Consider the following 175,235-nt stretch of genomic DNA (forward strand, 5'->3'; position numbering starts at 1 on the left):
AAAGGAGCAATTTCTCTGGTAAATCTTTTGGTATATGGAAGCCTTTCCCTATTTGTAATGTTATTTCTCTCCGTGGGGGCCGCCTTTTGGCTCAGTACATTTTTCGAAAACGTCTATGTTGGCTTTTTGCTAATTGGTGCATTTTATGGCATCATTTTAATATTTATGTTCATCTTCGGAAGAAAAATAATTGAGCGCGGGATGTTGTACAAATTTTCAGGTTTGCTTTACGATGAAAATGATCTTGACCCGAAAGTTGCGGCAGAGAAGGAATTGAATGAATATCAAGAAACACTTTTTGATGATAAAGTTCAAGATGAAAAACTTACAAATTAATGTTTATGAAGCGATATACTACTTTTGAAGAAATAGATAGAGATTTAAAATACCTTCGTCTTAAGTCGCAAATTGATCTTGAAGAGGTAAAATTAGGGTTAAACCAGAGTAAGGAAACCTTGAATGAAACCTTTTCTCCCATCAATATCATAGCCAGCACTGTCGGTTCTATTCTTAAAAAGGCTTTTGTTCTTAAGGTTGTGGATAAATTGATAGGAATAAAGCCCGTTAAGAAAAAAGACTATGAAGATGATTGATAATCTAATCTATTTAGGGTAAACGAATAAACTAAAAAACGCGCCAATCAATTTTGATTGGCGCGTTTTTTATTATGGTAACACTTTAATTAAATTAATAATTCAAATCCTCACCTTCCTCGGGTCGTGGAGGGGCCTGGCGTTTGGGTCTCTTCTTAGGTATAATCCCTTTTTCCTCGTTCTGTTTTTTCATCTGTTCCCCAATTTGGTTACTGGCCACAAATGAAGCGATCATATTATTGAGCATATCGCTACCGGCCTGGGGTGAATTGGGCAGTAGAATAAGGTTGGTATTGGTTTCTTCGCCTATGGACTGTAAGGTATCATAATGTTGGGTAACCACTATCAAAGCAGAAGCTTCCTGACTATTTATACCCACATTGTTCAAAACATCTACACTTTCTTCCAGGCCACGCGCAATTTCCCTACGCTGGTCTGCTATACCTTGACCTTGCAACCGCTTGCTTTCGGCTTCCGCACGAGCCTTTGCCACAATTTTAATACGCTCTGCCTCGGCTTCATATTCTGCTGCCACCTTCTCTCTTTCGGCCGCATTTATGCGGTTCATGGCAGCCTTCACTTGAATATCGGGATCAATATCGGTTACGAGGGTTTTGATTATATCATACCCATATTCACTCATCGCCTCATTCAATTCTGCTTTTACCGCAATCGCAATATCGTCTTTTCTTTCAAAAACATCATCTAACTTCATCTTTGGCACTTCTGCGCGCACTACATCAAATACATAGGAAGTTATCTGATCGTGCGGGTTTTCAAGTTTATAAAAGGCGTCATAAACCTTTAGCTTCAATACTTGGAATTGTACCGAAATTTTCAACCTAACAAAAACATCGTCCTTGGTTTTTGTTTCTACAATTACATCCAATTGCTGGATTTTCAGGTTGATGCGTCCCGCAATCCGGTCTATCAAAGGAATTTTTAACTGCAATCCAGAATTTCTGATACTGTGGAACTTTCCAAAACGTTCTACTACTGCCGCTGTTTGTTGCTTAACGGTAAAAAAACTTGCCAATAGTATAAACAACCCTACAATCAGCACTGGCACTAAAATAAATCCGCCCATAATTTTTTGAATATTTGATGAAAATTTGTTGTGGAAGATACAAAATTAAAGCTATTTTCACGGCCCTAAAATATATCCCCAGCTATGAGTCTCAAAAAACTGCTATTTGCCACCCTTTTTCTTTTTATTGGTCAACAAGCTTTTTCCCAACGCAACTATGATGGTTACAATTTTTTGGGAATTCAGGGTGGAATTACCTTTTTCGACATTCAAACCGATGATTTGGTGACTACGCAAAAGGAAGGTTTTACAGCTGGTTTCACTACACGTGGTGCCTTCAGAAACAACTTCGACTTAATTTACGGACTTAGTTTTCAAAGTGCGTCCGTAGGTGTAGAGGGGCGAAATTTTTTGGGTAACACTCAAAATATAGGCTATACTATTCAAGGGGTACAGCTTAATTTCTTGGGAAGTTATAATATCATCGTAAAGCATTTGAGTCTTGAGTTTGGCCCTATATTTGACTTAAACGGCAAGATGAAATTGGCGGATGATAAGTATGAAGATTATATTTTAACTGGATATAATACACTTACTGCGGCAGATATTCAGGATATTTCAAAATTCAATGTGCGTCTAGCTGCGGGGCTTACCGCTGGTTTGGAGCACTTCCGCATCAGCGCACAGTATCAATATGGTGTAACCAATATGCTTGGCGGTCTAAACGATAAAGGTTTGGAGAATGAAGATTTTAAAGGCAATAGTTCCACCATCGTTTTAATGGGGGTAATTTACTTTTAGCCCATATAATCAATTGCCTTTTCAATTCGGACAACGCTTTCCTCTTTTCCTAAAATTGAAAGAATATCAAACACCTCGGGACCTTTCATTTCTCCTACGAGCGCCAATCGGAGTGGCATCATCACTTTTCCGAAGCCTATGTTTTCTGAAGTAATCCAACCTTTCACTTGTTCCGAAAGGTTTTCTGCGGAAAAATCTTCCGTAGCACTTAAAATCGAAACTACCTTTTTAAGCAATACTGCTGTTTCAGCCTTAAAAGCTTTTTCCGCGGCTTTCGCATCGTAAGTAGCTGGAGCCTCAAAAAAGAAACTTCCCTGTTCCCAAAGGTCGCTTACGAAGGTGGCGCGTTCTTTTAAAAGGGAAACGATTTTTTTTATTGTTTCTATTGGTGGTTGGGACAGGGCATTGCCCTGTGGTTGAGACAGGGTATTGCCCTGTCTCTCCACCGATAATCTGTTTAAATATCTTTCAAATTCGCTTGCCAATAGTGCATCATCAACCTTCTGCAGGTATTGGTGCTGAAACCATTTCGTTTTATCGGGGTCGAATTTTGCTCCCGCCTTGTTGACTCTTTCCAGTCCAAAAGCATCAATCAATTCTTCTAAGCTGAAAATTTCCTGCTCCGTTCCAGGGTTCCAGCCTAAAAAGGCAAGCATATTTACAACGGCTTCAGGCAGATAACCATCTTCGCGATAGCCTGAAAATAGTTCGCCTTCCGCGGTTTTCCATTCCAAAGGAAATACTGGGAAACCCATTTTATCACCATCGCGTTTGCTGAGTTTTCCGTTGCCTGTTGGTTTCAAAATTAACGGTAAATGCGCAAATTGTGGCGCCTCCCAGCCAAAAGCACGGTACAACAAAACGTGCAGCGCCAATGACGGCAACCATTCCTCGCCACGAATAACGTGTGTAATTTTCATTAAATGGTCGTCCACAATATTTGCCAAATGGTAGGTTGGCATCCCATCACTTTTAAAGAGCACCTTATCGTCGAGAATGTTGGTTTCCACCTGCATCTCGCCGCGGATTATATCGTTTAAATGAAGCGTTTCATCTTCGGGCGATTTAAAACGGATAACGTATTCTTCGTCATTTGCTATTTTCTGCTGGGTTTCTTCCGAAGAAAAAACCAACGAATTTTTCAGCTTTAAACGGTTGTGCCAATTGTAAATAAAGGTTTTTCCCTTTGCCTCGTGGTCCTTTCGGTGTGCGTCAAGTTCTTCGGAAGTATCGAAGGCATAGTAGGCATTTCCTGATTCAATTAAGGCATCTGCGTATTGTTTGTAAAGTGCTTTACGCTCGCTCTGGCGGTACGGACCGCAATCTTTTTCTTTGCCTGGGCCTTCATCGTAGGGAATAGTCAACCAATTCAAAGCTTCAATAATATATGCCTCGGCGCCTTCCACATATCTATTTTGGTCAGTATCCTCTATTCGAAGTAAAAAATCGCCATCGTGTTTTTTTGCGAATAAATAATTGAACAAAGCGGTGCGAACACCACCAATATGTAAAGGCCCTGTTGGGCTAGGGGCAAAACGAACCCGAACTTTTTGAGACATAATCTGCATTCTTTTTATGAATCGGCAAAGGTACAATTAACATAGACAATATTTTGATAGAATTAGTATCTTTCAAGCATAAATTGAAATTATGAAGGTTTATGTTACATTCGGATTTTGGGTTTTATTTATCAGCCCATGCCTTTCTCAGTGGTATCTTTCTGGAAATTCTATTATTGGAGATAATTCTTCTAATGCCATCGGTTATTCAATCTCAATCAACGGAGAAGGAAATAGGGTTTCATTGGTTAAGGAAGGTCCATCTGGAGGCAATCAGTATGATTATACTTATGTTTATGAACTTCAAGATTATCAATGGGTTCAGTTGGGTAATGAAATTCAGGCTGCAAATATGAATACTACGTCCTTTGTGGCAATGAATGAATTGGGAAATAGAATAATTATTGGTGAGGACAGATATAATAATGAGAATTTGGTTCGTATCTATGAATTACAATCAAATAGTTGGGTTCAATTGGGCGAAACTATTTTTTCTGATGCGAATAATGATTACTTTGGAAAATCCGTTGCAATAAACGCCGAAGGAGATGTAATAATTTGCGGGGCTCCAGGATATAACTATTCAAAAGTTTATCAGTATATAAACAATGAATGGGAACAGAAAGGTGAGACCTTAATTGGTAATGGTAGTTTTGGAGAATCTGTTAGCCTAAACGCTGAAGGAAATATAATCGCGATTTCATCTCCCTATAATAGTGAGAGTGCATACAACGGTGGTAAAGTGAATATATATGAATACCAAAATGGCGATTGGGGGGATTTAGGACTACCCATATATGGTACAGACAAAGGTGATTTGATGGGAATTGGCAACAAGCCAGGAACAAATGGTATTGACTTAAATTCTGCTGGAGATGTTGTTGTAATCGGGGGATGGGGGCATATGATAGCTCCTGACGATCAGGCAGGTCAGGTCAAGATATATGAACGGTCAAATAATAATTGGTCGCAAAAAGGTGAAACTATTGAGGGAACAAACGAAAACTATTATTTTGGTGGTTCTGTGGCAATTAATTCAATCGGTGACATGATTGTTGTAGGGGATTTTTTGGGAATGGTGTTCGGTCAAGTAAAAGTATTCAAATATGAACTGGATTCTTGGGAGCAGTATGGAAATACCGTGACTGGAGCGGAAAATGGTCTCCAATCCTTTTTTGGATTTTCTGTAGCGATTAACAACGAAGGAAATATAATTGGAATTGGATCCCCCGACGATTCTGGCTCTGAACCAAGTCAAGTACGCATTTTTGAGTATAATGGAATTTTGGGAACGGAAGAGTCTTTGACAGATGATAATCCAAGACTTTATCCAAATCCAAATTCTGGAACGTTTTATTTAAATGTTCCAGCTTCTTACGAAATTTCATTAATTCGTATTGTTGATATGACCGGAAAAATAGTATATTCCAATATCCCTTTAGCTTCCGAAACTATTGAAATAAATGAAAATCTATCTTCAGGAATTTATTTCGTAAATGTATTTACAAAAACTTCAACTTACAATTTGAAAATGATTGTTGAATAACTTGCGGAGCGATTTTTGTCCATAAAATATTATTGTATTTTAGAAGTTTTCTAAAGAGGGAATTCAACTATGAGCACTTTTAACATCATCCAGCTAAAACTGGAGGAATTTATCAAGAAATACTACACCAATGAGCTTATAAAAGGAGCCATCCTTTTCTTCGCCATTGGGCTGCTGTATTTGTTGATAACGCTGCTCGTTGAATATTTCCTTTGGCTCAATCCGTTGGGAAGGCGAGTGCTGTTTTGGGCGTTTGTAATCGTGGAACTGGGCTTGTTTGTTCGGTTTATCGCTTTTCCGCTTGCCAAACTTTTCAAACTTCAAAAGGGAATTAATTATGAAGAAGCTTCAAAAATCATTGGCAACCATTTTCCGCAGGTAAACGATAAATTGCTCAATGTAATCCAGCTTAACCAAAACCGTCGCGAAAGTGAATTGCTGGCAGCGAGCATTGATCAAAAAGCTAAAGAATTACAGACAGTACCTTTCAAAAGTGCCGTAAATTTTAAAAAGAACGCCAAATATTTAAAATACGCGGCCATTCCGGTATTGATATTTATACTTTTCAGCGCTTTGGGCGGAATGGATATTTTTTCCAGCAGTTATAAACGTGTGGTACATTACGATACTGCCTTTGAGCCGCCTGCACCCTTCACTTTCGTTGTGATGAACGACGATTTGAATGCAGTTGAAAACAAACCTTTCAACTTAAAAATTAGAACTGAGGGCACGGCAATTCCCGAAAACGCGAGCATCAATTATAATGGTGAAACCTATTATCTGCAGCAGACCGCGCCAGGTTTGTTTGAATATGCATTTCAACAACCTATAGAATCAATCGATTTCAGCTTAAAGGCAAATAAAGTGACTTCTCGGGAATATACGTTGGATGTTGTAAAAACCCCTTCATTGCTCAATTTTGAAATGGTTTTGGATTATCCTTCCTATACGGGGAAAAGAGATGAAACCCTTAAAAGTACCGGAAACGCTACCATTCCCGAGGGAACGCGGGTTAAATGGAATGTCGCTACTAAAAATACAAAGGCAGTTACTTTAAAAACCACCGATACTTCCTTTTCATTCGCTGCAAAAGGTGAAAACTTCAATTTTGAAAAAGGAATTTATAACAAGCTTGATTACGCCATTACCACTTCCAACGAAAAACTGAAGGATTATGAAAACCTTGCCTTCACGCTGAATGTAGTGAAGGATCAATTTCCAGAGATTGAAGTGCAGTCAAAACAGGATAGCACAAACACGCAAAGGGTTTTCTTTTTGGGCCAAATATCGGACGATTACGGGCTCACCAAACTGAGATTGGTCTATTTCCCCGAAGGCGATGAAAAGCAGGCTAAAACACAGGTTTTATCATTGAATAAGACCAATTTTGATCAATTCACTTATACTTTTCCCGGGAACCTTCCATTGGATGAAGGCGTAGCTTATGAATATTATTTTGAGGTTTTTGATAACGATGCCATTCACAATTATAAATCCTCGAAGTCTGGAATTTATTCCTTCAGAAAATTAACGAAGAATGAATTAGAGGATGAGCAACTACAAAACCAGCAAGATGCCATTAAAGGGTTGGATAAATCTTTGGAAGAATTAAAGGACCGAAAGCAAACTTTGGAAGAACTCTCGCGAACCCAAAAAGAAAAGAACGAACTTAATTACAACGACAAAAAGAAGCTAGAAAACTTCATACAGCGCCAGCAAAAGCAGGAAGAAATGATGAAGAATTTTTCAAAGGAAATGAAAGAGGAACTTGAAAATTTCCAACCGGAAAATAAGGAGAAAGATCCTTTCAAGGAAGATCTTCAAAAAAGATTGGAAGAAAATGAGGAACAGCTTAAGAAGAATGAAAAGTTGTTGGATGAACTTGAAAAACTTCAGGATAAAATTCAAAAGGAGGAATTGACCGAGAAGCTCGAAAAGCTTTCAAAACAGAACAAGAACCAAGAGAAAAATCTTGAGCAATTGCTAGAGTTGACCAAAAGATATTACGTTGAAAATAAAGCGGAAAAACTTGCCGAGGAGTTATATGAACTGGGCGAAGAGCAAGAAAAGTTAGCAGATAAACCTGATGATGAAAACACAAAAGAGGCCCAAGAGGAGCTAAACGAAAAGTTTGAAGAATATAAAAAGCAGATGAAAGAGCTTCAGAAGGAGAACGAAGGTTTAAAGAAGCCCTTGGACATTCCCGAAGATAAACCGGCCGAACAACAGATTGATGAGGAACAGCAACAGGCAACGGATAAACTTGGAGAGCAAAAACCGAACGAGGCCGGAAAAAATCAGAAGAAAGCTGGACAGAAAATGAAACAGATGAGCAAAGGTATGCAAATGCAGATGCAGGCTGGACAAATGGAAACCATAGAGGAAGATGTAAAAATGCTACGTCAGATTGTGGATAATCTGGTTGTTTTTTCTTTTCAACAAGAGGATTTGATGGAAGCTTTCAAAAAAATTGAATACGGCAATCCTATATTCGGAAAGAAATTGAATATTCAAAATGACCTTAAAACAAATTTTGAACATATAGACGACAGCATATTTGCGCTTTCCCTTCGTCAACCAATGATCGGGTCCCAAATAAATACCTCTCTTACTGAAATCCAATATAATATTGACAAATCATTGGAGCGATTGGCGCAAAATGAAACGAGGCAAGGTGTTGGAAACCAACAATATACAATTACAGGGGCAAATGATTTAGCGGTTCTGCTAAGTGATATTTTGAGTAACATGCAAATGCAGATGTCCATGGGTTCTGGTTCCGGAAAGGGAAATCCAATGCCGGGTTCCGGATTTCAATTGCCTGATATTATTCAAAAACAGGAAGACCTTGGTGAAAAAATGAAAGAAGGAATGAAGAAAGGGAAAAATGGCAAGAAGGGAGAAGGAAAGGGCGAGGGTGAAGGTGATGGAAGTGGTGATGGAAATGGCCAGAACGGGGAAAACGGCAGGGATGGACAGAAAGGAAATGAAAAAGGCGGGGAAAAAGACGGCCAGGGAAACAGCGAGGACCTCAATGGCGAGCTATTCGAGATATACAAACAACAACAAGAACTGCGAAATCAACTTCAGGATAGGTTGAGCAAGGAGGGTTTAAATGGAAATGGCGGAAAGTTATTAAAGAAAATGGAAGGAATAGAGCAGCAGTTGTTGGACAAAGGATTTAATCAAAATACGCTTCAGCAAATGCTCAATCTTAAATATGAATTGTTAAAACTTGACAAAGCCGATCTTGAGCAAGGAGAAGAAAGCCGAAGGGAGTCCCGAACGAATAGAAGGGATTTTCAGAACAATACACAACTTTCTCCCGAAGACATAAAAAAATACTTCAATACAACTGAAATTTTGAACCGTGAGGCCTTACCTTTGCGCCAAGATTACAAAAACAAGGTTCAGGAATATTTTAAGGAAGGTAATGATTGAGTTTAATTTTGAAACTGATTTTGAGTTAAAAAGTCGGATGAAAATCCAAAAGTGGATTTCCGAAATCATCATTTCAGAAGGATTTGAAGAGGGTGAAGTACTTTATATTTTTTGTGACGACGAATATCTGCATAAACTGAACGTAACGTTTTTGGGCCACGATACATTGACTGATATTATCAGTTTTGACTATAGGGCCGGAAAGCAAATTAATGGCGAAATTTACATTTCCGTTGAACGTGTTGCCGAAAATTCGAAAGATTTCAAAACAAATTTTGAGGATGAATTGCATCGGGTTATGATTCATGGCATACTTCATTTTTGTGGCTATAAAGATAAGACTGCTTTAGAAGAAGGTGCTATGCGTTCAAAGGAGGATGAGGCCCTAAAAAAGCTTGCCACACTTTAAAACTATAATTTCAGCAACTCAATTACCTTAAAGTTAGATATTTATTGTAATTTCGCGTCCCTAAAAAAATTTGATAAAAACAAATGTTCCACGTGGAACAATTAAAATGATTTTATGTTTCCAAAAGAGTATGATGTAATTGTGGTCGGGGCGGGACATGCTGGTTCGGAAGCTGCGGCTGCAGCTGCTAATTTGGGCTCGAAAACCTTATTGGTGACAATGAATTTGCAAACAATAGCACAAATGAGCTGCAATCCTGCAATGGGTGGAATCGCCAAAGGCCAAATTGTGCGGGAAATCGACGCTATGGGCGGTTATAGTGGTATCGTTTCTGACAAGTCGGCCATTCAGTTCAAGATGCTCAACAAATCAAAGGGGCCGGCAATGTGGAGTCCAAGGGTCCAAAGCGATCGTATGCGTTTTGCCGAAACTTGGCGGCTGATGCTTGAACAAACCCCAAGCCTTGATTTTTATCAGGAAATGATTTCCGGAATTATAGTAGAGAATGGAAAAATTAGGGGTGTAAGAACTTCTCTTGGTCTGGAGATTAAAGGAAAAAGCGTTGTACTTACAAATGGCACTTTTTTAAATGGGTTGATCCATATTGGGGATAAACAATTTGGAGGAGGACGTGCTGGTGAAAAAGCCTCAACCGGAATTACAAAGGATTTAATTGATTTGGGTTTTGAAGCAGGAAGAATGAAAACAGGAACTCCGCCTAGAGTGGATGGACGTTCCTTGGATTTTTCTAAAATGATAGAACAGCCTGGTGATGATGTTCCCGAAAAGTTTTCTTTTTCTGATGAAACTGCACCTTTAAAGAACCAGCGCTCATGCCATATGAGTTATACTAGTTTAGATGTACACGATATTTTACGCGAAGGTTTTGACAGATCGCCCATGTTCAACGGTGCAATCAAAAGTATTGGTCCACGATATTGCCCCTCCATTGAAGATAAAATAAATCGATTTGCGGATAAGGACAGGCACCAACTTTTTGTAGAGCCAGAAGGATGGGACACGGTAGAATATTATATTAATGGATTTTCAACCTCCTTGCCGGAGGATGTCCAATTCAAGGCCTTGCGTCAAGTTGCCGGTTTTGAAAACGTGAAGTTTTTTCGCCCCGGTTATGCTATTGAGTACGATTATTTTCCGCCAACGCAATTGAAACACACTTTGGAAACAAAATTAGTTTCAGGTTTGTATTTTGCCGGACAGATCAATGGCACCACGGGCTATGAAGAAGCGGCTTCCCAAGGTTTGATGGCAGGAATAAATGCACATTTAAAAGTTCACGAAAAGGAACCTTTTATACTTCAAAGGAATGAGGCTTATATAGGCGTGTTGATTGATGACCTTATTACCAAGGGGACGGAAGAACCCTACCGAATGTTTACTTCGCGTGCGGAATACAGAACTTTATTGCGACAAGATAATGCCGATTTTAGGTTAACGCCAAAAGCATTTGAAATTGGATTGGCAAGCGAACAGCGTATGCGTAAAATGGAAAAGAAGAAAGAAAAGGCAAGTGCTTTTGTTCAATTTTTTAAAGAAACCAGTGCAGCGCCGGAAGAAATCAACCCTATATTTCACGCGCGGGAATCTGCTTTGGTAGATCAAAGTGACAAGATGTTCAAATTCTTTTCACGGCCTGAAGTAACGATGGAGGATATGAAGAAGATTCCTTCGGTAAAAAAGTATATTGAGGAAAACGGTTTGGACACTGAAATGATTGAACAAGCCGAAATCCAAGTTAAGTATTCAGGGTATATTGATAAGGAAAAGAACAATGCAGACAAATTAAATAGGCTGGAAGGTTTAAAAATCCCCGCTTCCTTTGATTATTCAAAATTAAAGTCGCTTTCCTTTGAGGCCCGTGAAAAACTCACAAAAATTAAACCCGCAACCGTTTCGCAGGCATCAAGAATAAGTGGTGTCTCGCCAAATGATGTTTCGGTTCTTTTGGTGTATATGGGGCGTTAGGGCCATTGTTTCACGTGGAACACTTTCCTTCTGATCCCTGAGCTTCATTAAAATCTATTTAATAAATTAAACCTTTCTGCTTGCAAAATCACGAAAAGAAATATCTATCGGTTAAGGATTACTTGGTTTCCGGAGAATCGTTTGATTTGGTACACGATACCGATTTGGATTTTCTGAAAACCTTTCCGCAGCCACAAGTTGAGGAACTTCCTAAATATTACGAAAGCCAGGAATACATTTCGCATACCGATGAAAAGCGCGGTTTGATTTCGAGCCTTTACCAATTGGTTAAAAAATGGTCCCTTCAAAAAAAGGCTAAATTGATTTTACAACAGCTTGGGGACGTTGGTTCGTTGTTGGATGTCGGTGCGGGTACCGGAGATTTTTTAAAAGTTGCAAAAGAAAAAGGTTGGCAGGTTCACGGAATGGAGCCAAACAAAAATGCCGCGAAATTGGCTTTGGAAAAAGGCATTGACTTGAAAGCTTCCTTAAATGATTTTGAAGGCAAGCAATTTGACGTGGTTACACTTTGGCATGTTTTGGAACATATTCCAGATTTGGAAGAGACGATTTTAAAATTAGCAGCATTGGTGAAACCACAGGGGGCCTTAATTATAGCAGTTCCAAATTTCAAAAGTTTTGACGCAAGGTATTACGGGAAATTTTGGGCGGCTTATGATGTTCCGAGGCACCTTTGGCATTTTTCAAAAGAATCCATGAAAAATCTTTTTGCGGAAAATTTTCATCTAAAAAAAATAGAACCTATGATTTTTGATTCGTTCTATGTAAGCCTTCTTTCCGAAAAGTATAAAACAGGTAGAAAATTTTCTTTGAAGGCTTTTTGGATTGGTTTATTATCAAATATAAAAGCAAAACGCTCAAAGGAGTATTCTTCGCATATCTATTGCTTTAAAAAATCCAATTAAACGATTTTGCACTCTTTTAAGGCGCAAAAGTAAGGAAATGGACTCTCATATAGGATTATCGAGAGTTCTTTTCTTAAAACAAAGGATAAGCAGCGGTTAATAATAAATGAAATTTATAATAATTAAATTGATATAAGATTCACTTATGCCAATTCGGGCTGATGGATCAGCCGGGTCAATTTAATGGAAAGATCGGTAAAAATTATTTTCGCATTTCCATTTCGCTCAATGTGGTACGACGCATCCTCCAAAGCCGAAATGATTCCGAAAATATTATTCTGATGTACAAAAGGTGCAAATTTCGGAAGTGAAAAAGTGGCGTCCTTCGCTTCAAAAAACAAAAGTGGTTCTGCACTGTAATTTTTCAAAAGCGCTTGGCGAAATACTTCAATACAATAATTGAAAAATTTCTTTTGCGTTTCCCGACCCTGCGAAGCAAGTTCATCGCTCCAGTCCAGTAGATTATTTATGGCACCTTTGTTTCCTTTGGCCCTAAATGCGGTGCGTACCCAACTGATAAACCATTTCTCAAAAATTTCATCCTCTCCAGTTTCTTCCTGTAATTGTAGCGCTTTGTTATAATCGCCTCGTGCTCTACGGGCAAGCTGAGCTGCCAACTGTTCCTTTATTTTTAAATTCGTTGTGAGAGCTGCGGCAATATCTGTTTCGGATAACAACGGAAATGTTAACTTTTGGCAACGGGAACGAATGGTGGATATAATCTGCTCTTCCCGTTCCGTCAATAGCAGCAGTAAAGTTTTTTCCGAGGGTTCTTCCACGAGCTTTAGGATTTTGTTGGCGCATTCACTGTTCATATTATCCGCCATCCAGATAATCATCACTTTATAACCTCCCTCAAAAGCTTTTAATGATAGTTTTTTTGAAATGTTTTCAGCCTCATATTTGCTGATATTGCCTTGTTTTTTCTCGAGTCCCAGACTCTGTAGCCATTCAAAAAGAGAGGCGTACGGGTTATTTAAAACAAAATTGCGCCAACCTTCAGCATAATTATCTGAAATAGCATTTTTTTTCGCGATATCACTGGTGTTTACAGGATACACAAAATGAAGATCCGGATGCATCAATTTTGAAACCTTGTTTCTGCAGGAAATATATTCTGCACTGCCCTTTTCGTATTGGCTACTGAGTACCTCTGACGCATATGCTATTGCCATTGGCAATAAACCGCTGCCATTAACGCCCGAAAACAGCTGTGCGTGCGGGATTCGGCCGTTTTGAACAGTTTTTACAAGGTGAGATTTTATATGCTGGTGACCAATTACTTCTGAAAAATCCATTCGCAAATCTAAGCAATTTTACAGTTCCTTGAAGCGCAAATTTTATATTCCATATTTACTTGTCAAACTTTTGAAAATTATATTTAAGGCCGAGATTCCGCCGTGCGGGGAACATCAAAAAAACTATATTTGCAGATAAAATTTTGAAGGATGAAAACAGTTAACGATATTAATTTTAAAAGCAAAAGGGCTTTGATTCGTGTGGATTTTAACGTGCCGCTCGATGAAAACTTTAACGTAACCGATGACACCCGAATGGTCGCCGGAAAACCTACTATCCTCAAAATTCTTGAGGATGGCGGTAGTTGTATACTAATGTCCCATCTGGGTAGGCCAAAAAATAGGGAATCGGAATTCTCCCTGCAACATATTGTCAAGCCACTGTCAAACATTCTTGGAGTACAGGTAAAATTTGTAGATGATTGTATAGGGGAAAAGGTAGAAAACGCCGTAGCCGATTTAAAATCAGGCGAAATTTTATTACTGGAAAATCTGCGTTACCATGAAGAAGAAACCAAAGGAGACTCTGCGTATGCTGAAAAACTCTCAAAACTTGGAGATATATATGTAAATGACGCTTTTGGAACTGCACATCGTGCCCACGCTTCAACAGCGATTATTGCTGAATTTTTCCCTGAAAACAAATGCTTCGGCCTTTTGCTTGCTTCGGAAATTGAAAACGTGAATAAAGTGCTGGAAACCAATGAAAAACCGGTTACCGCTATTATTGGAGGCGCGAAGGTTTCCTCGAAAATCACGATTATAGAAAACATACTCGATAAAATTGACCACTTGATTATCGGTGGTGGAATGGCTTTTACATTTATAAAGGCCCAAGGCGGTAAAATAGGCAGTTCTCTAGTTGAAGATGATAAACAGGAACTTGCCTTAGAAATTTTGGAAGAAGCAAAGAAGAAGCAAGTTTCGGTACATTTGCCCGTTGATGCTGTAATTGCCGACAGTTTTTCCGAGACTGCCGATACAAAAATTTCAGCTATAGATGAAATTCCGGAAGGCTGGATGGGGCTGGATGTGGGGCCCATGACGAATAAAAATTTTGCAGAGGTACTTATCAATTCCAAAACTATTCTGTGGAATGGTCCTGTGGGCGTCTTTGAAATGGAGAAGTTTGCCGAAGGCACTAAAATCTTGGGCACTAATATAGCCAAGGCAACTAAAAATGGAGCTTTTTCACTCGTCGGGGGCGGTGATTCTGTGGCGGCAGTCCAAAAATTTAACCTCGCAGATAAGGTGAGTTACGTATCTACAGGAGGGGGCGCAATGCTGGAAATGCTTGAAGGAAAAACCTTGCCTGGTATCAAGGCGCTATTGCAATAAAAGTTAAATATCACGAAATAAGCATTTTGAGCGTGAAATTTGTGTAATTTCGCGAAATCATTATTTTTGATAAAATTTTTTATTTAAAAAGGCGTTACATTTTTTGAGGAATTCAAATAAATTAACCCTTGAAAAGGTATTAATCAAGCGAGTTTGTTATAATCCCCCAAACGCAATTAAAAGCTGATGAAACTAAACAAAATCTTTCCCCTTGTGCTGTTGCTGGCCTGCAGTATAAGTTTTGCCCAACAGGGTAAAAAGAACAGCAAAAAGTTGAACACGAAAAAAGTTCAGGTAATCGATTCTATTAAAGTCTCAAAAATTGCTGAAGAATTGCCTTCCACAGTAGTGGCTACTTCCCTTAAAGACAGTACTATATTCGATTTAAAGGATATGGCGCTAGCCCGTAAAAAGGATAGTCTATGGCTAAAGGAGTTGTATAAATCAGATCTTTTTGAAGATATCTATAACAGTGTCGTGAACCAGGAGTACGATATGGTGGATTATGACGAATTACCCACCGAGGTTCTGAAACAACGCTTAAAAGACCTAGATGCACGCACCCCATTTAAAGTAGAGTACAATCCTTCCCTGGAAAGTGTTATCAAGCATTATTTAAAGAATCGTCGCGGAAGTTTGGAGCGGCTTATGGGGCTAAGTGAATATTACTTTCCTATGTTTGAACAGGAGCTGGATCGACATAATTTACCTTTGGAATTAAAATATCTGGCTATTGTGGAATCTGCCTTGAATCCACGGGCACAATCAAGGGTTGGCGCAACGGGACTTTGGCAATTTATGTACCCAACCGGTAAAATGTTTGGACTTGATGTAAGCTCTTATGTTGATGAAAGATCTGACCCTATTATGGCCACTGAAGCCGCCTGCAAATATTTAAAGAGCCTAAACGCAAGCTTCAACGATTGGGATTTGGCACTAGCCGCCTATAATTCCGGCCCAGGAAATGTTTCAAAGGCTATTCGCCGTTCAGGTGGAAAGACAAACTACTGGAATCTTCGCAACTATCTTCCACGTGAAACCGCTGGATATGTTCCCGCATTTTTGGCCACTATGTACATTTTTGAATATGCACAGGAGCACGGTTTTCAAAAACGTCCACCGAGAATCCCTTATATTGCAACCGATACCATTAGGGTGAAACAGCAAATTACGTTAGATCAAGTAGCTAAACTTACCAATCTTGACAAAGAAGAATTGGAATTTTTGAATCCTTCCTATAAGTTGGGAATTATCCCTGTGGTAAAAGATGAAAATTACATGCTTCGTCTTCCATTGACTGCCGTAGGTACTTTCGTGACCAACGAAGATGCCATCTACGCCTTTGCACAGAATGAACAGGAAGATGCCGAAAAGCCAATGCCCGAACTCTATGAGCAACCAGAAAAAATACGCTACCGTGTAAAAAGGGGTGATTATTTGGGTAGAATTGCTGAGAGATATGGAGTGGGCGTTAGCCAGATTAAAAGCTGGAATGGAATGCGCGGTAATACACTAAAGGCGGGACAGAATTTGATAATTTATCCTAAAAAGAGCGCTCAGGATATTGCCAGCAATGCACCGGCACAATCTCAGAGTGTCTCTTCGGAAAAAACATACACCGTGCGCAATGGAGACTCATTATGGAGCATTTCGCAAAAATTTCCCGGAGTTTCGGTTCAAAATATCAAAAAATGGAACGATATTAGTGGCAATAACATAAAGCCCGGAACTAAACTTAAAATATATAAAGGATAGTTCCTAAAACATCCTTTACATGAAAATAATTAATATCGCATTGTTAGCGCTAATTGTTGCATTCTCTTCTTGCAACAGTGGCGGTAAAAAGGACAAATCACTAGTTCCCAACTCGGTTGGCAACATAAATGCCCTTCAGATTATCACGCCAAACGATCTTTGGAATGGCATTGTAGGTGAAGCTATCCGCAATAACTTTGCAGCTCCTACCGATGGTCTTCCCCAAGACGAACCGCTTTTTTCCATGAATCAAATGTCGCCTGAATCTTTTACGGGGTTTGCCCGTAGTAACAGGCTTTTTTTATATGTGGTTTTGAGTGATGAAGACAAAGTATCCATCACGACAGATGAATATGCAAAACCTCAGGCGGGAGCTATCATAAAAGCAACTTCCGAAGAGAAATTAGTAGAACTGATCAATAAAAATGCCCCCCAGATAATAGAAAAGTTCCAGGCTTCCGAAATAAAGGAAAGACAGCGCAGAACCGCTATTTCGTTAATGAAGACCGATTCGCTTAAAAAAGCTATGGGCGTAACTATGCAAATTCCAAGCGCTTATAGAATTGCAAAGGCAACCGACAGTTTTTTCTGGATGCGGAAAGATTTAAAGGATGGAACAACAAACATTTTGGTATATCAAGTCCCTCTTTCAATGATTGATAACGACAGCACTGCCGTGGGCGACATCATTAAAATCCGTGATTCAGTAGGCAGCAAGCTGCTACCCGTGGAGGACGATGGCCAATTTGTTACCGAAGATGCCTATGCTCCGTACCTTTTCACTACAAAAATAGACGGAAAATTTGCGTATGAAACCAAAGGCACTTGGGAAGTAAAGGACGATTGGATGGGTGGACCCTTTGTAAATTATGCCGTACGTGATGAAAAAAATAACCGTTATTTAATACTTGAAGGCTTCACTTACGCCCCCGCAGTTTCTAAAAGAGATCTTCAGTTTGAGCTAGAATCAATATTGAAGTCGGCCAAAATTGAGTAAATTTCGAATAAAGCAATAAAAAAGAGCCTTTCAGTTTTAAACTGAAAGGCTCTTTTTTTATGGGTGTAAAAAAATATTATTTGTTATCGTCTATCTTCTTGTCTGCGGGTTCTTCTTTGGAAGCATCCTTAAATTCCTTAAGTCCGCTACCCAGACCGCGCATAAGTTCTGGAATCTTCTTTCCCCCGAAAAGTAATAACACGATCACAACAATCAATACAATCTGCCAAGGACCAATAACACCTAAAGGAATAAACAATGCACTCATGATTTTAAAAATTTAATTACGCAAAGGTAACAAGAAATGTTTAGATACAACGTTTTGACACTAACTTTAGCGTGTAGGGCTTCAGTTTATTTTATATTTGTAAAAAGCAATTGCAGTTTATGACCCAAAAAGAAAAAAGAGCCAAAAAGTTCAGAAGGAAGCTTTTGCACAAATATCGCTTGGTAATCCTGAACGAGGAAACCTTTGAGGAGCGCTTTTCCTTTAAACTGAATAGACTGAACGTATTCGTTTTCAGCACGCTTTTCGCATTGTTTCTTATTTTGGCAACCACGGTAATCATTGCTTTTACGCCCCTTCGTGAATATATTCCGGGCTATTCTTCCACCGCGCTTAAAAAACGCGCTACGCAATTGGCTTACAAAACAGACTCGCTCCAGCAGATTCTCGATGTAAATGAGCAATACCTCGCGTCTATCAAAAAAGTGCTCACAGGCGACGTAAAAACGGTTAATTTCAACAAGGATTCCCTCATTGAAGTGGCAAAAACGGATCCTTCGGTTTTAATACGAACTTCCCGCAAAGATTCACTCCTGCGCGAGACCGTTGCAAAGGAAGACAAGTATAACCCCCTTACTGCCCGTCAAGTGCCACAATATACACTTTTTGCACCTGTAAAGGGAACTATTACCGAAGGCTATGATTCAAAGGCCAAACACTATGCGGTAGATGTGGTAACCGCAAAAGATTCACCCGTTAAGGCCGTTGCGGATGGTACTGTCATTTTCGCCGAATGGACGGTCGCTACGGGATATGTAATTATTTTGAAGCACGACAATAATCTCATTTCGGTATATAAACACAACGCAATGCTTACCAAGGAACAGGGCGAAATTGTGAAAGCCGGCGAAGTAATTGGTACCGTTGGCAATACGGGCGAGCTCACCACGGGCCCGCATTTACATTTTGAACTTTGGCGCGATGGCTTTCCAATAAACCCAACAAGTTTCATCGATTTTGATTGATAGCCTATGTCCCTAAAATCCGTTTCCGCTAAAATATTCTCAAAAATTGTCGCGCTCCGAATTCAAAAGTGGGCCAAGAATCCCGTTGAAACACAACAAAAGGTTTTTGAAAAATTAATTTCAGAAGCAAAGAATACTGCTTTCGGGAAAGACCACGATTTTAAAAACATAATCTCATTTGAAGATTTTGCGGCGAAAGTACCCATTCGCGATTACGAAGAATTGAAACCTTATGTAGAACGTGTAGTTTCAGGGGAAGAAAACATATTGTGGCCCGGCAAGCCGCTCTATTTTGCCAAAACTTCCGGAACTACTTCGGGCGCCAAATACATTCCGCTTACCAAGGAATCCATGCCCCACCATATTGAGGCTGCGCGCAACGCAATTCTTTGCTACATCAACGAAACCGGAAACGCAGATTTTGTGGACGGCAAAATGATTTTTCTGCAGGGAAGCCCCGAAATGCAGGAAAAGAACGGCATTAAATTGGGTCGGCTGTCGGGTATCGTGGCACATTACGTACCCGCCTATCTTCAAAAAAACCGTTTACCGAGCTGGGAAACCAACTGCATCGAGGATTGGGAAACCAAAGTGGACGCTATTGTCGAGGAAACCAAAAATGAGGATATGACCGTTATCAGCGGCATTCCGTCGTGGGTGCAGATGTATTTTGAAAGACTTCAACAAAATACCGGGAAGAAGGTTGGCGGCCTTTTCAAAAACTTCAACCTGTTTATTTACGGCGGTGTGAACTTTGAACCTTATCGCGCCAAATTTGAAAATTTAATAGGAAGAAGAGTGGACAGCATCGAGCTGTTTCCGGCCAGCGAAGGCTTTTTCGCCTTTCAGGACAGCCAAAAGGAAAAAGGAATGTTGCTGCTTTTGAATTCGGGAATTTTTTATGAATTTGTGGAAGCAAGTAGTTTTTTTGACGAAAATCCAAAACGATTGACCATTGGCGAAGTGGAAATAGGCATTAATTACGTAATGATAATTTCAACAAACGCGGGGCTTTGGGCCTATAATTTGGGCGATACTGTCCAATTCACTTCAACAAAACCGTACCGCGTGATTGTTTCGGGAAGAATAAAACATTTCATTTCGGCATTTGGCGAGCACGTGATTGGCAAAGAGGTAGAAGAGGCGATGAACAAAGCCATTTCAAAATTCAATTTTTCCATTACCGAATTCACCGTGGCACCACAGATAACGCCTTCCGAAGAAAAACTGCCGTACCACGAATGGCTTGTAGAGTTTGAAAATGCTCCCGATAACCTTCAAAAAGTCGCTGAGTTTTTGGATGCCGAAATGCAACGGCAAAACTCCTATTATTTCGATTTAATAGAAGGGAAAGTGCTTCAACCCTTAAAAATTTCTTCACTTAAAAAGGACAGTTTCCAAGAATTTATGAAATCTGAAGGCAAGCTCGGTGGCCAAAACAAGGTACCGCGCCTTTCCAACGACCGTAAAATTGCAGATGCATTACTTCAAATACAGCCTCAAAATTAGTGTTATCTTTGCACCCAATGAATAAATTGAAATCACATACCAGAACACGTGCCCAAGAGAGCACGCAGGCCATTGAGCGACTTTACATCACCATGCGCCATCTCTTTAACCGTGGGTTTTACAAACCTATGGGCGTTTCGGGAGAAACGCTGCGGGAATCCCTTTTAACCCTTCGCCCCGAGATTTATGGCTCCATAAAGGAAGACAAGATTGAATTGCAAGGCCTATTATATGTTATGGACCGTTTGCCTTACGGAATAGAGGAATGCAGGTTTATCAATTTAACGAGTGATGAGGGCTATAAAAATTCGCATTTCGAGCCCATAATTCCGCTAAAACGCCGCCGAAATTGTTACCGGATAGATTCGGAACAGATGAATATTGAAATCACCCGTGGCCGTTCGGAAATCTACGATATACTTACGCACTTAACGTTTCTTTTTATTGAGTCGCACAAAATTATGAAGCAAGTGCTCATAAACGAAAAGGGCGATGTAATCCGAGATTGGAAAAAACTGGAGCAGGCAGTTCTAAAAAAAGGCAAACTTTCACAGGAAGAAAAGGAGGTGGCGCTTACGCACACCGCAAATTTCCTGGGAAGAACTTTTGAAGAAGTTAAAAGCGTATATCCCTTTTTTGCAAGTGAAAAGAACGAAAACCGTTTCTTTAACATAATCTACTATTTGGGCAAACTTGCCATAGACGAGGTTATTGCGGACAACAAACGCATAATTACTTTCAGCCCCGTGCTGCGGGAGCGTTTGGGCCATCACATTCACGGTGAATTGTGGGCGTTTCACATTAAACAGACCCTTCAAAACAATGGTTTGTTGGAGCGACCGCTGCACATCATCAGTGCCAATATGCACAGTGTGATGAACAGTCTTTACGGTCCGAAGGCACTTGCGGCAGAATTTTCGAAAAAGAAATCCTTGGAAGTTTTTGAGGCCTTGAGCAGCCCTGCGAATATGAAACTGCGTGAAAAAGTTACGAAAACGGCCTCGGCAGAAGGGATGATTTTTCTTGAAGACCAAAGCGGGACCAATATCGATATTCAGATTATAGATACAGCCCAAATAAAGGAAAGCCCTTACACAGAAGGCTTGACGGAACTTGACGATTCAAAAAAACCTGTGATTATCGTGATGGATTACGCCTTTGGCGAGCAGGCGTACGAAACAATGGATGAGCTGCTAAAACCGTTTGTGGACAGCAATAAAAACCGCCATTTCTTAAACGTCGTATCTGTTTCCATTATGGGAAAAGCAGGAATTTTGGAAGGTGGAAAGGGCGATATCATGATTCCGTCCGCTCACGTTTTTGAGGGCACCGCCGACAATTATCCGTTCAAGAACCAAATAGACAAATCGCTCTTTAAGGATGATGATGTAAAGGTTTATACCGGAACCATGATTTCGGTTTTGGGAACTTCGCTCCAAAATAGGGATGTGCTTAAGTTTTTTCACAATTCCACGTGGAATGTGATTGGGCTGGAAATGGAAGGCGCGCATTATCAAAAAGCAATTCAGGCGGCTTCCAAAATTAGGCGCAGCATTAGCCCAAAAGTGAAGGTGCGCTACGCTTATTACGCTTCGGATAATCCATTGGAAACCGGAAGCACTTTGGCTTCGGGCGGCTTGGGCACCACAGGTGTAAAACCGACCTATTTGATTACCGAAAAGATGTTAAAACAGATTTTAGACACTTCTAAAAATTAATTTTGAAAAACGATAAAGTACTGATTACCGGAGGCGCAGGGTTTATAGGTTCCAATTATGTGGAATACGCCCTTAAAAATTCAGAAGACGAAATTTTCGTGCTGGACAAGCTAACCTATGCCGGAAATTTGAAGAATTTGGAAGCAGTTTCAGATAAAATCACCTTCGTAAAAGGAGATATTTGCGATGCTGAATTGGTTCAGAATTTATTTGCCGAAAATCAGTTTCAAAAAATAGTCCATTTTGCTGCGGAAAGCCACGTGGACAATTCCATTTCGGGGCCTTCGGAATTTATTCAAACAAATATTGTCGGCACCTTCAATTTGCTTCAAAGTGCCTATAAAACGTGGATGAACGGTCCGAATGATTTGAAAGCTGAATTCAAAAATGCACGTTTTCTGCATATTTCCACAGATGAGGTTTACGGCACTTTGGGAGAAACGGGACTTTTTACGGAAGAAACCCCTTATGCCCCAAACAGTCCGTATAGCGCTTCCAAAGCGTCATCAGATTTTATTGTGCGCAGTTATTTTCACACCTACGGTTTGCCGGTTGTAACCACTAATTGTTCCAATAATTATGGGCCAAACCAGCATAAGGAAAAACTGATTCCAACCATTATTCGCAAGGCAATTTCCGGGGAACCCATCCCCATTTACGGCGACGGAAAAAACGTGCGCGATTGGCTTTATGTGATGGACCATTGCAGCGGCATTTTTTTGGCTTTGGAAAACGGAAAGCTCGGCGAAACCTACAACATTGGCGGCCGTAATGAACGCGAAAACCTATATATTGCGAATGTTATCTGTGAATTATTGGATGAAATGCTTCCGAAGAAAATTTCGTATAAAGAACAAATAACTTTTGTAAAAGACCGTCCCGGCCACGATTTTAGATACGCCATTGACGCTTCAAAAATAGAAAACGGGCTGGGCTGGAAGGCGAAGGAAAATTTTGAAACGGGAATTCAGAAAACGATTGCTTGGTATTTAAAGAACCGAGATAGATTGTAATTTAAACCACGGATACACGAATATTTTTTGCGATTATTCGTAAAATCGGGGCAAAATAAACACAGAATGAAAGGAATAATTTTAGCAGGAGGTTCGGGCACACGTTTGCACCCAATTACCTTGGCCGTGAGCAAGCAATTAATGCCGGTTTATGATAAGCCGATGATTTATTATCCGCTGTCAACACTTATGTATGCGGGCATTCGCGATATTTTGATCATCTCCACCCCGCAGGATTTGCCGCTTTTCAAACAACTTTTGGGCGATGGCAAAAAGCTGGGCTGCAATTTTCAATACGCCGAACAGGCAAATCCAAATGGCCTTGCGGAAGCTTTTATTATTGGAAAGGATTTCATAGGAAATGATAAAGTGGCATTGATACTTGGCGACAATATTTTTTACGGTTCTGGCTTAAAGGAATTGTTGCAATCAAACAACAATCCCGATGGGGGCGTGATTTATGCGTACCACGTTTTAGACCCCGAAAGATATGGCGTTGTGGAGTTTGATAAAAGCGGAAAAGCGCTTTCCATTGAGGAAAAACCCAAAAATCCAAAATCAAATTACGCAGTTCCCGGAATCTATTTTTACGACAATAGCGTTGTGGAAATTGCGGCCAACATAAAACCCAGCGCCCGTGGCGAACTGGAAATAACCGATGTGAACAACGAATATTTAAAAAAGGGAAAACTGAGCGTCAGCATACTAGATAAAGGTACCGCTTGGCTGGATACCGGAACTTTCGCTTCTTTGATGCAGGCCGCACAATTTGTGGAGGTTATCGAGGAAAGACAGGGCCTAAAAATTGGCGCCATCGAAGAAGCTGCGTATGAAATGGGCTATATTTCAAAAGAACAATTAGTGGCTTTGGCAGAACCTTTACTGAAAAGCGGCTATGGAAAACATTTACTTCAACTGGACTAGATTTGGAACTACAAAAAACACCATTAAATGATTGCTTTGTTCTGAAACCTAACGTTTTTCGGGACGAGCGCGGCCTTTTCTACGAAACTTATAACCAGAAGGTTTTTGAAAAAACTACTGGACTCAATGTTGATTTTGTGCAGGACAATCAATCGGTTTCATCAAAAGGCGTATTGCGCGGGCTTCATTTTCAAAGGGGTGAAATGGCCCAGGCCAAGTTGGTTCGGGTTGTAAAAGGAAAAGTTTTGGACATTATTGTGGATATTCGGAAAGATTCAGCGACTTTCGGAAAATCCTTTTCCGTTGTTTTGGACGATGTAGAGCATCTGCAACTCTTCGTTCCCCGTGGGTTTGCACATGGTTTTATTACACTTTCGGAGCAATCCATTTTTTCATATAAATGTGATAATTATTACGATAAAGCCTCAGAAAGCGGAATCATCTATAATGACGCAACCTTAGCCTTGGATTGGCATCTTCCAAGCGAAGAATTCATTATTTCAGAAAAGGATTTGGAACTTCCCAATTTTGGAGAAGCGGTAAGTCATTACCCTAGCAATTCTTAAAGGGAAGGCTGCGAGAATTGAGTTTAAAACAATGATAATTGTCTTATTTTATTGATAATATAATTAAAAGGATAGGGTAAAAGTCCCCTTCGGGGATTTAGGGGCTATGAAAAAAATACTGGTAACAGGCGCAAACGGACAATTGGGGAAGTGCATACAAGATGCAGCCGCCGGTTATCCCGACCTTGAGTTTGTCTTTGTTTCAAGAGAAGAACTCGATATAGAAAAGGCTGGTTTGGTAGCGGAATATTTCAGAAAGAATAATTTCACACATTGTATAAATACCGCTGCCTACACAAAGGTTGACCAAGCCGAAAGTGAAGAGGAAAAAGCATTTGCAATAAATGCGGAAGCCGTGAAAAATTTGGCTTCAACTTGTAATGAGAATGATGTTGTTTTGCTGCACGTTTCTACAGATTATGTTTTTGATGGTAAAAAGAAAACTCCATATTTGGAAACCGACCCTACAAACCCCATCAATGTTTACGGGGCTTCCAAGCTAAAGGGAGAGCATTACATCCAGAAAATTACTGAAAAACACTTTATTTTAAGGACTTCGTGGCTGTATTCGCAATACGGGCATAATTTCTTAAAAACTATCTTAAAACATGCCGAAGCGGGAAAACCGCTCACTATTACCACCGAACAAACGGGAACGCCCACTAATGCGAATGATTTGGCGAAAGCCTTGTTGCAAATAATTGCACAAGATTCCAAAGAATATGGCGTTTACCATTACAGCAATGGCGGTGAAACCACTTGGTTCGGCTTTGCCGAGGAGATACTTAAGCAAAGCGAAAAATTAAAAGATGCAAATCTTGCAAAAACCAACCATTACCGTACTTTTGCCGCACGGCCCGAGTACAGTGTTTTGGATAACACAAAGGCACAGAATAAGTTAAAATTAAACTATATAGATTGGCGGGAAAGCTTACAATCTGTAATAAAAAAGACAGTCATTAATTTATAATATTAGTTTTATGGCACAACATAATTCATCTGAGGAGGTTGATTTGGGGTATTTATTAAAGAAATCAAATGATTTTTTGAAGAGTATTGTACGAGGATTCTTTATGATAGTAGCTTTCTTTAGAAAATTTTTTATTGCTATAATTATTCTTATTATAGTTGGTTTTATCTATGGCTATTATAAAGATTCTAATCTTACCAAAAGCTACAACAATGAAATAATTATTATCCCGAATTTTGAAACTGTTGATTATTTATATGATAAAGTTGAAGCCATTAACAATAAAATTTCTGCAGGAGACACAATTTTACTAAAAAATGTATTAGATACAAATTATAGAAAAATTAATAGCATAAAATTAGAGCCGATAGTTGATATATATAATTTTGTCTCGAAATCTTATAGAAACTATGATGTACTGAGACTGATTGCTGAAAAACAAGATTTTTCAGAATATATAGCAGACCTTTCTACTAGTAAATATTACAAGTATCATCGAATGCAGGTTTCGATTTCTGGTAAGGAATCTTCAGAAATAATAGTTAACGATTTACTTTCATATTTAAATTCTAATGAGCATTTCAGAGAGTATCAAAAGATTTACATAGAAAATAATCAGTTCAAGATTAAGGAATACTATGGCATGATTTCTCAAATAGATTCTTTGTTAAAGGCAAATTCTACTTTGAATACTTCAGCCTCAAACATTTCAATAAACAATAGTACGGATTTGTTCAATTTAATCGACAGGAAAAAACAATTGCTTGAGGATTTGGTTAAAATTGAAACAGAAAGTATTGATTTTGAATTACCCATTAAAAAAGTTAGTAGTGATTATAATTTGGAAATTCATAGGTTTTTTTCTATTTCAAATAAGTTTAAATATCCACTGCTTTTAATAATCTTCTTTTCAATCATATTTCTATTTGTGAATATAATTAAGAGGTTAAAAATTTATTCTAATCGGGAATAATTAAAATATCCCCAGTTTTTTACGACTTCATGAAAAAAAGAAATCTAATCGTTTTCGGAACCCGTCCAGAAGCCATAAAGATGGCCCCTTTGGTTCAGAAATTTTTAAATAACAAAAATTTTATTACTAAAGTTTGTGTAACCGCACAACATAGGGAAATGCTGGATCAAGTGCTGGATTTTTTTGAGATAATCCCAGATTTTGATCTGGATTTAATGCAACCAAACCAGAATCTCTACTCGTTAACAGCCACTATAATCGAAAATATGAAACCTGTTTTAGAAGAGGTCAACCCAGATTACGTGTATGTCCACGGGGATACCACAACTTCAATGGCGGTAGGCATCGCAGCTTTTTACAGTGGTGCAAAAATATGTCATGTGGAAGCTGGTCTACGAACCTTCGATAGGCAATATCCATTCCCTGAAGAATTCAACCGTCAGCTCACTGGAAAAATTGCCGATTATCACTTTGCGCCTACCGAACTTTCCAAGAAAAATCTTTTAGCTGAAAACACTAAAGAAGAGAGAATCTTGGTTACGGGAAACACAGTTATTGATGCTCTGCTCTATGGAATTGAAAAGGTAAATGCCGAAAATTTTAAGGATGCGGAAATTGAAAATTTAAAAACCCTTTTAAATTTTCAGAAAAAAATAATACTTGTAACGGGGCATCGAAGAGAAAATCATGGAGATGGGCTTATAAGTATTTGCGCTGCGTTAAAAACTGTAGCGCAGAATAATCCGGATGTTGAAATTATATATCCCGTTCACCTCAATCCCAACGTAATAGGACCTGTAAATGAACTTCTCGGGGGCATTGAAAATATATATTTAGTGTCTCCATTGGCCTATCCCGCCTTTATTTGGTTGATGGAAAAATCATATCTAATTATTACGGATAGTGGCGGAATACAAGAAGAAGCGCCAAGTTTGGGTAAACCGGTTTTAGTAACGAGAACCACAACCGAGCGCCCCGAAGCCGTGGAGGAAGGCACCGTAATTTTATTGGGAACTGATACTGAAAGAATAGTTGAGGAAACGGAAAAATTATTGACAAATGTTGATTATTACAAAGGCATGAGCATGTTGCACAATCCTTATGGGGATGGAAAATCAGCGGAACGGATTGTAAATTTTATAGAAGCTTTATAAAATGGAAATTAAACCCACAGTGGTAATGATGGGCCTTGGCTATATAGGCTTGCCCACAGCGGCACTAATAGCCAGTAAAGGATTGAATGTAACGGGTGTTGATATTTCACAACACGTAGTAGATACCATAAACCAAGGCAAAATTCACATTGTAGAACCCGAACTCGATGGCTTGGTGCATTACGTGGTTAAAGAAGGCTATTTAAAGGCGGCAACAAAACCCATAATGGCCAATGTGTATTTAATAGCTGTGCCCACCCCATTTAAGGACAATCACGTGCCTGACCTGTCTTATGTAGAAAGTGCGGTAAAAAATATAATCCCTACGCTACAGAAAGGCGCTCTGGTTATTTTGGAATCTACCAGCCCTGTTGGCACCACCCATAAAATCCAAGAACTTATTTTTAAAGAACGGCCCGACTTAAAAGGTGAAATTTTTATTGCATATTGTCCCGAGCGCGTTTTGCCCGGAAACGTAATCTATGAACTGGAGCAAAACGATCGTGCAATAGGCGGAATTGACGATGAATCCACCGAAAAGGCAGTTTGGTTCTACAAACATTTTGTAAAAGGCGAACTGCACAAAACAAATTCACAAACCGCTGAGATGTGTAAATTGGTCGAAAATTCATCACGTGATGTGCAGATAGCTTTTGCCAATGAGCTTTCCATGATTTGTGACAAGGCAAACATAAACGTTTGGGAATTGATCCGTCTGGCAAACAAACATCCCCGTGTAAATATTTTGCAACCGGGCACAGGTGTAGGCGGGCACTGTATAGCCGTTGATCCCTGGTTTATAGTTTCCGAATTTCCGGAAGAATCAAAAATAATTCGTTCGGCGCGCGAGATCAATAATTACAAAACTGAATGGGCTATAGAAAAAGTGAAAAATACTGCACTTCAGTTTAAAATAGAACACGGTAGAGATGCAGTTATTGCCTGTATGGGCCTTGCTTTTAAACCGAATATTGATGATTTAAGAGAATCACCCGCGCTGCGTGTTTCGCAACAATTGGACGCAGACGGATTTAATGTTTTATTTGTAGAGCCAAATTTAAATTCTCACGATCAGTTTAAATTAACATCTTTAACGGAAGCCAAAAAGACTTGTGATATAATGGTATTTTTGGTTGCTCATAAAGAGTTTAAAGGATTGAATGGAGAAATCCAAATGCAGGTCTTGGATTTTTGTGGGATTATAAATAAATAAGGATGAAGAATGTGTTTATTATACTAGTTTGTTCTCTCTTTTTTTTTGGCTGTCAAAAGAAAACTAACGAATATTATTTGTATCATGGATTGAAAGGGTATGATAAATTTCGTTATATTAACGAAGAGTTTGTTAAAGGATACGGAGTTCAAAAAATAGCCTTCTTTCGTGAAGCGAATCAGTTACAATATACTTTAATGTTAGCTGATGATGTTACTTCTGAAAAGGTTGAACAATATAGTTTAGGTCTTCAAGTATATATTGATAAGAAAAACTTGCCTGATAACCAAACCTACTTGATATGGGATAGCAAACCAAAAATACAGAATATTGGAGATAATAAATATATAATAAATGGTTTTCAAGAGCCTATTAAACAAATAGATAGCCTTATATTTTTTCTTTATGACAGGCATCAATATCAAGGAGGAATAGGTAAAAGAATTGTTATTAAAAATATTGAGCTTAATTAATCATAAATGAAATATCTATCGACTTTAATATTATGTGTGTATTTATGCTCTTGTAGTAATGAAGATATAATTAATGATGAAAGGATAATTCAGGAGTTTTCCGATAGTTTTTACACTATAAATCCTTATTGGAATACTTCGGAAACGACAAATAGTAGTAGGTATGGTATTGTAAATGATCCTTTAGATATCCAAAATAATTCTCTTGCTTTCCATCTTTTCCCAGAGGATTTTAATTATGGAGGAAAGAGAAATGAATTTGTATTAAAAACAAAGGATACTATTGGACTTAATGTGGATTATTCTTTCAAATTTTTATTTACTTCAGAATTTTTTGCGCGAAATAAGGAATTAGATTGGATTATGATTCATCAGTGGCATGATATGCCTCCACGAGGAATGAGTTGGAGTGATTATAACATGGATACTAATCCCCCAATACAATTGTACATTAGAGTCCTTCCAGGCGATAAATATTATATTGTATATGCCTACGGGTTAAAAGATAAAAATAGAAAAAGCTTAAGACATTTAACATACGAATTTCCTCTCCAACCGAATGAATGGTATTCTTTTGAAAACACCATAAAGTGGGCTAAGGATGAATCGGGTTATTCAATTCCAAGTATAAATGGAGAATATTTAGTTAAATCAGATGAAAACCCTACGGGTAAATTAATTGGAGCGAATATGTTTAATGATGTGCCTAATTATTTCAAAATGGGGCTTTATGGGAATTACTTAAGTAATGATACCATATCTGTTTATATTGATAATTTTAATTATCTGTTGTATCTGCCCGAGAAAACAGGATCAGAATAGTTCAAAGAAAAATTAATCTGAGAAATGAATAAAAGAATTTTTCTTAAGGATATTCTATTAAACAACGCTTCTCAGGGACTTCAATTTGGATCTAGGTGGATATTTAATGTCACACTTATCAATATTCTTAGCATTCATGACTATGCTGTTTTCTCATTTGTTTACTCAGCTTCCAATATTTTAATGGCCTTTATGCCCTTTGGTAGCCCGATTTTTTTAATCAATGAAACGAAAACTATAGAAAAAAATAAAAAAACATTTTTAAGTTCTCTATATATAACCTCACTTTTATTTATAGCGACTTTATCTTTATATTTTATTTTAACACCTTTCTTAGAATTTATAAAAGGGTGGAATCTGTTGATATATGGAATAATTTTAGGATATATTCTATCTTTAAATCTTATTCTCTTTTCTTTCTATAAGGGTGCTGGGAACTTTCTAAAGGAGCTAAAAGCCTATACTTACTTCTTCCTATTATTGATTCTGTTGATAGGATATTTATTTCTATGGGAAAATCCCGTATCTAATTTACATTTCATTTTCATAACTCTTATTGCTATTAATCTATTTGTGTTTATTCTTTCTATATTTTTAGACCCAACTATATTAAAAAAGAATACACCTCTAGAATCCCTCCGGAAAAAATATTTATTGGATAGTTTTAAAGAAAGAAAATATTTTGGCTACCAAGATATAGTTACAGCAATTTACACCCAATCCGGAATGATAATCCTTTTTTATCTTCTCGATACTGAAACTTATGGCTATTATAGGGCTTTATTTGTTATAATAGCTCCCGTGTACTTAATTACAGTTTCTATGTCTCAAGTCGTTCTATCCTATTTAAAGAAGCTAAGTGGAACGAATTTACTTGCAAATTTTAGAAAATTACAATTGTATAGCTTTTTGGTAGGTTTCGGAATCCTAATCATACTTTACTTTTTTAAAGATATTGTTTTCCAACTGATTAAGGTTCCCATGAATGATATTACCTTCACGGCCTTTATTATAGTTCTAGCCACTGCATTAACCAGATTTATATTTGCTAATTATGAAATGTTGCTGATTATTTTGGATAAGCAAAAGTTCCGATTCTATATTGTGTTTATTGTCGCTATAATAAATATAATCCTTGTTTTTATTTTGCTTCCAAAATTTGGATTAATTGGAGCTGTCTCCACTAATTTAATAACCTACATTTCATTATTATTTGGGTTGCTTGTTTTTACAGAAAAGATACTTGTTAATAGGAGCAATACCTTCAGTAAGGAGGATTAAAAAATACGAATCAATGAATTCAAAAAAAAAACTATGCAACTCGGATTTTTTTTATTCGTTTATATACAGACAACAAATGCTTTCTATGATATTTTGAATAACTCAGGAATAAAGCAATTTGATATTCAAAACCAATCGATTTCAGATGTTACTGGATTAACATGTCTTGCTGGTTTATGTAGTTTTATTATGGGAATCAGACTTAATTAATTGATTGAAAAGCAGTCCAACCTCAAATTACTTGCTATTTATTTTAAAGTATATTTACGGAGATTAAATTATCATTCCTAAATGTTGAAAATTTCTTATTTAGATAATTTTATAATTCTATTGATGTTTGCATTGCTGCCTGTAGACATGCTAAATGGAATAGTATTAAAAAATGGTATTAATTTACCCATTAGCATCGGCCAACTCTTTAAACTTGTTATCTTAATCTTTATATTTTTTCGATTTTTATTTAAGCCTAAGTTACTTTTAGTGTCTCTAGGATTTACCGCATTACTTTTCCTTCCCTCAATTTATCAATCATTCAAAATATTTTCTGTGTCATCCATTTTTGAAGATATTGTCAAGATCTCAAAATACCTTACCCCATTATATTGTTTTTTATTTTTTGCAGACTTTATTAAGCGAGATGGTTATGTGGGAATAGTAAAATTGCGAAATCTTATACGTTTTTCTTATATAGTTTTAGTTGGTAATATACTCTTGAAATACATTGGCTTGGGCTATCCTATGTATGAATATGGGAGTATTGGGAGCAAAGGGTTCTTTTATGCAGGAAACGAAATTTCGGCTTTATTAGTTATTTTAAGCTCTTTTATGGCCTTTGATATATGGAATAGAGGAAAAAAAATTCAATATTTCTTATTGTGGGCGTTTACGCTTTTTGTGGGCTTAACTGTTAGTTCTAAAACAGGAATAGTAGGAATTCTCTTGATATTCTTTTTAATTCCACTAAAAAGACCATCATTGAAAATAAATCTTAAAAGTTTCATTTTTTTTCTCGCTTCAATATTTCTCATCATTCCTTTATCTCTTTTTCTAATATGGCGGTCCATCCAAGGAACAGCATTCTTCATAAGACTACAGTATTTTTCTGAAAAGTTTGATTTTTGGACATTTCTCTTATCAAGTAGAAATATTTTCTTCAAGGAGGCAAACAAGACATATAAGGAAAAATATGATTTCATTGAAAAAATTATGGGTGTGGGTCAAACACAATATGAAAACTTAAACCACAATCAAATTGTTGAGATAGATTTTGCCGATATCTTTTTTGCTTATGGTCTTTTCGGTTTGTTGTACTTTGGAATGTTAATGTCTTTTCTCATTGTGCAAGCAGTTCGTTTTTCAAGCAATAAAAGACACATCTATTCAAATTATGTTTTATTAATGATTTGGATTCTAATAGGAATTTCCGCAACAGCTGGACATGTATTTAGTTCGGGTATGGCGGCGGTATTCATAGGAATTGTTTTTGCTTTAATGTATTTTAAGGAGAAGCAGGAAGATATTTAATTTTCTAATTTACTTTTAATAAAAATTAATTTTTGTATCTCTCTTAATTGCCTTATTTTTAAGAATAAATAATCCTTATTAACATAAAGATATGAGAGTTATAATACTTGTATTAGTTTTATTTATTTACAATTCTTGTAATAAAGAAGAACAAAATGAAATTGTACTTCCAGGAGATTTTGAAATTAGCATTCACTCACTTGCATCAAATTCGGTATTGATAAGATGGACGGAGTCTATCAGTGAAGACGGGGCAATTGTTTCATATAATATTTATTTAAATGATGTTCTTTTATCCGAGGGACTAAATCAATATGAATATGAGGTAAATAACTTAATGCCTCAGAATAATTACGTTGTAAAGATAGTGGCAGAAAATAATAACGGAACACTTGAAAGGACACTTAGATTTACCACCCTGCTTCCAGAGGAGGTTTTTCTTCCAGGAGATTTTGAAATCAACATTGAATCATTAACCCCAGTTTCTGCTGTGGTAAAATGGACTGAGTCAGTTGCAGAAGACGGTTCGGACATTTTATATACTGTTTATTTAGATAATACTTTAGTTGCGGAGAATATAAATCAACTAGAATATTTCTTAAATAATTTAGTTCCTGAAACTGACTACACTGTAAAAGTAGTCGCTGAGAATTTAGTTGGCGTTAACGAACAAACAATTCAATTTACAACTCCGGCGCCCTCAGAATTATATCTATACAAAATGAGGGATTCTGGATCGAATTCTCATCTATTTGAGTATGATGTAAATTATAATCTTATAGGGCATATCGAGAACCACGATCAACCCGGATGGGAATTCTATTACGAATACCAATATGAGAATAACTTAATTATTAAGGAGAGAAGTTTTGGATATGGATATTACTCTGGCATTTGTAATTACTTTTATGGTTCGAACGGTCTTGAAAGGATAAATTATAGACGTGGTGATGACATAATACTTGAAGATAAATATGAATTTAATTCAGATCATACTTCTTATACTCGCGAATTTATCAAGGAAAATCATATAACTGGTGAAACAACAACCATTCTATACTCAAATATTGCCACCTATAATGGTCAAAATAATTTAACAAAATTGGTAACTCAAAATGAAACAATGGGCGGAGATAGTAAAACTATTCATTTTCAATACGATGGAAGTAATTTAATTAAAATCACAGATTCAGAAAATAATGTTTGGGATATCAGTTACGATAATAAAAAGAGGTTGAAAACATTTAATGGTCACTTTGAAGGCGCTCAATTTACATTTGGCCTAAAAAGGGATAATTTTTTAGAAGATGAAATTGTTAAAGAATTAATGCTAATTCCATTTTTTTACACATTTAATAATCAGAATAATATAACAGAGGTTAAAAAGAATGGCAATTTATTTTCGAAAATAAACTATCAATATAACTCTTATGAATATCCAATTGAGGCATTAGTTAATAACCAGGCAGCATATACTTTTGAATATATAATAAGGTGATTTTAATTATTTTATAAATATAGAGTAACGAAGTAATAAAGCGTATTTGTTGCAATGTAAAATTCACAAAATCAATTATAATCTATATTTTCAATATCTTTTTAATTTCGTAATGTTGATTTATATCTTCTATTCTAATAATATAGTAGCCCTTAGATGAATGTGAAATATCAATTTCATTTTTATTAATTGTTTGAAAAACTAATTGTCCCAATTCATTGTAAATTTTAATATTAGTTATTTGGGAATTTGAATCTACAGTAAGAATGTTGATTGTTGGAATGGGAAAAACAGAGAAAATTATTGAATTATTATTTTCTACAGATAAAGTTTCATTTTTATACCAGGCAATTACATTATCATTAGAAGAAGCAGTTATAACATCTAATACATTGTCATTATCTATAGTTGATGCAAAAACGGAAATAGCCTTGTTTGCGATTTCTGAAATTATTATTTCTAGATTATAGTTGCCAAATCCATCATTCTTTATTAGCGATACTTTATTGTCGGCTGCTATAAGGATATCTATAAAACCATCATTGTCATAATCAAAATCAAATATAGATTTTGGTCTATTTAATACAATAGGTAAAACTATTTTGTCGCTAAAATTCCCAGCTCCATCCAAATTCTCAAGTATATAGACCTCATTGTCAAAATAGGAGGCAACAACTATATCCATATCACCATCATTATCAATGTCTATTGTGGTAATTGCTTCGGGAGATCCCGCATTATTTATAATCAGCTGTTTAGGAGCAAAAGTTCCATTGCCGCCCATGTTTTCAAACCAAGAAATATTATTGTCAACGAAATTTGGAAAAAATAGATCATAAGTCGATGTTACTACATCCATATCACCATCTCCATCCATATCATCTACTCAAAAATAGTTCGGTCCGTTTATGCCTGGTCCAGCTATTCTTTGTGCTGGCCCAAAATTACCTAACCCGTCAATGTTTTTGGACCAAGTAACTTGAGAATCATTATATATATTTGAACAAACAATATCTTTATGTCCATCATCATCGATATCTATTGCTTTTGTTTGTATCGCCCTATCAACATCGTAACTTATTAGTTTTGCTTCACTGAAAATCCCTAACCCATTTAAGTTTTCAAACCATACAAGTCCATAATCGTAGGCGGCAACAATATCATTATCATTGTCATTGTCCAAGTCTGCAATGTAAACGTAGTTTATAGCACCATAATCATTATTCATCGAGACTATGTGATTGTTTGAAAAAGTTCCTTCTCCATCCTCATTTTCATACCAAACTATTTTATTATCAGTTTTTGATGTAGATAAAACATCCATATCTCCATCTCCGTCTAAGTCTGCAGAAAAAATATTATTTAGTCCATTTATATCAGAAGGAATTATAATTGGGCCGCCAAATTGCGAGTATAAATTGCAATTAAACAAGATTGTTATTATTAGTAATTTTAACTTCATAAGGATAATTTTTAGAACTTATTGTTATTCCCAAAAGAGATTGATTATTTTTTTAAGATGATATTGTCCATCTTAAAACAAAATTATGCACTTCACTTATGGGACATATACAGCTAAGTGTAGTTTTGAATTTGAATATTTAAAATTACTTTATAAGTAATTTATTAATTGACTGTCTAGCACCAGAAGCCACTTTTATAAAATATAATCCAGGATTAATATGCGATAAATCCAGAATATATTCATTAACCCTTAATGGTATCTCCTTTTCTTTTATAAGGTTTTGACCGGATGTATTGATTATACTATAGGTTATTAAAAAATCTATACTTTCGGGAGCCAGTTTAACCTTAAAGATACCATTTGAAGGATTTGGATAAATGGCAATACTTAAAAGTTTTTCGTCAATTACTTCCATTATTGTACCTGCTCCATCTGTTATTCTCCATCCATCGTCAAGTGCTAAGCTTTCTCTAGCAGGAAGTCCTAAATCAGGAATGCTATCTCCTCCGTGAAATACCACATCATTGTTATGGGCTTGTGCCTGCCAGCCTATCAATAAGGAATCATAATTTTCGGTTGAAAGTGTGACATATTGAAACATATAAGCAGCCGAGGTTAAGCTTGATATATCCCAATTTCCTATATTGTGATCAAAGGAAATAGCTCCCCTAAACATAACGGACATTATGCTAACACTAGATGTGTCCCAACTTGAAATATCTTGGTTAAAGGAACTTGCGTCTTCGAACATACCGTACATATTAGTTACATGGGAAGTATCCCAACCACTTATATCTCCATTAAATGAAGTAGCATCATTAAACATAAAAGTCATATCTGTAACATTAGAGGTATCCCAGTTCCCAAGATTTTGATTAAAAGCATTGGCACCCAAAAAAGTATATTCCATATCCGTAATATTGGAAGTGTCCCAATTATCCAAAGGTTGATTGAAACTCTCAGCATTAAAAAACACATAAAATAGGCTCGTCACGTTTGAAATATTCCAGTTTCCAATATATTGATTAAATGAATGCGCATTTTGAAATATATATTCAATATTTGAAACATTTGAGGTTTCCCAATTTCCAATAGGCTGATTAAAAGCATAAGCTTCATGAAACATATATTTCATAGTATTGACGTTTGAAGTATCCCAATTTCCAATTTGCGCATTAAAACGTATAGCTCTATAGAACATTCCACTCATATCTGTTACATTCGAAGTATCCCAGCTATTTAAGTTTTGATTAAAATTTTCAGCCGCAGAAAACATCCCATTCATACTTGTAACATTCGCAGTATTCCAATTATCTAAGGGTTGATTAAATTGAAGAGCAGACCTGAACATTCCACTCATATTGATCACATTTGATGTATCCCAATTATTGATGTCTTGATTAAAACTCGAAGCATCGGAGAACATAGAATCCATATTAGTAACATTAGATGTATCCCAATTTCCAATATTTCCATTAAAATTTCTGGCGCTCCTAAACATACTGCTAAGAACGGTTACATTGGATAGATTGGGAACATCATTAGCATTCCCTTGAAGATTTTCGCATCCCCAAAAAGCATATTGCATGGTTGTCCACGCTTGCGTGCCCCATTGGTCAACAGAAATTATTTTTTTGCTATCTCCTTCACCTAAGGAAAATCTAATTCTTGGAAAATCGCCACTAATTCGTATAGTGTATGTTCCAGGTGAGCTAAAAGTATGCGTTACACTTCCCGTAATTCCAAATTCATCAAATATTCCGTCATTGTTCCAATCAACATTGTAGTTATATGTTGAGCCTTGCGCAACTGGTATTGTGATTTGATTATTATTCGAATCGCCTGGATTATTTGTTTTCCATGTAGTTACAAAATCATTAGGGCTAAGATTTTGCGCTAAAAGTGGAATATGAATTAGAAAAACAAAAGAAATAATTGGCCCTTTCAAGTATTGAAATTTCATGGATTACTGTATTTGTGTGAGTATTTAAAATATAAATATAAGGACATTAATTTTGATATTTTTTTTATGGATAATAACTGTGTGTATTTTGTAATTGTCTTTACTTAGTGGTTTCTTTGTAGGGTACTGAAAAAATATGAAAATAACTATTATAACATCTCGCTATCCATCATCTAATAATCCATATAATCATATGTTTGTACATATGCGAAGTGTTGAATTTTTGAAACAGGAAGTTGAAGTTGAGGTTTACGTGCCTTCAAATATTGAAAGTTCCTATATTCACGAAGGAGTAAAAGTGTATAAAATGCCGAGCAAGAGCATTGCTAAGTTACTTAAAAAGAAAGAAATTATCTATTTACATCTTTTAAACATCTATCCTTTTAGTAAAGCAGATGGCTGGCCTATTTATAAAAGAATTTTGAGAGAAAATACTCCATTTGCGATGTATGTTCATGGAAGTGAAGTACAGAAATTTACTGCGAGAATGTTCGATTTCAATTATAGTCTGGATACATTCTTGAGGTGGATCAAAAAGGATCTTTTGGTAATTCCAAAAATGAAAAGATTTGTCAGAGAGACGAAGGGGAGGGACAATTGCAAGTATATATTTCCTTCAATATGGATGAAAGAAGAACTCGAGACCAATTTAGATCAAAAATTGGAAAACTTTGAAATAATTCCAAATGGAATAGATACTAATCTGTTCAGATTTAACGATAGTTATGAAAATCGATATAAATTATTAACGCTTCGCCCTCTTTCCAGTAAAAAATATGCAGTTGATATTGCGATTGAGACTATGAAGTATTTGCCAAAAGAGTTTACCCTCCATATTTATGGAAAGGGTCATTTACAAAGTAAATATCAAAAACAAATTGATGATGCTAAATTATCAAAAAGAGTAACTATAAAAAATGAATTTATTGATCGTTCAGAGATGAATGAATTTTTTACCAAATATGGTATTTTTTTATCTCCTACAAGAATGGATGCTCAAGGGGTAACAATGTGCGAAGCAATGGCAAGTGGTCTTTTGGTAGCGAGTAATAATAATACCGCTATTCCTGAATTTATAGAAGATAATTATAATGGATTGCTATCAAACGATTCAAAAAGTTTAGCTCAAAAAATATTGAAAATAACGGAAAATATTGAGCCATTTAAATTAGTAATTTATAACGGAAGGAGATCAATGGAAAAGATTTCCATTGATAAAACAGTCTCGAATGAAATAAAGTCCTTAGAAGCCATTATTCAATAGAAGTAGAACAGTATGTTTTTTTTAAAGAAATAACTCTCTAAACTATTTCCTTATTTTTAATTTTTAGTATCTAAAAAATTTATAAAATATGCAAGTATGGAATAAAACTTCTTATACGCATTTTCACATTATCCTAATTTCTGGATTTTTGTTTAGTTTTTTCCTTCCACTAAGCACCAAGATTAGCAACATCCTCCTTGTTGTATTTTTGGTAAGTGTTTCTTTTTTAGTCCTTAAGGGAAGATTGAAATTCAACAAGATAAATAGATCTGCCTTAAAATATTCTACACTTATTTTGATGGTGCCTCTCCTTTTAAGCATTTGCTACCACGGCGAATTGTTATCTGTATTGAATGTATTGGGACGGCGAATTTCTTATTTACTACTTCCCTTAAGTTTTTTATTTTTTTCTTCGGAGCAGTTATTATCATTAAAAAGGTCGTCTTTCCGTGGTATTGTTTATGGGTGTACATTATCTTCAATATTTCTCTTGTCGAATAACATCTGGAATTATTATGCCACAAGACCGTTATGGTCAGTGGATAGTGATTTATTGAATTTTTATTACACGGGTTTTAATTTTACAGAAACACTTGATTTTCACCCCTCTTATCTGGGGATGTATATGTTGTTGTCAGTTTGTGTTTTGTTGTTCTCCAAGGTATTCGTTTCTAGAGCTTTAAAAATTATTATTTTCACTTTCTTATCGATTGTGATATTGTTTTTAAGTTCTCGTATAATTTTCATTTATTATTTCATCATATTAATTGTTTATATCTTTTCATCATTATTAAAGTTGTTTGGAAAATCAAAAATCGCTATTATCTCAATTTTTACAGTGGTTTTGATAATTTTTCTTTCAACTTTTTTATTGATTAAGGACACATATATATATACTTCATTAACAAAAGAGACCATATGGGAGTTATCTTTTAATGTAAATAAAAAATACAATTCCAAAACCCTGGGTGATAGTCGTGTTGCTCGCTGGAATGTGGCAATTGATTTAATTAAGGATCATCCTATTGTGGGTTATGGTATAGGGAATGAAAAGGATGTGCTGGAAATAGGTTATCGCAAAGAGGGTATGCTCATTTCGGCCACCAACCGATATGATGCTCACAATCTTTTTTTGGGCTATGCCCTCGAGGCAGGTTTTATTTCTATGGCGATACTTATATTTTACATATTTAACTCCTTGTTCTTTTTTTTCAGATTAAAGAGCGCCCTAAATTTTTTGTTTTTCTTTGCTATCTTCGGAATATGCCTTGTTGAGGATTATTTGAATAATAATGCCGCCATAATTTTTTTAGCATATTTTGGTAATTTATTTTTATTCCAAACATTCTTATCAATAGCTAAAATAAAAGATGAACTATCCTAAGTTTTTAAAATTCTCCCAGGCTAAACTTGCGGCAATACTTCTAGTGCTTTTTTATGTTTCTGAAGCAATCAGTAAATTTTCGATAGTTTATTTAGACGGCAAATCCTTTTTACCAAGAGCTATTAAGTTTTTGGTCTTGTTGTTTCTTTTGTTCAAAATAATTACACCTATTAAAAAATTTATTTTACCAATCATTCTTTTATTATTCTTTATAATCGGACAACTTTTTATATATAACGGTTTTAATACCGAGATTATCATTAGTTTTAGTAAATTCCTTTTTCCCCTTTTTTTATTTTTTTATTTCAATAAATATCCTCAAAATCAATTAACTCAAAATATTTTTTTCCAAACGTTTGAATGGCTTCTCATCATAAATGGTTTTTTAATTATAGGAGGATTTGTTTTGAGTCAAGAATTGTTAAAGACGTATGAAGGTCCACGTTTTGGATATAATGGCTTAATTATTACTTCCGCCACTAGTACGTACGTTTATACCATAGCGCTATTTTATTTTTTGATTAAATTGAATCATACTTTTTTTAAAAACTATAAAGTTTGGCTAACAATCGTCTGTTGTATATTGGTTGGCACTAAAGCGCTTTATATTGCATTGTTTGGAGTGTTATTAATATTCCTATTTTATTTCAGCTATCTCAAAAAACCTCATAGAAAACTAGTTGCATCAATCTTGGTTATTTTTTCTTTGTCATTAATTTATATCTTTTTTTTTCAGTACGGCCGTTTCAATGAAATAAGATTACAACAAGGTCTATTCTCTTCTATACTCTCTTTTAGGGACGATTTGCTCGTTGGGGAGACACTCCCATATATCAAAAATAACTGGAAATGGCCAAATTATTTATTTGGAGGGATATCAGATCTATCAACGAGAGCCCAGATGGGTTTTATTGATGTATTCTATTTTTGGGGCATAGTCGGTGGGATTGTTTATTTATACACTTATTATAAATCATATCTAAACTTTGATCTAAACAATTGGAAAATATATCCTTTCCTAATCCTAATCGTTATAGTATTTTTGTCCGGTAATTTTTTTGAGAATGCTTCCGTAGCCATTTATTTATTAATTTTAAAAGAGAGGCTAATCTATGATTCTACTTTTGATAAGAAAAGTCTATAAATGAATAGAATCCAAATCCTAAACACAACAATAGACAACCTCTCCATGCAAGAAACCCTTGCCCTGGTGCAGGAAAAAATACACGCTGGGGAACAGCTCCATCACGTAGTTGTAAATGCGGGAAAAGTGGTATCCATGCAGAAGGATTCCGAACTTCGGCAAAGTGTAAACCACAGTGATATTATCAACGCCGATGGTCAGGCTGTGGTTTGGGCCTCAAGGTTTTTAGGAAAACCACTTAAAGAGCGTGTAGCTGGTATAGACCTTATGGCCAATCTTGTGGAGATGGCGCATAAGAAGAACTATAAAATATTTCTGTTCGGCGCAAAGGAGGATGTGGTGAAAACGGTAGTTGAAAAATATTCCGAAATCTATAGCCCAAATATTATTGCAGGATATAGAAATGGTTATTTCAGTCCTTCGGAAGAAAAGGAAATTGCCCAACAAATTGCAGATAGCGGTACCCAAATGCTGTTTGTGGCCATTTCATCACCCATCAAGGAAAACTTTCTATTTAAATATCGCGACATCCTTAAAAACGTAAACCTCATTATGGGCGTTGGCGGTAGTTTTGACGTAGTTGCGGGCAAGACGAAACGGGCGCCCACTTGGATGCAAAAGGCAGGACTGGAATGGTTTTATCGCTTTGCACAGGAGCCAAGACGTATGTGGAAACGCTATTTGGTCGGTAACTCCAAGTTTATTTATCTAGTGTTAAGAGAGCGCTTTTCTAAAAAATAGAAGCGAATTATGTCGGGTCACAAAAATAACCCAGCCAAGGATACTCCATAGCAAAGCCATAGCAAAGCCATAGCAAAGTCATTAAAACGTAAGAAAATAGCCCTTTTTTCCTACAAATAAAATTTCTTTAAATAACCCTTTGAAGGTTCTTGGTTTTGCGAACAAAAATTTAGTTGAATATCCTGCCTTCCGTCCAAAATCTCCTGTCTAAAATCTAATATCTCGCAAGAGTTTTCTATCTTCCCCTAAAATTTAAAAAAACACAATTTTTCCCCCATGAGGATCCTGCTCGCTGCCATATACCCTTATGCCTTCCTGCTGCTATACCTCATCATCCCTTTTGATAATTATATTCGGGCCTTGCCCAATATTCTTATGGCAATTTTGGTGGTTGCCTTCCCTTTTATTGTTAAAAAAGAAGACTTCAAAAAGTTAAAATCGCTCCCTATAGCTATTTTTCTGGGCCTTTTTACCTATTTGTTGATTGACTCTTTTGGAAGCGGTAGGTTGCAGGATGATTTCAATATCATCAAAAAAGTGCTTATTGCAGTCGGCCTGGCCATCCTTTACATTCCGGTGGCCGATGTCAGGAAAATCAACAGCGCAATAATCTTTTCCTCCCTTGCGGCCATTATTTTTTCGGTCTTTAACTTCGTTCTTATAACCGATGCCACGGGAAGCTTTGCCTTTGGGGACTCTCCACAGGTTGTGGAATCGCTGTTGATAGATAGGTTGTATCTGGGCCTTCTCTGCACCTTCAGTATTCTCATTTCCTTCCAATCCATTCAGAAAAAATACCACCCCAACAACAATTACTATTTGGCCAATATTTTGGTCAATGCGGTTTTTATCGTCTTGATCGCATCAAAAATAGCGGTAGTGGCCCTATTCTTTTTAATATTGATCAAACAGTTTTACGGCCAGCGAAAAATTTGGAAACTAGTTACCGCTATTGCCACGATCGGCATACTCACGGGACTGTTCTTTATTATCAAGAATGAAAAGGACAATCAATCTATCCAGACAGAAAACACTAAGAATCCAACTGCGTTTATTGAGAATTCAATGACGTATGAGTTACGGGCGGTCGTCTGGAACTGCGCAGTAAATGTTATTCAGGATAAAGGTTTTTCCCTCACTGGAATCGGTTTTGATGCTACCAAGGACCAATTGGCGGCCTGTTATGAAACCCAAATTACCAATATTGACAAAAGGGAAAAATTTGTGGCACAACGTTATAATACCCACAATCAGTTTTTGGACTTTTATTTAAGTGCGGGATTTATAGCGCTCCTGCTTTTTTTGGTCTTTATGGGCGTAAGTTTCATTAAGGTCCGACATCAATTTTTTCCCACAGCTATGTTGGCCATTCTACTGATGTATTGTATGGTTGAAAACCTTTTTCATCGGCAGATTGGCGCGTACTACGTGGGTTTTATCCTAATTGTATTGATGACCGGTAAGCACACGGAGAAAACAACGGAATAAAAGCCTAATAAAAGAATTTCAAATTGTACTTTTGCGCTTTGATAACAAATCCAACCTTTTCAATACTAGAAAAGAAAGAAGAAGATAAATGAAAATTTCAGTAATAGGAACAGGTTACGTAGGCCTCGTTACAGGAACCTGTTTGGCAGAAACGGGTAATGAGGTAATCTGTGTAGATATCGACAAAGCAAAAGTAGAAAAAATGCGAAATGGCGAAGTACCCATCTACGAACCGCATTTGGACGTACTTTTTGAAAGAAATATAAAAGCGAACCGTTTAAAGTTTACCACTTCCTTGGAAGAGGGCCTTGCACATGGCGATATTATCTTTTTGGCACTCCCAACCCCAGAAGATGAAGACGGCTCGGCCGACCTTTCCTACGTTTTGAACGTTTCTGAAGAAATAGGCAAAAACATTAGGGAATATAAGGTAATCGTTGACAAGAGCACGGTGCCGGTGGGTACTGCCGAAAAAGTGTACGCCGTAATCGCTGAAAATGCTCCATGTGAATTTGATGTGGTCTCAAACCCTGAGTTTCTTCGCGAAGGCTTTGCCGTAGATGATTTTATGAAACCAGAGCGGATTATTGTGGGCTCTAGTAGTGAAAGGGCCACAGCTTTGATGAAAAAGCTCTACAGTCCATTTGTGCGTTCGGGCAACCCCATAATCGTAATGGACGAAAAATCTGCAGAGCTTACCAAGTATGCGGCAAACTCCTTTTTGGCCACCAAGATTACCTTTATGAACGAGATTGCCAACTATTGCGAAAAAGTGGGAGCCGATGTAGATATGGTTCGCGCGGGAATGGGAACCGATAGCCGCATTGGGAAGCGTTTTCTCTTTCCGGGAATTGGTTATGGAGGCTCTTGTTTTCCAAAAGATGTGAAAGCTCTTAAAAAAGCTGGAAAGAACGAGAATTATGATTTCAAAATTCTCAAGTCGGTAATTGAGATAAATTCAGCCCAAAAAACCATCCTACTTCCGAAGATTGAAAATTATTTCAAAAATGGTTTAAAAGGAAGAACCATTGCCGTTTGGGGGCTTGCATTTAAACCCGAGACCGATGACATTCGCGAAGCCCCGTCAATCGATATGATGGAAGGTTTGCTGGACAAAGGCGCAAAACTTCAGGTGTTTGATCCAGAGGCAATGCCGAATATTAAAAAGCGTTTTGGAGATAAATTGCATTATTCAGAATCTATGTATGCCGCCCTTGAGGGAGCTGATGCACTACTGATATGTACCGAATGGAGCATTTTCCGCACCCCAGATTATGGCAGGCTGAAACAATTGTTGAAAAACCCCGTTGTTTTTGATGGAAGAAACCTATACAATGTAAATGATATGGAAGCGGAAGGTTTTACCTATGTCTCCGTAGGAAGAAAGGCGGTAAATGTATGAAGAAACGTGTCCTAATAACCGGGGCTGCTGGATTTTTGGGCTCGCACCTCTGTGATAAATTTATAGCTGAGGATTTCCACGTTATCGGGATGGACAATCTCATTACCGGCGACCTTAAGAACATCGCCCATCTTTTTAAATTGGAGGCTTTCGAGTTCTATCATCACGATGTTACCAAGTTTGTGCACGTTCCCGGAAGTGTGGATTACATTCTTCATTTTGCCTCTCCCGCAAGTCCGATAGATTATTTGAAAATACCGATCCAAACTTTAAAGGTAGGTTCCCTGGGCACCCACAATCTTCTCGGTTTGGCCCGGGAAAAAAAGGCGCGCATCCTCATTGCCTCTACATCAGAAGTTTATGGAGATCCACAAGTACATCCCCAAACAGAAGAATACTTTGGAAATGTCAACACTATCGGTCCACGCGGGGTTTATGATGAGGCCAAGCGCTTTCAGGAATCCATAACCATGGCTTACCATAGGTTTCATGGTTTAGAAACACGAATTGCTAGAATTTTTAATACTTACGGTCCACGCATGCGCCTTAACGATGGGCGTGTTATCCCCGCCTTTATAGGGCAAGCCTTACGCGGGGAGGATCTTACGGTTTTTGGGGACGGTACGCAAACGCGTTCGTTCTGTTATGTAGATGATGAGGTGGAGGGTCTTTACCGTTTGTTATTAAGCGATTATGCATTGCCGGTAAATATTGGCAACCCAGAAGAAATAACCATTCTCGATTTTGCAAAGGAAATAGTGAAACTTACGGGAACAGATCAAAAAATCATCTTCAAGCCTTTGCCGCAGGATGATCCTATGCAACGCGAACCGGATATTTCAAAAGCGAAAGAAATATTGGGATGGCAACCTAAAATTTCTCGGGAAGAAGGAATGAGGAAAACATTTGAGTATTTTAAAAATCTTTCAAAAGAAGAGCTTTTTAAAAGCGAGCATAAGGATTTTTCAAAGCACAATAAATAAGATTAAATGTTTAAAAGCGGAAGATATTCAGGATTGTTAAGGCCTATTTCATACGGAATAGACCTTTTCTTTATCAATTTTTTTGCTTTTCAGTCCTTCGGCCAGCCTTTTCCCTATTTCAATTATGTGGTTTATTTAACGATAGCCTGGCTTATTCTCTCCTTGCGTTTGGGGTTTTATGAAATTTACCGTTTTACCCATTTATCGAAAATCATGTCTTTGATAGGGAAACAAAGTGTCGTTTTTCTCTTGATCGTATTTTCTTTTTTCGGGTTTTATAATGAATTGACTACCTCAGCTTCTACTATTTTCAATTACATTCTATTGGTAATTCTTTGTGTAACCATTGTAAAATTGGGAGTTTTCTTTCTGTTGAAGAAATATCGTTTACACTTAGGAGGAAATGTGCGTAAAGTCGTAATTATCGGCCTAAACCAAAAAACGGACCAGTTGCGTAAATTTTTCACCAACAATCCTGTCTATGGCTATAAATTATATAAAACCTTTGACCTAAAAGGACCCGATAAAGTTACCATAGAAGAATGCATGGATTATATCCTCAAAGAGGAAATAGATGAGGTGTACTCTTCCGTTGCGGAAATTAATAACAAAGATTTGATAAAGCTCATTGATTTTGTGGACAATAACCTCAAGGTATTAAAATTTCTTCCCGACAATAAAGAAATCTACAGCAAAAAATTGGACTTTACCTATTACGGGGTACTGCCCATTCTTTCCATGCGGAAAATTCCTATGGATGAACCATTTAACAAGTTCTTAAAGCGAAGTTTTGACATTTTGCTTTCTCTTTTTGTTATTGTCGGGCTCTTATCATGGCTAACTCCAATTCTTGGACTGCTGATTAAGTTAGAATCAAAAGGCCCCGTATTCTTTAAACAAAAAAGAAACGGCCTCGATTATAAGGAGTTTTATTGCTATAAATTCCGTTCCATGCGGCCCAATCCCATGGCGCATTTGGAACAAATTAAGAAAGGCGACGAACGCGTTACACGGGTGGGAAGAATTATTAGAAAAACCAGTATTGATGAACTGCCGCAGTTTATAAACGTATTAAAGGGTGAAATGTCCGTAGTAGGCCCAAGACCGCATATGGTGAGCCATACCCATATGTATGCGGAACGGATTGACAAGTTTATGGTACGTCACTTTATTAAACCGGGCATTACGGGCTTGGCCCAAGTTAGTGGATTTCGAGGTGAGGTGGAAGACGACAACCACATTATCAATAGGGTAAAATATGACATTTTTTATCTCGAAAATTGGAGCCTTTTTCTCGATCTAAAAATTGTCTTCCAGACTATCATAAATGCACTTCGGGGAGAAGAAAAGGCATATTAAATTCTTTCCATTCTAGCGATAAAACCTTCAAATTGTTTCCGGAAATTAAACGCATAAACAGAATTTCTTTGTACCTGCTCTTTAGGAAATCGTCTCAATTCTTCCTTTGAAACCGTATTGATAAACTCTTGCAGGGCGCTATGGTCATTTACCGGAACAGCCCACCCGAGCTCCTTATTTTTTACGATATTTTCCCCTTCCCCTCCCCCAAAATAAAGTACTGGCAGCCCCAAACGGGTATATTCAAATATTTTTGAGGGCACGGAACCGTAAATCCTTTTTATCAACGGTATAATTGCGATGTCATATTTCTGTAGTTCCGTGTGCAATTGGGTTCTATCCAATTCACCATAAAAATAAATATGTGGTTTATTTAAGTTTCCTATTTTTTCCGCTTCAGGTCCCGCCCCGTAAATGTGAAGACTTACATTTCGCGGAAAAGAAATCTGTTGGCATATTTCAAAAATTCCCTGGGCAACCCCCAATAAACCTGCATAGACTATTTTAATTTCTTTGGAAGGTTGGGCTTCCTGAATTTTAGGTGGGCTGAAAGCGGGAAAGTTTCGATATAAAAAGGTCGGTTTTTCCACATAATTTGAAACATGCTGGAGAATCTCTTCTGATTGGCCAACAATCAAATCGGCATTCCTATAACAGAAAATTTCCATCTTTTGCAAAAGTGAATAATAGGGGCCCTTCTTTAAAATTCCCATTTCCAAACCAGCCAAAGGCCAAAGGTCTGAAACATTCAGGATTATTTTTTTGGAAAACACTTTTCCCAAATAAACCGCTGTAAAACATACAAAAACAGGGGAATATTGGATGAAGATTTTTTTAGGGGTCTTTGAAAAAATAAAGAATAAAATCAAGCTGAGCGAAAAAGAAATCATAGAGAGCAACCTCACAAACTTATTTGCAGAATTGCTGGGCCAAATCCACAATCGTTTTATTTTTCCGAAGGAGGTGTTTTCCGTTGTTGATATTTTACCTCTGTACTCCTGAAAAACGTTACCAGTTGGATAATTTGGCAAGGGACAAACCACAGTAACCTCGAAACCATCCTTTCCCAATGCCTCTGCAAGGCTGGACATCCTATTGGACGCTGCACCTTTTTCAGGAGGGAAATAATTGGTTATTAAAAGAATTTCCTTTAGCACGCTTTGATTGTGATTAATTTTCAACCAACGAAACAAACTGTTTCAGTTTCCCGCTCGCCGTTCTGTCCAACTGTGCTTTTCTATGGAATGTAAATTTCAATCCCGGCTCTAAAAATTGGGCAATGGTTTTTGAGATAAAACTTTTCTTTTCTTCGGTCAGTTCGGTTTTGCTCACATAGTTTATTTCAAAAGTATCATTCTTTGTTTGAATCACTTTAAACTCCTGAATATTCCCGCTTTCCTCCATTATTTTTTTGGTAATTACATAAAAGGTCATTCCGGCTGCTTTTTTTCCGCTTGGCAGGATTGCGAAATCATTTGTTCTTCCGGTCAGTTTTTTAAGCATGGGTTTTCTAAAAGTGCTTTTTTCACTCAGTGAACCGTAATCGCCAATTTCATAACGGATAAACGGATGTGCTTTGTTGTGCAGCGAAGTTATCACAATGCGTCCTTCTTCGCCCAATGGCAACGGTTTATCGGCTTCGTCCAATATCTCCACAAAAAGTGTTTTTGAATCCACTTCCCATTCGCCGTGAGGGTTGGTGAAGGCAATTACTCCGGCTTCCGAGCAGCCGTACTCATTCACAATTGGAACGCCCAACTGGTTTTCAAGCAAAATTTTATCAGCCTCAAAAAGCATTTCGGAGGTAACGATGCACACCTTCAGCGTTGGACAGATATTTTTTAAGATTGTGTTCTTATCATTCAAATATTTCGCAAAGAGCACAATGCTACTGGTATAACCGTTAATGTACTCAAATGGCTTTTGTTTATAGACTTTCAACATTTCATCGAGAGCCTTTTCTGAAAGGTCGTTAATTGAAAATCTGTGGCGTTTGGCCAAAAAGTCCTTCATCCGCACCGTTTTATTTTCAACGGTATCAAAAGGAATTCCGTAATAGCGCGCCTGCAACGAACTGTTGAAATCTATGCCGTACCACCCAAACCGCTCCATGTGGTAGGCCCACGTAAGCGCGTGGCTGTACTTGTCCTTAGCAAATCGGATGGGATTGCCGCTGGAGCCCGAGGTTTTGTTTATATATACATTTTTTTCCGAAAAGCCTTTTGAAAGCCGCTTCTTCAGCGGAATTTGATAATCTGCTTTCTTCAAAATAGGCAGCGATTCCCAAGTTGAAAAACCGTCCTTCACTTTCTGGCGATAAAAAGAGTTATTTTTTAAATGATAGGTTACAATTTCGGCCCTTTTCGCTTTCAAAAATGCTTCGTAGTCTGTTTCATTTATTTGGGAAATTTGAAGCAATTCTTCCTTGGCCCTTTTAATAGGGAAACGTTTCAGAAAAAGGGAAATATCGAATAGTCTCAAAAGATGTTTTTCAATTTAAGTTGAAACCTAAAAATTTGCAAAGCCAAATTCGCTTCAAATAAATTAGCGGTTCAAGGTACAAACAATTATTTTTGACACCGAAACAAAACATCTCAATTATGAATATTCTCATCCTTGGTTCCGGTGGCCGCGAACATACTTTTGCATACAAAATTGCGCAGAGCAACCGTTGCGAAAAACTTTTTGTAGCGCCCGGAAATGCCGGAACTGCTTCCATTGCAACAAATGTGGATTTAAAGGTAACCGATTTTGGGGCGGTGAAAAAATGCGTTGTTGAAAATAATATTGAAATGGTTATTGTTGGCCCCGAAGACCCCTTGGTACATGGCATTGCTGATTATTTTGCCGAAACTTCGGAATTGCAAAATGTAATGCTTATAGGTCCTTCCAAACGCGGCGCTTTGCTGGAAGGCAGCAAACAGCGCGCTAAGGAATTTATGATGCAGCACAACATCCCCACGGCAGCCTATGAGAGTTTTACTGTGGAATCACTGGAAGCTGGAAAAGCATTTTTGGAAAATTTGAATCCGCCCTACGTTTTAAAAGCAGACGGATTGGCCGCTGGAAAAGGAGTTTTGATTTTAAAGGATTTAAGCGAAGCCAAACAGGAGCTCGAAAATATGCTTACGCACAGCAAGTTTGGCGAAGCGAGTTCCAAAGTGGTAATCGAGGAATTTTTGGATGGAATTGAGTTGAGCGTTTTTGTACTAACCGATGGAAAAAATTACAAAATCCTTCCCACGGCAAAAGACTATAAACGCATCGGCGAAGGTGATACGGGCTTGAATACTGGTGGAATGGGCGCCATTTCCCCAGTACCATTTGCAGATGGAGTTTTGATGAAAAAAATTGAGGACCGAATCGTGAAACCAACCGTGAGAGGCCTTTCCGAAGAAAAAATAGATTATAAAGGCTTTGTTTTTATAGGTTTGATAAAAGTGGATAACGAACCTTACGTGATAGAATACAACGTGCGGATGGGCGATCCCGAAACCGAGGTTGTTTTGCCGCGCATTAAAACCGATTTGGTTGATTTATTGGAAGCTACCTACCGTCAAAACTTGGGCAATTTCAATATTGAAATTGACGGTCGGGCCGCAACTACCGTCATGCTGGTTTCCGGAGGCTATCCCGACGCTTACGAAAAAGGAAAGGAAATTTCAGGTTTGGAAAATGTGGAAGGTTCCATTGTATTTCACGCGGGCACAAAGCTTGAAAACGATAAAATTCTTACCAATGGCGGCCGTGTTTTGGCTATAACTTCCTTGGATGATGATTTCAGAAAGGCGCTAAAAAAATCCTATCAAAATATAGAAAAACTATCTTTTGACAGGATGCAATATCGTAGGGATATAGGTTTTGACCTATAATTAAATTACGGATTTTCGTCGTACGTGTAGGTAACCTCAGTATTTTCGTTATAGTCTCGAAGTTTACCTAGCCAATATATGAAGGCTGCCGCACCAATCAACAAAAATATCCACGAAAAAATATTGGCAAGCCACCAGCTGTCAAGCTCAAGCTTCATCAAGGCATCGTAGGGAATAAAAAGAAAATCTTCAAAAAGGGAAGCTATTCCTTCCCAAAAACCTTTCCAAGTCATATCTTTAATCTTTAGAAGGCAAAAATATAAAAATACCCCGTATGCTGACAAGCTTTTTTGGAAAATCTAACCCCATTAACTATTTAATTCTCGGTGTTTTTATAATTGCAGGTTATTTATTGGGTGCAATATCGCACAGCGAAATATTTATCACGCCTTCCCTCTTGCTTACCCATTCTGCTTTCGTCATTTTCAGCGTGCTGATTATGTTGCTGTTGGATTTTATAATCAGAAAAAACCATCTCACCCAAAACAATACCTACGCCATATTTTTCTTCACCTGTTTTCTTACCATGTTGCCGGTAATATTTCTTCAGCATAAAATAATATTGGCAAACGCCTTCCTTTTGTTGGCTTTGCGCCGCTTGATGAGTTTGCGAAGCGATAAGAATTCAGAAAAAAAAATTCTCGACGCCAGCATTTGGATTACCCTGGCTTCCCTGTTTTATTTTTGGAGTCTATTACTCTTCGTTCCGCTGTGGATTGCCATCTTGCAGAAGCCCAATTCAACCTATAAACAAATGTTGGTTCCCATCACGGGATTTTTGGCGGTTTTTGTAATAAATACAGCGTACCAAATGCTTGCAACCGATACGTTTTCCTGGTTTTTGAATTGGAAGGATGAGGTTGGTTTTGACTTTTCAGCCTATAATTCGGCTGCCATTTTGGTTCCCGTCACCATTATGCTCGCATTTTATATTTGGACCGCGGTATATCGAATTTTAAGAATCTCGAAGTTGTCGTTAAAGGAAAGACCCAACCACCTTTTGCTGCTGTATGTAAGTTTTACCACTCTGTTCATAGCACTGGGAGCTCCTGAAAAGACTGGGGCTGAGCTGTTTTTTATTATGGCGCCCGTTGCGATAATAAGTGCCAATTATATTGAAAGTCCCGAAAAGGAACAATATCGGGAAAAGGATATGGCCGAATTTTGGTTTAAGGAAATCATGCTGTGGTTGGTTGTGATTTTGCCGTTTGTATTTCTGTTTTTATGATTACGGTGAATCTCGAAAATATTGAAAGGGAATTAAAGCAGAGACTTCCGTATAATTACAGTTGGGGCCAAAAGCAAAATGATGAATGGGACCGCTATACCAACTTTATTTACAGCACACAGGAGTGGGCGGGGTTAATCTTGAAAATGAAGCAGGCAATTGCAGAACATAAACTCGATAAACGAAGTTTGTTCAATTACGCCGCCAATCGCTGGTACAATTTCTGGAGCGCCGTGGCGGTGGAACATATTTTTTCTGAAACTGAAAATATAAAAATGGTAGCCGAAACCAAAGATTCCGAAAAGGATTTTTATCTCTTCGGAATTCCCTTTGACCATAAAACCTCCGTCTTTCCAAAACACTTCAACCAAACCTTTGAATACGCCCAAAATCATAAAAATGAATTGATAGAATGGCTCTACAAAAACCAAAGCACCCAAAAACGGCACCATTTTAAAAACCGTCTATTCATTGTGGTTTATGCTGAAAATGGGGAACAGTGGAAGTTGAAAGCTGAAATCGGTTTGCTAAAAAATGCTATTCAAAAATATATAGCTACTTTCAGGCCGGAGCAGTTGCAATCATTTACTTTTGTTGACGGACAGCAAACTTTAAGCGATATTATCTGGGTTTCCAAATGAATTACATAGGTTCCAAACATAAACTCTCCAATTTCATTTTTGAAAATTTAAAGCACTCTTTTTAAACCAGATTGGCAACAAGAATTTCACTATCTTTGAATATATGAAAACATTATCCTTAAACATACCTGACGGTCTTGATATAGGGCCAAGCGAACTTGCAATATTCGTGGCATCTCGCCTTTATGAAAATGGTAAGTTGTCGTTGGGCCAGGCGGCTGAAATGGCAGGCCTAACAAAACGCACTTTTGCCGAACTTCTGGGGCATTACAATGTTTCCATCTTCAATTATCCCGCTTCAGATTTAGCAAAGGATGTTGCCAATGCCTAAAACTATTATTTCCGATACCAGCTGTTTTATTATACTTACAAACATTGGAGAATTGGATATTTTGCGGAAAGTTTATGGGGAAGTAATAACTACACCTGAAGTGGCGTCAGAATTCGGAGAGCCACTGCCGGCATGGGTAATTATAAAATCGGCAACAGACTACTATCGTCAGGCTATTTTAGAAGTTCAAATAGACAAGGGCGAATCCAGTGCAATAGCTTTAGCTTTGGAAATTGAAAACAGCACAGTTATTTTAGATGACCTAAAGGCTAGAAAAATGGCTGAACATTTGGGAATATCCTATAGTGGAACTATTGGAGTAGTAGTAAAAGCAAAACTGAAGGGGGTTATTCCTTCAATAAAACCAATCTTGCAAAAATTAAAGCAAACAGATTTCCGAATTTCTCTTGAACTTGAAACGGAAGCTCTTGGCCAAGCAAAAGAACTGCCTTAATGAACTACATTGGCTCCAAACACAAACTCTCCTCCTTCATTTTTGAAACGGTTACCGAAACCTGCGGAAATGGGCTTTCGCAAAAAACATTTTGCGACCTTTTTGCAGGCACCGGAATCGTTGGCCGAAACTTTAAACCACACGTAAAACTGGTAATCGCCAACGATGTGGAATATTACAGCTATGTGCTGAACCGAAACTATATCGGTAATAATTTTGAATTCGATTACGAAGCATTCCTAAATGAATTGAACGCTTTAAAACGCAAAAAAGGCTTCGTTTTTGAAAATTATTCCGAAGGAGGAAAAGCTGGAAGAAACTATTTTACTTCAGAAAACGGGCAGAAAATTGACGCTGTTCGTATTCAAATAGAAAATTGGAAAGAAGCTTCAACAATTACGGAAGACCAATATTTTTTCCTGCTCGCCTCTTTACTTGAAAGTGCCGATAAAGTGGCTAATACAGCTTCGGTTTATGGAGCCTATCTAAAGCACATAAAAAGATCGGCGGCAAAAACGATGGTAATTCAACCCGCACTGATAGAAAAAGATCTGTTTTCCGAAGTCTTGCCCTTGCAAAAAAACCAAATTTTCCAAAAGGACGCCAATCAGCTTATCAAGGAAATAAAAGGCGACATCCTTTATCTGGATCCGCCCTATAACGCCCGCCAGTACGGCGCCAACTATCATTTGCTGAATACTATCGCAAAATATGATACCTTTGTACCCAAGGGAAAAACCGGCCTGCGCGATTACTACAAAAGTGATTGGTGCAAAACCGGCGAAGTACTGAAAAGTTTTGCGGAATTGATTGAAAATGCACAATTCCCCTACATTTTCCTAAGTTACAACAACGAAGGATTGATGGGCCAAAAGGAAGTGCAAACGGTGATGGAACGCTTCGGGAAATACACCTTGAAAACCAAAAAATACCAACGTTTTAAAGCAGATAAAACCGAAAACCGAAACCACAAAGCCACCGAAACTTTTGAGTATTTACATATTTTGGAAAAGTATTTCGGCTCCGCTCAATGATCGGTGTCTGAGCGGAGCCGAAGACACAAATAAAAAATAACAATAAACAATAGATAATGTTCTCAGACAAAGCCAACAAAATCTTCGCAGAAGTTATAAATAAGTACCACGAGGTGAATACCGTGGACCAACCTTTCAACAATCCGTACGATAAAGACAGTCAATTGATTGAACACTTGCTATACCGAAAATGCTGGATAGATACAGTTCAGTGGCATTATGAAGATATCATCCGCGACCCGAATATTGACCCCGTTGCAGCACTGAAACTCAAGCGACAAATAGACGCTTCCAATCAGGACCGCACCGATATGGTGGAATACATTGACAGCTATTTCCTTGAAAAATTCAAGGACGTAAAAGTGAAGGATGATGCGACCATCAACACCGAAAGTCCCGCGTGGGGCATTGACAGACTTTCCATTTTAGCGCTGAAAATCTATCACATGAACGAAGAGGCAACCCGTACCGATGCTTCCCAAGAACACCAAATGGCCTGCAAGGCTAAGTTGAACGTGCTTTTGGAGCAACGCGTAGATTTAAGCACCGCCATCAATCAATTGTTGGATGATATTGCCCACGGCAGAAAGTATATGAAAGTCTATAAGCAGATGAAAATGTACAACGACGACGAGCTAAACCCGGTGCTTCGCGGAAAGAAATAATATTATTTTAAACCTAACGGGTTTTCAAAACCTGTTAGGTTTTTAAAATTCCAATGGCCAAACCCATACACATATTGGTAATCCGCCTCTCCGCCATGGGCGATGTGGCAATGACCGTTCCCGTACTTCGCGTTTTGGCGCAAACCTATCCCGAACTAAAAATCACGGTGCTTTCCCGCCCATTTTTCAAACCTTTTTTTGAAGAAATTCCCAACCTCGATTTTTTGGAAGCTGATGTATATGGCGAACACAAACGCTTCGGATTGATTAAATTGGCAAACCAAGCAAAGGATTTGGGAATTGGCGCCGTAGCAGACCTTCACAACGTAATTCGTTCCAAAATAATCACGAAATATTTAAAATTTAAGGGTTTAGAAACAGCGACTATTGATAAAGGCAGAGCGGAAAAGAAAGCCTTGATTGCTGCCAAAGGCGAAGCTATTTCACAATTAAAAACTACACACCAGCGCTATGCGGATGTTTTTGAAAAGCTCGGTTTTCCTTTAGATTTAAACACATTTACCGTCCCGCCCAAAAAACGGTTGACGCCAAAACTCAATGGCCTGATTGGCGTAGAACCAAAAAAACTCATCGGCATTGCTCCCTTTGCCGCCCATCAAAGCAAAATGTATCCTTTAAGCTTAATGGCTGAAGTAATCCGCGAATTGGATAAAACCGACAAATACCGTATATTTCTTTTTGGTGGCGGAAAGAAGGAAATAAAGCAACTTCAACAACTTGAAAATCCTTTCGCCAATGTGACCAATGTGGCCGGAAAACTCACTTTTGAGGAAGAACTCGCGCTGATTTCAAATCTGGATCTAATGCTTTCCATGGATAGCGGCAACGGGCATTTGGCGGCTATGTATGGGGTGCCGGTTGTTACACTTTGGGGCGTCACGCACCCTTATGCGGGATTTGTCCCTTTTAATCAGCCGGAAAGCAATCAATTAATGGCTGACAGAAAAAAATATCCATTAATTCCAACATCCATTTACGGCAATAAATATCCTCCCAATTATGAGTTAGTGATGAATACGATACCACCTGAAACAGTGGTATCGAAAGTGGAAAAGGTTATATAGTTACCACACTAACTAAACTAATTTGGTCTTCAACTTGACAACGGCTCCTAAATCATTTATATTTACAAGTCTTTAACCCTACCATCTTCTTCTTTTACCTTACTGCTGTGTCTACCCGCCAAAAAAAGAACAAGAAGATATTTTGGAATATTAGCCACACCATTATAACTATATGCCGACTGTATGCCGACTGTATGCTGACTGTATGCTGACTGTATGTCGACTCTATGCCGACCCAACCCCATATATAACTTATATATAATCCCAAGATTCCCCGTAAAATGCCTTTTCTCAGGTGCCATTATATGTTCGCCTCTCCCTTGAGTTCTTTTCAAAATCAAAATATAGGGATTAACCATTTGAAAAACCTATTTTAGAACCTATAGAAGAGAAGGTTTGAATGAAATATCAGCTTAGCTATTAAACGACACAGGAACCCTGCCCAAATTTTTTTGGAATTTGAAATTTCAAAAATTTGGAATTTCAACCTTTACACATCATCATAATCCACAACAACTTTCGCAGTTGTAGGATGAGCTTGGCAGGTAAGTATCAAACCATCCGCAATCTCGGCTTCAGTGAGGATTTGGTTTTTGCGCATTTCCGCCTTTCCTTCTTTTAGGCGGGCGATACAGGTACTGCAAATTCCGCCTTGGCAGGAATAGGGTGGGTCTAAACCTTCGTCCAACGCAGCTTCAAGAATACTTTTGGTCTGCGGCATTTCAAAAACTTCCTCTTCGTCATCCAGAATTACCGTAATGCTGGTATTGCCGTCGTGTTTTTCAACCAAAAGCCCTTTTTCAGCAGTAGAGAAAAGCTCGTGATGAATTTGTTTCGAATTGATTCCGTTGTGCTTCAAGGTTGCGGAAACTTCGTCAATCATCTGTTCGGGACCGCACAGATAAAAGGCTTCAAAAGTTATCTGCCCGTACTTATTTTTCAGGTAAAAATTAACCAGGGAGCGACCTATTCTTCCAAATTGCGCATCCTCCAACTTTTCTCGGCTATAGACAAATTCAACATCAAACCGCTCCGGAAATTTATCCTGCAATTGAACGATTTCGTCATAAAACATGGTTTCCTTTTTATTCTGATTGCCGTAAATAAGTAAAAACGAACTTTTTGGCATTTCTTCCAAAGTGCTTTTTATCAATGAAAGCACGGGGGTTATCCCGCTTCCTGCGGCAAAGGCCACGTAATTTTTCAGGTTTGGCTCCAAAATAAATTTTCCCGTGGGCGGCATCACTTGCAGCGTATCGCCCGCTTTTAGGTCTTTGTTTGCATATTCTGAGAAGGCTCCTTTTTCCACTTTTTTCACGGCAACCTTCAGCAGGCCGCTTTTGGGTGAGCTACAGATGGAATACGCCCGGCGCAGCTCCTTGCCGTCTTTTTGATGTTTTATGGTAATATATTGCCCAGCCTTAAATGCAAAGGTATTTTTTAGATTTTCGGGAACTTTAAAAGTAACGGAAACGGAGTTTGGCGTTTCTTTTTTTACTTCGGAAACGGTAAGCGCATGAAATTCGCCCATAATTGTGAAATTTTTCTGCAAAAGTACAAATGAATTGAAGGAAACAAAGATTCAGCGCCCTTATTATGAAGGATTTTTTCGGTCTTTCCCTAAGTAGATATTAAAAAGAAATGTATTTTTACCGCTCTTTAGTGATTCTACATACTAAAATAGAACCTTTTAAGTTTGAATATTATATAAACCGAAACCATTTTGAAGGGCACATATAAACTAACGCTATTTGTTCTCGCTGTTGTTTTTCTGGCAGCGTGTTCACGCAAAAAAAATACTTTCCTAAACCGTAATGTTCACGCGGTTACTACCGAATACAACACGCTTTATAACGGCAACATGGCGTTTACCGATGCCAAGGAGCAGTTAGCCTTTGGCTTTCGCGATAATTTTTGGGAAATACTCCCCGTAGAGCGAATTGAAATTGAAGAGGCCGAAACCAAAGCTCCCGGTGCGGCTAAGGGTCAAGGCGGCGGCGGCTTTAACCGTGCCGAGGAAAAAGCCGCAAAGGCCATCCAAAAACACTCGATGTACATTGATGGCAAGGAATACAATCCACAAATAGATGAGGCCTATATGTTGTTGGGGAAAGCGCGCTATTACGACGGCCGCTTCATTCCTGCGCTGGATGCTTTCAATTTTATTTTGGACCGCTATCCCACCAGTAACAATATAAACGTTGCAAAGGTCTGGAAAGCTAAAACCAACATTCGCCTAAAAAATGAGGAATTCGCCATTGAAAATCTCAAGAAAATGTTTGAGCAGGCCGAACTTGACGAAGAGGAAATAGCAGATGGTGCCGCAATGATGGCGCAAGCCTTTATTAACTTGGATTCGCTACAACCGGCACTTGAATATATCAAAATGGCCGCCGAAAACGTGAAGGACAAGGAGTTGAAGGGAAGATATACCTTCATCAAAGGGCAGCTTTACAACCGTTTGGGCGAAAAGGACAGTGCGAACATCGCATTTGATGAGGTGATTGATATGAACCGCAAAACCTCGCGGGCTTATTTAATAAATGCCTATTTGGAAAAGGGCAAAAATTTTGACTATGATAAGGGCGACCGCACCGCGTTTTTGGAACTTTTGCAAGACCTTGAAAAAAATCGTGAAAACCGTCCCTTCTTGGATAAAATCTACAACCAGTTTGGCGATTATTACCGCAACAGCGACAGCATTGGGACTGCCGTAAAATATTATAACAAGTCCATCAAGGCTTTTAGACAGGACCGGATTCTTCAGTCGGTAAACTATCAAACCCTTGCCGAAATTAACTTCGACCATGCAAAGTATAAGACCGCCGGGGCTTATTATGACAGTACCTTGACGTTTCTGGAAGCGAATAGCCGCCAGTGGAGACGTATCACCAAAAAACGTGAAAACCTAGACGATGTAATAAAGTATGAGGACATTGCCACAACCAACGACAGCATCCTGAAATTGACAAAAATGAGCGAGGCAGAACAACTTGCTTATTTTACGGACTATACAACTAGACTAAAGGAACAGGCAATAAAAGATTCTTTGGAAACGATAAAAGTTGAACAAAACATCGCGAATAAAGAATTCTACGAAAAAGGAAAAACAGCTTCAGGCCCAAACAAGGGAAGCACCTTCTATTTCTACAATGCTTCCACCGTGGCTTACGGAAAGGGTGAATTCAGAAAGATTTGGGGAGACCGAAAGTTGGAGGACAATTGGAGACTTTCCAGCAAAAGAACTTCGTTGATTGACAATGACGAGGAAATAGTAGCCGCTGCGCCTATTTCCGAAAACGAACTTTACAAACCACAAACGTATATATCAAAAATCCCGACCGACGAAAAGGTGATTGACAGCTTGGCGAAGGACCGAAATTTTGCATATTATCAATTGGGTCTTATTTATAAGGAAAAATTCAAGGAATACACTCTGGCGGCAAATAGGCTCGAAAAATTGCTCACTTACAGTCCGGAGGAGCGATTGGTGGTGCCGGCGAAATACAATTTGGTGAAAATTTATGAAATTCTGGAAAATCCTACAGCTTCTGATAAATATAGGAATGACATCTTAACAAATCACGGTGATACACGTTATGCAGAAATTCTCCGCAATCCAAACTCGCAATTGCCTACCGATGAATCCAGCCCTGAGTACAAGTACAAGCAATTGTACAAGGAGTTTGAAGCAGCAAAATATGCCGAGGTAATTCAAAAGGCAGATGAGTATATGATGGTTTATAATGGTAATGATATAGTTCCAAAATTTGAACTTTTAAAGGCGACCGCCATTGGCCGCCAGCAAGGTTTTGAAGCATATAAAAAAGCGCTGAATTTTGTTTCGTTAAACTATCCGAGTACCGAGGAAGGAAAACAAGCGCAGGAAATTTACAATACCACCCTGCCCTTGATCGCTTCAAAAGATTTTGTTCCCGAACAGGAAAACGAAAGCTGGAAGTTGGTGTATAAATTTAACACTGAAGAGGCGCAGGAGGCACAAAAATTAAAGGAAACATTGGACAAGGCGATAGAAGACCTGCGGTACACAAATATGTCAACCTCTATTGATTATTACGATCCCCAAACCAAGCTAGTTATAGTACACGGACTAAGAACCAAAATGGGTGCCCGTGGTTTTGGTGAAGTTTTGAAGGAAAGAAAGGAATCAAAAATAAAACATCCGTTCTTTGAAATCGCAACTCCCAATTATAAAATCATTCAAATACATAAAAATCTGGAGGATTACCTTAAGAATGATGTAAGCGAATAAAGCCCAAATTCAACAAACCGAACAACAGAATAGTAACCTTTTAAACCCACTGCTATGTTTTCAGACAAAAAAGAAAAGCGCATTGCTGCCGAACCCGGCTCTGCCCAGAATAGAATTAATGAAGGTACAAAACTTAAAGGCGATATATCTTCCACTGGTTTTTTTAGAATCGACGGCACGGTGGAAGGTACCGTAAAAACCCCATCAAAAGTAGTTTTGGGCAAATCAGGCGTCATTATAGGTAACCTTACCTGTGAAAATGCCGATATCGAAGGCAGGTTTGAGGGCAATCTTCAAGTTTCCGGAACGCTCTCTTTGAGGTCCACTGCGGTAATTGAGGGCGATGTAACCGTTGGCAAACTGGCCGTGGAACCTGGAGCTACCATGAATGCTTCTTGTGTAATGCAGGATGGCCTTCCGAAGAATACGAAAACGGAACCCAATTCCAGCGTTGATGCTTCCAAAACTCATTCCTATGACCGAAAGCCGAAGGTCAGGAATGCAGTAGAATCCTAAAACCCGGTCTAAATATTTATTGTAAATGTCGGATAACAAGAACAACCTTCGTAAATGGGCCGTCTTTTCCGGCATTGCAATACAGATGGGCGTAACTATTGGTATTGGGGTATTTGCTGGCCGAAAATTGGACGAAAGTTTTCCAAATAAATATTCCGCCTATACTATCCTATTTTCGCTTCTCGGTGTTTTTATTGCGCTTTACGCCGTTATCAAACAACTTCAGAATATGAACAAAAATGATTGAAAGTTTTGAAATTGGATAGATTTTATAAAATTCCCGCGCTATTAATTCTTATTACCCTTCCGCTTTTTTTTGTGCATAAACTGGCGGTTGAGAGCCTTTCGGAAAATTTTGTTTTTTATTATGCCGTCTGGAAAATATACCTCTTCCATTTTATAGTGGCGCTTAGTATTCTTTCCGTACTCTTTCTAATAAGCAAAAAAGCTCCAAATTATGTGGGCTACGCTTTTCTCGGCTTTGTTTTGTTGAAGATGGTTGCCGCTGTGGTGTTTTTAATTCCACTCATCAAAATGGAAAATGTTTCAAAAATACCCGATTTCATTTCTTTTTTCATTCCATATTTTATCTACCTCTTTTTGGAGATCGTGCTCACCTTAAGGCTTTTGAAGCAATCTGCAGCTTAAAGACACACAATGATTTTCAGAAAAATAAAACATTTACATCTCCCCTTTTTTTTATGGTTAAAAGTTGTACTTTTGCACAAATTTTAACGAGCACAATATTTTATAGTTATTAACATATGAGGCTTACTCAAACACTTATCGGTAGCTTAGCATTAATGTTCTTTTTATTGATGCCCCTAAAAGGTACCGCCTCGGACCCAAACCAAAACGATGGCGACGGAAAATTTGACCCGAAGGAATTAATTAATAGTCACGTATGGGATTCGCACGAATTTCATATTGCAGACTGGTCCGGACACCCCATAACCTTGGCACTCCCAGTAATCCTTTGGACAGAAAATGGCCTTACTATTTTTCCCTCCTCAGAATTTCATCACGACAATAGCGGAACTACCGTGGTAGAAGCTAACGGACAAGAGTTTGTTAAGTATAGAGAGCATATTTTTTATGCCGATCGTTTTGATAAGGAGAAATTTGAGTCGGCCAGTACTATGGGGCGACCTTTTCTGTATGAGGACAGACCTTTGGATTTCTCCATTACGAAAACGGTGTTTTCTATGATCTTGGTGTCCCTTCTTTTGATTCTTATATTCGGTTTTGCCGCACGTTCTTATAAGAAAAACAAAAAAGCGCCCAAAGGTATTTCTGGACTTTTGGAACCCGTTATTCTTTTTGTTCGTGACGAGATTGCAGTGCCTAATATCGGTACTCACAAATATCAAAAATACATGCCGCTGTTATTGACCATCTTTTTCTTTATTTGGTTGAATAACCTTATCGGCCTTATTCCATTTTTCCCGTTTAGCGGAAACGTGACAGGAAATATTATTTTCACCTTGGTGATGGCGGTTATTGTTTTCATAGTTACCATTTTCAGTGGAAACAAATATTACTGGAAACACATTCTTGCGCCTAATGTGCCAAAAGCATTATACCCTATTATGATCCCGATTGAAATTATTGGGATGTTTACAAAACCCTTTGCACTTATGGTTCGTTTATTTGCGAACATTACCGCTGGGCATATTATAATTTTGAGCCTTGTGGGCTTGATTTTTATTTTCGAAACTGCCGCCATTTCGCCGGTGTCAATAGCATTCGTACTTTTCATGAGCGTGCTGGAACTTTTGGTTGCCGCACTACAAGCCTATGTATTTACCTTGCTTGCGGCCCTGTTTATTGGTCAGGCAGTAGAGGAGCATCATTAATTATTGTTTAATTATTTTAAAACGTTTCAATTATGACAGGAACATTAGCAGCAGTAGGAGCAGGACTGGCCGTAATCGGTGCCGGAATTGGTATTGGTAAAATCGGTGGTTCAGCAATGGACGCTATCGCAAGACAGCCAGAAGCTACAGCAAAGATTCAAACCGCAATGATTATTGCAGCGGCCCTTGTAGAGGGTGTTGCACTTTTCGCAGTGGTTGTGGCATTGATTGCCTAATTTTTAAAATACAACATTTCGTGGCGGTTGGCCGCGAAATGTTGTTTTAAACAAAGAAGTTTTTAAAAAAATATCATCAAATGAATATAGTAGCACCAGAGAGTTTAATATTTTGGACCACCATCATATTTTTATTGCTTTTGTTTCTTTTGCGAAAATTTGCGTGGAAACCAATTTTGGGCGCCGTAAGATCTCGTGAAACATCTATAAACGATGCATTGGAAGCCGCCGAAAAGGCCAAGCTTGAAATGCAGAACATGCACGCAGACAATGAAAAACTGCTTCAGGAGGCCCGCGCAGAACGCGAGGCAATGATGAAGGAAGCCCGCGAGCTGAAAGCAAAGATGATTGCTGATGCCAAAGAAGATGCCAAGCTGGAAGCAGACAAAATGGTAGCCCAGGCACAAGCCGCTATCGAAAGCGAAAAGAAAGCCGCCATTGCCGAGTTGAAACAACAGGTAGCGAGCCTTTCTTTGGAAATAGCAGAAAAAGTAGTGAAGCACGAACTTTCTGACAGCGATAAGCAAATGAAGCTTGTAAATGAAATGTTGGGTGAAGCCAAATTAAACTAATTATTCAATGAGCAGAGCAGCGATACGATACGCGAAAGCAATTTTGCAGAAAGCAAACGAAAACAACACAGAAGCCGTTGTTTTTGGCGATATGCAATCTGTTTATAAAACAATTGAAGACAGCCGCGAATTGCAGGCCGTTCTTCAAAGCCCCGTAATTAAAGCCAACGATAAAAAAGATGCGCTTTTGAAAATCTTCAACGGGCAGTCAGAGGCTACGCATTCGCTAATCAATATTTTAATAGCAAACAAGCGCGCTTCCCTGTTGGGCAGTGTGGCAAAAAGCTATGTGGATATTTATAATGACCAGCAAGGAGTAAAAGCCGCAACAGTAATTACGGCCGTACCGCTTACTCCAGAAATGGAAACAAAAGTATTGGCAAAGGTGAAGGAATTAACCGGCAGTGATAAGGTAACACTCAATAGTGAAATCGATTCTGATATCATCGGAGGTTTTATTCTCCGTATGGGCGATATTCAGTACAACGCGAGTATCGCAAACCAATTAGGAAATTTAAAAAGAGAATTCAGTAAATCAATATAATAAGGAAATTAGGTTTAGTCTAACGTCTAAAATCTAACATCTAATATCTAAAAAAATGGCAGAAGTAAAACCAGCTGAAGTATCAGCAATATTAAAGCAACAACTTACAGGTTTTGAAGCAAACGCTTCCCTAGATGAAGTAGGAACTGTTTTGACCGTGGGTGACGGGATTGTTCGTGCATACGGACTCTCAAACGCCCAGTACGGCGAATTGGTTGCCTTTGAAAGTGGTCTTGAAGGTATTGTATTGAACCTTGAGGAAGACAACGTAGGTATCGTACTTTTAGGACCTTCAAAAGAAATTAAGGAAGGTTCAACCGTAAAGCGTACCCAGCGTATCGCTTCACTTAAGGTAGGTGAAGGTATTGTAGGTCGTGTGGTAAACACCTTGGGCCAGCCTATCGATGGTAAAGGTCCTATCACTGGTGAAACTTACGAAATGCCTTTGGAGCGCAAAGCGCCGGGGGTTATTTATCGTCAGCCGGTAACCGAGCCACTTCAAACTGGTATTAAGTCTATCGATGCAATGATTCCCGTGGGCCGTGGTCAGCGTGAGCTTGTAATTGGTGACCGTCAAACTGGTAAATCTACAGTTTGTATCGATACCATTATAAATCAAAAAGAATTTTACGATGCAGGAAAGCCTGTATATTGTATCTATGTAGCCATTGGGCAAAAAGCTTCAACCGTTGCGAACATCGCGCAGGTTTTGGAAGAAAAGGGAGCTTTGGCCTACACGACCATCGTTGCCGCAAACGCATCAGATCCTGCGCCAATGCAGGTGTATGCTCCTTTCGCAGGTGCTGCAATTGGTGAATATTTCCGCGACACTGGTCGTCCAGCATTGATTGTTTATGATGATCTTTCAAAACAAGCGGTAGCATACCGTGAGGTTTCACTTTTGCTTCGTCGTCCACCGGGACGTGAGGCATACCCTGGAGACGTTTTCTTCCTTCACTCAAGATTGTTGGAGCGTGCCGCTAAGGTAATTGCCGATGATGATATTGCAAAGGAAATGAACGACCTTCCAGATTCTTTGAAAGGCCTTGTAAAAGGTGGTGGATCATTGACCGCTCTTCCTATTATTGAAACACAGGCGGGTGACGTTTCGGCATATATTCCAACAAACGTAATTTCGATTACCGACGGTCAGATTTTCCTTGATGGAGATTTGTTCAACGCAGGGGTTCGTCCAGCTATTAACGTAGGTATTTCGGTATCGCGTGTGGGTGGTAACGCACAGATTAAATCGATGAAAAAAGTAGCAGGTACCTTGAAACTGGATCAGGCAGCTTTCCGTGAATTAGAAGCGTTCGCAAAATTCGGTTCCGATCTTGATGCTGCAACCTTGAACGTAATCGAAAAAGGAAAGCGTAACGTAGAAATTTTGAAACAATCTGAAAACGATCCGTACACGGTGGAAGACCAAATTGCGGTAATCTACGCAGGTTCTAAAAACCTGATGCGTAACGTGCCTGTTGAAAAAGTAAAGGAATTTGAAAGAGATTACCTGGAAATGTTGAACGTAAAGCACAGAGATACGCTAAACGATCTTAAAGCAGGTAAACTTACAGATGAGGCAATAGATGTAATGACATCTGTTGCAGCAGATCTTTCAGCAAAGTATAAGAAGTAAAAATCTCCGTGCTCTCTGTGCCTCTGTGGTTTTTTTCACCACAAAGACACAGGGAACACAGAGTAGCTTAATATAAAAACATGGCTAACTTAAAGGAAATTAGAAACAGAATATCATCCGTAAGCTCAACGATGCAGATTACCAGTGCCATGAAAATGGTTTCTGCCGCAAAGTTGAAAAAGGCCCAGGATGCTATTACGGCAATGCGCCCCTATTCTGAAAAACTTACCGAACTTTTGCAAAACCTAAGCGCCACGCTTGATGCCGATACCGGCAGCAAATATTCAGACCAGCGCGAGGTGAACAAAGTCTTGGTGGTTGCCATTACCAGTAACCGTGGTTTGGCAGGAGCTTTCAATACCAATATTATAAAAGAAGCACGCAATTTGGCAGCAAACACCTTTGCTGGCAAGCAAGTGGATTTTATGACACTCGGAAAAAAAGGTAATGATATTCTTAAAAAGAGCGGAACCATTGTTGAAAATAACAATGCTATTTTTGACGATCTTTCTTTTGAGAATACTTCAGAAATCGCCGAAAAATTGATGCTTCTTTTTTCCGAAGGGAAATATGACAAAATTATTGTTGTGTACAATAACTTCAAAAATGCGGCTACACAAATAGTGATGACTGAGCAATTTTTGCCAATTATGCCTCCCAAACCCATTGAAGGCCAAAAAGCAAAGACCAGTGAAACCTTCTACATTTTTGAACCTTCAAAAGAGGAAATTGTTGAGGCGTTAATTCCAAAGAGTTTGAAAATGCAGTTGTTCAAATCCCTGCGCGATAGCGTAGCAAGTGAGCACGGCGCACGTATGACGGCTATGCACAAAGCAACCGACAACGCAACCGAACTTCGCGATGCGTTGAAACTACAATACAACAAAGCACGTCAGGCTGCCATTACCAATGAAATCCTTGAGATTGTGGGTGGTGCCAATGCCTTGGCGGGATAAATTGCGAGGAACGAATCAATCTGTGTATTGATTAGCGTTAAGCTTAAAAAATCCAAACCCCATAGGTTTTCAAAACCTGTGGGGTTTTTTGTTAGCCCATAATTGATTACCTTCATTCAAAATTATTCAAATGAAAAAAGCACTTCTTATAGCTTTCGTTCTTTTCTGTGCCATACTGCAGGCCCAAAATCAAAAGGGAGAAATGATACTTTCAGTTGCGGTTTCTCCCTATCCAACGACGACCAACAATGAAGATGATTTTGGAACCATCGGGCTGGCCAGTTTTGAGTTTTTCGTTTCCGATAAGGTTTCCCTTTCCGGAAGTTTTTTCACTTCAAATAATACGTTAATAAAGGACAATAGCGGCGTCACGATCCATTCCTATGGTTTTGTTCCGTCCATCCATTATTACTTTGTAAACAAGGAAAGATGGAACGTTTTCGCACAAGCGGGTTACGGCTTTGGGTTCGAAGACCAAACGCAGGGATATATTGAGAACAGTGCCTTGACTATCTATAACATTGGTCCCGGCGCGCATTATCGCATTGGTGAAAAATTATATTTAAAGTTGCTGCTGCCCTACTTCAGTGCCCGGAATATTACGTTAAACGTAGATGCAGCTGATGGAATTGCAGGGTTTTTGGGTCTCGGTTTTAAATTTTAGAAATTTTGTGTTCAATATATTTGTACTTTTAATGAATGATGAAGAACATAAAATATATAGCCATCCTTTTAACGGTACCCTTGTTGCTGTTTGGATTTTCCAACTGTGGCGGAGCAAAGGCAGACGGTTTAAAAACGTCTTTTGAACAAAATCCTCCCTTTAAAATTTCCGATGCATATTACCAAAATTGGGTTGCGGGCGTAAAGGAAGGCGGTTCTGGCACCAACGTGCACATTATCTTCAGCGAAATCCAACCCGATGTGGTTATTCAGAATATATATTTCAGAAACCATATTCTTGAGGCAAAGGGCAATATAAACGAGCCAAAACAATTTGTGGGCTATCTTAAAAAGGAGTCCCAACGCGATGTAATTATGGATGCCGACCCGATGAAAGAAGTCCAAAATACTCCATCGAAAGCATTTCCGTTTCAGTTGGAAAACAATCAAGCTGTTTTGGAGTATTGGTTTGAAGGAAAAAAGCATTATTTCAAAATTTCCAATCTTTCGGAAAAGGAAATGATTCCCTATCCGCAAGCGAATCCAAACCAACATGAATAGTTATGCAGACTATCAATCTGGAAGAAAAGTTTTCAACCTTTAAAAAGCATTGGCATCCGCACCAAATAGCCATTGTGGACAATATGCAAGTGCTTTTGGCGAAGTTGAAGGACGAATTTGTATGGCACAAGCACGAGGAAGAAGATGAATTGTTTTTAGTGCAAAAGGGCACTTTGGAAATGCACTTTCGCGATAAAGTTGAAATCGTTTCCGAAGGCGAAATAATCGTGGTTCCAAAAGGTGTGGAACATTGCCCAAAAACGCAGAATGGCGAAGAGGTACACGTGCTTCTTTTTGAAAAACTTTCCACAAAACACACTGGGAATGTAACTTCGGAAAAAACCGTTTCCGAATATCCTAAAATTTAAAAAACCTCGAATACACGAATTATTAGATCTAAATAATTCGTGTATTCGTGGTAAAAAAAATATGAAAATACTTCACTTAGACAAAAACCATCCGCTTCTGCTGGAAAAACTTTCCGAAGCAGGATTTATAAATGAAGAAAACTACAAAGCCTCAAAAGCTGAAATTGAGGAAATTATTTCAGGTTACGAAGGAATCGTGATTCGAAGCCGTTTCAACATTGACAAACAATTTCTCGATGCAGCCAAAAACCTGAAATTTATTGCCCGGGTTGGCGCCGGTCTGGAAAGCATCGATACCGAATATGCCGAAAAACTGGGTGTAAAATTGATCGCCGCGCCCGAAGGCAATAGAAACGCCGTGGGCGAACATGCGCTCGGGATGCTTCTTTCGCTATTCAACAACCTAACTAAAGCCGACAGCGAAGTTAAAAATGGCCTTTGGAACCGTGAAGCCAACCGTGGGATAGAACTGGACGGAAAAACCGTTGGAATCATCGGGTACGGCAATATGGGCAAAGCGTTCGCAAAAAAACTTCGTGGGTTTGACTGCGAAGTGCTCTGTTTCGACATAAAAGAAAATGTGGGCGATGAAAACGCAAAACAGGTTTCATTGCAGAAACTTCAACAGAACGCAGATGTTTTGAGCCTCCACACCCCGTGGACGCCGTTGACGGACAAAATGATAAATTCAGAATTTATCAATTCGTTTTCAAAACCGTTTTGGCTCATAAATACCGCTCGCGGTAAAAGTGTGGTCACGGCCGATTTGGTTTCGGCATTAAAAGCTGGAAAAATCCTCGGCGCGGGATTGGATGTTTTGGAATTTGAAAAACTATCTTTTGAAACGCTTTTTGATTCGGACAATCTTCCCAATTCCTTAAAAGAACTGTTCGCGATGGACAATGTAATTCTAAGTCCGCACATTGCCGGATGGACGGTTGAAAGCAAAGAAAAATTGGCAACGGTTATTGCGGAAAAAATAATTGAAAATTTCAAAAAATAATATAAATGAAAAAAAGAGTCACGGGCATTGGCGGCATATTTTTTAAGACCAAAAATCCCGATAAAACTAAGGAATGGTATAAAAACCATTTGGGACTGAACACCGATAATTACGGCTGTACTTTTTGGTGGCAGGACGAAAACGGCAACAAATGCTCAACGCAATGGAGCCCATTTAATGCAGACACCAACTACTTTTCGCCCAGCGAAAAAGAATTTATGGTTAACTACCGGGTGGAAAACTTGGAAGAATTACTGAAAGTTTTAAAAGAAGAAGGTGTAACAATTGTGGGCGAGATGCAGACCTATGATTACGGAAAATTCGGCTGGATACTCGATCCCGATGGAAATAAAATTGAACTTTGGGAACCGGTGGACGAAGCATTTCTATAAATTTAATTACATTTAAACCAATTTTTAAACCAATCAAAAAGAAATGGAACAACAAACAACCGAAAACTGGAATCAGCCCTCACAGCCATATCCGCAAGAAAACAAGAAAGTTCTGGCGGGCATTTTGGGTATTTTACTGGGAGGCTTTGGCATTCACAAATTCATTTTGGGATACACCCAAGAAGGCATTATCCAAATAATAATTACCGTTGTAACCTGTGGAATAGGCAGTATCATCGGTCTAATTGAGGGCATTATCTACCTTACCAAAAGCGATGAGGAATTTTACCAAACCTATCAAGTAGGTAAAAAAGGATGGTTTTAAAAAATATTGGCCTTTGGAAATTTTTTCAAAGGCCTTTTAGTTGTATCACGTTAAAAGAAAGATAAATGAGCAACTACGGCGCAATTCCCAATTTAATTTATAGCGATGCCAATGCCGCGGTTTCATTTTTGAAAAAGGCGTTCGGATTTAAGGAGCACGGTGTTTATAAAGACGACAACGGCAACATATTTCACGCACATCTAATATTGGGCAAGGCTTTGGTAATGGTAAATACATTCAATCCCGACACCGCATTTGGTAAAATGCTGAACCTCCCCAAAAACCTTAACGGTTACAATACCCAAACACCTTATTTTATAATTGAGCATGTTGATGAACATTACAAGAATTCAAAAGCAAATGGCGCTGAAATAGTAATGGAAATTAAAGACGAAGACTACGGTGGCCGTGGCTACAGCTGCAAAGATCCCGAAGGAAATATTTGGAGCTTTGGAAGCTATAATCCATTTTCAGAAAAGTAAAATTTAAAAAAATAAAGCTATGAGAATCATCCTTTCAACCCTTGCCGCAGTGTTGCTTTGCGTGAGTTGCAAAAATCCAAAAAATGAAGAAATCTCTTCGGAAAATGTGAAAGTTGCTACCGAGCAATTATGCTTCAGAAATGAATATCCCTTCCCCGACAGCACCGAAAATATCGACGTTCTAAACCTTGACCTGCAAATAAAGGGCGATTTGGTAACGGGCAATTACAATTGGCTGCCTGCATTGAAAGACCAGCGCAACGGAACCTTGGTGGGGACAATTCAAAATAAAACCATCAACGCAACCTATCGCTATATGCAAGAAGGCATGGAAGCTACAGCCGAAATAACAATTATGCTTAAAGATGATAAGGCCATTGTAACGGGAGACAATCCCCAATCCGGATTGGATACGGAGGTCGCAAAAATTGATTGTAGCTCTAAATAAGGGCTTTATGGTTGGAGAGGCTATAAAGATTTCTTAATACTGAATTTTTAATTCTCTTGCTTAAGTACTGCTACAATTTGCGGCACATCTTTCTTTTCAAAGAAATAAATGGTTTTTACCAAATATCTCAAAATCCAGCTTTTTTGATGGATCAACTTGTCGGCAAGCGTTGCAATTATAGTATCACGCGTTTTTATTTCTTCCTTTTTACTATGTGAAAAATGATACTGGTTGGCGAAAAGCCATGCGCCGTCCCGTGCTACGTTTATACTGAAACTAACCAGCTTGTCCTCGCGGCCTTTTCCAAATCTATCCAGCAAACCGAACAAGGGCGATACCGAAATAATCTTGGCTTCCACATTTGCGATCATTGAACCGAGAATAGCATTTATTTTATGGAAATCGTTCTCAAAATCCATCAACTCGCCATCATCGACCACGGTTTCTGCAACGGCAATTCCCAAATCCAGATTTATATGCGCATTGATGCCCAACAGCAGATGCTGCATAATCAACAAATTTCCCTTTTTTGCAGCTTCAAAGGCTTTTTTCCAACTTTTAGTAAAAGGTTTTTTTTTGCCTAAACATTCGTAAGCCTCAATATATCTGTTCGCGAAGAGCACGTCCAGCTTTTCCATGCGCGGATTGTTTTCGAATTCATTGTTGAGAATTCCCTCTTTTATGCGAACGGTAACTTTTCTGTAAAGTATAGGGAAATATGCCATACAGGAGTTTTTGGCACATTCGGCGTCGATAATATTGTCCAACCGTGCTATAACCTCATCAATAGTTTTTGCAGCCATATTGAACAGTTTTTAAAATCGAATTAATCGGGATTTACTTTTTCGTTTGAAGTTTCCGTATCGGCACCGTCACCATTTTTATCTGAATATTTCTTTTCAAGCTCTGCCTGAAATTCCTCCATCACAGGCTTTACCGTACTTTCGGGCAAGTCTGCTATTCGGATGTACATCAACCCGTCAACAGCATTATTAAAAAGAGGATCTACGTTGAAGGCCACAACCTTTGCATTCTGTTTGATATATTTTTTGATAAGCACTGGCAACCGAAGGCTTCCCGGCTCCACTTCGTCAATTATTTTATCGAATTTATTGAGGTCAGCCTCGCTCTCGTCAAAGATAAAATCCTTGTCTGCATCTTTCAGTTTTACCTTGTATTCCTTTTTTGGGTTGATGTATTGCGCCACATAGGGGTCGTAATAGTTTGATTTCATAAACTCGATCATCAAACTTTTTGAGAATTCCGAAAACTTGTTGCTGATGCTCACACCGCCAATTAAATAACGGTGTTCGGGATAGCGCAGGGTCGTGTGGACAATTCCTTTCCAAAGAAGAAAAAGCGGCATCGGGCGCTGTTGGTATTCCTTTATGATGAAAGCGCGGCCCATCTCGATGGATTTGCTCATCATTTCATACAGTTCGGGCTCAAAACGAAACAGATCCTGCAGATAAAAACCATTGATCCCAAAACGCGGAAAAATCTCCGAACCGAGCCCCATTCGGTAAGCTCCGGCCATTTTCTGGGCATCGTTGTCCCACAAAAACATATGGTGGTAGTAGCTGTCAAACTTATCGAGATCGGTGCTGTTATTAGTACCCTCGCCAACTTCGCGGAAGGTGATTTCACGTAGCCTTCCTATTTCTTGAAGTATATAGGGAATGGTATTGGCACGCGCCAAAAAAACCTCATAATTTTTGCTGATAAGGAGACGTTTGTCGTCCTGCCGAAGCTTTTCTATTTCTGCTTCCATCGCTTTTAGCGGAATGGGTCCGGCAATTTTCTTCGGCGGTTTTGGAAATTTCAGCGTTTTCGGGATGTTGTCCAATAACTTTTTCTTTTGAAATGCATTGGAAAGCATATAGGTCTTCTTCCGAAGAAATTCGGTAAAAACAGGCAACGCCTCGTGTTCCTTTTGGTCTTCCACAGAAATAGCGTTGCCAATCCTAACTTTTATCAGGCGCTCTTTCTGCGTGAGCAGTTCCGAAGGCAATTTGGCAGTGCGCAAAGTGTCGCTCATTTTGGCCAAATGATAGAACAGCTTGCTGTTCTTAGCGTGAAAATAGATAGGCACCACGGGTACTTCGGCTTTTTTTACCAACTTCATCGCGGCTTCTTCCCAAGGTTTGTCAACCAATAATTTTCCGTCTCTATATGTTGAAACCTCTCCTGCGGGGAAAATTCCCAAGGGATGGCCTTCCTGCAAATGTTTCAGCGCAGATTTAAAACCGATAATACTCGATTTTACATCCTTTCTGTCCTCAAAAGGATTTACGGGCATTACATAGGGTTTCAGCGGTTCAATACGATGCAAAAGGAAATTGGCGACAATTTTGAAATCGGGACGATGCTCCAGCAGTAATTTTAGTAGCAATATGCCGTCGATACCTCCCAGGGGATGGTTTGAAATAGTTATAAAAGCTCCTGTTTTTGGTATTCTTCGCAGGTCTTCCTCCGGAATTTCAAACTTGATTTCAAACTCCTCAATAAGTGCATTGATAAAATCGAGATCTTTTAAATGCTTTTTTTTGTCGTAAATTTTGTTGAGGGTGGTAATGTTTAAAACCTTCATCAATGACCAGCCCATAAAAGTGCCCAGAAAGCCAAATTTATCGACGTTTATTGCTTTTGCAACTTCCTTAGCATTGACTAATCCCATGAAATATTTTGGTTGTTTGTGTTCAACAAATATAACGAATGCAAACGATACTATTCCTTAATAACCAACTGCACCGTCTCCTTGCTTTCCTGCTTCAAAAGCACATTTTTATTTTCCGCAAGTGCCTTTACTTCAGTGGGGTTAAAATGCCGGATGGTGTACAGCGCAACGTTTTCGTTCCATTTTACGCTAAATTTTTCGCGAAGCTTCGCCAACAATGCCTCCAAATTGTTGAATTTGTCGTTCACACACACCGAAAAACTGATGGCTGAGTTTTGGATCATTTCAACCTTCATTTTATACTTATGAAGCCATTTGAAAACGTCGCCAATATTGTCTTCCATCATAAATGAAAAGTCCAATGACGACAGTGAAATGAGCACCAAACCCTTTTTCAAAATAAAACACGAAGTCTGCGGATCGAGCGTAACGCCCTTGCCCACGCAGGTTCCGGGAGCGGTTGGGTTTAAAAATGATTTCACAAAAAGTGGAATTTCCTTTCGCTGCAATGGCTGGAGCGTTTTCGGGTGAATTACCGAGGCGCCGTAAAATGCAAGCTCAATCGCCTCGCGGTAGCTTATGTGGTTCAACAATTGGGTTTGGGTAAAATAGCGCGGATCGGCATTCAATACGCCGGGAACGTCTTTCCAAATAGTTACATTTTCAGCATTCAAACAATAAGCAAAAATTGCCGCGGTGTAATCACTGCCCTCACGACCGAGCGTGGTGGTAAAATTATTGCTGTTCTCGGCCCCCAAAAAACCTTGGGTAACGGTTATTCCTTTGGGGCTGACTTTTTCTGAAATTTTCTTTTGCGTCTTTTCCCAAGCCACGTTTGCATCGCGATAGTTGGCATCGGTCTTTATGCACTGTCGCACATCTAGCCAGGTATTGTTGATTCCGTTTTCGGAAAAATATGCTGAAACTATTTTTGAAGAAATAATTTCGCCGAAGGAAACAACTTGGTCATAAACAAAAGCATGGTTTTTGGATTTATTGGTTTCCAAAAAACGCTTCAGTTCTTTAAAAGTCTTGTCCAATTCTGCAAAGGCAGGATGCGAGGTAGCCGAAAATAGACCCGTGAGAATTTTATAGTGAAAATCATATACGGAATGCAAGGCGTTTTTTACGTCGCCCGTTTCAGAAAAGTATGCCTGGACCACCTCTTCCAAGGCATTGGTGGTTTTTCCCATCGCGGAAATAATTATTACCAGATCTTTTTCCCCCGTTTGCGCAATAACGGAAACTACATTTTTAACGCTTTCGGCATCTTTTGTGGACGCTCCGCCAAATTTGAATATTTTCATGGGCATTTCATAGATAAAAAGCTTACCACGAATACACGAATGTTATTATAAAAATTTATTCGTGTATTCGTGGTCAAATTTATTTTACACTTGATTTTTCAATATAATTTTTTAGTCCCTTTTCGTCCATATGCACTACGCGCCAAGTCTTTAAAATATCGGCACCGCTGCGCTCATAAAAACGGATGGCCCCGGTATTCCAGTCCAAAACGTCCCACGCCACGCGCTTTAGACCGCGGTCATAGGCAAACTGCATGACCTCTTTGTAAAGTGCTTCGCCAATGCCTTTGCCCCGTTCGGATTCCTGTACGATTAAATCTTCCAAATGGAGGGTGCGCCCTTTCCAGGTTGAAAAACGAAAATATATCAAAGCTGCGCCAACAATTCCATTTTCCGATTCTGCAACAAAGCACGTAAACAGTGGATTTTCGCCAAAACCTTCGCGCTCCAAATCTGCCACTGAAATTTCAACCGCATCGGGTTCTTTTTCAAAAACGGCAAGCTCTTTTATGAGTTCCAAAACTTGCGGCATATCTTCTTTAACGGCTTCTCTAATTTTCATAATCCTTTCAACTTCAACTTCAACTTCAACTTCAACTTCAACTTCACCTTCGATTTTGATTTCGATTTCGATTTCAGTTTGGTTTTCCCTGCGCAAATATCGGTTCAATTTCTTAAAAATCCCGATATTTGCGTGAAATTCAGGAACCCCTACAATCCCATGGCAAAAATAAATCAATCCCTCGGCGAGTTTATAATTGAAAATCAAAGCGAGTTCAAATACTCTTCAGGCGAACTTTCGCGATTAATCAATTCCATCCGTCTGGCGGCAAAAGTGGTAAACCACAAAGTGAACAAAGCCGGATTGGTTGATATTTTGGGAACCGCGGGAAACAGCAATATACAGGGCGAGGATCAACAAAAGTTGGATGTTTTTGCAAATGAAGTTTTTATAAATACGCTCACTAATCGTGAAATTGTCTGCGGAATTGCCAGCGAGGAAGAGGACGATTTTATCACCATAAAAGGCCGAAACGAAAAGAACGACAATAAATATGTGGTGTTGATGGATCCGTTGGATGGTTCTTCAAACATAGACGTGAATGTTTCCGTAGGAACTATTTTTTCTATTTTCAGAAGAATTACACCTTCGGGAACTCCCGTAACCATTGAGGATTTTCTTCAACCCGGCATAAATCAAGTAGCTGCTGGGTATATAGTTTATGGCACTTCAACAATGATTGTTTACACCACTGGCCACGGCGTAAATGGTTTTACTTTGAATCCTGCTATTGGCACCTACTATCTTTCGCACCCTAATATGAAATTTCCAGAAAATGGAAAAATTTATTCGGTAAACGAAGGCAATTACGTACACTTTCCGCAGGGCGTGAAAGATTACATTAAATACTGCCAGAAAGAGGAGGATGACCGTCCGTACACCTCGCGATATATAGGTTCGTTGGTTTCCGATTTCCATCGAAATATGATAAAGGGAGGAATCTATATTTATCCTAACACTTCAAAAGACCCGAACGGAAAACTTAGGCTGCTGTATGAGTGCAACCCGATGGCCATGATTGCAGAACAGGCCGGTGGAAAGGCCAGTAATGGTTATGAGAGAATACTCGAAATTAAACCCACCACCTTGCACCAGCGAGTTCCGTTTTTCTGCGGAAGTACCAAAATGGTGGAAAAGGCGGAGGAATTTATGAAAGCCAATTAACTTCAGAGGAGAATTTCCAAAATTGTAAATAATAAAAAAGCTCCATTTGTGGAGCTTTTTTTGTGTTTGAGAAATAGTTCCCTTTCGGGAGATAGGACTCTTATTTTCTATTCAGTAGATATCGATAATCTTCAAAGCTTAATCCGCCACTATAGATTGCAATCGATCTTTTTATTAAATCCTGTGCAATCTCTGCGGTATAGCCAAGCCCGATGGCGTATTTCTCAATCAAGAAACGCTCGTGGTCATCAATCTCGTGATCGGCAAAAATAATTTGAAACAAATCGTGTATACGTTCCAATCGTCTTTCGGAAGAGTTTGGCGGATTTATCGGATATTTCCCTGGATTCTTTAAAACGGCAGTATATTCATCTTCATCAATATCCAATTTGCGCGCAAAACGCTTCAACATTTTTTCCTCTTCTGGGTTCAATTCCCCATCTATGGACGCCATATTTGCTATAGAAGCAAAGTGCCCCAAATTTCGGGTATGTTCCCCGCTTTCGAATAAATCTGTAAATGACATAATTTGGTTTGTTTAAGCTACAAATATAAAACTTGTTAACGACAATTGCGAGCAATGGGAAGCAATCTGCCCAAGTTTTTTCAATAATTTTTAAAGGCCATTCACCCTAAACTTTTCTTAATTGGAAAGAAAAATCAACCCAAAACCTTATTTTTAAACTGCTATTGAAAAGAAATAAATGAAGCAACCACTACTGGTCTTTAACGAGAAGGGCATTTACTGCCAAAAAGCCGATGTTTATATCGATGCTTGGCGGCCCGTAGATAAGTGCATCGTTACCCACGGCCACGCCGATCACAGCCGGTGGGGGCATAAACAATACATTACGCACACCCATAATGTTCCTATAATCAAACACCGTTTGGGTGAAATTTCCGTAACAGGAAAGGCTTGGAACGAAACCTTTACAATAAATGGCGTGAAATTTTCCCTGCATCCTGCCGGCCATATTATGGCTTCATCACAGGTTCGAGTGGAATATAAAGGCGAAGTCTGGGTTTTCACAGGTGATTTCAAAACCGAAGATGATGGCTTAGCTGAGGTTTACGAACCCGTAAAATGCCACACGTTTATTACGGAATGTACTTTCGGTTTGCCCGCCTTTAAATGGGAGCCGCAAGCGGAAGTTTTTAAGGATATAAACGAATGGTGGGCAACCAACAAGAGTGAAGGCAGAACCTCAATTCTTTTCGGTTACAGCTTGGGGAAAGCACAGCGTTTGCTGAAACATTTGGACACTTCCATCGGAAAAATATACACCCACGGCGCCGTTGAAAATATGACGGAAGTAGTTAGGGAAAATTATAAACTACCCAAAACTACTTTAATAACGCGCGATACTTCCAAGGAAGAAATAAAGGGAAATATAATCGTCGCCCCACCGAGCGCCCACGGCAGTACGTGGATTAGACGTTTTGTGCCGTACGTAACCGCTTCCGCCAGCGGCTGGATGACCTTTCGCGGCGCGCGAAGAAGACGCGCAATTGACCGCGGCTTCGTTTTGAGCGACCACGCCGATTGGGAAGGTTTGCTTTCTGCAATCGACGCTACGGGTTGCGAAAAAGTAATCGCAACGCACGGTTATACTGATATTTTTGCGCGTTATTTAAGGGAAGAATTGGGCTACGACGCCCGAACCGAAAAAACCCAATACGAAGAGGAAAGTGCCGAAATTGATAAGAAAATTGAAAATGAGGATTAAGCTGTGAAAGATTTTGCCCAACTCATAAAAAAACTCGATAGCACCAACAAAACCAATGAAAAGGTTGCTGCGCTCACGGAGTATTTTCAAAATGCGAATGATGCAGATAAACTTTGGACCATCGCAATTCTTTCGCATCGAAGACCAAAACGTCCCGTAAATACTACACTTCTTCGGCTTTGGGCAACTGAAATCAGCGGGATTCCGCTGTGGCTTTTTGAGGAAAGTTATCACATTGTTGGCGATTTGGCGGAAACTATTGCTTTGATTATTCCCAGTTGCGAGCGCAGCGAAGTAACCTCTAAGTCGTTATCTCAATACATCCTCGAAATAATCGAACTTCGAACCTTTCCCGAAGAGGAAAAAAAGAAATATCTGCACGATAATTGGCTGGCGCTAAATTATTTTGAACGTTTCGTTTTCAATAAAATTCTTACCGGAAGTTTTAGAATTGGAGTGAGCCAAAAATTGATGACACGCGCCCTTTCAAAAGCTACCGGAATTGACGAAGACATTCTCGCTTATAAACTGATGGGCGATTGGACCCCCGAAAAAACAACCTATAAAAAACTTATTCTCGAGCAAAACGAAGAGGATTATCTCAGCAAACCGTATCCATTTTATTTGGCGTATGCGGTGGAGGATAATTTTCAGGAGGATTTGGGACCCATTTCAGATTGGAGCTTTGAGCATAAATGGGACGGTATCCGAAGTCAGGTAATCATTCGAAACGATGAGGTTTTCGTTTGGTCGCGGGGTGAGGAATTGGTAACCGATAAATATCCCGAATTTCAGGATTTCCTAAAAGTAATTCCCAATGGAACCGTGATTGATGGCGAAATCCTGCCTTTCGGCGAAGGAGAGATTGGTAATTTCAACGCACTTCAAACTAGAATTGGGCGAAAGAATATTTCCAAAGCACTGCTGAAAAAAACGCCCGTGATTTTGAATGCCTATGATTTGTTGGAATGGCAGGGTGAGGATATTCGCCAAAAACCTTTTTCGGAACGGAGAAAAATTTTGGATAAATTGATTCAAAATATCAATTCCGAAGAAATTGGTATCTATTTAAGCGAAACAATGAATTTTGATACTTGGGAAGAAGCCGCCAAGGAAAGAGACCTTTCACGAGAAAAACGTAGTGAAGGTTTGATGTTGAAACGAAAGGATTCACCATACTTAGTTGGAAGAAAAAAAGGCGATTGGTGGAAGTGGAAGATAGATCCCTTCACAATCGACGCAGTGTTAACTTACGCCATGCGCGGCCACGGAAGGCGGGCAAATCTTTATACAGATTACACTTTTGCTCTTTGGGACGAGGGCGAATTGGTAACTTTTGCCAAAGCCTATTCCGGACTGACGGATGCAGAATTTAGGCAAGTGGACGCATGGATAAAACGGAATACTTTGGAGCGTTTTGGTCCCGTGCGCAGCGTAACGCCACAGCACGTTTTTGAAATTGCCTTTGAGGGAATCGCGGAAAGCAGTCGGCATAAAAGTGGGATTGCCACGCGTTTTCCACGGATTCTTCGTTGGCGAAAAGATAAACCCATTGAAGAAGCAAACACCCTTTCTGACCTAAAAGCATTAATCCCGAAATGAAACAAGCCGAACTCATTTCCATCGCCGAGGATTGGTTTCAATCAAAAAATTGGAAATCATTTCCCTTCCAACACAAAACCTGGAAAGCCTTCCTCGACGGTAAGCACGGCCTGTTAAACGCCCCGACCGGTAGCGGAAAAACATACGCACTTTGGGTGCCGATTGTGCTTCAGTACTTAAAGGAAAACACCGATTATAAAACGAAACACAAAAAAGGATTAAAGGCAATTTGGATTACACCTTTGCGAGCACTTTCCGTAGAAATTCAGCAAGCGGCACAACGTTTTGCAGATGATTTGGGAACGGGTTTGACCGTGGGAATCCGTACGGGCGATACTTCGCAGAGCGAACGCGCAAAACAGAAACGCCAAATGCCCGATCTATTAATTACCACGCCCGAAAGTCTGATGCTTTTATTGGCTTCAAAGGGATACGATAAAACCTTCAAAAACTTGACTGCAATTGTGGTGGATGAATGGCACGAACTGTTGGGAAGTAAACGCGGCGTGCAAATGGAACTCGCACTTTCACGTTTAAAAACAGTTTCAAAAGAGTTGCGGACTTGGGGAATTTCTGCAACAATTGGCAATTTGGAGGAAGCGCAGGATGTACTTTTGGGCACTTCGGCTCCGCTCAGTGACCAATCTTTATCGGTGGTTGAGCGAAGTCGAAACCACAGCAGGCAGAATTCGGTTTTAATAAAATCCACTCAAAAGTCAAAAGTTGAAGTCCGCTCCATCATTCCGAAGAAAATGGAAACTTTCCCGTGGCGTGGGCATTTGGGGCTGCATCTTTTAGAAGAAATCGTTCCCATCATAAAAGCCAGCAAAACCACGCTCATTTTCACAAATACCCGTGGACAATGCGAAATTTGGTTTCAGAAAATATTGGAAAAACATCCCGAATTTGCGGGCGAGATCGCGATGCACCATGGCAGCATTGGCAAAGACACGCGGCTTTGGGTGGAACAGGCCATCCGCAACGAATCGTTAACCGCTGTTGTTGCAACTTCCAGCTTGGATTTGGGAGTAGATTTTGCACCCGTGGAAACCATTATCCAAATCGGGGGGCCGAAGGGCGTCGCAAAATTCCTGCAACGCGCCGGCCGCAGCAACCACCGTCCGGGCGAGCCGTCGGTGATTTATTTTTTGCCCACTCACGCGTTGGAATTGGTGGAAGCTTCAGCTTTAAAACGTGCTGTGAAAGAAGATGTGGTTGAAGATAGAATCCCGTATTTGTTGAGCTTTGACGTACTCATTCAATATTTGGTAACGCTGGCCGTGGGCAACGGATTTTTCCCAAAGGAAATTTTCCCCGAAATAAAAAGCACCTTTTGTTTTCAAGGAATCACGGAAGAACAGTGGAATTGGTGCCTCAATTTTATCACTTTAGGCAGCCAAAGTCTGCAAGCTTACGACGAATACAAAAAAGTGGAAGTCACTCCCGAAGGCCTTTTTAAGGTGGAAAGCAGACAGATTGCAATGATGCACCGTTTGAGCATTGGTACAATTGTGAGCGATAGTATGATGCTCGTGAAATACGTCTCGGGTGGATTCATTGGCACAATTGAGGAATGGTTCATCAGTAAAATGAAACCTGGCGATACCTTTGTTTTCGCGGGGCGAACTTTGGAATTGGTCCGAATTCGGCAAATGATGGCGCAGGTTCGGAAGTCTTCAAAAAAATCTGCAAAAATTGTGAGCTTTTTGGGCGGGCGGTTGCCGCTTTCTTCACAAATGAGTAAAATTCTGCGGGAAGAATTGCAAAGTGAAGCCGACCACAAACGAAACACTCCGGAATTAAAGGCGCTGAGCCATATTTTTGACAGGCAGGAACGCGAAAGTATCGTCCCCGGCGAAAATGAATTTTTGATTGAAACCTTTAAAACCCGCGAGGGGTATCACGCACTTTTTTATCCGTTTGAAGGGCGGTTTGTGCACGAAGCAATGAGCAGTCTGCTGGCGTACCGGATTAGTTTGCTGTCACCGATTACCTTCTCCTTGGCCTATAACGATTACGGTTTTGAACTGTTGAGCGACCAGGTTTTGGACATTCAAAATGTAATTGACAACAATCTTTTTTCCTCGGAATTTCTTTTTGACGACCTCCAAAAAAGTTTGAATGCTACGGAATTGGCACGTCGAAAATTTCGTGATATTGCAGTTATCAGCGGCATGGTTTTTCAGGGCTACCCGAATAAAGTGATTAAAACGAAACATTTGCAGAGCAATAGCCAATTGCTTTTTGACGTATTTCGCGATTATGAACCCGACAATCTTTTGTATCTTCAAGCCTATCGGGAAACCTTTGAGCATCAATTGGAAGAAGGCCGATTGCGATTGGCTTTGGAACGCATTAATTCACAAAAAATAATTTGGAAACAATGTGAAAAAGCAACGCCTTTCAGCTTTCCGATTATTACGGATAGACTTCGGGAAAAGCTTTCTTCGGAAAAATTGGCGGATCGGATTAAAAAAATGACTTTGCAATTGGAAAAATGATTCAAAATATTTCAATTAAAAATAACGACTTCAAATTACACCCCAGCGGCACAATTTATTGGGAAGACAAGAAAATGTTATTAATCGCCGATGTACATTTGGGAAAGGTGGCACATTTCAGAAAACACGGCGCGCCCGTTCCGGCAAATGCAGCGTACAAAAATCTTGAAAAACTTACAGAGATAAGCAACCATTTTCAACCTGAAACTATCTGCTTTTTGGGCGATCTTTTCCACAGTAAATTGAACGAGGAATGGCAGGATTTTGAAAAGTGGACGGAATACACAAAGGCGGAAATAATCCTGATTTCGGGCAACCACGATATTATTCCACAGTATTTATACGAAGAATTGGGAATTAAGGTTTTTGACGAATTGTTGCTCGACAGTTTTTTGTTGACCCACCATCCCACCGAGATTAAAGGTGCCTTCAACCTTTGCGGCCACGTGCATCCGGGGATAAAAATGAAGGGCGTGGGCAGGCAGTATTTGCGGTTTGCTTGTTTTTATAAAACCCTTAACAGCCTTATTTTGCCCGCTTTTGGTAACTTTACGGGAAAGCACATTTTAAAACCTTCGGAAAAGGACGAAATATATGCCATTGTTGAAGGGGAAGTGATTTGTGTTTCGAAAAATTGATCCTTTATGAAAAAAACACTACAAATAGCAAACATCATCGCTTTCGTGACAACGGTTTTCGTCAATTATTTGTCAAACACGGGTGCGATAAACAATACCACAATTGGCGAAATTTCCGAAGCTACTAAAAACCTTTTTACGCCTGCAGGATATGCTTTCTCCATATGGGGACTTATTTATTTGATGCTTTTGGGATTTATAATCTACCAAAGCCGAAGCCTCTTCAGCAAAGTGCGCGATGATGATTTTATTTTAAAAACAGGCTGGTGGTTTGTGCTTTCCTGCTTCGCCAATATAATGTGGATTACGTTTTGGCTTTACGGATATATGGAATATTCCATCCTCGCCATTTTCGTGCTGCTCTTTTCACTGTTAAAGATCGTGATGAACAACCGGATGGAACTTTGGGACGCGCCAATTTCAGTAATCGCTTTCCTATGGTGGCCCTTCGTTTTTTACAGCGGTTGGGTAACGGTTGCGAGTATTGCAAATGTAGCCGCATATTTAAAAAGTATAAATTGGGAAGCCTGGGGTTACAGTGAAGTATCTTGGGCAGTAACGATGATTATTATTGCCGGAATAATAAACTTGGTGGTAACGTGGCGAAGAAATATGCGTGAATTTGCCTTGGTTGGAACGTGGGCTTTGGCCGCAATTGCAGTAGCCAATTGGAACGTGAGCAAAACCGTTGCCTATGCAGCAATTGCGGTGGCCGCCGTTTTGTTTGTAAGCAGCAGTTACCACGGGTTTAAAAATAGAGCTACAAGCCCCAATATTAAATTAAGGGAACATCTCAATTCTAAAAAGTAATTTTGGAATTTGGAATTTGGGATTTGAATTCTTTGGAATTTCTCTTTTAAACCATTCCCTTAATATCATTTCCCCAAGTAGGGTACGCAAAAATCATGGCTTTAATATTTTCGGTAGTCAGTTTTCCACACATTGCCAGCACGAATAGATTGATCATTTCTCCCGCTTCGGAAGCAATTATATGTGCGCCCAAAACAATATTTCGTTTTTTGTCCACGATCGTTTTATAGGCGTAAACTTCGTCATTAATACGTTTTGCATTGAACCATTTCGGGACGCTTTTATATTCTACTACAAAATCATAACCTTTTTCCGTTGCCTCTTCCTCAGTTAAACCGATGGAAGCAACTTGCGGAAGGGTAAAGACCACAGAAGGAACCGGGGGGAAATCCATTTTTGTGTGGTTTCCGTTTCTGATATTCAACGAAACTATCCGCGCTTCCTGCGAGGAAGTGGGCGTTAATGGTAACGCCCCACTCGCCGAAACATCGCCACAGGCATAGACAGATTTATTAGTTGTATTCTGAAGAAATTCGTTCACAGAAATCCCCCTTTTTTCAAACGCGACATTTCCCTTTTCCAAATCCAGGTCGTCGATGGATGGCACGCGGCCGGCGGTATTGAAAACCATTCGGGCGTCAACGGATTCGGTTTTACCATTCTTTTCGAAGGAAACACGAAAGTTTTTCTGAAGTTTTTCCACTTCGGAAACCTTTGCGTTGAAAATAAATATAATCCCAAGTTCTTCCGAAGCTTTTGTGAGGTGCGAAACGATATCGGCTTCAAAAGGCCCGAGCGGACGATCCTCAAACTCAATTACCGTAACTTTTGCACCGCAGCGCGCGGCAATGTGGGCAAACTCCATCCCGATATAACCCGCGCCAACAAAGACGATACTTTCGGGCAGTTCTTCCAACTCCAAAAAATCGTCGCTCACTTTTAAATGTTTCCTTCCGGGAATTTTCAGTTCCATCGGTTTTTGCCCGGTAGCGATCACGATTTTCTTCGCTTTCACCGTTTTTCCCTCTACCGAAAGTGTGTTTTCATCCAAAAATTTTGGCGATTGATGAAACATTTCAATTCCGGCTTCCTTCAATTTTTTTTCGGTGGAAGCAGGTACAGCATCGGTAAATTCACATTTAAATTTTTGAAGATCTTTCCAACTAATTTTTGGAACGGAAACGATTCCCTCCCCTTTTAAATTTTCCGAAAGCTGCATAGCTTCCGTAATTCCCACTAAAACTTTTTTCGGGTCGCAGCCTCTATTTGGGCAGGTTCCGCCAAATTCGCGGTTGTCGGCAATCGCCACTTTCATTCCTTCCGCAGCGCAATCAAACGCCACAGTTTTTCCGGCGGTTCCGGTTCCTATTACAAAAACATCGTATTCTTTTATTGCCATAAACCGAAAATAGAGAAACGCCCAAGTTATTTGTGTTAGCAAAATGATAAAGTTGAATTTTGCAGTTTGAAAAATAATAAAGCGTACTATCTTTGCCGTCCCGATGAGCAAAACACTCGTTACTTCGCTTTATTCACGGTCTTCGCAAACACGAAAACTGGGGGAAACTATTGCTTCATCCGAAAATAAAATTCAAGTTTCTGGGCTCGTTGGCTCATCCCTTTCACTTGTAATTGCTGAAACTTTTTCTACTTCGGAATTGCCTTTTCTTTTAATTTTTAACGATAAAGAAGAAGCTGCCTATCATTTAAACGATCTCGAAAATTTGTTGGGCGACCAAAATGTGCTTTTCTATCCGGGAAGTTATCGGCGGCCGTATCAAATTGAAGAGACTGATAACGCGAATGTTTTGTTGCGAAGCGAGGTTTTAAATCGAATAAATTCCCGAAAAAAACCGGCGTTGATCGTAACCTACCCTGAGGCGCTTTTTGAGAAAGTTGTTACTCGAAAGGAATTGGAACGAAACACGCTGAAAATTGCAGTAAACGATCAACTTTCCATCGATTTTGTAAACGAAGTTTTATTTGAATATCGTTTCAAAAGAACCGATTTTGTTACGGAACCAGGCGAATTTTCAGTGCGCGGGGGGATTTTGGACGTGTTCAGTTTCAGCAATGACGAACCGTACCGAATTGAGTTTTTTGGCGATGAAGTTGACAGCATTCGGACCTTTGATGTGGAAACACAGCTTTCGTTGGAACAGGTGAAAAAAGTCGCCATTATCCCAAATGTGGAAAACAAAATGGTGGATGAAAACCGTGAAAGTTTTCTGAAATACATCGCTTCCAAAACCGTGGTTTTTCTAAAAAATGAAGAACTATTCAGCAGCGCAATCGACAATCTTTTCAAAAAAGCAACTGAAGCTTTTAACGCAATCGATTCAGAAATAAAACGCGCAAAGCCTTCGGAATTGTTCTGTACTTCGGAATTATTGAAGGTGCAGTTAAATGAATTTACAACGGTTCATTTAAAGAATAGTTCGATTTCAGATTCGATTTCGATTTCATTTTCAACCAAACCACAACCATCATTCAACAAACAATTCAATTTGCTGATTGAAAATTTGAATGAAAATTCTGAAAAGGGTTATAAAAACTACATTTTCTGCAGCAGTGAACAACAGGCAAAACGCTTTCACGATATTTTTGAAGATGCCCAGCAAAATGTGGAACAATTTGAAACCATTGTATTTCCGCTGTTTCAAGGGTTTATTGATGACGATTTAAAAATAGTTTGCTATACCGACCATCAAATTTTTGAGCGCTACCATAAATTTCAACTGAAAAACGGTTACGCCAAAAAGCAAGCGATTACCTTAAAGGAAATTACCAATCTGGAAGTGGGCGATTACGTAACGCATATTGACCACGGAATTGGAAAATTCGGCGGCTTGCAGAAAATTGAAGTAGAAGGAAAAATGCAGGAAGCCATAAAACTTTTTTATGGTGAGCGTGATATTTTGTACCTCAGCATTCATTCGCTCCATAAGATTTCAAAATATAACGGGAAAGACGGGAAGGAGCCCAAAATCTACAAATTGGGCAGCGATGCGTGGAAAAAACTAAAGCAAAAAACCAAAACCCGCGTAAAGGAAATTGCCTTTAATTTAATTGAATTATACGCCAAACGCCGTACGTTGAAAGGTTTCGCTTTTGATCCGGACAGTTATCTGCAGGCCGAACTGGAATCGTCCTTTATTTATGAAGACACGCCAGACCAAAGCACCGCGACGGAAGACGTAAAAAAGGATATGGAAAACGAGCGCCCGATGGACCGCTTGGTCTGTGGCGACGTAGGTTTCGGAAAAACGGAAGTCGCTATTCGCGCGGCTTTTAAAGCGGTGGATAACGGAAAACAAGTCGCCGTTTTGGTACCGACCACCATTTTGGCCTTTCAGCATTTTAAGACTTTTTCCGAACGTTTGGCTGATATGCCCGTAAAAGTCGATTATCTCAACCGTTTCCGCACCGCAAAAGAGCGCAAAACTGTTTTGGAGGAATTGAAAAACGGCAAACTCGATATTGTAATCGGCACGCATCAATTGGTTAACAAGTCGGTGGAATTTAAGGATTTGGGCCTTTTGATTATTGACGAGGAACAAAAATTTGGAGTTGCGGCAAAAGACAAATTAAAGACCATCAAAGAAAATGTGGATACGCTAACGCTTACCGCGACGCCCATTCCGCGTACGTTGCAGTTCAGTTTGATGGCAGCGCGCGATCTTTCGGTTATCACTACACCGCCACCCAACCGCTATCCGGTGGAAACGCACGTCATTCGTTTTGGGGAAGAAAGCATTCGCGATGCCGTTCGCTATGAAATTTCGCGCGGCGGACAAGTTTTCTTTGTTCACAATAGAATAGAAAATATAAAGGAAGTCGCCGGAATGCTCCAACGTTTGGTGCCCGATGCGAAAATTGGGATCGGACACGGGCAAATGGACGGAAAGAAATTGGAGGATTTAATGCTTCGATTTATGAACAATGAATTCGACGTTCTCGTTTCCACAACCATCATTGAAAGTGGACTGGACGTTCCAAATGCAAATACAATATTTATTAATAATGCCAATAATTTCGGGCTTTCAGACCTCCATCAAATGCGCGGTCGTGTGGGCCGAAGCAACAAAAAAGCGTTTTGTTATTTCATTACCCCGGAATATTCCGCGATGACGGACGAAGCACGAAAACGAATAACCGCTTTGGAACAATTTTCTGAATTGGGAAGCGGTATCAACATTGCGATGAAAGATTTAGAAATCCGTGGCGCGGGCGATTTATTGGGCGGCGAACAGAGCGGGTTTATCAACGAAATAGGTTTTGAAACTTATCAAAAAATCCTTTCCGAAGCCATTGAGGAACTGAAAGAAAAGGAATTCAAAAACCTTTATGAAGAAACGGAAGGGCCGAAGAAGAATTTCGTAAAAGAAATGACCATCGATACAGATTTCGAATTGCTGTTTCCTGACGATTACGTAAACAATATTACCGAAAGGCTCAATCTGTACACCAAATTGAACGAGCTGAAAAACGAGACCGAACTCCAAAAATTTGAAAAGGAACTGCTGGACCGTTTTGGGGAAATGCCAAAACAGGCCGAAGATTTATTGAACAGCGTTCGAATAAAATGGATTGCCATTTCAATGGGTCTTGAACGCCTTGTGATGAAACAGAAAAAAATGGTCGGTTATTTTGTGGCAGACCAGCAGAGTGCATTTTACCAAAGCGCAGCTTTTACCAAAGTGCTGCAATATGTACAAAGCCATCCACAAAAAGTAACGATGAAGGAAAAACAAACCCGAAATGGCTTGCGGTTGTTGCTTACTTTTGAAGGTATTTCTTTTGTTGACAAAGCGCTTCGGGCTTTGGAGCCCTTTAGCGAATAACCCCTTTAAAATCAACGAATGTCGGGTAAATGTCGGGTGAAATTCACTTGAAAATATTGCACTATCTTTACTGCCATCGTACTATTGCTTCATAAATTTTTAGAAAATGAAACATCCGCTAATTTTTTCTAATCAACGACAAAATATCTAATAGGATGTTCCATTTGACTTTTTAGAAACAAATATAATAGACAAATGAAACAACCAGAACTCGGTCGAAAAATTTTAGAACTTAGAAAACAAAAAGGATTAACACAGGAAGAACTTGTTGAGCAATGCAACATTAATGTGCGGACCATTCAACGTATTGAAGCTGGCGAAGTTACTCCCCGAAGTTTTACGTTGAAAACGATTTTAAATGTTTTGGGCGAAGATTTGAAAAACTTGCAAGAATCCGAAACTTCCCCTTTTGAAAATTTCAATTTAAAAGATATTGGCTTTTCTATTTTTTACATAAAATTGGCATGGATTTGCGGGATAATTTATTTTCTGTCAGGCTTTGTGGAATTTGCCGTGGACTATGCCCGATTTCAGGAAGATGAATTGATAATTCCAAAAGCCGCATATATCAGTATGAAATTTATTGTAATGCTTGCCTATATTTATTTCCTATGGGGTTTTGTTTTGAGCGGCAAAATTTTCAATAATTATTTGTTGAAAATAGGTGCTTTCTTTTTAATTGGTACAACCGTTTTATTTTACGGGTACGATATGGCTTCACTCTACTTTGAACCATTTTACACCGAATATGTTATAACTATACAATCTATTTTCTTTGGAATTGGCAGTATTATTTTTGGCTTGGCCGTGATGCGATTGGAAAATCCCTTTGGTAAGATCCCGGGAATAGCCGGTGGTTTTGAAGTTGTGAGCGGAATCCTATTTGTTATAGTTTTTATGGGATGGCTGGGGCTTGCCTTTTTAATTCCTGCTATGATTTTACAGATAATTTTGCTCTATAAAATTGAGGAGTTTTTGAAAAGTGAAGGCACGAAAGAAATAACGTGATTTAGACTTTTGAAGAGATTTCTTCGGCGGATAAAGCGCATTAACTTTGACAAAGTTTAAAACTTTGTCAAAGTTGGGTTACGAACAAAACCCAATGGTTTTTGAAACCTTTGGGGTTTGAATCAGGATTAAAAATGATAAAAGGCATTTTCAAAATGCTCCAGCTTTTCTGCTTTTTGGTTTTTTAGAATAGCAATTATATCAAACCGTACTTCCACATTTAGCTCGTTTGAAACGATATATTCATTGGCGGCCTTTACCAAAAGTTTGATTTTTGAAGGAGTTACAAAACTCTGTGGATCGCCAAAGAAATCGCTGTTACGGGTTTTTACCTCAACGATGACAACCGTGCCTTCTTCCTTTTGGGCGATGATATCTATTTCCGCTTTATCAAAATAAAAGTTTCGGCGCAGGATTTTATAACCGTTGCGAAGCAAATATTGCGCGGCTATTTCTTCCCCTATTTTTCCGAGTTCGTTGTGTGAGGCCATTTTGATTTACGATTTATGATTGCCGATATACGATTTTCTTGAGGTTGAAAATTGAATATTGATAGTTGAAGATTGAACATTTATTTCAACTTCCCTTCCTAAAATCAATGCCCGATTATCCGCGATATGCCCTGCGGGAAAATTTAAAATCACTGGATAATTGTATTCTTTCACCAAATCCGCGATTATTTCCTCAGCGGTTTTTCCGAAGTAAACCTTGTTGTCCTTCATCTCCGTCATTCCTCCAATGATAAGGGCTTTCAGATTTTTGAGGTAACCACTGCGCTTTAAATTCATCATCATTCTATCCACGTGATAAAGCATTTCGTCCAAGTCTTCAATAAAAAGGATTTTGCCATCGGTGTTCATTTCCGAAGCACTTCCGACAAGCGAATATAAAACCGAGAGGTTGCCGCCAATTAATACACCTTTCAAAATTCCGAGCGGAGCGACGGAATCTGCCCGTTTCATTTCAATACTATATGCTTCCCCAAACAAAACTGTCCGAATGGATTCCCTGGCTTCCTCTGTTTTATTTTCAATCTCCAAACACATCTGCGCGTGCAACGTTTCAATTCCAAAATTGTGGAGGTGCGAGTGCAAAACCGTAACATCGCTGTAGCCAACAATCCATTTTGGGGTTTTTTTGAAAGCCGAAAAGTCAAGTTTATCGATAATCCTCACCGTGCCATAACCCCCGCGGGCGCACCAAATGGCTTTCACTTTTGGGTCGTCCAGCATTTGTTGGAAATCTGAAGCGCGCAATTCGTCACTACCTGCAAACTGGTTTTCCTCGGCGCCGATGGTTTTTCCCAAAACAGCTTTCAATCCCCATTTTTCAAGTAATTTAAGCGCGGGCGTTAGTTCTTCTTTTGAAATTTTCCGCGCGGTGGAAACTATGCCAACCGTATCGCCCTTTTGAAGTTTATTTGGAGTAATCATGGATTTATTTAAGACCACAAATTACTACATTTATACGTACTTTTGTGCCTGCCTGCCCATTTTGGCAGGCTTTCAAAAAAAATTATGGACCAGAATTCAAACAGTTCCGCCACGGCGGATAGATATACAATTACCGCTGCATTGCCTTATACAAACGGCCCTGTTCACATTGGCCATTTAGCGGGTGTTTATGTGCCAGCCGATATTTATGCGCGATACCAAAGGCTTCAAAACAAAGACGTGGCTTTTATTTGCGGCAGCGACGAGCACGGGGTGCCAATTACCATTAAAGCAAAAAAAGAAGGAATTACACCCCAGCAAGTAGTGGATAAATATCACGCCATTATCAAAAAATCTTTTGAAGATTTCGGGATTTCCTTTGATAACTATTCGCGTACTTCTGCGGAAATCCATCATAAAACAGCTTCAGAATTTTTCAAAAAATTATATGAAGAAGGAAAATTTACTGAAGAAGTTACCGAACAATTATACGATGAAGAAGCCAATCAGTTTTTAGCAGACCGATATATCACAGGAACCTGTCCAAAATGTGGCAATGAGGAAGCCTATGGCGACCAATGTGAAAAATGTGGTTCAAGTTTAAATGCTACAGAATTAATTAATCCGAAAAGTGCCATTTCGGGAAATGTACCTATTCTAAAAGAAACAAAGCATTGGTTTTTGCCTTTAAACGAATATGAAGATTTTCTAAAAAAATGGATACTCGTTGACCATAAAAAGGATTGGAAAACCAACGTTTACGGCCAATGCAAAAGCTGGATCGACGACGGTTTGCGTCCGCGTGCCGTTACCCGCGATCTCGATTGGGGCATTCCCGTTCCGGTGGAAGGAGCAGACGGAAAAGTGCTTTACGTTTGGTTTGATGCGCCCATCGGTTATATTTCCTCAACAAAGGAATGGGCGGAAAGAGAAGGCAAAAATTGGGAAGATTATTGGAAAGATGAAAACACCAAACTCCTTCATTTTATAGGGAAAGACAACATTGTTTTCCATTGCATTATTTTCCCTGCAATGCTGAAAGCGGAGGGAAGTTATATTTTACCGAACAACGTTCCCGCGAATGAATTTTTAAATCTTGAAGGCAACAAAATTTCGACTAGTAAAAATTGGGCGGTTTGGCTGCACGAATATTTGGAAGATTTTCCTAATCAGCAAGATGTTTTGCGTTATACATTAACTTCGAACGCTCCAGAAACAAAGGATAACGATTTTACATGGGCAGATTTTCAAGCTCGAAATAATAACGAATTGGTTGCCATCTTCGGAAATTTCATCAACCGCGTAATAGTTTTGACCGATAAATATTACGACGGAATTATTCCCGAACCTGCAACTTTTTCAGAAATTGACGAACAGACTTTAAACGAATTAAAAGCCTATCCCGCTGTGATTGCGAGTTCAATTGAGCGCTACCGTTTTCGCGAAGCGCAGGCAGAATTAATGAACGTGGCCCGCCTCGGGAACAAATATTTAGCCGACGAGGAACCGTGGAAAACCATAAAAACCGACGAGGAACGCACCAAAACCGTAATGTATGTTGCACTGCAAATTGCATCGGCTTTGGCAATATTAAGTGAACCGTTTTTGCCGTTTACTTCGGAAAAGTTGAAAAATATGTTGAATTTCCAAGCCTTAAAAATACAACCTACGTGGAAAAATATAGCCACACTTTCTCTCCCTTCGGGGGAGATGCCTTTAGGCAGAGGGGGGCATAAAATTGGAAAGGCCGAATTGCTTTTCAGCAAAATAGAAGATGAGCAGATTGAAGCACAATTAGAAAAATTGAAACAAACCAAAATGGATAATAAAGTAGAAAAAGAACAAGTTGCTCCGACTGAAATTTCGCAAAGCAAGGGGCAGATTCCTTCGGCTGAAAAAGCCTCGGAATTAGCCTCGCAGAAGGCAACAATCCAATACGACGATTTTGCAAAACTCGATATGCGCGTTGGAACCATAATTGAAGCCGAAAAAATGCCGAAAGCAGATAAACTTTTGGTGTTGAAAGTTGATACAGGAATTGACGTTCGTACCATTGTTTCCGGTATTGCGGAAAGTTTTAAACCAGAGGAAATCATCGGCAAAAAAGTTACTGTTTTGGCGAACCTTGCGCCGAGAGCTCTTCGCGGTGTGGAAAGCCAAGGGATGATTTTAATGACTGAAAATGCTGACGGGAAATTGGTTTTTGTTAACCCTGGGGAAGATGGGGTTGAGAATGGGGCTACTATCAACTAAGAATTTTAGCAAGCTATGAAATACATTCTTATCGCATGGGTCATTTTTTCGGCACCTTTAATTGCTCAAAAACAGGTGGTTGAATTAGATAATATTACCTATTCAAATTTTATAAAAGAAGAAACAGCTTTTTCACTTTCAAATTCAGAGACAGGTGAATTGGCGCTTGTAATTCCAGATAAAAGAACAGTTGCGGCATATCTTTTTAATGAAAATTTTGAGCTCACTGACTCAATAACAGCAGAAAGTCTTCGAATAAAATTTAAAGATATTATAGGATATCGCGTTACGGGTACGCATTATACTACGCTTTTTGCAACTGAAAATAAGCACTTTCTCGGTGTTGTGGATTTTGATTTTGAGACTGGCAAAACAAGAACAGAACAATTGGATATAAATCTTAGTTCTGAAGAAGTTCTTGAAACCGTAACCCATAATAATCGGTTTTTTTTGCTTTCAATAAATGATGATTTTGAAGGATTGATTGTGCGTGAATTAATGGAAAACGGAACACTTCATAAAACTGAATTGAAAATAAACGAGCCGGTTTCCATTAAAGATTTATTAACGCGCCGCAATAAACCTGATGAGGTAGATAAACGAAAAGGCAGCGTCTTCAATGAACCATTCGTCCCCGAAATTGTTGAAATCGATAATAAAAACCCAAATTCTTTAGAAACAACCTCAAAACTCAATAAGCTTTATGCTAAGGATAATAATCTTATTTTAATCTTCGATAATTTTGAAGCCTTTACTTTGGTTTATTTTATTGATTTGTCGGATTTTTCAGTAACCGAAAAAAGGTTTCCACAAGAAATGGTAGATGGCAAATATTTGGAAAAAAGTAATTCGTTTTTATTTGAGGAAAAACTATTCCAAATTGCCGTTAGCGATGATAAACTAATTTTAAATATTTCAGACTTTAAAACTGGGGATATTATTAGGTCGTTTCGAGCAACAAAAGAAAGACCCATAAATTTCAAAAACACCAATTTAAATCAGAAAAATGGAATGTTTATGGGTATTAATGAGATTAGGTATCTTGATGATACCGCACAGTTTTTACGCAAGGTAAATAATGGTTTGCCTGGTATTGCAATTACCCAAATTAATAACAATTATCAATTGACCATTGGCGGTACCCAGGTTTTGGGCGGCGGTGGCGGCGGAATGATGATGGCTGGAGGCGGTGTAGTAGGCGGTGCAGCTGGAGGTATGGTCGTTTCAATTTATTTCAACCCTACCTATTCAAGTTACGGAAGTTATAACAACACGAAATCAATTTATATTGAATCTATTTTTGATGCCCAATTTAATCATATTCAAGGTTATCCTCTTGAAAATGTATTCGATAAGGTTAAAGCGTATCAAGATTCTTTCGAAAAAATAAGTGCCGAAGAAGTTTTTGCGCATAATGGCAAACTTTATTTTGGATATTATAACAAAAAAAGTGAAGTTTATAATATTGTTGAATTTGAGAATTAATACTATAAAATCTTAGAATGTTGCAATTGCTCAGATTCATAACCTCCCAAACCCAACTCCCCCCAAAAAGCGTTGAGAATACCGTAAAACTTTTAAACGAAGATTGCACCATTCCCTTCATTTCCCGATACCGAAAGGAACTAACAGGAAACTTAGATGAGGTTCAAATTGGCGAAATCGTAAAATTCAAGGAACAATTTGAAGCACTGGAAAAACGAAAAATTGCCATTCTAAAATCCTTGGAAGAGCAGGAAGTTTTATCTGCGGAACTTCGGCAGAAAATTGAAGAAGCAACGGACTTGATTGCTTTGGAAGATTTGTATCTGCCCTACAAAAAGAAGCGAAAAACCAAAGCAGATACCGCTCGCGAAAACGGTTTGGAACCCTTGGCCAAAATAATAATGGCGCAGACCCGAAATATTTCGAGTTCTGAAATTTCTTCACTTGCTTCAAAATACATAAAAGGCGAAATACATTCCGAAGAAGAAGCTTTGGAAGGCGCCCGCCATATTATTGCCGAATGGATTAATGAGCGAACCGATATCCGGAATATGCTTCGAAATCAATTGGAACGTTTCGCAACCATTTCCACCAAAGTGGTAAAGAAATTTGAAGATGACGAAAAAGCCCAAAAATTCCGCGATTATTTTGATTGGAACGAAGCGTTAAACAAAATCCCTTCCCACAGATTGTTGGCAATTCTGCGCGCAACTTCCGAAGGATTTATTCGAATTAAAATAGAAATAGATGATGAAAAAGCAATTTCAAAAATTGAAGAACGCATCGTCAAATCAAACGATGCGGCTTCAAAACAAATAAAACTCGCTATTGAGGACAGCTACAAACGCCTATTGTTTCCGGCACTTTCCAATGAAATTTTAACTGCCGCAAAAGAAAAAGCGGATGAAACCGCCCTCAACGTTTTCGCCAAAAACTTAAAGCAACTTTTATTGGGTTCGCCTTTGGGTGAAAAGCGCGTTTTGGCCATCGACCCAGGTTTTAGAACTGGCTGCAAAGTGGTTTGCCTTGATGCGCAAGGAAATTTGCACCACAATGAAACCATTTATCCGCATCCGCCAAAAAACGACACTTCAACCGCGATGAAAAAGATAAGTTCGCTCGCTGATGCCCATAAAATCGAGGCAATTGCCATTGGCAACGGCACGGCCTCGCGGGAAACGGAGCAATTTATAAAACGAATCCAATTCAAAAATGCAATGCAGGTTTTTGTTGTGAGTGAGGCAGGCGCCTCCATTTATTCGGCTTCAAAAATTGCGAGAGATGAATTCCCGAATTACGATGTTACGGTTCGCGGTGCAGTTTCCATCGGTCGCCGTTTGCAGGACCCGTTGGCGGAGCTGGTTAAAATTGACGCTAAATCCATCGGCGTTGGGCAATATCAGCACGATGTGGACCAGTCAAAACTTAAAAGTTCGCTGGATACAACGGTGGAATTATGTGTAAATGCAGTAGGCGTAAACATAAATACCGCCAGTGTTCCGCTGCTGAGTTATGTTTCGGGCATCGGTCCAAAACTGGCAGAGAATATTGTGAATTATCGCGAGGAAAACGGCGCATTCAATTCCCGGGAAGAAATAAAAAATGTACCGCGTTTGGGCGGAAAAGCCTTTGAGCAGGCCGCTGGATTTCTTCGTATAAAAAATGGAAAAAATCCGTTGGATGATTCTTCGGTGCATCCCGAAAGCTATAAAGTTGTTTCGAAAATGGCGAAAGATGAAAAGGTGAAAATTTCAGAATTGATAGGAAACAAGGCACTGCTTCAAAAAATAAATCTAGAAAAATACATTTCAGAAAAAATAGGTCTTCCAACTTTGAAAGATATTTTAAATGAATTGGAAAAACCTGGATTGGACATTCGTGAAGCAGCGAAAGTGTTCACTTTTAACCAAAATATTAAAAATATAACCGATTTGCAGGAAGGGCAATTACTTCCCGGAATTGTAAATAACATCACCAATTTTGGGTGCTTTGTAGATATCGGAATAAAGGAAAGTGGATTGATTCACGTTTCCAACCTTTCAGATTCTTTTGTAAAGGATGTAAACGAGCACGTTCATTTGCACCAACAAATTGTTGTAAAAGTGCTTGATGTGGATGTGGAAAGAAAACGCATTCAACTAAAACTTCACCAACTGGATACACGTTAATTAATCTTTAATATTGACCTAAATCATTAATCATTGGTTTTTAAAGACTAATTTTGCAGCTTTTATTATAATCCCTCCAATTTCAGTGTTATGACAAAGCCCAGAATTGCCCTTGTCATTGGAATTATTTGTATTTCCATTTTCCCCATTTTGGTGAAACTCAAGTTGTCGCCCGCCATCGTTTCGGCATTTTACAGGATGGCAATTGCCGCGGCGGTGCTAGTTCCGTTTACTTTTTTATCCGGAAAGTTCAAAATTCCTTCGGTAAAATTGCTTTTCCTCACAATGCTGTGCGGCGCTATATTCGCCCTTGACGTAGCGGTCTGGAACATTTCCATCCAGGAATCCACGGCTACACAGGCTACATTGCTAACCAATCTTTCCCCGGTTTGGGTGGGTATTGGTGCGTTTTTCTTTTTAAAGAATAAACCTACGCGAAACTTTTGGGTAGGAACGGTCATCGCGATTTTTGGGATGATAACCTTAGTGGGTTTCCACTTTTTTGTGAATTTAGACTTCAATCTCGCCTTTGTTTTCGCAATTCTTTCCGGTGTGTTTTATGCCATTTATATGCTGGTAAGTAAGTTTGTACTTTACGACGTTGAGGTGCTGCCTTTTATCACCTTAAGTACTTTGACCTCTGCAGTTTTTCTGGGAATACTTAGTTATTTTATGAATGAACCTTTTACGGGTTTTGGGGAAATGGGCTGGATTTCGTTGATAATTCAAGGGTTGGTCTGCCAATTGGCGGCTTGGTTGCTCTTGGGCTATGCAACCAAACACATGCGCGCAACGCGGGTTTCGGTAAGTTTGCTGGGGCAAGCGGTCTTGACCACAATCTTCGCGTGGATGTTTATAAATGAGGAAGTAACCCTGCAAATGATTGTTGGGGGAATTATTCTTTTATTCGGAATAAGGGTAACTTTCTATTCTAAGAAAATCCCGATTATTGGCAAAGAGGGAGAAGCGGCTGAAATTATTTCAAATGACTAGATCAATTTAGTTGAAATAATTTTTACCGGACACGCTTTTGCGGCGAGTTCGCAAGTTTCAAATTGGGCGTTGTCCGCAATTTTTAAGGTGAAAAATCCTCGTTTTTCCTCGGAATGCAGTAGAACTGATTTACCGTCCTTTTTAGACATTCTGAAATAGGCCGGAGCCAGCTCCACGCAGTAATTGCAGCCGATGCACTTGTTCCGTTGCAGGGTTACCACGACCATTTAGGGAGCTACTATTTTATACAGTTTGTCCGACGGGCGTATTCTAAACGGCGTTGGGATGGTACAGGAATCGCCTTTTTTTGCCGTGGAAAGCGACTTGTCATTTACAAGCATTTCTGAAAGCTCAAACTCTTTGGCGCCGGTAGTTGGTCCGGTAACTAAAACTTTGTCACCCAAGTTTAAATCGAAGGCTTCAATTTTGAATTCGGCGATTTTGGTTTTTGGGAAATAATGCACGCCCTTGCCAATGTACACCTTTTTCTGCGTGGCCTGTGAGCCATCGGTATTGCTCCATTCGCCCAGCTTTTGGCCCAGATAATAACCACCCCAAAATCCGCGGTTATATACTTTGGCCAATTCGGCCATCCACTGTTCCACTTTTTCTTCGGAATAGGTTCCGTCGTAATACGAATCAATGGCTTCGCGATAGGTTTTGGTTACTGTTGCCACATATTCCGGGGCGCGGCCACGCCCTTCAATTTTGAGGACTTTTACGCCCGTTTCAATCACTTCATCCAGAAAATCTACTGTACAAAGATCTTTGGGCGACATCATATATTCGTTGTCCAGTTCAATCTCAAAGCCCGTTTCCTGATCGATTACCGTGTATTTTTTGCGGCAATTCTGCTTGCAGGCTCCGCGGTTTGCAGAGGAATTGTGTGAATGCAGACTCAAATAACATTTCCCCGAAACGGCCATACAAAGGGCGCCGTGGCCGAAAATTTCCACTTCCACCAGATTTCCCGATGGGCCTTTTACCTGCTCCTTTTCTATCTGTTCGGTTATTTTTTTTATTTGCCGAAGGCTCAACTCGCGGCTCATCACCATAGTATCGGCGAACAGCGCATAGAATTTTACCGTTTCAATATTGGTAATATTTATTTGGGTTGAAATGTGAATTTCCATCCCAATTTGCCGGGCATAGGCAATCACGGCTTGGTCCATCGCGATAACGGCAGTCAAATCCGCGGCTTTGGCGGTATCCAATAGAGTTTTTATCAGTGACAGATCGTGGTCGTAAATGATGGTGTTTAGCGTAAGATAGGTGCGAACGCCTTTCTTTTTGCAACGTTTGGCAATCTCGGGCAGATCGGCAATGGTGAAGTTGATACTCGCCCGCGCCCGCATATTTAACTGTTCAACGCCAAAATAAACAGAATCCGCGCCATTGTCCAACGCGGCCTGTAACGATTCAAAATTGCCAGCCGGAGCCATCAATTCTATTTTTCCGGAGGAAGTCATTTGCTTAAAAATTGAAAATTGCCACAAAAGTCGGGCATCGCTTCTTTATAAAATATGATATTTGTTAGGTTTAAGACTTTGCTTGAAAACGTTTCAATAAAATTTCAAAATGCTGAAAATAGCGTACCATCCCATTTATAAATACCAATTGCCGCCCGGCCATCGCTTTCCGATGGAAAAATATGAACTTTTGCCACAGCAATTGTTGCACGAAGGAACTTGCAGACCTGAAAACTTTTTTGAGCCTGGAATACTTTCCGAAGAAGAAATTCTGGCGGTGCATACCAAGGAATATTTTGAAAATCTGATGAATCTAACGTTAGACAAAAGTGCCGTTAGAAAAATCGGTTTTCCACTTTCGGAAACGCTCGTAAAAAGAGGGCGCGTAATCTCCCAAGGCACGATTGACGGCTGTGAATATGCTTTAAAATATGGCGTCGGGATGAACATAGCAGGAGGCACGCATCACGCCTATGCAGGCCACGGCGAAGGGTTTTGTTTGCTGAACGACCAAGCAATTGCGGCGAAGTATTTATTAAAGAAATACAAACATGATGGGCAGATTGCTTCGCAGGCCCGCAATTGTGTTGTTAAAAAAATTTTAATTGTGGATTTGGACGTGCACCAAGGCAACGGGACGGCCAAGATTTTTGAAAAAGAAGAAAAGGTTTTTACTTTCTCAATACACGGTGCGGGCAATTATCCCTTCAAAAAGGAGAAAAGCGATTTGGATATCCCCGTTCCCGATGGAACTGGCGATGAAATTTATCTTCAGAAATTGAAGGAAACCTTGCCAAAATTAATTGAAGCGCAGAACCCGGATTTCATTTTTTACTTGGCTGGCGTGGATATTTTGGAAACCGATAAGTTGGGAAGACTGAACTGCACGGTGGAAGGATGCAAGGCGCGCGATCGTTTTGTGCTGCAGCTTTGCAAAGATTTGAAAATTCCGGTGCAGGTGAGTATGGGTGGCGGCTACTCGCCGGAAATAAAAATTATCATTGAGGCGCATGCCAATACGTTTAGGATGGCACAGGAAATTTTCTTTTGGATCATGGGGAAGAAGAAAAAAGATAATAAAAAGAAAAAAGGCCTAAAAAAGGAATGCTGCGAAAAATACCTAAAAAAAGGAGAGCATAAACGCTGCAAACGCTGCCCGTGTTTTGATATGACAGAGGAACAGCGTTTGCAACGGTTTGAGAATTTGGAAATAAAGCCAAATTCAAAAAATTGAAATTTAGAGATAAAGCCCCATTTTTATTTTCCAGTACGGCATCTTTTCTTCGAAATATTCAAAATATGGTTTCAGTGCTTCGGGGTTTTCAAGTTTTATTTTGGCATCTTTTATTAGCTGGATTTCTTCCGAAGTAATGAATTGCGAAAATTCGAAATCATTTCCCAATTGATGCATTTTTATAAAATGCCCATAAATGGAATCTTCGGAAAGACCACGTTTTGCGGCAATTTCGGACGGTGAAAGATTTTCTTCGGCAAACATTTTAAAACTGCGTTCGTGGGTTGGAAGATTGCTCTCCAAACCATCCAAATGCCGATTGATGACTTTCAGGAAATCATCTGCATATTTTTCAAGTTTCGCCTCGCCAACTCCTGAAACTTCTGCAAATGCTTCACGGGTTCGCGGTTTTTTGTGTTCCATATCTTCCAAGGTTGCGTCGCTGAAAACCACAAAGGCAGGTTTGTTTATTTCTTGTGCCAACTTCAAGCGAAGTTCCCTCAGTTTATCGAAAAGTTCGGCTCGTTTTCTCGGCGCCCGTTCGGTTTTTACCGTTTCCACTTCTTGAATGATAACTGCCAAACGTACCTTTTTGCCTTCGAACAAAACTTTTTTGGCGAGGGGCGTGAGCAATAACCGGCCATTTTCGTGGAAGTAAATTTGCAAAACCCCTTGGTTTAAAAGTTGGATGGCATACTGTTGCAGGTCGCGCCATGCAATGTCCTTGGCCGCTCCGTAGGTTTTTATGTTTTGATAGCCTTTATCGTAAACCTGTGCGTTTTGTGCGCCTCGTAACACATCCAAAACCATCCCAAGGGCTTCCTGCTCCTGTAATCGCGCCACTGCCGAACAGATTTTTTGAGCGATAAGCGTGCCGTCAAAATATTTGGGCGGTGTTCTGCAGATATCGCAATTGCCGCAATCTTCGGTGATGTGCTCACCAAAATAGCCGAGCAACGCCTTTCTACGGCAACTCAAGGCTTCGGCGTATTGCTGCATGCGTTCCAGTTTTGCCAATTGATAGGCCTCAGTTTCGGAGCCCTCGGCAAATTTCCGAAGCATAATGACATCTGCAAAACTGTAAAACAGGATGGTGTGCGCGGGCTGTCCATCGCGGCCACTCCGACCAATTTCCTGATAATAGCCGTCTATATTTTTCCGCATGTTATAATGTATTACCCAGCGTACGTTGCTTTTGTCGATGCCCATTCCGAAGGCGATGGTCGCGACGATTATAGGTGAAATATCGTTGATGAAATTCTCTTGTATTTGCGTTCTTTCCTCGGAAGTCAAGCCTGCGTGGTATGCTTCCGCTTTATAGCCTTTTGCCGAAAGGGTGGCCGCGAGTTTCTCGGTACTTTTTCGGCTTAGACAGTAAATGATGCCGCATTCGTTTTTATGGTTTCTTAAGAAATCAAAAATATGCTTGTTGCGGTTTTGACCGGGACGAACGTCCAAATAAAGGTTGGGCCTGTCAAAGGAAGCGATAAACGTTTCAGCGTTGGGAATAGCGAGCTGCACGGCAATATCTTCCCGGGTGGCGCGGTCTGCGGTCGCAGTTAAGGCTATTAATGGAACGTTTGGAAATTGTTCCTTCAAACTTTTAAGTTGGGTATAGGCAGGCCGAAAATCGTGCCCCCAACTGGAAATACAGTGTGCTTCATCAACCGCAAAAAGACCGATTTTTATTGTCTTCAGAATAAAATTCAACTGCGGAAGACTCTCGGGCGCTACATAAAGCAACTTTAAATTTCCGCTTTGTAATTCCCTTAAAACTTGCTGTTGTTCCTCGTACGGTTGCGAACTGTTGAAAAACTGGGCCGGAACGCCATTTGCTTTTAAGGCATCAACCTGGTCTTTCATTAAAGCAATTAATGGAGAAATAACTATCGCCGTACCATCCAAGGCCAAAGCAGGTAATTGAAAGCACAACGATTTACCGCCGCCCGTAGGCATAATGGCAATTGTGTCTTTTTGGTCCAATACATTATTTATGATTTCTTCCTGATTGGGAAGAAAGCTGTCGTATCCGAAATGCGTTTTTAGCAGCTCGAACTTATTTAGCTGGGCAGTTGTTTCCATTTTTGTAAAAATAGCGATTCAAACTTTAAAAAATTAAGCCCCCACCAAAAGCGGGGGCTTGAATGGCCGGTCATTTATTTACTCCCCAGCATGACCAGCTCGTTGCAAAATACTTCGGTGATATAATGTTTGTTGCCTTCCTTATCGTCCCAGGAACGATTTGTAAGTTTTCCTTCAATTACAATTTCCTGGCCTTTGGTTATGTAGTTTTCGACTACTTTAACGAGGCCGCCTTTTACCACCACATTGTGCCAGTAGGTACGTTCCACTTTTTGTCCGTTCTTGTCTTTATAACTGTCGTCCGTGGCCATGGAGAATTTTGCCATTTTGTTGCCATCGGCGAAGGTTACGATTTCTGGGTCTTGGCCCAATCTTCCAATCAACTGTACTTTGTTTCTAAGTGCGTTCATGATTTCTAAAATTTAATATTAAACAATTGATACTATCGAATTTCATTTTATTCGACAGGACAAACGTACGATGGCTTCCAAATTTTAGTTGGTTGTTACTTATTTACTTTCGTTTATAGTTGTTTGTAAGCGTTTGAAAACGAATATATTATTGAAATTCAGGAATATAAATAATTAGATAATTATAAAAATTTCTGTACTTTAAAATGTTGAAAAATCACTTCTTTTAAAATTAACATAAAAAATCCGTTATGAACAGCAGCAGATTGGAAGCTTTTAGCGATGGAGTACTCGCCATAATAATTACAATTATGGTATTGGAATTAAAGGTGCCGCACGGAACTGAGCTTAGTGATTTGGCGCCCGTGTTGCCCGTATTCCTCAGTTACGTTTTAAGTTTCATCTATGTGGGAATTTATTGGAACAACCACCACCACATGATGCACGCCGTAGAAAAGGTGAGCGGGGAAATACTTTGGGCAAACCTGCATTTATTGTTTTGGCTTTCGTTAATTCCTTTTGTTACGGGCTGGGTGGGCGAGAACCATTTTGCCGAACTGCCTATGGCGATGTACGGTGGCGTGTTGTTAATGGCAGCAATTGCTTATTTTATTCTTCAGAATAGAATTTTGGCCGTTCAGGGAAAAGATTCCCTGTTGGCCAAGGCTTTAGGAAAGGACTTAAAGGGAAAAGCGTCGCCCATAATTTATAGCGTCGCAATTATTTCTTCATTTTACAATCCATGGATTGCGGGAACGCTGTATGTTTGGTAGCGTTGATGTGGTTGATACCCGATAAGCGGATTGAAATAGTTTTTAGGGAAAAGGAATAGCTACCACGTTTGCCCTTTCAGTTCCATGGCTGCACGCAGTACGTCGCTCTGACTGATTTGGCCTGCAAGTTTACCGTTTTCCAAAATAGGAAACCGGCGGTGTTTTGATTCCAAAAATTTGTTTGCGGCGTCCAGGACGTTCATTTCACCATCAATGGTATCCACGTTTTTAATCATATGGTGCTCCACTTTTACATCTTCCATGGGGTGGTTGTGGTAGCGCGCATCGCTCAGTTCTTTCAGGCAGTCGCCTTCAGAAATAATACCTACCAATTCATTTTTATCATTAACCACGGGCCCACCGGAAATCCTTTTCTTCAAAAGTACTTCCATTACCTCAAGAATAGATTGTTCGGGCTTAAAGGTTACCAGATTGCGGGTCATATAATCAGAGACCTTTACTTTTTCCGAAGAGACCTTCTTGATTGGCTTTGCCCTTCTGCCAATAAAACTTTTAATTCCCATAATATCAAATTTTTGCGAACTTCTAATATAAGCAATTTTATTAAATTAGGTCATGGGGTCGCCAAGTTAATGCCAAATAGCGCTAAAACTCGACTTGCTGAATAATTAAAAACCATTAACTTAAAACAATTTAAGTTGTATTTTTAACTCCCGAAACTTCCCAACCATGAAAAAACTTGGCGCTGTTCTATCTCTCCTGCTAATAATTGCCGCGATATATTATAGTTTTTATGGATTGACCCCGCATTATGAAGGTGATGAAACTGCCCCTGCGTCTGATTTTTCTGTGGACCGAGCGTTACGGCCTTTAAGTGAAATTTCAAAAAAACCACATTATTTAGGTTCCGAAGGACACGAAGAAGTACGCCGGATTTTAATTTCAGAATTGCGGAAATTGGGGCTCGAGCCTCACATCCAAAAAGGCTTCAGTTTAAATCCCGAATCAAAAACGCTGGACAAACCTATAAATATTGTCGCCCGTTTAAAAGGTTCGGAAGACGGAAAGGCGCTTTTACTGCTTTCGCATTACGACAGTGCGCTTGTACCCTCCTTTGGCGCCAGCGATGCGGGAAGCGGGGTGGTTACCATCTTGGAAAGTGTGCGGGCGTATTTGGCGTCCAGGCAACTGCCCAAAAATGATATCATTATACTCTTTAGCGATGCCGAGGAAATTGGCCTGGACGGTGCAAAACTCTTTGTGAACGAACACCCGTGGGCAAAAAATGTGGGCTTGGTGCTCAACTTTGAAGCGCGCGGCAGTAGCGGCCCCAGCAATATGATTTTGGAAACTAATGGCGGAAACGCCAAACTGGTAAAGGAATTTATAGCGTCCAACCCAGATTTTCCCGTGGCTTCCTCGTTGATGTACAGCGTTTACAAAATGCTGCCCAACGATACCGATTCCACGATTTTTAGGGAAGATGGTGACATTCCCAGTTTTTTCTTCGCCTTTATTGACAGTCATTTTAACTACCACACCGCCAACGATACCTTTTACAATTTAAGCCGAAACAGTCTCGCCCACCAAGGCAGTTATCTGCTTCCGTTGCTGCATTACTTCGCCGATGCCGATTTGTCAAACTTGAAGGCCGAAACGGATGATGTGTACGTAAACCTTCCTTTGGTAAAAATGGTAAGCTATCCGTTTTCGTGGATTTTGCCAATGCTCATCTTGGCGGGGTTGTTATTCCTGTTTCTAATTTTTTACGGATTCCACAAACGAAAACTGAACGGAAAGATGATAGCCCTCGGCTTCGTTCCATTTCTGCTTTCCCTGATAGTCTGTAGCATTGTGGGGGTTTTTGGATGGAAGCTGATTCTTGCACTCTATCCGCAGTATCTGGAAATCCAGCAAGGTTTCACCTATAATGGGCATTGGTATATTGCTTTTTTCGTTTTTCTCTCTTTGGCAATTACGTTTGCGATTTATAAAAAATTCACCAATAAATTCAATGAACCTCCATATTACTTAGCGCCATTGCTTTTTTGGTTATTGATTAATGTTGCAGTATTTATTTTTCTGAAAGGAGCCGCCTTTTTTATCATTCCCGTGTTTTTTGCGTTGCTTTCGTTTTTCGTCATGCTGCGGCAGGAGCGGCCCAATCTTTTGGCGATGGCATTATTGGCGGTGCCCGCACTGTTTCTTTTCGCTCCGCTTATTCAGTTTTTCCCCGTGGGGCTGGGCTTGAAAATGTTGGTGATAAGCTGTGTTTTCACCGTTCTGCTTTTTGGGTTGCTTTGGCCGGTTTTTGGATATTATAAAATGAAAGGGCTGCTTTCAACTGTATGTTTGCTGCTCGCGATATTATTCTTCGGAATTGCGCATTCAAAAAGTGATTTTTCCGAAGAGCGAAGAAAGCCAAACAGCCTGGTCTATTACAAAGACGCCGATGCCGATAAAACCTATTGGCTCACCTATGATAAGGAAATTGACGAATGGACACGGCAATATTTGGGCGAAAATCCCGAAGATGCGTCCAAAATTTTAGGCGATGTAGCCTACAATAAATACGGCACCAAGTTTAGCTTGGCGAATAGGGCCCCGCAAAAAACCATCCCCAATTTTGAGGTGATTTTGGAAGCGGACTCCCTGGTTGAAAACCTTCGGAAGGTGATGTTTACCATCGTTTCTAAACGGAAGGTGAACAAGATTGACCTTTATGCTGAAAACACAGAATTTCAATCCTTAATTTTCAACGGAAAGGAAATGCCCGCTTCCCGTATTTCCGAAGATTACCGCGGCACAAGGAACAGTGCGCTCATCAACTATTACGTTTCCGAAAATGATTCCTTAAAAGTGCAATTTTCCGTAGCCAAGGAAGCTCCAGTTACCTTTAAAGTCATGGAATATTCCTTTGATTTGATGGAGGATGCGCAATTCAACATACCAAAACGGCCCGATTATACTATGCCGAAACCTTTTGTAATCACCGATGCCGTGGCTGTAAAGCGTACTTTTTCAGTAGATTCGCTTCGATTGAAAGCTCGCGATACGTTGCCGATTAATGCTGTAAATACTTTTAAATGACAAATAAAACAATCGCCATTGCGGGTCTGGGATGGCTCGGGCAACCCTTGGCCTATCGCTTGGCGACGCTTGGCTATACCGTAAAAGGTTCGGTTACCACGGTTGCAAAGGCGGCCCTCTTGCAACAAAATGGTTTTGATGCCTACCCCGTGGAAATTTCTGAAAATGGTATTGAGGGTGAGGTGCTGGCCCTGCTTAAAAACGTGGACTATTTACTCATTATGATTCCGCCCGGGCTACGCAAAAATACCGGCGCAGATTATGTTTTGAAGATGGTCCATTTACTTTCGGCCATAAATGAGTCTGCAGTAAAAAAAATTGTTTTGGTGAGCAGCACTTCGGTCTATGATGATTCTCAGGGAAGGGTGACGGAGCGCGACGAGCCCAAACCCGAAACCATCGCGGGCAAGCAATTGCGCCAAGTTGAGGAATTATTTATGAATGCCGAAGGGTTGCAGACTACCGTAGTACGTTTTGGCGGTTTGATTGGGGGCAGCAGAAATCCCGTAAAATATTTGGCGGGACGCAAGGATTTGGCAGACGGCAATGCGCCGGTAAATCTCATCCATCGGGACGATTGTATTAATATTTTGGTTGAAATTTTAAAAAATGATGCCTTCAGAACAGTATTTAACGCAGTAAACCCGAACCATCCAAAAAAAGCGGAATATTACATCCAAAAGGCAAAGGAGCTTGGGCTGGAAGCTCCCACTTTTGCGGAAGCGGTTTCAAACGAAACTTTTAAGCAAGTGGATTCTGTCAATCTGAAATCTGTTTTGGATTATTCGTTTAGAACTTCTATTTAATAAAAAAAAGGAGCTTTTTACAGCTCCTTTTATTTCAATTACATATTTTGAAAATTACCAAATACGAACTCTGTCTTCTGGTGCAAGATACATTGGGTCGCCTTCCTTAATGTCAAAAGCTTCATAGAAAGCATCCACATTCAGCAAAGGTTGCGTAGCGCGAACCATTCCCGGAGAGTGCGGATCGGTTTTCACTTGGTTGCGTAATGCCTCATCTCGAGACTTGGTGCGCCATACCGTGGCCCAGCTCATAAAGAAGCGCTGTTCTGGGGTAAAGCCGTCAATATTATCTGGACGGCCATTTTCCTTGTAAAAACGTTGCAGACCGTCGTAGGCACCCAATACCCCGCCAAGGTCGCCGATGTTTTCACCCAAAGTGAATTTACCGTTGATGTAAACGCTGTCCAAAACCTCTACATTGCTGTACTGTTCTGCGAGCTTATCGCCGCGTTCGGTAAAGTTTTTAAGATCGGTCTCCGTCCACCAGTTTACCAAGTTTCCGTTGGCGTCAAAGCGCGAACCGCTGTCATCAAAGGCGTGCGAAATCTCGTGACCGATAACTGCGCCAATTCCACCGTAATTTACGGCTTCGTCTGCTTTGTAATCGTAAAAGGGAGGTTGAAGGATGGCCGCCGGGAAAACAATTTCATTGTTAAAAGGGTTGAAATAAGCGTTCACGGTTTGTGGGCTCATGCCCCATTCAGTGCGATCCACTGGTTCGTCTATTTTTTCAAGATTGTCCTTCAGGTTCCAAGTTTGCACGGCTACCATATTGTCATAATAGGTGTTGCCTGGTTTCACCTCCATAGAAGAGTAATCTTTCCACTTGTCTGGATAACCCACTTTTACGGTGAATTTATCCAGCTTTTCAATAGCCTTAACCTTTGTGCTGTCGCTCATCCATTCCAAGGCGTTGATACGGTCCTTGTAGGCTGCAATCACATTTTCAATCATGGATTCTGCCTTTGCTTTTGCCTCTGGCGGGAACATTTCATCTACATATAATTTACCCAAAGCTTCGCCTACGCTACCATTAACCGTGGCTAGCGCACGTTCGTCGGCGGGCTTTTGTTTTTTGGTTCCTTTCAAGGTTGTTTCGTAAAAATCGAAATTGGCTTTGTCAATTTCAGTTGTCAACATGCCTGCAGAACTGTTTAAAGTGGACCAACGCATCACGGTTCGCCAAGTATCAAAATCTGGTTTTGAGAACATCTGCTTCAGGGTTTCCATATACTTTGGCTGCATCACGATAACTGTGTCCAGTTTTTTGTCGATGCCCATTTGCTCAAATGCCTTTTCCCATTGAATTTGTGGAAGCATTTGTTGCAATTCTGCAATGCTTCGTGGGTTGTTGAAGTTTCTGAAATCGCGGCTGGCCACTTTATCCAATCTTGGGGTGGCAAGCTTAGTTTCAAATGCTAAAATAGTTTCAGCCTGCTTACGGGCAGATTCTTCGCTATCGCCTAAAAACTGTAGCATTCTGGTTATATGGTCCACATACTGCTCGCGGATTTTTACCGAAGCGGGGTCTGTACTGGTGTAAAAATCACGATCTGGCAATCCCAAGCCGCCAGGGGTAATGTATGCGGAATTGATTGCACTATTGTTAGGATTAGAAAAGGCAGCAAGACCCAGGAAAGGTTGTGACACCGCAACGGCATCTTCCGTCATTAACTGCTGGAAGTCTTCCATGCTATCCATGGCCGCAATCTTTTCAAGTGCTGGTTTTAGTGGTTCAATTCCAGCTTTATCCCGTGCGGTTGAATCCAATTTTGATTCATAAATCATCAAGGCTTTGGCTTGGTCGGTATCGGGAGCGTATTTTCCGCTTTCCTTGGCCTTTGCCAAAATGTTCAGCATGTCCTTGCTGGTTTTTTTGCGCAAAATGGTGAAGCCGGCCCAACTGGTTTCATCGTCTGGAATCTCATTGTTCTTCATCCAGTTGCCGTTCACATAGTTGTAAAAATCGTCTTTCGGACTTACGGTAGTGTCCATGTTTGCAAGGATAATTCCGTGGGGCTCGGTGCCTGCCACGGCCACTTCGGTTTTGTCCTTACAGGCGGTTGCGGCAACTGCAATAACGGTAAAGGCCACAACGGGTTTTAAAAAATTAGTCTTCATTTTATGGTTTTTAATTAAGGTATTTGTTGATTTTAAAATTATACTGAAAGCATAAGTTGCGCTTTTAGTGAGTTTGTTACATATTCTTATTCTTTTTATCCTGAAGCTCTAAGTTTATGATGGAATCCTTATAGCGTTGCTGTTGCTTCAGTTCCTTATCCTCATCTTCCTTTCTTGAGAAATCTATTTTGTCTTTCTGGAATTTTTCGTTTAACTGGACAATCAGATTATTTACCGCCCCATTCATTTCTTCCAAGGATTGCTGCACCTTCAAAGAATCTATCGTCGCTTGGTGCGAGGCCTGAAAAAGTAGTGCGGTACGGGTTTTCAGTACCATCAATCGGCTATGGATAGGCTTGGTGTTTAAGGTATCTGGAATGTTGCTGAACAGCGAATCGGCATATTCCCGCAAAAGTTCGGAACGGTTGCGCAAGTCCTGATAATTGCTGCCGTTGGCATTTTTGGCTTCTGCAAGAAAATCTTCCAAAACACCCCATCGGACAGCCTGCTTACTTGCAGGTTCTGAAAGTGGCTGAAATGTTCGGTCTTTCTCGCCAAAAATTATGGAGGCATCATTGGTGGGGGTTTGAGTTTGGTTTTCTTCGGAGGCATTTCCGCAGGAAAAAACAAAACCGACGAGCATTAAAAGGGGAATAATAAACTTCATAAAAATAAAAAGTGGCACAAAGATACTGGTTATTAACCAAATGGGACATAATTTTTTTAAAGCTTGAAAGCGCTGATTATATGTATCTTTACACTTCATTTTTTTTTGAAATAGCAAACATATGAAAAAGCGAATTTTGATAATTGGCGCCTGTGGCCAAATAGGAACGGAGTTAACCATTTACCTACGCGAAAAGTTTGGCAGCCATAAGGTAATAGCCAGCGATATTCGGGAGGGTGACGCGGAGTTGATGGAGAGTGGCCCGTTTGAAATTTTGGATGCCATGGATTACAATGCGGTGGAAGAAGTGGTTATTCGCCACGAAATAACCGATGTGTATTTGATGGCGGCAATGCTTTCGGCCACTGCTGAAAAATTTCCCATGAAAGGATGGAACCTAAATATGAATTCACTTTTTCACGTTTTAAATCTGGCAAAGGATAAAAAAATAGATAAAATATTTTGGCCGTCTAGCATTGCGGTGTTTGGGCCGTCCACGCCGAAAAACGATACGCCGCAGTACACCATTATGGAACCCAGCACTGTGTACGGCATCAGCAAGCAGACCGGTGAGCGCTGGTGCGAATATTATTTTAACCGTTATGGCGTAGATGTTCGCAGTATTCGCTATCCAGGATTAATCAGTTATAAAACCCTGCCGGGAGGCGGCACGACCGATTATGCCGTGGATATTTACCACAAGGCCTTAAAGCATAAAAAGTATATCTGTTTTCTGAATGCCGAAACTACCCTGCCGATGATGTTTATGGACGATGCCATTAGAGCTACCGTAAATATTATGGAAGCCGACAGGGAAAAGATAAAAATAAGAAGCTCCTATAATCTTTCTGCGATGAGTTTCAATCCTGAGGAAATTACGGAAAGCATCCAAAAACACATTCCCGACTTTAAAATAAGTTACGAACCCGATTTTAGGCAAGCCATCGCCGACAGTTGGCCACAAAGTATTGATGACAGTGCGGCGCGCAAGGATTGGGGTTGGAAAAGCGAGATTTCCTTGGATGAAATGACCAAAATAATGCTCACCAATTTAAAGGATAGGTATTAGGATTATTTATCCTCATCAAATATCACTTCCAGAATATTGGCTGTTCCATTTTTGCCTTCATTGGAAATATATAGGGTGCCATCTGAGGCGAAAGTAATTCCCTCGGGCTGGGGAAATGATTCCTCATATAGTTTATGCAATTTTAGAAGTTTCCCGTTGTTGTCCATTATTAATACTTGCGGGTTTTTTCCCTCCAAAATATATAAATGTCCTGTTTTTGGATGAATGGCTATATCTGATGGGAAAAAATTTGAAAAGAGGTCCACATCGTCATCTGCATCTTTCGACTTAAATATAGGGTCGTCCAACGGAATTTTCAAGATGGGCAATGAATTGGATTTTTTGGTTTGGAGATCAAAGGCATAAATTCCCTTATAGTTTTTACTGCTGGGGTCAATGTCCTTTACCGCGAAAAGTAAGCGATTGTTGGATGTATCGGCCACTACCGATTCCATATTATTTCTTCCAGAGAAGGGGAGTTGATATTCGTTAGTTTTAAAATTGTTACTAAGGAAATTTTCAACTTCAAAGAGAAGGCCACTGCTTTCCATAACATAGGCCGTGCTGTCTGTTGTTGTTATCGCCTCATAATCGCCCGATTTTCCAAAAGATATTTTTTTCTCAACGAGGTTAGTCTGTAAGTTGTAGATAAAAAGAATTCCTTCCTCGTCCTGCACGGCAGCAATTTTATCGTCAGAAATCCATCGTATCCCGCTTATTTCATTTAATTCAATTGGCATATCCCATTTGCGTACAATGGTATAGGTTTCTTCTTCCAGCCGCGGATTGAGGGCCGGATTTTCAAATGCATACCAAAGAATTCCAACAAAGGCAAGTACTCCCACAATTATAAAAAATGCAATTCTGTTTTCTTTCATCTGTATAAAATATTTAATAAAGCGGAAGATGTAATGCCCATATTATTTATCTTCAATCGGTTCACATGCGCTCGGGCGATGGCATTACATAATCGGTTTTTTCTGTAAACCATAAATTAAGTGAAATAAAGCTAGTCTCTCCTTAAATTTATTATAAAAAACCAGGACTGTATGCTTTTTAGGTCTTGAACTACCGAAATTAGTCTAGGTGGCCTCCGTAAGCAATAAGAAAGGAACCTTGCCAAGAATCCCTTCGGCTCTGCTCAGGGTAAACTTCTCATCTTGTTTTGTAGCCTCACCAAGAATCGAACTTGGATCTAAAGTTTAGGAAACTTCTATTCTATCCATTGAACTATGAGGCCGGTATTATGGAACCGCAAAATTAACTATTTTATGAGGATTGCTGACAGGAATTTAAAGAAGAACGTTATCCTTTCTTTCTTAAACGATTACGAAGCATGCACAAAACTCCAATTTCTTCCTTAGACAAGTTTTCCGCTTTTTTGAGCAATTGATTTATTTCCTTTTCAAAATATTTTAAGGTGCGGCCTTCGGTATAATCTTCAATTACTCTAGGGTCAATATAGCTGCTCCGGGCCACGGCGGGGGTGTTGCCTAAGGTTTCGGAAACCCGGTTCACGGCTTCCTTTATATTTTTGTCCAATAGCTTTTGGTCTTTCTCCTCAACTACGCCAAGTTCGTCCAGTGCTATGGCGGCTATCATCGTTCCTGCCCAGGTTCTAAAATCCTTTGCGGAAAATTCTTCGCCCATCACTTCGTGAATGTAGCAATTTAGATCATCGCTCTTCACATCTATAATATTGTTGTCCTCATCCAGATATTTGAAAATCTCATAGCCCGGCATATCATCTATTTCTTGGACAATCTTGGCAAGTTTTTTATCAACCACGTGCTTTTCCTGTTCTTGTCCAGATTTTCCATTGTAGGAAAATATGAGCTCATCGCCGTTTATAGTGAGATGCTTACTGCGCATGGTGGTTAAGCCGTAGGTTGCGTTTTCTTTGGAATAGGCCTCACTGCCCGGCCGAAAAAAGGCCGATTCTAAGAGACGGACCATAGTGGCCAGGACTTTTTCACGATTTAGCTTTCGTTTGCGCAAATGCTGGCCGGTAACACGCCGCATATGCTCCAATTGGTTGGCAAAATCTATAATCCGATCGAACTTTTTGGCATTTTGTCTCTCGGTGTATTTAGGGTGATAAATATATTGTTTGCGGTCCTTGTCATCTCGGCCTGTTACCAAAAGGTCGGCATTTTGGTCTTCACTTATTTCTACATTGGTCCAAGCCGGCGGGATGACGAGGGACTTTATCCAATTGCGAGTTTCTTTATCTCTGATGGTTTTGCCCTTTTCATCTTTATAGGTAAAGCCTCTACCGAGTTTTTTTCTTTTGTACATGACAATTTTTTGGTATTAAAATTAAGATAAATCCATTTCAGTATTTAACTCTTTAGGAATCTATTAAGAAAGGATTTCCTGAGATATGAATCTAATAGCGTGGGAGTATCTATGGAGTATCCATAACTTATAGTCGCCTTAGGGTCGGCATACAATCGGCATAGAGTCGGCATAGAGTCGGCATACGGTCGGCATAGAAAGGTTGGGTTGGATTAAGAAAAGGAATTGCCAACACCAGTGCAGTGGCGCTAATATACGCAACTACGGCTGCCAAAGTCAAGGGAAAACCATAATTTACTATGTTTTTTTTGATATGCATCTCGAATGCCAATAGGGGGTGAAGAATTGTGGCCGATATATAACCGGAAGAGTTTTTCTGAAAGCAATATGTATATACAATATTCCATATAAAAAACGAAAAAAGCCCAACATAACAGCTGGGCTTTTTGCTCCTCTTGGGTTTTTTTCGATGCGCTCCTAGGGTTGCTTACTTGGGACAAACTTATCGCCCAATACACTTAACCTAAAACAAAAAAACCAGCCTAATTAAAGACTGGCTTGTTTTGCTCCTCCTCTTGGGCTCGAACCAAGGACCCTCTGATTAACAGTCAGTAAAGGCATCTTTTCAGATAGAAGCAATTTTTTGCACAACGTTGCAAATATAGGCATTTATAGAATTATGCACTTTCTCTTGTTTTCATATTTTGACTCTTTTTAGCCAAAATGTTTAACCTATGTTTAACCTATGTTTAACCTGAAATTTTACAAACCTTCAAAATTAATGAAGTTGGCAATGTAATTTTAAATTAATATCAATAGAATTGTTTGACCTAAGAGTAACCAAACTTGAATTTTCAACCAACTTTATATGTTTGGGAATACTTTTAAATCAACTAATTTTAAATCCATAATCTATTTAAAAAGGCAAGTCATTATCTGGTTCATCCAAAAAACTTACTGGTTCTATTTCTGTAGGGCTATCTACTATTGGTTCTTGACCATTTAACAGCTCTATTCTCCATCCTTGAATGGAATTAAAGTATTTTGGCACACCTTCAGGATTTATCCATTCCCTGCCTCTAAAATTGACGCTAATTTTCACATCCTGACCTACTGCATACCTATCCAGCAACTCACATTTGTCTTGGGTGAATTCTATTAAAATATGTTGGGGGAATTGTTCTTCAGTAGTGATTACTACTTCACGCTTTCTAAAGCCATTATCACCTATATTTTGGGTGTCATTCAACACTTTTATTTTACCTGTTATTTCCATTATGCTAATAATTTATTTCATTAATAATTTTATCGAGGTTAATCAATTTGTGAGAATTAACTGTGCCTCTGTGTTTTTCAGAAACTTCGCAGAGTTTATCATACAGCGAAATGAATTCTATATTTTTTTTGATTGATTTGTGTTCTTCTACAACAACAGTTGGGAATTCGGCTTTAAGAATATTGATGCATTTGCATAAATATTTGTAACGTTCTTCTTCCTTGATTAGCCACCAATCAATCTTTCCCCTTGTATAGGCACCATCTTCGGCTAATGATTTTAACTCATTTATTATATCTATAAGCTTCACTTTAAAAAGGGCTTTATTTTTTCACTTAAGAGAATGTAGAGAGTAGTTTTCTTAATTATAAAATAGATAAATATTATTATGAAAAAAGTTGCTATAAAAGCCATCCAATTAAACTCAAAATCCCCGTTTAAGTAACTGTTTTCAGTAGTTAATGTAAAGAAACCAGTTTCTGCACGTAAAGATTCTATAAATAAATCCTTTCTCCATTCTGCATTTTTGTTTAAAGCCATACTTAGCATATATGCATCAGGTTTTTTAAAGTAATAGCCAAAAACGTAAGAAATGGTTAAAGCCGCAAATACCCATACAGCCATCATTACAATTTCGGCATTCATAATTATTTGAGCTTTCATATATTTTCCATTGGAAAAGTTTCTTTTATTTGGTTTTTCAGTATCTGTGTTTTGTAGTAAAAATGCGTTAAGCTTTAGATTTGAATTGAAAAAACTCAATTTGTAAATTTTCTTATTTAAAATTACAGTGGAAGTAAGAAACACTAAAATTAATGTCAAAAGTATCAGGATAAAATACTCACTGCGTAGATTTATAAACTCAGTTATATTGTACTTTATATAGGTCAAACCTACACCAGTCATAACAATTAAAGTTTTAAGTATATTTTCTTTTTTCATTATCGTAGATTTAAAATTGAAAATAATGTTGAAGCAATAGAAATAATCATAATTAGACTGCCATTGCTTCTAATAGCAGATGAAAACTTAAATTGTTTTTCTTGATTAAAATTTTTCTTTCTCATCGAAAGATAACCGCCAACGAAAATTCCAAGAGGTACAAAAGCGAATAGATATAACGATGATATTGAAATGATTGATAATCCCTGATTTACTTCATCTTTTCGGTTAAAAATTAAATAAATCAGATTTATTCCGGCTAATAATAGTATTGGAGATAAAACAATTAGTAATGGAGATACCATTAATATTGCTGTAATAAATAATTGAATATTCATTTTGTTATTTTTTTAATGATTAAGTATATGATTATGCTACCTACTAGCACTAAAGAATAAGTGTAAAAGTCAAAAGAGGTATTGTTAGCAATATGATTTATAGGTTTTTCTAAACTTTGCTCATCTTTATATCTTGAAAAATTGCCTTTATCGTCAGTTAAAACATTAGTTAAATGAGTGTTACCATCTTTATTGACATTTTCATTTGGTATGGTTGAAGTTGAATACTTTTTCTCTAAAGCTTGTCCTCGGTTCCATAGCTCTTTTGAAGATTCTGATTTGAGGATCTTACCATTCAATTCTAATGTTGAAACATAATTACCTTCAGCATCTACAATACCACGATCAATGTAACTATAGCCGTTTACTTCTAATACTTTAATGTCAAATTCATCCATAACACATTTTTAGATAGGTTTATTAAAACAAATATAAATGAATTTACAGACCGATATGTCTTTGGCTCGATTTAACATTTAAAAGACATTTCAGTCATTATGAAAGATAATGACAGCAAGGCAATTCTATTAGAGTTGGCAAACAGAATAAAGACATTGAGGAATGAAAGAAATTTAACACAAGCTGTTTGCTATGAAGATACCGGCATTAATTTTGGCCGTATAGAAAGAGGTGTAAGGGATATAAGCTTTACAACACTTGTGAAAATTTGCAAGTACTTTAATGTTTCAATGAATGAATTATTAAAAGATACTTTTTAAAATTTCGCTATTAATACTAATCTATAAGATTTTCAACCGTACATTTTTAGCCTTAAAAAGCTGTATTCTCTTGCCCTCACAAATAAATAATTCGTACTTCTTTTCAATTTTAGTATGTATAGAGTTGATGATTACATTAACCCATTATCAGCAAAACTGAAATAATCACCTCTTGTAATTATTAAATGGTCCAAAAGTTCAATTTCAAGGAATTGACCAGCTTTTTTAATCTTGTAGGTAATATTTTTATCAGAGTTACTTGGATTAAGATTTCCACTTGGATGATTGTGGGCAACAATTATGTTACTAGCATTGCATTTTAAAGCAACTGCGAATACTAATTTTACATCGACAATTGTTCCGGATATACCTCCTTTGGACATAGAATATACTCCCAAAACCATATTGGCTCGATTTAATAATAAAATTTTAAATTCTTCTTGCAATTCAAGCGTATCTTTACACCAAGAATTCAGCAAAATTTTAGCGGAATCATTACTGTTGCTAACTTTTAGTTTCTTTTGTTTACTGGTTGAATATGAGACACTTATTTCTGAAATTTTCATCGTTTTTTATTTAAAAATTGTTGATATTCTCAAATTTTTTTAATAACTTTGAAAAAGAAGTTTCTTTCTGAAACACTTCAGCGAAATTCTTCACAAACTCATTTAAATAAGGAGGATGGAAAGAGCTTTGAAGTTTCTTTCTTTTTGGTTCTTTTTCTTTCTTTAGACTTATCAAAACCTATTTATTCGTACTTACTCCTATTTTACTTTTACCTTCAGGCAAATTAATATATCCCAAGATGCCTAATCAGCTACAAATAACTATAAGCTAGGCTACTTGTAACCATATTTATTTATTTGAAGGTCAGTTCAATTATGAGTAAAAAAGAAAGGGTCTTTATAAAATTTTAAAACACAGCCCAATCTATCTATATAGACTAGGCTGTTGTTTTTTTATTCTGCTGGCTCTAATATGCCATTTTGCGAGAACACATTAGATGAAGCGGTAACTTTTTGTTCCTGCTTTGGCTTTCCAGCATCATCTATTGTATAAACCCATCTGTGGGAAAGTGTAATTTCCTCGCCAGTTTCCTTGACAACATATTCAAAAGGCTCACATTCCTCTTTAATGATGCTTCCCGGCATTTCTGTGCCAATTAGCCCATTGCAGGTCTGTTCATCAAATGTTGAAGGTATAAATGCCCTTTTTGCAGTTGCATAGAATTTGCCAGTAACTTTGCTTAATACCATTTCAATGCCACCTTGCAGTTCCAATACGAAGAATGATGTTCCATCTTCCTTTTCTCTTTCTTTGTAATTAATAATTCTTACCATTGTTTTTGATTTTTGAGTGTGAATAAATGCTCCCTGTTTTGTTTTATACACGCAACAAATTATCTCAGCTATCAACTTGAAATAATATTGACTGCCAGAAAAAACTTTTGTTTGAAAAGTGGTAGGGGGGAGTTTCCCTTCCAGAACTAAGTGGGGGTTTTGAGCAGGGTAGGTCAAGCATTCACAGGAAAGACCAAAAATTTTATTTCTCAATTTTTTTTGGGTTAATTGATTCCTGCACTTAAATAATGGTATTTTTAATGTTTAAAAATTTTTCTAAATAAAACCGAAGTATAGCATATGCCAACATTAAATTGGATAGGAAAGGAAAAAGTAATTAACCATCACCAAGATGTACCCTATAAAATTTTAGAACCTCAATACACTTTTGCCAATGGCAAGGAAAGTGAAGATGCTACTTCACAAAACAAAATTATTCACGGAGATAACCTTGAAGCTTTAAAGAGCTTGTTGCCTGAATATGAAGGTAGAATAAAATGTATCTACATAGACCCACCATACAATACAGGTAATGAAGGTTGGGTATATAATGATAACGTAAATGACCCTAAACTTAAAAAATGGTTGGGACAAGTTGTAGGCAAGGAAAGTGAGGATTTAAGTAGACACGATAAGTGGCTCTGTATGATGTACCCAAGGCTAAAACTACTGCATAAGTTACTCGCTGATGATGGAGCAATCTTTATTTCAATTGATGACAATGAACAAGGATTTTTAAGAATTATCTGTGATGAAATTTTTGGTGGTTCTAATTTTTTAGCAAATGTTATTTGGGAAAAAGTATATAGTCCCAGGATGGATTCAAAAGGTTTTAGTGCAAGTCACGATTTTATAATTTCTTATCAAAAATCTCCGCTTTTTAAGGTGAGAAAACTCAAAATAGAGCAATCTGATAAACAATTTAAAAACTATGATGAAGAAAAGAAAAAATATTACAGAAGTCGATCCTTAAAAAAGGAAGGTTCAAATTCCTTGAGGACAGATAGACCAAACCTGTATTATTCACTAAAAGACCCAGATGGAAATGATATTTTTCCATTGAAACCAAATGGTGTAGAGAGCTGTTGGCGCTGGTCTATGGAAACCTATAATAAAAATGTAGAATTGGGGAATGTAGAATGGATTAAAAAAAATGGAAAGTGGCAAGTTTATGTGAAGCAGTGGAAAGAAAAAGATCCTAAAAGACCCCCTAATACTTTATGGATTAGTAAAGAAGTTGGGCACAATCATAGTGCTAAAGATGAGATCAAGGGGTTTCAATTAAAATCTACGTTTGACACTCCCAAACCCTCAACGTTAATAGAAAGAATTATAAGTATTTCAGCTAATAAAAATGATATTATCCTTGATTCCTTTGCAGGTTCAGGCACAACAGCCCACGCAGTTTTAAATCTAAACAAAGAAGATGGTGGCAATAGAAAATTCATTTTAATAGAAATGGAGGATTATGCCAATACCATTACCGCTGAAAGAGTAAAAAGAGTTATTAAAGGTTATGGTGAAGGTTCAAAAACTATTGAAGGTACTGGTGGAGATTTTACATATTATGAATTAGGCAAACCTTTATTTTTAGACAATGGTTTTTTAAATGAAGAAGTTGAACTAGATAAGATTCTAGAATATGTATGGTATAGTGAAACCAGAGCTTCATTTAAAAAACCGAAAGAGGAATACTTGTTAGGTTCTAAAAATGATACAGCATATTATTTTCAATACCAAAAAGACAGTTTAACCACATTGGATGAAACATTTTTAAGGTCTATAAAAACTAAGGCTAGCCAGTACATTATTTATGCAGATAATTGTTTGCTTGACCAAAGTATTATGGATAAATATAATATTGTATTCAAAAAGATACCTAGAGATATAAGTAGGTTTTAAACTCAATAAACAAATATTTGTGCATAAGAAGCTGTACGTGCACAAAAAAGAGTACTTTGTTGTGCATATAAAGGCAAACATATACAACTTTAAAGTATTATTTGTGCATAAGAAACTAATAAGATGAGTGAGATAAAAATACACGAACTTCCTCCTAATACAAATTGTGAGACGGTGCCAATTTTAAAAGCACTTGCTAAGGCCAGTAGAGCTTTGGGTGAACTAAAGGGAGAGGTTAAGAAGATTCCTAATTCTCAAATTTTAATTGATACTTTATCCCTCCAAGAAGCTAAAGATAGTAACGAGATAGAAAACATTGTTACTACAGATGATGAATTATATCAAGCTGCTGTTGATGAAAATATAACTTCTGTTGCTGCTAAGGAAGCTACTAATTATGCTGATGCATTAAAGTTTGGATATAATATTATTAAAACAAAAGGAATATTAACTACTAATGACATTATAAAAATTCAACAAAGGATTGCACCTCATCATCCTGTAAGAAAAATTCCTGGAACGGTTTTAAAAAATCCTAGAACTGAGGAAGTAGTATTTACTCCTCCTCAAAACATCAAGGAGATAAACAATCTTTTGAATAATTTAGAAATCTATATAAACACCCCTGAATTCCATAATATTGATTGTTTAATAAAAATGCCCATCATCCATTTTCAATTTGAAAGCATCCATCCATTTTATGACGGCAATGGAAGAACAGGAAGAATATTGAATATGCTTTATTTGGTACAACAAAACTTGTTGGATATTCCCGTGTTATATTTAAGTAGCTATATAATAAGGAATAAGAATGATTATTATAGATTGTTACAAGAGGTAAGAACAAAGAGTTCTTGGGAAGAATGGATTATATGGATGCTTGTTGGAGTCGAGAAAACAGCTTTGGAAACTATTAAAGTGGTAAATAAAATTAAAATTTTAATGGATGATTATAAAAATGAGATTAGAACAAATTTTAGTTTTTACAGCCACGACTTAATCAACATCATTTTTAAACATCCATATACAAAAATTGATTTTTTAGAAAGAGAGTTGGGAGTACACAGAAATACCGCTAGTAGTTATTTAAATACACTTGCAAGACACGGTTTATTAACCAAGGTTAAAATTGGCAAAAGAAATTATTACATAAATCAAAAGCTTTTCAATATTCTAACCAAAAGATAACAGTATTAATATTTATGGAATTAAAACCATATCAACATAGAGTTATAAAAGATTTAGAACATTTCTTATTATATATACAAAAAGAGCCTACACCCTCAAAAGCATTTAATCAGTATTGGGAAGATAAATTAGGAATTCCATATACCCCCCAGTTAGATGGTTCTTTTACAGGAATGAAACCCTACAAAGATAATATACCCAATGCAGTTCATATTGCAATAAAAGTACCTACTGCTGGCGGTAAGACCTTTATAGCTTGTAATGCTCTACATACTATAAATAAACAGTTCAATCAAGGAAATACAAAAGCAGTAGTTTGGCTAGTGCCTTGGTCTAATTTGTTGCAACAAACAGTTAATAACCTATCTAACCCTAGCCATCCCTACAGGGAAAAATTAAATAGTTTATTTGGAAACAGAGTTGAGGTTTATGAAAAAGACCAGTTGTTACAAGGTGCTAATTTTAACCCTACTTCAGTAACAGAACAACTCAATATTTTTGTATTTAATTTCAGCAGTTTACGTATTAATTCGAGGAAAAAAGAGGACAGAAAAGTATTCCAAGAAAATGGAGCTCTAGAGAGTTTTAGAAACACGATTGTTTCAAAAGACCTAGTACTGCCAGATACAGATGAAACAGCCTTAATCAATGTAATAAGAAGCTTGAATCCTATTGTAATTGTAGATGAAAGCCATAACGCAGAAAGTGATTTAAGCGTTGAAATGCTTAGAAATCTAAATCCATCTTTGGTACTTGATTTAACTGCTACTCCCAAAGAAAACAGCAACATTATTTCTTTTGTAAATGCACTTGCACTTAAAAAGGAAAATATGGTTAAACTTCCTGTGGTAGTTTATAATCACCATAAAAAAGAAGAAGTAATCACTAGTGCTTTGCACCTTCAAAGACAATTGGAGTTGCTGGCTATTGAGGAAGAAAAGCTGACTGGAAAATACATTGGACCAATCATATTATTTCAAGCCCAATCAAACATTAAAGGAAAGGACAATACTACATTTCAAAAGATAAAAGAGCAATTAGTTAAGCTTCAAATTCCAGAGGAACAAATCAAGATTAAAACAAGTGGGATTGATGAGTTAAAAGGTATAGACCTAATGGCCAAAGGCTGCCCAGTTAAATACATTATTACAGTAAATGCCTTAAAAGAAGGTTGGGATTGTCCTAATGCCTATATATTAGCCTCCTTAGCTGATAAATCTTCTGCTGTTGAGGTAGAGCAGATTTTGGGTAGGGTATTAAGACAGCCCTATGTTGTTAAACATAAGGAAGCACTTTTGAATATGTCTTTTGTTTTGACAGCTTCCTCAAAATTCAATGAGACTTTAGATAGCATAGTAAAAGGATTACAAGAATCTGGTTTCAGTAAAGATGATTATTATGCAGAAGAAGCTCCAGAAGAAGAACTAACACCAAATGAAATTTTAAATCAAGATTTGTTTTCAGAACCTAAACCAGATGATTATGTGCAATCTGATGAAGATTTTGATATTAATAAAGTTGAGTTTAATCCAAACGAAGAAGTAACCTTAGAAACTATTAAACAGCAAAATACTATAGTTTCACACATAACAGAAAAAGCAAAAGTTGAGGGGCAAACTTTTGAGCAAAAGGTTGATGAACTTGAAATTGATGATACTACTTCCATTTTTACAGATATTATGAAAACTTCACCAAAAATCTATAGAATAGATGCTCAATTTAAAGAAGTAGCAAATGCTATCCAATTACCTCAGTTCTTTAAAAAAGTTGAGGAAAGCCAACTGGAAGAGGTTAGTTTGTTTGAAGAATTAAATTCTGAAGACCTCTACTTAAATAAGGTGAGTTTGTTGGATGGTTTTAAACTTTCAAATTACAGCACACAAATAACTTTTGATGAGATTTCCAAGGAAATATATGCAGTAGATTTTAATGAGCAAAAGAAGACTGCCACTGCCCAAAAAGTGAGCAAAAGAGCTAAAGATATTCTAGTTGATACTATTCTTTCCAAACCTAAAGAATCTCAAGTAAATCAAATCAGTAGCATCATTGTTTCCAAGCTTGGAGATATGACACCAATTTCCCAACAAGAACTCCAAAAATATGTGAGCAGAGTTTTTGACGACTTATCCAGTGAGCAAATTAGGGATATTGTAGATAATGATTTTATCTATGTAAAAAAGATTAGGGACAAAATAAATGACTTGACCAATGAATACGCTAAAGAACGCTTTAAAATACTAATAGATAGCAACAAGATAATTGTAAAAGAGAACTATTCATTTCCAGATTCTTTATCATTTTTAAACCCTAGCACTACCATTGCCAAATCCTTATATGACAGGGAAGGCAGTATGAATAATTATGAGCAAAATATGATTATGGAAGTGGCTTCACTTGATAACATAGTGTTTTGGCATAGAAACCTTGAAAGAGGAAAAGGTTTTGCTTTAAATGGTTTTAGCTCCAATCATTATCCTGATTTTATTCTACACACTAAGAAAGGGAATATTATCCTGTTAGAAACCAAAGGAGATGTTTTTGATAATGATGATAGTAAGAACAAGAATATTTTAGGTAAAACTTGGGCTGAAAAAGCAGGAGATAATTTTAAATACTTTATGGTGTTTGAATCTAAACAGGTTGAGAATACATATACAGCTAGAAGTGTGATTGAAGTTCTTAGGGGATTATAATTCATAAATCAATAATCCTCAATATTATTAAGAATTTATCTTTCTTTTTAAGACTTCTAAAACAGGTGGATTTTCAATATTTTCAGGGATAACTACTTCATCTCCTTTTCTAATAATCACACAATCCATATCATTCAATGAAATTTCCCAAGCATTTTTAATGATTAATTCTTTTTTCTCAATTCCTCTAGTTAAGTCAGGTGTAAATTGCCCCTTACTATCTATATAGGCAGGATATAGAGTATAAGAACTGTCTCTGGTATAATAATTAATAAGATTATCAAGATTTTTTGAATCTATTGCATTTAACTCGTGAAATCTAGATGAAACCACAGATACTTCACCTTCTTTTATTGGATTAGTAAAATTACTAGAAACATGAACCCTGTACCAATGGGGGTTTCCTTTATTTACCCCTTTTATAATAGCAATTCTAATTTTATCCTTTTCATCAATCTCACCGATGTCTTTCCTCCATGCATCAAATATTTTCTTACCTGACTCAAAATTTTCAAACAATATAGTTAAGCCTAACTTATGATTTCTATCAATAAAAAAACCAAAAGCTCTCCATTTAGCCTCATCCCATAAATGACTATCAACTATTGAATGTACTTTTCTCTTATTATGTGGGATATTTTTAAAATCTTTTTCCTTTCTAGGACTTTCTTCTTCTTCAATATTAAATTCCTTAATATCCAAATTCATTGGTTCTTTTCTAATATTGTCATAGGTCTTATGTTTCTTTTCTTTATACCAATCCTCAAAGAATAATTTTGGGTCATTTCCATAAAAATCTAACGCAAAAGAGTTATGATTAAAAGCTAAAGAAACTCTATGATAAACTTCTTCTTTTTCAAAAATATTTTTTAAAAACTCCTTAGAGTCATCTATCATAAAATTTTTTGACATTATAGTAGCTATAAAAAATAGAATGTTTTTCCATAACTCATCTCTAAACTTCAATTTGAAAAAATTAGTGCTATTAAGTTCTAACAAAAACTCATTTGATTGTTCTTGCGGTACAATATTTAGAGTTTCAACTTTCTGATTTTCATTTAATCTGATTATAATTTTTTCTGATATTGGAACGACATTATCAAATGATGTAGAAAAAAACCCTTCTAGAATAGCTAATAATGCTTCAGAAATCAAAAATAAATCTTTCTGTTTTGTAAATATAATCTCTATTTCAGCACCTAAAATTATTGTCTTAAATGTTATTTCATTTTCATTAATAAAATCTGTTTCATATAAAAATTGATTTTTTATTGGTTGACTTATTATATTTGACATAAATTCCTTTAATTTTTCTTCTCCAAATTCTTCATTATCTACAGACTCAATAACTTTCTTAGTATGACCTAAAATATATAATAAAGTATCAGAAGAAATTTCTAGCCCCACAGACTCAAAAATATTTGGCGCTATTTTAAATTCTTTCGAAGAATACTCAGAATTTAATATTCTGTTGGATAACGAAATATCTATAAAAGAAAGAGTATTGTCTCTTTCTTCATCTAAATTAATCTCCACCTGTTTCTCTAGAACATTTATTAATTCACACACAGATAATATGGAGGGGATTCTGCCCAAAAGAATTTCATTTTTTGCTAAATCAATTGATATGTCATAAGTTTTCTTATTAACATATCCTTCTTTAAACCAAGTCTTTAAGGACATTGCTGAAGCAAACAATAGACAGTTATGAGATGCCCATAAAAGCCCTAAATTTCTATAAGAATTAGATAGGAGTCGAAGGCTTAATATTAAAAGTTGTTCGCTCTCTTCTTTAGATAATTTGACGATTACCTTACCTAAAAAAACTACAGCATCTTTATACAGGCCCGCATCAAATTTATTAATTGCTCTTCTAATAAAAGTATCACTTGCTGCTAATTCTGAATTTCGCTTTTCATTAATTATAGCGAGGCTCTCTATTAAATTATCATATTCTTTACTTTCGGGAAAAAGCTTTCCAAAAATCATAATAGATTTATAGGTAGAATCAAAAGGGTAACTTAAATGTCCACCTGCACTACATACTATTTCATCTAATTTTGAAAATATTGTTTCACAATCCTTTTCTTCATCTAAATAATCATAGATTAATGAAATATTATATAGAGTTTTAGCAGTTAATGCCAAGGTAAGATGATTTTTATCTTTTGAGGCTATTTCTAAAAGAGTATGGAAAGTTTTCTTTTCGTTTTTAAAGTTTACTGTTTCGTGGAGTTCTTCTTTATGTGTTTTTAATATTGTAAATAATGTACTATATAATTTTATTGAATTAATATTTGCATCACTATTGACAAGTTCTTTTACATATAAATAGTTCTCAACAAATACCTCTAAATCATTAAACCAAAAAATCGAGGTCCAAGCTTGTTGGTAATATATCCTACAAAGTTGATTTTTATTATTAAGCTTTTTTGCAAATCTTAAAGCTCTTAAAAATTTCCCATCAATTACTTCTCTTGAATCCTCTATCTCTCTAGACAGAATAGCACTTTGCAAACAATCTTCGATAAGTTGATAATCTATTTCAAAATACCTCTTAGGGTTTAATATACCTAACTCCAAATCTTCAATCAATTTTCTTCTTTCAGTATCATTTGCTCCTTGAAGAATCTGCTTTTCTTTATAAACATCTGATAAACCTAATGAATCAACAACGACTTGTATTAAATCATTATTTATTATCTTTTCAATAATCCACTCACCATCAAGTATAGTAATATCTATATTGAATTCCTCTTTAAATTTATCTTGTGCATCCTTTTTTTTCTTACTAGAAATTTTACGATTACTAATAAAAAATATTTTGGTATATCCTCTTTTAGTGGATAGAATACTTTTAATATCACTTCTTAATTTACCCCTCCAATCTTCTTTACTAGATATAGCAAATGCCCAATTTTCATCTTTTTTCCAGCCATTATCAGGAACATACCACTTATTAGAAATTTCTTCAGAAACAGGATGTGTTTCGGTATCTGTTTTTCCATCACCACCTCCAGTTGGACCTACTTGAGGAATTAAATTTGGCGCAATAAATTTCTCAGCCAGTTTCCTTGCTAAGGATTCAAATTGGTCTTGTTTCTGATTTACAGATATGTTTTCTATTTCATAGGCTAATACTTCTTTAGATAGTTTTACCTTATATACAGTCTCAGAATCTGAAAAGTATTCAGGTCTCAGGTTTTTATAAAAATCCCTTGGAGTTTTTAAATCAAAGTCTTCATTTTCCATTCAGAAGTAATAATTATCATGAAAGAGAAAGTTACTAAAAATAACCCAACTCCTAATGAAAGAAGTTGGGTGTCATTCAACTCAAAAACCAAGAGTAATTACTATCACCCTCAATTGCCTTTGAGAGACCTTCAGCAAATGTGAAGGCATTCTCATTCCTTTCCAGGAATGTATCAATGTAGGAACTCTTATTGGCTCCCGTGAAAAGATTATAGACATTCCACATAGAAATATCTCCATCTTTATTTCTGCAAAAGCTTTCATCTTCGTAAAAGTCCTTTGCTATTGTATTAAAATGGCTATCTGTAAGCAATAGCTCTGGCAATTTTGCTTTTTCAGCCTTTGGCAAATATTGAAATAATTTTGCCCTACCTATCAATTTTGCAAATTGGCTTTCAGACATTCTCTGCTTCTCAAATTTTGTCATATATGTCAATTGCTTGTCAATGTTATAACCTTCAACTAATTCAATAATATTGTTGTTCAAAACCTCAACACTATCTGCTTTCATCTCACTACTAAAACCATCTGTTGAAATACAAAGGTTACAGCAAACCATATTTTGAAACCCAATAAAGAACTTGAACTTTTCAGGACTTTTTTTACTATACAAATTTTCTTGATTGTAAGCTCTTACACCTCCAATAGTCAATTCCAGCTCATTTCCCCCAATATTGGAAGTTATGGATGGCACTCTTGCTATCCAAGCCATTCTTTCATAATATGTGGTCTTTTGATGGTCCTGCAATTCAGATATTGGTAGTTGAAGCGCATCTGGTGTCCTTCCCTTGATTTGATGACTAATTCTAATTTCGGGTTTGCTGAGGTTTGTTCCCAAAACATTTGCAACACTGGCCATAGCAGATTCAATAAACTGACTGTGGCTAATTGTGATTTCATTGTCCTTGCTGAACACTGGTATTACACAATCTTCCTTTAAATGTGAGAGGCTAACACTTTTCGTATTAGCCTCTATAAAAGGGTTCTTTTTATATCCTTTATTTTCTGAAGGTAGTTCTAAATCTGGTGCATTTTGTTGCTGACCTTCATTAAAATAAATATCTCTATTGTTCTGCCTATTGTGCTGTGCTACTGGTGTGATTTCCATTTTGTGAAAAGTTTTTTGGGTTAATTAATTTTTCCAATTGTTCCTTTTTGGCTAGGTATTCAGTCTTTAATGGCAACTGAAAACTTGGATGTTCTTTGTACAGCTCCATCAACTGACCTACAGATAAACATTCTTCTATTCTTTGCTTCACATCCTGCTCTTTTATAGGAGATGTGCACCATTCTAAAATCCGTTTCCCTGTTGCTGTACTTATCAAGAATTCTGGTCTGCCAGAAAACAGATTGGTTCTGTCCTTGCTTGCAGTTGCAAAATGTTTGATGTCTAAGTCAAAAACAATGGTAAATTCATAGGAAACATCATCCCTTTGCACTGCTTTAAGTCCTACTTTTTCTGGCACAAATTTTCCATCCTTTTGTTGCAATACATAATCCTGTTTTGTTCTCATTGTAGCTATAATGTGGGCATCAGCCTGTAGAATCTTATTGATGAATGCTTTTTGTCTTGGGGTTACCTTATTCCAGTTTGCAAAGGAATTGCCGGGTAACTTTGAATGGAAATCCAAAAGCTCATCCCACACTTGGGAAATGGAATCCAAAATTATTACTTCCATTCCCGCCTTTTCACAAACCTCAATAGCCTCAATATATTTTTCTGGTGTGAAAGGTGGTTGAAGTTGTAATACATTGTAATTACCTAAATGGGCATAAAGGTCAGCTGAGCCATTTTCTGTATCTATTACAGCGACTTTAGCCAAATTATCATTAGTTAGTCCTTTAGCAAGTAAAAGGGAACTTAAACTTTTTCCACAGCCTGAGGAGCCTTGTAAAGCCATTTTAATTTTGGCTTGTTTTCTTTCTGATTGTCGTAATTGCATATTCTTAATTTTTGAAGGTTAATATTATTTTGAATTTGTTAAGTTGGATATGAATAGATTCAGTGTATAATGAAAAAGGCCCTCAATAATGAGAGCCCTTTTTATCAGCTTTATGATGCATATTTCAGTATGGGTTCTTCCAAGAGCTTTGACATAGCATCGTCAATAACAGTATCTTCAAATTCTTTCAAATATGAATTCGTAACACTTACATCACTATGCCCCATTGATTGCCCAATTAAATCTGAAGATATTCCTGCAAACTTCAAATTTGTAGCATAACTATGGCGAATAACATATGAAGTAACATTTTGTTTTACACCTTGGATTTTCGCAATCTCCTTGAGTTGCTTGTTAAATTTTCGCAAGGTTTTATGCTTCCTATTTTCTACTTGCATTGGGGTGAGGTTTTCTTTTAATAAAATTGGAAATACATATCCTGTAGGTCTCTTTTGAGATTGATAATAAGAAATTATCTTTTTAACTGGTTCAGCCATCTTTACAGTAAATCTACCTTTGGTTTTTGAACGAATATATAAAATTCTATCCCCCTGAATATTATCCCATTTAAGCTTCATCATATCAATGAAATTCATTCCACCCATATAATAGCTGAATATCATATAGTTTTTAGTATCAACTAGATGAGGATATTTCTCTGTATCAAGTGCTTCCATCAACTTCATTTCATCTCTGGAAATTGCTTTCTTAATTCCTTTGCCTTTTAGCTTGGAGACTTTGTAGACCTTAAATGGATAATACTTTTCATCTACTATTCCTTTTTTGATTGCATCATTGTAGAGCGCCCTGATTTCTCGCATTTTTAGACCAATTCCACCATCTGTATTTTGTTTACTACGTAAATAGGTTTCATACTTATCAAGTAGGGAAGGGGTAATTTCCCTAAATACCAAACTCTTATTTTTTTGAAATTTAAAAAATGAAGTATATACATCCTTATAGGCTCTGGCATTTCCAGTTCTTCCAGCCTCATTTAAATCTGAAATCTTTTCCTTCCAAAATTCTGAAACTGTAATTTTTGATGATTTTTTCCCTCTGAATTTTTCTTCAAACTGGTTTAGAGTAAAATCAATATTTTCTAATTGAAATTCTGTTATAATTGCTAGTGCTTTTTCCCTTTGTTTAAGCAGAACCCTATTCCTTTGAATATAATTTTTTTCGGTTTTTTTGAATTGCCCCGAATCTTTATCCCAATTGCTTTTTAAACATTCAAGACCTAATGTGATTACTTTAATTTTTCTATCCTTAATAACCTTTAAAACCACTGGATATAAGCCTTTTTTGTTTGCTTTGTTCCTCAATATTATATTTATGCTTGCCATAATTTATTTTTTAGAAGGATGACAAATTCCGGTTATAGTAACTTAGGAATGTGTCACAACTTTTATTTATTAATTAATTCCTCAAATTTTAAAATCAAACTTTTTCTCAGTAAGTTTTTCGTTTTCAATAAATCGTTTTTTTCAAGAAGCTTTTGAAAAGCTATTCGTTCTCTGCTTTTAATGTTTCTGTTTTTCCTTTCTGAAAGCTTTTCCCAATAGTTGAAACTTATATATCTCTCCAACTGGATTATATCTTCACTGGGTATTATTGATTTTGGAGGTATGTCGTCAATTATTATCAGTTCATCAAACCTTTTGAGTAAGTCATTAAAAAGGTTTCTTAGGCAATCTTTTTTCTTCAAATCGTGAATATTAAATACTCCAAAAGGATTAAAGCCCTTGCTGTTTTTATATTTTAATTCAAACCTGATTAGGTCATATTTCAAATTGAATTGTTTTGCCTTATCGTAGATTTTGAAGTAATAATTATAATGATTGAACTGTTTGTATTCTCCCCTACCACCAAACTGTTCATTATGGTTATATAATGCCAGATTGTGAAGTATTATATTGTTTGAAATTACTTGCTCTGCTGGTTTCGATAATTTTAGATTTAAGCCAAATTCCAGTTGTGTAAGCCTAGTAGCTTTTATGTCTGTTAATTTGCTGTCGAGATAATTAATGGTACTGACCAAATCTGAATAAGTAAAATCATTATGGTTATGGCTTCTTTTTGAAACCATTTCATTATAGAGCTTATGGATTGAATTTTTTAGATAAGCCGATTTTTCATTTATACCTAGTTCCATACTACCAATTTTCACCTTGTAGGGGTATCGAATTTCTCCTGAGTGGTATTCCAGCTCAGTTAATAGTTCATCAAAATTTTCCTTCTTGCATACAAAGGGTTCAATTTTACTCTTGTCCTTGTACTGTAGTCTTACAAAATCAATCATAGGACTAGCTTTTTAAATTTCTAGTCAAATACTCCTCAATCTCTAGACTTGTGGAATCAGTTGATTCCACTTGACCCTTCAATATCCAATTATCAATATCTTCCCTCTTGAAGTAGATTTTTTTACCTCCAGGTTGATAAAAGGCTATTTCCTTAGCCTTGGTTTTTTTGTAGAGAGCTGACTTGGATATACTTAAATATTCTGAAGCCTCTTCAATTGTAAAAAATTCCTTCTGCTGTGTGTTAAGTTTTAATAGAAGTTCTTTTATTTCGTTTAATTCATTTTGGATAAATTCCATAACTTTTAATTGTTATGGATGTGCACATCCTGATTAATAATGGCACAAATAAAAGCAACAAAAAACCCTTTGTTTTCAAAGGGTAAGAGAGGGTTAAGGTAAAATGTAAGGTAGAATGTAAGGTTATTTCAGATACCTTGATTTAAGGTCTAAAATTTTAGAATCTATTTTAGATTTTTCATTTTCATTTTTGGTCTTACCCCTTGATAGGGCTGCATAAATATCAGTACTTCTAAGTGGTTTCCCCTGCTTGTTTAAAAAAACCTTACTTTCCTCAATCGCAGAATGGGTAAAGCCGTGAAAGAATTGCTTTAATTGTTCTAAAAAATAGGCTATAATAAAGTTGTTTTGTGTAAAGTGAATTTTTTTCTCTAATAAATGAGGATTTGGTGCTGTGAATGCATTAATAAAATCCACCTCATCAATTTCATCATCGTGAATTATATCTAAAGAATAAGCTACTTCATATAAATCGACATAAAAACTATATTTTAAATCCTTGTTTTTAAAGAATGTTACATCAGATTCCTTAGCTAGATATTTAAAAACTGGATGATGTTCCAAAATACTTCCAAATCTATCTTTAAGGCTATTTAAAATTTGTAACAATGAACTTTCAATCAGAAAAACCTCATCATTTTCAATCTTGCCTGCTCTTTTTAAAAGGGAATTTAAATCGTCATAAAGTCCCGAAAGTACATCTTGTTTTGCTGGAATTGAATCTAAAGCGGATATTTTATCTTCTATTCTTTCAAGAATTGAGGTTTTTTCGAAAACTAAAATTCTATTAAGAAAATCTTCTCGCTTAATAATATCTGTTACAAATATTGGCGTAGCCCCATTATCCTCAACCATTTCATCCTTCATATAATAATCATATACGGGAATAAATTCATAACCTCTGTTTCGAAGTGTACTGTTTCCAACAAAGGAAGCTTTGAGAGATTCAATAGAATTTACAAATAACAAATCAAAGTAGAATGAAAGTATTTGATTGTCGCTATTCATAATGTGGGAAAAAATTTATTGGTAGAATGCGAAAATGTTTAAAATTTATAATATAGAAAAGCCTCTACTAAATTAGTGGAGGCAATCAAATTTCTAGGTTAATACAAATTATTTATTATCAAATGATTTACTATATCTCTTTAAAGCATCATACAAAATTTCAGCATTTTCAGGACCACGAACCCCAATAACCAATTTATAACCAGCCTGCCTTTTATCTCCCCTAATAATATCTGGAAAAACATTAATGTATCCATCTGCCCCTCTCAATGATAGTGCATGAAACTCACAATTCTCAGTAAAATCATATACCTTGGAATATGGATACTGTTCGCCTGTTCTTCTATTTAGTTCTGTCAATCTCAACAAATTATTTTCGAACTGTGCATTATATGGATTTTCTTTTTGCCAAACAAACCCATACTTATTGATATATTCAACAATCAACTCTTTAGTTTCTTCTATTGACATTTCAACATTATCAAAATCCTCAATTTTTAAAATACTTCCATTTTCAAAAATCAATTTTGATACGTTTTTTTTAGGAATAATAAATATTGGGCCTTCTAAATTATCATAACTTTTGTATTTGATTTCATCAACACCAACTTCTAAAATTTTGCTTGAAATTGAATCTTTATTTGTTTTAATAATCACATCCTGTCCATATAAATATGAGGCCATAAATAATGAACTAATAAAAATTAATTTTTTCATATTAACATTTTAAATGCTTTGGTAATAAATCTCAAGATATAAAAATACAAATGTTTAACCTATGTTTAACCCACTAAAAACAGAAAAGCCTCCACATTTCTGTGAAGGCTTGTATTCATTCTGCTCCTCCTCTTGGGCTCGAACCAAGGACCCTCTGATTAACAGTCAGATGCTCTAACCAACTGAGCTAAGGAGGAATTTCGCTTTAGCGGTTGCAAATATACCTATTTTTTAATTCCGTCAAAATAAAAAATGAAACTTTATCAAATTTGTGGCAGATTTGTGGAGAACAATATTTTGGTTCAAAAATCTATAAACCTTCTATTTCTTTGAGGAGCAATTTGTTTGCAGCAGTTTCGCTGTTTTCTAAAACTGTCTTTGCTTCCTCTATTTTATTTCCCTTTAAAAGGGCAAGGGCCAAGTAGAATCTTATTTCTTCAGAAAAAACACTCTTGGATTCTTTTTTGGCCAATTGCAGATATTTTTCGGCTTGGCGCGCGTTGCCATTTGCCAAATTTGCAACCCCGAGAAAATATACCACCGTATCGTTGTCGGGATGGGCGGCGTAAAGAGATTCCCAACGGTGAATGGCTTCAGCATATTCCTTGCGTTTGTAGTTTACCATTCCATGGTAAAAGTCGTAATCTGAGGAAGTCCCCATAGTTGTGGGCAATCCGGGATCGGGTTTAAAATTGGAAGAAAATACTTTTTCGGGAGAGTTGCTATTGTTTAAAATTGCCCAAGTGCTTACGCCAATCAATATTACAAGCGAGGCGGCAAGTGCAAGCCACTCACGCGATAGCCATTTTTTCTGGGGTTCCTCTTTTATTTCGGCGTGATAAGCATCCAGCGTATTTTGGAGGTTCTGTTCCTCAATACCTTGCATCACGGCTCGCTGTTCTTCCACCATAAGACGAAAAGCGGCGGAGCTATCCATGCGGCTATTGAACTCGGCAAGCTCATCTGTGTCCAGTTTGCCCAGCAAGTATGCGTCTATCAGCTCTTGGTTTGCTTGAGTGTTCTCTATTTGGTTATTTGAGTCCATTGGGGATTGTTTGGGTCATTTTTTTTAATTGTTCCTGACAGCGATATTTTGCGTTGCGGGCTGAAGCCTCATCCATTTCCAATATTTGGGCTATTTCTTTGTACGGTTTCCGTTCAAAATAAAACAGCCTTAGCAAGGTCTGGCAACGTTCGCTTAGATTGCCTATGCAATCCATGATTATTTTCACTTTTTTGTTGTTTGATTCTTCAATGTCTATTTCCGGCTCTTCAAATTCTATATCACGATTTATAAAGGTTGTGTTCTTATATTTCACGCTGCGCACCTGGTCCAGCCATTTGTATTTGGCAATCTGAAACAGATAGCCGTTAATGGCAGTCTGGCTCTCTGCGGAAAACCGGTCGTTTTTAATATTTCGCCACATGGCTACGAACGCCTCTTGGTACACGTCCTTGGCCTGCTGCTCGTCGCCGCTGTTTTTGAGTACGTAACGCTTCACCTTTGCAAAGTTGGTTATGTATAAATCCTTTAAGGTGGCAGCATCATTTTGTTTGATGAGTGCTACCGTTCGGTTAAATGGCAAATCGTCTAATTTTTGGATGTTTTGCTTCTGCATGGGTTGTAAAACAATACAGAAAGATACAATTTATCTGCAATCGTTTTATGATTTTTGAACAACTTAGGGTAAATAGCCCTTTTTTTTCGTTTAAATGAACACTTCCTTCTACCTAATATCGTGCAAAAAGTCCAAAAATTGCCTTTGCCATTTTCGAATACATCGGAAGGGACACCGAAATGTCATCGCAAAAGTCCAAAAAAATACTTCGGTTAAATTGCCGAAGTATTTTTAAAAAAGTTTTATAATAGTAGGTTATTATTCAAACAACCAACGATAGATATCGTTTCCGTTGGCAAAGAGCACCAAGGCTATTAAAATGAAAAAGCCGACCATTTGGGCGTACTCCATAAATTTGTCGTTCGGTTTACGGCCTGTTACGATTTCATATAAAAGAAACATTACGTGGCCACCGTCCAAGGCTGGAATGGGCAGGATGTTCATAAACGCAAGTATAATTGAAATCAAGGCCGTGGTGGCCCAAAAGCTCTGCCAGTCCCAAACGTCGGGGAACAGATTGCCAATGGCCCCAAAGCCGCCCACTTGGGTCGCTCCTTTTTTAGTAAAAACGTATTTAAACTGTGCCACATAATCCCTAAAGGTATTATAACCGAATCCAAATCCTCCAACTATGCTTTCACCAAGCGTATATTCTATTTTGGTTTGACCCAACTGCGAACGCAACTTTTCGTTCGAAAAAGTAATGCCAAAAGTTCCTTTATCATCAGGAATAATTTTTAATGTATCCAGCTGATTGCCTCTGGCTATTACCACAATATTTTCATTTCCTTTGTTAGCCTCGGCAATTTTCTGAAATTCATCGAGATACTGAACTTCTTGACCGTTTATTGAAACAATTTTGTCTGCTACTAAAACCCCAGCCTTCTGCGCGGGATAGTCTGCCCAAACTGAATCTATAATTGTACCTTGTCGCGGTGTAAAGGCAGGCATAATACCGCTTTCAAACATTTTTGACCCGGCATCTTCGGGCACTTCAATAATTTCAATACTGCCGTCGGCATGCTTTACTTCTACTTTTGAAACATCGCGAACAAAAATATATCGGTTTATCTCCAATACGTCGTCCAACGGTTCGCCGTTGATGCTTAAGATCTGATCGCCATCCTGAAAACCGTATTCCTTAAATTGTTCGGTTACCGCAAAACCTTGAGGTAGATCGTCGTTCGTGGTAATATTTCGACCATAAACATATAATATGCCCATATAAATAACGAAACCAACAATAATATTTACCGTAACCCCGCCAAGCATAATTATCAATCGTTGCCAGGCCGGTTTGCTTCGGAATTCCCACGGTTGCGGCGGCTGGGCCATCTGCTCCTTGTCCATGCTCTCGTCTATCATTCCCGAGATTTTTACGTAACCGCCCAAGGGCAACCAACCGATTCCATAAACGGTCTCGCCAATTTTCTTTTTGAAGAGCGAAAATTTCACATCAAAAAAGAGATAGAATTTCTCAACACGGGTCTTAAAAAGTTTTGCGGGAATAAAGTGCCCCAGCTCGTGCAGCACAATAAGAAAAGAAAGACTTAAAAGAAGTTGTATAGCTTTAACAGCAAATGGACTCATAGTTTTTTAAATATATTTTTATGAATAGACTCAATTTTTTATCACTCGATACCAAAATCGAGCCTAAAATAAGTTGCTTTCTCCGTATTGGATTCAGCAAAAAATCGCACAAAAGTAACCTTTTAGAGCTTGCAAAAAAAATAAGCGGGGGTGTTCCCGCTTATTTGTGATTCAAAATCAGGATTTTTTACCAAAAATTACAAGTAGATATTGTTTTTTTCTTAAGGTTTTATAGTCCTATTTGTAGTTGAAAAAAGTTATTCCTTCACAACCGTTTTATTGATTGTTCCTTCGGAAGTTTCAATCTGAAAGAACAGGATTCCGTTTGAAAATTTCGAAATATCTATTCTTTCTGAAAACTTTTCAGCAAACAACAATTGTCCCAAGGCATTGTAAATATTGATTTCCTCGACATTAATTGCGGCTGGTTTCACCAGATTAATCATTCCCGAAGTTGGATTTGGATAAAGAACAAATTGTTGGTCCAGTGCAAAACTCTCTGTTCCCAAAACCACATTGTTGTTGCGGGAAATTAAATGATAGTCGGGGTCAAATTGAACACTTTGCACCGTAAAACCGACAATAGGTTGAAAAAATTGATTGTTTTGGGTGTTGTCCAACACTATGTCCAAGGTCTCTCCCTGGGTGCCAATAATGCGTAAGGGTACGGGCGCCTCAAAAAATGAAACGGAAGGGTGGCTCTGGGTCTGCGATATTTCCACGTTAATATTAGATTGTCCGCCGGCTTGGTTCCACGTGATAGTATAGCGAGGGTAGCCTTCGCCGTAAATCCAGTCGTTAAAAAATTCCGAAAGGTCTTCGCCTCCCGCAGCGACCTCCATATTTCGGATGAGGTCTGGCGTTTTGGCATAGCCATAAGATAAGGCCGGGTCTGCCAAATAATTCTTCAAACCTTGAAAGAAGACCGCATCGCCCAGTTTCTTGCGAAGCATATGCAGCACCATGGAACCTTTGTTATAACTAAGCCTGCTGCTGAAAATTCGATTCACCGAAGTTGTATCCTGCGCCGGAACATACACAGACCCATCGGGGTAGTCCGTGATGGAAGCTATTTTATCCTGCCGCCAAGATCTAAAATCGGAGGCGCCATCAAAATCCTCCACTACCAGTCCCGAGAGATAGGTAGCGAAACCTTCATTAAGCCAAATGTCTTGCCAGCTACCGCAGGTAACTTTATCGCCAAACCATTGATGCGCGAGTTCGTGCGCGATTAACCCACGGCCCAGACTGCCCATAAAGGAAACTGTAGTATGTTCCATGCCCCCGCCCCAGCCAAACTGCGCGTGCCCATATTTTTCATTAGCATAGGGGTAGGGCTCAAAAAGATTGGTAAACAGGTTCATAATATCCACGGTTACTGGCGTGCGGGATTGTGCGTATGAAAGGTCTTCGGGATAGATATAGTTAACAATTTCAAAGGGATTTCCATTGTTGTCAACCGTATGCGAATAAACCGTATAGTTGGTTACGGCAATGGCAATCAGGTATGCCGGGATAGGGTATTGATGTCTGTAATGGGTAGTCTTGTTATTTCCGTTGATGGTCTGTCCCATTTCCAGACCGTTGGCCACGGCAATATATTCTTCATTGGAAGGATTGAAACGGGGTGTGGTAATATAGACATCTATCATATCAATCTTATCGTTCAAATCCTGTTTGCAGGGCCACCAAGCCTTTGCCCCGAAAGGTTCCGAAAGGGTCCACATTACAGGATCGCCATTGTGGGTGTCCGTTTCAAAAGAACCAAAACCCGAGCTAACAGGATTTCCGGAATAACTTACCGATAGCGAATCCAGAACTCCCTGCGCCTGTATCTGTGGAAGGGTGATTACAACCTCATCATCGTTGTTTTGGGTAAAGCTGAGCGGCGTACCGCGCTGCGTAACCTGCGATACGGTCATGTTGTCCACAAGTTCAAAGGTTATGGTGTTCATGTTTTCCTTTGCCTCAAAATAAGAAGTCACTTTCCCTGTAATAAAGGCCTGTGATGGGTTTACCGTAAATTCCAATCGGTGGTATTTCAAATCGTAATTGCCAGTATTGAGGTTTACCGGTTTGCCAAACCAGCCCGTTGCGGCCGTGGCTTCGGCCTCGCTGACGTCATCTTGAAATTGTTGCGGATAGGATAAAAAAGAGCTTAGAAATAACAGGGAGAGTATAAGTGTTTTCATTAGAAATTGATATTAAATTTCAATTCAGGGTAGCCTTGAATTTTTCTGATGTTAAATGTATTCATTTTGCCACTTTTAGCCCTTATTTTTGCGGCGAAATATATTTGATTTCAGTCTAAAATTGTACGTCATGCTTACGTTTTTCAGGAAATATAAATTCTTTGCGGTGGTGTTATTTGTTCTGTCGGCCATAATCATCACAATTATCTATCAACTTATGAAGCCGAAGGAAATGCTGAAAATTTACCAGCCAGCGGATGTTTCCGAAGAGCTTGTGGATAGCACCCTTCATTATGTGAAGAAATATCATACCATTGCCGATTTTAGCCTTACCAACCAAAACGGAAAAACAATCACCCAAGACGATTATAAAGACAAAATCTATGTGGCGGATTTTTTCTTCACTACCTGCCAGACCATCTGCCCAATAATGACGGATCATATGGTGAAAATTCAGGAAGCTCTTAAAAATGACGATGGGGTTCTGCTGCTTTCACATACGGTTACCCCCGAAATTGATAGCGTGGCGCAACTTAAAAAGTACGCTCTGGAAAAAGGCGTGAATGATGCCAAATGGAATTTGGTAACCGGAGATAAAAAGGAAATTTACGACTTAGCCCGAAAATCGTATCTCGCGGCAAAGGATGTGCCCTTTCAGGAAAATGATCTGGTGCACACCGAGAATTTTGTTCTGGTGGATAAAAAGAAGCGCATCCGCGGTTTTTATGACGGGACCGATCCCGAAGCAATAGAAAAACTACTGGCAGATATTGAAATTTTGAAACAGGAGGATTAACTTCTGAAGGCTTAATTCATTTCCACACCTAAAATATCTCAAAAGGTCTTTTCCCACGTCCTTTTTTTCCTTTACTTTTGCCTTGTTTAAAATCAATCTAAATAAAAGATGGTCATAACTATCGCTTCCCTTAAAAAAGGGCAACGGGGTATTATCAAGGAATTTTCAATAGATGCCGTTCCTTTAAAGCTTTTGGAAATGGGCTGTCTTCCCGGCAATGAGGTCTCCTTGGTCCAAATGGCTCCCTTCAACGATCCGCTGTATCTGAATATCAACGGAAGCCATCTGGCCATTCGCAAGGAAACCGCCAGCAAGATTGAAATTGAATTGATATAGATAGTAATGGCAAAACACATTAACGTTGCACTTATTGGAAACCCGAATACCGGAAAAACCTCGGTATTCAATAGGCTTACCGGTTTAAACCAAAAAGTGGGGAACTATCCCGGCATTACTGTTGAAAAAAAACAGGGCACCTGCAAGTTCGGTCGCGCTTGCAAGGTACATATACTCGATTTGCCCGGTACCTACAGCCTAAACGCTTCCTCGTTGGATGAAAATGTGGTTATTGAACTGCTGCTCAACAAAAACGATAAAGACTTTCCCGATGTAGCCGTGGTGGTCGCCGACGTGGAAAACCTAAAGCGAAACCTGCTGCTCTTCACGCAAATAAAGGATTTGGGGATACCCACAATTCTCGCCATAAATATGTCTGACCGGATGAAAAGGAAGGCCATAACCTTGGATGTGCCTTTGCTGGAAGAAAAGTTGCAGACCAAAATTGCACTTATCAGTTCGCGAAAAAATCTTGGTTTTGATTATTTAAAGGAATTGATTGAAAACTACAACCAACTCTCCACAAAACCCTGCTTGAATGCCTCGAGCATATCGCCCGAATATTTTGACCGTTTGCGAAAGGCCTTTCCAAACCAGGATCTTTATAAATTATGGTTGGTAATAACCCAGGACGTCAATTTTGGAAAGCTCGACCGGAATGAACTGAAGGGAGTCGCCTCTTTTCAGACGGAATCGGTGAGCAATTTGAAACGGCTACAGCAAAAGGAAACCGTGGCCCGCTATCAATTTATAAATGAAACCTTAAAGGAAACCCTTCACATAGACACCGCAAACGCCAAGGATTTACGGAGCCGCTTAGACCGTGTTTTGACCCATAAGGTTTGGGGTTACGTAATTTTCTTCGGAATACTGCTGCTCATTTTTCAAGCAATTTTTGACTGGAGCGCCTACCCGATGGATTTTATTGACAGTACCTTTGCGTCTTTCAGCGAATGGGCCAAAAATACCCTGCCACCGGGCGATTTTACAAATTTAATAGCTGAAGGAATTATTCCCGGGCTCGGCGGAATCGTCATTTTTATTCCCCAGATTGCGTTTTTATTCCTATTTATTTCCATTTTGGAAGAAACGGGCTATATGAGCCGTGTGGTCTTTTTGATGGACAGAGTGATGCGGCGTTTTGGACTCAGCGGAAAAAGCGTGGTGCCGTTGGTGGCAGGAACTGCCTGTGCCATTCCCGCAATTATGGCAACCCGAAATATTGAGAATTGGAAGGAACGGTTGATAACTATTTTGGTGACGCCCTTTACCACCTGTTCGGCGCGCCTGCCAGTTTATTTGATAATTATTGCGTTGGTAATTCCCGATACCCGAGTTTTGGGAATTTTCAGCCTACAGGGACTTACCCTTATGTTTATGTATATCCTGGGCTTTGGCGCTGCCATATTTTCGGCCTATTTGCTGGACAAGATTTTGAAAATACGAAGCAAAAGTTTTTTTGTGGTTGAAATGCCCAATTATAAGCTCCCGCTTCCCAAAAATGTGTTTATTACCGTTGTTGAAAAAACCAAGGCCTTCGTTTTTGGGGCAGGTAAGATTATTCTCGCTATTTCCATTATTCTTTGGGTAATGGCTTCCTATGGCCCCGGACAATTTAACCGAGCCGAGGAAATTGTACGTGCCGACTATGCAGGACAGGATGTTTCCGAAGAGGTTATAGAAAGCCATATTGAAAGTTTTAAATTGGAACATTCCTATATAGGAAGGATAGGCCACGCCATTGAGCCAGCCGTTAGACCTTTGGGATATGATTGGAAAATAGGAATTGCCATTGTAAGCTCTTTTGCCGCGCGGGAGGTTTTTGTGGGCACGCTCGCAACCATTTACAGCGTAGGGAGCGACGATGAGCAGACCATAAAAAGCCGGATGGCCGCGGAGGTAAACCCAGTTTTGGGCGGGCCGCTCTTCAATTTTGCGAGTGGGGTTTCGCTATTGCTGTTTTACGCTTTTGCGATGCAGTGTATGAGTACCTTGGCCGTGGTGAAAAAGGAAACCAACAGTTGGAAATGGCCAATGTGGCAATTGGTCGTAATGAGCGCCATTGCCTATGTGGTCGCTTTGGCCGCCTATCAATTTTTGAAATAGATGAAAATATTCCTATTATGCAGACTTTACTTGTTCTTATAACTTTTGTGTGCGCAATATGCTTTCTTATTACCCGATTTGTCTGGAATCCTTTTCAAACCGAGAAAAAAAGAAATAAACCCGGAGACCATTCTGATTGCAGTAAGTGTAGCTTCCATTAATTGCGGTAAAAAACAAGACCAGCTTGGCGTTTCTTCTGAAATGCGATATTTGTAATATGATTTTCTTTAAAGTATCTTTGCGCTATGCAAACAATATTGGTACTAATCACGTTTTCACTCGCAGCGGGCTTTTTGCTTAAAAAGTTTGTTTGGAACCCCATTTTTGAAGCGCGCCAAAACTCAAGCGGTACCTTGGACGGCGGAAAAACAAAATGTGGCAAAAAGGACTGTGGTTGCCATTAATCAGTTGTTCTTCTCTTCACAAACCAACAAGACATAATTATCGATATTGCCCGCACTTTCTGCGGTTGGATAAGGTTTTAATGACAATCCATTTATTGCAAAGCTAGCGGAACTATAAAGATTTGTATTTTTTTCCTCTCCGGGCCTTACCTCGCCAAAGGTCAACAGTTTTTCTTCAGATTTTCCGTTTGCCGTAACTTTTGCCTTTACAATGGCACGTCCGGCCCAGATGCAATTCACGCCTTCGGGACAGCGGGAATCTTCAACCACTTCCATAAACTTGACGGCAACACCTTTCAAAACTACAGTTTCCCCTTTGGGAATTTTCACCCCAATTTTTGGGGTTTCTGCCGTATCTTCCTGTCCAAATGCGAAGGTTGAAAAAAGTATAACAATCGCTAAAAGTGAATTTTTCATCGTGTTTTGATTTTATCAATTTTAAAGATACATTAAAAAATAGTGCCAAAAAACAGACCGCCAAAAATCACTTAATTGGGTAAAACACCCCAATAAATTTTGAGATGGATATCTTATCCGCGGAAAAGGAAAAAATCCTCTTTCATCGGTTCTATCTTTTCATCTTTGTTGTTTATGATATATTCCAGCGATTTTTCAGTGAATGCCAACCCTTTTTCAGTAAGGGAAACCACATCATTTTCTATCTCAATAAGATTGTTTTTCTCGGCCAAATCCAATACGGTTCTTGCACGAACGGCCTGCCAGTTTATATGCTCCTGCAAATGATTTATGTGCCGTTCACTTTCTTCCTCGTGCCGATTTAAGTGAAGAAGAAATGTTATGAGCGAAACCTCAATGCGTTGTTGTTTTTGGCGGTAGAGCACCGAAATAAGTCCTTTTTTTGGAGCGAAAAGATAAACAGCCAAAAAGATAACGCCCAAGGTAGTGGCGATGGAGCCAGAGATGGAAGCATCGAGAATATTAGCTACCCAATATCCCGAAATGGCCGAAAAGACGCCAAATAATACGGAAAGCCAAATCATTTTTTTTAAGTCCTCGGTGAGCAAATAGGCCGTGGCGGCAGGTGCTATCATTAAAGCTACCACTAATATTGCGCCCACGGCATCAAAGGCACCAACGACGGTAATGGACGAAACCGACATTAAGCCATAATGCATAATCACCGGCGATATTCCCAGCACCGAAGAGAGCCCGGCATCAAAGGTGGTTACCTTTAATTCCTTGAAAAATAACAGGAGAAGGCTTACGGTTATCACTAAAATGCTTCCCATAACCCACAGGGATTTCGGGCCCCAATCCGAGCCGCCAACCATAAGTCTATCAAAGGGCGCGAAGGCGAGTTCGCCCAATAAAACTGCGTCAACATCCAGATGCACATCGTTCGCATTTTTCGCAATAAGGATGACGCCGATGCTAAACAAAACCGGAAAAACGAGGCCGATGGCGGTATCTTCCTTTACCAATCCCGTTTTCTGGATAAATTCCACTAAAACCACGGTAATCACTCCAGTGAATGCCGCCAAAAGAATAAGTAAGGGTGAATTCAAATCCTGCGTTATAAAAAACCCGATGACGATGCCCGGAAGAATGGCGTGGCTTATGGCATCGCTTATCAGTGCCATTTTCCGAAGCACCAAAAACACGCCCGGAATGGCACAGGCCATAGCCACAATGGCCGCAATAAGCTGTATTTCTATCTGCGGGTTACTCATTTTTTTTGCTGATTATACATTTCCTGTGCCTGTTTATAACCCTTGGGAGTCATTGCCCATTGCTGTCCATCGATGGATATCCACCCTTCGTGTTCTAACTTTTTAAGCGAATCTCTTGTGTAACCTTGAAAGTTGTTCAGAATACGAATGGCGTGCGGATGCGAAATATTCTCGTGGTCCTGTGCAATTCCGTACATAAATTGAAGGGTTTTCATCAGTTTTAGATCGGTACGGTTTTTACGAAAGCGTATTTCGCGGAACAATAATCCCCGCTTCGGAGAAAATATAAAGGAGAATAAAACGAATGCCCCGGCAACCAAAACGATTACAGGACCAGTGGAAAGATTGTTCTGGCTGGCGCTAATGGCCGTACCGAATACCCCTGAAAAGGCTCCAATCAAGGCCGAGAGCAAAACCATTGTACCTAGATTGTTGGTCCATTGGCGTGACGCGGCAGCTGGGGCTAACAATATAGCGCTCATCAATACCACGCCCACGGTCTGCAGGCCTAAAACTATGGCCAATACTATTAAAAAGGTAATCAGTACGTCGATAAATTTTGTGTTGAAACCCAAGGTTTTGGTATAGTCTGCATCAAAAAGTAGTATTTTGAATTCCTTCCAAAAGAGAAGCATTACGAAAAGTGAAATTCCGATAACGATAATCATCAATTTCACATCACTTTCCACAAGTGTTGCAGCTTGTCCAAAGAGGTATTTGTCCAATCCTGCCTGATTGGCGTTTGGTTGTTTTTGAATGAAAGTAAGCAACAACATCCCAAAACCGAAAAAGATAGAAAGTATCAGCCCCAGGGCCGTGTCGCTCTTTAAATGTGTTTTTGAAGTAATGCCCCGAATCCAAAAAGTTCCTATCAAACCACTCACCAACGCCCCCAACAATAGCGTTCCAGAATCTTTGGCGCCAGTAATCAAAAAGGCCAAAGCGATGCCCGGAAGAGCCGCGTGCGAAATTGCATCTCCCAACAAGCTCTCCTTTCGAAGTACCGCAAAACTACCCAACATCCCGCAAATCGCGCCCAATACAGCCGTTCCCAGCGTTATGGTGCGCAGGGTGTAATCGGTCCAGAGTAAGTTGAAATATTCTTGCATTTTAGTTGACAGTTTTTTTAGTCGGTAGTCTTTAGTTAGTCGGTAGTCTTTAGTTAGTCGGTAGTGGGTTTGGTCTTGGGTTTGTTATTTGGTACTTTATTATTTCAAATTTTTCTATCATCTACCGTCTACCGTCTATCGCCTACCGACTAAAGACTATTTATTAACCGCCACCTTATAATTAATCCCATATGTCTTGGTAAGGTTATCATCATTAAAAATATCCTTTACCGGTCCCGTGGCTATTTTCTTCACATTTAAAAATGTTACCCAATCAAAGTATTCGGGAACGGTCTGCAAATCGTGATGCACCACGACTACCGTTTTTCCCGCCTTGCGCAATTCCTTTAAAATATTGATGATGGCAATTTCGGTAGTAGCATCAACACCTTGGAAGGGTTCGTCCATAAAATATATGGAAGCATCCTGTGCCAAGGCCCTTGCCAGAAAAACGCGTTGCTGCTGTCCGCCGCTCAATTGGCTTATTTGTCTGTTTTTATAGGGAAGCATTCCCACCTTTTCCATGGATTCCAAGGCAATCTTTTTCTCTTTCTGTCCCGGGCGTTTTATCCATCCCAAACTACCGTAGGTACCCATCATCACCACATCAAGGGCCGTGGTGGGGAAATCCCAGTCCACGCTTCCCTTTTGGGGAACGTATGCTACCAATTTTCGTTGCTTGGCATACGGTTTTCCGAAAATGGAAATGGTGCCCGCAATGGGTTTAATAATGCCTAAAATAGCTTTTATAAGCGTAGATTTTCCAGCGCCGTTGGGGCCCACGATTGCCATTAGCACCCCTTCGGGAACCGATAGGTCTATGTCCCACAAGACGGGTTTGTAGTTATAGGCTACGGTAAGGTCGTCTATCTGTACTGCCAGGCTTTGATTTTCCATGTTTGGTGCTGTTTATCTATTTATTTCAGCGCGTTTACGATAGTGTTTACGTTGTATTTAAACATCCCGATATACGTGCCTTCCTCGGTCCCGGGGTCGCCGAGCGCATCACTGTAGAGCGAGCCGCCGATTTCTACCTCGTGGTTCTTTGAAAGTACTGCCTGTTGCAGTGCCTCGATGGTTCTTCGGGGTACGGAACTTTCCACGAAAATGGCTTTTATGTTGTTCTGAATGATAAATTCCGAAAGGTTCTGAACGTCTTTTACGCCCGCTTCGGTAGCCGTGGAAATTCCCTGCAATCCCACCACTTGAAAATCGTACGCCTTTCCAAAATAATTGAAGGCATCGTGGGCGGTAACTAAAATTCGCTTTTCCGGAGGAAGCGTTGCGATAATGGCCTTGACTTCACTTTCAAGAGCGTCCAATTTTTTCTGATAATCTTGGTTGTTTTGGGAATAGCTTTCGGCATTTTCGGGATCTGCTTTTGAAAGCTCGTCAGTTACAATTTGTGCAAACTGCTTAAAGAATTGAATATTGAACCAAACGTGCGGATCGTAATTTGAGGCGAAATATGCCGAAGAAATCAATTCCTGCTTCGGCAACTTATCTCCCAGGGAAACGGTGTTTTTTTGCCCTTCCATTTTTTCGAAAATATCCACCAGTTTTCCTTCCAGATGCAGGCCGCTGTAAAAAATAATGTCGGCCTCGTAAAGTTTTGATACATCGCCCTCGCTCGCCTTGTAAAGATGTGGATCTACGCCAGCGCCCATCAAACCTTGCAATGAAACGTGCTCGCCGCCAATTTCAAAAACTAGGTCGGTAAGCATGGTCGTGGTGGTGACAACCTTTAGTTTGCCATTGTCTTCGGGCGCATTGTTACAGCCAAAGACGGAAGCAAAAAGGATTAGGACTATAAATTTTTTCATTTTTAGTTTCTTTTAATTTGAAAAAGACATTTCCGAAGAAAACCTTTTAGAGCGTTTGTACGTAAAGGTTTTCCGCTATTTTATGTGAAATGAAAAACTGATCGTTCCCCACTTGGATTACCATGGAACCGTCAAAAAACTCCTTGCCCAAAACCTTGATTTTGGTGCCGATGCTTATTTTCTTTTTATCGAGATATTGCAGAAACTCGGGGCTTGATTCTTTCACGCCCACGCAAACGCCCTGTTCGTTTTTCTCAATTTCAGAGAGCAATTTCTTTTCAGTACGTTTCAATACACCGTGCTTATCTGGGATGGGGTCGCCGTGGGGATCAAAATCGGGGCTGCCCAAGTATTTGTCGAGGCGGGTAATGAGTTCGTCCGACTGTATGTGCTCCAGTTGCTCGGCTATATCGTGTACCTCGTCCCAATGAAAATGTAGCTTTTCAACCAAAAACACTTCCCACAGCCTATGCTTTCTTATCACGTTTGCGGCTATCTTTTTCCCTTTCTCGGTTAGCTGTGTCCCTTTGTACCGCTTATAGACAACCAACTTTTTTTCGGCCAATTTTTGAATCATATCCGTCACGGAAGAGGGTTTGGTCTCCATGCTTTCGGCAATGGCATTGGTACTCACTTCCCCCGCGCTTTCGTGCTCCAAATGAAAGATGGCTTTCAAATAATTTTCTTCGGCTAATGTAAACATAGGCACAAAGGTAAAAACATTTTTCTATATGTGTATATTTTATTTTTAGTTGTATCTAAAAAAGTAGATGTGAAGCTATTTTCAGTTTAAGCTGAAGATTATTTTAAGAAAAATTGGATGGAAATGAATTTGGAAAATACCGCTTAAAACCCGCGTTCCTTCTGAAGCTGTTCATAAGCTTCCTGTACTTTTTTAAACTTTTCCTCGCCGCCTTTTTGGTGCGCCTCGTCCATGTGCTGTAGTTTGTCCGGATGGTATTTTTTTACCATCGTTCGGTAAGCGGCCTTAATTTCGGGAATGGTGGCGGCTCGGTCAATCTCTAAAATTTTATAGGCACTGTCAGGATTTTTGAAGAACATCGCCTTAATACTTTCAAAATCGCGACCGTAAACGCCCAAATATCCGGCAATTCGGTTTATTTCATTTACTTCTGCCGTAGAAACGCTGCCGTCGGCATTGGCAATGCTGAAAAGAAAATGGAGAATCTGCAGGCGGGTTTCGTATCGGGTTCTTTGTTGCAAAAGGCTGCAAATGTTCTGGGCCGAAATTTCACGCTTTTTTATTACTTCGTTAAAAATTCGAAAGGTAGCATTTGCCCGCTCCCGTCCGTAGGCTTGCACGAAATATTGACGTACGTAATCAAGCTCGGTTTGGCTCACATTTCCATCGGCTTTGATTACCAAGGACGCAAGGGAAAGAAGGTTCAATTCAAAATCGGCGGGTGTTACCTGTTGCTGCGAAGTGCCGAACGAAGTTTGAAACCTACCGCCCTTTACGCTTAGGTTGTCCAGTAAGCTTCCCAAGATAAACCCGACGATAGCGCCAGGAAAACGGTACACAAAATAACCCAGAACGGCCAATAACCAACGAAGCATAAAACAGTATTTTTCTTTTTTTAAGCCGACAAAGGTAATGTTTTTAAGTGCCAAATCTCAAATCACAAATTCCAAAAGGGACTGTTTGATTCGTTTTTGAATTTGTGGTTTGAGATTTGTTTAGCCCCGATAGCCCTGTCTGCCGACAGGCAGGTATCGGGATTGTTATTTGGAATTTGTGATTTGGATTTTTCCCTTTCAAAATTAGTATCTTTGCAGACACATTTTAATAGTAATCAAAATACAAAAATATGTACCCACCTGAATTAGTAAAACCCATGCGCGAAGACCTTACAAGAGTAGGTTTTTCCGAATTACATACGGCAAATGATGTGGAAGACGCACTGAAGAAAGAAGGGACCACCCTTGTAGTTGTAAATTCCGTTTGTGGCTGTGCTGCCGCCAATGCACGTCCCGGTGCTGCAATGTCCTTGGACAATTCAAAAAAGCCCGACCATTTGGTAACCGTTTTTGCGGGTGTGGACCGCGAAGCCGTAGATGCCGCAAGGGCCAATATGGTTCCGTTCCCGCCGAGCTCGCCCTCTATTGCCCTGTTTAAAGATGGCGAATTGGTCCATATGCTCGAGCGCCATCACATTGAAGGCCGTCCTGCACAAATTATTGCGGAAAACCTGAAAGGCGCCTATAACGAATATTGTTAAGTAACCACAACGGTTGTGATACAGCTCAATAAACCTTTGACCGTAGTTATCGGCATACTCGCCTTGGGCGCCCTTGCCTTTAATATTTATGAAAACCCCAGGGTTTCCCATCTATTCGGAAAGGAAATAAACGACTGGCTCTATAGGGCGTTTTGGCTCTTAATTATAGGGCTGTGTGTTTACAATTATATCTACATAGACCGGAATACCTTGAAGAACAAATCAAAATCAAAGTCAAAACGTTGATTTTTATAGTTTAAATAATTTTGCTTGCAATCACGAAAACCGTCATTTTTAAAGACGGTTTTCTTACTTTTGGACAGTAATGAAGGCACTCCAAAAAATCATCAGTTATCCTTTTTCAGTATTGTTTTACCTGCTATTTGGTATTACGATTCTTGTTTTCCATCCCATTCAGTGGATTTGCTTCAATTGGATTGGCTACGAGGCGCACAAAAAGAGCGTGGATTATCTCAATTGGACCTTGCTTAGGTGCCTGAATGTTTTGGGCACCACATTTCATATCGACATCAATACGAGCCTTCCGAACAATGTGCCTATCATAATAGTTTCCAACCACCAAAGTATGTGGGACATTTCGCCCATTGTTTGGTATCTGCGGAAGTATCACCCAAAATTTATTTCAAAAGTAGAACTGGGCAAGGGCATTCCTTCCATTTCCTATAATTTGCGACATGGCGGCTCTATTTTAATAGACCGAAAAAATCCCCGGCAGGCTATTGTTGAAATGGTGAAGTTTTCAAAATACCTGCAGAAATTCAACCGAAGTGGTGTAATCTTTCCCGAAGGAACACGCAGCAAAACCGGTATTCCAAAACCCTTTAAAAGAACCGGTTTGCAAACGCTCTTTAAGAAAATGCCTGAAGGATACGTTATTCCCGTAACATTCAATAACTCCTGGAAATTGCAGCGCTGGGGGATGTTTCCGATACAAATGGGCGTCAGGCTGGAAATGACCGCGCATCCTGCAATAAAAATTGGGGATTATGAGGTGGAAACGCTGATTGACAAAGTGGAAGCAACCATTATTTCAAAAATCCATAAATAATGGCTTTATTTTCTTCGGATGAAATAATCCAGCGAACAATCACATTTGTTAAAGATGAATTAAAAAACGCCGAAGGCGGCCACGATTGGTTTCATATTGAACGGGTCTATAAAAACTCACTGCTCATTTCCGAAAGTGAAAAAGTTGATAGAACCATCGTTTCGCTCGGCGCATTGCTTCACGACATTGCCGACTCAAAATTCCACCAGGGCGATGAAACCGTCGGCCCGAAAAAAGCGCGACAGTTTTTAAAATCGCAAAATATTTTCCGCCACGAGGGACAAGCAGGGGAAATTGTAGAACACGTTATAAAAATCATTGAAAACATTTCTTTCAAAGGCGGAAATAAACCTCAAAATTTCACTTCAAAAGAATTGGAGGTCGTGCAGGATGCCGATAGGCTCGACGCGCTGGGAGCTATAGGGATTGCGAGGACTTTCAACTACGGCGGTTTCAAAAATAGGAAACTTTACGACCCAGAAATCAAGCCGAATCTAAAAATGACGCCTGCAGAATACAAAGCGTCAACTGCGCCGACCATCAATCATTTCTACGAAAAACTCCTGCTCTTAAAAGATAAAATGAATACCGAAACCGGGCGAAAAATTGCGGAGGAGAGACACGCCTTTATGGAAAAATTTCTGCAACAGTTTTATGCGGAATGGGAAGGGAAGAAATAAAACTTTGTGTTCTCTGTGTCTTGGCGGTTATATTTTTGCCCACAGAGGCACAGAGCGCACGGAGAAGTTTAAAATAACTTTAACTGCGGATTCTTAAGTTGCAGAAATTGTGAATTGTCCAAGGGTTCAAGTTTCCTGTCTTTCAAATATTTCTTTTTTCCTATAGCCATTGTATCCCTCACTTGCTCGCTGATAGTGCCTTCGCCTTTTATGCGCCGTCCCCAATTGCTGTCGTTGAGATTGCCGCCGTGGCATTCGGCAATTTGGTTTAATATCCTTTCGGCCCTATCTGGTATGGTCTTGTATGCCCAATCCTTAAAAATTTCGGCAATCTGTCCATTCAAGCGGACGATTGTGTAGCCTACATCGCGCGCGCCAAGTTCCGCTACCTTTTTCACCAAAGGAAGAATTTCGTGGCTGTTCAATGAAGGAATAATTGGCGCCATCATCACCCGAACGGGGATGCCATTTGCTGCAAGTGTTTCCACGGTTTTCAGCCGTTGTTTGATGCTTGCCGTTCGTGGTTCCAGCAGCCTGCGGGTAGCTTCGGAAAGGGAGGTGATGGAAATATTTACCGAAATAATGTTGAGCTTTGCCATTTCCCTTAAAATATCCAGATCGCGAAGAATCAATGAATTTTTGGTGATGATGCCGGTTGGGTGTTTCCATTTCAGCATTACTTCCAAACATTTTCGGGTGATTTCAAGTTTGCGTTCCAAAGGTTGGTAGCAGTCCGTATTCCCCGAAAAAACGATGGTTTCGCCCTGCCAATTCTTTGAAGTGATTTTTTCCTCCAGCAGCTGCGGAGCATTTTTTTTGAAAAGAATGTTTCGCTCAAAATCCAGGCCTGCCCCATAGCCCCAATATTCATGGCTATTGCGGGCGTAACAATACACGCAGCCGTGCTCGCAACCCTGATACGGGTTTGCCGAAAACCCCATCCCCACATCGGGGCTTTCCACTTTATTTACAAATGTCTTTGGAAAAACCTCAATGTAATTTGTCTTGTTTTTATCTGCTTCTTCGCCTTCCGCTTCACAGAAATTCAAAAAATCATCCAACACCTCGTGGCTGTTTTTGAAGAAACGGTTGTGCACATTTTTCTGGGCGCCACGGCCTTTAATGGGGTTTTCGGACATAAAAAAACTTTGAAGAAACTTAATCCTCAAAGTTAAATGAAGTTTGGAAAAAATCCTATAAAAAATGGAATATATCCATTGAAGAATTAACTATGTACTATAAATTCCTCCTGTGCGGTGTAGCTTTAAGAGCCGGTTTTGATGTATGTGTCTCGTAAAACGCTCGCCATTTTTGTAATAAACACAAGCTAGCACGCTGTCATTGTTGGTTATTCCAGTTAAGGGGTCTTCATTTGGAATATATTTCAATATTTCCATTCGTGGGGAATCGTCCTTGCCCTTGATTTTTACCCAATCTCCGGGCTTGAATTTTCTACTACTCATAATCGCCGTTTTTAAGGGTTACACATTAAAAATATTCTGCTTTACAATGAAGTACTAAAAAAAGGGGCCCAAACGAGCCCCTAAATTCTTTAGCCAATTAAGCTGTTTAGGAGATTTTAATATTTCTTGGGGGTTTTTGTTTGGCCTCTTCCTTCTTTGGAAGATGGATGCTCAAAATACCTTCCCTATAATTGGCCTTTATCTTTTCCTCATCTACGGTTTCGGGAAGGGTGAAGCTTCGTTTGAAGGAAGAATACCCAAATTCCCTACGGGTGTAGTTTTCTTCTTTTTCCTCGCTTTTTTCTTCCACTTCGGTAGAGATGGAAAGCAGTTGATTCTCCAAATCTATTTGGAAATCGGATTTTTTCAGGCCTGGTACCGCCATTTCCACAAAGTAGGCATCTGCGGTTTCCTTGATGTTTACTTTTGGAAGGCTTATACCTGTATTAAAATTTTGGGAGAATACGCTGGTCAAGTCCCTGTTAAAGAAATCATCAAGTAGCGAAGACCAGGTTGGGAGGTGGGTAGCACTATTGGTTGTTCGTGTCAAACCTCCATTTTTAGGAACAGTCATTAAAGCGTTCATAATAATCAAGATTTAAGTTAAACAATAATTTTATCTACCGTGGAACAAAAGCAATGCCAGAGCGCGAACCTTAATAGGATGGCGTGTATTTTAAAATTTCTTTCAGAAATCTGGAATTATTTTTAAGAATTCATATCATTTAAAGTGTCATTTTGTCATTTTAAAAATGACAGCTTTTCAACAATGAAAAGGATTACTTACCCGGAAATTCGGCTTTCCTTTTCTGAAGAAACGCCTGAGTGCCTTCCTTAAAATCGGCAGTGCCGAAGCAGTTTCCAAATTCTTCAATTTCCACTTCAAAACCATTTTCGCCATCCTCATAATTTGCATTGATTGCCCTGATGGCGGAAGCGATGGCAACGGTAGAGTTTTTCATAATCTTTCCGGCTATCTTTTCGGTAAAGTCAAGCAGTTCGTCGGGGGTGGTTACGTGGTTAACCAAGCCGTATTGCAGGGCCTGGTTGGCATCCACCATCCCGGCGGTCATAATCATTTCCATTGCGCGGCCTTTACCTACCAATTGCGGCAAACGCTGTGTACCACCGTAGCCCGGAATTACGCCAAGTGAAACTTCCGGCAGCCCCATTTTGGCATTATCGGAAGCAATGCGGAAATGTGCCGCCATCGCCAGTTCCAGGCCGCCGCCCAAGGCAAAACCATTTATGGCCGCGATCACGGGTTTTGAAAAATGGGCCACAAAATCGAACAGTAATTCCTGTCCCTTGGCGGCCAGTTTTCCGCCTTCTTCCACAGAGAAATCGGCAAATTCGCTAATGTCAGCGCCTGCAACAAAGGCCTTTTCGCCGCTTCCGGTTATAATTACAACCTTCGTTTTTGACGAATTTTCGACCTCTTCAAGCGCATCGTGCAATTCCTGAATCGTTTCACGGTTCAATGCGTTCAGCTTTGAGGGGCGATTGATGGTTATGGTGGTGATGCCATTTTCAGTTTCGGAAAGTATGTTTTGAAATTTCATGTTTAATGATGTTTTTGTTTAAGGGTTTTACCACGAATACACGAATAAATTTTTATAAAATACTTTAATTCAGTATGTTTAGAACCCTTGCTCCCAAGCTACCGCGGCGGGAGCAACCTCGATGGCTCCCTTTAGGGCTGGGGGTTACATTTTTATTCGTGTACCTGTCTGCGGTAGGCAGGTTTGTGGTCGTTTTCACAAAGCTACTAAAAACCTTAAAGCATTGCGGGAAATATGACTTTTAAAAAACCATCGGATTATCTCTTTATCCAATTTTCGATCTTAAGGCTCGAGATGCGTTGGAATTCCTTAGTGTTTTCAGTAACCATGATGAGATTGTTGGCAACGGCCGTAGCCCCGATAAGAAGATCGAAATCGCTTATCATTAGACCTTCCTTTCGAAGACGGACTTTTTCTTTCGCATAAAAATCAATTGCATTTAAAAGTGGTAGAATATTGAGATGCTCGGTGAATTGGACTATCAGCTCATTATTCATTTGTGGATTGGAGCTGTTTTCGGCCTCAAAGACGAGCTCGGCAAGGGTTATTTCGGAAATAGCACAGTTCTGCAGTTTTACAGTTTCAATTTTTTTCAACAAATTGAACTTACCCCTAAAAAAATGAATACAGATATTGGTATCCAATAAATATAGCATCAGAAACTTTTTGGAATTGACTTCTCTACCCTCGAGTTTCTAATCTCCTCAATAATGCTGTCTGAATCCTTCTCGTCTTCCCATGCGCCAAAAAAGGAACTAAGTTCTGTATCCTTATTCAAGTTTGGCACCAACGAAGCTTCCAACTTCAAAATCAATCTCTTTTTTGAATTTGTGTCAAGAGATTTTAAAAAGCGAAAATATTTGTCCAAAATTTTATTTGAAATTGTTAAGGAGCCCATTTGCGGTTTTTTATGCAAGGTACAGATTTTTTTAATCTTTTTATTACCGTTCTATTTTTCAAACGGTCGAAGTAGGCTTACAACATTGCGGGAAAAGAGACTTTAAAAACGGTTTTTTCTTCGGAAGATTGAAGGGTTATGGTGCCTCCGTAAGTTTCTACTATATTTTTTACCATTCCCAAGCCAAGCCCCATTCCGCTGGTCTTGGTGGTAAATTGCGGTTCAAAGATACAGGTTTTGTTTTCCTCGGGAACGCCTATCCCGTTATCGGAAACCAGAATATTCACACAGGTGCCTTCGGTTTTTACGATAACGTCAATTCTGGGCTCCTCGGGGTTTTTTTGGGCGATGGACTGGATGCTGTTTTTTACCAAATTGGTAACCACGCGTATGAGTTGGGTGCGGTCAAATCGGGCGCGAACTACATCTTCTTCCGAAAAGAAATAGATATAGTCCTCGTTAAAAATATCCAGCGCTAACTTACTTATTTTAACCACGTTTAGGGTTTCGTCCTGCTGGGCGGGCATTTTTGCATAGGTAGAAAAGGCGGATGAAATAGAGCTCAACGTATCGATCTGCTGCAGCAGGGTACTGGTATATTCCGCCATTTTCTTGTCTATATCGGGATCGTTGCAATCAAATTTCCGTTGGAAGCTCTGCACCGTAAGTCGCATAGGCGTAAGCGGATTCTTTATCTCGTGCGCCACCTGCTTGGCCATTTCGCGCCAAGCGGTTTCCCGCTCATTGGCGGCAAGTTGGGCGGCACTGTTCTCCAGCTCATCGATCATCCCGTTGTACGCATTTACGAGCAGGGAGATTTCCTGTGGCGTATCACTAATATGGATTTTCTTGTTTCGTGTGTCAAAACGGGTCTCGGAGAGCTTATCGCTGATCTCTTTTAAGGAACGGGTTATATATTTTGAGAGAAAATAGGAAATGGAAATAGCCGCAACGAGCATAAAAAAATAGGCTATGCCCAACCTGTAAAGGTATTCGGTAAGTTCCTTGGTAATAAAACCATCGTCTTCAATATAGGGCAAATTCAATATTGCCAAGGGTTTAAAATAACTGTCGGTGATGTAGGTGTAGGAAGATTGGTACTTTTGGCCGTCTTCCTCAAACTCCTTGATGTAACTTTTGGTGGGAGAGTTCTGTAACATTTCCAGAGCAAAATCGGGCATTTTTGGAGAGACGGTATCCTTAAAAAAGGAAGGTTTAGAAGATTTCAAAAGATTTCCATCCAGATCGTATAGAAAAATCTCCAGACTGTGGATGTCCTTTATTTCGTAGATTTTGTCCTTAAATATTAATGGGATTTGGCCGGTTTCCACCGGATAGGTAGTAGTTTTTAGAATGTAATTGATGTTCTCGCGAATGGCGGCTTCCTTGCGCAGCAAACGGTCGCGGTGGTAGTCCTGGGCCTCTTCCCTATATTGAAAAACGGTAACAATGGCTATAAGTACCGAAGCTCCCAGTACCAAAAGGAACATAGAAAGAAAGATGCGGGTGCGAAGCGATTTTTTGTAAAAGTACATTTACATGGATTTGAAAAAAGAAAGATAGCAATAATCGAACCTAAAAAAGAAAATTCCAAATAAAAAACCTGCCTGTCGTGCCTCTGGAAGGCAGGTTCCAAAATCCAAAAAGTGAAGTTATTTCTCCCGAATCCGTTTATAGATTTTATAGCCCATCATAAGCAAGATGGCAAACAGGATTATGCCCACGGTGCCGTAAATCCAGTTGGTGCCATCTTTAAGAATCACCAAAAACACCACCGCGAAAAGGACGATGGTGGGCACCTCGTTAAAAAGGCGCATATAATTGGAGGTATACTTTACAGTGCCCCGTTGCAACTGCTTAAATATTTGGTGGCATTTTAAGTGATATATGATCAGTACGAACACGAACGCCAATTTTACTTGCATCCAAGCGTCGGCCAAAAAAAAGGTGCGCATAAAGAGCAGCCAAAAGCCAAAAATCAGGGCCAAAATCATACTCGGCCAAGTTATTATGTTCCAAAGACGGGAGGCCATAATTTTTAGTTGTTCGCCCAAAATTTCCCTGTCTGGCGAGGGTTTTTGCGAAGCTTCAATTTGATACACAAAAAGTCGGACAATGTAAAAAAGCCCCGCAAACCAAGTGATGATGAAGATGAGGTGTAGGGATTTTATGTAGGGGTAGTATGCTTCCATTAATTTTTCTGTTGTGGGAAAGTTTTATCGTGGTTTCTTTTTCGGATTTTGACTCGTGTGAAAAATTGAGGCAATAACTATCGAATCCTCAATGCAAGAATATATTATCAAATGCGGAAACCGTTTCATTGGTATTTCAGAAAAACCAAATTCATTCTTTTTGAACAAAAACGGATTGGTTCCAATTCGTTCTATTTCGCTCTGCAGTTCAAGGGAAAAAAGTTTTCCGAATCCTTTTCGCCTGGCCTCATAAAGATTTCGAGCTTCCAAAATTTCCTTTCTTGCCCTTGCAAGAACTTTAATTTTATATGTCCTCAAACAACTCTTTTTTAAAATCTTCCCACGAAATGGCCGTTGCATTTCCTGCCAAATATTCCTCCATTTCCTGCTTCAACAAATCCCAATGTTCCTTTGGCACGGGCGAGCTGTTTCCTGTTTTGTACTCTGTTTCGGCCTCCTGGGCTGCGGAATGGTAATATTGGGAAGGCGGCGGGCAAACCAACAACAACAATGCCTCCAGCAACAGGTCGTTATTTTCGCATTGGTCTATTTCTGCAATCAGGGCTTTTTTCAATTCAGCATTCTCCATGGCGGTTCTCTTTTCTTTCTACAAAAAAACTAATTTTTGATGAATTTCTTCGTAATATTCCCTTCGGAAGAAGTAATGGTTATAAAATACATCCCCGGTTTTAAGGTTGAAACATCTATTTCTTTTGAATTATTGTTTACCGAATTCATTACAATTCTACCATTAATATCTGTTATTGAAACAGATTCAAAATCCTTAATAGCCGAATGAACAATCAATTTACTCTGTGTAGGATTTGGGAAAACAATCAAGTTCTTAATAGATTTGTTGTCCAATATGTTGAGGGCAGGAAAGTTTTTATATACTTGAAATCCAGGAAAACTAAAATATTGCAGCACGATCATTTTTTCAGTTCCGGGTGGGTCTATGAAATAAATATCAGCCTCATTTTCATTAAGGAAAGGCGTGAAAAAATGTGTTTCCATGGCTTCAAAATCTCCACAGTTTTCAGTTTCACGAACAATATTTCGTGGAATAAAATTATCATCAACAGCTAAAGGACCATGATTTATATATTCATAACTCCCCGAATAATCGTTACAGAAAGAAGTTCCGTGAACTGTAAAGTCACTTTCCGTAACTAAGGTTGGACCTTCAGATAAGTTTAAGGTTTCAATAAAAACTTCTTGATTGATAAAGGACAAACTGTGCAAATACCAGTTGTCAACAAAATATTCTGGAGGTTGGGCAACCGTAATTTGAATAGTAAGAAGGAATGCAAAGAGTAGTAATGGTTTTTTCATAACTGGAAGATTAATTTTTAATAAACTTCTTTGTAATATTTCCTTCGAGAGAGGTGATAGTTATAAAATACATTCCGGGCTTTACGTTTGAAACATCTTTTGTTGGACTGTAATCTGTTGAGAGAAATTTCATATTCAAAAAAAGATTTAGTCTTCTAAAGATACCAAAAAATCCTTTTCAATCGCGAAGTGTTTTCCGTATTTCCCGATTCAAAAAATAACCGGTTACAATTGTTGAAAGCACATCTGCCGCCGGAAAGGATATCCACACGCCCAGTTCGCCGAAGTAATGTGGCAGTATAAAAATAAGCGGAATAAAGAAAAACCCCTGCCGTGTCAGCGTAAGCAAAAGCGCCGGCACTGCCTTCCCGATGGCCTGAAAATAGGCCGAGCCAATCAACTGGATTGCAATAATGGGCGTTGCGGCAAATACCCAGCGCATATAGTGTGGGGTTTCCGAGAGAATGTCGGGGTCGGTGGTAAAGACGGAGACTATGGCATTGGGAAAGATCATGATGACGGCAAAGATTACAAGACCGAGACCGCCGGCGTATAGAATAGCTTTATTGATGCTCTCCCGCACCCGAGTAAACTGATGCGCGCCATAATTATAGCCGGCAATGGGCAAAAATCCTTGGGTAACCCCCAAAACGGGGAAGAGCGCAAACATTAGCATTCGGGCGATAATGCCATAGGATGCCACGGAAGCTTCGCCGCCTATATCGAAAAGGATGTTGTTCATCAAGAGATAGGTCACACTCACTACCGCCTGTCGCGCAAGGGTCACAAAGCCCAGGGCCGACATTTCCTTGAGAATGGGCAAATCGAGACCGAAGTGGGGCAAGCTTATTTGCAGTTCCGATTTATCGCTTAAAAAAAACCACAGCACATACAGAAAACAAAGGCCATACGAGATGGTCGTAGCCCAGGCGGCGCCGGCCATTCCCATATCGAAATGATAGATAAGGACATAATCAAGGATGAGGTTTCCCACAGAAGGAATTATCATCGCAATCATCGCGAATTTAGGCTTCCCTTCGGCACGGATTACGTTGTTGCCCATCATACAGAGCGCCAAAAGCGGAACCCCGTAAAGTACAATGCGATAGTAGATTTTTGCAGGTTCAAAAATGTCGCCCTTTCCACCAAAAGCGGGAATGAGTTCATTGATGAAAATCAAACCAAAAACCACCATTGCGGTAGTTAGCAAGAGCGTTAGGGTTATTTGGTTGCCGAAGGTTTTTAACGCGCGTTCCTTGTGGCCGGCACCCAGCGCCCTTGAAATTATGGAGGAACCGCCAATACCGATGGCCATTCCCAGCGCGGCAATAAAAAATGAAACCGGCAGTACCACATTGATAGCGGCAATGGCAATGGAGCCAATCCAGTTGCCCACAAAAATGGTGTCCACCAAAATGTTCAGCGACATCACCAAAATCCCGATAGAGGCGGGAACGGCTTGCTTGATCAGCAAACTTCCGATAGAGTCGGTTCCTAATGCGGCGGATTTATTATTCATTCTTTATTATTATTATTTATTCCCTGAAATCTTGGTTAATTACCAAAACAGGTTATGTACTGCGATAAAAAATAGCAATAGCTAATAAAAAATAATCAAGCGATAGCGGTTTTTACATCAACGATTCGCCAGTGGTCAATCCACCCAGTTAAAACTTCCGCCCAATCATCGCGGTCGTTCAGGCACGGAATTACGGTAAATTCCTGGCCTCCCGCTTCGTGGAAAATCTCTTGGCCTTCCATGGCAATTTCTTCCAAGGTTTCAAGGCAATCGCTCACAAAGGCAGGGGTTACTATTGCCATTTTCTTGGTGCCCTCAAGGCCCAATCGCTCTATGGTTCTATCGGTTGGCGGTTTTAGCCACGGATCAAAACCCAATCGTGATTGAAACGCATTGGAATATGTGCCCGGCTTTAGGTTCAATTTTTCGGCAACCAGCGCTGTGGTTTTCAGGCACTGGTGGCGGTAGCAAAACTCATGGGCGGGTGAAGGCGTTATACAACAACTTCCGTCTATCTTGCAGTGTCTCTTGGTTATATCGCGTTTATAGATATGCCGTTCGGGCACGCCGTGATAGCTAAAGAGCAGATGTTCGTAATCCACGCCTTCCAAACTTTCGGCTATGCTTCGGGAAAGTACTTCAATATATTCGGGCTTGTTGTAAAAAGCGGGTAGCGAGGTAATCTCTAACTGTGGAAAGAATTCTTTTTTCAGTTCTTCCACTTTCACATCAATGGTTTCGGTAGTAGCCATTGCAAATTGTGGGTAAAGTGGAATGGTAAGCACTTCGTCCACTCCCTGATCTACCAATTCCTGCAAGCCTTTTTTAAGGGTCATGCTGCCGTAGCGCATTGCCAAGGCTACCGGAACGGTGGTTTTTTCCTGTATTTTTTTCTGAAGCCTTTCTGAAATAACAATCAGGGGCGAGCCCTCGTCCCACCAAATTTTTTGATAGGCCTCGGCCGATTTTTTTGGACGTGTGTTCAGAATAATTCCCCTTACTATAAAGGAGCGCAGCCAAAACGGCACATCGATGACCCGAGGGTCCATTAAGAATTCATCGAGGTATTTTTTTACATCTTTTGGGTCGGTGCTGTCTGGCGAGCCGAGATTTACGAGGAGAACTCCCTTCATGAATGGCAATTTTTTAGAATAGCAAAATTAGGCTTTTATAATTGAACCTTCAAGGGCAGCCTTGCCAATTAAATTTATAGTGGAATTGGGAATAGTTATGAAGTGGCCGCAGCGAGAGGAAATTCAAGATTCAAGATTCAAGATTTGTGATTTGGGATTTGATTTGTCTTTGGGTGTCGGGGTGTTTGGCTTTATTTGGGCGCTTCGTAAAATTCTTAAGGTCTACATAGTTTCAAAAGTATTTCGAACCCAAATTTTTCTTTACCGGATGCCTGCTGTATTTGGAATTAGCCGTATTTAGAATATTTCAAAAAAGCGGGTAGGTCGCATTATTATATATCCCAAATAAAAATGGCCCGACAACAGAGGGTCAGGCCATTTTTTTCTAACTATAAACAATCAACACTATTCTTTCAGCAGTCTTCTGGTGGTTACTCCGGTTTCGCCTTTAATTCTTACGTAATAAGAGGCGGCGGCAAGCTGGTGTACGTCTATTGCTCGCTGCGTACCCATACCACGAAGGTCGTTCACCTGTACCAATCTGCCCCTTAGATCATAAATTTCCAGGCTCTCAAGCTGCATTGCCTGCGGATTACTGATGTTCAGGATGTTCTTGGTGGGGACTGGGTATAGGCTTATACTTCCCAGATCCTCATGCTGACTTACGGTTCCCAGCACGCTCTCTACGGTAAGCTGGAACGTACAGGTTGCGGTATTGCCATATTCATCTGTTGCAGTAAGGCTTATGGTATGCACCCCATCAGATAACGGGGTTCCAGCTGCGGGAACCTGGTCGGTGAGGGTAATAGGGTCGGTACAGTTGTCGATAGCCGAAGCCTCGCCAGTAGCAAAATAGTCGGGCAGGATATAGAACAAGTTACCTGCGCCAGGATCTACCGTTTGGTCTGCCGGACAAGTTAATTCTGGGGCAAGTAGATCTACTGCCGTTACTGTTGCGGTACAAGTGGCAAGATTGCCATTATTATCCTGACTGAACACCTGTACGGTTACTGGCGTTCCGATATCGGCACAGCTAAATTCGGTTATGTCCACGGCCACGGTAAGGATGCCACAGGCATCGTCGTTTGAAGCGATCACATCACTAGGATCGAGGATTGCAGTACCGTTGGCTCCAATTTCAATCGTGAAATCCTGGCAGACCAAGACGGGGCTTGTATTGTCGGAAACCGTTACGATGGCGGTACACGTGGAAGTGTTTCCGTTTACATCGGTTACGGTCAAGACCACGGTATTGTCGCCAATATTTGAACAATCGAAGGTATCAATATCGAGCTCGTAGCTTGCAATGCCGCAGGCATCCATAGAGCCATTGTCTATATCGGTAGCGGCTACGGTAACGGTTCCCGTTACGGGATCAAGTGCTACCGAAAGGTTTTGGCAGGCCACCACAGGAGCCGTTACATCCTCTACAGTAACAATGGCCGTACAGCTACTGCTGTTTCCATTCACGTCGGTTACGGTAAGCACTACGATGTTCTCGCCTACATTGCTACAATCAAAAGTATCCATATCTATGGAGATATCGGCTACCCCGCAGTTATCGCTACTGCCTCCGTCCACATCGGCTGCCGTAATAGAGGCATTGCCATTTGCATCAAGTGGGATGGTAATATTCTCACATACGGCCATCGGTGCCTCAACGTCGGTAACCGTAATGGTAAAACTACAGCTGCTCACATTCCCATTTACATCGGTAACGGTAAATTCTACCGTGCTTACGCCTACTGGGAACTCGCTTCCACTGGGCAGTCCTGCCGTTTGCACCACAGTATCGATACCGCAATTGTCTAGAGTATAGGGTTGTGGGAAATAAACCAGGGCGAAACAGTCGCCGAGACGGGTTTCTGAATTAACATTGGTAGGGCAAACGATAGTAGGGGCTATATTATCCTCTACGGTCACCACAGCAGTACAGCTAGAGACGTTGCCATTGTTGTCGGTTACGGTAAGTACTACATTATTCGCACCCACATTGGAGCAGTCGAAAGTAGTGATGTCGATATTGGTAGATGCAATACCACAGGCATCGTTTGAACCTCCATCAACGTCTGCAGGGGTTATGGTCGCGTTACCATTGACATCCAACTGCACGGTAATATTCTGGCAAATGGCGGTTGGGGCCACGTTATCCTCCACGGTTACCACCGCGGTACAGGTTGAGACGTTTCCGTTGTTGTCGGTTACGGTAAGTACTACATTATTCGCACCCACATTGGAGCAGTCGAAAGTAGTGATGTCGATATTGGTAGATGCAATACCACAGGCATCGTTTGAACCTCCATCAACGTCTGCAGGGGTTATGGTCGCGTTACCATTGACATCCAACTGCACGGTAATATTCTGGCAGATGGCGGTTGGGGCCACGTTATCCTCCACGGTTACCACGGCGGTACAAGTAGAGACGTTGCCATTGTTGTCGGTTACGGTAAGCACCACATTGTTCGCACCCACATTGGAGCAGTCGAAGGTAGTGATGTCGATACTTGTTGAAGCAATGCCACAGGCATCGTTTGAACCTCCGTCCACATCGGCAGTGGTTATGGTGGCGTTGCCATTGGCATCCAACTGCACGGTAATATTCTGACAGATGGCGGTTGGCGCTATGTTATCCTCCACGGTTACTACGGCGGTACAGGTAGAGACGTTTCCATTGTTGTCGGTTACGGTAAGTACTACATTATTCGCACCCACATTGGAGCAGTCGAAAGTATTTATGTCTATACTGGTGGAGGCAATACCACAGGCATCGTTCGAACCTCCATCAACGTCTGCTGGGGTTATGGTGGCGTTGCCGTTGGCATCCAACTGCACGGTAATGTTTTGGCAGTTGGCGGTTGGGGCCACGTTATCCTCCACGGTCACCACGGCGGTACAGGTAGAAACGTTGCCATTGTTGTCGGTTACGGTAAGCACCACATTGTTCGCACCCACATTGGAGCAGTCGAAGGTAGTTATGTCTATACTGGTAGAGGCAATACCACAGGCATCGTTTGAACCTCCATCAACTTCTGCTGGGGTTATGGTGGCGTTGCCGTTGGCATCCAACTGCACGGTAATGTTCTGACAGATGGCGGTTGGCGCTATGTTGTCCTCAACCATAACCGTGGAGGTACAGCTGGCGCTATTGCCATTCACATCGGTTACGGTAAGGGTAACGGTATTCGGTCCTACTTCTGCGCAAGTGAAGGTATTTGGACTGACGGAAATATTCGCTATTCCGCAATTATCGGTACTGCCGCCATCTATATCGGCTGCGTTCAAGATAGCTTGACCGGTGGTATCCAACTGTATGGTTAGGGGAGCGGCTGAAGTCCATACATAATTAATTTTTGTATTATCTACGTGATCTTGTACATAGGCAGAGGTAGCGGTATTGAACCCCCCTGGATCGTTATAACCCGGGGCTCCGACATCCAAACTGTAATTTTCTGGATGTACCGCAAAACCATTCCCCCAACTATCAAGCCATGCGGTATGGGTGATGGTGGTGGGATCGGTTGTATTTGAATCGATTGAAATTGAGTAATCGGCTGCATTGCCACCAAAAATTAGGGCTGCCGCTTCCTGTGCGCTATATACTGGCGGGTTGGCCCCCCAAGTCGGACCGTCGCTTACCATGTATGATCCTACATAAGTTGGCATGCCGCCGCTACAAACTACAATTGGAGCTTCGGTATCCTCGGCAGTATAGGTGAAAGTTTCAGAAGAAGAAAGCCCTCCCGTATCGGTAGCTGTAACCGTAATTACGGAACTGCCTTGGATACCTGCCTCAGGCGTTGCCGATACCACAAAGATGGTGCCGTTATAACTCACGGAAAGGTTGGCGTCTTGGATCAAGGTTTGGTTGGCAGAAGTAGCCGTTACGGTAAGGCTGGTAGCAGCGTCTTCCACATCCGAGATGGCCACATTTTGATTGAAGGGGTTGCCGGGACATCCTGAAAGATCTGCAATGGGATCTATTACTGGAGCCTGGTTCAGCAGCAATATTTTGTCATTGGAGAAAGAGAAGCAATTTTGGTCGCCCGCAATTCCGCCGTATTCCACTATATAGCCCATGCTCTGGGTAGTTCCCAGATCATTCCATCGGCCATCATTTGCGAAATAGACTTGTAGGTAGTCCTCGGAGCCTCCGGAGTTGTTAGGTTCCCCCGCGTTCCAGTTGGCATATTCCCCTGGTTGGGCAACATTTCCTGTTGAGAACTGGGTGCCGGCCTCAGGACCAGTGATCCAGTACCATCTACCTTCGGCAGCGGCCTGATTTGCGTAGAGGGGTGAGCCTACCGCCAGATTGATTTGGTTAAAGTTGTCTGAGCCGCCAAGCCAGCCGTCATCGGTAAGCTTGTTCTTTATAAAGTTATTTTCCTCTACCGAAGTGGAGGTAGCCAAATAGCCCCGTAGGCCATATAGGGTTCTGGTGGCCGCGGCGGCCTTTGCCTGATCCCAAGTGAGGCTCTGGTTTACATATTCGTAATAGTGGCCGTTGTCTGGGTTGGAAACACTGCCGCCTATAATAAAGGTAATGGTACGGTCGGCTGTATTGTTGCTCGTAGTACGGAACTGCACGTTCTGGAAGAGGTTCTCCAGCTCGCTATCGGCAAGGGTTCCATTTACTGTAAATACGCCGGTAGTGCTGTTATAGGCTGCCGTAATGCCCCCGGGGAGCGTATAGGCCGAATCTAAGGCAAGCATATCGCCAGGTACAAAATTATTTGAGATGGATACCAAGGCCCCGTCTGCATGGCCGTTATAGGTAAGCGTGATGACGGGATCGATGGTGGTAAACACCGTGATATTGCCCATTTGGGTGGCTCCAGCGGAAGTAAGCACATAGGGATCGGGCTCGGTAATGGTGATATTGGCGTTGGCGCTGGCAAAGTTGCCTGCCGCATCGGTAGCGGTTAGCACGACGGTCTGGGTACCCACATCGCTACAATCAAAGCTGGTCTTGCTAAGGGAAAGAGTGAAGGAGCAATTGTCTGAAGAGCCGTTATCAACCATGGCCGGCGTAATGGTAATTCCTGCCGGATCGCTTAATTGTAAAGTAAGATCCTGTGCCAGCACGGTGGGGACGGATACATCTGATACGGTTACGTTAACCGAGGTAACAGTAGTATTGCCACTGGTATCGGTAACGGTGAAATCAATCGGGTTACTGCCCAGATGGGAGCAGTCGAAGTTAGTCTGGCTCAACGTTTTTGATGCGATACCGCAATTATCGGTGCTGCTTATTTCTATATCGGAAACCGAAATAGTAGCGGTGCCGGAGGCGTTGAGGGTCAATGGGAAATTGGTAAGGGCATTTACAGTTGGATTTTCCGTATCTGGCACAGTACCTATAGTAACTGATTCGTTGGCCACACAGCCTTCTTGTGAGGTAACAGTTACCGAATAGGTTCCTGGAGATAGGTTGGTTATAGTCTCCGTAGTAGCGCCCGTGTTCCAAAGGTAGGTATAGGGAGGGGTAGCGAAATCGGAAGCCACTGCGGTAGCAGTACCATCGTTTGCACCTATACAGCTAATATCGGTTTTATTTATTACCGTGGAAAAAGGAAGGGAGAAATTTTGATATAGTACCCCTTCCTGGGAAAAATTATAGAAACCAAAACGTCCTGGAGTGAAAGTGCCGTCAACATCAAAAACCTGGGTGCCATTGATCCAGACACTTATGTTGGAAGCGCCGTATTGTACTTGGAAAGTGTATAGGGTATTATCTGCCCATCCCCCTAGGCTATTATTTATTCCCAATATTTCATTAATGGGGGAGTTCTGGCACCAAAAGGAGTTAATGGAGTTTGTATCCGTACCCTGGATGCGAGAGAGCCTCATAGCTGCCGGAGCAGTACAACCGCCCGCCGATTGGGCCGCCTGCTTCCAATCGAAAAGCAGCGTATTATACTCATTGTCTGGAGTAGATGAATTGGGAGATTGATAGCCAATCACAAAGCCAATAAAATCGTCATCATTGGTAGTTTCTACACGGAATTCTCCTTGAATGGTAATATTGAAATAATCATCATTGCTCACATAAAAGGAGGGGTTGCTATTTAGGGTTTGCCGTACGCTTCTTCCATCCGGCGAAGGCACCCAATTTCCATTGGAGGGATTGCCCTCTACACTCCAGGAATCCAATCCTAGATTTATAAAACACTGTGCCTCTGTATTCTGGGAGACCAATATTCCTAAAATTAGCAGCAGGCCGGAGGCGAAGCATTTTGCCCGCGCGTTGAAATGGTTATACTTTCGATTGTAATAATTCTTCATAAAAATTCTCAATTTGGGTTAAGTATTAAACTGTCTATAGTTGATTTTATCGGAAACACCAATCTATCAATGGGTTGCAATATTCACATAAAATAGAATGCTGCCGAATACAAAGAAATTTTGGTTTAATGGGTAACATGGACTTCAGTCTAATCTCTCTTTACAAAAGATTAGATAAATAATGTGAATTCATAGCAATAGGAGAAAGGGCCAGGAATGGCAACGAAAACATCTCGTGCATAAGCAGGTTTTTAGGTTAAAAATTTGGTTTTCAAAAACGTTAAAATTTTAACATTTCGAGGTGGCAAATTAAGTTGTTTTTAACGTAAATAGGAAGCCTTGTGGATGGATAAAATATAGATGGGTTTATAGATAAAATATAGATAAAGAGAGGCCATTTCAGCTTAAATAATTGAAAAACAACATGTTTAACGGGAAAGGAAAATACGTGGGATTTATGCAGGCATTAACATTAATAGCGAAAGACTTAGAAAAGGAATTCGAATTTTTTTGGGATTAAAAACCCCTTTGTCAAACATAAAAGAAGGATAAAATAGAGGGGATTGTTTTAGAGATCGCGCATCAGTTGCTCGAAGCTTTCGTCATTGTCCTGTAGGTCCATTTTTTTCTTGATCCTGTATTTTTTGGAAATAACACTTTGGTGGCTAATCCCCAAGAGGGAGGCAATTTCCTTATTGGTGAGTTGCAGTTTCAGCAGGGAACAAAAGGCAATATCATTTTCGGAAAGCCCCGGGAACATTTCTGCAAGGTTGTAACCAAACTCAGGATGTACTTCCACAAACTTGGTCTTAAAATGCTTCCAATAGTTTCTTTGATTCAGAATATTTTCAATCTGTGTGGCGACCTCGGGGGCAATATCAGATTTGGTGCTGATTTCCAAAAGATCGCGGATTTGGTTCTGGATATCGGCCACTTCCAATGACATGGCTACGAGCTCCCGTTCCTTATTGCCCAAGCTGTTTTCCTTTTCGGCCCTGAGTTCCTGTTCCAGCTGTTGATTTTCCTGTAAGATAAGGTTGGATTTTTCCAATTGTACCAAGGCCTCTTTTTGGAGGTTCAGTTTTTTGCGGTGGTATTTGTACAGGAGGAGGCTCAATATAAGCAGCAGGACGGCGAATATCAAACTTAGCAGGGTAAGGTTCTTTTGTTCCCGGTTGTATTCCTTTAAAATGGCATTATTCTGGGAAAGCACCTTGTTGCGTTCGCGTTGGATTTCGTTTTGGTACATTTCCTCCAACTGTTTTATTTTAACGTCATCTACCGCCTCGTTAATGGAATCCTTTAAAAAATCGATACGGGTAAAAAGTCGCAGGGCCGTTTCGAAATTGCCGGTTCGGGTATAGGTTTCCCTCGCCTGCAAGAGAAATTGCAATTCGTCCTGGGAGTTCATACGGTGCTTATAATTGGCCGTTGCCTCCTTCACCTTGCTTATTACCTCCTGCGAAGTATTCAGGGCATTATTGTCGTTAAGAAATTTTAAGTAGGTAGCGGCAATGGGTAAAAAGCGGGTTGAATGCACTTCAAGCAGGTAATTGAAGGATTCGCGGAGGGCCTTTTCCGCCAATTCCGGGCGATTGGTCTCGGCGTATATTTTCCCCAGTTTTCCCATGGCCACGTGCATGTATTCCAGGTTGTTTATCTCTTTTAGGCCTTCCTTTGCCTCTAGGAGCCGGGCCTCTCCCTCCTTTTCCCTACCTGTTTCCACAAGGCTTTCGCCGTAGGCCAAGAGGGTGAGGTAGTAGGGTGCGCCTTTTTGTTTTTTGAATTCCGGCAGGGCCTGTTCATAGATATCAATGGCGAACTGGAAGTTGCCGTTGTTGAAATACACATTCCCCAGTTTTTGCTGGAGGATATAGAGGCGGGGATCCTCTGTTTCCTTAAAAATTTCAATAGCTTTCTTTAGGTAGGTAATGGCCTTTTCCTTTTCGGCCATATAACTGTAGTTGGATGCCATTTCGCCATATACCAAGCCCTCCCCATTGAGATCGCCCAAGCCCTTGTAGCGCTTCATGGCTTCCTTAAGGGCCTGCAGCGATTTTGTATATTCCGCCATAGTGCGGTAGTTTATGGCGAGGTTTGAATAGAGCTGGGCCTGGGTAATGGGGTATCCATTGGCAAGGGCTATTCCTTTTTTAAAATAGTATTCGGAGGAATCGTATACCGCCAATTGATTGTAGGTAATGCCGAGATTGCTATAGGTTTTTGCCACGGCGGTATCGTGGCGCAGCTCTGAATATTTTAGGAGTTGGAAGAGGTAGGCCTTAGCCGAATCGGGTTTGCGGAAGAGATTATTTTTTATTTGCTGCTGCAGCCCATCTATTTCGGGACTCTGGGCATTCAGATTTCCACAGAAAATCAACATGGAAAGGAGGAGGAGCGCGCGATGTTTCATAAGTATGTTTGGTGTCCAAATTTAAAGAAAATAATTTTTTCGGGTTTATAAAAATGCGGATGATTTGGTCTTCCTAACAGGGCCAAAAAAACCCTCCAAAAAGGAGGGTGGGGAAGAGTTAATTGGAGAATATAAGTGAATACGGTTTGCTGCTGGGGAAAAAAGTAATTGATTTTCAAAGAAAACAATAATTATTTGCATAAGCAACAAGGGGTTATAGATAAAGTATAGATAGGGCTAAATATTTAACCAAAGATTTAAAGGGTCTGTAATTAACACGGAATCAGGAAATACCAGTTGGATTGGCTTTGGCTTAATAGGAAATATTCTTGAAAAAGAAGACGGCCTATGGTTTTGCGAGAGGGAATAGACCGGCTAAGAGGTCCCGCTACCCCATAAAATCCCTTAATTTAAAAGCATCGGCACTTTTAATGTTTTTCAGGTCCTTCCACTCCAGGGGCTTGGCTATGCTTGCGGTTTGGGTAGGGCGCAGGGAGTAGGGGCAGACGGAGGTTTGGCCGTAGGCATTGCGGAGGTAATCAATAAAGATCTTGCCCTCTCGTTGGTTTTTTCGCACGGCGGTGGTAAAAAGCTCTGGGTGTTCGGCCTCGAGCTCTTGGGCCAGTTCCTTTAACTCGGGCCGGATTTGATCAAACGTTTTGGTGCGGCGTACCGAGTACCAAACGTGGAACCCGTTTTTACCGCTCGTCATCAAGTTGGGCTCCAAGCCTTTTTTCCTAAAAAAATCGCCGGTAATTTTTGCGGCCTCTTTTACCTGCTGAAAGGAGTCTTTGGGCGGGTCCAGATCAAAGATCGCCTTGTCTGGCTTGTGCAGGTAGTCTTTGGTGGAAAGCCAGGTGTGGAACCCTACGGTGCCCTGGTTGGCCAGATAGACCAAACTCCTTTTTGAATTGCAGATCACTTGGGTATTGCTGCCGTCTTCGGTTTCAACGGTAACCGTTTTTACGAAATCGGGAAAATAGTCTGAGGCCTTTTTCTGATAAAACCCATCGGAATCCACCCCATCGGGGAAGCGGTGGAGGGTAAGGGGTCTATTTTTTAGAAACGGCAGCATCTTTGGGGAGATCTCTTCATAATATTGTACCATTTCCAGCTTGGTGATGCCCGCGTCGGGGAAGATAAGCTTGTCGGGGTTCGTGATTTCTATTCCTGCTATTTTCATGACTATTGTTCCTTGATTACATTTTTTGCTTCCTTGTCGTTGCGCATGCCCAAAAAACGGGGATGTCGTAATTTGCCTGCCTTTGTCCATTCCGTAAAGCCAAATTGGCCTACATATTTTGGGGCTATCCAATGGAGGTTGCCGTTTTCGGGATCGTCAAAATTTTGGAAGGGGCTGGTCTTTCTTTCAATTTTATCAAAGGCCTGGCGCCATTTTTTTAGGAAATCATCGTCAAAGCCGGTGCCCACCTTGCCCGCATATTGCAGGGAGCCGTTTTTGTAATAGCCCACCAGCAGGGCTCCAAAGCCTACCCGTTCGCCCTGTGGCTCGGTAAAACCCCCTATTACCAATTCCTGCCCCTTGGAACATTTGAATTTTAACCAGTTCCTGCTTCGCGAGTGGACATAGCTTGCCGTGGCATCTTTTGCTATAAGGCCTTCCCAGCTTTTTTCACAGGCATCCTTTAAGTATTCCGTACCCGCTTGGTTTTTGTGGGGGGTGTAGCGAAGGGGCGATTGCCACTGGAAGGCTTTTTTCAATACTCTTTTTCGTTGCCGCAAGGGCAGTTCCGTAAGGTCATAATTTTTAAAATAAATAAGGTCAAAAAGATAGAGGTACACTTTTACGCGGGTATTGGCTATTTTTTCGGCATCCTGCAACTGCATTCGGCCTTGGAGTTTGCCAAAGCTGGTAAGCTTGCCCTTGAAGGCAACGATTTCACCGTCGGCAATCAAGTCTGGCAGGTTTTGCCGTTGGAGGACTTTTACCAATTCGGGATAGGTGTGGGAAATGTCATTTTCATTGCGGGAGTAGAGCACTACGTTTCCCTGCTGTATGCACACCAGGCAGCGCACCCCATCCAGCTTGCGTTCGTAGAGCCAGTGGGGGTCGTTAAAATAATCATCGGTTAGGGTAGCGAGCATGGGTGGGACAAAGCCTGGGAAAGCCGACTTTTTCAGTTGCCCAAGATACTTTTCCGAAAGGATGTCCTGCAATATTTTCATGGCCTATTCCTCTTCCTTTGCGATTTCCTTCAGGCTGCGGCCGGTCATCGCACTCTTGGTTTCGGTGCTTACGGGGTTGCGGCGCGCATCTGCCTGGGCGTCATCCTTCTTTATCAGCAGCCAGTTGCCCTTCATCTTGCCCGATTTCATTTTGATAAGGGCATAACCGCCGCTAAGCTTCTTGCCCTGCAGCGCTACTTCTACCGTGCCCATTTTATAGGATTGCAGTAGGTCAATGGGGTTGCCTTCTTCGTCTTCCTTAATATTTTGGAAGGTGCCGGTGTCCCAGATCATTACCGTGCCGCCCCCGTACTGGCCTTTGGGGATGGTGCCCTCAAAATCAGCATATTCAAGGGGATGGTCCTCAGTGGGGATGGCCATACGCTTTACGCTGGGGTCGGTGCTGGGGCCTTTGGGGACGGACCACGACTTAAGGGTGCCGTCTATCTCCAGCCGAAAATCGTAGTGCAGATTGGTGGCATCGTGCTTTTGTATCACAAAAATGGGAGTGTCGGCACTTCGCTTTTTGGAAGACCCTTTGGGTTCCTTGGTTTTGGTGAAATCGCGCTTGCTCTGATATTCATTTTGCTTTATCATGACTTGCAACTTAATAATGAACAATTTACGAAATGAAGCGCTTGGGTTTTTATAAAGAAGTGCTAAAAGATTCATGGTTTAAGATTCAAGATTTGGGGTTAAGAGTTTGTAGAGTACTAAATAAGGTTGACCTTTTTTGAAGTTGGTTATTTAATTTAAAGTTACTAATTCTGAGTATGTTAAATAAACTGTGTCAAATTAAAAAAAGGATGTATAAACTTTTTGAATTTGACATTTAATGAACGAAAATTTTGATTTTGAAAAATTCTCACGCGATGTTATTGAGAAATTGGTACCGGACAGACAGGCGTTTTTGCTTTTCAAATTACTTTTGAAGATGGACAAAAAGAAAGTTTCAAAGTTCTGAAGAAATAACATTCCCATAATACTATGGCAAAAATAGAGGACACCCAGAGTGATACTTTACTTTGTCTTCAAACCTACAGATATAGTATTTCGTAATTCGTCTTTCCTTTTATTGGGAAAAGTTCTTTTGCCGAATAACTATTTAAGAATTTCAATATTTTCGTTTCTCTCCCCAGAAAATCTTTCCCGTTTACGGTTTCCCGTAATGGGAAAGTAATATTTTACAATAAATTTGAAGAAATCAATTTATCTATAACCTGCTTTTGTAAGCCAAAATCACCCAATGGGGAACCAGGCCCCAAGTGGCCACCTCGGGAAATTCGGGGGACCGGTCTGTATAGATTAAAAGGTCTGGGTGGCTGAATCCAAATGTATGATAGATGGGCAAATCGGTTAAGGGGGCGAGCTTTTCTATGATTTCTTCAACGGCCTGCGCGTCTGCACGGCGTCTTGCGCGGTGCAGTTGGGCTTCTAGACTGGCTTTAATATCGTAGCACAAAATTTAATTTTTAAAGGTATAAAACGGTCTCGTGTAACCGTCAATTACCGGTTAAATTAGCGTTTACTTTCGGTTTAGCACACACATTAGCTGTAGCGTTTTTTTTAATCCCATAATTTTGGTCTATCAATTTTCATTGCTCTTAAATACGACAAAAATTGCCCTGCATGA

General features: G+C 39.4%; 162 protein-coding genes, 2 tRNA genes and 1 pseudogene (1 of these 165 cut by a window edge). 89 read left to right on the top strand and 76 right to left on the bottom strand.

Going from position 1 to position 175,235, the window contains the following annotated elements:
- A protein-coding gene (locus MB09_RS08045) for a phage holin family protein (protein ID WP_045080385.1) crosses the window boundary here: on the top strand, nucleotides 1-336 show its 3' portion. Its footprint begins 111 nt before the window's first position; 336 of the gene's 447 nt are visible here — the last part of the coding sequence; its start codon lies beyond the left edge, outside the window; its stop codon occupies nucleotides 334-336.
- 5 nt (nucleotides 337-341) lie between these two features.
- On the top strand, nucleotides 342-593 hold the full coding sequence (locus MB09_RS08050) for a DUF6327 family protein (protein ID WP_045080550.1): 252 nt from the start codon (nucleotides 342-344) through the stop codon (nucleotides 591-593).
- 94 nt (nucleotides 594-687) lie between these two features.
- Here MB09_RS08050 and MB09_RS08055 read toward each other — a convergent pair whose 3' ends face one another.
- Nucleotides 688-1,680 carry an SPFH domain-containing protein gene (locus tag MB09_RS08055; protein ID WP_045080386.1) on the bottom strand — a complete coding sequence of 331 codons (993 nt, stop codon included), beginning with the start codon at nucleotides 1,678-1,680 and terminating at the stop codon, nucleotides 688-690.
- A gap of 84 nt (nucleotides 1,681-1,764) precedes the next feature.
- Between MB09_RS08055 and MB09_RS08060 the strand changes: the two genes are divergently transcribed.
- Complete coding sequence (locus tag MB09_RS08060) at nucleotides 1,765-2,421, top strand: hypothetical protein (RefSeq protein ID WP_045080387.1); 657 nt, start codon at nucleotides 1,765-1,767, stop codon at nucleotides 2,419-2,421.
- Here MB09_RS08060 and gltX read toward each other — a convergent pair.
- A complete protein-coding gene (gene gltX, locus MB09_RS08065) occupies nucleotides 2,418-3,980 on the bottom strand; it encodes a glutamate--tRNA ligase (RefSeq protein ID WP_045080388.1) in 1,563 nt (520 codons plus the stop codon). The genes MB09_RS08060 and gltX overlap by 4 nt on opposite strands.
- Nucleotides 3,981-4,071: 91 nt before the next feature.
- Between gltX and MB09_RS08070 the strand changes: the two genes are divergently transcribed.
- The 5 genes from MB09_RS08070 to MB09_RS08090 all read left to right on the top strand — a co-directional run bounded on the left by MB09_RS08070 (nucleotide 4,072) and on the right by MB09_RS08090 (nucleotide 12,288).
- Nucleotides 4,072-5,526, top strand: coding sequence for a T9SS type A sorting domain-containing protein (locus tag MB09_RS08070; RefSeq protein ID WP_045080389.1), 1,455 nt, complete (start codon nucleotides 4,072-4,074; stop codon nucleotides 5,524-5,526).
- A 69-nt stretch (nucleotides 5,527-5,595) separates the two neighbouring features.
- Nucleotides 5,596-8,967, top strand: coding sequence for a DUF4175 family protein (locus MB09_RS08075; protein WP_045080390.1), 3,372 nt, complete (start codon nucleotides 5,596-5,598; stop codon nucleotides 8,965-8,967).
- Complete coding sequence (ybeY, locus tag MB09_RS08080; RefSeq protein WP_045080391.1) at nucleotides 8,960-9,376, top strand: rRNA maturation RNase YbeY; 417 nt, start codon at nucleotides 8,960-8,962, stop codon at nucleotides 9,374-9,376. The genes MB09_RS08075 and ybeY overlap by 8 nt, the downstream gene beginning before the upstream one ends.
- A gap of 114 nt (nucleotides 9,377-9,490) precedes the next feature.
- The gene (mnmG, locus tag MB09_RS08085) at nucleotides 9,491-11,362 is read left to right on the top strand and encodes a tRNA uridine-5-carboxymethylaminomethyl(34) synthesis enzyme MnmG (protein WP_045080392.1); all 1,872 of its coding nucleotides are present in this window, start codon (nucleotides 9,491-9,493) and stop codon (nucleotides 11,360-11,362) included.
- 80 nt (nucleotides 11,363-11,442) lie between these two features.
- The gene (locus MB09_RS08090) at nucleotides 11,443-12,288 is read left to right on the top strand and encodes a class I SAM-dependent methyltransferase (RefSeq protein WP_045080393.1); all 846 of its coding nucleotides are present in this window, start codon (nucleotides 11,443-11,445) and stop codon (nucleotides 12,286-12,288) included.
- 143 nt (nucleotides 12,289-12,431) lie between these two features.
- On the opposite strand, the gene MB09_RS08095 is transcribed toward MB09_RS08090, so the two are convergent.
- The gene (locus tag MB09_RS08095; protein ID WP_045080394.1) at nucleotides 12,432-13,586 is read right to left on the bottom strand and encodes a DNA polymerase III subunit; all 1,155 of its coding nucleotides are present in this window, start codon (nucleotides 13,584-13,586) and stop codon (nucleotides 12,432-12,434) included.
- A 150-nt stretch (nucleotides 13,587-13,736) separates the two neighbouring features.
- Here MB09_RS08095 and MB09_RS08100 point away from each other — a divergent pair, with 150 nt between their 5' ends.
- The 3 genes from MB09_RS08100 to MB09_RS08110 all read left to right on the top strand — a co-directional run bounded on the left by MB09_RS08100 (nucleotide 13,737) and on the right by MB09_RS08110 (nucleotide 17,676).
- On the top strand, nucleotides 13,737-14,924 hold the full coding sequence (locus tag MB09_RS08100; protein ID WP_045080395.1) for a phosphoglycerate kinase: 1,188 nt from the start codon (nucleotides 13,737-13,739) through the stop codon (nucleotides 14,922-14,924).
- A 186-nt stretch (nucleotides 14,925-15,110) separates the two neighbouring features.
- Nucleotides 15,111-16,679 carry a LysM peptidoglycan-binding domain-containing protein gene (locus MB09_RS08105; protein ID WP_045080396.1) on the top strand — a complete coding sequence of 523 codons (1,569 nt, stop codon included), beginning with the start codon at nucleotides 15,111-15,113 and terminating at the stop codon, nucleotides 16,677-16,679.
- 19 nt (nucleotides 16,680-16,698) lie between these two features.
- Complete coding sequence (locus MB09_RS08110; protein ID WP_045080397.1) at nucleotides 16,699-17,676, top strand: DUF4837 family protein; 978 nt, start codon at nucleotides 16,699-16,701, stop codon at nucleotides 17,674-17,676.
- Between the two features lie 76 nt (nucleotides 17,677-17,752).
- Here the strand turns inward: MB09_RS08110 and tatA are convergent, their stop codons facing one another.
- Nucleotides 17,753-17,944 carry a twin-arginine translocase TatA/TatE family subunit gene (gene tatA / locus MB09_RS08115; RefSeq protein WP_045080398.1) on the bottom strand — a complete coding sequence of 64 codons (192 nt, stop codon included), beginning with the start codon at nucleotides 17,942-17,944 and terminating at the stop codon, nucleotides 17,753-17,755.
- A 119-nt stretch (nucleotides 17,945-18,063) separates the two neighbouring features.
- On the opposite strand from tatA, the gene MB09_RS08120 reads away from it, so the two are divergent.
- The 15 genes from MB09_RS08120 (at nucleotide 18,064) to MB09_RS08190 (ending at nucleotide 34,565) form a co-directional block, all read left to right on the top strand.
- Nucleotides 18,064-18,927: a M23 family metallopeptidase gene (locus tag MB09_RS08120; protein WP_045080399.1), complete on the top strand. Its 864-nt coding sequence runs from the start codon at nucleotides 18,064-18,066 to the stop codon at nucleotides 18,925-18,927.
- 6 nt (nucleotides 18,928-18,933) lie between these two features.
- On the top strand, nucleotides 18,934-20,436 hold the full coding sequence (locus MB09_RS08125) for a GH3 auxin-responsive promoter family protein (protein WP_045080400.1): 1,503 nt from the start codon (nucleotides 18,934-18,936) through the stop codon (nucleotides 20,434-20,436).
- Nucleotides 20,437-20,453: 17 nt separating this feature from the next.
- On the top strand, nucleotides 20,454-22,154 hold the full coding sequence (locus MB09_RS08130) for a DUF6909 family protein (protein WP_045080401.1): 1,701 nt from the start codon (nucleotides 20,454-20,456) through the stop codon (nucleotides 22,152-22,154).
- Between the two features lie 2 nt (nucleotides 22,155-22,156).
- Entirely contained in the window at nucleotides 22,157-23,167 is a 1,011-nt protein-coding gene (gene rfbB, locus MB09_RS08135; protein WP_045080402.1) for a dTDP-glucose 4,6-dehydratase, read from the top strand.
- Between the two features lie 66 nt (nucleotides 23,168-23,233).
- Complete coding sequence (rfbA, locus tag MB09_RS08140; RefSeq protein WP_045080403.1) at nucleotides 23,234-24,091, top strand: glucose-1-phosphate thymidylyltransferase RfbA; 858 nt, start codon at nucleotides 23,234-23,236, stop codon at nucleotides 24,089-24,091.
- Nucleotides 24,092-24,093: 2 nt separating this feature from the next.
- Nucleotides 24,094-24,657 carry a dTDP-4-dehydrorhamnose 3,5-epimerase gene (rfbC, locus tag MB09_RS08145; protein ID WP_045080404.1) on the top strand — a complete coding sequence of 188 codons (564 nt, stop codon included), beginning with the start codon at nucleotides 24,094-24,096 and terminating at the stop codon, nucleotides 24,655-24,657.
- Nucleotides 24,658-24,763: 106 nt separating this feature from the next.
- The gene (gene rfbD, locus MB09_RS08150; protein ID WP_045080405.1) at nucleotides 24,764-25,627 is read left to right on the top strand and encodes a dTDP-4-dehydrorhamnose reductase; all 864 of its coding nucleotides are present in this window, start codon (nucleotides 24,764-24,766) and stop codon (nucleotides 25,625-25,627) included.
- A 10-nt stretch (nucleotides 25,628-25,637) separates the two neighbouring features.
- Nucleotides 25,638-26,600 (top strand): hypothetical protein, encoded by a 963-nt coding sequence (locus tag MB09_RS08155; RefSeq protein ID WP_045080406.1) that lies wholly within the window; start codon nucleotides 25,638-25,640, stop codon nucleotides 26,598-26,600.
- 29 nt (nucleotides 26,601-26,629) lie between these two features.
- Entirely contained in the window at nucleotides 26,630-27,754 is a 1,125-nt protein-coding gene (wecB, locus tag MB09_RS08160) for a non-hydrolyzing UDP-N-acetylglucosamine 2-epimerase (protein ID WP_045080407.1), read from the top strand.
- 1 nt (nucleotide 27,755) lies between these two features.
- Nucleotides 27,756-28,967, top strand: coding sequence for a UDP-N-acetyl-D-mannosamine dehydrogenase (wecC, locus tag MB09_RS08165; RefSeq protein WP_045080408.1), 1,212 nt, complete (start codon nucleotides 27,756-27,758; stop codon nucleotides 28,965-28,967).
- A gap of 2 nt (nucleotides 28,968-28,969) precedes the next feature.
- Entirely contained in the window at nucleotides 28,970-29,440 is a 471-nt protein-coding gene (locus tag MB09_RS08170) for a hypothetical protein (RefSeq protein WP_045080409.1), read from the top strand.
- A gap of 6 nt (nucleotides 29,441-29,446) precedes the next feature.
- Nucleotides 29,447-30,262, top strand: a complete 816-nt coding sequence (locus MB09_RS08175) for a heparin lyase I family protein (protein WP_045080410.1) — start codon at nucleotides 29,447-29,449, stop codon at nucleotides 30,260-30,262.
- A gap of 24 nt (nucleotides 30,263-30,286) precedes the next feature.
- A complete protein-coding gene (locus MB09_RS08180; protein ID WP_045080411.1) occupies nucleotides 30,287-31,543 on the top strand; it encodes an oligosaccharide flippase family protein in 1,257 nt (418 codons plus the stop codon).
- A 333-nt stretch (nucleotides 31,544-31,876) separates the two neighbouring features.
- Entirely contained in the window at nucleotides 31,877-33,067 is a 1,191-nt protein-coding gene (locus MB09_RS08185) for an O-antigen ligase family protein (protein WP_165586687.1), read from the top strand.
- 91 nt (nucleotides 33,068-33,158) lie between these two features.
- Nucleotides 33,159-34,565, top strand: a complete 1,407-nt coding sequence (locus MB09_RS08190) for a fibronectin type III domain-containing protein (protein ID WP_045080413.1) — start codon at nucleotides 33,159-33,161, stop codon at nucleotides 34,563-34,565.
- Nucleotides 34,566-34,647: 82 nt separating this feature from the next.
- Here MB09_RS08190 and MB09_RS08195 read toward each other — a convergent pair whose 3' ends face one another.
- From MB09_RS08195 to MB09_RS15455, 3 genes are all read right to left on the bottom strand, one after another.
- The gene (locus MB09_RS08195) at nucleotides 34,648-35,442 is read right to left on the bottom strand and encodes a T9SS type A sorting domain-containing protein (RefSeq protein WP_045080414.1); all 795 of its coding nucleotides are present in this window, start codon (nucleotides 35,440-35,442) and stop codon (nucleotides 34,648-34,650) included.
- A 9-nt stretch (nucleotides 35,443-35,451) separates the two neighbouring features.
- Complete coding sequence (locus MB09_RS08200) at nucleotides 35,452-36,027, bottom strand: FG-GAP repeat domain-containing protein (protein WP_045080415.1); 576 nt, start codon at nucleotides 36,025-36,027, stop codon at nucleotides 35,452-35,454.
- A gap of 145 nt (nucleotides 36,028-36,172) precedes the next feature.
- Nucleotides 36,173-37,993, bottom strand: a complete 1,821-nt coding sequence (locus MB09_RS15455; protein ID WP_052671322.1) for a BspA family leucine-rich repeat surface protein — start codon at nucleotides 37,991-37,993, stop codon at nucleotides 36,173-36,175.
- A gap of 136 nt (nucleotides 37,994-38,129) precedes the next feature.
- Here MB09_RS15455 and MB09_RS08210 point away from each other — a divergent pair, with 136 nt between their 5' ends.
- From MB09_RS08210 to MB09_RS08245, 8 genes are all read left to right on the top strand, one after another.
- Nucleotides 38,130-39,257, top strand: a complete 1,128-nt coding sequence (locus MB09_RS08210) for a glycosyltransferase family 4 protein (protein WP_045080416.1) — start codon at nucleotides 38,130-38,132, stop codon at nucleotides 39,255-39,257.
- Between the two features lie 88 nt (nucleotides 39,258-39,345).
- Entirely contained in the window at nucleotides 39,346-40,641 is a 1,296-nt protein-coding gene (locus tag MB09_RS15735) for an O-antigen ligase family protein (RefSeq protein WP_084709055.1), read from the top strand.
- Complete coding sequence (locus MB09_RS08220; protein WP_045080418.1) at nucleotides 40,628-41,785, top strand: hypothetical protein; 1,158 nt, start codon at nucleotides 40,628-40,630, stop codon at nucleotides 41,783-41,785. The genes MB09_RS15735 and MB09_RS08220 overlap by 14 nt, the downstream gene beginning before the upstream one ends.
- Nucleotides 41,786-42,526: a WecB/TagA/CpsF family glycosyltransferase gene (locus MB09_RS08225; protein ID WP_045080419.1), complete on the top strand. Its 741-nt coding sequence runs from the start codon at nucleotides 41,786-41,788 to the stop codon at nucleotides 42,524-42,526. It abuts the gene before it with no gap.
- A 276-nt stretch (nucleotides 42,527-42,802) separates the two neighbouring features.
- Nucleotides 42,803-44,014, top strand: coding sequence for an O-antigen ligase family protein (locus MB09_RS08230; RefSeq protein ID WP_045080420.1), 1,212 nt, complete (start codon nucleotides 42,803-42,805; stop codon nucleotides 44,012-44,014).
- Nucleotides 44,015-44,102: 88 nt separating this feature from the next.
- On the top strand, nucleotides 44,103-45,416 hold the full coding sequence (locus MB09_RS08235) for a UDP-glucose dehydrogenase family protein (protein WP_045080421.1): 1,314 nt from the start codon (nucleotides 44,103-44,105) through the stop codon (nucleotides 45,414-45,416).
- Nucleotides 45,413-46,399 carry a UDP-glucuronic acid decarboxylase family protein gene (locus MB09_RS08240; protein ID WP_045080422.1) on the top strand — a complete coding sequence of 329 codons (987 nt, stop codon included), beginning with the start codon at nucleotides 45,413-45,415 and terminating at the stop codon, nucleotides 46,397-46,399. Before MB09_RS08235 ends, MB09_RS08240 begins: the two co-directional genes overlap by 4 nt.
- A gap of 6 nt (nucleotides 46,400-46,405) precedes the next feature.
- Nucleotides 46,406-47,758, top strand: a complete 1,353-nt coding sequence (locus MB09_RS08245) for an exopolysaccharide biosynthesis polyprenyl glycosylphosphotransferase (RefSeq protein ID WP_045080423.1) — start codon at nucleotides 46,406-46,408, stop codon at nucleotides 47,756-47,758.
- Here MB09_RS08245 and MB09_RS08250 read toward each other — a convergent pair.
- Both MB09_RS08250 and MB09_RS08255 read right to left on the bottom strand, forming a co-directional pair.
- Nucleotides 47,755-48,939, bottom strand: a complete 1,185-nt coding sequence (locus MB09_RS08250) for a glycosyltransferase family 4 protein (protein WP_240484818.1) — start codon at nucleotides 48,937-48,939, stop codon at nucleotides 47,755-47,757. The two genes, MB09_RS08245 and MB09_RS08250, sit on opposite strands and share 4 nt — an antisense overlap.
- Nucleotides 48,929-50,239, bottom strand: a complete 1,311-nt coding sequence (locus MB09_RS08255; protein WP_045080424.1) for a phenylacetate--CoA ligase family protein — start codon at nucleotides 50,237-50,239, stop codon at nucleotides 48,929-48,931. Before MB09_RS08255 ends, MB09_RS08250 begins: the two co-directional genes overlap by 11 nt.
- A gap of 119 nt (nucleotides 50,240-50,358) precedes the next feature.
- On the opposite strand from MB09_RS08255, the gene purD reads away from it, so the two are divergent.
- Nucleotides 50,359-51,630 carry a phosphoribosylamine--glycine ligase gene (purD, locus tag MB09_RS08260; protein ID WP_045080425.1) on the top strand — a complete coding sequence of 424 codons (1,272 nt, stop codon included), beginning with the start codon at nucleotides 50,359-50,361 and terminating at the stop codon, nucleotides 51,628-51,630.
- Nucleotides 51,631-51,635: 5 nt separating this feature from the next.
- On the opposite strand, the gene MB09_RS08265 is transcribed toward purD, so the two are convergent.
- Entirely contained in the window at nucleotides 51,636-51,863 is a 228-nt protein-coding gene (locus MB09_RS08265; RefSeq protein ID WP_045080426.1) for a DUF6341 family protein, read from the bottom strand.
- A 41-nt stretch (nucleotides 51,864-51,904) separates the two neighbouring features.
- On the opposite strand from MB09_RS08265, the gene MB09_RS16030 reads away from it, so the two are divergent.
- From MB09_RS16030 to MB09_RS08300, 7 genes are all read left to right on the top strand, one after another.
- A complete protein-coding gene (locus MB09_RS16030) occupies nucleotides 51,905-52,858 on the top strand; it encodes a DUF6427 family protein (protein ID WP_045080427.1) in 954 nt (317 codons plus the stop codon).
- A complete protein-coding gene (locus MB09_RS08275) occupies nucleotides 52,855-53,499 on the top strand; it encodes a hypothetical protein (RefSeq protein WP_045080428.1) in 645 nt (214 codons plus the stop codon). The genes MB09_RS16030 and MB09_RS08275 overlap by 4 nt, the downstream gene beginning before the upstream one ends.
- Nucleotides 53,500-53,602: 103 nt before the next feature.
- The gene (locus tag MB09_RS08280) at nucleotides 53,603-53,830 is read left to right on the top strand and encodes a UPF0175 family protein (RefSeq protein ID WP_045080429.1); all 228 of its coding nucleotides are present in this window, start codon (nucleotides 53,603-53,605) and stop codon (nucleotides 53,828-53,830) included.
- On the top strand, nucleotides 53,823-54,284 hold the full coding sequence (locus tag MB09_RS08285) for a DUF3368 domain-containing protein (RefSeq protein WP_045080553.1): 462 nt from the start codon (nucleotides 53,823-53,825) through the stop codon (nucleotides 54,282-54,284). The genes MB09_RS08280 and MB09_RS08285 overlap by 8 nt, the downstream gene beginning before the upstream one ends.
- Entirely contained in the window at nucleotides 54,284-55,318 is a 1,035-nt protein-coding gene (locus MB09_RS08290; RefSeq protein WP_045080430.1) for a DNA adenine methylase, read from the top strand. Before MB09_RS08285 ends, MB09_RS08290 begins: the two co-directional genes overlap by 1 nt.
- 56 nt (nucleotides 55,319-55,374) lie before the next feature.
- Nucleotides 55,375-55,983: a DUF4254 domain-containing protein gene (locus MB09_RS08295; protein ID WP_045080431.1), complete on the top strand. Its 609-nt coding sequence runs from the start codon at nucleotides 55,375-55,377 to the stop codon at nucleotides 55,981-55,983.
- Between the two features lie 53 nt (nucleotides 55,984-56,036).
- The gene (locus MB09_RS08300; protein WP_045080432.1) at nucleotides 56,037-57,068 is read left to right on the top strand and encodes a glycosyltransferase family 9 protein; all 1,032 of its coding nucleotides are present in this window, start codon (nucleotides 56,037-56,039) and stop codon (nucleotides 57,066-57,068) included.
- A gap of 490 nt (nucleotides 57,069-57,558) precedes the next feature.
- On the opposite strand, the gene MB09_RS08310 is transcribed toward MB09_RS08300, so the two are convergent.
- The gene (locus MB09_RS08310) at nucleotides 57,559-58,599 is read right to left on the bottom strand and encodes a ferredoxin--NADP reductase (protein WP_045080434.1); all 1,041 of its coding nucleotides are present in this window, start codon (nucleotides 58,597-58,599) and stop codon (nucleotides 57,559-57,561) included.
- Between the two features lie 192 nt (nucleotides 58,600-58,791).
- On the opposite strand from MB09_RS08310, the gene porW reads away from it, so the two are divergent.
- The 18 genes from porW to MB09_RS08400 all read left to right on the top strand — a co-directional run bounded on the left by porW (nucleotide 58,792) and on the right by MB09_RS08400 (nucleotide 71,899).
- Nucleotides 58,792-61,341: a type IX secretion system periplasmic lipoprotein PorW/SprE gene (gene porW / locus MB09_RS08315; protein WP_045080435.1), complete on the top strand. Its 2,550-nt coding sequence runs from the start codon at nucleotides 58,792-58,794 to the stop codon at nucleotides 61,339-61,341.
- Between the two features lie 54 nt (nucleotides 61,342-61,395).
- On the top strand, nucleotides 61,396-61,857 hold the full coding sequence (locus MB09_RS08320) for a bactofilin family protein (protein ID WP_045080436.1): 462 nt from the start codon (nucleotides 61,396-61,398) through the stop codon (nucleotides 61,855-61,857).
- Nucleotides 61,858-61,882: 25 nt separating this feature from the next.
- Nucleotides 61,883-62,104: an AtpZ/AtpI family protein gene (locus MB09_RS08325; protein ID WP_045080437.1), complete on the top strand. Its 222-nt coding sequence runs from the start codon at nucleotides 61,883-61,885 to the stop codon at nucleotides 62,102-62,104.
- The gene (locus MB09_RS08330; RefSeq protein ID WP_052671324.1) at nucleotides 62,101-62,505 is read left to right on the top strand and encodes a DUF6168 family protein; all 405 of its coding nucleotides are present in this window, start codon (nucleotides 62,101-62,103) and stop codon (nucleotides 62,503-62,505) included. The genes MB09_RS08325 and MB09_RS08330 overlap by 4 nt, the downstream gene beginning before the upstream one ends.
- A gap of 116 nt (nucleotides 62,506-62,621) precedes the next feature.
- A complete protein-coding gene (gene atpB, locus MB09_RS08335; protein ID WP_045080438.1) occupies nucleotides 62,622-63,713 on the top strand; it encodes a F0F1 ATP synthase subunit A in 1,092 nt (363 codons plus the stop codon).
- 32 nt (nucleotides 63,714-63,745) lie between these two features.
- Nucleotides 63,746-63,949: an ATP synthase F0 subunit C gene (gene atpE / locus MB09_RS08340; RefSeq protein ID WP_045080439.1), complete on the top strand. Its 204-nt coding sequence runs from the start codon at nucleotides 63,746-63,748 to the stop codon at nucleotides 63,947-63,949.
- A gap of 80 nt (nucleotides 63,950-64,029) precedes the next feature.
- A complete protein-coding gene (locus MB09_RS08345; protein WP_045080440.1) occupies nucleotides 64,030-64,521 on the top strand; it encodes a F0F1 ATP synthase subunit B in 492 nt (163 codons plus the stop codon).
- A 7-nt stretch (nucleotides 64,522-64,528) separates the two neighbouring features.
- Nucleotides 64,529-65,065, top strand: coding sequence for an ATP synthase F1 subunit delta (gene atpH, locus MB09_RS08350; protein ID WP_045080441.1), 537 nt, complete (start codon nucleotides 64,529-64,531; stop codon nucleotides 65,063-65,065).
- Nucleotides 65,066-65,120: 55 nt separating this feature from the next.
- Nucleotides 65,121-66,701, top strand: coding sequence for a F0F1 ATP synthase subunit alpha (gene atpA, locus MB09_RS08355; protein WP_045080442.1), 1,581 nt, complete (start codon nucleotides 65,121-65,123; stop codon nucleotides 66,699-66,701).
- A gap of 80 nt (nucleotides 66,702-66,781) precedes the next feature.
- On the top strand, nucleotides 66,782-67,657 hold the full coding sequence (gene atpG, locus MB09_RS08360; RefSeq protein ID WP_045080443.1) for an ATP synthase F1 subunit gamma: 876 nt from the start codon (nucleotides 66,782-66,784) through the stop codon (nucleotides 67,655-67,657).
- Nucleotides 67,658-67,787: 130 nt separating this feature from the next.
- The gene (locus tag MB09_RS08365) at nucleotides 67,788-68,321 is read left to right on the top strand and encodes an outer membrane beta-barrel protein (protein WP_045080444.1); all 534 of its coding nucleotides are present in this window, start codon (nucleotides 67,788-67,790) and stop codon (nucleotides 68,319-68,321) included.
- 35 nt (nucleotides 68,322-68,356) lie between these two features.
- Nucleotides 68,357-68,881: a hypothetical protein gene (locus MB09_RS08370; RefSeq protein WP_045080445.1), complete on the top strand. Its 525-nt coding sequence runs from the start codon at nucleotides 68,357-68,359 to the stop codon at nucleotides 68,879-68,881.
- Between the two features lie 2 nt (nucleotides 68,882-68,883).
- Nucleotides 68,884-69,249: a cupin domain-containing protein gene (locus MB09_RS08375; RefSeq protein WP_045080446.1), complete on the top strand. Its 366-nt coding sequence runs from the start codon at nucleotides 68,884-68,886 to the stop codon at nucleotides 69,247-69,249.
- A gap of 61 nt (nucleotides 69,250-69,310) precedes the next feature.
- Nucleotides 69,311-70,252: a 2-hydroxyacid dehydrogenase gene (locus MB09_RS08380; protein WP_045080447.1), complete on the top strand. Its 942-nt coding sequence runs from the start codon at nucleotides 69,311-69,313 to the stop codon at nucleotides 70,250-70,252.
- A gap of 5 nt (nucleotides 70,253-70,257) precedes the next feature.
- Complete coding sequence (locus MB09_RS08385) at nucleotides 70,258-70,644, top strand: VOC family protein (protein ID WP_045080448.1); 387 nt, start codon at nucleotides 70,258-70,260, stop codon at nucleotides 70,642-70,644.
- 43 nt (nucleotides 70,645-70,687) lie between these two features.
- On the top strand, nucleotides 70,688-70,969 hold the full coding sequence (locus tag MB09_RS08390) for a TM2 domain-containing protein (RefSeq protein WP_045080449.1): 282 nt from the start codon (nucleotides 70,688-70,690) through the stop codon (nucleotides 70,967-70,969).
- 65 nt (nucleotides 70,970-71,034) lie between these two features.
- Complete coding sequence (locus MB09_RS08395) at nucleotides 71,035-71,451, top strand: VOC family protein (RefSeq protein WP_045080450.1); 417 nt, start codon at nucleotides 71,035-71,037, stop codon at nucleotides 71,449-71,451.
- A 19-nt stretch (nucleotides 71,452-71,470) separates the two neighbouring features.
- Complete coding sequence (locus tag MB09_RS08400; protein ID WP_045080451.1) at nucleotides 71,471-71,899, top strand: hypothetical protein; 429 nt, start codon at nucleotides 71,471-71,473, stop codon at nucleotides 71,897-71,899.
- 47 nt (nucleotides 71,900-71,946) lie between these two features.
- Here MB09_RS08400 and MB09_RS08405 read toward each other — a convergent pair whose 3' ends face one another.
- The 4 genes from MB09_RS08405 to MB09_RS08420 form a co-directional block, all read right to left on the bottom strand.
- Nucleotides 71,947-72,702, bottom strand: coding sequence for a DUF5995 family protein (locus MB09_RS08405; RefSeq protein WP_045080452.1), 756 nt, complete (start codon nucleotides 72,700-72,702; stop codon nucleotides 71,947-71,949).
- A 23-nt stretch (nucleotides 72,703-72,725) separates the two neighbouring features.
- On the bottom strand, nucleotides 72,726-74,576 hold the full coding sequence (locus MB09_RS08410) for a GNAT family N-acyltransferase (protein ID WP_045080453.1): 1,851 nt from the start codon (nucleotides 74,574-74,576) through the stop codon (nucleotides 72,726-72,728).
- 50 nt (nucleotides 74,577-74,626) lie between these two features.
- Complete coding sequence (locus MB09_RS08415) at nucleotides 74,627-75,883, bottom strand: aspartate kinase (RefSeq protein WP_045080454.1); 1,257 nt, start codon at nucleotides 75,881-75,883, stop codon at nucleotides 74,627-74,629.
- A 79-nt stretch (nucleotides 75,884-75,962) separates the two neighbouring features.
- A complete protein-coding gene (locus MB09_RS08420; RefSeq protein WP_317619477.1) occupies nucleotides 75,963-76,622 on the bottom strand; it encodes a GNAT family N-acetyltransferase in 660 nt (219 codons plus the stop codon).
- Here MB09_RS08420 and fbp point away from each other — a divergent pair.
- Complete coding sequence (fbp, locus tag MB09_RS08425; protein WP_045080455.1) at nucleotides 76,605-77,609, top strand: class 1 fructose-bisphosphatase; 1,005 nt, start codon at nucleotides 76,605-76,607, stop codon at nucleotides 77,607-77,609. The genes MB09_RS08420 and fbp overlap by 18 nt on opposite strands.
- A 100-nt stretch (nucleotides 77,610-77,709) precedes the next feature.
- Here fbp and MB09_RS08430 read toward each other — a convergent pair whose 3' ends face one another.
- Complete coding sequence (locus MB09_RS08430) at nucleotides 77,710-78,135, bottom strand: tellurite resistance TerB family protein (RefSeq protein WP_045080456.1); 426 nt, start codon at nucleotides 78,133-78,135, stop codon at nucleotides 77,710-77,712.
- Nucleotides 78,136-78,313: 178 nt separating this feature from the next.
- On the opposite strand from MB09_RS08430, the gene MB09_RS08435 reads away from it, so the two are divergent.
- Genes MB09_RS08435 through MB09_RS08455 form a run of 5 tightly spaced genes read left to right on the top strand, consistent with a single transcriptional unit; the run spans nucleotide 78,314 to nucleotide 84,887 of the window.
- Nucleotides 78,314-79,336, top strand: coding sequence for a ligase-associated DNA damage response exonuclease (locus MB09_RS08435; protein ID WP_045080457.1), 1,023 nt, complete (start codon nucleotides 78,314-78,316; stop codon nucleotides 79,334-79,336).
- A 3-nt stretch (nucleotides 79,337-79,339) separates the two neighbouring features.
- On the top strand, nucleotides 79,340-80,938 hold the full coding sequence (locus MB09_RS08440) for an ATP-dependent DNA ligase (RefSeq protein WP_045080458.1): 1,599 nt from the start codon (nucleotides 79,340-79,342) through the stop codon (nucleotides 80,936-80,938).
- Nucleotides 80,935-83,439, top strand: coding sequence for a ligase-associated DNA damage response DEXH box helicase (locus MB09_RS08445; protein WP_045080459.1), 2,505 nt, complete (start codon nucleotides 80,935-80,937; stop codon nucleotides 83,437-83,439). Before MB09_RS08440 ends, MB09_RS08445 begins: the two co-directional genes overlap by 4 nt.
- Nucleotides 83,436-84,077, top strand: coding sequence for a ligase-associated DNA damage response endonuclease PdeM (pdeM, locus tag MB09_RS08450; RefSeq protein WP_045080460.1), 642 nt, complete (start codon nucleotides 83,436-83,438; stop codon nucleotides 84,075-84,077). Before MB09_RS08445 ends, pdeM begins: the two co-directional genes overlap by 4 nt.
- 6 nt (nucleotides 84,078-84,083) lie before the next feature.
- Nucleotides 84,084-84,887, top strand: coding sequence for a hypothetical protein (locus tag MB09_RS08455; RefSeq protein ID WP_045080461.1), 804 nt, complete (start codon nucleotides 84,084-84,086; stop codon nucleotides 84,885-84,887).
- Nucleotides 84,888-84,933: 46 nt separating this feature from the next.
- Here MB09_RS08455 and MB09_RS08460 read toward each other — a convergent pair whose 3' ends face one another.
- Nucleotides 84,934-86,328: a dihydrolipoyl dehydrogenase family protein gene (locus tag MB09_RS08460; protein ID WP_317619478.1), complete on the bottom strand. Its 1,395-nt coding sequence runs from the start codon at nucleotides 86,326-86,328 to the stop codon at nucleotides 84,934-84,936.
- Between the two features lie 61 nt (nucleotides 86,329-86,389).
- Here MB09_RS08460 and mfd point away from each other — a divergent pair, with 61 nt between their 5' ends.
- Both mfd and MB09_RS15460 read left to right on the top strand, forming a co-directional pair.
- Nucleotides 86,390-89,731 (top strand): transcription-repair coupling factor, encoded by a 3,342-nt coding sequence (gene mfd / locus MB09_RS08465; RefSeq protein WP_045080463.1) that lies wholly within the window; start codon nucleotides 86,390-86,392, stop codon nucleotides 89,729-89,731.
- Nucleotides 89,732-89,926: 195 nt separating this feature from the next.
- Entirely contained in the window at nucleotides 89,927-90,739 is an 813-nt protein-coding gene (locus tag MB09_RS15460; RefSeq protein ID WP_052671325.1) for a helix-turn-helix domain-containing protein, read from the top strand.
- A 128-nt stretch (nucleotides 90,740-90,867) separates the two neighbouring features.
- On the opposite strand, the gene MB09_RS08475 is transcribed toward MB09_RS15460, so the two are convergent.
- Entirely contained in the window at nucleotides 90,868-91,230 is a 363-nt protein-coding gene (locus tag MB09_RS08475) for a YraN family protein (RefSeq protein WP_045080464.1), read from the bottom strand.
- Nucleotides 91,231-91,236: 6 nt separating this feature from the next.
- Nucleotides 91,237-92,172, bottom strand: a complete 936-nt coding sequence (locus tag MB09_RS08480) for a S66 peptidase family protein (RefSeq protein WP_045080465.1) — start codon at nucleotides 92,170-92,172, stop codon at nucleotides 91,237-91,239.
- Between the two features lie 84 nt (nucleotides 92,173-92,256).
- Between MB09_RS08480 and metG the strand changes: the two genes are divergently transcribed.
- The 4 genes from metG (at nucleotide 92,257) to MB09_RS08500 (ending at nucleotide 99,071) form a co-directional block, all read left to right on the top strand.
- Entirely contained in the window at nucleotides 92,257-94,425 is a 2,169-nt protein-coding gene (metG, locus tag MB09_RS08485) for a methionine--tRNA ligase (RefSeq protein WP_045080557.1), read from the top strand.
- Between the two features lie 15 nt (nucleotides 94,426-94,440).
- Complete coding sequence (locus MB09_RS08490; RefSeq protein ID WP_045080466.1) at nucleotides 94,441-95,910, top strand: hypothetical protein; 1,470 nt, start codon at nucleotides 94,441-94,443, stop codon at nucleotides 95,908-95,910.
- Between the two features lie 17 nt (nucleotides 95,911-95,927).
- On the top strand, nucleotides 95,928-98,078 hold the full coding sequence (locus MB09_RS08495) for a Tex family protein (protein ID WP_045080467.1): 2,151 nt from the start codon (nucleotides 95,928-95,930) through the stop codon (nucleotides 98,076-98,078).
- Between the two features lie 90 nt (nucleotides 98,079-98,168).
- Nucleotides 98,169-99,071 carry a DMT family transporter gene (locus tag MB09_RS08500; RefSeq protein WP_045080468.1) on the top strand — a complete coding sequence of 301 codons (903 nt, stop codon included), beginning with the start codon at nucleotides 98,169-98,171 and terminating at the stop codon, nucleotides 99,069-99,071.
- Here MB09_RS08500 and MB09_RS08505 read toward each other — a convergent pair.
- Entirely contained in the window at nucleotides 99,068-99,298 is a 231-nt protein-coding gene (locus tag MB09_RS08505) for a ferredoxin (RefSeq protein WP_045080469.1), read from the bottom strand. The two genes, MB09_RS08500 and MB09_RS08505, sit on opposite strands and share 4 nt — an antisense overlap.
- Complete coding sequence (locus MB09_RS08510; protein ID WP_045080470.1) at nucleotides 99,299-100,540, bottom strand: peptidase U32 family protein; 1,242 nt, start codon at nucleotides 100,538-100,540, stop codon at nucleotides 99,299-99,301. It lies immediately after the preceding gene.
- Between the two features lie 109 nt (nucleotides 100,541-100,649).
- Between MB09_RS08510 and MB09_RS08515 the strand changes: the two are divergent.
- Nucleotides 100,650-101,588 (top strand): annotated as a pseudogene (locus MB09_RS08515) (histone deacetylase); the annotation flags it as partial.
- A gap of 189 nt (nucleotides 101,589-101,777) precedes the next feature.
- On the opposite strand, the gene recQ reads toward MB09_RS08515, so the two are convergent.
- Both recQ and MB09_RS08525 read right to left on the bottom strand, forming a co-directional pair.
- The gene (gene recQ / locus MB09_RS08520) at nucleotides 101,778-103,856 is read right to left on the bottom strand and encodes a DNA helicase RecQ (RefSeq protein WP_045080471.1); all 2,079 of its coding nucleotides are present in this window, start codon (nucleotides 103,854-103,856) and stop codon (nucleotides 101,778-101,780) included.
- Nucleotides 103,857-103,930: 74 nt separating this feature from the next.
- A complete protein-coding gene (locus tag MB09_RS08525; protein ID WP_045080472.1) occupies nucleotides 103,931-104,266 on the bottom strand; it encodes a single-stranded DNA-binding protein in 336 nt (111 codons plus the stop codon).
- A 251-nt stretch (nucleotides 104,267-104,517) separates the two neighbouring features.
- Here MB09_RS08525 and MB09_RS08530 point away from each other — a divergent pair, with 251 nt between their 5' ends.
- Nucleotides 104,518-105,039 carry a TMEM175 family protein gene (locus MB09_RS08530; RefSeq protein ID WP_317619479.1) on the top strand — a complete coding sequence of 174 codons (522 nt, stop codon included), beginning with the start codon at nucleotides 104,518-104,520 and terminating at the stop codon, nucleotides 105,037-105,039.
- A 59-nt stretch (nucleotides 105,040-105,098) separates the two neighbouring features.
- On the opposite strand, the gene MB09_RS08535 is transcribed toward MB09_RS08530, so the two are convergent.
- Entirely contained in the window at nucleotides 105,099-105,563 is a 465-nt protein-coding gene (locus MB09_RS08535; RefSeq protein WP_045080473.1) for a CBS domain-containing protein, read from the bottom strand.
- Between the two features lie 166 nt (nucleotides 105,564-105,729).
- On the opposite strand from MB09_RS08535, the gene MB09_RS08540 reads away from it, so the two are divergent.
- On the top strand, nucleotides 105,730-108,090 hold the full coding sequence (locus MB09_RS08540; protein WP_045080474.1) for a M28 family peptidase: 2,361 nt from the start codon (nucleotides 105,730-105,732) through the stop codon (nucleotides 108,088-108,090).
- Nucleotides 108,087-108,896, top strand: coding sequence for an NAD(P)H-binding protein (locus MB09_RS08545; protein WP_045080475.1), 810 nt, complete (start codon nucleotides 108,087-108,089; stop codon nucleotides 108,894-108,896). The genes MB09_RS08540 and MB09_RS08545 overlap by 4 nt, the downstream gene beginning before the upstream one ends.
- 54 nt (nucleotides 108,897-108,950) lie before the next feature.
- Here the strand turns inward: MB09_RS08545 and MB09_RS08550 are convergent, their stop codons facing one another.
- Together MB09_RS08550 and MB09_RS08555 are read right to left on the bottom strand one after the other, a co-directional pair.
- Nucleotides 108,951-111,017 (bottom strand): M13 family metallopeptidase, encoded by a 2,067-nt coding sequence (locus tag MB09_RS08550; protein WP_045080476.1) that lies wholly within the window; start codon nucleotides 111,015-111,017, stop codon nucleotides 108,951-108,953.
- Between the two features lie 76 nt (nucleotides 111,018-111,093).
- The gene (locus MB09_RS08555) at nucleotides 111,094-111,684 is read right to left on the bottom strand and encodes a hypothetical protein (protein WP_131459860.1); all 591 of its coding nucleotides are present in this window, start codon (nucleotides 111,682-111,684) and stop codon (nucleotides 111,094-111,096) included.
- Nucleotides 111,685-111,805: 121 nt separating this feature from the next.
- Between MB09_RS08555 and MB09_RS08560 the strand changes: the two genes are divergently transcribed.
- A complete protein-coding gene (locus tag MB09_RS08560) occupies nucleotides 111,806-112,753 on the top strand; it encodes an NAD-dependent epimerase/dehydratase family protein (protein ID WP_045080478.1) in 948 nt (315 codons plus the stop codon).
- 2 nt (nucleotides 112,754-112,755) lie between these two features.
- Here the strand turns inward: MB09_RS08560 and MB09_RS08565 are convergent, their stop codons facing one another.
- The 8 genes from MB09_RS08565 to MB09_RS08600 all read right to left on the bottom strand — a co-directional run bounded on the left by MB09_RS08565 (nucleotide 112,756) and on the right by MB09_RS08600 (nucleotide 118,005).
- Entirely contained in the window at nucleotides 112,756-113,631 is an 876-nt protein-coding gene (locus tag MB09_RS08565) for an SdiA-regulated domain-containing protein (protein WP_045080479.1), read from the bottom strand.
- A 290-nt stretch (nucleotides 113,632-113,921) separates the two neighbouring features.
- Nucleotides 113,922-113,993, bottom strand: a tRNA-Arg gene (locus MB09_RS08570).
- Nucleotides 113,994-114,058: 65 nt separating this feature from the next.
- A complete protein-coding gene (locus MB09_RS08575; RefSeq protein WP_045080480.1) occupies nucleotides 114,059-115,051 on the bottom strand; it encodes a DNA topoisomerase IB in 993 nt (330 codons plus the stop codon).
- Between the two features lie 916 nt (nucleotides 115,052-115,967).
- The gene (locus tag MB09_RS08580) at nucleotides 115,968-116,327 is read right to left on the bottom strand and encodes a DUF3127 domain-containing protein (RefSeq protein WP_045080481.1); all 360 of its coding nucleotides are present in this window, start codon (nucleotides 116,325-116,327) and stop codon (nucleotides 115,968-115,970) included.
- Between the two features lie 4 nt (nucleotides 116,328-116,331).
- Nucleotides 116,332-116,637 carry a hypothetical protein gene (locus MB09_RS08585; protein ID WP_045080482.1) on the bottom strand — a complete coding sequence of 102 codons (306 nt, stop codon included), beginning with the start codon at nucleotides 116,635-116,637 and terminating at the stop codon, nucleotides 116,332-116,334.
- The gene (locus MB09_RS08590) at nucleotides 116,634-117,269 is read right to left on the bottom strand and encodes a hypothetical protein (RefSeq protein WP_045080483.1); all 636 of its coding nucleotides are present in this window, start codon (nucleotides 117,267-117,269) and stop codon (nucleotides 116,634-116,636) included. Before MB09_RS08590 ends, MB09_RS08585 begins: the two co-directional genes overlap by 4 nt.
- Complete coding sequence (locus MB09_RS08595; RefSeq protein WP_045080484.1) at nucleotides 117,269-117,607, bottom strand: hypothetical protein; 339 nt, start codon at nucleotides 117,605-117,607, stop codon at nucleotides 117,269-117,271. The genes MB09_RS08590 and MB09_RS08595 overlap by 1 nt, the downstream gene beginning before the upstream one ends.
- Entirely contained in the window at nucleotides 117,604-118,005 is a 402-nt protein-coding gene (locus MB09_RS08600) for a hypothetical protein (protein ID WP_045080485.1), read from the bottom strand. Before MB09_RS08600 ends, MB09_RS08595 begins: the two co-directional genes overlap by 4 nt.
- Before the next feature lie 99 nt (nucleotides 118,006-118,104).
- Here MB09_RS08600 and MB09_RS08605 point away from each other — a divergent pair, with 99 nt between their 5' ends.
- On the top strand, nucleotides 118,105-118,326 hold the full coding sequence (locus tag MB09_RS08605; protein ID WP_052671326.1) for a helix-turn-helix domain-containing protein: 222 nt from the start codon (nucleotides 118,105-118,107) through the stop codon (nucleotides 118,324-118,326).
- A 131-nt stretch (nucleotides 118,327-118,457) separates the two neighbouring features.
- On the opposite strand, the gene MB09_RS08610 is transcribed toward MB09_RS08605, so the two are convergent.
- Nucleotides 118,458-118,892 carry a JAB domain-containing protein gene (locus tag MB09_RS08610; protein WP_045080486.1) on the bottom strand — a complete coding sequence of 145 codons (435 nt, stop codon included), beginning with the start codon at nucleotides 118,890-118,892 and terminating at the stop codon, nucleotides 118,458-118,460.
- 393 nt (nucleotides 118,893-119,285) lie between these two features.
- Nucleotides 119,286-119,879, bottom strand: a complete 594-nt coding sequence (locus MB09_RS16380; protein WP_240484819.1) for a hypothetical protein — start codon at nucleotides 119,877-119,879, stop codon at nucleotides 119,286-119,288.
- A gap of 87 nt (nucleotides 119,880-119,966) precedes the next feature.
- On the opposite strand from MB09_RS16380, the gene MB09_RS08620 reads away from it, so the two are divergent.
- From MB09_RS08620 to MB09_RS08630, 3 genes are all read left to right on the top strand, one after another.
- Nucleotides 119,967-121,568: a site-specific DNA-methyltransferase gene (locus MB09_RS08620; protein WP_045080487.1), complete on the top strand. Its 1,602-nt coding sequence runs from the start codon at nucleotides 119,967-119,969 to the stop codon at nucleotides 121,566-121,568.
- Between the two features lie 123 nt (nucleotides 121,569-121,691).
- On the top strand, nucleotides 121,692-122,756 hold the full coding sequence (locus MB09_RS08625) for a Fic family protein (protein ID WP_045080488.1): 1,065 nt from the start codon (nucleotides 121,692-121,694) through the stop codon (nucleotides 122,754-122,756).
- A gap of 14 nt (nucleotides 122,757-122,770) precedes the next feature.
- Nucleotides 122,771-125,449 carry a DEAD/DEAH box helicase gene (locus MB09_RS08630; protein ID WP_045080489.1) on the top strand — a complete coding sequence of 893 codons (2,679 nt, stop codon included), beginning with the start codon at nucleotides 122,771-122,773 and terminating at the stop codon, nucleotides 125,447-125,449.
- Nucleotides 125,450-125,476: 27 nt separating this feature from the next.
- On the opposite strand, the gene MB09_RS08635 is transcribed toward MB09_RS08630, so the two are convergent.
- From MB09_RS08635 to MB09_RS08695, 13 genes are all read right to left on the bottom strand, one after another.
- The gene (locus MB09_RS08635) at nucleotides 125,477-128,701 is read right to left on the bottom strand and encodes a hypothetical protein (RefSeq protein ID WP_045080490.1); all 3,225 of its coding nucleotides are present in this window, start codon (nucleotides 128,699-128,701) and stop codon (nucleotides 125,477-125,479) included.
- Between the two features lie 76 nt (nucleotides 128,702-128,777).
- The gene (locus MB09_RS08640; RefSeq protein WP_045080491.1) at nucleotides 128,778-129,809 is read right to left on the bottom strand and encodes a DUF3871 family protein; all 1,032 of its coding nucleotides are present in this window, start codon (nucleotides 129,807-129,809) and stop codon (nucleotides 128,778-128,780) included.
- On the bottom strand, nucleotides 129,778-130,644 hold the full coding sequence (locus tag MB09_RS08645; RefSeq protein WP_045080492.1) for an AAA family ATPase: 867 nt from the start codon (nucleotides 130,642-130,644) through the stop codon (nucleotides 129,778-129,780). The genes MB09_RS08640 and MB09_RS08645 overlap by 32 nt, the downstream gene beginning before the upstream one ends.
- Nucleotides 130,645-130,754: 110 nt before the next feature.
- Nucleotides 130,755-131,987: a site-specific integrase gene (locus MB09_RS08650; RefSeq protein ID WP_045080493.1), complete on the bottom strand. Its 1,233-nt coding sequence runs from the start codon at nucleotides 131,985-131,987 to the stop codon at nucleotides 130,755-130,757.
- A gap of 62 nt (nucleotides 131,988-132,049) precedes the next feature.
- Complete coding sequence (locus MB09_RS08655; protein WP_045080494.1) at nucleotides 132,050-132,943, bottom strand: hypothetical protein; 894 nt, start codon at nucleotides 132,941-132,943, stop codon at nucleotides 132,050-132,052.
- Between the two features lie 4 nt (nucleotides 132,944-132,947).
- Entirely contained in the window at nucleotides 132,948-133,241 is a 294-nt protein-coding gene (locus MB09_RS08660; RefSeq protein ID WP_045080495.1) for a helix-turn-helix transcriptional regulator, read from the bottom strand.
- Between the two features lie 123 nt (nucleotides 133,242-133,364).
- A complete protein-coding gene (locus MB09_RS08665; RefSeq protein ID WP_045080496.1) occupies nucleotides 133,365-134,249 on the bottom strand; it encodes a DUF6617 family protein in 885 nt (294 codons plus the stop codon).
- Between the two features lie 108 nt (nucleotides 134,250-134,357).
- Nucleotides 134,358-134,966 (bottom strand): hypothetical protein, encoded by a 609-nt coding sequence (locus MB09_RS08670; protein ID WP_045080497.1) that lies wholly within the window; start codon nucleotides 134,964-134,966, stop codon nucleotides 134,358-134,360.
- 123 nt (nucleotides 134,967-135,089) lie between these two features.
- A tRNA-Asn gene (locus tag MB09_RS08675) sits at nucleotides 135,090-135,163 on the bottom strand.
- 113 nt (nucleotides 135,164-135,276) lie between these two features.
- Nucleotides 135,277-136,011: a tetratricopeptide repeat protein gene (locus tag MB09_RS08680; protein WP_045080498.1), complete on the bottom strand. Its 735-nt coding sequence runs from the start codon at nucleotides 136,009-136,011 to the stop codon at nucleotides 135,277-135,279.
- The gene (locus MB09_RS08685; RefSeq protein ID WP_045080499.1) at nucleotides 135,998-136,585 is read right to left on the bottom strand and encodes an RNA polymerase sigma factor; all 588 of its coding nucleotides are present in this window, start codon (nucleotides 136,583-136,585) and stop codon (nucleotides 135,998-136,000) included. The genes MB09_RS08680 and MB09_RS08685 overlap by 14 nt, the downstream gene beginning before the upstream one ends.
- Before the next feature lie 258 nt (nucleotides 136,586-136,843).
- Nucleotides 136,844-138,175 carry an RIP metalloprotease RseP gene (rseP, locus tag MB09_RS08690; protein WP_045080500.1) on the bottom strand — a complete coding sequence of 444 codons (1,332 nt, stop codon included), beginning with the start codon at nucleotides 138,173-138,175 and terminating at the stop codon, nucleotides 136,844-136,846.
- A 257-nt stretch (nucleotides 138,176-138,432) separates the two neighbouring features.
- Nucleotides 138,433-140,367, bottom strand: coding sequence for a M1 family aminopeptidase (locus MB09_RS08695; protein WP_045080501.1), 1,935 nt, complete (start codon nucleotides 140,365-140,367; stop codon nucleotides 138,433-138,435).
- 130 nt (nucleotides 140,368-140,497) lie between these two features.
- On the opposite strand from MB09_RS08695, the gene MB09_RS08700 reads away from it, so the two are divergent.
- The 3 genes from MB09_RS08700 (at nucleotide 140,498) to feoB (ending at nucleotide 143,605) form a co-directional block, all read left to right on the top strand.
- Nucleotides 140,498-141,163: an SCO family protein gene (locus MB09_RS08700; RefSeq protein WP_045080502.1), complete on the top strand. Its 666-nt coding sequence runs from the start codon at nucleotides 140,498-140,500 to the stop codon at nucleotides 141,161-141,163.
- 108 nt (nucleotides 141,164-141,271) lie between these two features.
- Nucleotides 141,272-141,499: a FeoA family protein gene (locus MB09_RS08705; protein WP_045080503.1), complete on the top strand. Its 228-nt coding sequence runs from the start codon at nucleotides 141,272-141,274 to the stop codon at nucleotides 141,497-141,499.
- Between the two features lie 6 nt (nucleotides 141,500-141,505).
- Nucleotides 141,506-143,605 (top strand): ferrous iron transport protein B, encoded by a 2,100-nt coding sequence (gene feoB / locus MB09_RS08710; protein WP_045080504.1) that lies wholly within the window; start codon nucleotides 141,506-141,508, stop codon nucleotides 143,603-143,605.
- 404 nt (nucleotides 143,606-144,009) lie between these two features.
- Here the strand turns inward: feoB and MB09_RS08715 are convergent, their stop codons facing one another.
- The 7 genes from MB09_RS08715 to MB09_RS08745 form a co-directional block, all read right to left on the bottom strand.
- On the bottom strand, nucleotides 144,010-144,426 hold the full coding sequence (locus tag MB09_RS08715; RefSeq protein ID WP_045080505.1) for a hypothetical protein: 417 nt from the start codon (nucleotides 144,424-144,426) through the stop codon (nucleotides 144,010-144,012).
- 113 nt (nucleotides 144,427-144,539) lie between these two features.
- Nucleotides 144,540-145,700 (bottom strand): metal ABC transporter permease, encoded by a 1,161-nt coding sequence (locus MB09_RS08720; RefSeq protein ID WP_045080506.1) that lies wholly within the window; start codon nucleotides 145,698-145,700, stop codon nucleotides 144,540-144,542.
- Complete coding sequence (locus MB09_RS08725; protein WP_045080507.1) at nucleotides 145,697-146,809, bottom strand: metal ABC transporter permease; 1,113 nt, start codon at nucleotides 146,807-146,809, stop codon at nucleotides 145,697-145,699. The genes MB09_RS08720 and MB09_RS08725 overlap by 4 nt, the downstream gene beginning before the upstream one ends.
- Before the next feature lie 156 nt (nucleotides 146,810-146,965).
- Nucleotides 146,966-147,706, bottom strand: a complete 741-nt coding sequence (locus tag MB09_RS08730; RefSeq protein ID WP_045080508.1) for a metal ABC transporter ATP-binding protein — start codon at nucleotides 147,704-147,706, stop codon at nucleotides 146,966-146,968.
- A 20-nt stretch (nucleotides 147,707-147,726) separates the two neighbouring features.
- Entirely contained in the window at nucleotides 147,727-148,632 is a 906-nt protein-coding gene (locus MB09_RS08735) for a metal ABC transporter solute-binding protein, Zn/Mn family (protein WP_045080509.1), read from the bottom strand.
- A 46-nt stretch (nucleotides 148,633-148,678) separates the two neighbouring features.
- Nucleotides 148,679-149,335 carry a metal-dependent transcriptional regulator gene (locus tag MB09_RS08740; protein WP_045080510.1) on the bottom strand — a complete coding sequence of 219 codons (657 nt, stop codon included), beginning with the start codon at nucleotides 149,333-149,335 and terminating at the stop codon, nucleotides 148,679-148,681.
- A gap of 143 nt (nucleotides 149,336-149,478) precedes the next feature.
- Entirely contained in the window at nucleotides 149,479-150,210 is a 732-nt protein-coding gene (locus MB09_RS08745; RefSeq protein WP_045080561.1) for a TerB family tellurite resistance protein, read from the bottom strand.
- A gap of 251 nt (nucleotides 150,211-150,461) precedes the next feature.
- Here MB09_RS08745 and MB09_RS08750 point away from each other — a divergent pair, with 251 nt between their 5' ends.
- The 4 genes from MB09_RS08750 (at nucleotide 150,462) to MB09_RS08760 (ending at nucleotide 152,621) form a co-directional block, all read left to right on the top strand.
- Complete coding sequence (locus MB09_RS08750) at nucleotides 150,462-150,872, top strand: BrxA/BrxB family bacilliredoxin (protein WP_045080511.1); 411 nt, start codon at nucleotides 150,462-150,464, stop codon at nucleotides 150,870-150,872.
- A gap of 15 nt (nucleotides 150,873-150,887) precedes the next feature.
- Nucleotides 150,888-151,118 (top strand): hypothetical protein, encoded by a 231-nt coding sequence (locus MB09_RS16035; protein WP_131459862.1) that lies wholly within the window; start codon nucleotides 150,888-150,890, stop codon nucleotides 151,116-151,118.
- A gap of 79 nt (nucleotides 151,119-151,197) precedes the next feature.
- Entirely contained in the window at nucleotides 151,198-151,941 is a 744-nt protein-coding gene (locus MB09_RS08755) for a lysophospholipid acyltransferase family protein (RefSeq protein WP_045080512.1), read from the top strand.
- On the top strand, nucleotides 151,941-152,621 hold the full coding sequence (locus MB09_RS08760; RefSeq protein WP_045080513.1) for an HD domain-containing protein: 681 nt from the start codon (nucleotides 151,941-151,943) through the stop codon (nucleotides 152,619-152,621). Before MB09_RS08755 ends, MB09_RS08760 begins: the two co-directional genes overlap by 1 nt.
- 68 nt (nucleotides 152,622-152,689) lie before the next feature.
- Here the strand turns inward: MB09_RS08760 and MB09_RS08765 are convergent, their stop codons facing one another.
- The 19 genes from MB09_RS08765 to MB09_RS08860 all read right to left on the bottom strand — a co-directional run bounded on the left by MB09_RS08765 (nucleotide 152,690) and on the right by MB09_RS08860 (nucleotide 174,199).
- A complete protein-coding gene (locus MB09_RS08765) occupies nucleotides 152,690-153,760 on the bottom strand; it encodes a PA0069 family radical SAM protein (RefSeq protein WP_045080514.1) in 1,071 nt (356 codons plus the stop codon).
- A gap of 90 nt (nucleotides 153,761-153,850) precedes the next feature.
- Entirely contained in the window at nucleotides 153,851-154,084 is a 234-nt protein-coding gene (locus MB09_RS08770) for a hypothetical protein (RefSeq protein ID WP_045080515.1), read from the bottom strand.
- 106 nt (nucleotides 154,085-154,190) lie between these two features.
- On the bottom strand, nucleotides 154,191-154,670 hold the full coding sequence (locus MB09_RS08775; protein ID WP_084709059.1) for an Hsp20/alpha crystallin family protein: 480 nt from the start codon (nucleotides 154,668-154,670) through the stop codon (nucleotides 154,191-154,193).
- Nucleotides 154,671-154,863: 193 nt separating this feature from the next.
- Complete coding sequence (locus tag MB09_RS08780) at nucleotides 154,864-155,646, bottom strand: enoyl-CoA hydratase/isomerase family protein (RefSeq protein WP_045080516.1); 783 nt, start codon at nucleotides 155,644-155,646, stop codon at nucleotides 154,864-154,866.
- Between the two features lie 257 nt (nucleotides 155,647-155,903).
- On the bottom strand, nucleotides 155,904-156,302 hold the full coding sequence (locus MB09_RS08785; protein ID WP_045080517.1) for a type II toxin-antitoxin system VapC family toxin: 399 nt from the start codon (nucleotides 156,300-156,302) through the stop codon (nucleotides 155,904-155,906).
- Nucleotides 156,302-156,544, bottom strand: a complete 243-nt coding sequence (locus MB09_RS08790; RefSeq protein WP_045080518.1) for a hypothetical protein — start codon at nucleotides 156,542-156,544, stop codon at nucleotides 156,302-156,304. Before MB09_RS08790 ends, MB09_RS08785 begins: the two co-directional genes overlap by 1 nt.
- A gap of 77 nt (nucleotides 156,545-156,621) precedes the next feature.
- Nucleotides 156,622-158,079 carry a sensor histidine kinase gene (locus tag MB09_RS08795; RefSeq protein ID WP_045080519.1) on the bottom strand — a complete coding sequence of 486 codons (1,458 nt, stop codon included), beginning with the start codon at nucleotides 158,077-158,079 and terminating at the stop codon, nucleotides 156,622-156,624.
- A 117-nt stretch (nucleotides 158,080-158,196) separates the two neighbouring features.
- Nucleotides 158,197-158,736: a CopD family protein gene (locus MB09_RS08800; protein ID WP_045080520.1), complete on the bottom strand. Its 540-nt coding sequence runs from the start codon at nucleotides 158,734-158,736 to the stop codon at nucleotides 158,197-158,199.
- A gap of 24 nt (nucleotides 158,737-158,760) precedes the next feature.
- Entirely contained in the window at nucleotides 158,761-159,096 is a 336-nt protein-coding gene (locus MB09_RS16610; protein ID WP_407637643.1) for a type II toxin-antitoxin system RelE/ParE family toxin, read from the bottom strand.
- On the bottom strand, nucleotides 159,041-159,325 hold the full coding sequence (locus tag MB09_RS08810) for a hypothetical protein (RefSeq protein ID WP_045080522.1): 285 nt from the start codon (nucleotides 159,323-159,325) through the stop codon (nucleotides 159,041-159,043). Before MB09_RS08810 ends, MB09_RS16610 begins: the two co-directional genes overlap by 56 nt.
- A gap of 29 nt (nucleotides 159,326-159,354) precedes the next feature.
- Nucleotides 159,355-160,068 carry a T9SS type A sorting domain-containing protein gene (locus tag MB09_RS08815; protein WP_045080523.1) on the bottom strand — a complete coding sequence of 238 codons (714 nt, stop codon included), beginning with the start codon at nucleotides 160,066-160,068 and terminating at the stop codon, nucleotides 159,355-159,357.
- A gap of 10 nt (nucleotides 160,069-160,078) precedes the next feature.
- On the bottom strand, nucleotides 160,079-160,201 hold the full coding sequence (locus MB09_RS15745) for a T9SS type A sorting domain-containing protein (protein ID WP_084709060.1): 123 nt from the start codon (nucleotides 160,199-160,201) through the stop codon (nucleotides 160,079-160,081).
- Nucleotides 160,202-160,246: 45 nt separating this feature from the next.
- On the bottom strand, nucleotides 160,247-161,587 hold the full coding sequence (locus tag MB09_RS08820) for an MATE family efflux transporter (RefSeq protein WP_045080524.1): 1,341 nt from the start codon (nucleotides 161,585-161,587) through the stop codon (nucleotides 160,247-160,249).
- A gap of 95 nt (nucleotides 161,588-161,682) precedes the next feature.
- Nucleotides 161,683-162,720, bottom strand: coding sequence for a ferrochelatase (gene hemH / locus MB09_RS08825; protein ID WP_045080525.1), 1,038 nt, complete (start codon nucleotides 162,718-162,720; stop codon nucleotides 161,683-161,685).
- Nucleotides 162,721-163,125: 405 nt separating this feature from the next.
- Nucleotides 163,126-169,002 carry an HYR domain-containing protein gene (locus MB09_RS08835; RefSeq protein ID WP_045080527.1) on the bottom strand — a complete coding sequence of 1,959 codons (5,877 nt, stop codon included), beginning with the start codon at nucleotides 169,000-169,002 and terminating at the stop codon, nucleotides 163,126-163,128.
- Nucleotides 169,003-169,570: 568 nt separating this feature from the next.
- On the bottom strand, nucleotides 169,571-171,415 hold the full coding sequence (locus MB09_RS08840) for a tetratricopeptide repeat protein (RefSeq protein ID WP_045080528.1): 1,845 nt from the start codon (nucleotides 171,413-171,415) through the stop codon (nucleotides 169,571-169,573).
- Nucleotides 171,416-171,803: 388 nt separating this feature from the next.
- A complete protein-coding gene (gene ligD, locus MB09_RS08850; protein WP_052671327.1) occupies nucleotides 171,804-172,598 on the bottom strand; it encodes a non-homologous end-joining DNA ligase in 795 nt (264 codons plus the stop codon).
- Nucleotides 172,599-172,600: 2 nt separating this feature from the next.
- On the bottom strand, nucleotides 172,601-173,602 hold the full coding sequence (gene ligD / locus MB09_RS08855; protein WP_045080530.1) for a non-homologous end-joining DNA ligase: 1,002 nt from the start codon (nucleotides 173,600-173,602) through the stop codon (nucleotides 172,601-172,603).
- 3 nt (nucleotides 173,603-173,605) lie between these two features.
- Entirely contained in the window at nucleotides 173,606-174,199 is a 594-nt protein-coding gene (locus MB09_RS08860; protein WP_045080564.1) for a DNA polymerase ligase N-terminal domain-containing protein, read from the bottom strand.
- A gap of 238 nt (nucleotides 174,200-174,437) precedes the next feature.
- Between MB09_RS08860 and MB09_RS16520 the strand changes: the two genes are divergently transcribed.
- Nucleotides 174,438-174,566 (top strand): hypothetical protein, encoded by a 129-nt coding sequence (locus MB09_RS16520; protein WP_262987125.1) that lies wholly within the window; start codon nucleotides 174,438-174,440, stop codon nucleotides 174,564-174,566.
- A gap of 249 nt (nucleotides 174,567-174,815) precedes the next feature.
- Here MB09_RS16520 and MB09_RS08865 read toward each other — a convergent pair whose 3' ends face one another.
- Nucleotides 174,816-175,064: a hypothetical protein gene (locus tag MB09_RS08865; RefSeq protein WP_045080531.1), complete on the bottom strand. Its 249-nt coding sequence runs from the start codon at nucleotides 175,062-175,064 to the stop codon at nucleotides 174,816-174,818.
- Between the last annotated feature and the right edge of the window lie 171 nt (nucleotides 175,065-175,235).

The sequence above is a fragment of the Aequorivita vladivostokensis genome, assembly GCF_000952855.1.
In the GTDB taxonomy this organism is placed as follows: Bacteria; Bacteroidota; Bacteroidia; order Flavobacteriales; family Flavobacteriaceae; genus Aequorivita; species Aequorivita vladivostokensis.

Coding starts and splice junctions, on each gene's coding strand:
- MB09_RS08580 (WP_045080481.1), bottom strand. CDS start 116,327: ATGGAAATAACAGGTAAAATAAAAGTGTTGAATGACACCCAAAATATA.
- MB09_RS08320 (WP_045080436.1), top strand. CDS start 61,396: ATGTTTTCAGACAAAAAAGAAAAGCGCATTGCTGCCGAACCCGGCTCT.
- atpG (WP_045080443.1), top strand. CDS start 66,782: ATGGCTAACTTAAAGGAAATTAGAAACAGAATATCATCCGTAAGCTCA.
- MB09_RS08200 (WP_045080415.1), bottom strand. CDS start 36,027: ATGAAGTTAAAATTACTAATAATAACAATCTTGTTTAATTGCAATTTA.
- MB09_RS16030 (WP_045080427.1), top strand. CDS start 51,905: ATGCTGACAAGCTTTTTTGGAAAATCTAACCCCATTAACTATTTAATT.
- MB09_RS08170 (WP_045080409.1), top strand. CDS start 28,970: ATGAAGAATGTGTTTATTATACTAGTTTGTTCTCTCTTTTTTTTTGGC.
- MB09_RS16520 (WP_262987125.1), top strand. CDS start 174,438: ATGAACGAAAATTTTGATTTTGAAAAATTCTCACGCGATGTTATTGAG.
- MB09_RS08590 (WP_045080483.1), bottom strand. CDS start 117,269: ATGAAAAAAGAAAATATACTTAAAACTTTAATTGTTATGACTGGTGTA.
- MB09_RS08550 (WP_045080476.1), bottom strand. CDS start 111,017: ATGAAGACTAATTTTTTAAAACCCGTTGTGGCCTTTACCGTTATTGCA.
- MB09_RS08325 (WP_045080437.1), top strand. CDS start 61,883: ATGTCGGATAACAAGAACAACCTTCGTAAATGGGCCGTCTTTTCCGGC.
- MB09_RS08195 (WP_045080414.1), bottom strand. CDS start 35,442: ATGGATGGAGATGGTGATATGGATGTAGTAACATCGACTTATGATCTA.
- MB09_RS08295 (WP_045080431.1), top strand. CDS start 55,375: ATGTTCTCAGACAAAGCCAACAAAATCTTCGCAGAAGTTATAAATAAG.
- MB09_RS08405 (WP_045080452.1), bottom strand. CDS start 72,702: ATGGCTGCAAAAACTATTGATGAGGTTATAGCACGGTTGGACAATATT.
- MB09_RS08780 (WP_045080516.1), bottom strand. CDS start 155,646: ATGAAATTTCAAAACATACTTTCCGAAACTGAAAATGGCATCACCACC.
- MB09_RS08775 (WP_084709059.1), bottom strand. CDS start 154,670: ATGAACGCTTTAATGACTGTTCCTAAAAATGGAGGTTTGACACGAACA.
- MB09_RS08055 (WP_045080386.1), bottom strand. CDS start 1,680: ATGGGCGGATTTATTTTAGTGCCAGTGCTGATTGTAGGGTTGTTTATA.
- MB09_RS08665 (WP_045080496.1), bottom strand. CDS start 134,249: ATGAATAGCGACAATCAAATACTTTCATTCTACTTTGATTTGTTATTT.
- MB09_RS08535 (WP_045080473.1), bottom strand. CDS start 105,563: ATGGGAATTAAAAGTTTTATTGGCAGAAGGGCAAAGCCAATCAAGAAG.
- MB09_RS08625 (WP_045080488.1), top strand. CDS start 121,692: ATGAGTGAGATAAAAATACACGAACTTCCTCCTAATACAAATTGTGAG.
- ligD (WP_052671327.1), bottom strand. CDS start 172,598: ATGAAAATAGCAGGAATAGAAATCACGAACCCCGACAAGCTTATCTTC.
- MB09_RS08530 (WP_317619479.1), top strand. CDS start 104,518: ATGAACAGCAGCAGATTGGAAGCTTTTAGCGATGGAGTACTCGCCATA.
- MB09_RS08765 (WP_045080514.1), bottom strand. CDS start 153,760: ATGTCCGAAAACCCCATTAAAGGCCGTGGCGCCCAGAAAAATGTGCAC.
- wecC (WP_045080408.1), top strand. CDS start 27,756: ATGGAAATTAAACCCACAGTGGTAATGATGGGCCTTGGCTATATAGGC.
- MB09_RS15735 (WP_084709055.1), top strand. CDS start 39,346: ATGCAAGTATGGAATAAAACTTCTTATACGCATTTTCACATTATCCTA.
- MB09_RS08075 (WP_045080390.1), top strand. CDS start 5,596: ATGAGCACTTTTAACATCATCCAGCTAAAACTGGAGGAATTTATCAAG.
- MB09_RS08790 (WP_045080518.1), bottom strand. CDS start 156,544: ATGGGCTCCTTAACAATTTCAAATAAAATTTTGGACAAATATTTTCGC.
- MB09_RS08815 (WP_045080523.1), bottom strand. CDS start 160,068: ATGAAAAAACCATTACTACTCTTTGCATTCCTTCTTACTATTCAAATT.
- MB09_RS08685 (WP_045080499.1), bottom strand. CDS start 136,585: ATGCAGAAGCAAAACATCCAAAAATTAGACGATTTGCCATTTAACCGA.
- MB09_RS08630 (WP_045080489.1), top strand. CDS start 122,771: ATGGAATTAAAACCATATCAACATAGAGTTATAAAAGATTTAGAACAT.
- ligD (WP_045080530.1), bottom strand. CDS start 173,602: ATGAAAATATTGCAGGACATCCTTTCGGAAAAGTATCTTGGGCAACTG.
- rseP (WP_045080500.1), bottom strand. CDS start 138,175: ATGAGTCCATTTGCTGTTAAAGCTATACAACTTCTTTTAAGTCTTTCT.
- MB09_RS08175 (WP_045080410.1), top strand. CDS start 29,447: ATGAAATATCTATCGACTTTAATATTATGTGTGTATTTATGCTCTTGT.
- MB09_RS08620 (WP_045080487.1), top strand. CDS start 119,967: ATGCCAACATTAAATTGGATAGGAAAGGAAAAAGTAATTAACCATCAC.
- MB09_RS08105 (WP_045080396.1), top strand. CDS start 15,111: ATGAAACTAAACAAAATCTTTCCCCTTGTGCTGTTGCTGGCCTGCAGT.
- MB09_RS08185 (WP_165586687.1), top strand. CDS start 31,877: ATGTTTGCATTGCTGCCTGTAGACATGCTAAATGGAATAGTATTAAAA.
- MB09_RS08610 (WP_045080486.1), bottom strand. CDS start 118,892: ATGAAAATTTCAGAAATAAGTGTCTCATATTCAACCAGTAAACAAAAG.
- MB09_RS08525 (WP_045080472.1), bottom strand. CDS start 104,266: ATGAACGCACTTAGAAACAAAGTACAGTTGATTGGAAGATTGGGCCAA.
- MB09_RS08605 (WP_052671326.1), top strand. CDS start 118,105: ATGAAAGATAATGACAGCAAGGCAATTCTATTAGAGTTGGCAAACAGA.
- MB09_RS08265 (WP_045080426.1), bottom strand. CDS start 51,863: ATGACTTGGAAAGGTTTTTGGGAAGGAATAGCTTCCCTTTTTGAAGAT.
- MB09_RS08745 (WP_045080561.1), bottom strand. CDS start 150,210: ATGCTTCGTTGGTTATTGGCCGTTCTGGGTTATTTTGTGTACCGTTTT.
- MB09_RS15455 (WP_052671322.1), bottom strand. CDS start 37,993: ATGAAATTTCAATACTTGAAAGGGCCAATTATTTCTTTTGTTTTTCTA.
- pdeM (WP_045080460.1), top strand. CDS start 83,436: ATGATTCAAAATATTTCAATTAAAAATAACGACTTCAAATTACACCCC.
- MB09_RS08575 (WP_045080480.1), bottom strand. CDS start 115,051: ATGTACAAAAGAAAAAAACTCGGTAGAGGCTTTACCTATAAAGATGAA.
- MB09_RS08110 (WP_045080397.1), top strand. CDS start 16,699: ATGAAAATAATTAATATCGCATTGTTAGCGCTAATTGTTGCATTCTCT.
- MB09_RS08385 (WP_045080448.1), top strand. CDS start 70,258: ATGAAAAAAAGAGTCACGGGCATTGGCGGCATATTTTTTAAGACCAAA.
- MB09_RS08235 (WP_045080421.1), top strand. CDS start 44,103: ATGAAAATTTCAGTAATAGGAACAGGTTACGTAGGCCTCGTTACAGGA.
- MB09_RS08280 (WP_045080429.1), top strand. CDS start 53,603: ATGAAAACATTATCCTTAAACATACCTGACGGTCTTGATATAGGGCCA.
- gltX (WP_045080388.1), bottom strand. CDS start 3,980: ATGTCTCAAAAAGTTCGGGTTCGTTTTGCCCCTAGCCCAACAGGGCCT.
- MB09_RS08180 (WP_045080411.1), top strand. CDS start 30,287: ATGAATAAAAGAATTTTTCTTAAGGATATTCTATTAAACAACGCTTCT.
- MB09_RS08230 (WP_045080420.1), top strand. CDS start 42,803: ATGAGGATCCTGCTCGCTGCCATATACCCTTATGCCTTCCTGCTGCTA.
- MB09_RS08705 (WP_045080503.1), top strand. CDS start 141,272: ATGGTCATAACTATCGCTTCCCTTAAAAAAGGGCAACGGGGTATTATC.
- MB09_RS08365 (WP_045080444.1), top strand. CDS start 67,788: ATGAAAAAAGCACTTCTTATAGCTTTCGTTCTTTTCTGTGCCATACTG.
- MB09_RS08680 (WP_045080498.1), bottom strand. CDS start 136,011: ATGGACTCAAATAACCAAATAGAGAACACTCAAGCAAACCAAGAGCTG.
- MB09_RS08820 (WP_045080524.1), bottom strand. CDS start 161,587: ATGAATAATAAATCCGCCGCATTAGGAACCGACTCTATCGGAAGTTTG.
- MB09_RS08500 (WP_045080468.1), top strand. CDS start 98,169: ATGACAAAGCCCAGAATTGCCCTTGTCATTGGAATTATTTGTATTTCC.
- wecB (WP_045080407.1), top strand. CDS start 26,630: ATGAAAAAAAGAAATCTAATCGTTTTCGGAACCCGTCCAGAAGCCATA.
- MB09_RS08840 (WP_045080528.1), bottom strand. CDS start 171,415: ATGAAACATCGCGCGCTCCTCCTCCTTTCCATGTTGATTTTCTGTGGA.
- MB09_RS08640 (WP_045080491.1), bottom strand. CDS start 129,809: ATGGAAATCACACCAGTAGCACAGCACAATAGGCAGAACAATAGAGAT.
- MB09_RS08290 (WP_045080430.1), top strand. CDS start 54,284: ATGAACTACATTGGCTCCAAACACAAACTCTCCTCCTTCATTTTTGAA.
- MB09_RS08445 (WP_045080459.1), top strand. CDS start 80,935: ATGAAACAAGCCGAACTCATTTCCATCGCCGAGGATTGGTTTCAATCA.
- MB09_RS08655 (WP_045080494.1), bottom strand. CDS start 132,943: ATGATTGATTTTGTAAGACTACAGTACAAGGACAAGAGTAAAATTGAA.
- MB09_RS08810 (WP_045080522.1), bottom strand. CDS start 159,325: ATGGAGAATGCTGAATTGAAAAAAGCCCTGATTGCAGAAATAGACCAA.
- MB09_RS08760 (WP_045080513.1), top strand. CDS start 151,941: ATGGCTTTATTTTCTTCGGATGAAATAATCCAGCGAACAATCACATTT.
- MB09_RS08755 (WP_045080512.1), top strand. CDS start 151,198: ATGAAGGCACTCCAAAAAATCATCAGTTATCCTTTTTCAGTATTGTTT.
- MB09_RS08555 (WP_131459860.1), bottom strand. CDS start 111,684: ATGAAGTTTATTATTCCCCTTTTAATGCTCGTCGGTTTTGTTTTTTCC.
- feoB (WP_045080504.1), top strand. CDS start 141,506: ATGGCAAAACACATTAACGTTGCACTTATTGGAAACCCGAATACCGGA.
- MB09_RS08670 (WP_045080497.1), bottom strand. CDS start 134,966: ATGAAAAAATTAATTTTTATTAGTTCATTATTTATGGCCTCATATTTA.
- MB09_RS08285 (WP_045080553.1), top strand. CDS start 53,823: ATGCCTAAAACTATTATTTCCGATACCAGCTGTTTTATTATACTTACA.
- MB09_RS15460 (WP_052671325.1), top strand. CDS start 89,927: ATGAAACAACCAGAACTCGGTCGAAAAATTTTAGAACTTAGAAAACAA.
- MB09_RS08660 (WP_045080495.1), bottom strand. CDS start 133,241: ATGGAATTTATCCAAAATGAATTAAACGAAATAAAAGAACTTCTATTA.
- purD (WP_045080425.1), top strand. CDS start 50,359: ATGAATATTCTCATCCTTGGTTCCGGTGGCCGCGAACATACTTTTGCA.
- MB09_RS08720 (WP_045080506.1), bottom strand. CDS start 145,700: ATGAGTAACCCGCAGATAGAAATACAGCTTATTGCGGCCATTGTGGCT.
- MB09_RS08695 (WP_045080501.1), bottom strand. CDS start 140,367: ATGAAAACACTTATACTCTCCCTGTTATTTCTAAGCTCTTTTTTATCC.
- hemH (WP_045080525.1), bottom strand. CDS start 162,720: ATGAAGGGAGTTCTCCTCGTAAATCTCGGCTCGCCAGACAGCACCGAC.
- MB09_RS08225 (WP_045080419.1), top strand. CDS start 41,786: ATGAATAGAATCCAAATCCTAAACACAACAATAGACAACCTCTCCATG.
- MB09_RS08565 (WP_045080479.1), bottom strand. CDS start 113,631: ATGAAAGAAAACAGAATTGCATTTTTTATAATTGTGGGAGTACTTGCC.
- MB09_RS08210 (WP_045080416.1), top strand. CDS start 38,130: ATGAAAATAACTATTATAACATCTCGCTATCCATCATCTAATAATCCA.
- MB09_RS08540 (WP_045080474.1), top strand. CDS start 105,730: ATGAAAAAACTTGGCGCTGTTCTATCTCTCCTGCTAATAATTGCCGCG.
- MB09_RS08375 (WP_045080446.1), top strand. CDS start 68,884: ATGCAGACTATCAATCTGGAAGAAAAGTTTTCAACCTTTAAAAAGCAT.
- MB09_RS08125 (WP_045080400.1), top strand. CDS start 18,934: ATGTCCCTAAAATCCGTTTCCGCTAAAATATTCTCAAAAATTGTCGCG.
- MB09_RS08370 (WP_045080445.1), top strand. CDS start 68,357: ATGATGAAGAACATAAAATATATAGCCATCCTTTTAACGGTACCCTTG.
- MB09_RS08785 (WP_045080517.1), bottom strand. CDS start 156,302: ATGCTATATTTATTGGATACCAATATCTGTATTCATTTTTTTAGGGGT.
- MB09_RS08435 (WP_045080457.1), top strand. CDS start 78,314: ATGAAGCAACCACTACTGGTCTTTAACGAGAAGGGCATTTACTGCCAA.
- MB09_RS08410 (WP_045080453.1), bottom strand. CDS start 74,576: ATGGGATTAGTCAATGCTAAGGAAGTTGCAAAAGCAATAAACGTCGAT.
- MB09_RS08475 (WP_045080464.1), bottom strand. CDS start 91,230: ATGGCCTCACACAACGAACTCGGAAAAATAGGGGAAGAAATAGCCGCG.
- MB09_RS08505 (WP_045080469.1), bottom strand. CDS start 99,298: ATGGTCGTGGTAACCCTGCAACGGAACAAGTGCATCGGCTGCAATTAC.
- MB09_RS15745 (WP_084709060.1), bottom strand. CDS start 160,201: ATGAAATTTCTCTCAACAGATTACAGTCCAACAAAAGATGTTTCAAAC.
- MB09_RS08860 (WP_045080564.1), bottom strand. CDS start 174,199: ATGATAAAGCAAAATGAATATCAGAGCAAGCGCGATTTCACCAAAACC.
- MB09_RS08490 (WP_045080466.1), top strand. CDS start 94,441: ATGAAATACATTCTTATCGCATGGGTCATTTTTTCGGCACCTTTAATT.
- MB09_RS08750 (WP_045080511.1), top strand. CDS start 150,462: ATGTACCCACCTGAATTAGTAAAACCCATGCGCGAAGACCTTACAAGA.
- MB09_RS08220 (WP_045080418.1), top strand. CDS start 40,628: ATGAACTATCCTAAGTTTTTAAAATTCTCCCAGGCTAAACTTGCGGCA.
- MB09_RS08800 (WP_045080520.1), bottom strand. CDS start 158,736: ATGGAAGCATACTACCCCTACATAAAATCCCTACACCTCATCTTCATC.
- MB09_RS08740 (WP_045080510.1), bottom strand. CDS start 149,335: ATGTTTACATTAGCCGAAGAAAATTATTTGAAAGCCATCTTTCATTTG.
- MB09_RS08155 (WP_045080406.1), top strand. CDS start 25,638: ATGGCACAACATAATTCATCTGAGGAGGTTGATTTGGGGTATTTATTA.
- MB09_RS08310 (WP_045080434.1), bottom strand. CDS start 58,599: ATGGGCGAATTTCATGCGCTTACCGTTTCCGAAGTAAAAAAAGAAACG.
- MB09_RS08455 (WP_045080461.1), top strand. CDS start 84,084: ATGAAAAAAACACTACAAATAGCAAACATCATCGCTTTCGTGACAACG.
- MB09_RS08560 (WP_045080478.1), top strand. CDS start 111,806: ATGAAAAAGCGAATTTTGATAATTGGCGCCTGTGGCCAAATAGGAACG.
- MB09_RS08100 (WP_045080395.1), top strand. CDS start 13,737: ATGAAAACAGTTAACGATATTAATTTTAAAAGCAAAAGGGCTTTGATT.
- atpE (WP_045080439.1), top strand. CDS start 63,746: ATGACAGGAACATTAGCAGCAGTAGGAGCAGGACTGGCCGTAATCGGT.
- MB09_RS08700 (WP_045080502.1), top strand. CDS start 140,498: ATGCTTACGTTTTTCAGGAAATATAAATTCTTTGCGGTGGTGTTATTT.
- MB09_RS08060 (WP_045080387.1), top strand. CDS start 1,765: ATGAGTCTCAAAAAACTGCTATTTGCCACCCTTTTTCTTTTTATTGGT.
- MB09_RS08395 (WP_045080450.1), top strand. CDS start 71,035: ATGAGCAACTACGGCGCAATTCCCAATTTAATTTATAGCGATGCCAAT.
- MB09_RS08070 (WP_045080389.1), top strand. CDS start 4,072: ATGAAGGTTTATGTTACATTCGGATTTTGGGTTTTATTTATCAGCCCA.
- recQ (WP_045080471.1), bottom strand. CDS start 103,856: ATGGAAACAACTGCCCAGCTAAATAAGTTCGAGCTGCTAAAAACGCAT.
- MB09_RS08650 (WP_045080493.1), bottom strand. CDS start 131,987: ATGGCAAGCATAAATATAATATTGAGGAACAAAGCAAACAAAAAAGGC.
- ybeY (WP_045080391.1), top strand. CDS start 8,960: ATGATTGAGTTTAATTTTGAAACTGATTTTGAGTTAAAAAGTCGGATG.
- MB09_RS08835 (WP_045080527.1), bottom strand. CDS start 169,002: ATGAAGAATTATTACAATCGAAAGTATAACCATTTCAACGCGCGGGCA.
- MB09_RS08400 (WP_045080451.1), top strand. CDS start 71,471: ATGAGAATCATCCTTTCAACCCTTGCCGCAGTGTTGCTTTGCGTGAGT.
- MB09_RS08245 (WP_045080423.1), top strand. CDS start 46,406: ATGTTTAAAAGCGGAAGATATTCAGGATTGTTAAGGCCTATTTCATAC.
- mfd (WP_045080463.1), top strand. CDS start 86,390: ATGAGCAAAACACTCGTTACTTCGCTTTATTCACGGTCTTCGCAAACA.
- MB09_RS08715 (WP_045080505.1), bottom strand. CDS start 144,426: ATGAAAAATTCACTTTTAGCGATTGTTATACTTTTTTCAACCTTCGCA.
- MB09_RS08190 (WP_045080413.1), top strand. CDS start 33,159: ATGAGAGTTATAATACTTGTATTAGTTTTATTTATTTACAATTCTTGT.
- MB09_RS08635 (WP_045080490.1), bottom strand. CDS start 128,701: ATGGAAAATGAAGACTTTGATTTAAAAACTCCAAGGGATTTTTATAAA.
- rfbD (WP_045080405.1), top strand. CDS start 24,764: ATGAAAAAAATACTGGTAACAGGCGCAAACGGACAATTGGGGAAGTGC.
- MB09_RS08380 (WP_045080447.1), top strand. CDS start 69,311: ATGAAAATACTTCACTTAGACAAAAACCATCCGCTTCTGCTGGAAAAA.
- MB09_RS08240 (WP_045080422.1), top strand. CDS start 45,413: ATGAAGAAACGTGTCCTAATAACCGGGGCTGCTGGATTTTTGGGCTCG.
- MB09_RS08300 (WP_045080432.1), top strand. CDS start 56,037: ATGGCCAAACCCATACACATATTGGTAATCCGCCTCTCCGCCATGGGC.
- MB09_RS08770 (WP_045080515.1), bottom strand. CDS start 154,084: ATGAGTAGTAGAAAATTCAAGCCCGGAGATTGGGTAAAAATCAAGGGC.
- MB09_RS08595 (WP_045080484.1), bottom strand. CDS start 117,607: ATGAATATTCAATTATTTATTACAGCAATATTAATGGTATCTCCATTA.
- MB09_RS08430 (WP_045080456.1), bottom strand. CDS start 78,135: ATGTCATTTACAGATTTATTCGAAAGCGGGGAACATACCCGAAATTTG.
- mnmG (WP_045080392.1), top strand. CDS start 9,491: ATGTTTCCAAAAGAGTATGATGTAATTGTGGTCGGGGCGGGACATGCT.
- MB09_RS08510 (WP_045080470.1), bottom strand. CDS start 100,540: ATGACTTCCTCCGGAAAAATAGAATTGATGGCTCCGGCTGGCAATTTT.
- MB09_RS08645 (WP_045080492.1), bottom strand. CDS start 130,644: ATGCAATTACGACAATCAGAAAGAAAACAAGCCAAAATTAAAATGGCT.
- MB09_RS08050 (WP_045080550.1), top strand. CDS start 342: ATGAAGCGATATACTACTTTTGAAGAAATAGATAGAGATTTAAAATAC.
- MB09_RS08415 (WP_045080454.1), bottom strand. CDS start 75,883: ATGAAAATATTCAAATTTGGCGGAGCGTCCACAAAAGATGCCGAAAGC.
- MB09_RS08275 (WP_045080428.1), top strand. CDS start 52,855: ATGATTACGGTGAATCTCGAAAATATTGAAAGGGAATTAAAGCAGAGA.
- MB09_RS16610 (WP_407637643.1), bottom strand. CDS start 159,096: ATGCAACGGCCATTTCGTGGGAAGATTTTAAAAAAGAGTTGTTTGAGG.
- MB09_RS08390 (WP_045080449.1), top strand. CDS start 70,688: ATGGAACAACAAACAACCGAAAACTGGAATCAGCCCTCACAGCCATAT.
- rfbA (WP_045080403.1), top strand. CDS start 23,234: ATGAAAGGAATAATTTTAGCAGGAGGTTCGGGCACACGTTTGCACCCA.
- atpB (WP_045080438.1), top strand. CDS start 62,622: ATGAGGCTTACTCAAACACTTATCGGTAGCTTAGCATTAATGTTCTTT.
- MB09_RS08600 (WP_045080485.1), bottom strand. CDS start 118,005: ATGGATGAATTTGACATTAAAGTATTAGAAGTAAACGGCTATAGTTAC.
- MB09_RS08730 (WP_045080508.1), bottom strand. CDS start 147,706: ATGGAAAATCAAAGCCTGGCAGTACAGATAGACGACCTTACCGTAGCC.
- MB09_RS08795 (WP_045080519.1), bottom strand. CDS start 158,079: ATGTACTTTTACAAAAAATCGCTTCGCACCCGCATCTTTCTTTCTATG.
- MB09_RS08095 (WP_045080394.1), bottom strand. CDS start 13,586: ATGGATTTTTCAGAAGTAATTGGTCACCAGCATATAAAATCTCACCTT.
- MB09_RS08735 (WP_045080509.1), bottom strand. CDS start 148,632: ATGAAAAAATTTATAGTCCTAATCCTTTTTGCTTCCGTCTTTGGCTGT.
- MB09_RS08495 (WP_045080467.1), top strand. CDS start 95,928: ATGTTGCAATTGCTCAGATTCATAACCTCCCAAACCCAACTCCCCCCA.
- MB09_RS08120 (WP_045080399.1), top strand. CDS start 18,064: ATGACCCAAAAAGAAAAAAGAGCCAAAAAGTTCAGAAGGAAGCTTTTG.
- MB09_RS08480 (WP_045080465.1), bottom strand. CDS start 92,172: ATGATTACTCCAAATAAACTTCAAAAGGGCGATACGGTTGGCATAGTT.
- MB09_RS08545 (WP_045080475.1), top strand. CDS start 108,087: ATGACAAATAAAACAATCGCCATTGCGGGTCTGGGATGGCTCGGGCAA.
- atpA (WP_045080442.1), top strand. CDS start 65,121: ATGGCAGAAGTAAAACCAGCTGAAGTATCAGCAATATTAAAGCAACAA.
- MB09_RS08725 (WP_045080507.1), bottom strand. CDS start 146,809: ATGCAAGAATATTTCAACTTACTCTGGACCGATTACACCCTGCGCACC.
- MB09_RS08345 (WP_045080440.1), top strand. CDS start 64,030: ATGAATATAGTAGCACCAGAGAGTTTAATATTTTGGACCACCATCATA.
- MB09_RS08130 (WP_045080401.1), top strand. CDS start 20,454: ATGAATAAATTGAAATCACATACCAGAACACGTGCCCAAGAGAGCACG.
- metG (WP_045080557.1), top strand. CDS start 92,257: ATGGACCAGAATTCAAACAGTTCCGCCACGGCGGATAGATATACAATT.
- tatA (WP_045080398.1), bottom strand. CDS start 17,944: ATGAGTGCATTGTTTATTCCTTTAGGTGTTATTGGTCCTTGGCAGATT.
- fbp (WP_045080455.1), top strand. CDS start 76,605: ATGGCAAAAATAAATCAATCCCTCGGCGAGTTTATAATTGAAAATCAA.
- atpH (WP_045080441.1), top strand. CDS start 64,529: ATGAGCAGAGCAGCGATACGATACGCGAAAGCAATTTTGCAGAAAGCA.